General features: G+C 70.8%; 225 protein-coding genes and 2 pseudogenes (2 of these 227 running past the window's edge). 99 read left to right on the top strand and 128 right to left on the bottom strand.

The annotated features are described in order from the left end of the window. Nucleotides 1–541, top strand: the 3' portion of a protein-coding gene (locus tag OG332_RS28695) for an O-methyltransferase (RefSeq protein ID WP_327416170.1). The gene continues 122 nt to the left of window position 1, outside the view; the window shows 541 of its 663 coding nt (coding positions 123–663); its start codon lies beyond the left edge, outside the window; it ends in the stop codon at nt 539–541. Nucleotides 542–575: 34 nt separating this feature from the next. On the opposite strand, the gene OG332_RS28690 is transcribed toward OG332_RS28695, so the two are convergent. Continuing rightward, complete coding sequence (locus tag OG332_RS28690) at nt 576–1,193, bottom strand: phosphatase PAP2 family protein (RefSeq protein WP_327416169.1); 618 nt, start codon at nt 1,191–1,193, stop codon at nt 576–578. A 127-nt stretch (nt 1,194–1,320) separates the two neighbouring features. Then, a complete protein-coding gene (locus OG332_RS28685) occupies nt 1,321–1,488 on the bottom strand; it encodes a DUF3117 domain-containing protein (protein ID WP_003966491.1) in 168 nt (55 codons plus the stop codon). Nucleotides 1,489–1,821: 333 nt separating this feature from the next. Between OG332_RS28685 and OG332_RS28680 the strand changes: the two genes are divergently transcribed. After that, a complete protein-coding gene (locus OG332_RS28680) occupies nt 1,822–2,625 on the top strand; it encodes an enoyl-CoA hydratase/isomerase family protein (protein WP_327416168.1) in 804 nt (267 codons plus the stop codon). Nucleotides 2,626–2,683: 58 nt separating this feature from the next. Here OG332_RS28680 and OG332_RS28675 read toward each other — a convergent pair whose 3' ends face one another. Together OG332_RS28675 and OG332_RS28670 are read right to left on the bottom strand one after the other, a co-directional pair. Beyond that, nucleotides 2,684–3,262: a DNA-3-methyladenine glycosylase I gene (locus OG332_RS28675; protein ID WP_327416167.1), complete on the bottom strand. Its 579-nt coding sequence runs from the start codon at nt 3,260–3,262 to the stop codon at nt 2,684–2,686. After that, entirely contained in the window at nt 3,259–3,615 is a 357-nt protein-coding gene (locus OG332_RS28670; protein ID WP_327416166.1) for a DivIVA domain-containing protein, read from the bottom strand. Before OG332_RS28670 ends, OG332_RS28675 begins: the two co-directional genes overlap by 4 nt. 76 nt (nt 3,616–3,691) lie before the next feature. On the opposite strand from OG332_RS28670, the gene folP reads away from it, so the two are divergent. After that, nucleotides 3,692–4,552 carry a dihydropteroate synthase gene (gene folP, locus OG332_RS28665; protein WP_327416165.1) on the top strand — a complete coding sequence of 287 codons (861 nt, stop codon included), beginning with the start codon at nt 3,692–3,694 and terminating at the stop codon, nt 4,550–4,552. A 249-nt stretch (nt 4,553–4,801) separates the two neighbouring features. Here folP and OG332_RS28660 read toward each other — a convergent pair whose 3' ends face one another. Then, nucleotides 4,802–5,560: a TIGR00730 family Rossman fold protein gene (locus OG332_RS28660; RefSeq protein ID WP_327416164.1), complete on the bottom strand. Its 759-nt coding sequence runs from the start codon at nt 5,558–5,560 to the stop codon at nt 4,802–4,804. Nucleotides 5,561–5,624: 64 nt separating this feature from the next. Beyond that, complete coding sequence (gene dapE, locus OG332_RS28655; protein ID WP_327416163.1) at nt 5,625–6,704, bottom strand: succinyl-diaminopimelate desuccinylase; 1,080 nt, start codon at nt 6,702–6,704, stop codon at nt 5,625–5,627. Nucleotides 6,705–6,780: 76 nt separating this feature from the next. Here dapE and OG332_RS28650 point away from each other — a divergent pair, with 76 nt between their 5' ends. Together OG332_RS28650 and OG332_RS28645 are read left to right on the top strand one after the other, a co-directional pair. Then, nucleotides 6,781–7,776 (top strand): hypothetical protein, encoded by a 996-nt coding sequence (locus tag OG332_RS28650; RefSeq protein ID WP_442816220.1) that lies wholly within the window; start codon nt 6,781–6,783, stop codon nt 7,774–7,776. Between the two features lie 292 nt (nt 7,777–8,068). Further along, nucleotides 8,069–8,458, top strand: coding sequence for an ATP-binding protein (locus OG332_RS28645; protein WP_327416161.1), 390 nt, complete (start codon nt 8,069–8,071; stop codon nt 8,456–8,458). A 76-nt stretch (nt 8,459–8,534) separates the two neighbouring features. On the opposite strand, the gene dapC is transcribed toward OG332_RS28645, so the two are convergent. Then, nucleotides 8,535–9,629: a succinyldiaminopimelate transaminase gene (dapC, locus tag OG332_RS28640; RefSeq protein ID WP_327416160.1), complete on the bottom strand. Its 1,095-nt coding sequence runs from the start codon at nt 9,627–9,629 to the stop codon at nt 8,535–8,537. Nucleotides 9,630–9,738: 109 nt separating this feature from the next. Next, nucleotides 9,739–10,068 (bottom strand): ferredoxin, encoded by a 330-nt coding sequence (gene fdxA / locus OG332_RS28635; RefSeq protein ID WP_327416159.1) that lies wholly within the window; start codon nt 10,066–10,068, stop codon nt 9,739–9,741. A gap of 117 nt (nt 10,069–10,185) precedes the next feature. Between fdxA and OG332_RS28630 the strand changes: the two genes are divergently transcribed. After that, nucleotides 10,186–11,172: a GNAT family N-acetyltransferase gene (locus OG332_RS28630; protein ID WP_327416158.1), complete on the top strand. Its 987-nt coding sequence runs from the start codon at nt 10,186–10,188 to the stop codon at nt 11,170–11,172. Next, nucleotides 11,169–11,963, top strand: coding sequence for a transglutaminase-like domain-containing protein (locus OG332_RS28625; protein WP_442816219.1), 795 nt, complete (start codon nt 11,169–11,171; stop codon nt 11,961–11,963). Before OG332_RS28630 ends, OG332_RS28625 begins: the two co-directional genes overlap by 4 nt. Before the next feature lie 219 nt (nt 11,964–12,182). On the opposite strand, the gene OG332_RS28620 is transcribed toward OG332_RS28625, so the two are convergent. The 17 genes from OG332_RS28620 to OG332_RS28540 all read right to left on the bottom strand — a co-directional run bounded on the left by OG332_RS28620 (nt 12,183) and on the right by OG332_RS28540 (nt 34,047). Continuing rightward, nucleotides 12,183–14,189, bottom strand: coding sequence for a hypothetical protein (locus tag OG332_RS28620; RefSeq protein WP_442816218.1), 2,007 nt, complete (start codon nt 14,187–14,189; stop codon nt 12,183–12,185). A gap of 203 nt (nt 14,190–14,392) precedes the next feature. Next, nucleotides 14,393–14,776 carry a DUF6113 family protein gene (locus OG332_RS28615; RefSeq protein ID WP_327416156.1) on the bottom strand — a complete coding sequence of 128 codons (384 nt, stop codon included), beginning with the start codon at nt 14,774–14,776 and terminating at the stop codon, nt 14,393–14,395. Beyond that, a complete protein-coding gene (gene mshB / locus OG332_RS28610; RefSeq protein ID WP_327416155.1) occupies nt 14,773–15,669 on the bottom strand; it encodes an N-acetyl-1-D-myo-inositol-2-amino-2-deoxy-alpha-D-glucopyranoside deacetylase in 897 nt (298 codons plus the stop codon). Before mshB ends, OG332_RS28615 begins: the two co-directional genes overlap by 4 nt. 23 nt (nt 15,670–15,692) lie before the next feature. Further along, on the bottom strand, nt 15,693–15,887 hold the full coding sequence (locus tag OG332_RS28605; protein WP_030012369.1) for a hypothetical protein: 195 nt from the start codon (nt 15,885–15,887) through the stop codon (nt 15,693–15,695). A gap of 393 nt (nt 15,888–16,280) precedes the next feature. Next, the gene (locus OG332_RS28600) at nt 16,281–17,324 is read right to left on the bottom strand and encodes an ABC transporter ATP-binding protein (RefSeq protein WP_327416154.1); all 1,044 of its coding nucleotides are present in this window, start codon (nt 17,322–17,324) and stop codon (nt 16,281–16,283) included. After that, nucleotides 17,317–18,291, bottom strand: a complete 975-nt coding sequence (locus OG332_RS28595; protein WP_327416153.1) for an ABC transporter ATP-binding protein — start codon at nt 18,289–18,291, stop codon at nt 17,317–17,319. The genes OG332_RS28600 and OG332_RS28595 overlap by 8 nt, the downstream gene beginning before the upstream one ends. A gap of 12 nt (nt 18,292–18,303) precedes the next feature. Next, on the bottom strand, nt 18,304–19,335 hold the full coding sequence (locus OG332_RS28590) for an ABC transporter permease (protein ID WP_442816217.1): 1,032 nt from the start codon (nt 19,333–19,335) through the stop codon (nt 18,304–18,306). After that, nucleotides 19,328–20,251 (bottom strand): ABC transporter permease, encoded by a 924-nt coding sequence (locus OG332_RS28585; RefSeq protein WP_327416152.1) that lies wholly within the window; start codon nt 20,249–20,251, stop codon nt 19,328–19,330. Before OG332_RS28585 ends, OG332_RS28590 begins: the two co-directional genes overlap by 8 nt. 31 nt (nt 20,252–20,282) lie before the next feature. Continuing rightward, complete coding sequence (locus OG332_RS28580; RefSeq protein WP_327416151.1) at nt 20,283–21,914, bottom strand: peptide ABC transporter substrate-binding protein; 1,632 nt, start codon at nt 21,912–21,914, stop codon at nt 20,283–20,285. A gap of 106 nt (nt 21,915–22,020) precedes the next feature. Beyond that, a complete protein-coding gene (locus tag OG332_RS28575; RefSeq protein WP_327416150.1) occupies nt 22,021–22,947 on the bottom strand; it encodes a GNAT family N-acetyltransferase in 927 nt (308 codons plus the stop codon). 165 nt (nt 22,948–23,112) lie between these two features. Next, nucleotides 23,113–24,165, bottom strand: coding sequence for an ABC transporter ATP-binding protein (locus OG332_RS28570; protein WP_327416149.1), 1,053 nt, complete (start codon nt 24,163–24,165; stop codon nt 23,113–23,115). Then, nucleotides 24,158–25,249, bottom strand: coding sequence for an ABC transporter ATP-binding protein (locus tag OG332_RS28565; RefSeq protein WP_442816216.1), 1,092 nt, complete (start codon nt 25,247–25,249; stop codon nt 24,158–24,160). The genes OG332_RS28570 and OG332_RS28565 overlap by 8 nt, the downstream gene beginning before the upstream one ends. 9 nt (nt 25,250–25,258) lie before the next feature. Further along, nucleotides 25,259–26,182: an ABC transporter permease gene (locus OG332_RS28560; RefSeq protein ID WP_327416147.1), complete on the bottom strand. Its 924-nt coding sequence runs from the start codon at nt 26,180–26,182 to the stop codon at nt 25,259–25,261. 23 nt (nt 26,183–26,205) lie between these two features. Continuing rightward, entirely contained in the window at nt 26,206–27,072 is an 867-nt protein-coding gene (locus OG332_RS28555; RefSeq protein WP_442816215.1) for an ABC transporter permease, read from the bottom strand. Between the two features lie 257 nt (nt 27,073–27,329). After that, nucleotides 27,330–28,985, bottom strand: a complete 1,656-nt coding sequence (locus OG332_RS28550) for a peptide ABC transporter substrate-binding protein (protein WP_327416145.1) — start codon at nt 28,983–28,985, stop codon at nt 27,330–27,332. A gap of 470 nt (nt 28,986–29,455) precedes the next feature. Next, complete coding sequence (gene typA, locus OG332_RS28545; protein WP_327416144.1) at nt 29,456–31,360, bottom strand: translational GTPase TypA; 1,905 nt, start codon at nt 31,358–31,360, stop codon at nt 29,456–29,458. A gap of 347 nt (nt 31,361–31,707) precedes the next feature. Continuing rightward, nucleotides 31,708–34,047 carry an ABC transporter family substrate-binding protein gene (locus OG332_RS28540; RefSeq protein WP_327416143.1) on the bottom strand — a complete coding sequence of 780 codons (2,340 nt, stop codon included), beginning with the start codon at nt 34,045–34,047 and terminating at the stop codon, nt 31,708–31,710. 348 nt (nt 34,048–34,395) lie between these two features. Here OG332_RS28540 and OG332_RS28535 point away from each other — a divergent pair, with 348 nt between their 5' ends. From OG332_RS28535 to OG332_RS28480, 12 genes are all read left to right on the top strand, one after another. After that, on the top strand, nt 34,396–34,626 hold the full coding sequence (locus OG332_RS28535; protein ID WP_327416142.1) for a hypothetical protein: 231 nt from the start codon (nt 34,396–34,398) through the stop codon (nt 34,624–34,626). A gap of 104 nt (nt 34,627–34,730) precedes the next feature. Then, the gene (locus tag OG332_RS28530) at nt 34,731–35,555 is read left to right on the top strand and encodes a hypothetical protein (RefSeq protein WP_327416141.1); all 825 of its coding nucleotides are present in this window, start codon (nt 34,731–34,733) and stop codon (nt 35,553–35,555) included. A 1-nt stretch (nt 35,556) separates the two neighbouring features. Continuing rightward, nucleotides 35,557–37,473 carry a fumarate reductase/succinate dehydrogenase flavoprotein subunit gene (locus OG332_RS28525; RefSeq protein WP_327416140.1) on the top strand — a complete coding sequence of 639 codons (1,917 nt, stop codon included), beginning with the start codon at nt 35,557–35,559 and terminating at the stop codon, nt 37,471–37,473. Further along, nucleotides 37,470–38,246, top strand: a complete 777-nt coding sequence (locus OG332_RS28520) for a succinate dehydrogenase/fumarate reductase iron-sulfur subunit (RefSeq protein ID WP_327416139.1) — start codon at nt 37,470–37,472, stop codon at nt 38,244–38,246. Before OG332_RS28525 ends, OG332_RS28520 begins: the two co-directional genes overlap by 4 nt. 216 nt (nt 38,247–38,462) lie before the next feature. Further along, entirely contained in the window at nt 38,463–38,675 is a 213-nt protein-coding gene (locus tag OG332_RS28515; protein ID WP_327416138.1) for a hypothetical protein, read from the top strand. Between the two features lie 521 nt (nt 38,676–39,196). After that, nucleotides 39,197–40,456: a helix-turn-helix transcriptional regulator gene (locus tag OG332_RS28510; RefSeq protein ID WP_327416137.1), complete on the top strand. Its 1,260-nt coding sequence runs from the start codon at nt 39,197–39,199 to the stop codon at nt 40,454–40,456. Nucleotides 40,457–40,458: 2 nt separating this feature from the next. After that, nucleotides 40,459–40,758 (top strand): 4a-hydroxytetrahydrobiopterin dehydratase, encoded by a 300-nt coding sequence (locus tag OG332_RS28505; RefSeq protein ID WP_327416136.1) that lies wholly within the window; start codon nt 40,459–40,461, stop codon nt 40,756–40,758. Between the two features lie 263 nt (nt 40,759–41,021). Then, the gene (locus tag OG332_RS28500; RefSeq protein WP_442816379.1) at nt 41,022–43,088 is read left to right on the top strand and encodes a TPM domain-containing protein; all 2,067 of its coding nucleotides are present in this window, start codon (nt 41,022–41,024) and stop codon (nt 43,086–43,088) included. A gap of 43 nt (nt 43,089–43,131) precedes the next feature. Then, on the top strand, nt 43,132–43,851 hold the full coding sequence (locus tag OG332_RS28495; protein WP_327416135.1) for a PspA/IM30 family protein: 720 nt from the start codon (nt 43,132–43,134) through the stop codon (nt 43,849–43,851). Nucleotides 43,852–44,010: 159 nt separating this feature from the next. Continuing rightward, nucleotides 44,011–44,466, top strand: a complete 456-nt coding sequence (locus OG332_RS28490) for a hypothetical protein (RefSeq protein ID WP_327416134.1) — start codon at nt 44,011–44,013, stop codon at nt 44,464–44,466. Between the two features lie 8 nt (nt 44,467–44,474). Continuing rightward, nucleotides 44,475–46,355, top strand: coding sequence for an alpha/beta hydrolase (locus tag OG332_RS28485; protein ID WP_327416133.1), 1,881 nt, complete (start codon nt 44,475–44,477; stop codon nt 46,353–46,355). After that, complete coding sequence (locus tag OG332_RS28480) at nt 46,355–46,897, top strand: hypothetical protein (protein WP_327416132.1); 543 nt, start codon at nt 46,355–46,357, stop codon at nt 46,895–46,897. Before OG332_RS28485 ends, OG332_RS28480 begins: the two co-directional genes overlap by 1 nt. 61 nt (nt 46,898–46,958) lie before the next feature. Here OG332_RS28480 and OG332_RS28475 read toward each other — a convergent pair whose 3' ends face one another. The 7 genes from OG332_RS28475 to OG332_RS28445 form a co-directional block, all read right to left on the bottom strand. Continuing rightward, on the bottom strand, nt 46,959–49,568 hold the full coding sequence (locus OG332_RS28475) for a SpoIIE family protein phosphatase (protein WP_327419395.1): 2,610 nt from the start codon (nt 49,566–49,568) through the stop codon (nt 46,959–46,961). 209 nt (nt 49,569–49,777) lie between these two features. Further along, nucleotides 49,778–50,206 carry an ATP-binding protein gene (locus OG332_RS28470; RefSeq protein WP_327416131.1) on the bottom strand — a complete coding sequence of 143 codons (429 nt, stop codon included), beginning with the start codon at nt 50,204–50,206 and terminating at the stop codon, nt 49,778–49,780. A 153-nt stretch (nt 50,207–50,359) separates the two neighbouring features. After that, entirely contained in the window at nt 50,360–50,797 is a 438-nt protein-coding gene (locus tag OG332_RS28465) for a (deoxy)nucleoside triphosphate pyrophosphohydrolase (RefSeq protein WP_327416130.1), read from the bottom strand. A gap of 28 nt (nt 50,798–50,825) precedes the next feature. Further along, nucleotides 50,826–51,011 carry an SPOR domain-containing protein gene (locus tag OG332_RS28460; RefSeq protein ID WP_031144291.1) on the bottom strand — a complete coding sequence of 62 codons (186 nt, stop codon included), beginning with the start codon at nt 51,009–51,011 and terminating at the stop codon, nt 50,826–50,828. 160 nt (nt 51,012–51,171) lie between these two features. Then, nucleotides 51,172–52,857: a purine-cytosine permease family protein gene (locus OG332_RS28455; RefSeq protein ID WP_327416129.1), complete on the bottom strand. Its 1,686-nt coding sequence runs from the start codon at nt 52,855–52,857 to the stop codon at nt 51,172–51,174. Nucleotides 52,858–53,007: 150 nt separating this feature from the next. Further along, nucleotides 53,008–53,760 carry a GntR family transcriptional regulator gene (locus tag OG332_RS28450; protein ID WP_327416128.1) on the bottom strand — a complete coding sequence of 251 codons (753 nt, stop codon included), beginning with the start codon at nt 53,758–53,760 and terminating at the stop codon, nt 53,008–53,010. Nucleotides 53,761–53,897: 137 nt separating this feature from the next. Then, complete coding sequence (locus tag OG332_RS28445; RefSeq protein ID WP_327416127.1) at nt 53,898–54,998, bottom strand: DUF4190 domain-containing protein; 1,101 nt, start codon at nt 54,996–54,998, stop codon at nt 53,898–53,900. A 184-nt stretch (nt 54,999–55,182) separates the two neighbouring features. Between OG332_RS28445 and OG332_RS28440 the strand changes: the two genes are divergently transcribed. Then, nucleotides 55,183–55,785: a hypothetical protein gene (locus tag OG332_RS28440; protein WP_327416126.1), complete on the top strand. Its 603-nt coding sequence runs from the start codon at nt 55,183–55,185 to the stop codon at nt 55,783–55,785. Nucleotides 55,786–55,914: 129 nt separating this feature from the next. Next, nucleotides 55,915–57,171, top strand: coding sequence for a helix-turn-helix domain-containing protein (locus OG332_RS28435; protein WP_327416125.1), 1,257 nt, complete (start codon nt 55,915–55,917; stop codon nt 57,169–57,171). Nucleotides 57,172–57,246: 75 nt separating this feature from the next. Here OG332_RS28435 and OG332_RS28430 read toward each other — a convergent pair whose 3' ends face one another. After that, nucleotides 57,247–58,437: an IS110 family transposase gene (locus tag OG332_RS28430; protein WP_327415308.1), complete on the bottom strand. Its 1,191-nt coding sequence runs from the start codon at nt 58,435–58,437 to the stop codon at nt 57,247–57,249. Between the two features lie 262 nt (nt 58,438–58,699). Here OG332_RS28430 and OG332_RS28425 point away from each other — a divergent pair, with 262 nt between their 5' ends. From OG332_RS28425 to OG332_RS28415, 3 genes are all read left to right on the top strand, one after another. Next, nucleotides 58,700–59,002, top strand: a complete 303-nt coding sequence (locus OG332_RS28425) for a DUF6415 family natural product biosynthesis protein (protein WP_327416124.1) — start codon at nt 58,700–58,702, stop codon at nt 59,000–59,002. A 118-nt stretch (nt 59,003–59,120) separates the two neighbouring features. Then, nucleotides 59,121–59,267, top strand: coding sequence for a hypothetical protein (locus tag OG332_RS28420; protein WP_327416123.1), 147 nt, complete (start codon nt 59,121–59,123; stop codon nt 59,265–59,267). A 260-nt stretch (nt 59,268–59,527) separates the two neighbouring features. Further along, nucleotides 59,528–59,725: a hypothetical protein gene (locus OG332_RS28415; RefSeq protein ID WP_327416122.1), complete on the top strand. Its 198-nt coding sequence runs from the start codon at nt 59,528–59,530 to the stop codon at nt 59,723–59,725. A gap of 170 nt (nt 59,726–59,895) precedes the next feature. Here OG332_RS28415 and OG332_RS28410 read toward each other — a convergent pair whose 3' ends face one another. Together OG332_RS28410 and OG332_RS28405 are read right to left on the bottom strand one after the other, a co-directional pair. Next, complete coding sequence (locus tag OG332_RS28410) at nt 59,896–60,135, bottom strand: helix-turn-helix domain-containing protein (protein WP_327416121.1); 240 nt, start codon at nt 60,133–60,135, stop codon at nt 59,896–59,898. Between the two features lie 402 nt (nt 60,136–60,537). Continuing rightward, on the bottom strand, nt 60,538–62,115 hold the full coding sequence (locus tag OG332_RS28405; protein WP_327416120.1) for a S8 family peptidase: 1,578 nt from the start codon (nt 62,113–62,115) through the stop codon (nt 60,538–60,540). A gap of 198 nt (nt 62,116–62,313) precedes the next feature. Between OG332_RS28405 and OG332_RS28400 the strand changes: the two genes are divergently transcribed. From OG332_RS28400 to OG332_RS28390, 3 genes are all read left to right on the top strand, one after another. Then, entirely contained in the window at nt 62,314–63,426 is a 1,113-nt protein-coding gene (locus tag OG332_RS28400; RefSeq protein WP_327416119.1) for a threonine synthase, read from the top strand. Nucleotides 63,427–63,809: 383 nt separating this feature from the next. Then, nucleotides 63,810–64,631: an isocitrate lyase/PEP mutase family protein gene (locus OG332_RS28395; RefSeq protein ID WP_327416118.1), complete on the top strand. Its 822-nt coding sequence runs from the start codon at nt 63,810–63,812 to the stop codon at nt 64,629–64,631. A gap of 44 nt (nt 64,632–64,675) precedes the next feature. Beyond that, complete coding sequence (locus OG332_RS28390; RefSeq protein ID WP_327416117.1) at nt 64,676–65,611, top strand: EamA family transporter; 936 nt, start codon at nt 64,676–64,678, stop codon at nt 65,609–65,611. A gap of 18 nt (nt 65,612–65,629) precedes the next feature. Here the strand turns inward: OG332_RS28390 and OG332_RS28385 are convergent, their stop codons facing one another. The 4 genes from OG332_RS28385 to OG332_RS28370 form a co-directional block, all read right to left on the bottom strand. Beyond that, entirely contained in the window at nt 65,630–66,421 is a 792-nt protein-coding gene (locus tag OG332_RS28385) for a trypsin-like serine peptidase (RefSeq protein WP_327416116.1), read from the bottom strand. Beyond that, nucleotides 66,418–67,500 (bottom strand): alpha/beta hydrolase, encoded by a 1,083-nt coding sequence (locus OG332_RS28380; RefSeq protein WP_327416115.1) that lies wholly within the window; start codon nt 67,498–67,500, stop codon nt 66,418–66,420. The genes OG332_RS28385 and OG332_RS28380 overlap by 4 nt, the downstream gene beginning before the upstream one ends. Before the next feature lie 174 nt (nt 67,501–67,674). Next, nucleotides 67,675–68,991: an alpha/beta hydrolase gene (locus OG332_RS28375; RefSeq protein ID WP_442816214.1), complete on the bottom strand. Its 1,317-nt coding sequence runs from the start codon at nt 68,989–68,991 to the stop codon at nt 67,675–67,677. Between the two features lie 135 nt (nt 68,992–69,126). After that, entirely contained in the window at nt 69,127–69,564 is a 438-nt protein-coding gene (locus tag OG332_RS28370) for a MarR family winged helix-turn-helix transcriptional regulator (RefSeq protein WP_327416114.1), read from the bottom strand. Between the two features lie 80 nt (nt 69,565–69,644). Here OG332_RS28370 and OG332_RS28365 point away from each other — a divergent pair, with 80 nt between their 5' ends. Then, complete coding sequence (locus OG332_RS28365; protein ID WP_327416113.1) at nt 69,645–70,640, top strand: SMP-30/gluconolactonase/LRE family protein; 996 nt, start codon at nt 69,645–69,647, stop codon at nt 70,638–70,640. Between the two features lie 18 nt (nt 70,641–70,658). On the opposite strand, the gene OG332_RS28360 is transcribed toward OG332_RS28365, so the two are convergent. The 4 genes from OG332_RS28360 to OG332_RS28345 all read right to left on the bottom strand — a co-directional run bounded on the left by OG332_RS28360 (nt 70,659) and on the right by OG332_RS28345 (nt 73,258). Continuing rightward, nucleotides 70,659–71,858 (bottom strand): FAD-dependent monooxygenase, encoded by a 1,200-nt coding sequence (locus OG332_RS28360; RefSeq protein WP_327416112.1) that lies wholly within the window; start codon nt 71,856–71,858, stop codon nt 70,659–70,661. Between the two features lie 141 nt (nt 71,859–71,999). Next, nucleotides 72,000–72,575 carry a hypothetical protein gene (locus OG332_RS28355; RefSeq protein ID WP_327416111.1) on the bottom strand — a complete coding sequence of 192 codons (576 nt, stop codon included), beginning with the start codon at nt 72,573–72,575 and terminating at the stop codon, nt 72,000–72,002. Beyond that, on the bottom strand, nt 72,572–72,949 hold the full coding sequence (locus tag OG332_RS28350; protein WP_319723399.1) for a PadR family transcriptional regulator: 378 nt from the start codon (nt 72,947–72,949) through the stop codon (nt 72,572–72,574). The genes OG332_RS28355 and OG332_RS28350 overlap by 4 nt, the downstream gene beginning before the upstream one ends. A gap of 99 nt (nt 72,950–73,048) precedes the next feature. Then, entirely contained in the window at nt 73,049–73,258 is a 210-nt protein-coding gene (locus tag OG332_RS28345; RefSeq protein WP_327416110.1) for a hypothetical protein, read from the bottom strand. Nucleotides 73,259–73,526: 268 nt separating this feature from the next. On the opposite strand from OG332_RS28345, the gene OG332_RS28340 reads away from it, so the two are divergent. The 3 genes from OG332_RS28340 (at nt 73,527) to OG332_RS28330 (ending at nt 75,084) form a co-directional block, all read left to right on the top strand. Next, nucleotides 73,527–74,108 carry a Uma2 family endonuclease gene (locus tag OG332_RS28340; RefSeq protein ID WP_327416109.1) on the top strand — a complete coding sequence of 194 codons (582 nt, stop codon included), beginning with the start codon at nt 73,527–73,529 and terminating at the stop codon, nt 74,106–74,108. A gap of 450 nt (nt 74,109–74,558) precedes the next feature. Further along, nucleotides 74,559–74,828: a type II toxin-antitoxin system Phd/YefM family antitoxin gene (locus tag OG332_RS28335; RefSeq protein ID WP_060180502.1), complete on the top strand. Its 270-nt coding sequence runs from the start codon at nt 74,559–74,561 to the stop codon at nt 74,826–74,828. After that, on the top strand, nt 74,821–75,084 hold the full coding sequence (locus OG332_RS28330; protein WP_030207783.1) for a type II toxin-antitoxin system RelE family toxin: 264 nt from the start codon (nt 74,821–74,823) through the stop codon (nt 75,082–75,084). The genes OG332_RS28335 and OG332_RS28330 overlap by 8 nt, the downstream gene beginning before the upstream one ends. A gap of 229 nt (nt 75,085–75,313) precedes the next feature. Here OG332_RS28330 and OG332_RS28325 read toward each other — a convergent pair whose 3' ends face one another. Continuing rightward, nucleotides 75,314–75,769: a hypothetical protein gene (locus OG332_RS28325; RefSeq protein ID WP_327416108.1), complete on the bottom strand. Its 456-nt coding sequence runs from the start codon at nt 75,767–75,769 to the stop codon at nt 75,314–75,316. 14 nt (nt 75,770–75,783) lie between these two features. Next, nucleotides 75,784–76,338, bottom strand: a complete 555-nt coding sequence (locus tag OG332_RS28320; RefSeq protein ID WP_327416107.1) for a restriction endonuclease fold toxin-2 domain-containing protein — start codon at nt 76,336–76,338, stop codon at nt 75,784–75,786. A gap of 86 nt (nt 76,339–76,424) precedes the next feature. On the opposite strand from OG332_RS28320, the gene OG332_RS28315 reads away from it, so the two are divergent. After that, nucleotides 76,425–76,850 (top strand): SRPBCC family protein, encoded by a 426-nt coding sequence (locus OG332_RS28315; protein ID WP_327416106.1) that lies wholly within the window; start codon nt 76,425–76,427, stop codon nt 76,848–76,850. Here OG332_RS28315 and OG332_RS28310 read toward each other — a convergent pair. Then, nucleotides 76,828–77,046, bottom strand: coding sequence for a hypothetical protein (locus OG332_RS28310; protein ID WP_327416105.1), 219 nt, complete (start codon nt 77,044–77,046; stop codon nt 76,828–76,830). The two genes, OG332_RS28315 and OG332_RS28310, sit on opposite strands and share 23 nt — an antisense overlap. Nucleotides 77,047–77,286: 240 nt before the next feature. On the opposite strand from OG332_RS28310, the gene OG332_RS28305 reads away from it, so the two are divergent. Both OG332_RS28305 and OG332_RS28300 read left to right on the top strand, forming a co-directional pair. After that, nucleotides 77,287–77,529 carry a type II toxin-antitoxin system VapB family antitoxin gene (locus tag OG332_RS28305; protein WP_031144348.1) on the top strand — a complete coding sequence of 81 codons (243 nt, stop codon included), beginning with the start codon at nt 77,287–77,289 and terminating at the stop codon, nt 77,527–77,529. Then, complete coding sequence (locus OG332_RS28300) at nt 77,529–77,948, top strand: PIN domain nuclease (protein ID WP_327416104.1); 420 nt, start codon at nt 77,529–77,531, stop codon at nt 77,946–77,948. Before OG332_RS28305 ends, OG332_RS28300 begins: the two co-directional genes overlap by 1 nt. 145 nt (nt 77,949–78,093) lie before the next feature. On the opposite strand, the gene ychF is transcribed toward OG332_RS28300, so the two are convergent. Continuing rightward, nucleotides 78,094–79,182, bottom strand: coding sequence for a redox-regulated ATPase YchF (gene ychF / locus OG332_RS28295; protein WP_327416103.1), 1,089 nt, complete (start codon nt 79,180–79,182; stop codon nt 78,094–78,096). A gap of 255 nt (nt 79,183–79,437) precedes the next feature. On the opposite strand from ychF, the gene OG332_RS28290 reads away from it, so the two are divergent. Beyond that, the gene (locus OG332_RS28290) at nt 79,438–79,836 is read left to right on the top strand and encodes a DUF6542 domain-containing protein (protein ID WP_327416102.1); all 399 of its coding nucleotides are present in this window, start codon (nt 79,438–79,440) and stop codon (nt 79,834–79,836) included. Here the strand turns inward: OG332_RS28290 and ppgK are convergent. Next, nucleotides 79,833–80,624 (bottom strand): polyphosphate--glucose phosphotransferase, encoded by a 792-nt coding sequence (gene ppgK, locus OG332_RS28285; RefSeq protein WP_327416101.1) that lies wholly within the window; start codon nt 80,622–80,624, stop codon nt 79,833–79,835. The genes OG332_RS28290 and ppgK overlap by 4 nt on opposite strands. A 21-nt stretch (nt 80,625–80,645) precedes the next feature. Then, the gene (locus tag OG332_RS28280) at nt 80,646–81,638 is read right to left on the bottom strand and encodes a 4-hydroxy-3-methylbut-2-enyl diphosphate reductase (protein ID WP_327416100.1); all 993 of its coding nucleotides are present in this window, start codon (nt 81,636–81,638) and stop codon (nt 80,646–80,648) included. Between the two features lie 86 nt (nt 81,639–81,724). On the opposite strand from OG332_RS28280, the gene OG332_RS28275 reads away from it, so the two are divergent. After that, the gene (locus OG332_RS28275; protein ID WP_327416099.1) at nt 81,725–83,383 is read left to right on the top strand and encodes an APC family permease; all 1,659 of its coding nucleotides are present in this window, start codon (nt 81,725–81,727) and stop codon (nt 83,381–83,383) included. A 94-nt stretch (nt 83,384–83,477) separates the two neighbouring features. On the opposite strand, the gene OG332_RS28270 is transcribed toward OG332_RS28275, so the two are convergent. Beyond that, on the bottom strand, nt 83,478–84,839 hold the full coding sequence (locus OG332_RS28270) for an IS110 family transposase (RefSeq protein ID WP_327416098.1): 1,362 nt from the start codon (nt 84,837–84,839) through the stop codon (nt 83,478–83,480). Between the two features lie 392 nt (nt 84,840–85,231). Between OG332_RS28270 and xseA the strand changes: the two genes are divergently transcribed. From xseA to OG332_RS28255, 3 genes are all read left to right on the top strand, one after another. After that, complete coding sequence (gene xseA / locus OG332_RS28265) at nt 85,232–86,446, top strand: exodeoxyribonuclease VII large subunit (RefSeq protein ID WP_327416097.1); 1,215 nt, start codon at nt 85,232–85,234, stop codon at nt 86,444–86,446. Nucleotides 86,447–86,564: 118 nt separating this feature from the next. Beyond that, complete coding sequence (locus tag OG332_RS28260) at nt 86,565–86,783, top strand: exodeoxyribonuclease VII small subunit (RefSeq protein WP_319723379.1); 219 nt, start codon at nt 86,565–86,567, stop codon at nt 86,781–86,783. A gap of 97 nt (nt 86,784–86,880) precedes the next feature. Beyond that, nucleotides 86,881–87,471, top strand: a complete 591-nt coding sequence (locus tag OG332_RS28255; protein WP_327416096.1) for a malonic semialdehyde reductase — start codon at nt 86,881–86,883, stop codon at nt 87,469–87,471. Between the two features lie 207 nt (nt 87,472–87,678). On the opposite strand, the gene OG332_RS28250 is transcribed toward OG332_RS28255, so the two are convergent. Continuing rightward, nucleotides 87,679–88,197 (bottom strand): DUF4245 domain-containing protein, encoded by a 519-nt coding sequence (locus OG332_RS28250; protein WP_327419393.1) that lies wholly within the window; start codon nt 88,195–88,197, stop codon nt 87,679–87,681. 238 nt (nt 88,198–88,435) lie between these two features. Between OG332_RS28250 and glpX the strand changes: the two genes are divergently transcribed. Continuing rightward, nucleotides 88,436–89,467, top strand: coding sequence for a class II fructose-bisphosphatase (glpX, locus tag OG332_RS28245; RefSeq protein ID WP_030159594.1), 1,032 nt, complete (start codon nt 88,436–88,438; stop codon nt 89,465–89,467). Nucleotides 89,468–89,662: 195 nt separating this feature from the next. Here the strand turns inward: glpX and OG332_RS28240 are convergent, their stop codons facing one another. Beyond that, nucleotides 89,663–90,031, bottom strand: coding sequence for a WhiB family transcriptional regulator (locus OG332_RS28240; protein WP_327416095.1), 369 nt, complete (start codon nt 90,029–90,031; stop codon nt 89,663–89,665). 134 nt (nt 90,032–90,165) lie between these two features. Further along, nucleotides 90,166–90,831 carry a DUF1707 SHOCT-like domain-containing protein gene (locus OG332_RS28235; RefSeq protein ID WP_327416094.1) on the bottom strand — a complete coding sequence of 222 codons (666 nt, stop codon included), beginning with the start codon at nt 90,829–90,831 and terminating at the stop codon, nt 90,166–90,168. A 149-nt stretch (nt 90,832–90,980) separates the two neighbouring features. On the opposite strand from OG332_RS28235, the gene OG332_RS28230 reads away from it, so the two are divergent. Continuing rightward, entirely contained in the window at nt 90,981–92,645 is a 1,665-nt protein-coding gene (locus tag OG332_RS28230; RefSeq protein ID WP_327416093.1) for a fumarate hydratase, read from the top strand. A gap of 138 nt (nt 92,646–92,783) precedes the next feature. Beyond that, a complete protein-coding gene (locus OG332_RS28225) occupies nt 92,784–93,416 on the top strand; it encodes a hypothetical protein (protein WP_327416092.1) in 633 nt (210 codons plus the stop codon). Here the strand turns inward: OG332_RS28225 and OG332_RS28220 are convergent, their stop codons facing one another. Then, complete coding sequence (locus OG332_RS28220; protein WP_327416091.1) at nt 93,417–93,773, bottom strand: hypothetical protein; 357 nt, start codon at nt 93,771–93,773, stop codon at nt 93,417–93,419. 53 nt (nt 93,774–93,826) lie between these two features. On the opposite strand from OG332_RS28220, the gene OG332_RS28215 reads away from it, so the two are divergent. Next, nucleotides 93,827–94,594 (top strand): glycerophosphodiester phosphodiesterase, encoded by a 768-nt coding sequence (locus OG332_RS28215; RefSeq protein WP_327416090.1) that lies wholly within the window; start codon nt 93,827–93,829, stop codon nt 94,592–94,594. A 59-nt stretch (nt 94,595–94,653) separates the two neighbouring features. On the opposite strand, the gene OG332_RS28210 is transcribed toward OG332_RS28215, so the two are convergent. After that, on the bottom strand, nt 94,654–96,180 hold the full coding sequence (locus tag OG332_RS28210) for a ricin-type beta-trefoil lectin domain protein (RefSeq protein ID WP_327416089.1): 1,527 nt from the start codon (nt 96,178–96,180) through the stop codon (nt 94,654–94,656). A gap of 108 nt (nt 96,181–96,288) precedes the next feature. Here OG332_RS28210 and OG332_RS28205 point away from each other — a divergent pair, with 108 nt between their 5' ends. From OG332_RS28205 to OG332_RS28190, 4 genes are all read left to right on the top strand, one after another. After that, nucleotides 96,289–97,692, top strand: a complete 1,404-nt coding sequence (locus OG332_RS28205) for a class II fumarate hydratase (RefSeq protein ID WP_327416088.1) — start codon at nt 96,289–96,291, stop codon at nt 97,690–97,692. Nucleotides 97,693–97,870: 178 nt separating this feature from the next. Continuing rightward, nucleotides 97,871–98,524, top strand: coding sequence for a cytidylyl-2-hydroxypropylphosphonate hydrolase (gene fomD, locus OG332_RS28200; RefSeq protein WP_327419392.1), 654 nt, complete (start codon nt 97,871–97,873; stop codon nt 98,522–98,524). A 565-nt stretch (nt 98,525–99,089) separates the two neighbouring features. Next, nucleotides 99,090–101,147 carry a SpoIIE family protein phosphatase gene (locus OG332_RS28195; RefSeq protein WP_442816378.1) on the top strand — a complete coding sequence of 686 codons (2,058 nt, stop codon included), beginning with the start codon at nt 99,090–99,092 and terminating at the stop codon, nt 101,145–101,147. Between the two features lie 43 nt (nt 101,148–101,190). Continuing rightward, nucleotides 101,191–101,370 (top strand): hypothetical protein, encoded by a 180-nt coding sequence (locus tag OG332_RS28190; RefSeq protein WP_327419585.1) that lies wholly within the window; start codon nt 101,191–101,193, stop codon nt 101,368–101,370. Nucleotides 101,371–101,442: 72 nt separating this feature from the next. Here the strand turns inward: OG332_RS28190 and OG332_RS28185 are convergent, their stop codons facing one another. Next, on the bottom strand, nt 101,443–103,725 hold the full coding sequence (locus tag OG332_RS28185) for a transglycosylase domain-containing protein (protein ID WP_327416086.1): 2,283 nt from the start codon (nt 103,723–103,725) through the stop codon (nt 101,443–101,445). Between the two features lie 232 nt (nt 103,726–103,957). Here OG332_RS28185 and OG332_RS28180 point away from each other — a divergent pair, with 232 nt between their 5' ends. The 5 genes from OG332_RS28180 to OG332_RS28160 all read left to right on the top strand — a co-directional run bounded on the left by OG332_RS28180 (nt 103,958) and on the right by OG332_RS28160 (nt 108,763). Further along, nucleotides 103,958–104,866 (top strand): SPFH domain-containing protein, encoded by a 909-nt coding sequence (locus OG332_RS28180; RefSeq protein ID WP_327416085.1) that lies wholly within the window; start codon nt 103,958–103,960, stop codon nt 104,864–104,866. Next, on the top strand, nt 104,863–105,099 hold the full coding sequence (locus OG332_RS28175; protein ID WP_327416084.1) for a hypothetical protein: 237 nt from the start codon (nt 104,863–104,865) through the stop codon (nt 105,097–105,099). Before OG332_RS28180 ends, OG332_RS28175 begins: the two co-directional genes overlap by 4 nt. A gap of 96 nt (nt 105,100–105,195) precedes the next feature. Next, nucleotides 105,196–105,720 (top strand): PadR family transcriptional regulator, encoded by a 525-nt coding sequence (locus OG332_RS28170; RefSeq protein ID WP_327416083.1) that lies wholly within the window; start codon nt 105,196–105,198, stop codon nt 105,718–105,720. Beyond that, nucleotides 105,717–106,406, top strand: a complete 690-nt coding sequence (locus tag OG332_RS28165) for an ABC transporter ATP-binding protein (protein ID WP_327416082.1) — start codon at nt 105,717–105,719, stop codon at nt 106,404–106,406. Before OG332_RS28170 ends, OG332_RS28165 begins: the two co-directional genes overlap by 4 nt. Next, a complete protein-coding gene (locus OG332_RS28160; protein WP_327416081.1) occupies nt 106,403–108,763 on the top strand; it encodes an FtsX-like permease family protein in 2,361 nt (786 codons plus the stop codon). Before OG332_RS28165 ends, OG332_RS28160 begins: the two co-directional genes overlap by 4 nt. A gap of 56 nt (nt 108,764–108,819) precedes the next feature. Here OG332_RS28160 and OG332_RS28155 read toward each other — a convergent pair whose 3' ends face one another. Beyond that, a complete protein-coding gene (locus tag OG332_RS28155; protein ID WP_327416080.1) occupies nt 108,820–109,767 on the bottom strand; it encodes a hydrogen peroxide-inducible genes activator in 948 nt (315 codons plus the stop codon). Between the two features lie 136 nt (nt 109,768–109,903). Between OG332_RS28155 and OG332_RS28150 the strand changes: the two genes are divergently transcribed. Beyond that, the gene (locus OG332_RS28150) at nt 109,904–110,458 is read left to right on the top strand and encodes a peroxiredoxin (RefSeq protein ID WP_030713953.1); all 555 of its coding nucleotides are present in this window, start codon (nt 109,904–109,906) and stop codon (nt 110,456–110,458) included. Nucleotides 110,459–110,461: 3 nt separating this feature from the next. Next, nucleotides 110,462–111,016, top strand: coding sequence for an alkyl hydroperoxide reductase (locus OG332_RS28145; protein ID WP_327416079.1), 555 nt, complete (start codon nt 110,462–110,464; stop codon nt 111,014–111,016). Nucleotides 111,017–111,075: 59 nt separating this feature from the next. On the opposite strand, the gene OG332_RS28140 is transcribed toward OG332_RS28145, so the two are convergent. From OG332_RS28140 to OG332_RS28115, 6 genes are all read right to left on the bottom strand, one after another. Then, nucleotides 111,076–111,789 carry a hypothetical protein gene (locus tag OG332_RS28140; RefSeq protein WP_327416078.1) on the bottom strand — a complete coding sequence of 238 codons (714 nt, stop codon included), beginning with the start codon at nt 111,787–111,789 and terminating at the stop codon, nt 111,076–111,078. Nucleotides 111,790–111,798: 9 nt separating this feature from the next. Then, the gene (locus OG332_RS28135; RefSeq protein ID WP_327416077.1) at nt 111,799–112,485 is read right to left on the bottom strand and encodes a hypothetical protein; all 687 of its coding nucleotides are present in this window, start codon (nt 112,483–112,485) and stop codon (nt 111,799–111,801) included. Between the two features lie 121 nt (nt 112,486–112,606). Beyond that, nucleotides 112,607–113,974 carry an AI-2E family transporter gene (locus OG332_RS28130; protein WP_327416076.1) on the bottom strand — a complete coding sequence of 456 codons (1,368 nt, stop codon included), beginning with the start codon at nt 113,972–113,974 and terminating at the stop codon, nt 112,607–112,609. Nucleotides 113,975–114,081: 107 nt separating this feature from the next. Then, nucleotides 114,082–114,777 carry a transglycosylase SLT domain-containing protein gene (locus tag OG332_RS28125; protein ID WP_327416075.1) on the bottom strand — a complete coding sequence of 232 codons (696 nt, stop codon included), beginning with the start codon at nt 114,775–114,777 and terminating at the stop codon, nt 114,082–114,084. Nucleotides 114,778–115,213: 436 nt separating this feature from the next. Further along, nucleotides 115,214–116,530 carry a PhoH family protein gene (locus tag OG332_RS28120; RefSeq protein WP_327416074.1) on the bottom strand — a complete coding sequence of 439 codons (1,317 nt, stop codon included), beginning with the start codon at nt 116,528–116,530 and terminating at the stop codon, nt 115,214–115,216. Between the two features lie 323 nt (nt 116,531–116,853). After that, nucleotides 116,854–117,615 carry an isoprenyl transferase gene (locus tag OG332_RS28115; protein WP_327416073.1) on the bottom strand — a complete coding sequence of 254 codons (762 nt, stop codon included), beginning with the start codon at nt 117,613–117,615 and terminating at the stop codon, nt 116,854–116,856. Between the two features lie 127 nt (nt 117,616–117,742). Here OG332_RS28115 and mgrA point away from each other — a divergent pair, with 127 nt between their 5' ends. Beyond that, a complete protein-coding gene (gene mgrA / locus OG332_RS28110; protein WP_327416072.1) occupies nt 117,743–118,780 on the top strand; it encodes an L-glyceraldehyde 3-phosphate reductase in 1,038 nt (345 codons plus the stop codon). 142 nt (nt 118,781–118,922) lie between these two features. Here the strand turns inward: mgrA and OG332_RS28105 are convergent, their stop codons facing one another. Further along, nucleotides 118,923–119,696 carry an A24 family peptidase gene (locus tag OG332_RS28105; RefSeq protein ID WP_327416071.1) on the bottom strand — a complete coding sequence of 258 codons (774 nt, stop codon included), beginning with the start codon at nt 119,694–119,696 and terminating at the stop codon, nt 118,923–118,925. 293 nt (nt 119,697–119,989) lie between these two features. On the opposite strand from OG332_RS28105, the gene OG332_RS28100 reads away from it, so the two are divergent. The 3 genes from OG332_RS28100 to OG332_RS28090 all read left to right on the top strand — a co-directional run bounded on the left by OG332_RS28100 (nt 119,990) and on the right by OG332_RS28090 (nt 121,502). Beyond that, nucleotides 119,990–120,364, top strand: coding sequence for a DUF192 domain-containing protein (locus OG332_RS28100; protein ID WP_327416070.1), 375 nt, complete (start codon nt 119,990–119,992; stop codon nt 120,362–120,364). 59 nt (nt 120,365–120,423) lie between these two features. Then, a complete protein-coding gene (locus tag OG332_RS28095; protein WP_327416069.1) occupies nt 120,424–121,041 on the top strand; it encodes an SMI1/KNR4 family protein in 618 nt (205 codons plus the stop codon). Nucleotides 121,042–121,145: 104 nt separating this feature from the next. Next, nucleotides 121,146–121,502 (top strand): hypothetical protein, encoded by a 357-nt coding sequence (locus OG332_RS28090; protein WP_327416068.1) that lies wholly within the window; start codon nt 121,146–121,148, stop codon nt 121,500–121,502. Here OG332_RS28090 and OG332_RS28085 read toward each other — a convergent pair. Next, on the bottom strand, nt 121,454–122,431 hold the full coding sequence (locus OG332_RS28085) for a winged helix-turn-helix domain-containing protein (protein WP_327416067.1): 978 nt from the start codon (nt 122,429–122,431) through the stop codon (nt 121,454–121,456). The two genes, OG332_RS28090 and OG332_RS28085, sit on opposite strands and share 49 nt — an antisense overlap. 88 nt (nt 122,432–122,519) lie before the next feature. Here OG332_RS28085 and OG332_RS28080 point away from each other — a divergent pair, with 88 nt between their 5' ends. Together OG332_RS28080 and OG332_RS28075 are read left to right on the top strand one after the other, a co-directional pair. Next, entirely contained in the window at nt 122,520–123,836 is a 1,317-nt protein-coding gene (locus OG332_RS28080) for an MFS transporter (RefSeq protein ID WP_327416066.1), read from the top strand. Between the two features lie 390 nt (nt 123,837–124,226). Further along, complete coding sequence (locus OG332_RS28075) at nt 124,227–125,519, top strand: extracellular solute-binding protein (protein ID WP_442816213.1); 1,293 nt, start codon at nt 124,227–124,229, stop codon at nt 125,517–125,519. A 73-nt stretch (nt 125,520–125,592) separates the two neighbouring features. Here OG332_RS28075 and OG332_RS28070 read toward each other — a convergent pair whose 3' ends face one another. Next, complete coding sequence (locus OG332_RS28070) at nt 125,593–126,756, bottom strand: RNA-guided endonuclease InsQ/TnpB family protein (protein WP_327416065.1); 1,164 nt, start codon at nt 126,754–126,756, stop codon at nt 125,593–125,595. Nucleotides 126,757–126,773: 17 nt separating this feature from the next. Here OG332_RS28070 and tnpA point away from each other — a divergent pair, with 17 nt between their 5' ends. Continuing rightward, nucleotides 126,774–127,202, top strand: coding sequence for an IS200/IS605 family transposase (gene tnpA, locus OG332_RS28065; protein ID WP_327412212.1), 429 nt, complete (start codon nt 126,774–126,776; stop codon nt 127,200–127,202). Between the two features lie 217 nt (nt 127,203–127,419). On the opposite strand, the gene OG332_RS28060 is transcribed toward tnpA, so the two are convergent. The 4 genes from OG332_RS28060 to OG332_RS28045 all read right to left on the bottom strand — a co-directional run bounded on the left by OG332_RS28060 (nt 127,420) and on the right by OG332_RS28045 (nt 131,523). After that, a complete protein-coding gene (locus OG332_RS28060; RefSeq protein ID WP_327416064.1) occupies nt 127,420–128,043 on the bottom strand; it encodes a hypothetical protein in 624 nt (207 codons plus the stop codon). Between the two features lie 184 nt (nt 128,044–128,227). Continuing rightward, nucleotides 128,228–128,554 (bottom strand): nuclear transport factor 2 family protein, encoded by a 327-nt coding sequence (locus OG332_RS28055; RefSeq protein WP_327416063.1) that lies wholly within the window; start codon nt 128,552–128,554, stop codon nt 128,228–128,230. 97 nt (nt 128,555–128,651) lie between these two features. Beyond that, entirely contained in the window at nt 128,652–129,455 is an 804-nt protein-coding gene (locus OG332_RS28050) for a polysaccharide deacetylase family protein (protein WP_327416062.1), read from the bottom strand. A gap of 466 nt (nt 129,456–129,921) precedes the next feature. After that, complete coding sequence (locus OG332_RS28045) at nt 129,922–131,523, bottom strand: MDR family MFS transporter (RefSeq protein ID WP_327416061.1); 1,602 nt, start codon at nt 131,521–131,523, stop codon at nt 129,922–129,924. 144 nt (nt 131,524–131,667) lie between these two features. Here OG332_RS28045 and OG332_RS28040 point away from each other — a divergent pair, with 144 nt between their 5' ends. Together OG332_RS28040 and OG332_RS28035 are read left to right on the top strand one after the other, a co-directional pair. Further along, the gene (locus OG332_RS28040; protein ID WP_327416060.1) at nt 131,668–132,246 is read left to right on the top strand and encodes a TetR/AcrR family transcriptional regulator; all 579 of its coding nucleotides are present in this window, start codon (nt 131,668–131,670) and stop codon (nt 132,244–132,246) included. A 114-nt stretch (nt 132,247–132,360) separates the two neighbouring features. Next, entirely contained in the window at nt 132,361–133,095 is a 735-nt protein-coding gene (locus OG332_RS28035) for a hypothetical protein (RefSeq protein WP_327416059.1), read from the top strand. Here the strand turns inward: OG332_RS28035 and OG332_RS28030 are convergent. The 4 genes from OG332_RS28030 to OG332_RS28015 form a co-directional block, all read right to left on the bottom strand. Further along, nucleotides 133,047–133,649, bottom strand: a complete 603-nt coding sequence (locus OG332_RS28030; protein WP_327416058.1) for a hypothetical protein — start codon at nt 133,647–133,649, stop codon at nt 133,047–133,049. The genes OG332_RS28035 and OG332_RS28030 overlap by 49 nt on opposite strands. Further along, a complete protein-coding gene (locus OG332_RS28025; RefSeq protein ID WP_327416057.1) occupies nt 133,646–135,541 on the bottom strand; it encodes an alpha/beta hydrolase in 1,896 nt (631 codons plus the stop codon). The genes OG332_RS28030 and OG332_RS28025 overlap by 4 nt, the downstream gene beginning before the upstream one ends. Next, nucleotides 135,538–135,954: a hypothetical protein gene (locus OG332_RS28020; RefSeq protein WP_327416056.1), complete on the bottom strand. Its 417-nt coding sequence runs from the start codon at nt 135,952–135,954 to the stop codon at nt 135,538–135,540. The genes OG332_RS28025 and OG332_RS28020 overlap by 4 nt, the downstream gene beginning before the upstream one ends. 217 nt (nt 135,955–136,171) lie before the next feature. Further along, nucleotides 136,172–136,582 (bottom strand): nuclear transport factor 2 family protein, encoded by a 411-nt coding sequence (locus OG332_RS28015; RefSeq protein WP_327416055.1) that lies wholly within the window; start codon nt 136,580–136,582, stop codon nt 136,172–136,174. 97 nt (nt 136,583–136,679) lie between these two features. Between OG332_RS28015 and OG332_RS28010 the strand changes: the two genes are divergently transcribed. The 3 genes from OG332_RS28010 (at nt 136,680) to OG332_RS28000 (ending at nt 138,256) form a co-directional block, all read left to right on the top strand. Continuing rightward, nucleotides 136,680–137,207 carry a TetR/AcrR family transcriptional regulator gene (locus tag OG332_RS28010; protein WP_327416054.1) on the top strand — a complete coding sequence of 176 codons (528 nt, stop codon included), beginning with the start codon at nt 136,680–136,682 and terminating at the stop codon, nt 137,205–137,207. Nucleotides 137,208–137,301: 94 nt separating this feature from the next. After that, nucleotides 137,302–137,775, top strand: a complete 474-nt coding sequence (locus tag OG332_RS28005; protein WP_327416053.1) for a carboxymuconolactone decarboxylase family protein — start codon at nt 137,302–137,304, stop codon at nt 137,773–137,775. A 151-nt stretch (nt 137,776–137,926) separates the two neighbouring features. Beyond that, the gene (locus OG332_RS28000) at nt 137,927–138,256 is read left to right on the top strand and encodes an SCO4225 family membrane protein (RefSeq protein ID WP_327416052.1); all 330 of its coding nucleotides are present in this window, start codon (nt 137,927–137,929) and stop codon (nt 138,254–138,256) included. A gap of 981 nt (nt 138,257–139,237) precedes the next feature. Here OG332_RS28000 and OG332_RS27995 read toward each other — a convergent pair. The 3 genes from OG332_RS27995 to OG332_RS27985 are packed head-to-tail and all read right to left on the bottom strand — an operon-like array spanning nt 139,238 to nt 142,754. Next, nucleotides 139,238–139,804 carry a hypothetical protein gene (locus tag OG332_RS27995; protein ID WP_327416051.1) on the bottom strand — a complete coding sequence of 189 codons (567 nt, stop codon included), beginning with the start codon at nt 139,802–139,804 and terminating at the stop codon, nt 139,238–139,240. Between the two features lie 53 nt (nt 139,805–139,857). Then, nucleotides 139,858–142,335: a hypothetical protein gene (locus OG332_RS27990; protein ID WP_327416050.1), complete on the bottom strand. Its 2,478-nt coding sequence runs from the start codon at nt 142,333–142,335 to the stop codon at nt 139,858–139,860. 11 nt (nt 142,336–142,346) lie between these two features. Next, nucleotides 142,347–142,754: a hypothetical protein gene (locus OG332_RS27985; RefSeq protein ID WP_327416049.1), complete on the bottom strand. Its 408-nt coding sequence runs from the start codon at nt 142,752–142,754 to the stop codon at nt 142,347–142,349. Nucleotides 142,755–143,032: 278 nt separating this feature from the next. Between OG332_RS27985 and OG332_RS27980 the strand changes: the two genes are divergently transcribed. Further along, on the top strand, nt 143,033–144,274 hold the full coding sequence (locus OG332_RS27980; RefSeq protein WP_327411484.1) for an IS256 family transposase: 1,242 nt from the start codon (nt 143,033–143,035) through the stop codon (nt 144,272–144,274). A 35-nt stretch (nt 144,275–144,309) separates the two neighbouring features. Here the strand turns inward: OG332_RS27980 and OG332_RS27975 are convergent, their stop codons facing one another. After that, complete coding sequence (locus OG332_RS27975; RefSeq protein WP_327416048.1) at nt 144,310–144,807, bottom strand: ATP-binding protein; 498 nt, start codon at nt 144,805–144,807, stop codon at nt 144,310–144,312. Between the two features lie 260 nt (nt 144,808–145,067). Between OG332_RS27975 and OG332_RS27970 the strand changes: the two genes are divergently transcribed. Further along, nucleotides 145,068–145,919: a helix-turn-helix domain-containing protein gene (locus OG332_RS27970; protein WP_327416047.1), complete on the top strand. Its 852-nt coding sequence runs from the start codon at nt 145,068–145,070 to the stop codon at nt 145,917–145,919. 10 nt (nt 145,920–145,929) lie between these two features. Continuing rightward, nucleotides 145,930–146,127, top strand: coding sequence for a hypothetical protein (locus OG332_RS27965; protein ID WP_327416046.1), 198 nt, complete (start codon nt 145,930–145,932; stop codon nt 146,125–146,127). A gap of 39 nt (nt 146,128–146,166) precedes the next feature. On the opposite strand, the gene OG332_RS27960 is transcribed toward OG332_RS27965, so the two are convergent. The 14 genes from OG332_RS27960 to OG332_RS27895 all read right to left on the bottom strand — a co-directional run bounded on the left by OG332_RS27960 (nt 146,167) and on the right by OG332_RS27895 (nt 157,638). Continuing rightward, the gene (locus OG332_RS27960) at nt 146,167–146,805 is read right to left on the bottom strand and encodes an OmpA family protein (protein WP_327416045.1); all 639 of its coding nucleotides are present in this window, start codon (nt 146,803–146,805) and stop codon (nt 146,167–146,169) included. A gap of 3 nt (nt 146,806–146,808) precedes the next feature. After that, nucleotides 146,809–147,402, bottom strand: a complete 594-nt coding sequence (locus OG332_RS27955; RefSeq protein ID WP_327416044.1) for a hypothetical protein — start codon at nt 147,400–147,402, stop codon at nt 146,809–146,811. 31 nt (nt 147,403–147,433) lie between these two features. Beyond that, nucleotides 147,434–148,060, bottom strand: a complete 627-nt coding sequence (locus OG332_RS27950) for a pilus assembly protein TadG-related protein (protein ID WP_327416043.1) — start codon at nt 148,058–148,060, stop codon at nt 147,434–147,436. An 8-nt stretch (nt 148,061–148,068) separates the two neighbouring features. Next, entirely contained in the window at nt 148,069–148,314 is a 246-nt protein-coding gene (locus OG332_RS27945) for a hypothetical protein (RefSeq protein WP_327416042.1), read from the bottom strand. A 110-nt stretch (nt 148,315–148,424) separates the two neighbouring features. Further along, entirely contained in the window at nt 148,425–149,111 is a 687-nt protein-coding gene (locus OG332_RS27940; RefSeq protein ID WP_327416041.1) for a response regulator transcription factor, read from the bottom strand. A 3-nt stretch (nt 149,112–149,114) separates the two neighbouring features. Then, nucleotides 149,115–150,008, bottom strand: a complete 894-nt coding sequence (locus tag OG332_RS27935; RefSeq protein ID WP_327416040.1) for a DUF5936 domain-containing protein — start codon at nt 150,006–150,008, stop codon at nt 149,115–149,117. 14 nt (nt 150,009–150,022) lie between these two features. After that, nucleotides 150,023–150,961, bottom strand: a complete 939-nt coding sequence (locus OG332_RS27930; protein ID WP_327416039.1) for a type II secretion system F family protein — start codon at nt 150,959–150,961, stop codon at nt 150,023–150,025. Continuing rightward, the gene (locus tag OG332_RS27925; RefSeq protein WP_327416038.1) at nt 150,958–152,319 is read right to left on the bottom strand and encodes a CpaF family protein; all 1,362 of its coding nucleotides are present in this window, start codon (nt 152,317–152,319) and stop codon (nt 150,958–150,960) included. The genes OG332_RS27930 and OG332_RS27925 overlap by 4 nt, the downstream gene beginning before the upstream one ends. After that, nucleotides 152,316–152,684 carry a TadE/TadG family type IV pilus assembly protein gene (locus OG332_RS27920; RefSeq protein WP_327416037.1) on the bottom strand — a complete coding sequence of 123 codons (369 nt, stop codon included), beginning with the start codon at nt 152,682–152,684 and terminating at the stop codon, nt 152,316–152,318. Before OG332_RS27920 ends, OG332_RS27925 begins: the two co-directional genes overlap by 4 nt. 1 nt (nt 152,685) lies before the next feature. Continuing rightward, nucleotides 152,686–153,048, bottom strand: coding sequence for a TadE/TadG family type IV pilus assembly protein (locus OG332_RS27915; protein ID WP_327416036.1), 363 nt, complete (start codon nt 153,046–153,048; stop codon nt 152,686–152,688). Nucleotides 153,049–153,051: 3 nt separating this feature from the next. Further along, complete coding sequence (locus OG332_RS27910; protein ID WP_327416035.1) at nt 153,052–154,323, bottom strand: AAA family ATPase; 1,272 nt, start codon at nt 154,321–154,323, stop codon at nt 153,052–153,054. After that, nucleotides 154,320–155,663 (bottom strand): RNA-guided endonuclease IscB, encoded by a 1,344-nt coding sequence (gene iscB / locus OG332_RS27905; protein WP_327416034.1) that lies wholly within the window; start codon nt 155,661–155,663, stop codon nt 154,320–154,322. The genes OG332_RS27910 and iscB overlap by 4 nt, the downstream gene beginning before the upstream one ends. A gap of 331 nt (nt 155,664–155,994) precedes the next feature. Beyond that, a complete protein-coding gene (gene cpaB / locus OG332_RS27900) occupies nt 155,995–156,699 on the bottom strand; it encodes a Flp pilus assembly protein CpaB (RefSeq protein WP_327416033.1) in 705 nt (234 codons plus the stop codon). Nucleotides 156,700–156,747: 48 nt separating this feature from the next. Then, a complete protein-coding gene (locus tag OG332_RS27895; RefSeq protein WP_327416032.1) occupies nt 156,748–157,638 on the bottom strand; it encodes a hypothetical protein in 891 nt (296 codons plus the stop codon). 339 nt (nt 157,639–157,977) lie between these two features. On the opposite strand from OG332_RS27895, the gene OG332_RS27890 reads away from it, so the two are divergent. Then, nucleotides 157,978–159,678: a chitinase gene (locus OG332_RS27890; RefSeq protein ID WP_327416031.1), complete on the top strand. Its 1,701-nt coding sequence runs from the start codon at nt 157,978–157,980 to the stop codon at nt 159,676–159,678. 124 nt (nt 159,679–159,802) lie between these two features. Next, nucleotides 159,803–161,134, top strand: coding sequence for a M14 family metallopeptidase (locus OG332_RS27885; RefSeq protein WP_327416030.1), 1,332 nt, complete (start codon nt 159,803–159,805; stop codon nt 161,132–161,134). A 68-nt stretch (nt 161,135–161,202) separates the two neighbouring features. Here the strand turns inward: OG332_RS27885 and OG332_RS27880 are convergent, their stop codons facing one another. Together OG332_RS27880 and OG332_RS27875 are read right to left on the bottom strand one after the other, a co-directional pair. Then, the gene (locus tag OG332_RS27880; protein ID WP_327416028.1) at nt 161,203–161,631 is read right to left on the bottom strand and encodes a RidA family protein; all 429 of its coding nucleotides are present in this window, start codon (nt 161,629–161,631) and stop codon (nt 161,203–161,205) included. Next, the gene (locus tag OG332_RS27875) at nt 161,628–162,380 is read right to left on the bottom strand and encodes an IclR family transcriptional regulator (protein ID WP_327416027.1); all 753 of its coding nucleotides are present in this window, start codon (nt 162,378–162,380) and stop codon (nt 161,628–161,630) included. The genes OG332_RS27880 and OG332_RS27875 overlap by 4 nt, the downstream gene beginning before the upstream one ends. A gap of 223 nt (nt 162,381–162,603) precedes the next feature. Between OG332_RS27875 and OG332_RS27870 the strand changes: the two genes are divergently transcribed. From OG332_RS27870 to OG332_RS27860, 3 genes are read left to right on the top strand one after another with little or no spacing between them, the layout of a single operon-like run. Beyond that, nucleotides 162,604–163,890, top strand: a complete 1,287-nt coding sequence (locus OG332_RS27870) for an alanine racemase (protein WP_327416026.1) — start codon at nt 162,604–162,606, stop codon at nt 163,888–163,890. 10 nt (nt 163,891–163,900) lie between these two features. After that, nucleotides 163,901–165,481, top strand: coding sequence for an N-acyl-D-amino-acid deacylase family protein (locus OG332_RS27865; protein ID WP_327416025.1), 1,581 nt, complete (start codon nt 163,901–163,903; stop codon nt 165,479–165,481). Nucleotides 165,482–165,504: 23 nt separating this feature from the next. Beyond that, a complete protein-coding gene (locus OG332_RS27860; RefSeq protein ID WP_327416024.1) occupies nt 165,505–166,521 on the top strand; it encodes a YdcF family protein in 1,017 nt (338 codons plus the stop codon). 67 nt (nt 166,522–166,588) lie between these two features. On the opposite strand, the gene OG332_RS27855 is transcribed toward OG332_RS27860, so the two are convergent. Continuing rightward, complete coding sequence (locus tag OG332_RS27855) at nt 166,589–167,932, bottom strand: carbohydrate-binding protein (protein ID WP_327416023.1); 1,344 nt, start codon at nt 167,930–167,932, stop codon at nt 166,589–166,591. A 183-nt stretch (nt 167,933–168,115) separates the two neighbouring features. Between OG332_RS27855 and OG332_RS27850 the strand changes: the two genes are divergently transcribed. Beyond that, complete coding sequence (locus OG332_RS27850; RefSeq protein ID WP_053679190.1) at nt 168,116–168,301, top strand: hypothetical protein; 186 nt, start codon at nt 168,116–168,118, stop codon at nt 168,299–168,301. Nucleotides 168,302–168,704: 403 nt separating this feature from the next. On the opposite strand, the pseudogene OG332_RS27845 reads toward OG332_RS27850, so the two are convergent. After that, nucleotides 168,705–169,659 (bottom strand): annotated as a pseudogene (locus tag OG332_RS27845) (LysR family transcriptional regulator). A gap of 106 nt (nt 169,660–169,765) precedes the next feature. Between OG332_RS27845 and OG332_RS27840 the strand changes: the two are divergent. Then, nucleotides 169,766–170,212, top strand: coding sequence for a nitroreductase/quinone reductase family protein (locus OG332_RS27840; protein ID WP_327416022.1), 447 nt, complete (start codon nt 169,766–169,768; stop codon nt 170,210–170,212). 58 nt (nt 170,213–170,270) lie between these two features. Here OG332_RS27840 and OG332_RS27835 read toward each other — a convergent pair whose 3' ends face one another. The 6 genes from OG332_RS27835 to OG332_RS27810 all read right to left on the bottom strand — a co-directional run bounded on the left by OG332_RS27835 (nt 170,271) and on the right by OG332_RS27810 (nt 172,862). Continuing rightward, complete coding sequence (locus tag OG332_RS27835; protein ID WP_327416021.1) at nt 170,271–170,624, bottom strand: hypothetical protein; 354 nt, start codon at nt 170,622–170,624, stop codon at nt 170,271–170,273. 126 nt (nt 170,625–170,750) lie between these two features. Further along, complete coding sequence (locus OG332_RS27830) at nt 170,751–171,302, bottom strand: GNAT family N-acetyltransferase (RefSeq protein WP_327416020.1); 552 nt, start codon at nt 171,300–171,302, stop codon at nt 170,751–170,753. A 52-nt stretch (nt 171,303–171,354) separates the two neighbouring features. Continuing rightward, on the bottom strand, nt 171,355–171,912 hold the full coding sequence (locus OG332_RS27825) for a MepB family protein (protein ID WP_327416019.1): 558 nt from the start codon (nt 171,910–171,912) through the stop codon (nt 171,355–171,357). Further along, the gene (locus tag OG332_RS27820; protein ID WP_327416018.1) at nt 171,899–172,375 is read right to left on the bottom strand and encodes a macro domain-containing protein; all 477 of its coding nucleotides are present in this window, start codon (nt 172,373–172,375) and stop codon (nt 171,899–171,901) included. The genes OG332_RS27825 and OG332_RS27820 overlap by 14 nt, the downstream gene beginning before the upstream one ends. Nucleotides 172,376–172,466: 91 nt before the next feature. Then, entirely contained in the window at nt 172,467–172,700 is a 234-nt protein-coding gene (locus tag OG332_RS27815) for a hypothetical protein (RefSeq protein ID WP_327416017.1), read from the bottom strand. A gap of 12 nt (nt 172,701–172,712) precedes the next feature. Next, nucleotides 172,713–172,862: a hypothetical protein gene (locus tag OG332_RS27810; protein ID WP_327416016.1), complete on the bottom strand. Its 150-nt coding sequence runs from the start codon at nt 172,860–172,862 to the stop codon at nt 172,713–172,715. Between the two features lie 289 nt (nt 172,863–173,151). Between OG332_RS27810 and OG332_RS27805 the strand changes: the two genes are divergently transcribed. The 3 genes from OG332_RS27805 to OG332_RS27795 all read left to right on the top strand — a co-directional run bounded on the left by OG332_RS27805 (nt 173,152) and on the right by OG332_RS27795 (nt 175,735). Further along, entirely contained in the window at nt 173,152–174,363 is a 1,212-nt protein-coding gene (locus tag OG332_RS27805; protein ID WP_327416015.1) for a pyridoxal phosphate-dependent aminotransferase, read from the top strand. A gap of 92 nt (nt 174,364–174,455) precedes the next feature. Next, nucleotides 174,456–174,848: an SCO4983 family protein gene (locus OG332_RS27800; protein ID WP_327416014.1), complete on the top strand. Its 393-nt coding sequence runs from the start codon at nt 174,456–174,458 to the stop codon at nt 174,846–174,848. Between the two features lie 242 nt (nt 174,849–175,090). Beyond that, the gene (locus OG332_RS27795) at nt 175,091–175,735 is read left to right on the top strand and encodes an RDD family protein (protein WP_327416013.1); all 645 of its coding nucleotides are present in this window, start codon (nt 175,091–175,093) and stop codon (nt 175,733–175,735) included. Nucleotides 175,736–175,817: 82 nt separating this feature from the next. Here the strand turns inward: OG332_RS27795 and OG332_RS27790 are convergent, their stop codons facing one another. Next, entirely contained in the window at nt 175,818–176,249 is a 432-nt protein-coding gene (locus tag OG332_RS27790) for a hypothetical protein (protein WP_327416012.1), read from the bottom strand. 143 nt (nt 176,250–176,392) lie between these two features. Here OG332_RS27790 and OG332_RS27785 point away from each other — a divergent pair, with 143 nt between their 5' ends. The 4 genes from OG332_RS27785 to OG332_RS27770 are packed head-to-tail and all read left to right on the top strand — an operon-like array spanning nt 176,393 to nt 180,918. Continuing rightward, on the top strand, nt 176,393–177,487 hold the full coding sequence (locus OG332_RS27785; protein ID WP_327416011.1) for a substrate-binding domain-containing protein: 1,095 nt from the start codon (nt 176,393–176,395) through the stop codon (nt 177,485–177,487). Beyond that, on the top strand, nt 177,484–178,671 hold the full coding sequence (locus OG332_RS27780; protein WP_327416010.1) for a toxic anion resistance protein: 1,188 nt from the start codon (nt 177,484–177,486) through the stop codon (nt 178,669–178,671). The genes OG332_RS27785 and OG332_RS27780 overlap by 4 nt, the downstream gene beginning before the upstream one ends. Next, entirely contained in the window at nt 178,668–180,296 is a 1,629-nt protein-coding gene (locus OG332_RS27775; protein WP_327416009.1) for a substrate-binding and vWA domain-containing protein, read from the top strand. Before OG332_RS27780 ends, OG332_RS27775 begins: the two co-directional genes overlap by 4 nt. Next, nucleotides 180,283–180,918, top strand: coding sequence for a hypothetical protein (locus OG332_RS27770; protein ID WP_327416008.1), 636 nt, complete (start codon nt 180,283–180,285; stop codon nt 180,916–180,918). Before OG332_RS27775 ends, OG332_RS27770 begins: the two co-directional genes overlap by 14 nt. Before the next feature lie 113 nt (nt 180,919–181,031). Here the strand turns inward: OG332_RS27770 and OG332_RS27765 are convergent, their stop codons facing one another. After that, a complete protein-coding gene (locus OG332_RS27765) occupies nt 181,032–182,858 on the bottom strand; it encodes a phosphoenolpyruvate carboxykinase (GTP) (protein WP_327416007.1) in 1,827 nt (608 codons plus the stop codon). 220 nt (nt 182,859–183,078) lie between these two features. On the opposite strand from OG332_RS27765, the gene trhA reads away from it, so the two are divergent. Beyond that, complete coding sequence (gene trhA, locus OG332_RS27760; protein ID WP_327416006.1) at nt 183,079–183,792, top strand: PAQR family membrane homeostasis protein TrhA; 714 nt, start codon at nt 183,079–183,081, stop codon at nt 183,790–183,792. Nucleotides 183,793–183,944: 152 nt separating this feature from the next. On the opposite strand, the gene OG332_RS27755 is transcribed toward trhA, so the two are convergent. Together OG332_RS27755 and OG332_RS27750 are read right to left on the bottom strand one after the other, a co-directional pair. Continuing rightward, the gene (locus tag OG332_RS27755) at nt 183,945–184,430 is read right to left on the bottom strand and encodes a hypothetical protein (protein ID WP_327416005.1); all 486 of its coding nucleotides are present in this window, start codon (nt 184,428–184,430) and stop codon (nt 183,945–183,947) included. A 16-nt stretch (nt 184,431–184,446) separates the two neighbouring features. Then, the gene (locus OG332_RS27750) at nt 184,447–185,904 is read right to left on the bottom strand and encodes a helix-turn-helix domain-containing protein (RefSeq protein ID WP_327416004.1); all 1,458 of its coding nucleotides are present in this window, start codon (nt 185,902–185,904) and stop codon (nt 184,447–184,449) included. 818 nt (nt 185,905–186,722) lie between these two features. Here OG332_RS27750 and OG332_RS27745 point away from each other — a divergent pair. From OG332_RS27745 to OG332_RS27715, 7 genes are read left to right on the top strand one after another with little or no spacing between them, the layout of a single operon-like run. Continuing rightward, on the top strand, nt 186,723–186,881 hold the full coding sequence (locus OG332_RS27745; RefSeq protein ID WP_327416003.1) for a hypothetical protein: 159 nt from the start codon (nt 186,723–186,725) through the stop codon (nt 186,879–186,881). Then, a complete protein-coding gene (locus OG332_RS27740) occupies nt 186,878–187,510 on the top strand; it encodes a class I SAM-dependent methyltransferase (RefSeq protein WP_327416002.1) in 633 nt (210 codons plus the stop codon). The genes OG332_RS27745 and OG332_RS27740 overlap by 4 nt, the downstream gene beginning before the upstream one ends. Nucleotides 187,511–187,539: 29 nt before the next feature. Next, on the top strand, nt 187,540–188,130 hold the full coding sequence (locus OG332_RS27735; protein ID WP_327416001.1) for a hypothetical protein: 591 nt from the start codon (nt 187,540–187,542) through the stop codon (nt 188,128–188,130). Next, nucleotides 188,127–188,522: a hypothetical protein gene (locus OG332_RS27730; protein WP_327416000.1), complete on the top strand. Its 396-nt coding sequence runs from the start codon at nt 188,127–188,129 to the stop codon at nt 188,520–188,522. The genes OG332_RS27735 and OG332_RS27730 overlap by 4 nt, the downstream gene beginning before the upstream one ends. 11 nt (nt 188,523–188,533) lie before the next feature. Then, nucleotides 188,534–189,319 (top strand): SPASM domain-containing protein, encoded by a 786-nt coding sequence (locus OG332_RS27725; protein ID WP_327415999.1) that lies wholly within the window; start codon nt 188,534–188,536, stop codon nt 189,317–189,319. A gap of 16 nt (nt 189,320–189,335) precedes the next feature. Continuing rightward, entirely contained in the window at nt 189,336–189,599 is a 264-nt protein-coding gene (locus OG332_RS27720; protein ID WP_327415998.1) for an acyl carrier protein, read from the top strand. Continuing rightward, nucleotides 189,596–190,798 (top strand): enoyl-[acyl-carrier-protein] reductase FabV, encoded by a 1,203-nt coding sequence (locus tag OG332_RS27715; RefSeq protein WP_327415997.1) that lies wholly within the window; start codon nt 189,596–189,598, stop codon nt 190,796–190,798. Before OG332_RS27720 ends, OG332_RS27715 begins: the two co-directional genes overlap by 4 nt. Before the next feature lie 103 nt (nt 190,799–190,901). Here OG332_RS27715 and OG332_RS27710 read toward each other — a convergent pair whose 3' ends face one another. From OG332_RS27710 to OG332_RS27680, 7 genes are all read right to left on the bottom strand, one after another. After that, a complete protein-coding gene (locus tag OG332_RS27710) occupies nt 190,902–193,283 on the bottom strand; it encodes a galactose oxidase-like domain-containing protein (RefSeq protein WP_327419390.1) in 2,382 nt (793 codons plus the stop codon). Nucleotides 193,284–193,414: 131 nt separating this feature from the next. Then, the gene (locus OG332_RS27705; protein WP_327415996.1) at nt 193,415–194,653 is read right to left on the bottom strand and encodes a glycosyltransferase family 2 protein; all 1,239 of its coding nucleotides are present in this window, start codon (nt 194,651–194,653) and stop codon (nt 193,415–193,417) included. 6 nt (nt 194,654–194,659) lie between these two features. Then, nucleotides 194,660–196,369 (bottom strand): phospholipid carrier-dependent glycosyltransferase, encoded by a 1,710-nt coding sequence (locus tag OG332_RS27700; RefSeq protein WP_327415995.1) that lies wholly within the window; start codon nt 196,367–196,369, stop codon nt 194,660–194,662. Then, nucleotides 196,366–197,715, bottom strand: coding sequence for a glycosyltransferase (locus OG332_RS27695; protein ID WP_327415994.1), 1,350 nt, complete (start codon nt 197,713–197,715; stop codon nt 196,366–196,368). The genes OG332_RS27700 and OG332_RS27695 overlap by 4 nt, the downstream gene beginning before the upstream one ends. Before the next feature lie 258 nt (nt 197,716–197,973). Next, nucleotides 197,974–200,028, bottom strand: coding sequence for a thioredoxin domain-containing protein (locus OG332_RS27690; RefSeq protein WP_327415993.1), 2,055 nt, complete (start codon nt 200,026–200,028; stop codon nt 197,974–197,976). Nucleotides 200,029–200,075: 47 nt separating this feature from the next. Then, the gene (locus OG332_RS27685) at nt 200,076–201,383 is read right to left on the bottom strand and encodes a recombinase family protein (protein ID WP_327415992.1); all 1,308 of its coding nucleotides are present in this window, start codon (nt 201,381–201,383) and stop codon (nt 200,076–200,078) included. 62 nt (nt 201,384–201,445) lie between these two features. Beyond that, a complete protein-coding gene (locus OG332_RS27680; RefSeq protein WP_327415991.1) occupies nt 201,446–202,312 on the bottom strand; it encodes a DUF4344 domain-containing metallopeptidase in 867 nt (288 codons plus the stop codon). A gap of 115 nt (nt 202,313–202,427) precedes the next feature. Here OG332_RS27680 and OG332_RS27675 point away from each other — a divergent pair, with 115 nt between their 5' ends. Further along, nucleotides 202,428–205,694: a tetratricopeptide repeat protein gene (locus OG332_RS27675; RefSeq protein ID WP_327415990.1), complete on the top strand. Its 3,267-nt coding sequence runs from the start codon at nt 202,428–202,430 to the stop codon at nt 205,692–205,694. Between the two features lie 215 nt (nt 205,695–205,909). On the opposite strand, the gene OG332_RS27670 is transcribed toward OG332_RS27675, so the two are convergent. The 3 genes and pseudogenes from OG332_RS27670 to OG332_RS27660 form a co-directional block, all read right to left on the bottom strand. Beyond that, nucleotides 205,910–206,143 carry a hypothetical protein gene (locus OG332_RS27670; protein WP_327415989.1) on the bottom strand — a complete coding sequence of 78 codons (234 nt, stop codon included), beginning with the start codon at nt 206,141–206,143 and terminating at the stop codon, nt 205,910–205,912. Between the two features lie 2 nt (nt 206,144–206,145). Then, complete coding sequence (mca, locus tag OG332_RS27665; RefSeq protein ID WP_327415988.1) at nt 206,146–207,027, bottom strand: mycothiol conjugate amidase Mca; 882 nt, start codon at nt 207,025–207,027, stop codon at nt 206,146–206,148. A 103-nt stretch (nt 207,028–207,130) separates the two neighbouring features. Continuing rightward, a pseudogene (locus OG332_RS27660) lies at nt 207,131–207,484 on the bottom strand (zinc ribbon domain-containing protein); the annotation flags it as partial. A 185-nt stretch (nt 207,485–207,669) separates the two neighbouring features. Between OG332_RS27660 and OG332_RS27655 the strand changes: the two are divergent. Together OG332_RS27655 and greA are read left to right on the top strand one after the other, a co-directional pair. Next, nucleotides 207,670–208,083: a DUF4307 domain-containing protein gene (locus OG332_RS27655; RefSeq protein WP_327415987.1), complete on the top strand. Its 414-nt coding sequence runs from the start codon at nt 207,670–207,672 to the stop codon at nt 208,081–208,083. 129 nt (nt 208,084–208,212) lie between these two features. Next, complete coding sequence (greA, locus tag OG332_RS27650; RefSeq protein ID WP_030009952.1) at nt 208,213–208,710, top strand: transcription elongation factor GreA; 498 nt, start codon at nt 208,213–208,215, stop codon at nt 208,708–208,710. Between the two features lie 175 nt (nt 208,711–208,885). Here the strand turns inward: greA and OG332_RS27645 are convergent, their stop codons facing one another. The 3 genes from OG332_RS27645 to ilvA form a co-directional block, all read right to left on the bottom strand. Next, the gene (locus tag OG332_RS27645) at nt 208,886–209,743 is read right to left on the bottom strand and encodes an ABC transporter permease (protein WP_327415986.1); all 858 of its coding nucleotides are present in this window, start codon (nt 209,741–209,743) and stop codon (nt 208,886–208,888) included. After that, entirely contained in the window at nt 209,740–210,762 is a 1,023-nt protein-coding gene (locus OG332_RS27640) for an ATP-binding cassette domain-containing protein (RefSeq protein ID WP_327415985.1), read from the bottom strand. The genes OG332_RS27645 and OG332_RS27640 overlap by 4 nt, the downstream gene beginning before the upstream one ends. A gap of 132 nt (nt 210,763–210,894) precedes the next feature. Continuing rightward, nucleotides 210,895–212,127 carry a threonine ammonia-lyase gene (gene ilvA, locus OG332_RS27635; RefSeq protein ID WP_327415984.1) on the bottom strand — a complete coding sequence of 411 codons (1,233 nt, stop codon included), beginning with the start codon at nt 212,125–212,127 and terminating at the stop codon, nt 210,895–210,897. Between the two features lie 241 nt (nt 212,128–212,368). On the opposite strand from ilvA, the gene OG332_RS27630 reads away from it, so the two are divergent. Genes OG332_RS27630 through OG332_RS27620 form a run of 3 tightly spaced genes read left to right on the top strand, consistent with a single transcriptional unit; the run spans nt 212,369 to nt 213,621 of the window. Continuing rightward, nucleotides 212,369–212,890 carry a MarR family winged helix-turn-helix transcriptional regulator gene (locus OG332_RS27630; RefSeq protein ID WP_327415983.1) on the top strand — a complete coding sequence of 174 codons (522 nt, stop codon included), beginning with the start codon at nt 212,369–212,371 and terminating at the stop codon, nt 212,888–212,890. A gap of 57 nt (nt 212,891–212,947) precedes the next feature. Continuing rightward, nucleotides 212,948–213,370, top strand: coding sequence for a sigma factor-like helix-turn-helix DNA-binding protein (locus tag OG332_RS27625; RefSeq protein ID WP_327415982.1), 423 nt, complete (start codon nt 212,948–212,950; stop codon nt 213,368–213,370). Further along, nucleotides 213,367–213,621 (top strand): hypothetical protein, encoded by a 255-nt coding sequence (locus tag OG332_RS27620; protein WP_327415981.1) that lies wholly within the window; start codon nt 213,367–213,369, stop codon nt 213,619–213,621. Before OG332_RS27625 ends, OG332_RS27620 begins: the two co-directional genes overlap by 4 nt. A gap of 218 nt (nt 213,622–213,839) precedes the next feature. On the opposite strand, the gene OG332_RS27615 is transcribed toward OG332_RS27620, so the two are convergent. After that, nucleotides 213,840–214,997: a cystathionine gamma-synthase gene (locus tag OG332_RS27615; RefSeq protein WP_327415980.1), complete on the bottom strand. Its 1,158-nt coding sequence runs from the start codon at nt 214,995–214,997 to the stop codon at nt 213,840–213,842. 75 nt (nt 214,998–215,072) lie between these two features. Here OG332_RS27615 and OG332_RS27610 point away from each other — a divergent pair, with 75 nt between their 5' ends. Then, on the top strand, nt 215,073–216,179 hold the full coding sequence (locus OG332_RS27610) for a hypothetical protein (RefSeq protein WP_327415979.1): 1,107 nt from the start codon (nt 215,073–215,075) through the stop codon (nt 216,177–216,179). 389 nt (nt 216,180–216,568) lie between these two features. Here OG332_RS27610 and msrA read toward each other — a convergent pair whose 3' ends face one another. The 4 genes from msrA to OG332_RS27590 all read right to left on the bottom strand — a co-directional run bounded on the left by msrA (nt 216,569) and on the right by OG332_RS27590 (nt 220,271). Beyond that, nucleotides 216,569–217,081, bottom strand: a complete 513-nt coding sequence (gene msrA, locus OG332_RS27605; RefSeq protein WP_327415978.1) for a peptide-methionine (S)-S-oxide reductase MsrA — start codon at nt 217,079–217,081, stop codon at nt 216,569–216,571. 389 nt (nt 217,082–217,470) lie between these two features. After that, nucleotides 217,471–218,355 (bottom strand): GNAT family N-acetyltransferase, encoded by an 885-nt coding sequence (locus tag OG332_RS27600; protein ID WP_327415977.1) that lies wholly within the window; start codon nt 218,353–218,355, stop codon nt 217,471–217,473. A 209-nt stretch (nt 218,356–218,564) separates the two neighbouring features. Further along, nucleotides 218,565–219,836: a L,D-transpeptidase gene (locus tag OG332_RS27595; protein ID WP_327415976.1), complete on the bottom strand. Its 1,272-nt coding sequence runs from the start codon at nt 219,834–219,836 to the stop codon at nt 218,565–218,567. A 132-nt stretch (nt 219,837–219,968) separates the two neighbouring features. Then, a complete protein-coding gene (locus OG332_RS27590) occupies nt 219,969–220,271 on the bottom strand; it encodes a hypothetical protein (protein ID WP_327415975.1) in 303 nt (100 codons plus the stop codon). Between the two features lie 146 nt (nt 220,272–220,417). Between OG332_RS27590 and OG332_RS27585 the strand changes: the two genes are divergently transcribed. Next, nucleotides 220,418–220,774 (top strand): hypothetical protein, encoded by a 357-nt coding sequence (locus OG332_RS27585; RefSeq protein ID WP_327415974.1) that lies wholly within the window; start codon nt 220,418–220,420, stop codon nt 220,772–220,774. A 63-nt stretch (nt 220,775–220,837) separates the two neighbouring features. Here the strand turns inward: OG332_RS27585 and hutH are convergent, their stop codons facing one another. From hutH to OG332_RS27565, 4 genes are all read right to left on the bottom strand, one after another. Then, on the bottom strand, nt 220,838–222,379 hold the full coding sequence (gene hutH / locus OG332_RS27580) for a histidine ammonia-lyase (protein WP_327419389.1): 1,542 nt from the start codon (nt 222,377–222,379) through the stop codon (nt 220,838–220,840). 139 nt (nt 222,380–222,518) lie between these two features. After that, the gene (locus tag OG332_RS27575) at nt 222,519–223,634 is read right to left on the bottom strand and encodes a GGDEF domain-containing protein (protein ID WP_327415973.1); all 1,116 of its coding nucleotides are present in this window, start codon (nt 223,632–223,634) and stop codon (nt 222,519–222,521) included. Nucleotides 223,635–223,729: 95 nt separating this feature from the next. Further along, entirely contained in the window at nt 223,730–224,530 is an 801-nt protein-coding gene (locus OG332_RS27570) for an enoyl-CoA hydratase/isomerase family protein (RefSeq protein ID WP_327415972.1), read from the bottom strand. A gap of 156 nt (nt 224,531–224,686) precedes the next feature. After that, nucleotides 224,687–225,448, bottom strand: the 3' portion of a protein-coding gene (locus tag OG332_RS27565; RefSeq protein WP_442816212.1) for an adenylate/guanylate cyclase domain-containing protein. The gene runs 405 nt beyond the window's last position; the window shows 762 of its 1,167 coding nt (coding positions 406–1,167); the start codon falls outside the window, past its right edge — the gene reads right to left on this strand; it ends in the stop codon at nt 224,687–224,689.

The raw sequence follows: 225,448 nt of genomic DNA, 5'->3' as shown, positions 1-225,448 counted from the left end.
AGCGGGCCTGCGCTCCGTCTCCCCCGGCACCGGGGCCGCGCTGCGCCTGCTGGCCGCCACCGCGGACGCCAAGGCGGTCGCCGAGATCGGCACCGGAACCGGCGTCTCCGGCATCCACCTCCTGCACGGCATGCGCCCCGACGGCGTGCTGACCACGGTGGATCCCGAGCCGGACCGGCAGGCCTTCGCCCGCCAGGCCTTCCGCGCCGCCGGCTTCGCGGGCAACCGCGCCCGCTTCATCCCCGGCCGCGCCCTCGACGTCCTGCCCCGGCTCGCCGACGGCGGATACGACCTCGTCTTCTGCGACGGGGACCCCACCGAGTCCCTCGACTACCTCGCTGAATCGTTGCGTCTGCTGCGCCCCGGCGGGCTGGTGTGCTTCGAGGGGGTCTTCTCCGACGGCCGCACGGTCGACTCCGCGGCCCAGCCGCTGGAGGTGCTCCGCGTCCGCGAGCTGCTGCGCAGCGTGCGGGAGAGCCCGGCACTCGAGGCCGCTCTGCTCCCGGTGGGCGACGGACTGCTCTGCGCCGTCCGTCGCTGAGCGCCGGACGCCCGGCGCCCGGCTCCCCGTACGGTCAGCTCAGGAGCGCGAAGGTGAGGGCGGCCGTGCCGCCCAGGGCGGTGCCGGCGAGGAGCTGAGCCGGTGTGTGCGCCTTCAGCACCAGGCGGGACCAGCCGACGGCGGCGGCGACCAGGGCCGCGGGGAGCGCCGGCGGGCCGAAGACGAGCGCCAGGATCATCACCGCGCCGCCCGCCACCGACATGTGGATGGATATCTGCCAGCCGACGGTGACCAGCAGGGACGAGACCAGCCCCACGAGCATCGCGACGACGAGCGCGAAGACGTCCCGGGGCGCGCCGAGGACGTGCAGCAGGGTGATCCCGGCGATCACGGAGAGCAGGCTCAGGCCCATCGGGACGAGCCGCTGGCGCCGCACCCGGATGTGCTGGTCGGTCAGCGCCCCCCGGCGGACGCCGAGGACGATGACGGCGATCGGGACCACACCGCAGAACAGGGCGCCGAGCAGGCCCCAGCCGAGCCCGGTCCACGAAGTGGTGCTGCGCCACCCGATCAGCAGGAGCAGGGCCACGACCAGGTTCGCCGGCGCCAGGACGTCGGAGAGGACCCGGGCGGCCTTCTGGCGGGGGCCGCAGTCGGCGAAGGCGGGCGGCGCGGGCGGGGAGAAGGGCACGGCGTGGCTCCGGCGGGGATCTGTCCTCGAACACGACACAACGCTGCCCCGGCCGCTGATCGCGGTCGGGGCAGCGCAGAGAATGCAGAATGCAGAAGGTGGAGGTGCTGTCAGCGTCCTTGGGGGGTCAGCCGACGACCTTCTTCAGGGCGTCACCCAGGGCGTCCGCCTCATCGGGGGTCAGCTCGACGACAAGCCGACCGCCGCCCTCGAGCGGTACGCGCATGACGATGCCCCGCCCCTCCTTGGTGACCTCGAGCGGGCCGTCGCCCGTCCGCGGCTTCATGGCCGCCATGCTCGTTCCCCTTCCTGAAACCAGCTCATCGTCAGCCGACGGCCCCATTCAGGCGCCTAATACCCGGCATCGAACACATTGCTTCCCAGCCATTATCCCGCATGTCAGGACCCGATGACCAACATCGGCTGGGAACGCTTGGGCAACGCACTTGACCAAAACCACTCATTTCGGGGACCCGCCTGCGATACTTCGCCGCCGCACCGCGGGAACGGCCTCGGCTTTCTTTGACGCACATCACATGTGCGCGCCGCGTCCGGTCCGCCATGCTGGCCCTTGCACCGGCCGGTACCGGCCGGTAGCCAAGCCCGCGACGAAGGGGGACCCCCTGCCATGGCCGACAGCGTGCTCTACGAAGTGACCGACGGACTCGCGACCATCACGATCAACCGTCCGGACGCGATGAACGCGATGAACACCGAGGCCAAGGTCGCCCTGCGCGACGCGGTCCAGGCCGCGGCCGTCGACACGGCGGTGCGCGCCGTCCTGCTGACCGCGGCCGGCGACCGGGCCTTCTGCGTGGGCCAGGACCTCAAGGAGCACATCGGTAACCTCGCCTCGGACCGCGAGACCGGTACGTCGCTGACCATGACCACGGTCGCCGACCACTACAACCCGATCGTGCGGGCGCTCACCGAGATGCCGAAGCCCGTGGTGGCCGGGGTGAACGGCGTCGCGGCCGGCGCGGGATTCGGCTTCGCGCTGGCGGCGGACTTCCGGGTGGTCGCCGACACCGCCTCCTTCAACACCTCGTTCGCCGGAGTGGCGCTGACCGCCGACTCGGGGGTCTCGTGGACCCTCCCCCGCCTGATCGGCGCCTCCCGCGCCTCGGACCTGCTGCTGTTCCCGCGTTCGGTCAAGGCCCAGGAGGCGTACGAGCTCGGCATCGTCAACCGCCTGGTTCCCGCGGACTCCCTGCACGCGGAGGCCGAGGCCGTGGCCCGCACGCTCGCCGCGGGCCCCACGGTCGCGTACGCCGCTCTGAAGGAGTCCCTGGCCTACGGGGCCTCCCACTCCCTCGCGGAGTCCCTGGCCCACGAGGACGTCCTCCAGACCCGTGCGGGGGCCTCCGAGGACCACGGCATCGCCGTCCAGGCCTTCCTCGCGAAGCAGCCGCCGAAGTACCTCGGCCGCTAGCTCGTCCCGGCACCGGCGGGGCCGGGGGCCGTGCGCCCCCGGCAGCCGCCGCGCCGGATCAGGCGGGATCGCGGGAGGTGCAGTCCACCAGGTGGTCGTTGACCAGCCCGCAGGCCTGCATCAGCGCGTAGGCCGTCGTGGGGCCGACGAAGCGGATGCCGGCCTTCTTCAGGGCCTTGGCGAGGGCGGTGGACTCCGGGGTGATGGCCGGGACCTCGGTCACCGCCCGCGGGGCGGGTACGGGCTCCTCCGGGACGTGGGACCAGATCAGGGTGTCCAGCTCGCCCGGATCCCAGCCGGCGAGGACCCTCGCGTTGGCCAGGGTCGCCTCGATCTTGGCCCGGTTGCGGATGATCCCCTCGTCTGCCAGCAGCCGCTCCGCGTCCCGCTCGTCGAACTCGGCGACCGCCGCGATCTCAAAGTCGGAGAAGGCCTTGCGGAAGCCCTCGCGCCGCCGCAGGATCGTGATCCACGACAGGCCCGACTGGAAGGCCTCCAGGCACAGCCGTTCGTACAGGGCGTCGTCGCCGTGGACCGCGCGGCCCCACTCGCTGTCGTGGTAGGCGACGTAGTCCGGCGTGGACAGCGCCCACGGGCAGCGCAGCAGCCCGTCGGGCCCGGCCAGCACGGTGCTCACCGCTCACCGCCCTTGCCGAGGTCGACCCGGTCGGCCACGTCCGCCGGTGCGGTGGCGGGCCCGGCCGCCGCGGCGGTCAGCTGCGCGATCCGCGCGTCCCGCTCGGCCAGTTCCGCCGCGAGCCGCTCCAGTACGTCGTCCACCTCGGCCATCCGGTAGCCGCGCGGCGCGACGGGCAGCCGCAGCGCGTCGATGTCCGCGCGTACGACGGGCCGGCTCTCCGGCAGCCCGTCCGCCACTCGGTCCGGCTCCGCTTCCGGCAGGACGGCCTCCGAGCCGCCCCCGATCACGGCCAGGGTGACCGCTGCCACGACCACGACCAGCGCGATCATCAAGAAGAAGAACACGATCAACTCCCCTGAGAGACTCCGGCCACCAGGTTAAGGTCGCAGGCGAGGCGCGAGGGCCGCCGAAGGAGGAAAGAGCAGGATGCTGCGACTGGGCAGGCGCGAGTTCGACACCCACGAGCCGGTGATCATGGCCATCGTGAACCGGACGCCGGACTCCTTCTACGACCAGGGCGCGACGTTCCGCGACGAGCCGGCGCTGGACCGTGTCGAGCAGGCGGTCGCCGAGGGTGCGGCGATCATCGACATCGGCGGGGTCAAGGCGGGCCCGGGCGAGCACGTGGACGCGGCCGAGGAGGCCCGGCGCACGGTCGGCTTCGTGGCCGAGGTCCGCCGCCGCTTCCCGGACGTGGTGATCAGCGTGGACACCTGGCGGCACGAGGTCGGCGAGGCCGTGTGCGAGGCCGGGGCGGACCTGCTGAACGACGCGTGGGGCGGGGTGGACCCCAAGCTGGCGGAGGTCGCCGCGCGCTACGACGTCGGCCTGGTCTGCACGCACGCGGGCGGGGTCGAGCCGCGCACCCGGCCGCACCGGGTCACGTACGAGGACGTGATGGAGGACATCCTGCGGGTCACGGTCGGCCTCGCCGAACGCGCCGCCGCGCTCGGCGTCCGCCGGGACGCGATCATGATCGACCCCGGCCACGACTTCGGGAAGAACACCCGCCACTCCCTGGAGGCCACCCGCCGGCTGGAGGAGATGACGGCGACGGGCTGGCCGGTCCTGGTCTCCCTGTCCAACAAGGACTTCGTCGGCGAGACCCTCGACAAGCCGGTCAAGGAGCGCCTGCTGGGCACCCTGGCCACGACGGCCGTCTCGGCCTGGCTGGGCGCGCAGGTCTACCGCGTCCACGAGGTCGCCGAGACCCGGCAGATCCTGGAGATGGTCCGCTCGATCCAGGGCCACCGCCCCCCGGCCGTCGCCCGCCGCGGCCTCGCCTGACCACCCGTCGGCCGGAGGCCGGCGCAGCCGCCCGAAGCCGGTGAGGCGCCCCGGCGCCGCACCGCGCGAGGACGGCGTCGAAAAGGGGCTCCTGGAGATGGTCCGCTCGATCCAGGGCCACCGCCCCCCGGCCGTCGCCCGCCGCGGCCTCGCCTGACCACCCGTCGGCCGGAGGCTGGCGCGGCCTGGCCTGAACAGCCGCAGCCGGAGGAAACGGGCCCGGGCCGCAGGGGCCCGGGCCGGTGGGGGCTACTTCCCGACTTCCTTCGTCACCAGCGCGATCGCCTCGTCCACGTCGTCCGTGACGTGGAACAGGTAGAGGTCCTTCTCCGAGGCCTTGCCCTGGGCGATCACCGTGCCCCGCAGCCAGTCGATCAGGCCGCTCCAGTACTCCGTGCCGAACAGCACGATCGGGAAGCGGGTGATCTTCTGGGTCTGGACCAGGGTCAGTGCCTCGAACAGCTCGTCCAGTGTGCCCAGGCCGCCCGGCAGGACGACGAAGCCCTGGCTGTACTTCACGAACATCGTCTTGCGGACGAAGAAGTACCGGAAGTTCAGCCCGAGATCGACGTGCTGGTTGAGCCCCTGCTCGAACGGGAGCTCGATGCCGAGGCCGACCGAGATGCCGTTGGCCTCGCGGGCGCCCTTGTTGGCCGCCTCCATCGCGCCCGGACCGCCGCCGGTGATCACCGCGAAGCCGGCGTCCACCAGCGCGCCGCCGATCCGCACGCCCGCCTCGTACTCGGGCGTGCCCGCCGCGGTGCGGGCCGATCCGAACACGCTGATCGCGGGCGGCAGCTCGGCGAGCGTGCCGAAGCCCTCGATGAACTCCGACTGGATGCGCAGGACCCGCCAGGGATCGGTGTGCACCCACTCGGAGGGCCCGGCGGAGTCCAGCAGCCGCTGGTCCGTCGTGCTGCCCGCCTTGATCTGGCTCCGCCTCCTCAGCACCGGCCCGAGCTGCTGCTCCTCGGACCGACGACGAGCGGTACCTTCGGGGTTGCCCATGATGTGCTCCCTCCTGCTGATCGTTGGATCAGGGTAGGCGCACAAAGGTGACGGGAAGCGGAATTCAGGAGGTCAGCCAGGCGCGCAGTCGTTCCTCGCAGTGCAGGATCGCCTTCGTCTCGACCCGCTCGTCGACCTTGTGGGCCAGCAGGGCGTCGCCGGGGCCGTAGTTGACGGCCGGGACGCCCAGCGCGCTGAAGCGGGAGACGTCCGTCCAGCCGAACTTCGGCATGGCGCGGCCGCCCACCGCCTCCATGAAGGCCGCGGCCGCCGGGTGGGAGAGGCCGGGGAGGGCGCCGCCGGAGGAGTCGTCGACGACGAACTCGGCGATGTCGCAGTCGGCGAACACCTCCCGTACGTGCGCGAGCGCGTCGGCCTCGCTGCGGTCGGGGGCGTAGCGGAAGTTGACCGTCACCGTGCACGCGTCGGGGATGACGTTGTTGGCGACGCCGCCCTCGATGCGCACCGCGTTGAGGCCCTCGTGGTACTCCAGGCCGTCGATGACCGGCTTGCGCGGCTCGTACGCCGCGAGCCGGGCCAGGATCGGGCTCGCCGAGTGGATGGCGTTGGAGCCCATCCAGCTGCGGGCGGAGTGCGCGCGCTCGCCGGCGGTGCGCAGCAGTACGCGCAGGGTGCCCTGGCAGCCGCCCTCGACCTCGGCGTTGGAGGGCTCCAGCAGCACCGCGAAGTCGCCCGTCAGCCAGTCGGGGTGGGCCTCGGCGACCTTGCCCAGGCCGTTGAGGTCGGCGGCGACCTCCTCCTGGTCGTAGAAGACGAAGGTGAGGTCCCGGTTCGGCTCGGGCACGGTCGCGGCGATGCGCAGCTGTACGGCGACACCGGACTTCATGTCGGTGGTGCCGCAGCCCCACAGGACGTCGTTCTCGTCGAGGCGGGACGGGACGTTGTCGGCGATCGGCACGGTGTCGAGGTGGCCGGCGAGCACGACGCGCTCGGCGCGGCCGAGGTGCGTGCGGGCGACGACGTTGTTGCCGAAGCGGTCCACGGTGAGGTGGGGCAGGCCGCGCAGCGCGTCTTCCACGAGGTCGGCGAGTACCTTCTCGTCGCCGCTCACGGACGGAATGTCGACGAGCCGGGCGGTCAGCTCGGCGGCGTCCTGGGTGAGGTCCAGCTCGGATTCGGACATGGAATGACCCTAACGCCCCGGACTGGGGCGGGGCCTCGCCGTCCGGCCGGTGGACGCGTCATATGCCTCAAGTACGGTGGGCCGCGTGTCCGAGAACCGTGATTCCCGTCCTCGCCGCCGCCGGCCGCTGCGCGCGGCCGTCGGTCTGCTCGTTCTCCTCGCGGTGATCGGCTACTTCGCCGTGCAGCGCGCCTCGAACGGCGGTGGCGGCGCCCCGTTCTGCGTGGCCAGCGTGAACGCGGGCAACTACGACGGAACCTCCGAATCGTATGAAATGTCCCCGGAGCAGGCGGCGAACGCGGCGACGATAGCCGCCGTCGGCGTCGCGAAGGGCCTGCCCGACCGGGCGGTGACCATCGCGTTGGCGACGGCCATGCAGGAGTCCGCGCTGCGCAACCTCGACCACGGCGACCGGGACTCGCTGGGCCTCTTCCAGCAGCGGCCCTCGATGGGCTGGGGCACGCCGGAGCAGATCACGGACCCGGTCTACTCGGCCGGCATCTTCTACGACCACCTCGTCGACGTGCCGGGCTACTCGCGGCTGCCGCTGACGGTGGCCGCGCAGAAGGTGCAGCGCAGCGGGTTCCCGCAGGCGTACGCGAAGCACGAGCCGGACGCGACCGTGCTGACGGCGGCCTTCGGCGGCGACGGCACCCTGGACTGCGGCGGCCCCGTACCCACGGGGCCGGGCGACCCGGAGAAGGTACGGAACGAAATGATCCGGATCTTCGGCAAGGACGGCCTGCACACCGTTGCCCCGCAGACCGGCCAGGCGGGCCAGGCCGGCCGGAACAGCGGCGGGGGCAAGGGCGGCCCGGACGTCGAGGTCACCGTGGTGGAGAAGAAGGACGGCGGTGAGGCCGCCACGCGCGCCAGCCGGGCGATGGCCCACTGGGCGGTGGCCAACTCGAAGGAGCTGGGCATCTCCCGCGTGTCCTACAGCCAGCACGCCTGGATCGCGGGCCAGGCCCGGGGACAGTGGCAGCACAAGGGCGGCACGGGGGCGAAGGACGGCGACGGGGATCCCCGCAACGCGAACCCGGGCGAAGTACGGATCTTCATGGCCCGCTGACTCCACGGCGCACCGGGGACGCCGGTGCCGGTCGTCCGTCGGTGCCCCTCGCTACGCGCCGGGGCGGACACCCGGGCGCGCGTACGAGTGATCACCCCTGCGAGGGTGATCCGTTCGGCGGGCCATGGCCCCGGGGAGGCGCGGAAGCCCTGGTCGGCCCGCATCCGATGCGCTTGTCTCGGAAGCCGATTAAACGATGCGTTACCGATCCTTTACCCACCGGCACCGCAACTCCACCCGCCCCGCGAGCGGTTAGTCATGGCGTACTCAGCCGCTACCGCTTAGGAGCAACATGTCCCTCCCCCTGACCCGTCGGATCGCCCGTGCCGCGCTGCTCCTCGCAGCCGGGGCAGCGCCCGTGGTCGGTGCGGCCGGCGCGGCCAGCGCCGCCGGTCTGGAGTCCGTGCCGCAGCTGGGCGCACTCACCGCGCAGGACGCGCCCGAAGCCGCCACCGACGCGACCACGGGCGCGGCCACCGACGCGGTGGGCTCCACCGCCAAGACCCTGCCGGCCCCGGCCGCCGACGTGGCCGGCAAGGCGGGGGGTCTGCTCGGCGGGCTGCCCGCGGCGAAGGAGCTGCCGGTGTCCGAGCTCCCCGTGTCCCAGCTGCCGGTGTCCGAGCTGCCCGTGGGCAGTGTCCTGCCGGCAGGACTGCCCGGTGGCGCACCGCTGGGCGGCTGACGCCGCGGGAAACACCGAGGGGGCCGGGAGTGCGAACTCCCGGCCCCCTCGGGCTGTTCCCGGCCCTGCCCGGCACTCAGCCGAGGCGCTTGACCGCCGCCTCGACGCGCTCGTCGGTGGCGGTGAAGGCGACGCGCACGAACCGCGCGCCCGCCTCGCCGTAGAAGTCGCCCGGCGCCACCAGGATGCCCAGGTCCGCGAGGTGGGCGACCGTCTCCCAACAGGGCTCGTCCCGGGTCACCCACAGGTAGAGGCTCGCCTCGCTGTGCTCGACCCGGAAGCCGTGCGCCTCCAGGGCCGCACGCAGCGCCGCGCGGCGGGCCGCGTAGCGCTCGCGCTGCTCCTCGACGTGGCGGTCGTCGCCGAGCGCCGCCACCGTGGCCGCCTGAACCGGGGCCGGGGTCATCATGCCGCCGTGCTTGCGGATCTCCAGGAGCTCGCCGAGCACGTCCGCGTCACCGGCGACGAAGGCAGCCCGGTAGCCCGCCAGGTTGGAGCGCTTGGAGAGGGAGTGGACGGCGACGATCCCCTCGTACGAGCCGCCGCACACGTCGTCGTGCAGGACGGAGACGGGCTCCGCCTCCCAGCCCAGTTCCAGGTAGCACTCGTCGCTGAAGAGCAGGATCCCGTGCTCGCGCGCCCAGGCCACGACCCGGACGAGCTCCTCCTTGGCGAGGACCTTTCCGGTGGGGTTGGACGGGGAGTTGAGCCACAGCAGCTTCACCCCGGCCGGGTCGAGCTCGGTGGGGTCGTCGTAGGCCACCGCTTCGGCGCCGCACAGCCGCGCGCCGACCTCGTACGTCGGGTAGGCGAGCCGGGGGTAGGCGACCTTGTCCCCCGCCCCGAGGCCCAGCTGGGTCGGCAGCCAGGCCACCAGCTCCTTGGAGCCGACGACCGGCAGGACGTTGCGGTGCTCGGCGGCGCTCGCGCCGAGGCGCCCGCGCACCCAGCCCGTGATCGCGTCGCGCAGGGCGACCGTGCCCCACACCGTCGGGTAGCCCGGGGAGTCGGCGGCCTCGATCAGGGCGCGCTGGATCAGCTCCGGGACCGGGTCCACGGGCGTGCCGACGGACAGGTCGACGATGCCGTCCGCGTGGGCCGCCGCCGTCTTCTTGTACGGCTCCAGCTTGTCCCAGGGGAAGGCGGGAAGACGGTCGGATACTGCGGCCACGATGGTCTCTGCTCTCTCTGAGTACTGGCTGGTAGCGGGTCCGCAAACGCCTCGGTCCCGTGCGGCGACGAGGCCGTACGGGACCGAGGGGCGCGTCTGCCTGAAACGGTCAGTGATCGCCGTTGATACCGGCAGGCAGCGCGGCGACGAAGGGGTGATCGCGCTCGATCAGGCCCAGCTTGGAGGCACCACCGGGCGAACCGAGCTCGTCGAAGAACTCGACGTTCGCCTTGTAGTAGTCCTTCCACTCTTCCGGAGTGTCGTCCTCGTAGAAGATGGCCTCGACCGGGCAGACCGGCTCACACGCACCACAGTCGACGCATTCGTCCGGGTGGATGTACAAGGACCGCTGGCCCTCGTAGATGCAGTCGACGGGGCACTCTTCGATGCATGCCTTGTCCTTGACGTCGACACAAGGCTCCGCGATGACGTAGGTCACGCTCTCGTTCCTCCTCGGTAGGGCTTTCCATATCGCGCGGGAGCGCGGCGTCGTCGATGCCCGCACCTAGTATCTCCGTTCCCGGGCACGATCCGAACAGGAGGGGCGGACAGAGCTGTGGAAATCAATGCCGGTGGACTGCTGGAGGTCCGAATTACCCCGGCTGACGTGGGTAAACGTGTCTCTGTACGACGGGTGGAGGCCGGGCTGAGCGGATCACCCGAGTTCACGGACACCGTCGGTGTTCTCACATCCTGGGACCAGGGTGTGCTGCTGATCACAAAGAAGGACGGGCAGTCCGTCCGCATCGCGGAATCCTCCCTGGTGGCGGGCAAGACGGTGCCTCCGGCGCCGGCCCGGCGGCGGGGCCCGGCGGCCTCCTTCGAGGAGCTGTCGCGGGTCGCGGCGCGGTCCTGGCAGCCGCTGGAGAGCGAGCGCCTGGGCGACTGGACGCTGCGGGCGTCCGCCGGATTCACCCGGCGGGCCAATTCGGTGCTGGCCGTGGGCGACCCGGGGATACCGCTGGACGATGCACTCGCGCGAGTGACCTCCTGGTACGCGGCACGAGGGCTTCCGGCCTATGTGCAGGCCGCGACCGGAGCCGCCGGCACGCAGGAGCTGCTCTGCGCGGAGCTGGAACGGCGGGGCTGGGCGTCCGAGGTGTCGGCGGAGGTACGGATCGGGGCGCTGGCGCCGGTGGCCGACGTGGCGGCGCCCGCCGCCGGATCCGTACGACTGACCCGTGTCCCGGACGAGGAGTGGCTCGGGCGCTACGGGAAGGTCAACGACCCCGACGTGGCCCGGCGGCTGCTGGTGGAGGGCCCGTCGGTGTGGTTCGCGTCGCTGTCCGGGGGCCGGGCGGTCGGGCGGTGCGTGGTGGACGGGCGCTGGGCCGGCTTCTCGGCCGTGACGGTCGATCCCGTGCAGCGGCGGGAGGGCCTGGCGACGGCCGTGATGGCCGCACTGGCCCGCAAGGCGCTGGAGGAGGGCGCGTCGGCGGCCTGGCTGCAGGTCGAGACGGACAATGCGGGGGCGCTGGCCCTGTACGACGGGCTGGGCTTCGCGACGCACCACACCTACCACCACTACCGGGCGGCGCGGTGAGTCCGGTGGGCCGGCGGGAGCAGTTCGCGGCGGAGGTCCGGTCGGAGCGGCCCGATCTGGCACTGCTGTGCCTGCTGCTGGCCACGGAGGCGGACCCGGACCTGGACGAACGCGCCATGGACTGGGCACAGATCGAGCTGGACCGGCTCGCCGGAATGCTGCCGTACGGGCTGCGGGGCGCGCGGGCGTGGGCGTCGGCCGTGACGGAACTGCTGGGCGGGCGGCTCGGCTTCCACGGCACCCCCGCGGACTACGGCCGACTGTCGTCCTCGCTGCTGCACGAGGTCCTTCGGCGGCGGCGCGGCCTGCCGATCCTGTTGTCGGTGGTGTGGCTGGAGGTCGCGCGGCGGGCAGGGGCGCCGGTGTACGGGCTGGGGCTGCCGGGGCACTTCGTGGTGGGCTTCGGGGACCCGGAGGAGGGCGTGGTGGTGGATCCCTTCGCGGGCGGCGCCTCCCTGGGCGCCGGGCCCGCGGAGCTGGCGTCGGGGCCGCGCACCCCGGCCGGCACCCTGGACATCGTGCTGCGGATCCTGGGCAACATCCGGGTGTGGGCGTCGACCCGCCCGGAGCAGTCCGGGGTGGCCCTGTGGGCGCTGGAACTCTCGCTGCTGCTGCCGTCGCATCCGGCGGCGCTGCGCTACGAGCGGGCCCGGCTGCTGGTGGAACGGGGCTCCTACCGGGAGGGGGCGGCGGCGCTGGACGCGTACGCGGACGTCGTCGCCGCGGTCGACACCGACGCGGCGGCGCGCATCCACGCCGAGGCCGTCTCCGCTCGCGCCCTGCTGAACTGACCCGGCTCGGGATTTCCGGCCCCGCCGGCGTTTGCGGTGCGGGCGCGGAGCGCCGTACGGGGTTCGGGGCGGAGCGCCGTACGGGGTTCGGGGCGGAGCCCCGGCAGCCGTGGCGCGGGCCGGAGCCGGCCCCTTTCGCGGTCGTGCGGCGGACGTGACGGTGCCCCCGCCCGGGGTCCGGGCGGGGGCACTGGTCCGTCCGTCGTGACGTGGCGGAGGCTAGTTCGCGTTGGTTTCGATGACGACGGTCCGCTCGGCGGCGGTCTTGCCGCGCAGGGCCTTGCCGAGGGCGCCGGCGACGTCCTGCGGGGTGACCGCCGTCTTGGCACCGGTGCCGCGGGTGATCAGAACCCCGTCGAAGGTGTTCCCGTAGACCGCCTTGAGCGCCTCCAGGTCGAACTTCTCGGTGAGGCGGCCGTCCACGGCCTGCATGCTGAGGAACTTCGGCAGGGACTTGGAGCCGAAGGGGAGGGACTTGCCCCCCGCCTTGACCGTGGCGATGGCGGACATCGCGGGCTCCGCGAACTCCTTCATCGCCCGGTCCAGTTCGGCCTGGTTGACGACCGGTTCCTTGGTGGTGGTCGGCAGTTCGGGCACGGCCGCCGTGCCGGTGGCGACCTGGTCGCGGAAGGCCTTGTTGACCAGCTCGACGGAGGCGTCCGCGTCCAGGGTGGTACCGGGCTTGCCCGGGACGGCGACCGCCTTGCCGGTGTCGAAGGTGATCGTGCCCTCGGTGACCGAGCCGGCCGTGCCGGCGAGCTCCTGGAGCGCGACCTGGAGCTTCTCCTCGTCGACCGGCAGCACGGCGTCGGCCTTGCGCTCGTTGCCGAGGAGGGAGCCGATGACGGTGATCGGGTTGTAGTCGCTGCCGGCCGCGTTGCGGACGGTGGTCTGGCTGTCGAGGGTCAGCCCGGCCTTGTCGGGCTTCAGCTCGACCTGCTTGCCGCCGACGCTGAGCTGGATCGGGGTGGAGGCGCGGGTGCCGAAGGCCGTCTGGAGCTTGGCGACGGCCTCGTCGCGGCTGCCGCTGATGTCGACGCCGAGGACGGTGGTGCCCTTGGGGACGTCGGAGTGGTTCAGGAGCAGCCCTGCGCCGTAGGCCACGCCGATCAGGGCCACGACCCCGCCGCCGAGCAGGACCAGCTTGGAGCGGCCCTTCTTGGCGGGCTTGGCCGGCTTGGCGGCCTCGGCCTTCTGCTGCGCGGGCACGGGGCGCGGGGCGGCCGGGGCCGGCGCGGGGGTGGGCAGCGGAGCGTCCAGCTCGGGGCCGGGCCAGCTCGGCGCCTCCTCTGCGCGGGGTCCGCCGCCGGGGCCGCCGACCGGGCCGGTGCCGAAGCCGGGACCGCCGGTGGGGCCGGCCGGGCCGTTGCCGTAGACCGGGAAGGCCTCGGTGACGGGGCCGCCGTCGCCCTGGTCGCTCCCGTACACCGGGAAGCCCTGGGTGGACCCGACGCCGGGGCCGCCGGGCATCGGGGCGGCGGGTGCGGGCGCCGGAGCCTGGGCGTAGCCGGTGCCGTATTCGGCCACGGGCGGCGGCGGGGTGCGCGGCGGCGCGTAGGCGCTGTCCGGCGCCGGCGGGGCCTGGGTGCGCGGCGGGGGCGCGTAGCCGCCCGGCACGGGCGCAGGCGGCGTCGGGCCGGGCGCGGCGCCGGGCACGGGCCGCTGCGCGAGCGGGGGCGGCGGGGCGGACGCGGCCGGCGGCATCTGCGCGGCGGCGGGCGCCGGGGGCGCGGCGTTGGCCGGCTTGCGGGGGGCGAACCAGTTGCTGGCGACCGGCTCCTCGGCTTCGGCCGGGCCCTGGGCGCGGGTCGGCTCCGGCTCCCGCTCGGCCTCGATCCGCGTCGGCTGGGGCTTGGGGCGCTGCGCGAGCGGCGGTTCGGGCCTCGGCTCGGGCGTGGGCTGCGGCCCCTGCTCCGGTGCGGTGGCGGCCGGGCCCGAGTTGGTGCCCATCGACTTGCGCACGACCACCGGCGGGATCGGCCGGGAACCCGGGATGTTGATCCGGATCCGGGTCGTCAGGGTGGTCTCGGTCTTGGGCCCGTCGGATTCGGGCGTGGACGGCTTCGAGGTCACAGGGTTCTCCTCCGGAGCGGTCGACGCGCCAGGTCCGGATGGCACAGTCGTGGACGGGTGCTGGCCGGTTCCATACGGCGGCGTCCCCGAGGGGTATGCGGCTCCGCCGTGCCCCTTGGGCCCGGAGGACGAACTGTCGGTTTCACGACTCAAGGCAGGTTCTCCCGGTTGGCTCCGCCGCCCGTCATACCGTGCGCGGGCAGCTCGGCGGCCCGTCCACCATACTGGCCGCCGCCCGCGCGCAACTGACGGCCTGGAATCAGGGGTTCCCCATCAGGCCCGCCAAACCCCCCTGAACCGCCCCGAGAGCCTGCACGCCCCCCTGCGCCGATCTCCCTACGAGGTCCGACACCACGTCACTTGGCAGACCGCGCGGCCGAAACCGGCCGGTCCAGCGAACCGCGCATCGTGGCACACATCACAGCGAGCACCGTTCCACCCAAAAGGTAGGCGTACATGCCGATTCCGGACGAACTGAGGAGGAAGTCTCCCTCGGGGCGCGGGACGCTGAGCATCACGTACGCGAGGAACCAGCCGGCCGCGGCCCCGCCCACCCCGAGGCCGGTCCCGAGGGCGATCCGGCCCCCGAGGAACAGCCCGAAGAGGGCCAGCAGGGCGAGCAGCAGGCCGCCGGGGAACCACAGGTCCACCACCAGCCAGCCGGCCGCGCCGGTCAGCGCGCCCGCGACGACCAGGCCCAGGCAGCCGGCGATCCGGCCCGCCGTCCGGGAGCCGGTCACGCCTGCACCCCCGCGAAGAGGTCGTCCTCGCGCGTCCCCGCCGGGGCGCCGGGACGGCCCTCGACCAGTTCGTAGTACTCGCGGGTGAACAGCGGCTGCGCCAGGTCGTTGGAGAGGGCGAAGAAGGGCCCGTCCACGGCGATCTGGGTGGCGTGGGCCCTCATCGCGGCCGCCTTCGCCGCCACGAAGGGCTCCTCGGCCCCGATCTCGGCGGTGATCCGCTCGTCGGCGACGACCCCCGGCACGTCCTCGGGCGAGCCCAGTCCCGGGAAGGGGTTGCCGGCTCCGGCGGCGCGCAGCTTGGCGAAGCCCTCCTCGACCACGGAGAGCGGGACGCGGTTCCAGTAGATCTTCCCGACCGCGTGCGGGTCGCCGAGGTCGCGCCGGTACGCGGTCTCCGCGGCCAGTTCGGCGGCGCGCATGGCGACCCGGTGGGCCTGGATGTGGTCCGGGTGTCCGTAGCCGCCGTCCGGGTCGTACGTGACGAGCACCTGCGGGCGCAGCTCCCGGATCACCTCCACGAGGTACGCGGCCGCCTCGTCCACGTCGGCCGACCAGAAGGCCCCCTGGCGGTGGTTCTGCGGGGCGCCCATCATCCCGGAGTCCCGGAAGCGGCCGGGGCCGCCGAGGAACCGGTGGTCGTGGACGCCCAGTTCGGCCATGGCGGCGGCGAGCTCGCCGACGCGGTGGGCGCCGAGGGTGTCGTCGCGGTCGGCCGCCAGGTGGGCGAGGCCGGGCGGGATGACCTCGCCCTCCTCGCCGAGGGTGCAGGTCACCAACGCGACGTGGGCGCCCTCGGCCGCGTACTTGGCCATGGTGACGCCGTTGTTGATCGACTCGTCGTCCGGGTGCGCGTGCACGAGGAGCAGACGACGGGCGGGAAGACCGTTCATGGGCCTAGCCTACGAGGCGCGGCTCAGAACTTGAGGCCGCTGATCATGCTGGCCACGTTCGAAGTGAGCTGGCTGAGGGTCGGCGCGATGGTGGAGCTCGCCAGGTAGAAGCCGAGCAGTACGCAGACGACCGCGTGTCCCGCCTTCAGGCCGGCCCTCCGGACCAGCAGGAAGACGATGATCGCCAGCAGCACCACGGCGGAGATCGAGAGTGCCACGGCGTTTCACCTCCACGTCGAGCGGACATCGGTACGCGTATTCGCGCTCGGCGAGAGTCATACCCACCGTGCGCTACGGATCATAACTATCCGTGCCAGCGCATCGATCGAAATCCGGCAGCACGAGGGGCGCATGGCGCGCACGGACGGGGTCACGGGGAGGCCGGCCGGGGCGGCTGTACGCCTCCCCGGCCGGCTGTCGGCACCCGCACGGCCGCACGCCACCCAGGCTGCATGCCCCAGATCTCGGGGCAGAAACGGTCAAGTTGCCCCCGTGTAAACCGCGTTGCGGGGCGGCGGCCACACCCGCACCTCACACCCCGCGGGTGGCCGGAAATGATCGATTGGCGGAGGGTCCGTCCCACGGACAGGACAGGACGGACGGGGCGGGAGCTAGTCCTCCGCACCCTTCGCCGGCGCGGGCGGGACCACCTGTTTCTCCGCCGCGAAATGGCAGGCCGAGGGATGGGCCGCCGGACCCGGGGGGAAGACCTCCGGGACCGCCAGCAGCGGAACCTCCGCCGTGCAGCGGGGCTGGGCCTTCCAGCACCGGGTGCGGAAGGGGCAGCCCGACGGCGGGTCGGCCGGGGACGGCACGTCGCCGGAGAGGATGATCCGCTCACGACGGGCGCGGGCCTGCGGGTCGGGCACGGGAACGGCCGATAGCAGGGCCTGGGTGTACGGGTGGGTGGGGTGGTCGTAGATCTGGATGTCGGTGCCGATCTCCACGATCCGGCCCAGGTACATGACGCCGACCCGGTCGGAGATGTGCCGCACGATCGACAGGTCGTGCGCGATGAAGACGTAGGACAGGCTGAAGTCGTTCTGGAGGCGGTCCAGGAGGTTGATCACCTGCGCCTGCACGGAGACGTCGAGCGCGGAGACCGGCTCGTCGGCCACGATAATCTCGGGCTGGAGCGCGAGGCCGCGGGCGATGCCGATGCGCTGGCGCTGGCCGCCGGAGAACTGGTGCGGGTAGCGGTTGATGTACTCCGGGTTGAGTCCGACCACGTCGAGGAGGTCCTGGACCTTCTGACGGCGCGAACCCTTGGGAGCCACCTCCGGGTGGATCTCGTAGGGCTCGCCGATGATGTCGCCGACCGTCATGCGCGGGTTCAGCGAGGTGTACGGGTCCTGGAACACCATCTGGATGTTGCGGCGCACTGCCTTCAGGGCGCGGCCGGACAGCTTGGCGAGGTCCTCGCCCTTGTAGAGGATCGAACCCGACGTCGGCCGCTCCAGGTTGACCAGCATCTTGGCCACGGTCGACTTCCCGCAGCCGGACTCGCCGACGATGCCCAGCGTCTCGCCGGCGCGCAGGTCGAAGGAGACCCCGTCGACGGCCTTGACCGCGCCGACCTGCTTGCGGAAGACGATGCCCTGGGTCAGCGGGTAGTGCTTGACCAGGTCCTTCACTTCCAGAAGGGACTCAGCCACGGAGGCACTCCTTCCAGAAGAAGCACGCGCTGGTCCGTTCCCCGGCCACCTGCGCGAGCGGCGGGACCTCGGCGCGGCAGACGGCCTGGGCCATCGGACAGCGCGGGTTGAAGGCGCAGCCGGGCGGGATGGCCAGCAGGTTCGGCGGCAGGCCCTTGATGGCGTACAACTCCTGGCCCTTCTGGTCCAGGCGCGGGATGGAATCCAGCAGTCCGCGCGTGTACGGGTGGGCGGGCGCCTTGTAGATCTCGTGGACGGGGGCCGCCTCGACGATCCGGCCCGCGTACATGACGGCGATCTTGTCGGCCACGTCGGCGACCACGCCCAGGTCGTGGGTGATCAGGATGAGGCCCATGTTGAGCTCGCGCTGGAGCTCGGCCAGCAGGTCCATCACCTGGGCCTGGACGGTCACGTCCAGGGCCGTCGTCGGCTCGTCCGCGATGATCAGCGAGGGCTCCAGGGCCAGCGCCATGGCGATCATGATGCGCTGGCGCATGCCGCCCGAGAACTGGTGCGGGAAGTCCCCCACCCGCTGCTTCGCCGCCGGGATCTTCACCCGGTCCATCAGCTCGACGGCCTTGGCCTTGGCGTCCTTGCGGGACATCCCGCGGTGCACCTCGTACATCTCGCCGAGCTGCTTGCCCACGCTCAGGACCGGGTTCAGGGAGGAGAGCGCGTCCTGGAAGATCATCGCCATGTCGGCGCCGCGGATCTTGCGCCGCTCCTCCTCCTTCATCTTGAGGAGGTCCTTGCCCTTGAAGAGGATCTCGCCGCCCGCGATCCGGCCCGGCGGCATGTCGAGGATCCCCATCACGGCCTGGGCGGTCACCGACTTGCCGGAGCCCGACTCGCCGAGCACGGCGAGCGTCTCGCCCTCGTCCACCGAGTAGTCGACACCGTTGACCGCCTTCGCGACTCCGTCGCGCGTCTTGAATTCCACGTGCAGGTCGCGGACTTCGAGCAGCATGTGCGGGGCTCCTCAGCGCAGCTTGGGGTCGAGGGCGTCGCGCACCGCGTCGCCGAGCATGATGAAGGCGAGCACCGTGATGCTCAGCGCGCCCGCCGGCCAGAGCAGCATGTGCGGGGCGTTGCGGATCTGCGAGGCCGCGTTGGAGATGTCGATGCCCCAGGAGACGGTCGGCGGGCGCAGGCCGACGCCGAGGAAGGACAGGGTGGCCTCCAGGGCGATGTACGTGCCGAGCGCGATGGTGGCGACGACGATGACGGGGGCGACGGCGTTGGGCGCCACGTGCCGCAGCATCATCCGGCCGTTGCCGGCCCCGAGGGCCCGGGCGGCCTGGACGTAGTCGTTCTGTTTGGCGGTGATCACCGAGCCGCGGGCGATGCGGGCGATCTGCGGCCAGCCGAGGAGCACGATGAAGCCGACCACGGGCCACACGGTGGTGCTGGTGACGACGGACAGGAAGACCAGGCCGCCGAGGACCACCGGGATGCCGAAGAAGATGTCGGCGATCCGGGAGAGCAGCGCGTCGCCCCAGCCGCCGAAGAAGCCGGCGAGCCCGCCGAGGGCGGAGCCGAGCAGGGCGGCGCCGAGGGTGGCGCAGACGCCCACGGTGATGGAGGCGCGCGCCCCGTACACCGTGCGGGTGTAGACGTCGCAGCCCTGCGTGTCGTAGCCGAAGGGGTGGCCCGGGGAGGAGCCCTGCTGTGATTTGGACAGGTCGCACTGGAGCGGGTCCCCGCTCGCGATGAGCTGCGGCCAGATCGAGATGACCACGAGGAAGAGGATCATCAGCGAGGAGATGACGAAGACGGGGTTGCGGCGCAGCTGGTGCCAGGCGTCGGACCACAGGGAGCGGGCCTTCTCCCGCGACCCGGGGCCGGTGGGCCCGGCGGTCTTCTCGATGCCCTCGACGCTCTCGGCTTCCTCCAGCGCCAGATCCATGGGTCCTCCCTGGCCGGTGGGTGAGATCGCCTCGTGCCGGCGGGGGCCGACGGGGTCGTATCCGCCGGGGCCTTCGGCGCGCTCGGGAGGCTCGGGCTCAGGCATAACGGATCCTCGGGTCCAGGACCGCGTAGAGCAGGTCGACGAGCAGGTTCGCCAGCAGGAAGACGATGACGAGGATCGTCACGAAGCCGACGACCGTCGGGGAGTTGTTGCGCAGGATGCCCTGGTAGAGCTGGTAGCCGACGCCGTGGATGTTGAAGATCCGCTCGGTGACGATGGCGCCGCCCATCAGCGCGCCGATGTCGGTGCCGATGAAGGTGACGACGGGGATCAGCGAGTTGCGCAGCAGGTGGCGGGTGACGACCCGGCGGCGCGGCAGGCCTTTGGCGACGGCGGTGCGCACGTAGTCGGCCTTGACGTTCTCGGCGATGGAGGTGCGGGAGAGCCGGGTGACGTAGGCGAGGGAGACCAGCGCGAGCACGATGCCGGGCAGGATCAGCTCGTCGAGGGGGGCGTCCGGGGAGACGGTGGGCCGCACCCAGCCCCATTCGACGCCGAAGAGGTACTGGAGCAGGTAACCCGTCACGAAGGTGGGCACCGAGATGACCACGAGGGTGAGCACGAGCACCGAGGTGTCGACGGTCTTGCCGCGGCGCAGCCCGCTGAGCACGCCGAGGGTGATGCCGATGACGACCTCGAAGAAGATCGCGACCATGGTCAGGCGCAGGGTGACGGGGAAGGCGCTGGCCATCAGGTCGGTGACGGACTGGCCGTTGAAGGCCGTGCCGAAGTCGCCCTGGAAGATCTGCCCCATGTAGTGGAGGTACTGCTTCCACAGGGGCTGGTCGAGGTAGAGGTCCTTGCGGATGCGCGCGGCGGTGGCGGGGTCGGGAGCCTTGTCGCCGAAGAGGGCCGCGACCGGGTCGCCGAGCGCGTACACCATGACGAAGATCAGGAACGTGCTGCCGATGAACACCGGGATCATCTGGAGCAGCCGCCGGATCACATAACGTCCCATGGACTGCTCCAGGATCGATCCGAAACGAGGGTCAGCCGACCTTGATCTGGTCGTACACGGGGACGCTGAACTGGTTGAGCTCCACGTCGGAGAGGCGCTCGGCGTAGCCCGCGCTGCCGTTCTGGTACCAGAGCGGGATGGCCGGCATCTGCTCGGCGAGGATCTTCTCGGAGTCCTGGAACTTCGCGATGGCCTTGGCCTGGTCGCTCTCCTGGTTGGCCTCGTCGACGAGCCTGTCGAAGTCCGGGTTGCTGAACTTCCCGTAGTTGGAGGAGGCACCGGTGTAGTAGAGCGGCTGGAGGAAGTTCTGGATCAGCGGGTAGTCGGCCTGCCAGCCGGAGCGGAAGGGGCCGGTCAGCTTGAACGAGCTCTGCTGGTTGCGGAAGTCGGCGAAGGTGCCGATCGGGTTGACCGTGCACACCGGGCCCTCGCCCAGCGCGTTGTTGATGCTGTTGCAGACGGCGTCCATCCAGTCGCGGTGCGAGCCGGTGTCCACGTTGGAGGTCAGCGTGACCTTGCCGCCGGGGAGGCCGCCGCCCTCCTGGATGAGCTTCTTGGCCTCGGCCGGGTCGTAGACGCAGGCGTCGCCGCAGACCGTGGCGGAGAAGCCGCCCTTCTCACCGAGCGCCGGCGAGGTCCAGTCCTTGGCGGGGGTGCGGGTCTCGCGGAAGATCTGCTTGGTGATCTCGTCGCGGTTGATCGCCCGGGAGATGCCCTGGCGGACCTTCTCCGTGCCCGGCTTGCTCCACTGCGGGTCGTACAGCGGGAAGGTGAGGGTCTGGATGATGAGGGCCGGCTGGTTGATGTACCGGTCGCCGAGGTCGTTCTTGACGTTCTTCAGCTGCTGCGCCGGGATGTCGTCGACGAGGTCGAGGTTGCCGGAGATCAGGTCGGTGTAGGCGGTGTTGTTGTCGGTGTAGACCTTCAGGTCCACTCCGCCGTTCTGCGCCTTGTCCGCACCGGGGTACGCGTCCCACTTGCGCAGCTTCATGCCGGTGCCCTTGGTGTACGAGTCCACCGTGTACGGGCCGTTCCCGACGGGCTTGTTCAGCCAGGCGGTGTGGTCGGTGAAGAAGGCCTTGGGCAGGGGCGAGAACGCCTGGTAGCCGAGGGTCTCGGGCCAGGTGGAGAACTTGTTCTTGAGGGCGACGGTGAAGGTCTTGGGGTCCTTGACGACCAGGCCGGACATCGTCTTCGCCTTCGGTTCCCCGGAGGCCGGGTGCACGTCCTGGTAGCCGACGATGTCGGAGAAGAACGGCGAGTTGTTCTGCTTGTTGCGCACGTCCGCGCCGTAGTTCCAGGCGTCCACGAAGGACTCGGAGGTGACCGGCTCGTCGTTGCTGAACTTCCAGCCGTCCTTCAGCGTGATCGTGAAGTTCTGGTTGTCCGTCGTCTCGATCTTCTCGGCGAGCATGTTGTTCGCCTCGCCGGTCTTCGGGTCGTAGCGCTTGAGACCCCGGAAGAGCATGTCGAGGACCTTGCCGCCCTGCACCTCGTTGGTGTTGGCGGGCTCCAAAGGGTTCTGCGGGTCACCCCAGGACGAGCTGATGATCCCGGCCTCGCCACCGCCTCCGCCACTGTCGCTTCCGCCGCCGCAGGCCGTCGCCGCGAGGGCGACGGCCACAGCACATGCGGCCCACTGGGCGTGGGTGGCTCCGCGCATGGAGTGCCTCCTAGGGGTCCCAGACTCACTTAGGGGCCAATGTCACCCTATGTGGGGTCCCGCACACTCCTGGTTGGACCGATTGCACCCGCGCGTCACGCGCCTGTCACCCCTGCGAGTGCAACGGCAGCTCCCAGGAGTCGACCGCGTAGTGCAGGCCCATGCCGTGCGCCTCGTAGAGCCCGAGCGCGCCCGTTTCGTTGTGGATGTCCACGCCGAGGCCCACGGTGTCCCGGCCGCGCGCGGCGTACTCCGCGAAGCAGTGGCGCAGCAGGAAACCGCCGAGGCCGCGGCCGCGGAGCTCCTTGCGCACGCCGATGTGGCCGACCCAGCCCATGCTCGTCCGGTCGTCCCGGCTGAGCAGGACGGCCGCGTCGCCGTGGCCGGGCAGGCTCGCGATCCAGACCAACGACCAGTCGAGCCTGCGGCCGTCGATGTGGTCCAGCCAGGACTCGTACGGGCGGTCCACATGGCCGAAGTGAGCCGCGAAGGTCTCCTCGATCAGGGCGTGGGCCCGGTGGCGGTCGGCCTCGTCGTCGGCGCAGTGGCGCAGGGTGAGACCGGCCGGGACGGCCGGCGGGAGGTCGGCGGCCGGCGACAGGGAGCGGGTCATGACCTGGTAGCGGCGGATGGTGCGGTAGCCGCGCGCCGTGAGGAGGGAGAGGTCGAGGGTGGGCTCCACGTTGAGCTGGAGTCTCAGCACGCCGGACTCGCCGGCGAGCTCCCGGGCCCGGCTCTCCATGTGCTCCAGCAGCCGTTCGGCGGCCTCGCGGTGACCGGGCAGCACGTAGTGGTCCCCGTCGACGCGGCCCGGACCGGAGTCCGCCCAGACGAGGGCGTAGGCCACGAGCCGGCCGTCCTCGAAGGCGAGCCAGGAGTCCGTGGCCAGGTCGACGTCGGGGGCGTTGAGGTCGGATTCGACGGTGCCCAGGTCGGTCTCGGGGCGGCCGATCTCGATCACGTCGACGGCGTTGAGGAGGGCGCAGATGTCGGCTGCGTCCCCGGGCCCGGCGGGCCGTACGGTGAGGGTCATTGCCTCATGCTCCGGCCCGCGCTCCGGGCGCCGCAACAGGGTTTCGGCAACGGGGGTTTCCGCACCGGGGTTTCCGCACCGGGGTCCCCACCGCACACGGAAACGGCCGGTCCCCGGTGCTCGAAGCACCGGGGACCGGCCGTGGCCGTACGGGTCCGTCGGAGGTCAGACGGCCAGGATGGCCTTCTCCTCCGCGAAGTGGCACGCCGACTCGTGCGCGGCCGGGCCGGTCTGGCCCTTGAAGCGCTCCGGGATCGCCAGCAGCGGCTCCTCGGTGGAGCACTTGTCCTCGGCCTTCCAGCAGCGGGTGCGGAAGCGGCAGCCCGACGGCGGGTTGGCCGGCGACGGGACGTCACCGGTGAGGATGATGCGCTCGCGGCCCTCGCGGGCCTCCGGGTCGGGGACCGGGACGGCGGAGAGCAGCGCCTGGGTGTACGGGTGCGTCGGGTGCTCGTAGATCTGGGCGTCGGAGCCGATCTCGGCCATCTTGCCCAGGTACATGACGCCGACGCGGTCCGAGATGTGCCGGACGATCGACAGGTCGTGCGCGATGAAGAGGTAGGAGAGGTTGAACTCGTCCTGGAGCTTCTCCATCAGGTTGATGACCTGCGCCTGCACCGACACGTCGAGCGCGGAGACCGGCTCGTCGCAGATGATGATCTCGGGCTGCAGGGCCAGGCCGCGGGCGATGCCGATGCGCTGGCGCTGACCGCCGGAGAACTGGTGCGGGTACCGGTTGATGTACTCCGGGTTCAGGCCCACGACGTCCAGGAGCTCCTGGACCTTGCGGCGCCGGTCGCCCTTGGGAGCCACCTCGGGGTGGATCTCGTAGGGCTCCCCGATGATGTCGCCGACCGTCATGCGCGGGTTCAGCGAGGTGTACGGGTCCTGGAACACCATCTGGATGTTGCGGCGGACGGCCTTGAGGGCCTTGCCGGACAGCCGGCTGATGTCCTCGCCCTTGTAGAGCACCTGGCCGGAGGTGGCCCGCTCCAGGTTCATCAGGAGCTTGGCGACCGTGGACTTGCCACAGCCGGACTCGCCGACGATGCCGAGGGTCTCGCCCTGGTAGAGGTCGAAGGAGATCCCGTCGACCGCCTTGACCGCACCGACCTGCTTCTTGAACAGGATGCCCTGGGTCAGCGGGAAGTGCTTGACCAGGTTGCGGACCTGGAGGATCGGCTCGCGCTCGGTGGCGTTCTTGGTGAGCTCAGCCATGGATCTGCTCCTTCCAGAAGTGGCACGCGCTGCCGCGGCCGGGCAGTTCGGTGCCGTCCTGCTCGGTGACGGGGTGCAGCACCGGGATCTCGGTGCGGCAGATGTCCTGCGCCTTGGGACAGCGGGGGCTGAAGGCGCAGCCCGCGGGAATGCGGAGCAGGTTGGGCGGCAGACCCTTGATCGCGTAGAGCTCCTGGCCCTTCTGGTCCAGGCGCGGGATCGAGTCGAGCAGGCCGCGGGTGTACGGGTGGGACGGGCGCTTGTAGATCTCGTGGACCGGAGCGGTCTCGACGATCCGGCCCGCGTACATGACCGCGATCTTGTCCGCGACGTCGGCGACGACGCCGAGGTCGTGGGTGATCAGGATCAGGCCCATGTTCATCTCGCGCTGGAGCTCCGCGAGCAGGTCCATGACCTGCGCCTGGACCGTCACGTCGAGAGCCGTGGTGGGCTCGTCGGCGATGATCAGGTCCGGCTCCAGGGCCAGCGCCATGGCGATCATGATGCGCTGGCGCATACCGCCGGAGAACTGGTGCGGGTAGTCGCCCACGCGCGCCTTGGCGGCGGGGATCTTCACGCGGTCCATGAGCTCGATGGCCTTGGCCTTCGAGTCCTTCTTGGACATGCCGCGGTGGACCCGGAACATCTCGCCGAGCTGGTCGCCCACCGAGTAGACCGGGTTCAGGGAGGACAGCGCGTCCTGGAAGATCATCGCCATCTTGTTGCCGCGGAGCTTGCGGCGCTCCTCGTCGGACATCTTGAGGATGTCCTTGCCGTGGAAGCGCACCTCGCCGCCCGCGACCCGTCCGGGCGGGCTGTCGAGAATGCCCATGATCGCCTGTGCGGTGACGGACTTGCCGGAGCCGGACTCGCCGAGCACGGCGAGGGTCTCGCCGGAGTTGACGCTGTAGCTCACGCCGTTGACGGCCTTGGCGACCCCGTCACGGGTCTTGAACTCGACCTGGAGGTTGTCCACCTCCAGCAGCGGCACGGCGGACCCGCCACCCGTCTCCGCAACGCTGAGAATCTCCGACGTCGTCACGCCGCCACCTTCGTCCTGCTTGCTGATGTTGTCTCGGGGCATCGCGCGGCCCTACCGGAGCTTCGGGTCGAGCGCGTCACGCAGGCCGTCGCCGACGAAGGCGAAGCCGAGCACGGTGACGACGACGAACAGGCTGGGGAAGTACCACAGGTAGTCATTGACGCCGATGAAGCCCTGTCCGGCCGCCAGCATGTTGCCCCACTCGGGGACGTCGACGGGGACACCGGCTCCGAGGAAGGAGAGCGCTGCCACACCGACGATCGTGGTGCCGACGTTGAAGGTCGCGTAGACCAGAACGGCGGTCAGCGAGTTCGGAAGGATGTGCGTGCGGACGACCCGCCAGCCGCCGGCGCCGAGCGCCTTGGCCGCGTGGACGTAGTCCATCTCGCGCACCGACAGGATCGAGCTGCGCAGGAGCCTGGACACGGTGGCCCAGGAGAAGATGGCCAGCGAGATGACCACCGGGGTGATGCCGCGCCCGGTGACCAGGATGATGACGACGGCACCGATCATGAGCGGGAACGCGAGGAACACGTCCGCGACGCGCATGACCAGGGTGTCGGCGAAGCCGGCGAAGTAACCGGCGATGGCGCCGAGGGCGACACCGATCAGCACCGCGAAGAAGATCGAGGCGAGGCCGACGAACATGGCGACGCGGGTACCGGCTATGAGGCGCGAGAACATGTCGCGGCCCAGGGCGTCGGTGCCCATCCAGTGCGTGCCGTTGGGCGAGGCGAGCGTGTTCTCCAGGTCCTGGGCGCCCGGGTCGAACGGGGCGAGCATGTCGCCGAAGATCGCCGTCAGGAACAGCAGGGAGATGATCACGAGACCGACGACGGCCAGCTTGTTCTGGACGTAGCGGTGACGGATCTCGCCCCACTGGCTCAGTTGCTTGGGTGCGGGTTCGGCGGCGGCCGAAGCGGACGACACGGGGTTCTCGTCCCCGATCGCCGGGCTCGTTGCGAGCTCAGACATGAGGAAATCCTCCTTGGGGGCGGTCAGCTGAGGCGGATACGCGGGTCGAGGGCCGCGTACAGCAGGTCCACGATGAGGCTGAGGACGACGAAGATCGCGACGCTGTAGGTCACGACACCGATGACGATCGGGTTGTTCTGCTGCTGAATCGCCTGAACCAGTGCCAGACCGACACCGTCCCAGTTGAAGATCGCCTCAGTGATGAGCGCACCACCGAGGAGTCCGCCGAACGAAATACCCAGGTACGTGACCACGGGAATGGACGAGTTGCGCAGCACGTGCTTGAACAGCACGCGGCGGCGCGGAAGTCCCTTGGCCACGGCCGTCTTCACGTAGTCCGCGCGCAGCACCTCGAGCATCGTGCCGCGGGTGAGGCGGGCGACGAAGGCGATGTCGGTGACGGCGAGGGTGATCGCGGGAAGGACCATGCCTTCGAGCTTGTCTCCGCCGAGCTGCGGGAACCACTGCAGTTCCACGGCGAAGTACTTCATGAGCAGCATGCCGATCACGAAGGTTGGGAAGCCGACGGCCATCGTCGTAAAAAATGTCGTGGCCATGTCGAGAATGCTGTATCTGTAGAGCGCGGCGATGATGCCCACGCCCATACCGAACACCGTGACGAGGCAGATGGCCAGGAGGGCCAGCTTCGCCGTGTTCTGAAGCTTGGGGGCGAGGATCTCGGAAACCTCGCGGCGCTGCACGAAGTCCTCGCCGAGGTCGCCGGTGGCAACCTTCGCGACGTAATTCACGTACTGCTCGGGCAGCGACTTGTCGAGCCCGTAACGCGCCTTGAGTTCCGCGACCACTGCGGGGTCACGTGCCTTGTCGCTGCCCGCGATCGAACCCACGGGATCGCCGGGGAGTACGAACAGACACGCGAACAGAACCATGGTCGCGCCTATGAGGACTATGACCATCTGCCCGAGGCGACGGGCGACGTACCTTCCCATGTTTTGCCTCTCTACCTGGCCGCTTCTGGGAGCAGCGGCCTCCAGCCCAAGGAACGGGCCGGCTCTCGGCGTGCGGGGATTGCCCGCGGATGTGAGGGGTGCCGAAGTGAAAACGGCCTGCCGAGCGGGGCCGCGGCCCACCGGTCACCCGGGGGCCGCGGCACGTTCGCTCCTGACGGATATACCGTCCGAACCGATTACTTCTTGATCGAGATCTTCTCGAGGATCGGGTCCTCGTTGAAGTTGATGTCGTCCAGACCGTTGAACTTGTCGGTCGCCATCAGGCGGAACTGGGAGCGGTTGAAGGTCGGGATGAGCGCCATGTCGTCCATGGCCATCTTCTCGGCCTGCTTGTACATCGCCGTACGCGCGGCCTCGTCCTTGGTGGCGCGGGCCGTGTCGATCAGCTTGTCGAACTCGGGGTTGTTGTAGCGGACGCGGTTGTCACCGACCACGTTGCCCTCGGCGTCCTTGTTCATCGAGGTCGAGTGCAGCAGCGGGAACAGGAAGTTCTCCGGGGTCGGGTAGTCCGCACCCCACGCGAAGCGGTAGATGCCGGTCGCGCCGGAACCCTGCTGCTCCTTGAGCATGCCCGGGAAGTCCTTGCCGTCCAGCTTGACCTTGACGCCGAGAACGTCCTCGAGCTGCTTCGCGATGGCCTGGACCCACTCTTCGTGGCCCGCACCGGTGTTGAAGCTGAACTTGATCTCGGTACCCGGCTTCAGGCCGCCCTTCTCGGCGTGCTCCTTGGCCTTGGCGACGTCCTGCTTGACGCAGGAGACGCAGAGGTCCTTCTGGTACGCCTTCGGGAACGCCGGCGGAACGATGGTGGTCGACGGGGTCTGGTAGCCCTGGAAGACACCCTTGGCGATGGCCTGACGGTCGATCGCGTAGGAGATCGCCAGACGGGCGTCCTTGTTGTTCGTCGGACCGTTGTCACCGATCGGCAGAACGAAGTTCATGCCGTTCGTGTCCTTGGCGAACCACTTGTTCTGCGGCTTGTACTTCGCCTCGGCCGTCTTGAGCATCGGCGTCGGGATGTGCGCGTAGTCGAAGGTGCCGGCCTGGAAGCCGTCGTACTCGAGCTGCTGCGCGGTCTTGTCGTTGAGGAGCGTGACCTGGACCTTCTCGAGGGAGGCCTTGGTCAGCGAGTAGTCGTCGTTGCGGACGAGGTTGATCGCCTTGTTGTGCTCCCAGGTGCCGTCCATCTTGAACGGACCGTTACCGACGGGGGCCTCGCCGAACGCCTTGTCCTCTTCGCCGACCTTGGCCGACTTCGGAACCGGGCTGTAGGCGTTGTGCGCCGTCTTCAGGACGAACTCGCAGTCCGCCTTGGACAGGTCCACCTTGATGGTGTTCGCGTCCGGGGTGGTGACACCGGAGAAGGTCTTGGCCGAGCCGTCCTGCAGCTGCTCGTAGCCCTTGATGCCGGCGAAGTGGTACGCCACGTCGGACGCGGCGGCCTTGTGCGCGGCACGGGCCCAACCACGGGCGAACGCCTCGGCGTCCACGACCTCGCCGTTGGAGAACTTGGTGTCCGGCTTCACCTTGAAGGTCCAGGAGGTGCAACCCTCGTCCGAGCTCGCCGACTCGGCGAGCGCGGGCTCGGCCAGGCCGTCCGGCGTGTTCGAGTACAGGCCGGTGAACAGGGCGTTGGCCAGCAGGATGCCCGTGGACTCGTGGGCACGCCCCGGGTCGATGGTGTCCGGCTCGGTGCTGCCCATCCGGAACGTACCGCCATTGGCGGCACTGCCCTTGTCCTTGCTGTCACCGTCACCGCCGCCACAGGCGGTAGCGGCCAGGGCGACGACAACCGCGCCCACGACCCACTTGGCGCTCTTGGCACCGCGCATGGGTTTCCTCCTCATGAGTCCACTGATCGACTTGAGGGGCAAAAAAACCTCGCCGACACCCCTGACGGCGAGCATTTCCGTGCCCATAGTGTGCTCGTGAGTCGGCGCGATCCCCACATCGCGTGACCCATTGACCCGAGCTCAATGGAGCCATCCTCAGGGACTGTCAGGCCGTAAACCACACTTAAGTGGTCTCGTTTTCACAACATCGATCCGCGTCAGAAACCCGAAATCCGGACAAACGGATAGGAGACAGACACGTGCGAAACGGACGGTTAGCTCATCTTCCGGAGTGTCACGGTCGGTATGCGGACACCTGAACGCAAAAATCCGCTTGACAGAAGCGAACAGCCCCTCCCTTCACGGACTCCGTGAAGGGAGGGGCTGCTGCACTACCAGGCCCTGTGGCCAGCGGCGATCGCCGTGGTCGCCGCCCGAGCAAACCCGGGCGAACGGCCGTACGACTACTGCTACTTGCCGGACTTGGCGCGCGACGCGGTGCGCGAGCGGTCCTTCTGGTCCAGCACGACCTTGCGGATGCGGACGGCCTCCGGGGTCACCTCGACGCACTCGTCGTCGCGGCAGAACTCCAGGGACTGCTCCAGGGAGAGCTTGCGGGGCGGAATCACGTTCTCCGTGTTGTCCGCGGAAGCCGCACGCATGTTGGTGAGCTTCTTCTCCTTGGTGATGTTCACGTCCATGTCGTCGGAGCGCGAGTTCTCGCCGACGATCATGCCCTCGTACACCTCGGTGCCGGGGTCGGTGAACAGGACGCCGCGCTCCTGCAGGTTGATCATCGCGAACGGCGTGACCGAGCCGGCGCGGTCGGCGACCAGCGAACCGTTGTTACGGGTCACCAGCGGGCCGAACCACGGCTCGTGGCCCTCGTGGATCGAGTGGGCGATGCCGGTGCCGCGCGTACCGGTCAGGAACTCGGTACGGAAGCCGATGAGGCCGCGCGACGGGACGACGAACTCCATGCGGACCCAGCCGGAGCCGTGGTTCGACATGTTGTCCATGCGGCCCTTGCGGACGCCCATGAGCTGCGTGACCGCACCCATGTGCTCCTCGGGGACGTCGATCGTCATGCGCTCGACCGGCTCGTGGACCTTGCCGTCGACCTCCTGCGTGACGACCTGCGGCTTGCCGATGGTCAGCTCGAAGCCCTCGCGGCGCATCTGCTCGACCAGGATGGCGAGCGCGAGCTCACCGCGGCCCTGGACCTCCCAGGCGTCCGGGCGCTCGGTGTCGAGGACGCGGAGCGAGACGTTGCCGACCAGCTCGCGGTCCAGACGGTCCTTGACCTGGCGGGCGGTGACCTTGCGGTCCTTGACCGCGGACTTGGCGTCCGCGCCCTTGCCGCTGCCGCCGCGGCCGACCATCGGGGAGGTGTTCGTACCGATGGTCATGGAGATCGCCGGCTCGTCGACCGAGATCAGCGGGAGCGCGATCGGGTTCTCCGGGTCGGCCAGGGTCTCGCCGATCATGATCTCGGGGAAACCGGCGACCGCGCAGATGTCACCCGGGCCCGCCACCTCGGCCGGCTTGCGGGTGAGCGCCTCGGTCATCATCAGCTCGGTGATGCGGACGTTGGAGACGGAGCCGTCACGCTTGATCCACGCGACGGTCTGGCCCTTGCGCAGCTCGCCCTGCTCGACGCGAACGAGCGCGATGCGGCCGAGGAAGTTGTCGGCGTCCAGGTTGGTGACGTGGGCCTGGAGGGGGGCCTCCTCGTCGTACACCGGGGCCGGGACGTGCTCCAGGATGGTGGAGAAGAACGGCTCCAGGTTGGTGCTGTCCGCCGGGACGGTGCCGTCCTCGGGCTTGGTCAGCGAGGCGACGCCGTCACGGCCGCAGGCGTAGACGATCGGGAACTCGATCTGGTCCTCGTCCGCGTCCAGGTCGAGGAAGAGGTCGTACGTCTCGTTGACGACCTCGTCGATCCGGGAGTCCGGACGGTCGGTCTTGTTGATGCAGAGGATGACCGGCATCTTCGCCTGCAGGGCCTTGCGCAGGACGAAGCGGGTCTGGGGCAGCGGACCCTCGGAGGCGTCCACCAGCAGAACGACGGCGTCCACCATCGACAGACCGCGCTCGACCTCACCACCGAAGTCGGCGTGGCCGGGGGTGTCGATGATGTTGATCGTGATCGGGGCCCCGCCGTCCTTGGGGTGATACTTCACCGCCGTGTTCTTGGCGAGGATCGTGATGCCCTTCTCACGCTCCAGGTCGTTCGAGTCCATCATGCGGTCGTCGAGGTGCTGGTGGGCGGCGAAGGCACCGGCCTGCTTGAGCATGGCATCGACGATGGTCGTCTTGCCATGGTCGACGTGGGCGACGATGGCGACGTTACGGATGTCGTGGCGCGTGGGCACTTCGGCGCTTCTCCCGGGATCGTGGATGGCGTCGCGTACGGCCTGGCACGCGCGCCTCGGCCGGGCGAAAACCTGCCACGGCCTTACCCCATGGTACGTCGCGTGGCGGGAACCGCCTGCCGGGGGGTCTGTCAAGAGGCCGGACGAATGAGCGCTGCCGAGTGCTGCGTGGGGTGCCCCGGCCGCCCATGCTGCCGGTATTCATGCGGGTCAACGGCCGGGTCAATGGGTATGGCACGACCTTGCCCGCCGGAGATCCGGCGGGCAAGGGACTTGAGTCACATCTGAGCTTGCCACCCCCGGGTCAACCTGACAGGCACCCCTTTGTCATCACTTCTTCGCCCACGCTACTTCTTCTTGTCCTTGGCGGTCGGCGGCTTCTTCCAGCCGATGTCCTGGTAGCGGGGGGTGCCGAGGCCGAAGGCGCCGGCGTTGGCCAGGCCCGGCTTGACGGCCACCAGCTCCGGGCGCTGGAAGAGGGGGATGGAGCCGGCGGCGGCCCAGATCCGGGCGTCCGCCTTGCGGATCAGCTCGCGGGACTGGTCCTCGTCCAGCTCGCCGACCGCCTGGTCGAAGAGCTGGTCGATGTGGTCGGTGCCGACCCGTGTGTAGTTCTGTTCGACGAGGAGCGAGCCGTCCGCGGCCGGCTCCGGCTTGGCGAAGATGGGCCGGGCGTCGGTCGCGGGGTAGGCGGTCGCGGGCCAGGAGTAGAGGGCCAGGTCGTACTGGCCCGAGGCGACGTGGTCCTTGAAGAAGCTGTCGTCGGCCACCTTGGTCGTCTCGGTGTTCACGCCGAGCTTGCGCAGCATCTGGGCGATCCGCTCGCCGACCGCGCGCAGGGACTCCGAGCCGGGGCCGGCCGGGAGGACGAAGCGCAGGGTGAGCGCCTTGCCGTCCTTGGCGAGCATGGCGCCGGAGGTGCGGGTGGCCTGCTTGGCCGGGGCCGGGGAGGCCTTGGCGGGATCCGCCGCGTCGCCGTCGCGGGCCGCGCTGCGCTTGCCGTCGTCGACGGCCGCCGCCCGGGCGGCCTGGGCGAGGAGGGACGCCTCCTGCTGGGCTCCGAAGGGGGCGGGGGCCAGCACCGGGGAGGTCCGGTCCTGCGCGCCTCCCGGGGCCGCGGCGAGGGGGCGCTCGCCGCGGGCGGCCGGACGGGCCTGCGGGGGCTGCCCTGCGGCCGAGCGCAGGTCGCCGTTGGCCTCGTCGTCCTGGCCGACGATGTAGAGCCCGTCGTTTCCGGTGCCCGGGCCCGACGGGGTCTTCCCGTCGTCCTGCGGCTCGCTCTCCGGGCCGGCCTTGGCTCCCGTCGGCTCGGTGATCTTGCCGCCCCGGCGCCAGCCCGCGTCCGCGAGGAGGGCCTGGGCCGCCTGGGTGTCCTGGCCGCCGAGGGCGTCGCTGTTGTCGGCGTACGCCCGCTGCCCGGCGAGCGCCACGTGGCTGCCGACCGGCTGCGCCGGCAGGCCGAGCGGCTTGAGCACGAGCTCGGCCAGCGCCTTGCGGTCCAGGGCCCGGGCGATCGCCCGGCGCACCCGTTCGTCCGCCAGCGGGCCCGAGGCCCCGTTCATCGCGAGCTGGGTGTAGGCGGGCTCCAGGGACTTGCGGACGGTGAAGTTCCGCAGGGCCGTCTGCTCGTCGGCGTACCGTTTCACCGCCGCGACGTGCTTGTCGCGGCTCTCCTTCTCCGCCATGGCCTTGTCCTCGTCCGCCCCGTAGGCGACGGCCCACGACAGCGTGGCCTGCGCCGGGGTCAGCGCGGCTCCCGGGCCGTGCGCCGGGGCGCCGCCCGAGCCCGCGCCGCCCTTGCCGGCAGCGCCCTTGGCGGCGTCCCGGCGGGCCAGGGCGATCCGGTCGGCCCCGCTCCGGTCGATCTCGGCCAGATCGAGCTTCCCGGCGGCCAGCGCCGCCGGACGCTCGGCCCGCGGCACCGCCGTCAGGACCAGCGTGTCCAGCTTGGCCTGCCGGCCCCACCAGCGCGGATTGCGGGTGAGGGCCGCGGTGCCGGCCTTCTTGTCGATCGCGCCGAGGGCGAAGGGTCCGGCGGTGACCTTCAGAGCGCCGCGGGCGCCCTCGTTGAAGGCGTCGGGGGTGCCGGTGACCTGCTTCGGGTAGAGCGGGCTGAACAGGGAGCGCCAGTCGGCGTACGGCTTGGCGAAGGTGACCCTGACCTCCAGGTCGGTCTTGCCCTTCTCGATCTTCTCGATCCGCTCGTATCCGGCGTTGCGCGCCGTCCAGTACGCCGAGTCCTTGCCGTTCAGGGCCCGCCACTGCGCCACGAAATCGGGGGCGCCGATCTCGCGTCCGTCGCTCCACACCGCCTGCTGGTTCAGCTTGTAAAGGACGACCTGCTTGGGCTCCCGCTCGACGACCTCGGCCTTCTCCAGGTAGTCGGGATTGGCCACGGGCCGGCCCTTGGCGTCCAGCACGAACAGCTGCGGCAGCACGGCCCCCGCGATACGGGTGGTGGTGGCGTCCGCGTCGGCCTGGAAGGTGTTCAGGGTGTCCGGCAGGGTGTCCACGGCCCAGCGCAGCACACCCCCGTCCGCGACCTTCTCGCGGGCGGTCGTGGCGATGTCCTGTCCTGCGGCGACGGGGCCGCCCTCGTCTTCACCCGCGCCGCAGCCCGTGAGGAGCGGCAGTGCGAGGACTCCCGAGGTCAGGAGCGCCAAGGACCTGCGCCTGCGCTGGGACATGGGTGGTACCTCCGGGGCGGGGCGTGGGGGAAGCATGATCACGTTCGGCGGTATATGGAGCTGATCACACCGGTTGCCGGATCCCACTGAAATCGACGGTCCGCCGCACCCTTCGCAGCCGCCTCTCGCCACGCCGCGAACCCCACCCGTGCGGACCAATCCGGCTTGCGCGCCGAAGGGGCGTTCCCCCGGGAGAGGGATGAGAATGGGAGGCAGGGAGGGGCGCACAGTTCACGCCTGCGCGCCCGCAATCGCTGCACGTCCCTTCACAACGGGGGACGGGAAGCGCGACACTCGCAGGCGCACATGAGCGTTGCCACCGCACCATGGCGGAAGTGAGGGCAAATCATGTCCCTGCAAGACGATCTGAATGCCGTACGGCGAAACCTCGACGAGCTCACGCGCAAGGTCGAGCGGCTGGAGCAGCAGGCCGGGCGGCAGAAGCGCGGGAGCTCGACGCCGGCGTCCCCGCCGGAGCCGTCCCGGATGGTGACGGTCCCGGACACCCCGTACGACAGCTCGCTGTGGACCGACTCGGACGACGAGGGCCTCGGCGCCCGCGACCGCCGCGCGCCCTGACCGGCGTACGCGACCCCACAGACATCCCGTACACCCCATCCGGCCCGGCCGCTCGCGGCCGGGCCCCCTGGGGCCACCCCTCATCACTCCTCCCGGAGTCCCCTTTGGCCACAGGAACACAACCACCCCGGCAGCGGCCCGGCGGCGTCCACGACGCCTCCCGGGCCGCGATCTCTGCCCGGCACCTGCGGACCGACCGGTGGTGGCTTTCCCCCGCCGTCACCGCGGCCGGGCTGCTCGCCTTCATCGTCTACTCGACCTGGCGGGCCTTCGCGAACGCCGACTACTACGCGGCCCCGTACGTCTCCCCCTTCTACTCCCCGTGCCTCGCGGAGAACTGCGTCCCGATGAAGGGCGGTCCCAACTGGGAGATCTTCGGCAGCTGGTGGGTCCTCTCCCCCGCCCTGCTGATCCTGATCTTCCCGCTCGGGTTCCGGCTGACCTGCTACTACTACCGCAAGGCCTACTACCGGGGCTTCTGGGCCTCGCCGCCCGCCTGCGCCGTCGCCGAACCGCACACGAAGTACACCGGCGAGACCCGCTTCCCGCTGATCCTCCAGAACATCCACCGGTACTTCTTCTACGCGGCGGTCCCGGTCGCGGGCATCCTCACGTACGACACCGTGCTGACCTTCCGCGACGAGCACTACGAGTGGGGCCACATGGGCCTCGGGACCCTGCTGTTCCTGGTCAACATCACGCTGATCTGGGCCTACACGCTGTCCTGCCACTCCTGCCGCCACATCATGGGCGGCCGGCTCAAGCACTTCTCGAAGCACCCGGTCCGCTACCGGCTCTGGGGCTGGATCAGCCGGCTCAACACCCGTCACATGCAGCTGGCGTGGGCCTCCCTGATCAGCGTGGCCCTGTGCGACTTCTACGTGTACCTGCTGGCCAGCGGCGCCTTCACCGACCCGAGGATCTTCTGAGATGGCTCAAGTGGAACGGCAGCAGTGGGACGTGGTCGTGGTCGGCGCGGGCGGCGCCGGGCTGCGCGCCGCGATCGAGGCCCGCGAGCGCGGCGCCCGTACGGCCGTGATCTGCAAGTCCCTCTTCGGCAAGGCCCACACGGTGATGGCCGAGGGCGGGATCGCCGCCTCCATGGGCAACGTCAACGAGGGCGACAACTGGCAGGTGCACTTCCGCGACACCATGCGCGGGGGCAAGTTCCTCAATCAGTGGCGGATGGCCGAGCTGCACGCGAAGGAGGCCCCGGACCGGGTCTGGGAGCTGGAGACGTGGGGCGCGCTCTTCGACCGGACGCCCGACGGGAAGATCTCCCAGCGCAACTTCGGCGGCCACGAGTACCCGCGCCTCGCGCACGTCGGCGACCGCACCGGCCTGGAGCTGATCCGCACCCTCCAGCAGAAGATCGTCGCGCTCCAGCAGGAGGACTTCAAGGAGTACGGGGACTACGAGGCCCGGCTCAAGGTCTTCCAGGAGTGCACCGTCACCAGGGTCCTCAAGGACGGGCAGAGGGTCTCGGGGACCTTCTGCTACGAACGCGAGTCCGGCCGCTTCTTCGTCCTGGAGGCCCCCGCCGTGGTGCTGGCCACGGGCGGGATCGGCAAGTCCTTCAAGACCACCTCCAACTCCTGGGAGTACACGGGCGACGGCCACGCGCTGGCCCTGCTCGCGGGTGCGCCCCTGCTCAACATGGAGTTCGTGCAGTTCCACCCGACCGGCATGGTCTGGCCCCCGTCGGTGAAGGGCATCCTCGTCACCGAGTCGGTGCGCGGTGACGGCGGGGTGCTGCGCAACTCCGAGGGCAAGCGGTTCATGTTCGACTACGTCCCCGACGTCTTCAAGGAGAAGTACGCCGAGTCGGAGGCGGAGGGCGACCGCTGGTACGAGGACCCGGACCACAACCGGCGCCCGCCCGAACTGCTGCCGCGCGACGAGGTGGCGCGGGCCATCAACTCCGAGGTGAAGGCCGGCCGCGGCTCCCCGCACGGCGGGGTCTTCCTCGACGTGTCCACCCGGATGCCCGCCGAGAAGATCAAGCGGCGGCTCCCGTCGATGTACCACCAGTTCAAGGAGCTGGCGGACGTGGACATCACCGCGGAGCCGATGGAGGTGGGCCCGACCTGCCACTACGTGATGGGCGGGATCGCCGTCGACTCCGAGACCGCGGCCACCGTCGGGGTGCCGGGGCTGTTCGCCGCGGGCGAGGTCGCGGGCGGGATGCACGGCTCGAACCGGCTCGGCGGGAACTCCCTGTCCGACCTGCTCGTCTTCGGCCGCCGGGCCGGACTGCACGCGGCGGAGCACGCCGCGGCCACCGGCGAGCGCCCGGCGGTCTCCCAGGCGGAGATCGACGGGGCGGCCGCGGAGGCGCTGGCCCCGTTCCACGCCGCCGAGGGCGCGGAGAACCCGTACACCCTCCACCAGGAGCTCCAGACGACCATGAACGACCTCGTCGGCATCATCCGGCGCGAGGGCGAGATGGCCGAGGCGCTGGAGAAGCTCGCGATCCTGCGCGTACGGGCCTCCCGGGCCGGGGTCGAGGGGCACCGGCAGTTCAACCCGGGCTGGCACCTGGCCCTGGACCTGCGGAACATGCTGCTGGTCAGCGAGTGCGTGGCGCGCGCGGCCCTGGAGCGCACCGAGAGCCGGGGCGGGCACACCCGCGAGGACTTCCCGTCGATGGAACGCAGCTGGCGCCCGGTGAACCTGCTGTGCCGCCCGGTGACCGTCGATGAGGGAAAGCCGGCGCCGGCGGATCCCGCGGCAGACCGGATCGCCCTGGTGCGGACCCGCACCGATCCCATCCGTCCCGACCTGCTCGCGCTCTTCGAGAAGGAAGAGCTGGTCAAGTACCTCGCCGAAGAGGAGCTGTACGAATGAGTACGTACGACGCGAGCTTCCGGGTCTGGCGGGGCGACGCGGAGGGCGGGGAACTGCGGGCCTTCACCGTCGAGGTGCACGACGGGGAGGTAGTCCTGGACATCGTCCACCGGCTCCAGGCCACCCAGGCCTCGGACCTCGCGGTGCGCTGGAACTGCAAGGCGGGCAAGTGCGGCTCGTGCAGCGCGGAGGTCAACGGCCGGCCGCGGCTGCTGTGCATGACGCGGATGTCCACCTTCGAGCGGTCCGAGACGATCACGGTCACCCCGCTGCGCGCCTTCCCGGTCGTCCGCGACCTGGTGACGGACGTGTCCTTCAACTACCAGAAGGCGCGGGAGGTCCCGGCCTTCGTGCCGCCGGAGGGGGTGGCCCCGGGCGCGTACCGGATGCAGCAGATCGACGTGGAGCGCTCGCAGGAGTTCCGCAAGTGCATCGAGTGCTTCCTGTGCCAGGACACCTGCCACGTGGTGCGCGACCACGAGGAGAACAAGGGCGTCTTCGCCGGTCCGCGCTTCCTGATGCGGGTCGCGGAGCTGGACATGCACCCCCTGGACGCGGCGGGCGAGGCGGGCCTGGACCGCAAACGCACCGCGCAGGAGGAGCACGGGCTCGGCTACTGCAACATCACCAAGTGCTGCACGGAGGTCTGCCCCGAGGGCATCAAGATCACCGACAACGCGCTGATCCCGCTGAAGGAGCGGGCGGTGGACCGCAAGTACGACCCGCTGGTGTGGCTGGGCAGCAGGATCAGGCGGCGCTCCGACACGCCGTAGTCCGTGCACGGTGGACCGATAGACGAAGACTGCCCGGACACCCCATGAGGGGCGTCCGGGCAGAAAGATGCTCAGCGACTGTCGTGCGCGGTGGCACGGTCGGTCTCCGGCCTGAAACAGTCCGGGGCGACTGCTCTTCCTCGCACCGGCCGGAGTGTCTACCAGCCGTCGGTCCCGCCGGTTGTGTCGTTGGCGACGCGCTCTTGCATCCGGTGCGTGAGCCGCTCGGACGCCTCGGACAGCCACTCAGCTGTCTCAGCGTTGAGCCGGCGCCGCTCCGAGCGCAGCAACCGCGCCAACGGCCTGCACGAGCAGTGCATGAACCACCACTCCCCGGGCACGACCATCCACCGGTCCCGCAGACGCCGGATCACCGGGGCGCTCCCGGGGCACACCGGGGACACCGGCACGGCGGCCATACGGCGGTGAGTACCGGCGAGACGGGCTCAGCGCCGTGGATCACCCGCGTTCGCCCCCAGGACCGGCCGCCGTCCCGCGAAACACGCAGCGTCAGCACGGCATGCGGCTCCTGCTGCCCGCTTTTCAGCGCGGTCATCGCTTCACACCCGCCCGGCGCCACGAGACACCCGCGTACTCGTGGAAGTGGGACCCGTCGTGGCCGTCCTTGAGAGTGCAGTTCCGAGCCGGGTTGCCGGGCGCCGGCTCCCAGCACAGCCCCAGCCCAACGGGCTTTCCCTCCGCCACGGGCACCTGCCATGCGGTACGGTCTGCGGCGCTCACCGGCAACAACGGTTCGAAGAGACGGACGATACAGTTCATGAGTCAGCCTGCTCTTTCAGGTTGGCCACGCCCCGGGACCGTTCGCGCGGTCGCCGGGGTCTTGTGGGCGGTCGCCCATCCATCAAGGGAACCGCAGCGCTTGATTCCTTGGAACGGCCTGCCCACGGGCCAATCAGGGGGCCAGAATGGGGGCCAGAACGGAGGCATCCATGGCGGCGGAGACCATTGGCCACCTACTCAAGCGACTTCGTGACGAGCACGGTTGGACACAGCAGCAGGTAGCTGACGAATACTGTCGAGTGTCCAGCACGATGGCGAAGGATGCCCGGGAAGTTGGCCGCTGGGAGCGGAGTACGCGCGTACCGACCCCGGAGACACGAAGGAATCTCGCGGTGGTGTTCGGCGTGCCCGCAGGGGTATTCGACCGCGCGGCGGCAGTAGCCCGCGAGGCGCGGCAGGAAGGGCCTGTGGAGGGAAGCGCACCGGCCCATGAGGAGCTGATCGGCATGGACCGCCGAACGTTCGTCGGCGCCGTTGCAGCCGCGTCGTTCTCCACGGCAATGGCCACTCCCCGATACGTCGACCCAGCGCTGATCCCCTACTTCCAGCAACAGTTGGAAGGGCACTACCGCGCTGACATGATGCTCGGCTCACGCGCGCTCACGGGTACGGTCACGGCGCAGTGCGATCTCATCGGCCAACTCGTCGACACGGCGGACGGCCCCACGCGGCAGCAAATGGCCCATGTCGGCGTCTCTTACGCGGCGTTCGCCGCTTGGCTCTACCTCGACGCCGGCGACCCAACAACGGCCCTGCGTTGGCACGACGTCGCTCAGGAGTTGGCGCACCGCTCCCGCGACCGGGAAGCAGTCGCCTGCGCGCTGGTGGACCGCGCCATGGCGCGCACCGATCAGGCGATGGGCAGAGCGGTGGTCGACCTCTGCGAGGGCGCGCTGATGGACGCCCCGCGTCTCTCGCCGGAAGTCCAGGCATTCGCCCTCCAGCAGCAGGCACACGGCGTATCGCTTCTTGGCGGCCGCCGCCAGGTGGACGAACTGCTCGACAAGGCCGGGCGCCTGGTCGATGCCGTTGACGTCGAAGTGTGGGGCACGGCTTGCCTGCGTACGCCGCACTACGTGGAGGTGCAGCGCGCCACCTGCTACGGCCGTCTCGGCCTGGCCCGTGAGGCTGACCGTCTGTGGCAGGAGATCATCCCCTCGGCTCCGCCGACGGCACGGCGGGATATCGCTGTGTGGGCTGGCCGACAAGCAGTAGCCGCCGCTTCGCTGCGAGAGCCCGAGCGCGCCGTAGAGCTGGCGCGGCGCGCGGCCGGGATCGTGGTGGAGACGGGTTCGGAACGAGCCCGGCGGGAGCTGGGGGCCGTAGAGACGGCCATGGCACCGTGGCAAGCTGAACCGATCGGCCAGGACCTGGCGGAGGTGCTGGCGCCCATCGGCAAGGGGGTTTGACCGTGACTGAGGCTCTGTCAACGGAACAGATCGAGGAACGCATCAGAGACCTGCCCAGCTGGACGACGGACGGCCGAAAGATCGAGCGCTCATACTCGATCCCGCACATCCAGGGCGCGGCGTTCGTCGTCCACATCGCGGCCATTCAGGACGACCTCGGGCACCATTCGGACTCAACGCTCGGCTACAAGACCGTGCATGTCTCGATCAGCTCAAGCGACCTCGGCGGGTACGTCGCCGAGCATGACATCGAGCTGGCCCGGCGCATCGAGGCAGCCGCACCGGCGCACGGCGCAATCTGATCCGGATTGCGCCCCGAACAGCCCCGGCACGGACACCACGCCGGGGCTGGCGCCGTTCAGGTGTGGCTCGCACCCTCAGGAACCGACCGTGGAAAGACCAAGCAGCCGACCCCGCCCCGTACCGCACCGCACCAAGGGCGGCGCCTCCCAGGTACCGCGGCGGGTCACGGTGATCACTCCGGGTGCGGAGCCGGAAAGCCGCCCATAATCTCCCAAATGTGATTCCGCCGAGAAGCAGACCGAGAAGCGGGCCCCGAAGCAGGATCTTCGTACGGGCCGGGCTCGCCCTCGCCGCCGCGCTGCTGGCGCTCGGCGGGTGGGGTGTCGCCCAGGCTCCGCCCGCGCGGGCCGAGGACCCCGTCACCCTGTCCCGGCAGGGCCAGATCACCGACCGGGTCGGGGCCCTGGGGAACCGGCAGGCGGCCGTCGCCGCCGCGCTCGACGAGCTCTACGCCGACCGGAGGATCCAGCTCTTCGTGGCGTACGTGGACGACTTCTCCGGGCGCTCCGCCCAGAGCTGGGCCGACGCCACCGCGCAGAAGAACGGGCTCGGCCAGGACGACCTCCTGCTGGCCGTGGCGACGGGGGCCCGCCAGTACGCCTATTCGGCCGACGTCGACTCCGGGTTCACCGAGCAGCAGCTGGCGACCGTCGCGCAGACGGCCATCGAGCCGGCCCTGAAGCAGAACGACTGGGCGGGCGCCGCGATCGGCGCGGCGAACGGGTACGACGCGGTGCTCGCCGGACAGCCCGTGCCCGTGCCCACCATCACCCCCGGCCCGGCCGATCCCGGTGGCGGGTCGAGCGGCGAGAACGGCGCCGGGGACTTCGTGCTGCCGGTGGTCGCGGTCGGCGCGGCCGGGGCGCTCGGGGCGTACGCGTACACCCGCCGCAAGCGGAAGGCGGCCTCCGGCGGCGGTCGCGGTACGACCACCGGGCCGGGCTGGCCCGAAGGCGCGCCGGACCGGCTTCCGCTGCCGGAACTGGACGGCAGGGCCAGGACCCTGCTGGTGGAGACCGACGACGCCGTCCGCACCAGCACGGAGGAACTCGGTTTCGCCTCGGCGCAGTTCGGCGAGGAGGCGGTCGGCACCTTCACCGAGGCCGTGGGGTACGCCAAGGGCGAGCTGACCCACGCGTTCCGGCTGCGCCAGCAGTTGGACGACGCCTACCCGGAGGACGACGCGACCCGGCGCCGGATGCTGGACGAGATCGTCGCCCGCTGCACCGAGGCGAACCGGCGGCTCGACGCCGAGTCGGCGGACTTCGACCGGCTGCGGGACCTGGAGAAGAACGCGCCGCAGGCGCTGGCGGCCGTGGAGGAGCGCTATCTGGAACTGACCGGGCGCGCCACCACCGCCGAGGCGACCTTGACCGCGCTGACCCGTCGGTACGCGGACTCCGCTGCCGCGCCCGTCGCCTCCAACCCCGAACAGGCCAAGGACCGGCTGCTGTTCACGGCGACCAACCTGGGCCTGGCCCACGCGGCCCTCGCCACCGGGGAGAACGGTACGGCGGCCGTGCACGTACGGGCCGCCGAGGGAGCCGTGGACCAGGCGGCGACCCTGGTGGACGCGGTCGAGCGGCGGGCACAGGAGCTGGCGGAGGCGGCCGGGAAGCTGACGGGCGCGCTGAACGAGACGGAGACCGACCTCGCGGACGCCCGCGGGCTGCTGACGGGCACCACGGAGGGCACTTCCACGGCGGACCTGCGCGGGCGGATCGGCCGGGCGGAGGCCGTACTGGCCGGCGTACGGCAGGAGGAGGCGTCCGGCCGGTACGACCCGATCGACACCCTGCGCCGGATCGAGGAGGCCGACGCGGCCCTCGACGAAGCCCTCTCCGGGGTGCGGGAGCGGGAGTCGGGCCGGCAGCGGGCGGCGGCCCTGCTCGACCAGGCCATGCTCTCCGCACGCAGCGCGATCGGCGCGGCGACGGACTACGTCACCACCAGCCGGGGCGCGGTCGGCAGCCAGGCCCGCACCCGGCTGGCGGAGGCCGGCCGGCACCTGGAACGGGCGGGATCCCTGGCGGAGGCCGATCCGTCGGGCGCGCTGGCGGAGGCCCAGCGGGCGGACGCGATGGCACGGCAGGCTCAGCAGCTGGCCGAGCAGGACGTACGGGCGTACCAGGACCCGTACGCGGGCCGGCGCGGCGGCCAGAGCGGCGCCGCGCTCGGCGGGATCATCCTCGGCGAGATCCTGCGGGGCGGCGGTTTCGGCCGCGGCGGGGGCGGGGGCTTCGGCGGCGGTTTCGGCGGTGGTGGCGGCCCCGGCTCCTTCGGCGGCGGCGGAACCCGCGGACGCATGGGCGGCGGCGGCCGCTTCTGAACGTGCAACGGACAAGCCCATCCCTCACCAGGAGAGACGAGTCATGAGCAAGCAGACCATCCTCGGCCGCGTCACCCAGCTCGCCAAGGCCAACATCAACGCGCTGCTGGACCAGGCGGAGGACCCGCAGAAGATGCTGGACCAGCTGATCCGCGACTACACGAACAACATCTCGGAGGCGGAGCAGGCCGTCGCGACGACGATCGGCAACCTCCGGATGCTGGAGGCGGACCACAAGGAGGACGTGGAGGCGGCCTCCGAGTGGGGCGTCAAGGCCCTCGCGGCGAGCAGGAAGGGGGACGAGCTGCGGGCGTCGGGGGCGACGGCGGAAGCCGACCGGTTCGACGACCTCGCGAAGGTGGCGCTGGGCCGGCAGATGCAGTCGGAGAAGGAGGCGAGGACGGCGGAACCGACGATCGCCGCCCAGACGGAGGTCGTCGACAAGCTCAAGTCGGGTCTGGACTCGATGAAGAGCAAGCTGGCCGAGCTCCAGTCCAAGCGGGACGAGCTGGTGGCCCGGGCCAAGACCGCTCAGGCGCAGAACACGATGCTGGACGCGGTGAAGAACATCGACGTCCTGGACCCGACGAGCGACCTGAACCGTTTCGAGGAGAAGGTCCGGCGCGAGGAGGCTCTGGCGATGGGCAGGCAGGAGCTGGCGGCCTCCTCGCTGGACGCCCAGTTCGAGTACCTGGAGGACCTCGGGAAGTCCTCGGAGATCGAGGCCAGGCTCGCCGCCCTCAAGCAGGGGCGCGCCGCCTGACCGTCGCCCCGGGGAAACCAGTCGCGGAGTTACGGAACGCTACAGTCCGTTATGGGGGTCCGGCCGGTGCTGCGATCCAACCCCGGGCGGGAGGCGCAGCGCTGTCGAGGTATTAGGATCACCCGGTCATTGCAATTGCAGAGTGTTACGGGGGCTCGGGTGAGCATGACGTCCTTCGACGCGGAGTGGGCGGGGCTCAAACAAGGACCGGCATCCGACGCGCAGATGCGGCTGGCGTGCGCTGCGCCGGACGGAGGTGGCGGCGGGTCCGGCGGTGAGGACCTCAAGTCCGACATGGCGGTCTGGAAGAAGGGCAGCCAGGACGTCGGCGAGCTGGTGACGGCGATCAAGAAGGCCCTCACCGGGTTCGAGACCGGCCAGAAGGGCTCCGCCGTCACCGGCGTGGAGAGCGCCGCCGCGCAGGGCGAGCTGTACCAGTCGTGGAAGACGTACCTCGACGGTCTGGTGGGCAAGTGCACGACGCTGCAGGGCCCGATGATCTCAGCGGGCAAGGGCCAGGTCTCCAACGACGAGACCCTGCGCGGTGACTTCGCCCGCATGACCGATGCGTACAAGGACACGCCCGCCACCGGCGGCAACGACGGGGGCCGGTGAGCGCGGGCATGGACTACGCAACCCTGAAGGCGCTCAAGCCGACGGAGTTCACGGAGGCCGCCGACGGCTACCAGTCGGTCAGCGCCATGGCCGACCACGCCTACGGCAGCGCCGAAGGCCAGATCACCGCCCGGCTGCGCGCCGGCCTCAGCGGGAAGGCCGTGGACGAAGCCCTGGTGCAGTTGCGGGGCCTGGCTCAGAACTTCCACTACACACAGGTCGAATGCGGTCTCGCCACGACCTCCCTCAACGCGCTCGCCGCCTCCTTCACCGAGGCGAAGCGGAAGCTGGACGCGGCGGTGAGTGACGCCGAGGCCCAGAAGTTCTCCGTCAGCGCCGACGGTTCGGTGAGTTTCCCGCCGGGCGGGACGGAGAAGGACGGCAAGCTGCCCGAGGGCGGCACGGTCAGCGGCAACGCCAAGGGCAAGCCGTCGGGGAACGTCATCGACCCCACCAAGGACGCCAACGACCTCTCCGCCGCCCTGGAACGCCAGGCGGCGAACATTCACCCCAACCCGAACTTCGGCAAGGCGGTGGAGATAGCCAACCGGATCGCGCAGGCCGTCGCCGAGGCCACCGAGGCCGACACCCAGTGGGCCCCCCGCCTGCGCAAGCTCAAGGCGGACGACGACCTCAAGGTCTCCGAGTCCGACTGGGCCGACGTCCAGGGCGACTCCGCCGCGGTCAGCAGCGGCGCCAAGGACTACCTCGCCCACATCAAGCCCCCGCCGCCCAAGGGCAGCGACCCGCAGCTGAACGCCGAGTGGTGGAAGGGCCTGTCGGAGGAGGAGAGGGAGGCCTACATCACCCTTCAGCCGGCGAGCGTCGGAGCACTGAACGGGCTCCCTGCGGACGTCCGCGACAGTGCCAACCGTACGGTCCTCGCGGAGACGCACGGCGCCTACAAGACGGAGCTGAACGCGATCCCCAAGGAACCGGAGCCCAAGTACCACTACGTCCAGCGCGGGCGCGCGTGGATGCGCGAAGAGACCGACGACTGGAACGCCTGGAACGACAAGCACGGGGACCGGAGGGACCATCTGAAGGACCGCCTGTTCGGCATGGAGACCATCCAGAAGCGCTTCGACGCCACCGGCGAGCGGGGACTGCCCGAGGCGTACCTGCTCGGGTTCGACGCCGAGGCGAACAACGACGGACGCGTGATCCTGGCCAACGGGAACCCGGACACCGCGGACCACACGGCCATCTTCGTGCCCGGCACGAAGACGACGCTGGGGAGCATCGAGGACGAGGCCGCGAAGAGCGACGCCCTGTGGCGCGAGAGCTCGGCGATGGCGCCCGGGCAGAAGGTGTCGACCATCACCTGGTTCGACTACGACGCCCCGAACACCATCCTCACCGAGGCCCCCCACGACAAGTGGGCCGAGCAGGGGGCGCCGACCCTGCGGCAGTTCCTCGACGGCAACCAGGCGGCCCATCAGGCGGCCACCGGCGACACCGCGCACACGACGCTCATCGGCCACAGCTACGGATCCACGCTGATCGGCGACACGGCGAAGTACCGCAGTGAGTACGCCGACAGCTGGGCCGATCCCATGCCCGTCCACGACGTGGTCGCGGTCGGCAGCCCCGGTATGCAGGCGGACCGCGCGGGGGACCTGGGCTTCCAGCCGAGGCACGTGTGGGCCATGGAAGGCGGGGGCGACGACAACGGGGTCACGCTTGGCGGCAGGGTCAGCGGTCTCGGCGACTGGGGGGTCATTCCCACGGACGAACGGTTCGGTGCCAACAAGATGCACAGCGATTCTCCGGGCCACGGGAACTTCTGGGACGAGAACGACGGTAAGCCGTCTGTCAGCCTCACGAACCAGGCGGCCGTGATAGCCGGCCGGTATGGCAGGGTCGAACTGGACAGGGAGGCTCCCTGATGGACCGCAGAAACAGGCGTAACGCCACGGCACTGGCGCTCCTGGGCGCCCTGACCCTCGCATCGGGATGCACTCTCATGGACGACGAATCCTCCTCCAAGCGCACGTACGACCCGCAGCCGCGCACCCGTCCAGAGGTGGAAAAGGAAGTCGGCGACCTGTCGAGCAGGGCCCTCGACATGACGCAGGTCAAGGGCAAGGTGACGGAGGGGGGCCCGGCGACCTATCCCTGCGGCACGAGCGAGGAGAAGAAGAGCGGCCTCCGTTTTGTCCGGCACGCCTGGTCCGTCTACGGCGTGGACCACGACACCCTCGACAAGGGCATGAAGAATCTCGCCGCGCAGCTGCCGGAGAACGGCTGGAAGGTCGTGAAGAACGGCCCGAACCCCAACACGGAGGCCAAGACGCCCGAGGTCTTCGCCGTCCACGAGGCGACCCACACCCAGCTCGAGGCCCGGTGGATGGACAGCTCCGACGGAGGCGAGAACCTGATCAACTTCGCCGTGTCCTCCCGGTGCTTCAAGGACACCGACCCGAAGTGAGCGCAGGCCCCCGGACCCTACGGGTCCGGGGGCTCTCCGGGGCGGGGGCCCGCGGTCCCGCTCAGCCGTACATGCTCAGCAGCTGCTCCGCCGACAGCTCGGCGACGGCCTCCGCCGCCGAGCCGGGCAGCGGGAGCTCGAACCAGACCGTCTTGCCGCGGTGGGTCCGGCGGGTGCCCCACCCGGCGGACAGCAGGCCCACGAGCTGGAGGCCCCGGCCGCCCTCGTCGGTGTCGCGGGCCCGCCGCCGGCGCGGCTGCACCAGGTTGGCGTCCCACACCTCGCAGACCAGGGTCCGGTCCAGCAGCAGCCGCAGCCGGATCTCGCCCTCCCCGTAGCGCAGCGCGTTGGTGACGAGCTCGCTGACCAGCAGTTCGGTGGTGTCCAGCAGGCCCTCCAGGCCCCACGCCGGGAGCTTGGCCCGGGCCAGTTCCCGCGCCCGGCCCACGGACCGGGCCTCGCGCGGCAGCTGCCAGTCCCCCACCGCGTCCACCGGCAGCCCCTGCACACGTGCCATCAGCAGGGCGATGTCGTCCTCTCCGTGCCGGGTGTCCAGCGTGTTCAGCACGTGGTCGCAGACGTCCTCCAGCGGGCGGACCGGGTCCGCGAGGGCCGCCCGCAGGCCGCGCAGGCCCTCCTCCAGCGGATGGTCCCGGGACTCGACGAGCCCGTCGGTGTAGAGGGCCAGCAGGGCGCCCTCGGGCAGATCGACCTCGACCTCCTCGAACGGCTCCCCGCCCACGCCCAGCGGCATCCCGGGCGGCACCTCCAGGAGCAGTGCGGGCCTCGGCTTCCCGCGCTCGTCCGGCGGTTCCACCAGCACGGGCGGCATGTGGCCCGCGTTGGCGATCGTGCAGCGCCGCGTCACCGGGTCGTAGACGGCGTAGACGCAGGTGGCGAGGTAGACCTCGGAGCGGTCGGCGTCCCGCGAGTGCAGGGCCACCCGCGAGGCCTGCTGGGAACCGCCGGGCGCGCCGAGGCCCCGGGCGATCTCGTCCAGCGCGGTCAGCACCTCCGCCGGTTCGAGGTCCAGCAGTGCCAGGGTCCGTACGGCGGTGCGCAGTTCGCCCATCGCGACGGCGGCCCGCAGTCCCCGGCCCATGACGTCGCCGACGACCAGCGCCGTGCGGTGCCCGGGCAGCTCGATCACGTCGAACCAGTCGCCGCCGACCTCCGTCGCCGCGTTCCCCGGCAGGTACCGGCAGGCGATGTCCAGGCCCGCGGCCTCCGGGTCGCCTGGGGGCAGCAGGCTGCGCTGCAGTATCAACGCCCGCTCGTGCTCGCGGCGGTAGAGCCGCGCGTTGTCGATGCACACGGCGGCCCGGGCGGCGAGTTCCACGGCCACCGCGCGGTCGCGTTCCCCGAAGGGTTCGCTGCCCTTCGTACGGGAGAACTGCGCGAGCCCGACCACGGTGTCGTGGGCGACCATCGGCACGACCAGCGTGGACTGTACGAGGCCCTCCGGTCCGCCGCCCTCGATCAGCCGCGGCCGCGCCGTGCGCAGGGCGAGCGCGCCCGGCGACGCCGCCGGGTACCGGTGGACGTCGCCCACGGAGACCAGCGCGCCCGGACCGGACAGCGGCGCGTCCGAGACGGCGGAGGCGAAGGCCACCCGGCGCAGCGCGGCGGACGGGGTCCGGGCCGGGCCCTGGCCGGGCAGGCTGGGCACGCCGGGACCCTGCGGCCGTGCGGGCCGGTCGTCGTCGCCGAGCAGCAGCCCCTGGTAGAGGTCGACTGCGGCCAGGTCGCAGAAGCCCGGGACGGTGACGTCGAGGAGTTCCCGGGCGGTGGTCTCCAGGTCGAGGGAGTTCCCTATGCGGTGCCCGGCCTCGTTGAGCAGGGCGAGATTGCGCCGGACCCCGGCGGCCTCGCGGGCGGCGAGGTGGCGGCGGGTGACGTCGGTGCCGATGCCGGCGACGCCGATGGGCCGGCCGGTGCCGCCGTGCACGCGGTAGAGGTTGATGGACCAGTGGCGGTTCTCCCGGCTGCCGGGGGCGGCGCCGGTGATCCGCAGGTCGGTGACCGAGTCCCCGGTGTCCAGCACCCGGCGCAGGGCTTCGGCCATCCGGTCGGCCTCGTGCGCCGGCAGGTAGTCGTGCACGGTGCGGCCGCGATGCTCCTCGGCGTTGCCTCCGAAGACGGTGGCGAAGCGGCGGTTGGCCCGCTGCACGGTGAGGTCCGTGCCGAAGAGCAGGAAGCCGAAGGGAGATTGGCCGAATATGGCCTGTGAGGCCGCCAGGTCGGATTCGATGCGCCGCAGCGCGCGAACGTCGACGACGACGCACAGCGCGGCCCGCTCGGCGGTCTCGGTCTGTGTGGGCATCACATAGATCTCGGCCACTCCGTGCGCACCGTCCCCGCCCGGGATCCGGAAGGGGATCAGGCCGGTCCACTCCTTGCCGTCGAGGATCTCCGCGACCTTGCGGTGCGCGTCGGGGCGCAGCTCGGGCGGCATGAAGGCGTCGACCGGGTCGCGGCCGACGGCCTGGGCGGCGGTCAGGCCGAACAGTTCCTCGGCGCGCAGACTCCACTGGTCGATGTACCCGTCGGGTCCGATCGAGAAGGATGCGACCTTTATGTAGTCATATATCGAGCCAGGCGGACTGCTGTGCCACAGGGCGTCGTGCCATGTCTCCCGAGGCACATTGGTCTGATGTGCCTGCGCAGGTATTTCGCTCACGCGACCGTCCCCTCCAGCTCACCGCAACCGGACCGGCCATGACCGCAGTATTCAGCACCACGGCCCCGGACGGCACGGCGTTCACGATCACAGCACGGTCTCGATGATTTCGAGCCATCTCGCGCGATCTCCCCCGGACTCCTCCTCCCTTTTGTCACCGGGAGGTTCCGCCGGGGGATCCCCCGCCACCGTTCACCTTGTTACTCACCAGGAAGAGCCAATTCGAACCACACTGTCTTGCCCGACTTCCCGTGGCGGGTCCCCCAGCGCTGCGAGGAGACGGCGACGAGATGCAGGCCACGGCCCCCTTCGTCGTCCGCCTCGGCAACCCGCGCGCGGGGCGGATCCGGAAGCGGATCTGAAACCTCCACAAGCAGTGCAGGACCGCTCGTGGGGCCGCCGGCGGCTGGATTGCGCCGTTCCAGGCGGACGCCGATGGGGCCGGAGGCGTACCGCAGGGAGTTGGTGACGAGCTCGCTGACCAGCAGGACGGTCACATCGCCGACGGCTTCCAGGCCCCAGGCGCGCAGGGCGCCGCGCACGGCGTGGCGGGCGGTGCGGACGGCACCGGGCTCGGCGGGAAAGGCCCACTGGGCGCATTCACCGTCTGTGTCGATCACGCCGATCACTTCCCGGGCCAGCAGCGACCCCAGTCCGGTTCGTCTGGAACGAAAGAGGGACGAGATAGGGATTAATAGCGACATACCCGATATTTGGGGCGTCGTACCACTCGATCCCCACCCACCGGCGCACTGTGGCACATACGGCCTACCGTGCGAGCGTCACGCGCCCCCGCCGCCGCCCGGACCTCCGCCCGGGACGCCGTCCCCGCGTCGCAGCCGGCGGCCGGCCTCGGCGACCGCGGGCCGGTCCTGGTCGAGCCAGTCCACCGACTCCAGCTCCTCCGGTCCGAGCCAGCGCAGCTCGTCGTGGTCCTCCAGCGGCGCGGGCACCCCGGACAGCAGCCGGGCGGTCCACACGTGCAGGACGAGACCGGGCTTCAGCGGCCACTCCCCCGGGATCCGCTCCAGCGGCTCGGTCTCCACACCGAGCTCCTCGCGCAGTTCGCGCACCAGCGCCTCGGGGACGGACTCACCCGGTTCGGCCTTCCCGCCCGGCAGCTCCCAGCGTCCGGCGAGCTCCGGCGGTGCGCTGCGGCGGGCGGCCAGCAGGCGGCCCTCATGACAAAGGGCTCCGCCCACGACCACTCGTACAGTCATGGGCGGAGCCTATGTCAACACTGGATGCTCAGTTCATCGTGGCGGTCTGACCGATCCGCTCGACCCAGTAGAGCTGCTTGTGTCCTCGGTCGTCGAGGCTGTCGACGACCTTCTGGGCCTCGGCCCGGGTGGGGTACCGGCCCACCCGGTAGCGGTTGCCGTTGTCGTCCTGACGTATGACCAGCCACGGGAGCAGGGCACCGCTGTCGTTCATCGCGTTTCACCCTCCGCCGACGTACCTGCCCGGGAAACCGCATTGCGCATATGCCCGACCTTACGCCCGACCTTTACGCAGCGGATACGGTTTTTCACGAAGAGGTACCTCGCAGGCGTACGCATCCGGCCACGCGTACGAGTGGGCCGTGCGCGCCGGTTCAGACGGGGCGCACCGACGGCATCGGCAGGATCACCGCGCCGCCCTGTGCCTCCTTGCGGCAGACGTCCCCGCAGGTCGCGTCGAGCGAGCAGCACAGGGAGCAGATCGGCCCCGATCGGACAGGGCAGTCGGCGATGTCGGGGAGTTCGTACGCGGCCTCGCAGACCGAGCACACATGGGTGGCGGTGACGTCCTCGACGGCGACGCCCGGACCGGTCACCGTGTTGGGCCGGGCCAGGTAGTACTTCCCCCTGGTCATCCAGGCGATCAACGGGCACAGCAGGAGGGCGAGTCCGGCCGCGATGAAGGTGGAGAAGGCCTCCGCGTAAGCGCCGAACAGACCGGAGAAGGCGAGGATCGAGACGGTCGAGGCGATCACCATCGAGCCGAAACCCGCCGGATTGACGGCGTAGAGGTAGGCGCGCTTGAACTCGATGTAGGGCGGGCTGAGTCCGAGCCGCTTGTTGATCACGAGGTCGGCGGCGACCGCGGCGATCCAGGCGATTCCGACGTTGGAGTAGAAGCCCAGCAGCTTGCCGAGCATCGCGAACATGTTCAGCTCCATCAGCGTCAGCGCGACGGCGAGGTTGAGGAAGATGTACCAGACCCGGCCGGGGTGGCGGTGGGTGACGCGGGAGAAGAAGTTCGACCAGGACAGCGATCCGCTGTACGCGTTGGTGACGTTGATCTTGATCTGGGAGACGATCACGAAGAGCGCGGCGGCGGGCAGCGCGAAGCCGCCGAGCCACGGACGCAGGGCCTCGACCTGCGGGGCGATCGGCTCCAGGGCATGGGTCTTGCCCACCGCCTCCAGGGCGACGAAGGCGAGGAAGGCACCGCCGAGCTGCTTGGCCGCGCCGATGACCACCCAGCCGGGGCCGGCCGCGAGCACGGCGAGGTTCCATCTGCGGCTGTTGGCCGGGGTCTTGGCGGGCATGAACCGCAGGTAGTCGGCCTGCTCGCCGATCTGTGCGATCAGCGAGAGCGCGATGCCGGTCCCGAACCCGAAGCCGATCCACGAGAACCCGGACCCGGCACCCTCGGTCCCGCCGAAGTCGGCGAAGGCGCCCCACGCGTCGGGGGCCTGGAAGGCGAGCACCACGAAGGGCAGCACCAGCCCGATCAGCCAGACCGGCTGGGTCCAGGCCTGCACCTTGGCGAGGGCGCCCATGCCGCGGAAGACGATGGGGATCACGATGAGGGTGGTGACGAGGTAGCCGGCCTCGACCGGCAGACCGAAGGCCTGGTGCATGGCCTGGGCCATGATCGAGCCTTCGAGCGCGAAGAAGATGAAGGTGAAGGAGGCGTAGATGAGGGAGGTGAGGGTGGAGCCGAAGTACCCGAAGCCCGCGCCCCGCGTCACCAGGTCCATGTCCAGGCCGTACGTGGCGCACGCGCGCGCGATCGGGATGCCGGTCAGGAAGATGACCACCGCGGCGGCCAGGATCGCGGCGGCGCCGCTGGTGAATCCGTAGGCGAAGACGATGGAGGCGCCGATGGCGAAGTCGGCCAGGTAGGCGATGCCGCCGAGGGCGGTGCCGGCGACGGTGCCCGGGCCCCAGCGGCGGAAGGAGTGCGGCGCGTATCTGAGCGAGTAGTCCTCGCGGCTCTCGTCGGCGGCGAGCTTCGCGTAGGTACGGGTCGGCTGCGCCGCCGTGCCGGGGGTGGTGGCGGTATCGGTCATACCGCCGGACGGTAGGGCCACCATGTGACGACCCGTCACTCTTGCCCATTGCCCGGCGGTTACACCCCCGGCCCCCTCGTCACGACGGGGTTACACCCCCCGCGCCCCCTGTCCGCTTTCCGGTGCACCACCGCTGCGGGGGCCCCGGGGTCAGCGCACCGGGAGGTGGTACGACAGGCGGTAGCGGTCGGCCGGGACCACCACGTCGGCCGTTTCCACCGCGCGCCCGGAGGCGAAGTACGTGCGGCCGATCACCAGCACCACGTGCCCCGGCACCCCGCCCAGCTGGACGAGCTCCTCCGCCAGGCCCGGCCGCGCACCGACCTCCTCCACCACGTTGTCCACGACGACGTCGATCGCGGCCATCCGGTCCACCACCCCGGAGCCGCCCAGCGGCCCTTCCTCCGGCAGCATCACCGGGGTCCGGCCGGTCACGGCGAGCGGTTCCCAGGAGGTCGACAGCATCATCGTCTCCCCCGCGTCGCGGAAGACGTACCGCGTCCGCATCACCCGCTCGCCCGGCTCGATGCCGAGCCGCTTCGCGATCTCGGCGGGCGCGGCCGCCTTCTCGCTGCTCGACTCCCACGTGCCGCGCGCCCCCGCGTCCGCCTGCTCCTGCCGGAACGGCGTCGACGCTCCGCCCGTGCGGTAGCCGGAGCGGGCCACGCGCCGCGGGACCGGCTGCTCCCTTACGTACGTACCGGATCCGGACCGGCCTTCGACCAGCCCCTCCGCCATGAGGACCTTGCGCGCCTCCAGGGCCACGGTGTCGGAGACTCCGTACTCCTCGCGGATGCGGGCCTGGGAGGGGAGCCGGGCGTGCGGAGGCAGAGAACCGTCGACGATCTTCCGTCGCAGATCCCCGGCCACGCGCAGATAGGCCGGCTGCTCACCGAAAGTCACTGGCCACTCCCATCAGGTTGACAGACAGCTACACCCTGGCAACCGACGGTTGAAGACCGCAAGCAAGGGCCAGAGTTTCACCCGAAGTGATGAAGCCAGGTCACTCAAACCCGCTACCGCGCGTTACCCCGTCGACGTCACGCCGCCCCCGTCGAGGGCCCCCGGCCGGGTCCACCGTCCGCGTCCTCCGGATCCTCCTGGCCGTCCTCCAGCCACTCCGGGATCGCCATCGAAAGCCCGTACGCACCGCGCAACGCCTGCTCCGTCTCCATGGACATCGCGGCCAGGGCCCGGTCCCACTGCTTGTCGAACTCTCCCGGGGTCTTCGCCTGCGAGGCTCGCAGCCACTGCGCGCGGGCCGCCTCGATCTCCTTGAGCTGCGCCGGGACCTTCTTCTCCAGCCCCGGCCGGCCCGCGTGCCCCTGGAGCACCTTCGCCTCCTCGCCCAGCGCCGCGTGCACCCGGCGCGCCCACGTCTGGTGCTTCCCCAGCGCCTCGTCGACCTCCTCCTCGGGCGGCCGGCTCATGACGAACTCGACGGCATTGGCGGCCCGCAGGAAGGCGACCTGCTCGGGCTTGAGCATTCCGGTGTCCTGGCGCAGGCTGCCCCGCGTCTCCACCGAGGTCGTGCCGATCACGCAGAGCAGCAACCGGTCCCCCTGGCCCCAGGACTGGTGGGAGGGCGCGTAGTAGAACATCTCCGCGTGGTCGGGCAGCGCCCACGTGTCCATCGCGTACTCGTCCTGGGCCTGCCAGCACACGTCCTCGGAGGCGCGGCGGGCCACGTCCGAGTCGGGGGCGTCCACCCCGTCGAGCCGCTTCGCCGCGGTGACCTCGCCGTGGTGCTTCTCCGCACAGTCGATCTTGTACATCAGGGGCCGCTCGTCGAGCAGTTCACCGTCCTCGACGTTGAAGCAGTCGCCCGCCCGCAGTGCGTCGACGTCCGTGAGCACGCCCTCGACCTCGGTGTACTCGCTCGGCCCGTCGAAGCGGTCGCCGACCGCCGAGGCGACCCGGTCTGCGGCGAAGAACAGCCCTCCGGTCATCAGCACGGACAGCACCAGGCCGGCGATCGCCAGGACCTTCCCCCGCTCGCGGTTCTTCGAGATCTGCACGAGGGCCGCGATGCCGAAGGCGATGCCGAGCGGCGCGAAGCACAGCAGCCCGGACAGGAACGAGGCGAGCGCGAAACCGTTGAGCCGCGCCGGGGCGATCTCCGAGTACGGGGCGTCCGGCACGGGCACGCCGCTCGCCGAGGGCGCCCCGGAGTTCTACCCGTCCGTGTCGTTCTCGAAGGCGGCCAGCGCGGGCATGTTCACGGTCGGCTCTGGCCACATCAGCGGCGGCATGGCCACGGTGGCGCTCGTCCACTCCGGGACCACCTCGGGCAAGGTGTACGCGAATGCGACGTACCCGTGGCGGATGCTGTTGGAGAACCTCGGCCCGCCTGGCGGTTCGGCGGCCGGGTCGTGGCTGCCGCGCCCGTCCGACCAGGACCTGATCACGTGGACCGGCGATCCTAACGATGCTGGGCACGTCACCGCGCAGTCCTCGGGCGGCGTCGCAGGCCGGGTCACCCTGGTGAAAATCCCGATCCGCGAACAGGTCACCATCTCGAACATCTGGCTGGGGCTCAGCGGCATCGACGCGGCCGCCACCCTGTCGAACTGCTACCTCGGCATCTACGACGCGGCCGGCAACCGGGTTGGCGTCACGGCGGACATCTCGGCGTCGCTGATGACCGGCGCCACCGCGAAAGCCCTACCGCTCGTCACACCGTTCGTCGCGGCGCCAGGGATGTACTTCATCGCCATGCTGCTCAACGGAACGTGGGTGACGAACAGCTTGCACTTCAAGGCCACGGGCGCCGGCATCTCAGTGAACGCCGGGCTGACCGCGCCGAACCTGCGGTACAGCACGATCCTCACCGGCCAGACCTCGCTGCCCGCCAGCCTGACCCTGTCCAGCCAGGCCACGAGCACGATCAACACCGGCTGGGGCTCCCAGTGGTACGGCCTCTCCTGAACAGCACACCGCCCCCTCTCCGGCCTACGGGCCGCGGGAGGGGGCGCTTTCGTGCGTCCGGGGGCGCACGAGGAAGGCCCTGCCCCATACGCTGTCCAGTGTCGAGCTGCGCAACGAAGGGGCAAGGCCGTGTCATCTGATGCTACCCCCGACCCGTACGACAACCCCGTCGCGTTCGGGCAACGTGTCCAGATCTACCGCAACCGCCGAGGCATGACCCGCGAGCAGTTGGCCGGCCTCCTCGGCCACCACGCGTCGTGGGTCAAGAAAGTCGAGACCGGCACCATGAGAATGCCGCGACTGCCGGAGATCCTCCGCATCGCTGAAGTCCTGCGCGTCCGCCGCCTGAACGATCTCGTCGGCGACGTCGGAGCCGAGCCGCACACCGACCTGTTCCTGGGGCCCGGCCACGACCGACTCCCCGCGGTCCGGGCCGCCCTCTCCACCTACCCGGCACCCGGCACCCGCGAGGCGCCGTCCCGGGCGTTCCTGCGCGCGGCGCTCGATGCCGCGTGGGCAGCCCGCCACGGGGCCCCGAACCACCGGGCTGTCCTGGGTGATCTGCTGCCCGGACTGATCCGGGACGCCCAGCTCGCTGTACGGCAGGCCGAGACCGGGTCCGATCGGCGCGCGGCTCTGGCGCTGCAGGCCGAGACGTTCTTCCTGGCTCAGTTCTTCGTCGCGTACCAGCCGGACCCGTCGCTGTTGTGGCGGGTGGCCGAGCGCGGCATGGCCGCCGCCCAAGAGTCCGAGGATCCGCACGCCATCGGTGTCGCGGCCTGGCTGTCGGCGCAGGCACATCGGGACTCCGGGCCCGGACACTATGACGAGGCTGACGACGTGGTCATGCAGGCCCTGAACCTGTTGGAGCCGGGTCTGTCCGACGCTTCCCTCGACGTGCAGGCCATCACGGGCGCGCTCCGCGTCGAGGCCGGGCTCACCGCGGCGAAGCGCCGCGACACAGGCACCGCGTGGGGGTGGTGGGACCGTGCGGGCGGCATCTCGAAGCGGCTGCCAGCCGACTACTTCCACCGGGTCACCAGCTTCGGCCGGGCCGTGATGGGCGCGCACGGCGTCACCGTGGCGGTCGAACTGCGGGCCGGCGGCGAGTCGGTGCGGCAGGCTAACCGGGCCGAGGCCGATGCGATTCCGTCCCGGCCACGCCGGGCCCGGCACCGGATCGAGCAGGCCCGCGCCTACTACCTGGACGGGCAGCAGGAGACCGCGCTCGCGACGCTGGAGCAGGCGCACGCGGCCGCGCCGGAGACGATCCGATACAACGGCTACGCGCGTGCGATCGTGCTGGAGGAGACCACGTCTCGACTTCCGGAGCGTCGCCAGAGAGCCAGTCAGCTGGCTGTAGATATCGGCCTGTTGGCCGCATAGGGAGGGGGCCCGGATCGGGCCCCTTCTTCGTTCCCGCCGCACCTACCGTCGTCTCACCACCTCCTAATGAGGTTGTCAAGCGGCAGCAGGAGCGGAGAGTCCATGCTCGTAGCACCGTCCGTCACGGATCAAGGCCCAGAGGACGTTGACCCGTCGCCTCGCCAACGCGAGGACGGCCTGGGTGTGCCGTTTGCCTTCGCCGCGCTTGCGTTCGTAGAAGCGCCGCGACGCGTCGCAGTTGCGGATGCTGATGAGCGCGGAGGTGTAGAAGACGCGTTGCAGGCCGCGGTGGTAACGCCGGGGCCGGTGCAGGTTGCCGCTGACGTTGCCGGAATCGCGTGGGACCGGAGCGACCCCGGCCAGGCTGGCCAGACGGCCGGAGTCTGCGTAGCGGCTCATGTCGCCGCCCGTGGCGGCCAGGAACTCGGCACCCAGCAAGGGGCCGATGCCGGGCATGCTCTCGATCACTTCGGCCAGGTCGTGTTCGCGAAACCGGGCCGCAATGAGCTTGTCGATCTCGGCGATCTGCTCATTGAGGCTCATCACCTCCTTCGCCAGGGTGTGGATCACCTGCGAGGCGATCTTCTCCCCGGGGACGGCGGTGGCCTGGCGCTCGGCAGCCTCCAGAGCGGCTGCGGCAAGGGTTTCGGGGCTGCGGACCTTGCGATTGCGCAGCCAGGTCTCCAGCCGTTTGCGGCCGACGCGCCGCAGGGCAGCCGGGGTCTGGTAGCCGGTCAGCAGGATCAGCGGGCCGACGTTGCCCAGATCAAGGACGCGTTCCAATGCCGGGAAGATGGTGTTGAGTTGACCACGCAGACGGTTGATCCGGCGGGTGCGGTCGGCGTTCAGGTCGGCTCGCCGGTTGGTGAGTATCTTCAGCTCGATGGTGAGTTCGTCTTCCGACCGCAGGACAGCCAGGTCCCTGCGCATTCGGGCCTGGTCGGCGATAACGGTGGCGTCCTTGGCGTCGGTCTTGCCCATGCCCCGGTAGCCGGCGGACGCACGGTTGACCGCGAGGCCCGGAATGTAGACGAGCCGCTGGCCGTGGTTGAGCAGCACGCTGATCCACAAAGCGGCCGTGCTGTCGGCGACATCGACGGCCCAGACCACGTCTTCGTCCAGAGCCAGGACGTCCCCGAGGAGAGAGAGAAGCTCCGGCTCGTCGTTCAGCACGCGCCGCGACAGCAGTCGCTCGCCTTCGGCGTTCAGGACCACGCAATGGTGGTGGCTCTTGCCGATGTCCGTTCCTGCCCAGATCCGGGCCACGGGTTCCTCCGGTCGCTCGATGTGCGCTTATGGTCCGGACGACCTCGCCAGCGTGGTCCTACTGAGCGATGCCCCGCAGGGCTCGCAGCTCCTAATCAGCGGCCGAGTCGTCGTGAGACGCCGGGCGGCCAGGTGGCGGTAACCATCGAGTGCAACCCGCTGAAAGCCATACCCGGCGTCTCTGGATCTCTGGACCTTACGACTGGCCCGTCCAACCCGCACAACAACGTAGGACCCGCTGACGACGGTAGGGAGCACCAGCATGGAGGCCACCCGCGGCGACCTGGATACGGTCGCCGAGCTCGTGAAACGGGCTCTCGTCCCGTACAACCGCAAGCCGGACGACGTCGACATTGAGATCCTCGCCGAGCGGCTGCTGGAGTACGGCACTCTGCTCCTCGTTGAGGTCGTCGACCTCGAAGGTGCAGCGGCCCCGTTGTCCGACTGGCACATGCTCACGGACGTGGGCGCGAGCAAGGGCCCGCTGGGGCAGTGGAACCATGTCCGCGGCATGGCCCGGACCGTCCGCCGGATGCTCCTGCTGCTCGGCGTGGACGCCCGATGAGCGCCGGCGCCGAGTGCTGCGTGTACTGCGACAAGCACGTCGCGGCGGTCGACGAGAACCGCGTCGGCCCTGACTTCTCGGCGTCCGCGGTCCGGCCGCCGATGTACGCCCACCCCGGATGCCCCGAGAGCCATCGCTCGCGCCCCGGCCCGCTGGCCGCGCGCAGGACCCCGGCCGCCGGCCAGTGAGCGGCTGGCGCGAGCAGGTCCTGTACGTCGTCATCGCGCTCGCCATCGGCGGCGCGATCATCCTCGGCATCCGCTGAACTTCCCTCCAGCCCGGCCAGCACGGCCAACACCCTTGGGAGAACCGCATGACTGCACTCAGCATGTCCGCGAACTGCTCCAACTGCGGCGGCGGAGGCCGCACTCTGTACGTGGACCCGGAGACCGGCCAGTACCGGGACGCGGGCGCCTGCCAGGCCTGCGGGGGCTCCGGCCGCAACCACGACAACCGGCTGTTGGAGTTCCCGACTCCCAGTCGCCCGCGTACCGTTGGGACCTGCGTCGTCAAGGAGGCAGCCTCATGCCGGAGTATCAGCAAGAGTGGACCGACCCGGCCCAAGTCCATGTCGTCGAGTATTTCGCGACGACCGTCCAGGAAGCCGCGAGCCGTCGCGGTATCACGCCGTGCAACACGTGCCATGGCATCGGCACCGTCGTCATGGTGAACCCCAAGACGCGGGAGCCGTTCAGCGTGGCGTGCTCCAGCTGCGGTCTGTAGACCAGCCCGCGGAATCGTAGCCCCGGCCGGCAGTCCCCCCGTCGGCCGGGGCTACCCCGCGCAAGGGGTCCCGCGCCTTCGTTGCAGAATTGGGTCTTCCGTTCGGCAGCGTAATCCGTATGGTTGCTGCATGCACCTGACGCGGGCCTTACCTGCGGCCCGCCGAGGCCCTACTCCCGGACCAGTTCCGACAGCGGCACGCCGAGCGCGTCGGAGAACCGCAGCAGGGTATCGAGTCGCGGACTGACCCGCCCCTGTTCGAGCAGGGTGTACGACGGCCGGTCCATGCCCATCGAGTTGGCCACCCGCTCCTGAGTCAGGTTCCGGTGCTCTCGCGCGGCCCGGATCTGGCCCGCGATGCGCCGCCGACGGGCGAGCACGTCGTCGGAGGGCGGTACGGAGCGCGGCACCTGTCCACGCTCGGGCAGTCATGATCGTTTGTCAGTTGGCCAAATCCTACATTGCGTGATCTTGCATATATGCGGGCAGGAGCCTGCACACCAGACCGGCCCTTCCTGCCCAGCCCCCCAGGCGGCGGAAGGGCCGGCTGCGCCCCCGACGGACGCGTCGGGGGCGTAGTCATGTCCGGAGATCGAAAGCGGTGGGGCGGTCTCGCCCTGCCGATCCCCCGCGCGCCAAAGAATCTTCGACGCACCTCCCGGGGCGGGCCAGCAGAGGCATAAATGCAGGTGGCCCCCGGCATTCACACCGGGAGCCACTGCCTTAATAAATGTGCCTCAGCTGGGGGTTTGCCAAGTCGGTCGCCCCTGCTGTTCCTCACGGCTCGGTCACACGCCCGCCGCCCCGGCTGCTCAGAACTGGAGCGCCCAGGAGTCGATCTTCCCGGTGTCGGCGCTCGCGTTGTCGTTCACGCGGAGCTTCCAGACGCCGTTCGCCGTCTCCGCCGAGGCGTTCACGGTGAAGGTCCTGACGATGTTGTCGGCACCGCCGTTGGCACGGTTGTGCAGGACGTAGACGGTGCCGTCGGGCGCCACCAGGTCCACCCTGAGGTCACCGATGTACGTGTGCTTGATGTCGAGCGGGACCTTCAGCGTCGCCGGGGCGTTGCCCGTGACACCGCTGACGGTGATCGGGGACTCGACGGTCGCGTGGTCGTTGATCGCGTAGTCCGCGGTGTTCTCGAAGCGCTTGCCCGGCGGGACGGGTCCCTGGGCGCCGACGTGGAGCAGGCGGTTCGGGGAACCGGTGCCCGGGCCGGTCACGACGTCCGGGGTGGCCGAGTTGACCAGGGCCGTGGCCACCTGCGCCGGGGTGCTGGCCGGGTTCTGCGAGAGGTAGACGGCGGCTGCGCCCGCGACGTGCGGGGTGGCCATCGACGTGCCGTTGATCGTGCTGGTGGCGGTGTCGCCCGTACCCCACGCGGAGGTGATGGAGGAGCCCGGCGCGAAGATGTCGAGGACGGTGCCGTAGTTGGAGTAGCTCGCCTTGGCGTCGGAGCTGGTGGTGGCACCGACCGTGATGGCCTCGGTGACGCGCGCCGGGGACTTGGTGGAGGCGTTGCCGGACTCGTTGCCCGCGGCCACGGCGTAGGTGATGCCGGAGGCTATGGAGTTGCGGACGGCCGCGTCGAGCGCGGAGTCCGCGCCGCCGCCGAGCGACATGTTGACCACGGCCGGCTTGACGGCGTGCTGGGTCACCCAGTCGATGCCCGCGACGACCTGGGCCGTCGTACCGGAGCCGCTGTTGTCGAGCACGCGCACGCCGACGATCTTGGCCTTCTTGGCCACGCCGTACGCGCCGCCCGCGACGGTGCCGGCGACGTGCGTGCCGTGGCCGTTGCCGTCCTGGGCGGTGTTGTCGTTGTCGATGGCGTCGTAGCCGTAGGAGGCGCGGCCGCCGAAGTCCTGGTGCGTGATGCGGACACCGGTGTCGATGACGTACGCGGTGACGCCCTCGCCCGCCTGATCCGGGTAGGTGTAGCTCTGGTTGAGCGGGAGCGCGCGCTGGTCGACACGGTCCAGGCCCCAGGACGGTGGGTTGGGCTGGGTGGCGCTGACGGTGAAGGTGAAGGTGCGGTTCTGCACGACCGACTTGACCGCCGGGTCGGCGGCCAGCTTCTTGGCCTGCGCCTCGGAGACCTCGACGGAGTAGCCGTTGAGGGCCGCGCTGTACGTCCGGTCGATCTTCGCGCCGTAGCGCTTGGCGACGGCCTTTCCGCTCGGGGCGGTCGAGCGGGCGGCGGTGTCGTTCAGGGTCACGATGTAGCTGCCGGGGACCGATCCGGGGGCTCCGGCGTTCTGGATCACGCCCCGTACGCCGATGTCGGCGGCCGAGGCGGGCAGCCCGGCGGCGGAGCCGAGCGCGAGGGCCACGACCGCGGTCGCGCTGATGCCGGCGATTTTCCGGCTCGTGTGACGCATCACGGGCATGTGACGGGTCCTCCTCATAGGTGGTGCATTGCGGGGGGTGGAGCGGTGCCTCGCAAGCGTGGCCATGACAACACAGATGGCCCAACGGGCTGCCGCCTTCGAAAGGTTGGCCCACCCCCGGCGCGACCCACAAAAGGACAACGGACGCGTAACATCCGTGCCGTACAGCGGCCATGATCGAGCAAAGGCGATCCGCACATGACGCACGCAACCCCCGGTTACGTCTGCTCCGAGGACGGTACACGCGCGGACGTCCGGACTGCTCCTTGGGGGTGCCCGGTCTGTGGCGGACCCTGGGACCTGGATTTCACGCCGGATCCGGCCGCGCCGCTGGAGCCTGCCGCCGGGCCGAATTCGCTGTGGCGGTACGGGTCGGCACTGCCGCTGCCGGGGGCGTTCTCGCTGTCACTGTCGGAGGGCCACACTCCGCTGGTTCCGCTGGCGGAGCGGGTTCACGCCAAGCTCGACTTCCTGATGCCGACGCTGTCGTTCAAGGACCGGGGCGCGGTGATGCTCGTGGAGCTGGCCCGACGGCTGGCTCCGGAACGGGTCGTGGCGGACAGCAGCGGCAACGCGGGGACGTCCATCGCGGCCTACTGCGCCCGGGCCGGGCTCCCTTGTGAAATCTTTGTGCCCGAGGGCACATCGGCGAAGAAATCCGAACAGATGCGGGCGCACGGGGCGCTCGTGCGGGTGATCCGGGGCGGGCGCGAGGACGCGGCGCAGGCCGCCCGTGCGGAAGCGGACTCGCCCGGGGTCTTCTATGCGAGCCACGTCTTCAACCCGTACTTCCTGCACGGGACCAAGACGTACGTGTACGAGGTGTGGGAGGAACTGGGCGGACGGCTCCCGGAGGTGCTGGTCGTGCCGGTGGGCAACGGGACCCTGCTGCTGGGGGCCGCGCTGGCCGTGGAGGAACTGGCCCGGCGCGGGGTGCGGCCGCCGGCGCTGATCGCGGTGCAGTCGGAGGCGGTGGCCCCGCTGGCCACGGCCTTCGCGGCCGGCGCCGAGGACGCGGATCCGGTTCCGCAACTGCCGACCCTGGCCGAGGGGATCGCGATCCCCGCGCCGCCGCGCGCCCGGCAGATCCTGGCCGCGGTCCGCAAGTCCGGCGGCACCTTCCTGACGGTCCCGGACGCCCGGCTGCGCGAGGCCCAGCGGGACCTGGCCCGGCGCGGGCTCTTCGTCGAACCGACGGCGGCGGCCTGCTGGGCGGCGGTGGGGCCGGGCGCCCCCGCCGACCCCTTGCAGGGCCGCACCGCGGTGATCCCCCTCTGCGGCGCAGGCGCCAAAACGGGCCTGGCCCCGTAGCCCCCACCTACCGGGCTCCGCCCGAACCCGCCCGAACCCGCGCGAACCTGCGCCGCAAGCCCCCGCGGACCCGCTTCCCGGGCTCCGCCCGGACCCGCGCCTCAAACGCCGGCGGGGCTGGAGGGGTGGCCAGCACCATCAGTCCGCGGCGGGCCGCTTGCCTGGGCTCCGCATCCAAACGCCGGCGAGGCTGGGCGGCTGGCCCAGCGCCGTCAGCCCACGCGGACGTGGGGGTCCCCCGGACGGAGTCTGGGAGAGGGTCCGGGGCGGAGCCCCGATCTTTCGGCCTCGCCGTACGGGGCTGGGGCGGAGCCCAGTGGAGGGGCGGCGTTGATGTCGGAAAACCGCGAGCCCGGGCCCGTCCGTTCTGCTGAAGTGGGCCCATGACCACGAATCTTGACCTCGCCGCCAAGGCCACCGCGTTCGCGGACCTGCACACCTCCGCGAACCCCCTCGCCCTCGCGAACGCCTGGGACGTCGCCGGCGCCCGCATCGTCGAGGCCACCGGCGCCCCCGCCGTCGCCACGACCAGCGCCGGCGTCGCCTGGTCCCTCGGCTCGCCCGACGGCGACGCGCTCGCCCGCGACCGGGCCCTCGACCTCGTCGCCCGCGTGGTCTGCGCCGTCTCCGTCCCCGTCACCGCCGACATCGAGGGCGGCTTCGGCGCCGACCCCGCCGCCGTGGGCGAGACCGTCGCCGGGGTGCTCGCCGCCGGGGCCGTCGGCATCAACATCGAGGACGGCCCCCACCGCGCCCCGGAAGAGATGGCCGAGCGCCTGGCCGCCGCCCGGGCCGCGGCCGACGCCGCCGGGGTCCCGCTCTACATCAACGCCCGCATCGACACGTACCTGAGGGGCCTCGGCGACCCGGCCACCCGCCTCGACGAGACCCTGGCCCGCGCCGCCGCCTACCTCCGCGCCGGAGCCACCGGCATCTTCGTGCCCGGGGTGCTCGACCCGGCCACCGTCACCGAACTCGCCAAGGGCATCGACGCCCCCCTCAACATCCTCCTCGGCCCCGACGCCCCGACCGTCGCCGCCCTCGGCGCCCTCGGCGTGTCCCGCGTCAGCCTCGGCTCCTGGGTCGCCGAAGCCGCGTACGCCGTGGTCCGCCGCGCCGCCGAGGAGCTGCTCTCCGACGGCACGTACGGCGCCCTCGCCCACTCCCTCCCCTACGGCGATCTGAACACCCTGCTCAAGGGCTGAGACATCCAGAAGCCTGCATGGGGCAACGACCATAGGATCCGGTCATGCGCACATCAACCCCGGTGGACGGCAAGGCGGCGCCCGCGTCGCGCGGCGCGATCACCGGCGCGGTCTGGATCGCCCTCGCCCTGGTCTACGTCGTCTGGGGCTCGACCTACCTCGGCATCCGGATCGTCGTCGAGACCATGCCGCCCTTCCTCTCCGCCGGAGCCCGCTTCATCACCGCCGGCCTGCTGCTGGCCGCGGCCGTCGCCTGGCGGTACGGTCCGGCCGCGCTCAAGGCCACCCGTGCGCAGCTCGGCTCGGAGGTGCTGGTGGGCCTGCTGCTGATCCTCGGCGGCAACGGCCTGGTGGTGCTCGCCGAGACCTCCGTGCCGTCCGGCCTGGCCGCACTGCTGGTCGCGGCGGTGCCGATGTGGCTGGTGGTGCTGCGGGCGAGCACCGGTGACCGGCCTCCGCTGCGCACCCTGGGCGGGGTGCTCGTCGGCCTGGCCGGGCTCGCGGTGCTGACCAGTCCGGGCCTCAGCGGGACGGTGCGGCTGTCGGGGGTGCTGCTGATCGTGGTGGCGTCCGTCCTGTGGTCGCTGGGCTCGTTCTCGGCGTCGAAGCTGCCGCTGCCGGGCAATCCGTTCACGGGCAGCGCGTACCAGATGCTCGCCGGCGGAGTGGGCGGGGTGGTCGTCGGCCTGCTGCGCGGCGAGCACCGCGGTCTGGACCCGGCGGCCTTCTCCACCGCCTCCTGGCTGGCCCTGGGCTACCTGGTGCTCTTCGGCTCGCTCGTCGCTTTCACCGCGTACGTGTGGCTGCTCCAGGCCGCGCCGCTGTCGCTGGTGGCCACGTACGCGTACGTCAATCCGGTCGTGGCCGTCGCGCTCGGCGCGCTGATCCTCGACGAGGCCCTGACCTGGCCGATCGTGGTCGGCGGCGCGATCGTCGTGGCGGCGGTGGGCGTGATCGTCAGCACGGAGCGCAAGAAGTAGCGGGCACAGGGCGCCGGCTCAGCCCCGCGCGGCCTTCTCGTAGAGGGCCTTCGCGTGCTCGTCGAACAGTGCGGCCGTGGAGTCCACGTCCGTGTCCCCGCCGCTCAGCACCCCGATCAGCCGTCCGGCGTGGTCCGCCCCGCCCCGATCGGCGATCCAGGGGCTGCCGCTGGTGCCCGTCCAGAACCCGGCGCAGCTCATGTAGAGCATGTCGGGATCCTCGTCGTCGTGGCGGGTCTGCGTCGTGCAGGAGACGGGCTTGTTCTGCGGGTTGTGCTCGGACTCCGGATAGCCGACGACGGTCACGTCCCGGTCGTACCCGGAGGTCCACTCGGGCTTCGGGGCCTCGGCGCGGCCGCCGACGGCGTCCTGGACGCTGCGCCCGTCCTCGTCCGGCGCGATGGTGAGGAAGGCGAAGTCGGCGGTGTCCTCGCCCCACTTCGTCCAGCGGTCGTCCACGTGGATCGAGCGGACCTTCCACACGCCCAGCGGCTGGGTGCCGGCGCCCTCGCCGGAGAAGGCGGGGGCGAAGGACAGCTCGCCGATGGCGAGGCCGTCGTGGGCCACCTCGCCCGGCCGGCCGTCCTCGCCGGCGGGGGCCACGCAGTGCGCGGCGGTGGCGACGACGTTGCCCTTCGGGCTGTCGACGACACTCGCCGTGCACCAGTGCTCGCCGCCCGCCATGAGGACGCCGACGGTGGGGAAGGGCAGCACGGGGCGGTCGCCGGGCGCCTGCATGAACGCGACGGCGCACATCGCCGCGATCCCCGCGGCGGCGGCCGCGGAGGCACCCTTCACCACCGTGCTCATCGCACGGCGGGGTCGGGTGTCGGTCCCTTCATCACCTTGCTGATCCACTCCAGGGAGCCCTCCCTCATACCGCGCACGTACGACTTTCCGTTGTGCTCACCATCCTGGATCACCTGCAGCGAGGTGTGCACGGGGCCCCTCCCGTAGTCGTTCATGAACTTCTCGGCCTTGTCGCGGCCGCTCTCCGCGGTGCCGATCTGGAAGTTGATGTAGACGTCCGGGCCGCCCGCCTTGATCAGCTTCTCGGCGAGCTTTTCGGGGTTGTTCTCGTCCATGGCCTGCGTGTTCCCCTTCCACAGCGGGGAATCGGGGACGATGTCGACCCCGCTCGCGATGGCGGCCTTGAACCGGTCGGGGTACTTCAGGACGTGTTTGAAGGCACCGAATCCGCCGGCGGAGGAGCCCATGAAGGCCCACCCGTCGCGGGAGGTGAAGGTCCGGAAATTGGCCTTCGCGAAATCCGGGACGTCTTCGACCATCCAGGTGCCCATCTTGGGCTCTCCGGGGATGTCCGAGGCGTCGAAGTGGTGCTTGGTGTCGGCGTTGTGCACCGGCATGACGAGGATGAAGGGCAGGCTGGTGCCGGCCTTGGCGCCGTCGCTCACGGCCTTCTGCAGGCCGAGGCCGGGGCCGGTCCCCCAGTAGTTCGTGGGGTAGCCGCGGCCGCCGGGCAGGGAGATCAGGACCGGGAAGCCGCTCTTGGCGTACTTCGGGTCGTCGTACTCCTTGGGCACCCACACCCACACGTCGCCCGTGAAGCCGGACTTCTTGCCGGTGAGGGTGGTCCGGCCGATCTGCGTGCCGTCCGGCAGCCGGTTGGTGCGGACGAACTGGGCCGCCGGCCCGGTGGGCATGAGCACCTCGGGCGGAACGTCGGCCGCGACGGCGGCCTTCTCCTGGACCTTTCCGAAGGAGACCGGATCCCCTATGTCGGAGAAGAGGCCGTACTTGTAGGCGGCCGCGCCCCCGGCGAGGGTGAGCGCGAGTCCGCCGCTGATCAGAATCAGGCGCAGGCGGTGGGGGCGACGGCTGCTGCCCTTGGTCATGGGGCTGCCGTCGCCTTGCTGGTCATGCTGCACGGTTTTTGTCCCGTTCCTTCTCCGGCGCTCACCTCGGAGCGCGGGTCGGACCGATCGGTCCCCCTTACACCCTTTACAGAGGTATGAACGACCGGATGGGTTGCCTGGGACGGGCGGGACGTGGTGAGCACCACGTGGCAGCCCGGCGGCTGCCACGCGGTGCCCGGGCGGGGGTCAGCCGGCTTCGGGCTTCGGGCCCTTCAGCACCTTGCTGACCCACTCCAGGGAGCCTTCCTTCATGCCCCGGACGTAGTGCCAGCCGTTGTGCTCGCCGTTCTGGATGTCGCGGATGGTGATCTTGACGGGTCCCTTGCCGTACTGCTGCTGGAACTTCGCCATCCGCTCCTTTCCGCTCTCCTTCGTGCCGATCTGGAAGTTGATGTAGACCTCGGGGCCGTTGCCGTCGATCAGCTTCTTCGCGAGCTTCTCGGGGTTGTTCGCGTCCATCTCCGCCTGGTGGCCCTTCCACAGCGGGGAATCGGGAACGATCTCGCCGCCGCTGGCGATCACGGCCTTGAACCTGTCCGGGTGCTGCAGGACCGTCTTCATGCCGACGAAGGCGCCGGAGGAGGAGCCCATGAAGGCCCAGCCGTCACGGGACTTGTACGTACGGAAGTTGGCCTTGGCGAAGTCCGGGACGTCCTCGGCCATCCACGTGCCCATCTTGGCCTGGCCGGGGATGTCGGAGCCGTCGTAGTAGTACTTGGCGTCCGGGTTGAGCACCGGCATGACCACGATGAACGGCAGGCTGGTGCCGGCCCGGACGCCCTCGCTGATGGCCTTCTGGAGGCCGAGGCTGCGGTCGGACCAGTAATTGGCCGGGAAGCCGTTGCCGCCGGGGAGGGCGATGAGGACCGGGAAGCCGCTCTTGGCGTACTTCGGGTCGTCGTACTCCTTGGGCGCCCACACCCATACGTCGCCCTCGAAACCGGACTTCGCGCCCGCGAGGCGGGTCTTGGCGATGACCGTGCCGTCGTCGAGCTTGGTTGTCTGCTTGAAGTCGGACTTCGGGCCGGTCGGCATGAGCACGTCCGGGTCGCCGGAGGGCTTGGCCGGGGTGGCCGGGGATCCGGGCTCGCTCTTCTCCGCGGCCGGGGGCGGGGTCTTGCCGAAGCTCACCGCCTCGCCGTCGCCCGAGAACCAGTCGAGCTTCCACGCGGCGAAACCGCCGCCGCCGAGCAGGAGCGCGAGGGCGACCACCGCGCTGATCCATATTCGGCGCCGGGACCGCCTGGGCTGCGGGGGCTCGTCGGCGGGGGGCTGCCCGCCGTACTGCTGGTGCTGGTGCTGGTTCTGGTCCTGCTGCTGGGGCTGGTGCTGGTGCTGCGTGTACGGCTGCTGCTCCTGGTACTCCGGGTGGTCCTGATACCCCTGGTATCCCTGGCGCTGCGCCTGCGGCTGCTCGTAGGGGCCCCGACCCCGCCCCCGGGGCGGGTACTCCTCGTACGACGGCCGGTCATCAGGCCGCGGGCGCTGTGGGTACTGGTGCACGGACTTCGCTCCGAACGGTCTTGACTGCCCCCGAGGGCAGAACGGCTGGGCATCCCCTAGTGCTGATGCGCGAAACCCCCGCACAGTTCCAAATCCGAGCAAAAAACGACGGGGATCTCGGCGGAACCACGGCCCTCAGCGCTGGGCGTCGAGCACTTCCGTGCACCGCCCGAGCAGCCCGATGAGCAACTCCCGCTCCTCCGCGCTGAATGCGGCCGCGAGCGCCCGCTCCACCCGTACGGCGCCGGAGTCCGCCAGCTCCATCACCGCGCGCCCCTCGTCGGTGAGCCGGGTCTCCAACACGTTGCGGTGCCATTCGTGCGGGGTCCGCTCGATGAGCCCGCGCTCCTGGAGGTTCTTCAGGACGGTGTTCATGGTCGGCGGCGTCACCCCGCACAGCCGGGCGAGCGCGGCCGCGGAGATGCCGGGCTTCTCGGCCAGCCAGAGCAGCGCGGCGTACTGCGGAACCGTTACTGCGGCCGGCTTGCACGCAACGTTCTTCGCCGCGAGAAGTGCCTGCTCGGCGCGCTTGATGTGCGCACCGATGCGCTCCTCGGGGGGCATGGAGGTCATTCCCGCATCCTACGACCCTTGCATGCATTAGAGCTCTAACTTATCTTCGTCCTCACATATCGAGAAGAGGACACCTGTTCATGCGTGCACCGCAGAAGAAGTTCCTGCCCACCACGGTCCTGGCCCTCACCACGGCCCTGGCCGCGGCCCTCACCGTGGGCGCGGCACCCGCGCAGGCGACCGACGGCCGGATATCCACGGCCTTCGCCCTGCCCGGCGCGAAGGTCTACCCCGAGGGCATCGCCACGGACCCCCGCACCCGCACGGTCTACGTCGGCTCGTACGCGGACGGCACCGTCTACCGGGCCCGCCCCGGCCGGCCCGAGGCGGAGGTGTTCCTGCCCGCCGGCACCGACGGCCGGCACACGGCGAACGGCCTGCGGGTCGACGCCCACGGCCGCCTGTGGGTGACGGACTCCACCGCGGGCGTGGCGGTCTACGACACCGCCACCGGGGCGCGGATCGCCCACTTCGAGGTGGCCGCGGGGAGCGCCGCCCGCTTCGTCAACGACCTGACCGTCACCCCGGACGGCACCGCGTACCTGACCGACAGCGTCCGCGGCGTGGTCTACCGCGTGACCCCCGAGCAGCTGGCCGCCGGCAGCGGCGTCCTGACCGAGGCCTACGACCTCACTCCGGCCCTGCGCCCCCGGCCTGCGGGCGGGTTCAGCCTCAACGGCATCGCCTCCGACCGGACGGGCCGCTACCTCCTCACCGTCGACATGGTGGAGGGCGAGCTCTTCCGCATCGACCTGCGCACGGGTGCCGTCCGCCGGGTCGCCCTCACCGGAGGCGACCTGAAGGCCGCCGACGGACTCGACCTCTCCCCCGACGGCACCCTGCGCGTGGCGCACAACACCACCAACACGCTGACCCGCTGGCAGCTCTCCGCGGACGGCACCCGGGCCCGGCTGACCCGTACGATCACGGACCCGTCGCTGCAGATCCCCACCACCCTCGCCCGCACCCCGGGCCGCACGCTGGTCGTCCGCTCCCAGTTCGACAAGGGCGGTCCGATGTCCCCGGGCTCGGGCACCCCGACCACGTTCACGATCGCCTCGGTCCGCGGCTTCTGAGCGCGGCGGCCGGGGCCGTCAGTACTGCTTGAGCGTGATCGCCGTGGCGGCCCTGTGGATCGGTTCGACGGCCTTGGCCATGAGCCGGTCCCTGCCCGGGAGGCGGGAGAGCAGCGACAGCATCGCCATGGAGATCCGGACCTGGCCCGCGCTGCGCAGCACCATCCGCTTGATGTTGGCGGGCCCGAGCTCCTGGTTGCGCTCGGCGAAGGGGCGCATCTCGCGTTCGTACGCGGACAGTCCGGCGGCATGCTCACCGGCGGCTGCCGCCAGCTCACCGGCCAGGACGTACGCGCCGACCAGCGCGAGGCTGGTGCCCTGCCCGGAGGCGGGCGAGGCGCAGTAGGCGGCGTCGCCGAGCAGCGCGACCCGGCCGGTCGACCAGCGGTCCATGCGGACCTGGCTGAGCGAGTCGAAGTAGAAGTCCGGTGCCCCGTCCATGGCTTCGAGCAGCCGGGGCACCTCCCAGCCCTCGCCGGCGTAGGCGTCGGCCAGCAGCCGCTGCTGGCCGGCCCGGTCGCGCCGGTCGTACTCCAGTGGTGCGGAGGCGAAGAGGAACATGGCCTTGGCTCCGGCGTCCTTGGCCGTGCTGTAGGTGAGCGCGGTGCGGCCGGGGCCGACGTAGGTCAGCTCCCACCGGTCGAGGGCGAGGTGGTTGGGCACGCTGAAGATGGAGACGTAGTAGCCGAGGTCGCGCACGAACCGCGCCTCGTCGCCGAACGCCAGCGCACGGGTGGCGGAGTGCAGCCCGTCCGCACCGACGACGAGGCCGAAGTCCTGGACCCGGCCGCTCGCGAAGGTCACCGTCACCCCGGAGTCGCCCTCGTCGATGCCGGTGACGGAGTCGTCGAAGAGGTACTCGACCTCCCGCGCGGCCGCCTCGTACAGCAGCCGGTTGAGATCACCGCGCAGGATCTCCGCGTCCTCGCCCTGCCGGCCGCCGAAGGTGTCCCCGTCCATGCTGGCCACGCGCTTGCCGGCGGCGTTGACGACCGAGCCGCCGCGCACGTCCGTACGGTGCTTGCGGATGTCCTCCCGCAGCCCCATGCGCGTGACCACCTCGAGCGCCGCGCCCCGGATGTCGACCTTATAGCCCCCGTCGCGGATCTCGGGGGCCCGCTCCACCACGGTCGGCTTGAAACCGTGCCTGCGCAGCCAGTAGGCCAGCGCGGTACCGGCGATCCCGGCTCCGGATATCAGGACCGTTGCGTTCGTCATCGCGGTGACACTCTCCTTGCGTCGCAGGCGGGGCACGTGATCACGCGATCGTGCCAAGCCTCCGGGGCACCGGACAGGGATACCATCAAGTAACCTTGCGCAAGGGGAAGTTGAGCCACTCCATTCCGCTCTGCCCTCTGCTCAAAGGGCTTCGACCTCGACCTTGCGGCCGCGCTTCGCGGCGCGCACGTCGGCGACGGCGTACGGCAGTCCGGGCAGCAGCAGGAGCGGCGCGGCCCACAGCGGCAGAGCGAACAGCACCCCGTCACCGGCCAGCCGCTGGGTGACGATCGCCGCGGGCAGACCGACGGCGAGGCCGACCAGCCAGCTCTTCACCAAGCCGATGCTGCCCCGCCGCAGCTCCCAGGCGACCGTGGCCGTGCCGGTGGCCAGCCAGAAGGCGAGGAAGGCGGCGGTCACGTCCACCTCGGTGGTCCACCGGATCAGGTACGCGCCCAGCAGGAGGCAGCCGGCCACGAAGCAGGCCATGGCCAGCGTGCGCGGCGCCCGGCGGGAGAACGGGGCGCGGGCCCGCGCCCAGGACGCGGCGAAGGCCCGGACGTCCCGGCCGACGACGTCCTGCGCGGTGCGGCCGGCGGCCTCCGCGTCCTCGAGGTGCGCGGAGAGCTCGTCGAGCATCTCGCGCATCGAAGCCTCGTCGACCCCCCGGTACTCCCAGTTGCTGCGGCAGGCGGCGAGTATCTGCGCGTTCGTCATGATGTGCTGTCCCCCGTGGACTCCGTACCGGCCAGGATCCGGCCCACCGCCCCGGCGAAGGCCTGCCAGTCGGCCCGGCCGCCGCTCAGTTCGGTGCGCCCCGCCTCGGTCAGGCGGTAGTACTTGCGCGGGGCACCGCCACTGGGCGACGGAGCACGGTACGAGGACACGAGCCCCGCCCGCTCCATCCGAGCGAGCAGCGGATAGATGCTGCCGTCACTGACCAGCTCCATCCCACCGCCGGCCAGCGCCTCGGCGAACTCGAAGCCGTACCTCGGCCGCTCGGCGATCAACGACAGCAGACACAGGTCGAGCACCCCGCGCAGGAGCTGACTGCGCCGTTGGTCACCGGTCGCGGGCAGCTCCTTTGTCATGCGGCACAAGATAGTCCGCAACTACCTTGCACCGCAAGAAACCATGTCCGGACCGGCCGGCGTGCCGGGGCACTGCCCCGTGCGGACGTTCCCCTCCCGTCACCGGAGAAGCCCCGCGACGGTGGAGGAAAGGAGCGCGAGGAGGGTGAGGGTCGCTCCGAAGGTCACACCCCCGCGCATGAAGGCGGACGGACGCGATGCTCCCGCCGAGCGGGCGAGCAGTACCGCCGCGGCCGCGCTCAGCAGGGCGACCAGCGCGACGACGATCACGGTGACGACAATCAGGGCAACGACGGCTTCGAGCGGCATGGGCCCGCCGGTAGCCGTGCCCCAGGTAATCGGAGGCCGTCTCGGGCACGGCCGGCCAACTGGTCGATCAGCAGCAGGTCGAGCGCCACTTCCCACTCGTCGTGTGCGAGGCAGTCCCGGACGTCGGACCGTGATGTCGTTCTCGGTGGCCACTCCTTCGGACACCAGCAGTGAGGCGGCCTCGAGCATCCCTACGACATCCGTGCGCCGCGTATGGATCAAGGGCACAAGGCCCCCTCATGAGGGCTGCAATCGCTAGGGTTGTCCCATGACCGCACTGCCCGACTGGATGCGCCCGCCGCGTGCGGAAGGCTGGTTCGCGGAGGACCTCGACCGCCTACCGGAAGCACCGCGCCACACCGAGCTGATCGACGGAGCACTCGTCTTCATGATGTCGCCCCAGCGGTCCTGGCATGGCCGCCTCGTCACCGCCCTGACCACCACGCTCATGGCGCAGGCGCCGGCCGGCTTCGAGGTCGAGCGGGAAATGACGATCCGCCTGGATGCCCGCAACCGCCCCGAGCCGGACCTCCTGCTGACGGACCTGCCCTACGACCCCGACCGCACCTGGTACGCCCCGGAGGACGTGAAGCTCGTCGTGGAGGCGGTGTCACCCGAGTCCGCACATCGCGATCGCACAGTGAAACTCCGCAAGTACGCGGAGGCCGGCATCCCGCACTACTGGTGCATCGAGGACGAGGACGGGGCGCCCGTGGTCCACGTCTACGAGCTCGACGGACCGACTGGCTCCTACGCGCCCGCCGGTATCTTCCGGGGCACCCTCCAGCGGCCGGTGCCCTTCGAGGTCAGCCTGGACCTCGACAAGCTCACACCGCCACGCAGCAACTGACAGTCGGCTCGGGAATGCAGGAAGGGGCGGACTCACCAGAGTCCGACCCCTCCTGACCCGCATGTTTCTCACATGCAGTAACGAACCGACTAGACGTTGAAGCGGAATGCCTGAACCCCGATCCTGACCTGCGGCGGAGCCCGACACACCGCCCTGACCAGGCGCGCGTGGAACCGCCGCAGCCACGCCCCCGGCCGATGGACAGGGAATGCAAGCAGCGGGACGTCGGCTAGCAGCCTCCCGCCGATACAGACCGCGGCCACACTGAAGATTGACGCGCACAGCGGCGCCAACACGATCACGCCTGCGACCTCACGAACGGTAAGAGGTAAGAGAAGGAACTGCTCCCGGATCTCTGTCCCCGGAATTAGCCACCCAATCGGCGGCTCATCCCAACGCGTGCCCGCAACCCAGATTGTGTACACATGGCACACTCGGTACCCTTGAGGCATGACTCAGCCGCTGCCCATAGAGTCCATCCGCGACGTACGCGCTCACTTGGCCGAAGTCGTCGAACGGGCCGACCGCGACGACGTGCCCACTGTCATCACCCGTCGCGGCAAGCAGGTCGCCGCCGTGGTCTCGATCGAGGTACTGCGCAAGTACCAGGAGTGGGAAGAGCGCGAGATCAACCGCATCATCGACGAGCGCATGGCGAGCCCGGCCGCTGGCGTCCCGATCGAGGACGTGATGAGGGAGACGCTGGCACGCAGTGAGTGACTATCGCACGGTGTTCCGGCCCGAGGCCCAGGCCGAGCTGCGCAAGATCCCGCGTGACATGGCGCTTCGCATCCTGGCCAAACTGACAGAGCTGGAGAGCGACCCCTTCGGCTTCAACACCACCGCGCTCGTATCCCAGCCTGAGCGCCGCCGCCTACGGGTCGGCGACTACCGTGTCGTCTACACGATCGACAACGGGGAGCTGGTGGTGTGGGTCGTACACGTCGGACACCGCTCCACGGTCTACGACACGTAGCTGCTCCAGGTTCTGCGGACTGTTGCGGACAGCACAACGGCCTGACCTGCTTTCTCACAGGTCAGGCCGTTTGTCCACGTCCAATCAGACGTTGAAGCGGAATGCCTGAACCCCGATCCTGACCTGCGGCGGAGCCCGACACAGCGCCCTGACCAGGCATTTCTCCGTTGGCGTGCGTTGGGTCCCGGCGGCTGTTTACGGGTGTCCTGCGGACTGTCTGCGGACTGGCCTACGGGGTCTCGACGGAGTCGAGGTGCCTCCGCAGCTCCGCCGCGAGCTCGTCGTCGCCACCCTCGGCCGGCAGCGGCCACGGGTCCTGCTCGCCGTTCGCCACAGCGAGGCTGCTCGCGAACCAGACGAGGTGCGGTGCGGGCACAAAGGAGTCCCGAAGCCACCGCGCGAAGACAGCGGCTTCGCCTGCGGTCACATCGGTCAGAGTGATGAAGGCATAGTCGGGCTTAGGCATCGACGCCGTCCCGTCGATCCATACGCCAGGCGCCAGCTCGATCTCGAAATCGAGGACGGGGACGCTGTGGATGGCCGAGATCCGATAGTCCACGGTGGGCTCGGGGAATGCCTCCCTCAGAGCCCTCTCCAGAGACTCGGCCGTGGCGCGCCAAGCTCCGCCGTCGCCCTGGGGCGGGTAGAAGGCGAAATTGGTGCGGATATTCCGTTCAGTGGGCACGGTCTTCCTCTGTCTCACGGCACGTATCGCGTCGAGCCCGGCGTACCCGACATCGCCATCATGGACTGCCAGTAGGCAGCGTTGTCCTTGCCGTTCGTGACGATCTCCAGTCCCCGGATCTCGCTGTTCGCGGGGTTCTCCATTGCTTGCTTGTACCGGACGAGCTCCTTCTCGTCTCCGGCGTACATGGAGTCGATGACGGGATCCCAAGCGATCTTTCCCTGCGAGTCCACCTTGACCGGTTTGGCCAAAGTCTCTTCCAAGCGGTCCAGGGATCGGAAGCTCTTCTTCTTGCAGTCGGGATCACGAACGTGCTTCGCCTCGACGAGGTATCCGTCAACGGGCCGTATGCCGTCCACCATTAGTCCACGGTTCTTCCCGGCCAGTGGCACCTCCCGTTCCGAATACCCGGAAGTGCGCAGCTGGTAGGCGTTGTCCGGGTCGCTCGGGCCTCCGCCGCCGGCGAAGCCGCCAGGCGTTGGAATGCCTGCCCGCCAACCTTGGCCGCTGGCGGAGCCGCGTTCAACGCCCTGACCGAGCATTTCTCCGAGGCCGTCGACGGCCTCCACCGAGCAGGTTGCCCTGTGCCCGACAGAGGGCGCAGGCTGGACCTAGCGGTGACCCGGGGTGACCGGGTCAGGAAGCGAGGCTTGCGATGAGCACGCTCATGGAACAGATCGACATCGATGCTCCGGCGGCCGCCGCCTGGGAGCAGCTGCACCGCTTCGACGATTACCCGAAGTTCGTTTCCGGCCTGCGGCACGCGAACACGCGCGGCGCCGATGTGGCCCATCTCGACGTCAAGGCGGGCGGCAGAGAGCGGGAGTTGGAGGCCACGATCACCGACGGCGACGCCGGGCGGGTGATGGCCTGGGAGACCGCCGACAGTCCGGGCCTGAAGGGAGAGTTCACACTGCGGGCGTTGGACGCCGGCCACACCCGCGTCCAGGTCCGGCTCGACTACGACCCGGACGCAGTCCGGGAGACCTTCGGCGGCCCGAAGGGCTTCGCCCAGTCCGACGCGATCGCCCAGACCGTCCGGGGCGACCTTGAGCGATTCAAGGGTCTGGTCGAAAGGTGACCCCCTGGGCCCGGCCGACGGGGCGGCCCGCGTCAGCAGCCACGTCGGGCCCGGCGGCTTCTCCGCCCATGTCGCCGAAGCCCTCGATCAGCGGGTCGCCATGGACAAACTCCGGGAGATCGTTGCCGACTTCGAGACCGACAATAATGAGCTCACCCGCGAGGAGATCGAGGCCGCCCGCGCACTGTTGCGCCATGACCACCGGCAGGCCGGCGGAGCCGCCGCCTTGAAGCGGAATATCGACGACTCCGCGATGACCTGCGGGAACAGCTCACGCGCAGGACCGATCCAGCGTGGATCCAGCAACCGTCCAGGGTGCCGGGCCATCCCGACCCCAGAGGCTGTCCGGTGCAACCGGACCACAAAACGACATCGCCATCACCATCGAGATGGTATCGTTTTGCGTAGTACACCTCCCGGAGAAGGGAAGCAAACCATGGCTCGGACAGTCATCGATCTCGACGAGGACATGGTCGCCGAGGCTATGCGCATCTTCGGCACCAAGACCAAGGCGAAGGCCGTGCGACTGGCCATGGAGGACGCCGTCAAGCGCCACCTGCGCCAAGAGTTCTTCGACGCCATGGACTCAGGCGAGCTCGACTTCAGCGAGATCATCGAGAACACCGGCCCCCGCAACGCCGACGGCTCCCTCAAGCGCACAGGCGGCCAGGCCGCCTGATGCAAGGCCGCTACCTCATCGACAAGTCCGCCCTCGCTCGATGGTCGAACCCCCCGGTAAAAGACGCGCTCCAGCCGCTGCACGAGCGCTACCTGCTAGCCGTGTGCCAGCCCACCGAATACGAAATGGTGCACTCCGCCCGCACCACCGCAGAAGCGCTGCGCATCAGCACCTGGCTCCACGCATTCGACTACCTCACCTGTGACGACGACACCTTCACCCGTGCCCTGGAGACCCAGCGCCACGCCCTCAACGCCGGCTTCCACCGCGCTCTGTCCCTCCCCGATCTGCTCATCGCCGCCACCGCGGAACTGCACCGGCTGACCGTCCTCCACTACGACGGCGACTTCGACATGATCGCCTCCATCACCGGACAGCCGACCCAATGGGTGGTACCCCCGGGTAGCGCCGACCACTGAGCTGATTCCATCCTGATGGTTGCCGGCCAGTGGGGCTGGCGCGGGGTGGCCTTCCCCTCAGGGTCGACCCGTTCTGCGGACTGTTGCGGACAGCAGAACGGCCCGACCCGCGTCCTCGCAGGTCAGGCCGCCTCTGGGTGCGCGATCAGACGTTGAAGCGGAACTCGACCACGTCGCCGTCCTGCATGACGTAGTCCTTGCCCTCCATGCGGGCCTTGCCCTTGGCGCGGGCTTCGGCGACCGAGCCGCAGTCGACCAGGTCCGCGAAGGAGATGACCTCGGCCTTGATGAAGCCGCGCTGGAAGTCGGTGTGGATCACGCCGGCGGCCTCCGGGGCGGTGGCGCCCTGCTTGATGGTCCAGGCGCGGGTTTCCTTCGGGCCGGCCGTCAGGTAGGTCTGCAGGCCCAGGGTGGTGAAGCCGACGCGGCCCAGGGTGGCCATGCCCGGCTCGTCCTGGCCGACCGACTGGAGGAGTTCGAGGGCTTCCTCGTCGTCCAGCTCGACCAGGTCCGCCTCCAGCTTGGCGTTCAGGAAGATCGCCTCCGCCGGGGCGACCAGCGCGGACTGCTCCGCCTTGAACGCGTCGTCCGTCAGCTCGTCCTCGTCCACGTTGAAGACGTAGAGGAAGGGCTTGGTGGTGAGGAGGTGGAGCTCGTGGAGGAGGTCGCCCTGCTCCGTGCCCTTGGTGATGCCGCGGGAGAAGAGGGTGTGCCCCTCCTCCAGGATGTTCTGGGCCTTCTCGACGGCGGCCAGGACCGCGACCTTCTCCTTCTGGAGACGGGACTCCTTCGTCAGGCGCGGCACCGCCTTCTCGATGGACTGGAGGTCGGCGAGGATCAGCTCGGTGTTGATCGTCTCGATGTCGTCCTTCGGCGAGACCTTGCCGTCGACGTGGACGACGTTCTCGTCCTTGAAGGCGCGGATGACCTGGCAGATCGCGTCCGACTCGCGGATGTTCGCGAGGAACTTGTTGCCCAGGCCCTCGCCCTCCGAGGCGCCGCGGACGATGCCCGCGATGTCGACGAAGTCGACCGTCGCCGGGAGGATTCGCTGCGAGCCGAAGATGCCGGCCAGCACGGCGAGGCGCTGGTCCGGGACGCCGACGACGCCGACGTTCGGCTCGATCGTGGCGAACGGGTAGTTGGCCGCCAGCACGTCGTTCTTGGTCAGGGCGTTGAACAGGGTCGACTTGCCGACATTCGGCAGGCCGACGATTCCGATCGTGAGCGACACGTTGGCGACTTCCCGTAGCTGGAGGGGGCGGCGGCCCGGAGGTGGGCCACCGGACAGTTTACTTTCCGATGAGTGGCGGTGGATGTACGCGTGTCCGGGGCCCGATCCGGCCGCCTCCCCGCCTAGTTTGGTGGGGTGGAGCAATACAGCACGCGACCGGCCCCTCACCCGCAGCGACCTCCGGCCCAGCGTCGGCGGCCGCCGACGGGCGTGCCCGCCCAGGGCGGCGCCGCGCGGCCCGCGCCGGCTCGGCGGATGCCCCGGCCCCGGCTGACCGGGCTCGGCGGCGGGCTGTTCGCGTGCGCCGGCATGGTGCTCGTCGCCGGGATCTGCTGGCTGCTCTTCAGCTCCTCGCTCTTCGTCTACGGGCTGCTCTTCGTGCCCGTCGCGGCCGCCGCCGCGCTCTGGGTACGGCCCGCCGACCTGATCACCGCGCCGATCAGCGCCCCCATCGCCTTCGCCGCCGGGGTGTGGCCCATCTCGGGCGGCTCCGGCGGCTTCGGCGGGCAGCTGATGGGGCTGGTGTCCGCCCTGTCCCTGCACGCCGGCTGGCTGTACGCGGGCACGCTGGTCGCCGCGCTGATCGTCGTCGTGCGCAAGGCGGCGCTGATCGGGAAGAGGCGGCTCCCCCGCCGGACCGCCTCGACCTCCTAGCCCTGGCCCTGGCCCTCGCCCTGATCCTGGCCCCGGCCCTGGCCCGGGGCGGACCCCTTCGCCGCCATCGCCGCGCCCACGATCCCCGCGTTGTTCTGCAGCTTCGCCGGCACGATCTCGGCCCGGACGCCCTCGATCAGCGGAAGGAACTTCTCCGGCTTGCGGCTGACGCCGCCGCCGATGATGAAGAGGTCGGGGGAGAAGAGCATCTCCACGTGCTCCAGGTACCTCTGCACCCGGTGCGCCCAGCGCTCCCAGGTGAGGCCGTGGTCCTCCTTGGCCTTCACCGACGCCCGCGTCTCCGCGTCGTGGCCCTTCAGCTCCAGGTGTCCGAGCTCCGTGTTCGGGACCAGCAGCCCGTCCCGGAACAGGGCGCTCCCGATGCCCGTGCCGAGCGTGAGCAGGATGACGGTGCCGTCCCGCCCCTTCCCGGCCCCGTACGTCATCTCCGCGATCCCCGCCGCGTCCGCGTCGTTGAGGACCGTGACCGGCCTGCCGTCCAGGCGCCCCGAGAGCAGGTCCGCCGTGTCGACGCCGATCCAGGCCTTGTCCATGTTGGCCGCCGTACGGGTGACGCCGCCCGTGACCACCCCGGGGAAGGTGACGCCCACCGGGCCGTCCCAGTCGAATTGGCGCACCACCTCGACGACGCAGCCGGCCACCCTGTCGGGGGTGGCCGGCTGCGGTGTCAGTACTTTGTGGCGCTCTTGCGCCAGGTCGCCACGGTCCAGGTCCACGGGAGCGCCCTTGATCCCGGATCCGCCGATGTCCACGCCGAAGATCTGCATGGACATACCGTACGAAAGGAGTTACTTGTCGGCGACCAGTTCGGCGGCCTCCGCGCGCAGGTCGCGACGGAGTTCCTTGGGCAGCGAGAAGACGATCGACTCCTCGGCGGTCTTGACGATCTCCACGTCGGCGTAACCGCGCGCCGCGAGCCACTCCAGGACCTCCTCGACCAGGACCTCCGGCACCGAGGCGCCCGAGGTGAGGCCGACGGTGGTGACGCCCTCCAGCCAGGCCTCGTCGATCTCGCTCGCGAAGTCGACGAGGTACGCGGCGCCCGCGCCCGCGTCGAGCGCGACCTCGACCAGCCGGATGGAGTTCGAGGAGTTCTTCGAGCCGACCACGATGACCAGGTCGGAGTCGGCGCCCATCACCTTGACGGCGGCCTGCCGGTTCGAGGTGGCGTAGCAGATGTCGTCGCTCGGCGGCGAGACCAGCAGCGGGAACTTGGTCTTCAGCGCGTCGACTGTCTCCATCGTCTCGTCGACCGAGAGGGTGGTCTGCGACAGCCAGACGACCTTCGACTCGTCCCGCACCTCGACGTTCGCGACGTCGTCCGGGCCGTCGACGATCGTGATGTGGTCCGGGGCCTCGCCGGAGGTGCCGATGACCTCCTCGTGGCCCTCGTGGCCGATGAGGAGGATGTCGAAGTCCTCGTTCGCGTACCGGATGGCTTCCTTGTGCACCTTGGTGACCAGGGGGCAGGTGGCGTCGATCGTCGCCAGCTTGCCGCGCGCCGCCTCCTCGTGCACCACCGGCGCCACGCCGTGCGCGGAGAACATCACGATGGAGCCCTCGGGCACCTCCTCCGTCCGCTCGACGAAGATGGCGCCCTTCTTCTCCAGCGTCTGGACGACGTACTTGTTGTGCACGATCTCGTGGCGGACGTAGACCGGCGCGCCGTACTGCTCGAGAGCCTTCTCGACAGCGATCACGGCTCGGTCGACGCCCGCGCAGTAGCCGCGAGGGGCGGCGAGCAGGACACGGCGGGAAGCGGCAGCAGTCATGCCCTCCATCGTACGGGGGTCCCCAGCAGGCCGTTCGTCCCCCGTCCGTCCCACACTTGATCGCAAGCGTGTTCACAGCGTCCCTCGGAGGGCCGATGGCGTCGGGTACGGATCCCAGTGCGGCGGCCCCGGTCCCGGAGCGGGCCCCGGCCGGCCCGCTGCGGCGGAACCTCGGCTTCCGGGACCTGGTCGTCTACGGCCTGCTCCTCATCGCCCCCATGGCTCCGGTCGGGGTCTTCGGCACCCTGGACGCCAAGTCGCACGGCGCGGTCGCCCTCGTCTACCTCACGGCGACCGTCGCGATGGCCTTCACGGCCATCTCCTACGCCCAGATGGTGCGGGTCGCCCCACAGGCCGGCTCGGTCTTCACCTACGCCCGCAAGGGCCTGGGCGAGGGGCCCGGGCTGATCGCCGGATGGATGGCGATGCTCGACTACCTGCTGATCCCGGCGGTCGCGTACCTCTTCTCGGGGATCGCGATGAACGCGCTGGTGCCGGAGGTCTCCCGGTGGGTGTGGACGGCCCTGGCCGTCGTGGTCACCACCCTCCTCAACCTGTGGGGCGTACGGGCGGCCGCGCGCGTGGGCTTCGCCGTGCTGGCCATGGAGATCCTCGTCCTGCTCGTCTTCCTGGTCGCCGCGGTGACCGTCCTGGCCCAGGGCGGGGCGCAGCGCGGCTGGCTCTCGCCGCTGACCGGCGACGGCTCGCTCGGCTTCAGCGCGGGCGCCGTACTGGGCGCGGTGTCGGTGGCGGTGCTGTCGTACCTCGGCTTCGACGCGATCGCCTCCTTCGCCGAGGAGGTGCGTGAGAAGGGGCGCGAAGCTCCTTGGAAGGGTGGTGGCGGGCGACGGGCGGGCGGCTCGGAGCGCGTGGCGCGGGCGGTGCTCTTCTGCCTGGCGCTGGCCGGGCTGCTGTTCGTCGCGCAGAGCTATCTGGCGGCGCTGCTCATGCCCGTCTCCGCGGCGGAGCTGGCGGCCGATCCGGGGCTGCAGGGACCGGCCTTCTACGACGCGGTGGAGTCCTCGGTCGGCACCTGGCTGCACGACCTGGTGGCGGTCAGCAAGGCGATCGGGGCGGCCTTCGCGGCGCTGGCGGGGCAGGCGGCGGCCGGGCGGCTGGTGTTCGCGATGGCCCGGGAGGGGCGGCTGCCCCGGGCGCTCGCGCGGACCTCGCACGGCACCCCGCGGCTCGCCCTGCTGGTGGCGGCCACCATCACGCTGGTCGCCGCCGTGTGGGCGGCCCGGCGCGACGACGGGCTGGACCACCTGGTGTCCGTCGTGGATGTCGGGGCGCTGGTGGCCTTCACCCTGCTGCACGCGTCGGTGGTGGGCTGGTTCGTGGTGAAGCGGCGGGAGGGCCCGCCGGTCTGGTGGAAGCACCTGGTGATGCCGGTGCTCGGCGCCGCGGTGACCGTCGCGGTGATCGTGGAGGCCTCCTGGACGGCGCAGGTGGTGGGGGCGGTGTGGCTGGCGGTGGGCCTGGGCGTGCTCCTCGCCCAGCGCGGCAGACGCGGCGGACCGGCCGGGCCGGGCGCACCGGACGGACCGAGTTCACCCGGCGCACCCGGCGTCTCGCGTGCACCCGGCGCACCTGGCGTCTCACGCGCGCCGGGCGTCTCACGTAAGCCTGGCGTCTCACGTACACCTGGCGTCTCACGTACACCTGGCGACTCACCCGCACCGGGCGCCTCACGCGCACCGGGCGGACCCGTGGATTCCGCGTCCCCGGGCCCCGACACCCGCCCCGGAGCCTGAGACGCTGAAGCTGAACGGAAAATCGAACCTCAGCCGGGCAGGCGGCAGCGTCCGTTCCGCGGAGCGGGACGGACGTCGGGAACGAGGAGTGCGGTCAGGCCGCAGTAGTGGGGGCGGCGAGGGTGACCTGGTGGCCGAGGGCCTGGAGCTGGCGGACGAGGTCGCGGGTCTTGCGGGCGGGGTTGAGATGTCGCTGGTGCCAGTCGGCGCCGAGTTCCTGGTAGCGGGCGTCGGGGTCGTTGATCAGGTGCCAGGTGATGACGAGTATCGAGCGGGCGACGGCGACGAGGGCTTTGGCGTGGCCGCGGCGTTTGACGATCCTGCGGTAGCGGGCGCCGAGGAAGGTGTCGGTGCGGGCGGCGGCGTTGGCGGCCTCGCCGAGGGCGCCCTTGAGCCAGGGGTTGCCTTTGCCGGCTGGGCCGGTGGTGTTCTTCGCTCCGGACTGGATCGTGCGGGGGCACAGCTTCGCCCAGGAGACCAGGTGCTCGGGGGTGGGGAAGCGGCTCATGTCCAAGCCGATCTCGGCGAGGATGATCTGGGCGGTGGCCGGTCCGATGCCGGGGACCGCGTCCAGACGCTCGGCCAGTTCCCGCGCGGTCACAGCGTCACGGGCTGACGACGTGCTGGTGTCGTCTGTGCGGGGCGGTCCGGTTCCGGTGCCGTCGTGCGGGGCCCTGGTCTGTTCCATGAGGTCGGCGATCAGCCGGTCGAGTTCCCGGACCTGCGCGGTGAGGTGGTCGATGGTGCCCAGCAACACTCCCAGCAGGCGGCCGTGATGTTCTTCGAACTGCCCGGTGAGTGCCTCGGCCAGGGCCGGCTTCTTCTTCACCAGGCTCCCCTTGGCGAGATCCGCCAGAGCTCGGGGGTTGCGTTCACCGGCGGCCAGGACGTCGAGCATGGCCCGGCCGGAGAGGCCGAAGAGGTCCGAGACAACGTCGGACAGCTTGATCTGCGCGTCCTGCAGGGCCTTGTCCACCCGGTGCTTGTGCCGGGTGCGTTCCTGGATGAAGACCGTGCGGGTGCGGGTGAGGTCCCGTAGCTGCCGGACCGGCTTGGGCGGTACGAACGAAGCGCGGACCATGCCGCGTTCGGCGAGCTTGGCCAGCCAGACCGCGTCCAGCTTGTCGGTCTTCGGCCGGCCCGGGACGTTCTTCACATCGCGGGCGTTGACCAGCCAACATTCCAGGCCACGGGCCTCCAAGAGGTAGAAGAAGGGCCGCCAGTACGAGCCCGTCGCCTCCATCACCACCCGCTGGACACCCTGGCAGACCAGCCGGTCGCCGAGCTCGAGGATCGCGTTCGTGGTGGACGCGACCGTCCAGACCTGCTGGACGCGCCGGCCTTCAATGGTGTCGTGCGGGACGCGCAGACACACCATCCCGGACGCCTTGGCGATGTCGATCGCCGCGACCCGGGCAACACTTCCGTCGTCGTGGTCCTCCCTGGACTCCTCCATCGTCTTCCTCCCCTTGCGCAAGGTGCGGGCGGGGGCTGCCCGGGAAGCCTGAGGGGAGACAGAGAAGCTGAACGGCGTGCTCGAGACGACAGTGTGCGGCCCCTCGGACGGCTCCCTCACCAGACTCCTATGCGGGCTCACAGCCCAAACATCAAGCGGCGTCGGCGGACAGCCCCCGTACCGATTTTCACGCTCGCGAGGCGTCAACCGCAGGTGAACGGCTGACTCCTATCAGGTCATGTTCCACCTGGCCGGAGCCATGAAGAACGGGCCCCGGCAGCCGGACGGTACAGCCGGAAGACAACCCAGCAGGGTGTCAGTCAGTGGCAGAGCCACGACCACCGGAACCCGCTACGAGTATCAATGTCAGCGGCGCCCGTTAGCCTGCGTGCATGGGTCTGAATACGTCGGCCGAGGCGCCGCTGCCGGTAGGCCAGGTGTCCCGGCTCATCGGGGGCTGGATCGAGCGGCTCGGTCAGGTGTGGGTGGAAGGGCAGATCACGCAGCTCTCGCGGCGGCCGGGGGCGGGGGTGGTCTTCCTGACGCTGCGCGATCCCTCGCACGACATCTCGGTCAGCGTGACCTGCTTCCGCCAGGTTTTCGACGAGGTCGCGGACGTGGTCTCGGAGGGCGCGCGGGTCGTCCTGCTGGCCAAGCCGGAGTGGTACGCCCCGCGCGGGCAGCTGTCCCTGCGGGCCACGGAGATACGGCCCGTCGGCATCGGCGAGCTCCTCGCCCGGCTGGAGCGGCTCAAGCGGTCGCTGGCCTCCGAGGGGCTCTTCGCACTGGAGCGCAAGAAGCCGCTGCCCTTCCTGCCGCAGCTGATCGGGCTGGTGGTCGGGCGGGCCTCGGCGGCCGAGCGCGACGTCCTGGAGAACGCCCGGCGCCGCTGGCCGGCCGTCCGCTTCGAGGTGCGCAACGTCGCCGTTCAGGGGGTGCACGCGGTGCCCCAGGTGGTCCAGGCGGTCAAGGAGCTCGACGCCCTGGACGAGGTCGACGTGATCATCGTGGCGCGCGGCGGAGGCAGCGTGGAGGACCTGCTGCCCTTCTCCGACGAGGAGGTCGTCCGCACGGTCGCGGCGGCCCGCACCCCCGTGGTCTCGGCGATCGGCCACGAGCCCGACTCCCCGCTGCTGGACCTGGTCGCGGACGTACGGGCCTCCACGCCCACGGACGCGGCGAAGAAGGTGGTCCCGGACGTGGGCGAGGAGCTGGAGCGGGTACGCCAGCTGCAGGGCCGGGGGCTGCGCGCGGTGACCGGTCTGCTCGACCGGGAGGAGCGGGGGCTCGCGCACGCCCTCGCCCGGCCGGTCTTCGTCCACCCGCAGCGGATGGTGGAGATCCGGGAGGACGAGCTGGACGCGCTGCTGGCGCGCGGCCGGCGCACGCTCGGGCACCTGCTGGACCGGGCCGACTCGGAGCTCGCCCACACCCTCGCCCGGGTGGTGGCGCTGTCCCCGGCCGCGACCCTGGAGCGCGGGTACGCCGTACTGCAGCGGGCCGACGGCCATGTGGTGCGTTCGCCGGAGGGACTCGGGACGGACGAGGTGCTGCGCGCCCGGGTGGCGGAGGGCACCTTCTCCGTACGGGTCGCTCCGCCCGAGTAGCGGGCAGCGGGCAGCGGGCAGCGGGCAGCGGGCAGCGGGCAGCGGGCAGCGGCACCCGGAAACACGACACACGGCCGCAACCAACTGGTTGCACTACACACATAGGGTGGAAAAGGGAATGGCAGAGGCCGAGACCGCGCTGGGATACGAGCAGGCCCGCGACGAGCTCATCGAGGTCGTCCGCAAGCTGGAGGCGGGCGGGACCTCGCTGGAGGACTCGCTGGCGCTCTGGGAGCGCGGCGAGGAGCTGGCGAAGGTATGCCGGCACTGGCTGGAGGGGGCCCGGGCCCGGCTGGACTCGGCGCTGGCGGCGCGCGAGCCGGCCGAGGAGGAGTGATCCCGGTCACCATCACAGGCATTTAGTTGAAAATTCATCTACTTCGGCCGTAGAGTCTGGGACATCGCTTCACCTCCGTATGGAAGAAGGCTTTCCGATGTCTCTCGTTCTTGACTCCGCCGCGCAGGACCTGCTGTTCCGCGAGGCCCGCACGGCCAACTCGTTCTCGGACGAGCCGGTCACCGAGGAGCAGGTCCAGGCGATCTACGACCTGGTGAAGTTCGGCCCCACCGCGTTCAACCAGACGCCGCTGCGCATCACCCTGGTCCGCTCCCCCGAGGCCCGCGAGCGCCTCGTGAAGCACATGGCCGAGGGCAACGCGGCGAAGACCGCCACCGCGCCGCTGGTCGCGATCCTCTCCGCGGACAACGAGTTCCACGAGGAGCTCCCGCAGCTGCTGCCGCACTTCCCGCAGGCCAAGGACATGTTCTTCGCCGAGCGCCCGGTCCGCGAGCAGTCCGCGCTGCTGAACGCCGCCCTGCAGGCCGCGTACTTCATCGTCGGCGTCCGCGCCGCCGGTCTGGCCGCGGGCCCGATGACCGGCGCCGACTTCGGCGGCATCCAGAAGGAGTTCCTGGACGCCGACCACACCCCGCTGATGGTCGTCAACATCGGCAAGCCGGGCGAGGACGCCGCCTTCCCGCGCTCCCCGCGCCTGGCGTTCGACGAGGTCGTCACCACCGTCTGAGCCCGGCCGCGGCCCTAGCCGCAGACCGCAGTACGCGAGAAGGGCCGTGCGCCCCGGGATCCCGGGGCGCACGGCCCTTCTCGCGTACTGCGCCGGCCGGCCGGTCCGGTCCCGCAGGGCACCGGGCCAGGTCGCACGCAACCGGCTCGGGGCGCATGGCACCGGCCCTGCCCGTACCGGACCGGCTCGGCCCGGACGGGACGGGGCCTAGCTGCCCTGCTTGTACTCCAGCGCCGCCGCCAACGCGCCGAGCTGCTCGAACGAGGCCGTCCCCGTCACCACCGTGACGTGGCCCTGCTCCTGGCGGACGAGGGCGTCGTACTTCTCGCCGTCCCAGCGTTCCCAGGCCGTGTCGCCGACCTGCTGGGTCTGTCCGGTGGCCGTCGCCTGCCGGGTGACCCGGGCGAGGTACTTGGGCGAGGTGTCCGTGGACTGCTCCACCGCCGCGTACTGCTTCTCCGGGTCGAGGAAGCCCAGGTGCCAGGCGTTGGCGTTCTTGCGCTCGTACGTCACCGAAGTCGCCCGCCACTGCTCCGGGAGCCCCACGGGGGCCGCCACCGGGTACGGGGCCGCACGCCGGGCCGTGATCGTCTCCACCCGGTAGTCGACCGCGTGCGTCGGATCGGCGTCCTCGTCATGGGGGACGAAGAGGTAGATCCCGGCGACGACGATGCCGATCACCCCCAGCGACCGGATCATGTCCCAGACCGTCTGCTTGCCTTTCATACCTGCCACGGCACCATCGTCCCGCATCACAGGGGGGCGATCACCGCCGGGGTCGCGCCGGCGAGCCGGACGGCGGACGCTTGAGATTCGTCCGGAGGTCCGCAAGGTGTCCGCTCAGGCCAAACGCCTGACCGATATTCCGCTCATACGTGACCCGCCCTGCTCAATATGTCGACGTACCGATAGAGTTCCAGCACCCTCACTTCCCGGCCGTCGCCGTACAGAAAGGTGCGCTCCGATGACCGAGCACAACCTGCCGCCCCAGCTCGAAGTCTCTCCGGAGGCCCCCGACCGCAACCTCGCCCTGGAACTCGTCCGGGTCACCGAGGCCGCCGCCATGGCCGCGGGCCGGTGGGTCGGGCGCGGCGACAAGCTCGGCGCCGACGGCGCCGCGGTCAACGCGATGCGGACTCTGATCTCCACCGTCTCGATGAACGGCGTCGTCGTCATCGGCGAGGGCGAGAAGGACGAAGCCCCGATGCTCTTCAACGGCGAGCGGGTCGGTGACGGCACCGGCGCCGAGGTCGACATCGCCGTGGACCCGATCGACGGCACCACCCTGAACGCCAAGGGCATGCCGAACGCCATCGCCGTGCTCGCCGCCGCCGACCGCGGCACCATGTTCGACCCGTCCGCGGTCTTCTACATGGAGAAGCTCGTCACCGGTCCCGAGGCCGCCGACTTCGTCGACATCAACGCCCCCGTCTCGGTCAACATCCGCCGCGTCGCCAAGGCCAAGAACATGGCCGTCGAGGACGTCACCGTCATCATCCTGGACCGCCCCCGCCACGAGGGCATCGTCAAGGAGATCCGCGAGACCGGCGCCCGGATCAAGTTCATCTCGGACGGCGACGTCGCGGGCTCGGTCATGGCGGTGCGCGAGGGCACCGGCGTGGACCTGCTCCTGGGCATCGGCGGCACCCCCGAGGGCATCATCTCGGCCTGCGCCATCAAGTGCCTCGGCGGCACGATCCAGGGCAAGCTGTGGCCGAAGGACGAGGCCGAGCGCCAGAAGGCCATCGACGCGGGCCACGACCTGGACCGCGTCCTGCACACGAACGACCTGGTGTCCGGCGACAACGTCTTCTTCGTCGCCACCGGCATCACGGACGGCGAGCTGCTGCGCGGCGTCCACTACCGCTCGGAGACCGCGACGACGTCCTCGCTGGTCATGCGCTCGAAGTCGGGCACGATCCGGCAGATCGACTCCACGCACCGCCTGTCGAAGCTGCGCGCGTACAGCGCGATCGACTTCGACCGCGCGCAGTAGGCCGGCAGCAGGCCGGCAGCGCGCGTCCACAGCGAGAGGGGCGGTCACCGTGTGCGGCGGTGACCGCCCCTCTGCCGTGTCCATGCGGCTCATGCGGACTGTGCGGCTCATACGGGCTGTGCGGCCCGTACGGGGCTGCGTGAGCCCCCGGCCGGCCGCGGTGCGGGCCCGGACGGCGCCGGCCGTCGGCGGGAGCTAGCCCGCGGCTGCGACGGGGCCGGCCGCCGGGGCCTGGCGCAGCTCGGCCGCCCTGCGGCGCATGCGCGCCAGGACCACCCGGCGCTCGGCGGCGGTGAGGCCTCCCCAGACCCCGTACGGCTCGGGCTGGAGGAGTGCGTGCTGCCGGCAGGCGACCATGACCGGGCAGCGGGCACAGACGCGCTTGGCGGCCTCCTCGCGGGAGAGCCGGGCCGCCGTGGGCTCCTTGGAGGGGGCGAAGAACAGCCCCGCCTCGTCCCTGCGGCACACCGCCTCCGCATGCCATGGGCCGTCCTCAGCCCTCGCCGGCACCCGCGGTTTCGGCACGGCGGCAACCTTCAGGGACTGATGCGGCGGATGCGGCACGGTCTACTCCTGACGACGGGTACGCGAGCGAGAGACGATGCACCTGTCCCTACCCGCTGCACGCGCCCCTATGCACCGGGTGCCGCCGGGCGCCGGGGGTTCGTCCGAAACGCGACCCTCGCCGTGAGCGGCTTTCAGCCGTCCAGGCGCTTGCGCAGTTTGCGGGCCAGATCGACCAGGCGGGCGCCCGGTTTGGGCCGTGCCTCGATGTTGCCGAGCAGGGCGAAGCCCCGGACGATCACCACCGGCGCCTGCGGGTCGCTCTGCCCGCGGCTCTCGCCGCGCACCTCGAAGTTGCCGAGGACCCCGCTGCCGTAGCCGCGCAGGGTGACGTTCTCCGGGACCAGGACCTCGACGTTTCCGAGGACGCAGGTCACGTTGATCTCGGTGACCTGCTGCTCGAAGACGGCCTCGGTGAGGTCGATGTTGATGTCGCCCATCACGGAGACCGCGCGGGTGTGCGCGCCGGGCCGCCAGCGACCCTTGCGGGCGGAGCTGCTGCACACGGCGACGATCGTCTCCGCGGGGCCGCCGGCCGGCGCCGTGGGGCCCGCCGTCGCGAACGGGGCATGGGCGCCGCCGGGTGCGGGCAGATCCCGTACGAGACCTTCCAGCTCGCCGACCGTCTTGAAGGCGTACAGCGAGTCGAGGCGCTCGGAGTGCTCGTCGGAGGTCAGTCGGCCTTCGGCGAGGGCGTCGCCGAGGATCTGCGCGATCCGGTCCCGGTCGGCGTCGGAGGCGCGCAGCTCGGCGGGAGAGGCTGCGGCTGCGGGGGCGGCGGGTTGCTTTTCCAGGTCCACGGCACCCAGCATAGCGAGACACGATAGATCGCGATACTACCGAGTGAGCCTTACCTCACAGACACGTCCCCGCCGGGAGGTTCTACGCTGGTGGACTGCGCTGCCAATTGGTCGCCAGCGCTGTCTGCCGAGTGAGGATTGGCCACACGATGCCGGAGTTCGCGTACACCGACCTGCTGCCCCTGGGCGAGGACACCACCCCCTACCGGCTGGTGACCGCCGAGGGCGTGTCCACCTTCGAGGCGGACGGCCGTACGTTCCTCAAGGTCGAGCCCGAGGCACTGCGCAAGCTCGCCGAAGAGGCCATCCACGACATCCAGCACTTCCTGCGCCCCGCGCACCTCGCGCAGCTGCGCCGCATCATCGACGACCCCGAGGCCTCCTCGAACGACAAGTTCGTCGCCCTCGACCTCCTCAAGAACGCGAACATCGCGGCGGCCGGCGTCCTGCCGATGTGCCAGGACACGGGCACGGCGATCGTGATGGGCAAGCGCGGCCAGAACGTGCTGACCTCAGGAGGCGACGAGGCGGCGCTGTCGCGCGGCATCTACGACGCCTACACCCGCCTGAACCTGCGCTACTCGCAGATGGCCCCGATCACCATGTGGGAGGAGAAGAACACCGGCTCGAACCTGCCCGCGCAGATCGAGCTGTACGCGACCGACGGCGGCGCGTACAAGTTCCTCTTCATGGCCAAGGGCGGCGGCTCGGCCAACAAGTCCTTCCTCTACCAGGAGACCAAGGCGGTCCTCAACGAGGCCTCCATGATGAAGTTCCTGGAGGAGAAGATCCGCTCGCTCGGTACGGCGGCCTGCCCGCCCTACCACCTGGCGATCGTCGTCGGCGGCACCTCCGCCGAGCACGCGCTGAAGACCGCGAAGTACGCCTCCGCGCACTACCTGGACGAGCTGCCCACCGAGGGCTCCGCCACGGGCCACGGCTTCCGTGACCTCGGCCTGGAGGAGAAGGTCTTCGAGCTCACCCAGAAGATCGGCATCGGCGCGCAGTTCGGCGGCAAGTACTTCTGCCACGACGTCCGCGTGGTCCGCCTGCCGCGCCACGGCGCCTCGCTGCCCGTCGCCATCGCCGTGTCCTGCTCGGCCGACCGCCAGGCCACCGCGAAGATCACCGCCGAGGGCGTCTTCCTGGAGCAGCTGGAGACGGACCCGGCGCGCTTCCTGCCGGACACCACGGACTCGCACCTCGACGAGTCCGCGAACGTGGTCTCCATCGACCTCAACCAGCCGATGGACGAGATCCTGGCGACCCTGACCAAGCACCCGGTCAAGACCCGCCTCTCGCTGACCGGCCCGCTGGTCGTGGCGCGCGACATCGCGCACGCCAAGATCAAGGAGCTGCTGGACTCGGGCGCCGAGATGCCGCAGTACCTCAAGGACCACCCGGTCTACTACGCCGGCCCCGCGAAGACCCCCGAGGGCTACGCCTCGGGCTCCTTCGGCCCGACCACGGCCGGCCGCATGGACTCCTACGTCGAGCAGTTCCAGGCGGCGGGCGGCTCCAAGGTCATGCTCGCCAAGGGCAACCGCTCCCAGCAGGTGACGGACGCGTGCGGCACGCACGGCGGCTTCTACCTGGGCTCGATCGGCGGCCCCGCGGCGCGCCTGGCGCAGGACTGCATCAAGAAGGTCGAGGTCCTGGAGTACGAGGAGCTCGGCATGGAGGCGGTCTGGAAGATCGAGGTCGAGGACTTCCCGGCCTTCATCGTCGTCGACGACAAGGGCAACGACTTCTTCCGGAACCCGGCCCCGGAGCCGACGTTCACCCACATCCCGGTCCGCGGCCCGGGCCTGTAACGCGCCTGACCGAGGGCTCCTCCCCCGAACGGGGGAGGAGCCCTCGCGCATGTCCGCCCATCGGCAGATGGCAGGACGGCGGGCTCCCGGCGAGGCTCTTCCTGTAACCAAACAGCCCTTGGAACACGGGAGTTCGCCATGAAGAACCGCAGAAGCGCCCTCATCCTCGCCGGAACCGCCGCCGCGCTCGTGGCCTGCCTGGTCGCGGCGGCCCCCGCCCCGGCCGCCCCCGCCGCCCCGGCCACCCCGGCTGCGCAGGCCGCGCCGAAGCCCGCCTCCGTGCAGGGGGGCGGCACGATCTTCTTCCCCTACTCCGCCAAGGACGACATCCGCTTCACGGTCGACGCCGTGTCGACCCCGTGGACCAGGCCGTTCCCGGCCCCGGGAGGCGAGAAGGGCCTGCCGACGGACGCGCGGGGCCGGGTGACCATCTCCCACTACTTCACGGAGTCCGGCTTCACCGCCACCGCCGAGGCCGAGGTGGACTGCCTGGTCACGGGCGGCAAGACCGCCACCCTCACCGCCGTGGTCACGACCTCCAACGTCGGCTGGGACGGCAAGCGGATCGGCATCAGCGTCCAGGACGGCCAGCGCGGCGAGCCGGACCGCGTCGGGTTCTCCTGGGGCGTCGCCAACGTCGACGTGAAGCCGGACGGCACGGTCGCCGAGGGCACGGTGGGCACCTGCATGGCCCCGGCCCCCTTCACGGAGGTCACCAAGGGCAGCTACAAGATCACGCCCGCTCCGCTGGCCCCGCAACCGAAGTCGTAGTCACGACGTCGGAGACAGCAGGTACCGGGCCTCAACGGGGGTGGCCCGGTACCCCGTCGTCCGCGCGGCGACGACCTCGGCGATGCTCAGCCCGTACACCCGGCGCAGCAGCGCGATCGGCACCCCGTCGGGCCCGCCGACCGGCAGGTGGACCGCGCCCTCCCGGGCCACGATGCGCTCCCGGACCCGCGGCGGCGGTACGCCCCGGCCGTCGTCGCAGGCGTAGACCTCGTACCGCGGGCAGTGCTCGAACCCCGCCCAGTGCAGCTCGCCGTCCCGGATGAACTGCCAGTCCTCCTGGACGCACTCCTCGCACGGCTCGCAGTGAAAGGTCGCGTACACCTGCTGTTCGGCCATCCGGGCAGGATGCGGTACCGGGGCGTCCCGCGCATCCGGATAACGTCTGGGGCATGACGCAGACGCACCTCCGCACCGAACGCGCCGTGCGCGTGGTCGCCCATCGCGGGGCCTCCCACGAGCACCCCGAGCACACCCTGGCCGCCTACCGGCAGGCCATCGCCGACGGGGCCGACGCGCTGGAGTGCGATGTGCGGCTCACCGCCGATCAGCGGCTGGTGTGCGTGCACGACCGGCGCGTCGAGCGGACCTCCGACGGGCGCGGGGTCGTGTCCGAGATGACGTACGAGGAGCTGCGCGCCCTCGACTTCGGCGGGTGGAAGGGCGAGGAGCACCGCGGGGCCCGGGTGCTGCTCTTCGAGGACCTGCTCCGGGAGGCGCTGGCCGCGCCCCGGCCGGTCGGGCTGGCCGTCGAGACCAAGCACCCGACGCGAGCGGGCGGCCGGCTGGAGGCCGAACTGGTGCGGATGCTCCGGGAGTACGGGCTGGCCGACGGGGCGAGCGGCCGCGTCGAGGTGATGAGCTTCTCGCGGAGCGCGCTGACCCGGCTGCACCGGCTCGCGCCCGGCCTGCCCGCCGTCTACCTGATGGAGCGGCGGCTGCGCCCGGTACGTCCGCCGTACGCGACGCACGCGGGCCCGGGCATCGACCTCGTGCGCCGGGACCCGGGGCTGGTGGCCCGGCTGAAGGCCAAGGGGCTCTCCGTACGGGTGTGGACCGTGGACGAGCCGGAGGACGTGGAGCTGTGCCTGCGCCTCGGCGTCGACACGCTGATCACCAACCGGCCGCGGGAGGTACGCAAGCTGCTGCGCGACATGTGACACCCGGCCGGGGTGCGCCGGCCGGGCGTGGGGGGTCGTACGGGCGGATCGGGGCGGGGTCAGACGAAGCGCTGGTTGGCGGAACCGTTGCAGGTCTGCAGGCGCAGCGGTTCGTGGGCGGCGGCCACCGTCAGGCACATGCCCGGGGCGGCGGCGGGGCTGAGGGTGGCGCCGTCGCGGACGAACTGCTGGTTCGCGCCGCCGTGGCAGTTCCAGATGATCAGGCCGGTGCCGGAGCCGTAGGTGGCGCCCGGAGCGTCGAGGCAGCGGTCCTGGGTCAGCTCGATGTGGACGGACTTGCGGGTGGCGTCGTACCACCAGCTCTGGTTCCGGCCGCCGTGGCAGTCCCAGCCCACGATCTTCGTCTCGTTGGCGCTGGAGCCGCCGAAGGAGTCGAGGCAGTTGCCGGTCGCCTCGTTCTTCAGGGGCTTGAACTTGTCGTCCCAGGCCCCGGCCTGCAGGACGGGCGTCCCGGTGCTCGCGGGGTCGGCGCAGGAGGCCTCGCGCAGGCCCGAGCTGTAGAGCTGGGTCAGACAGGACGCGAAGGCGCCGTGGCCCCGGTAGTTGGGGTGGAAGAACTGGCGGGCGGTGTTCTCGTCCCACGGGAAGTGGTCCCCGAGGTCCAGGTAGAGCCCGCGGGCCCAGGTGTCCTCCATGCACACCTCGTGCCCGTGGAAGAGCCGCGAGTTGTCCAGGTAGGTGGCGCCGGAGGCGAGGGCCGCCGCACGCATGCCCTTCTCGAAGGTGGGCACCGCGTAGTTGCGGCCCCAGGTGGCGTCGGAGTCGTAGCCGGCGCAGCCGCCGGGCAGCTTGCCGGGGAAGTTCGGGTTGTCGTAGAAGTCGGGCCCGATGGGGCTGGGGTAGCCCATCACGACCAGCTTGTAGTCGGAGTCGGCGTAACCGGCGTCGCGCATGACCGTCTTGAGGTCCGCGACCGTGGCCTCCACCTTGGGCTTCAGCCCGTCGACGCGCCCCTGCCAGCCGGGCCCGTACTTGGGCTCGCAGGTGCCCTGGCTGAGCACCCAGCGGGTCACGCAGTCGGTCATGACCGGGCCGAACTGCAGGTCGTCGTTGGCCCCGGCGACCAGCAGGACCATCTTGATCTTCGTGTTGCGGGCCTTGATGGCCAGGCTGTCGCTCTGCACCAGCTCGTCGGCGTACTGCTTGCTGCCGCCGATCCTGATGTTGCCCGTGTAGCCGCCGGAGCAGGCGACGTTGAAGGTGAGGTCGGCCGGGATGCCGGTGCGGTGGATCGCCGAGTCGGGCGAGCGGTGGCACTGGTTGCTCGGCGTGTTGGTCGCCGGGTCGTAGTTGCCGACGCCCTCGCCCGATATCTCGCTGTCGCCCAGCGAGATCAGGCCGGTCTTGCGCTCGTTCAGCGGGCGGACGGCGGCGTCGCCGTAGATCTTGACGGCCTCCGCGGCGCGGATCGCCTCCAGCTCGGGCGGGAGGGGGGTGACGGCCCCTGCGGGGGTCGCCGCCTGGGCCATGGGGGTGATGGCGGTGACGCCGCCCAGGGCGGCCGCGATCGCCGCGACGGCGGCGAAGGTAGATCTGAGCATGGGTCTCGTACGTGCACGTGCCATGAACGCCTCCCCGGATGTCAGTGTTACCCACGGTATTTACTGGCCGGTAGGGGAGTTGGGAACACTTCGAACAAGACAATTGCTCAAGTTTTTGAGGAGGCCGGGAAAATGACCGAACATCAGCAGGCCGACGCGTTCCGGATCGAGCACGACTCCATGGGCGACGTACGGGTGCCCCTGCACGCCAAGTGGCGCGCCCAGACCCAGCGCGCGGTGGAGAACTTCCCCATGTCCGGGCAGCGGTTGGAACGCGCCCACATCGAGGCCCTCGCCCGCATCAAGGCCGCGGCCGCCGCGGTGAACGCGCGGCTGGGCGTCGTCGACCGGGACGTCGCCGACGCGATCCGGTCCGCCGCCGCCGAGGTCGCGGACGGCCGCTGGGACGACCACTTCCCCGTGGACGTCTTCCAGACCGGCTCCGGGACCTCGTCCAACATGAACACGAACGAAGTGATCGCCACCCTCGCCACCGAGCGGCTCGGCCGGGAGGTGCACCCCAACGACCACGTCAACGCCTCGCAGAGCTCCAACGACGTCTTTCCGTCGTCCATCCACATCGCCGCCACCGCCTCCGTCACCGGCGAGCTGATCCCGGCCCTGGAGCACCTCGCCGCCGCGCTGGAGCGCAAGGCGGCCGAGTTCGCCCAGGTGGTCAAGGCCGGGCGGACCCACCTGATGGACGCCACACCCGTCACCCTGGGCCAGGAGTTCGGCGGGTACGCGGCCCAGATCCGCTACGGCGTCGAGCGGCTGCGCGCGGCCCTCCCCCGCCTCGCCGAACTGCCGCTGGGCGGCACCGCGGTGGGCACCGGGATCAACACCCCGGCCGGATTCTCCGCCGCCGTGATCACCGAGGTGGCGGCCGCCACCGGGCTGCCGCTCACCGAGGCCCGCGACCACTTCGAGGCCCAGGGGGCACGGGACGCGCTGGTGGAGACCTCCGGGATGCTCCGTACGGTCGCCGTCTCGCTCACCAAGATCTCCAACGACCTGCGCTGGATGGCCTCCGGGCCGCGCACCGGTTTGGCCGAAATCAATCTCCCGGATCTCCAGCCCGGCTCCTCGATCATGCCCGGGAAGGTCAATCCGGTGGTCCCGGAAGCCGTCCTGATGGTCGCCGCACAGGTCATGGGGAACGACGCGACCGTCGCGGTGGCGGGCGCGGCCGGCAACTTCGAGCTCAACGTGATGCTCCCGGTGATGGCCAGGAACCTCCTCGAATCGATCCGGCTGCTCGGCAGCGCGAGCCGCCTGCTGGCCGACCGCACGGTGGACGGGATCACCGCCAACGAGGCGCGGGCCAGGGAATACGCCGAGTCCTCGCCCTCCGTGGTGACCCCGCTCAACCGCTACATCGGCTACGAGGAGGCCGCCAAGGTGGCCAAGCGGTCCCTCGCCGAGCGGAAGACGATCAGGGAGGTCGTCCTGGAGTCCGGCTACGTGGAGCGCGGCGCCCTCACCCTGGAGCAGCTCGACGAGGCCCTGGACGTGCTGCGCATGACGCACCCGTGACCGGGCGGACCCGGCCCCCGGGCGGGGGCCGGATCCGGTCGATTCCCGTCCGCCAACCCCCCAGTGACCTGCACCGCAGCGGGGGCGCGGGCCCCCGCCCTAAGATCTCCGCATGACAGGTACCTTCAAGCCCGGGAGCGGCTCGGCGCAGGGCGCGCCGCAGGGCCCCGCGCAGGGCATGCGCTGGGCGCCCGGGGAGCAGATCCTCTGGCGCTACCGCGACCACGCCCCGGGGCTGAAGGGCCCGGTGCACATCTGCCGCCCGGTGACGGTGGTTCAGGACGCGGACGAGCTGCTGGCCGTCTGGATGGCCCCGGGCACCGAGTGCGTCAAGCCGGTCCTGGCCGACGGCACCCCCGTCCACGAGGAACCGCTCGCCACCCGCTACACCGCGCCGCGGACGACCGTGCGCTCGCGCTGGTTCGGCGGCGGGGTGCTGAAGCTGGCCCGGCCCGGGGACCCGTGGTCGGTGTGGCTGTTCTGGGGACACGGCTGGCGGTTCAAGAACTGGTACGTGAACCTGGAGGAGCCGCGGTCGCGGTGGGCCGGCGGGGTGGATTCCGTGGACCACTTCCTCGACATCGCCGTCTACCCGGACCGCAGCTGGAAGTGGCTGGACGAGGACGAGTTCGCCCAGGCGCAGCGGTCCGGCCTGATGGACCGGGAGCAGGCGCTGCGGGTCCGGCACGCCGGTCGCGCGGCGGTCGAGGTGATCAAGGAATGGGGAGCTCCGTTCTCCGACGGCTGGCAGGACTGGCGGCCGGATCCCGCCTGGAGAATTCCGGCCCTTCCGGAGGACTGGGACCGGGCCCCGGCGCATATGACCTCATGAGACCCTTGATGCGCCCCCGGGGTTCAAACGTAGGATCGTGCTCCGTGAGGTAGCGCGGGACGGTGCGTTCGGGCCGTGCATGCACAAGTGTCGTACCGCACGCGGAACCTGACGGGAGGTCGACGCGGGGCGAGAGGCAAAGAGGAACCTCGGGGCGATGGTGCCCGGGCCGCTGAGCGGGTATACCGCGACTGACCGAGTTGAGTGCAGCGCACATCGAGCGCAAACGGACGGAATTCCACGCGTGACGGAGTACCCCACCTCCCAGGAGGGCCCGCAGCCCGTCGCCTCCGGCGGAGGTACGGACGACGCCGGCCACGGCAAGGCGCCCATCGCCGCCGAGGCCGTACGCACGCATGCGCCGAGCGCCGGCTCCGGCCATGCCGCAGAACCGGGCAGCGGCGCGGCCGCGGCGGCTTCCGACGCGCGCTCGGCCCGCTCCGCGGCGGGCGCGGCCGGGTCCGCCGGACTCCCCCGGCCCCGCCGCAAGGCTCCCGCGCCGGGCGAGTCCCGCGGCCCGGCCGCCTCGGACCCGGTTCAGGGCCAAGGCCAGGACGGCGTCCGGCTGCGGGACGGCGCGGCCGCCCGCAACGCCGCGGGCGCCACCGCCGGGCACGGCGACCCCTCCGAGCCGCCCCGCCCGCGCGGTGACGGCCTCGACCCCGGCAACGCCGGGCAGCGGACCGCGGACGGCGGGGCCGCCCGTCACCCGGCCTCGCCGGGGACCGACGCCGCGGCCGGTGGGGACGAGAGCGCCGGGCAGAACAGCGGGTACCGCGCCGGAGGCGAACGCCACGGCGGCGGAACCGCCATACCGGTCGCAGGCGCCGGAGAGGCGACCGCCGCGCGCCGCGAAGGGGACCGGCTGCGTTTCGTGGGCGCCGCCACCCGGCGGATCGCCCGCGGCATCGACCTCGACGAGATCGTGCTCGGCCTGTGCCGGGCCACCGTGCCCACCTTCTCGGACGCCATCCTCGTCTACCTGCGCGATCCGCTCCCGGTCGGCGACGAGCGGCCCGTCGGCCCGGTCGTCTTAAGGCTCCGGCGCACCGACCGGCTCCGGCCGATCGACGACCTGACGGACATCAGCAGCACCATCGGGGCGGGGATGGACCTCGCCGGGGCCGCGGGGGCCGCCGGCGAGCTCGACTTCAGCCAGCTGCCGCTGGTCGGCCCGCAGGGTGACCTGCCGGCGGCCGAGCTGTGCGAGATCCGGCCCGGCGGCGCGCTCGCCGAGGTGCTGCGCGGCGTACGGCCCGTCTTCGGGTCCTCCGCCGCCGCCCGGGCCGCGCTGCCCGAACTGCTCGGCGTGGACCATCCGCTGCCGCGCGGCAACCGGGCCGTGCTCGCGCCCCTGCGCGGCCGCCGACGGGTGATCGGCGCCGCCGTCTTCCTGCGCAGCCCGGAGCGGCCCGCCTTCGAGCAGAACGACCTCCTGGTCGCCGCCCAGCTGGCCACCCACACCGCGCTGGGCATCGACAAGGCCGTCCTGTACGGCCGTGAGGCGTACATCGCCGACGAGCTGCAGCGCACGATGCTGCCCGACAGCCTCCCGCAGCCCACCGGGGTGCGCCTGGCCTCCCGCTACCTGCCCGCCGCCGAGACGGCGCGGGTCGGCGGCGACTGGTACGACGCCATACCGCTGCCCGGCAGCCGGGTCGCGCTCGTCGTGGGCGACGTCATGGGCCACTCCATGACCTCCGCCGCGATCATGGGCCAGCTCCGGACCACGGCGCAGACCCTCGCGCAGCTGGACCTGCCGCCCGCCGAGGTCCTGCACCACCTGGACGAGCAGGCGCAGCGCCTGGGCTCCGACCGCATGGCCACCTGCCTGTACGCCGTCTACGATCCGGTCGCGCACCGGATCACCATCGCCAATGCCGGCCACCCGCCGCCGGTGCTGCTGCACCTGGGCGGCCGCGCCGAGGTGCTCCGCGTACCGCCCGGCGCGCCCATCGGCGTCGGCGGCGTGGACTTCGAGGCCGTGGAGCTGGACGCGCCCGCCGGGGCCACCCTGCTCCTCTACACCGACGGCCTGGTGGAGTCGCGCCTGCGGGACGTGTGGACCGGCATCGAGCAGCTGCGCGAGCGGCTGGCCACCACCGCCCAGCTGACCGGCCTGGACCACCCGCCGCCGCTGGAGGCCCTGTGCGACGACGTGCTGGACATGCTCGGTCCGGGCGACCGGGACGACGACATCGCGCTGCTCGCGGCCCGTTTCGACGGGATCGCGCCCAGTGACGTCGCGTACTGGTTCCTGGACCCGGAGGAGACCGCTCCGGGGCGGGCCCGCCGGTTCGCCCGCCGCGCGCTGACCCGATGGGGCCTGGAGGAGCTGAGCGACTCGCTGGAGCTGCTGGTCAGCGAGGTGGTCACCAATGCCGTCCGGTACGCGGAGCGGCCCGTGACGCTGCGCCTGCTGCGTACGGACGTGCTGCGCTGCGAGGTCGGCGACGACTCCCCGCAGCTGCCCCGCCAGCGCCGGGCGCGGGACACCGACGAGGGCGGCCGCGGCCTGTTCCTGGTCAACCGGCTGGCCCGCCGCTGGGGTGCGACCCGTCTGAGCAGCGGAAAGGTGGTCTGGTTCGAGCTCCCCTTGCCGGGGGCACAGGAGCGGCGTTGACCGGGTAGCGAACCGACCCCGACCCCTGCAGGGGAGGACGCTCGTGACCCAGGATGCGCAGAAGACTCCCCGCACGACGAACAACGCGGGGATCCCGGTGGAGAGCGACGAGCACTCGCTCACCCTGAGCCCCGACGGCCCCATCCTGCTCCAGGACCACTACTGGGGACAGGTCGACAGGGGCATCGGCGACCGGATCTCGGCGGCGGTGTCGGGCCCCTGAGGCCCGCGGGAGCCGGAGCCCCTGCGAAAAAACCGCCGCCCCGCAGCGTGAAGGCTGCGGGGCGGCGGTCTGTCAGCGTTCCTCGTTCCCGCCGAAGATCGGCGGGTCCGGCGGCTTGGGACCGCCGGTCTTGGTCGGCGTGGTCGTCGGCGTCGCCGTGGGCGACGTCGTCGCGGTCGGGCCGGTCTTCGTCGGCGTGGGGCTCACCGGCGTCGTCGGGGACTGCGCCGGGCTGCTGCTGGACGCCGGCGGGCTGGAGGACTGGCTCGTCGTGGGCGACGGCGAGGTGCTGCGGGACGGCGCCTGCGTGGGACCCATCTCCGCGTCCGACGTGTCGAACTTGTCCGTGTCCACGCCCTTGAGCGCGGCGAGCGTGTACGCCTTCCAGATCGAGGCGGGGAAGCTGGAACCGCCCGCGCGTCCCAGGCCGGCGGTGCCGGTCAGGGTGACCTGGGTGTGGCTGCCCGGCTCCTCGCCGAACATCGCGACGACGGTGACCAGCTCGGGCGTGTAGCCGGTGAACCAGCCGGAGAAGTTCGACTCACTGGTACCGGTCTTGCCGGCCGCCTCGTAGGAGCTGCTCCTGACCTTGTTGCCGGAGCCGCCCTCGTCGTTGACCACGCCCTGGAGCACCTTGGTGACGGTGTCGGCGGTCTTGCGGCTGATGGCCTGGCTGCCGATGGCCTGCTGGGGGGTGAACTCGCGTTCCTTGTGAGCGGCGCTCTTGATGATCGTCGGCGTGACCTTCTTGCCGTGGTTGTCGAAGCTGGCGTAGACGCCGGCCATCTCCACGGTGCTCGCGGTCATCGTGCCGAGCGCCATGGCCGGCCTGTCCTCGGGCCAGCCCTCGCGGTCCACCATGCCGAGCGCCAGGGCCGTCTTCTTCACGTTGGGCGGCTTCACGTCCACGATCATCTGGGCGTAGACGGAGTTCACCGAGAAGTCGGTGGCCTCCTGGACCGTCATCATCGGGTCGCCGTAGTTCTTGTTGTCCTGGTTCTGCGGGTTGAACGGGATCTTGCTGCCGACGACCTGGCGCTTGCTGGTGCCGTCGTAGAGCGAGTTCGGCGTGATCGGCTTGCCGTCCTGGGTCTTCGACCCGTTCTCCAGGGCGGAGGCGAGCACGACCGGCTTGAAGGTCGAGCCCGGCTGGTAGTCCTTGCGCAGGGCGTTGCTCTCGGACTTCTCCGTCAGGCCCTGACCGCCGTACATGGCGACGATCGCACCGGTCTTGGCGTCCACGGAGGTCGCGCCGGCCTGGACGCTCTGGTCCTGGGGCCTGCCCTTGGTGTCCTTGCGGTCGAGCTTGGACTCCAGCTCGTCGTCGACGGCCTTCTCCAGCGCCGCCTGCTTCGCCTTGTCGACGTTGAGCGTGACGGTCCAGCCGCCGGCCGCGATCTGGGCGTCGGTGATGTTCTGCTTGTTCAGCTCGTCGTTGGCGGCCTGGACCAGGTAGCCCTTCTGGCCGTCCATGCCTGGGCGGGGCTTGGGCTTGATCGGCGGCGGGAGGGCCATGGTCTTGCGCTTGGCCGGGTCCAGCTTGCCCATCTCGACCATGTTGTCGAGGACGGCGTTGAAGCGGATGTTGACCAGCCGCGTGCCGTTCGGGCCGGCCGTCGCCAGGTCGTACTGGCTGGGGGCCTGGATGACGGCGGCGAGGTAGGCGCCCTGCTCCAGGGTGAGCTTGTCGGAGTCGACCCCGTAGAAGGCCTGGGCCGCGGCCTGGATGCCGTACGCGTTGCGGCCGTAGAAGTTCGTGTTCAGGTAGCCGACGAGGACGTCGTCCTTCTCCATGCGCTGGTCGACCTTGAGGGAGATCACCAGCTCCCGGAGCTTGCGCGTCGCCGACTGGTCCTGCGTCAGGTAGTAGTTCTTGACGTACTGCTGGGTGATCGTCGAACCACCGGCCTTGCCCTTGCCGGTGGCCGTGTTGAACAGGCCCCGGGCCACGCCCATCACGTCGATGCCGCGGTCCGTGTAGAAGGACTTGTTCTCGATGGCGATGAACGCGGTGCGGACGTCCTCGGGGATCTTGTCGATCGGCACGATCTCGCGGTTCGTGTCACCGGTGCGGGCCATGATCGAGCCGTCGGAGTACCGGTAGGTGTTGCTCTGGAGCGTGGCCTGCTTGTTCGGGTCGGTGGGTTCGTTCACCGAGAAGTAGAGGATGATCGCCGCGGCCATGAGGAGCAGGATCATCCCGAGGAACGTCCCGAGGATCTTCTTCCACGTGAAGAAGCGACGTATGCCGGTGCGTTTGCCGGCGCCGCCCTTGTCCTTGGCGCCGTTGGCGCGTCTGCTCGGCGCACGCCCCGCACCGCGCTGCTGCGCCTTACGCACTTCTGCTCGGCCCATCGCTCCCGCTCCGCTCGATTTCCCCCCCGACGTCAGCTCAGAAAGCTAACACCGCAGGCTGTGACAAAGGTTGGCCAACCATGACCAATACCGGTCAATTCGGACGTGAGAATCAGCACCCACGTCACTGGAACCGACGCTCACCTAAGCCGAAGGGTTGCCGCAACGCAAAAAAGTGATATCAATTTGCTAGACGGTCCGAGCGGCCGCGACCAGAGAAACGGGGCAAAAGATGACGAACCAAATCGCCACACCGGACGGGGTACGGGAGTTCACCGCGCGCAGCGTGGGCGGCGGTCTGGCCCTACTCCTCGGTCTGGCAGGCCTGTTGGCGGGCGGAGGCCTCATCGCGGCGGGTGCGGTGGCGACGGCCGTCGCGGCCAAGGCGGCGCTGATCGCCGTCGGCGTCCTCACGATCCTCGGCTCCGTGATAGCGATGAGCGGCCTGAACACGGTGGCGCCGGGCGAGGCCCGGGTCGTGCAGCTCTTCGGCCGCTACCGGGGCACGATCCGCACCGACGGACTGCGCTGGGTCAACCCGCTCACCTCGCGCGAGAAGATCTCCACCCGGGTGCGCAACCACGAGACGGCCGTCCTGAAGGTCAACGACGCCTACGGCAACCCGATCGAGCTGGCGGCGGTCGTGGTGTGGCGGGTCGAGGACACCGCGCGGGCCACCTTCGAGGTCGAGGACTTCACGGAGTTCGTCGAGACCCAGACCGAGGCGGCGGTCCGGCACATCGCGATCGAGTACCCGTACGACTCGCACGACGAGGGCGGCCTGTCGCTGCGCGGGAACGCCGAGGAGATCACCGAGAAGCTGGCGGTCGAATTGCACGCGCGCGTCGAGGCGGCCGGCGTGCACATCATCGAGTCCCGCTTCACGCATCTCGCGTACGCTCCGGAGATCGCCTCCGCGATGCTCCAGCGCCAGCAGGCGGGCGCGGTCGTGGCGGCACGCAAGCAGATCGTGGAAGGTGCGGTGGGCATGGTCGAGCTGGCCCTGACCCGCCTGGCCGAGGAGGAGATCGTGGAACTGGACCCGGAGCGCAAGGCCGCCATGGTCTCGAACCTGATGGTCGTCCTCTGCGGTGACCGCGCGGCCCAGCCGGTGGTCAACACGGGAACCCTCTACCAGTGACCCCCGGCGGCGAGCAGAGCCCGTCGGCGGGCCGGCAGGCGCGCAAGCAGGTGCTGCTGCGGCTCGATCCGCAGGTGTACGAGGCGCTGGCCCGCTGGGCCGGCGAGGAGCTGCGCAGCGCGAACGCCCAGATCGAGTTCCTGCTCCGCCGCGCCCTCGCCGAGGCCGGCCGCCTCCCCTCCAGCCCCGGCCCCATCCCCCGCCGGGGCCGCCCCCCGAAGTCCGCGGACTGACCGGGTCCAGGGGCCGGACCGCGCACGGCGCGGTCCGGCCCCCGCTTTCCCTCCATCTATACACTGTGCGTATACACACCGTGTAGAGTCGCGGGCGTGTCCATCGGTCACACGCTCCTGGGCCTCCTCGAGGCCGGCCCGCGCCACGGTTACGACCTCAAGCGGGCCTTCGACGAGAAATTCGGCCACGACCGCCCCCTCGCCTACGGGCAGGTCTACTCGACCATGTCCCGCCTCCTGAAGAACGGCCTCGTCCAGGTCGACGGCATAGAGAGCGGCGGCGGGCCCGAACGCAAGCGGTACGCCATCACCGACGCCGGGATCACCGACGTCGAGGCCTGGCTCTCCCAGCCCGAGAAGCCCGAGCCCTACCTCCACTCGACCCTCTACACCAAGGTCGTCCTCGCCCTGCTCACCGGCCGCCGCGCCGACGAGCTGCTGGACACCCAGCGCGCCGAGCACCTGCGCCTCATGCGCATCCTCACCCAGCGCAAGCGCAAGGGCGACATCGCCGACCAGCTCGTCTGCGACCACGCCCTCTTCCACCTCGAGGCGGACCTGCGGTGGCTGGAGCTCACCGCGGCCCGCCTCGACCAGCTCGCGCGGGAGGTCCGCCGATGATGACCCCGGCCGGTTCCCTCCTCGCCGCGACGGACCTGCGCAAGGCGTTCGGAACCACCACGGCCCTCGACGGCGCCGAGTTCTCCATCCACCCCGGCGAGGTCGTCGCCGTCATGGGCCCCTCCGGCTCCGGCAAGTCGACGCTGCTGCACTGCCTCGCGGGCATCGTCCCTCCCGACTCCGGCTCCATCACCTACGCCGGACGCGAGCTCACCTCCATGAGCGATGCCGAGCGCAGCGAGCTGCGGCGCACCGAGTTCGGCTTCGTCTTCCAGTTCGGGCAGCTCGTACCGGAGCTGACCTGCGTGGAGAACGTCGCCCTCCCGCTGCGCCTGACCGGCGTCAAGCGCAAGGAGGCCGAACGCACCGCCCTGCACTGGATGGAGCAGCTCCAGGTGGAGGACCTCGGGGCCAAACGGCCCGGCGAGATATCCGGCGGCCAGGGGCAGCGCGTGGCCGTCGCCCGCGCCCTGGTCACCCGCCCGCGGGTGATCTTCGCCGACGAGCCCACCGGAGCCCTCTACTCCCTCAACGGCGAACTCGTCATGCAGCTGCTCACGGAGGCCGCCCGGTCCGCGAACGCCGCCGTCGTGCTCGTCACGCACGAGACCCGCGTGGCGGCCTACTCCGACCGTGAGATCGTCGTGCGCGACGGGAAGTCCCGCGACATGGAGCGGATCGTATGAGCCGGCTCCAGGTCTGGGCCCGCGATCTCGGCATGGGCACCCGCTTCGCCTTCGGCGGCGGCCGCGAGGGATGGATCCGCACCCTGCTCACCGGTGTCGGTGTCGGTCTCGGCGTCGCCCTGCTGCTGATCAGCACCGCGATCCCCGGCGCCCTCGCCCAGCGGTACGAGCGCGGCGACGCACGGTCGACGTTGAACTCCGAGCGAGCCGACGCCCCCGGGCCCGACACCCTGCTGATCGCCCGCATCGGCCAGACGTACCACCACAAGGACATCGACGGGCACATGATCCGGGCCGAGGGACCGGACGCCCCGCTGCCGCCCGGCCTGAAACGGATCCCCGGCCCGGGCGAGATGGCCCTCTCCCCCGCCCTCGACGCGTTGCTGAAGTCCTCCGACGGCGCCCTGCTGCGCGAGCGGCTCGACGCGCGGGTCAGCGAGATCGTCGGCGCCCCGGGGCTGGTAGGCCCCGGCGAACTGCTCTTCTACCTGGGCAGCGACACCCTCCGGAAGAACGGTCCCGAGGACTACCGCGTCCAGCGCGTCACCGGCTTCGGCCACGACGCGGACCGCGAGGGCCTCGACCCCGTGCTCATGCTGGTGGCCGTCCTGACGTTCGTCGCCCTGCTGATGCCCGTCGCCGTGTTCATCGCCACCGCCGTCCGCTTCGGCGGGGAGCGGCGCGACCGGCGGCTCGCCGCCCTGCGGCTGGTCGGCGCCGACAGCAGGATGGTGCGCCGGATCGCGGCCGGCGAGGCGCTGGCCGGCTCTCTGGTCGGACTGGTGCTGGGCACCGGCTTCTTCGCCGTCGGCCGCTCCCTGGTCGGCAGCGTCAGCCTCCGGCAGCGCAGCGTCTTCCCCGCCGACCTCGACCCGGCGCCCTGGCTCGCCGTCCTGGTCGCCCTCGCGGTGCCCGCGGCGGCGGTGGCCGTGACCCTGTTCGCGCTGCGCGGTGTGGTCATCGAGCCGCTGGGCGTCGTCCGCACGGCCAAGCCCTCCCGGCGCCGCATCTGGTGGCGGCTGCTGCTCCCGCTGGTCGGGATCGGCCTGCTCGTGCCCATGGGCGGCCGCGGCAACGACCACGGCAGGTTCAACCAGTGGCAGGTCACCGGAGGCGTGGTGCTGCTGCTGGTCGGGATCACCGTGCTGCTCCCCTGGCTGCTCGAACGTTTCGTCGCGAAGATGTCCGGCGGCCCGGTCTCCTGGCAGCTGGCCGTGCGCCGGCTCCAGGTCAACAGCGGCGCCGCCGCCCGCCTCGTCAACGGCATCGCCGTGGCCGTCGCGGGCGCCATCGCCCTCCAGATGCTCTTCGCGGGCGTCGAGGGGGACTACACCAAGTCGACCGGCCAGGATCCCGGCAGGGCCGCCGTCGCGGTCATGGTGAACCGCGATGCGCAGACGCCCATGGACGAGCTCGCGCAGCGGATCTCCGCCGTGCAGGGCGTCACCCGCGCCGTCCCGCTGACCTCCGCGCAGGCCGCCCCCCAGGTGCCCGCGGCGGAGGAGACGGTCCAGGTGACCATCGGCACCTGCGACGCGCTCGGCGAGGTCGCGACACTCGACTCCTGCAAGGACGGCGACACCTTCGTCGTGACCGGCTCCCGCTCGCAGGACGTCTACGGGGCCACGGCGAAACCCGGCGACGAGCTGTTCGTCGGCGACGTCAGGGGGTACGGGTCCGGGCCGGCCGACAGGCCCGGTCCGCCGAAGTGGAAGGTCCCGGCGGACGCCCGCACGGTCCCCAGCCGGGAGGACCCCACCGGGCAGCTGCGCGGCGGCCTGCTGGTGACCCCGTCGGCCGCGCCGAAGGAGATCGGCGCGTTCCCGGACGCGCGGATCTTCGTCCAGGTCGACGAGTCCGGTCCGGACGCCCTGGACCGGGCGCGCAACGCCGTCTTCAAGGCGGACCCGCTCGTCACGGCGATGACGCTGCGGCACAGCACGGAAGCCGCCGGCTACTCCTCGATCCGCACCGGGCTGTTCTTCGGCGCCACCGCCGTACTGGTCCTGATCGGCGGAAGCCTGCTCGTCTCCCAGCTGGAGCAGTTGCGCGAGCGCCGGCGGCTGCTCTCCTCCCTGGTCGCCTTCGGCACCAAGCGCTCCACGCTGAGCCTGTCGGTGCTGTGGCAGACGGCCGTGCCGATCGTGCTGGGCCTGGTGCTGGCGGCCGGAGCGGGCGTGGGGCTGGGCGCCGTCCTGATGAGCATGGCCGCCACGCCGGTCCGGATCGACTGGGCCTCGGTGCTCGGGATGACGGCCGCCGGCGCGGGCGTGGTGGTCGTGGTGGTCGTGGTGACCCTGCTCAGCCTGCCGCCGCTGCTGCGGCTGATGCGCCCGGACGGCCTGCGCACGGAGTGACCCCCGTACGCCCCTGACCCCGTACGCCCGTTCCCGGTGACGCCTGCGGCTCCCCCCTAGTCGGTCGGCCACACCGGGAGCGGGCGTACGGCTTCGCGCAGCGCGGCGGCGATCGTCCGGAACTCCTCCTGGCGGGCGGTCCCGGTGCGCATGGCCAGGGCGATCCGCCGCGAGGGCGCGGGCTCGGCGAAGTACCCGGTGGACAGGTACTCGTTGCGGGCGGTCTCCAGGCGCAGCGCGGTGCGCGGCAGCAGCGTCACTCCCAGCCCCCCGGCGACGAGCTGGACGAGGGTGGAGAGCCCCGCGGCGGTCGTCGTCACGTCCGCCCCGGTGGTGCGCCCCGCCTCCCGGCAGATGTCGAGGGCCTGGTCCCGCAGGCAGTGCCCTTCGTCCAGCAACAGCAGCCGCAGTCCCCGCAGTTCCTCCAGCGGGATGTCCCGGCGCCCGGCCAGGGCGTGTTCCCTGGGCGCGAGCAGGACGAAGTCCTCGTCGAACACGGGAAGTTCGGTGACCCCGGGGACCCCCAGCGGCACCGCCAGCAGGAGCAGGTCCAGGCGTCCGGTGGCCAGCCCCTCCAGCAGGGTGGCGGTCTGCTCCTCGTGCACCTGGAGGTCCATCCGGGGGTAGCGCCGGTGGAAGAGCCCGAGCACGGTCGGCAGCAGGTACGGGGCGACCGTCGGGATCACCCCGAACCGCAGGATCCCGGTGAAGGGGGCCCGTACCGCCTCGGCCTCCTCCAGCAGCCCGCCCATCGCGTCGAGCACCACCTGCGCCCGGACCGCGATCCGCTCGCCCGCCGGGGAGAGCAGCACCTTGCGGGTGGTGCGCTCCAGCAGCTGCACACCGAGGGCCTCCTCCAGCGCGGAGACGGCCCCGGAGAGCGCAGGCTGGCTCATCCCGATGGCCGCGGCCGCGTCCCGGAAGTGCAGGTGCTCGGCGACGGCCGCGAAGGCGCGCAACTGTGCGAGGGTCGGCTGCTTCGCTCCCCTATTACCCACGGCCACTGATAGGTACCTCCGATCACCAGCCACAAGACTAGCTATTTCCGCAATCAATGCAGGTGTGTCAGCATGTGAGATACGTCCAACCTCATCGGAAAACCCCCAAAAGGGGCTATTTTCCATTTCTCAAGGAGAGCGCGTGCTCACTGTTGGTGACAAGTTCCCCGCCTTCGACCTGACCGCCTGTGTCTCGCTCGAGGCCGGAGCCGAGTTCGCGCAGATCGACCACAAGACCTACGAGGGCAAGTGGAAGGTCGTCTTCGCCTGGCCGCTCGACTTCACCTTCGTGTGCCCGACCGAGATCGCCGCCTTCGGCAAGCTGAACGACGAGTTCGCCGACCGCGACGCGCAGGTCCTCGGCTTCTCGCTGGACTCCGAGTACGTCCACCACGCCTGGCGCAAGGACCACGCCGACCTGCGTGACCTGCCCTTCCCGATGATGTCCGACATCAAGCGCGAGCTGTCGGCCGAGCTGGGCATCCTCGGCGAGGACGGCCTCCCGATGCGCGCCGTCTTCATCGTGGACCCGAACAACGAGATCCAGTTCTCGATGGTGACCGCCGGTTCCGTCGGCCGTAACCCCAAGGAGGTCCTGCGGGTCCTCGACGCCCTGCAGACCGACGAGCTGTGCCCCTGCAACTGGAACAAGGGCGAGGCCACCATCGACGCCGGCGCCCTGCTTGCCGGTGAGTGACGGATGTCCCTGGACTCCCTGAAGTCGGCCGTACCGGACTTCGCCAAGGACCTGAAGCTGAACCTCGGTTCGGTCATCGGCAACAGCGATCTCCCGCAGCAGCAGCTGTGGGGCACCGTCCTGTCCTGTGCGATCGCCGCCCGCTCCCCGCACGTCCTGCGTGAGCTGGAGCCCGAGGCCAAGGCGAACCTCTCGCCGGAGGCGTACACCGCCGCCAAGTCCGCCGCCGCGGTCATGGCGATGAACAACGTCTTCTACCGCACGCGGCACCTGCTCTCCGACCCGGAGTACGGCACGCTGCGCGCGGGCCTGCGGATGAACGTCATCGGCAACCCCGGTGTGGAGAAGGTCGACTTCGAGCTGTGGTCGCTCGCGGTCTCCGCGATCAACGGCTGCGGCCAGTGCCTGGACTCGCACGAGCAGGTCCTGCGCAAGGCCGGCGTCGACCGCGAGACGATCCAGGAGGCCTTCAAGATCGCCTCGGTGATCCAGGCCGTCGCGGTCACCCTCGACGCCGAGGCCGCCCTGGACGCCGAGCCCGCCCTCGCCGCCCAGTAGGCACTCGTACGACCGTCAGGGTCCCCGCAGCCGTCTCCGGCCGCGGGGGCCCTGCGCGTTCACTTCCTCAGCGCGTCCATCAGCGCCCGCGCGTCCTCGACCGCCGCCGCTGCCAGCGTCTCCCGGTCGGGCCGTGCCAGAAGCCTCGACTGCGGATCCGAACCCTCCTCGACCCGGTCGAAGAACATCACCTCGAAGATGAACACCGCGCCACCGTCACGGACCCTCAGCTGGACGCCCTCGGGGCCCCCGGGGGTGGAGAGGAGAGCCTGCTCCCCCAGACCGGGGACCGACTCCCACTGGTCGGCACCGCCGAAGCCGCTCCGTTCGTACCGGGAGCCGAGCTCGAACTCGGGCGCCGGATCCGTCTGCTTGTGCAGCTCGACCACCGCGGCGACGAGGAACCCCCCGACGGCGGCCGACTGGTCACCGTTGTGGCTGCACGACGCCCAGTCCATGGCCGGATGCCGGCCGCCCCTCCCCGGGTAGGAGTCCGTGAACCCGCCCAGCCCGGCGGCCAGGGCCGGCGCCTTGAACTGGTCGCACAGGTTCTTCGTGACCCGGTAGCGGATCTCCGGCTCCTTCAGCCGGTCCCCGTAGGCGAACAGCCCGCCCGCCCACAGCGCGGAGGTGGCCACCACGGCCACCAGCACCCACCACCACGGCCGGCGCGGCCCCCGCACCTCGCGCACCTCGCGCACCTCGGTGTCCTGCGCGACCTCGGCCGGTCGCGCCGACTCCCACTCCCCGTCCAACTCGGGCTCTGTGATCATCCCGTCCCCCTAGTCCTTCAGCGCCGCCATGAGCTCGCGCGTGTCTTCGATCAGGGCCGCCTGGACCGCGGTGGCGTCAGTGGCGGGGCGGTCGTTCTTCTCCTCGAAGGTGCTGGCCCACACCTCGACGGTGAACACCGCACCGCCGTCCAGCACCTTGAGCTTCTGTAGCTGTCCAACGGCGGACGTGGTCATCACGGCATCCTCACCGAGGTCCGGCACCGCTTCCCTGCGCACGTCGCCGGTGTTGGCCATCTCCCCGAGCGGCGGTACCTCGAACTCGGTCGACGGGTCGACCTTCTTGTGCAGGTCGACCTGCGCGCTCACGATGAAGTCCGGCATGCCATCGACGTTGTTCAGCACGCACGCTGCCCCGTACACGGCCGGGTGGTTGCTCTCCTGGTTCATCGGTCTCTTCTTGTGCAGGTCTCCGGCCAGCCCGCCCAGCGTCCGAGCCTTGAAGTCCTCGCACAGGTTCTTCGTCGCCCGGTACGAGACCGTCGGCGCGGCCAGCCGGTCCCCGAAGACGTACAGCCCGCCGGCCCACACCGCCGACGCCACCACCACCCCGCCCAGCGCCCACAGCCACGGCCGCGCAGTGCCCGCCGCCGCCCGCTCGCGCGACGCGAGCGGCTCCGCCACCTCCGCCGGCTCCGCCGTGTCCCACTCCGCGTCGAGCTCCGGATCGGTGATCATGTCCGCCCCCTGCAGTCCCAAGTCCTGAGCGCCGCCGTCGGCATGCGCGCGTCCTTGATCATCGCAGCCTCGGCCCCCTCCGCGTCAGGGCCGGGGACGGTTCGATCGGTCCGGGTCCGGGCTAGGACGTGCGGTCCTCGCTGTCGGGCACGACGCCCAGCGCCGTCGAGCCGTGCGGGGCCGGACCGACCATGCCGGCTCCGTGGTGGAGCTGCTCGCGCGAGTACGCCCTCAGGTATCCGACCACCGTGTTGGTCACCGCCACCAGCGGAACGGCGACCACCGCACCGCCGATGCCCGCGATCATGCCGCCGGCGGCCACCGCGAGCACCACCGCGAGCGGGTGCACCCGTACCGCACGGCCGAGGATGAAGGGCTGCAGTACGTGCCCCTCGATCTGCTGCACCGCCAGCACCACGAGCAGCACCATCAGGGCGGTGAACACGCCCTGGGTCACGAGGGCCACGACCACCGCGAGGGCTCCGGAGATCACCGCACCGACGAGCGGGATGAAGGCGAAGAGGAAGATGAAGACGGCCAGCGGCACCGCCATCGGCACGTCGAGGAAGTAGAGGCCGAGGCCGATGAAGATGGCGTCGATGAGGGCGACGATGACCGTGCCGCGCACGTACGCGGTCAGCGTGCGCCAGGCGCGCGGACCGGCTCCCGCGACACCGGGGCGGGCCGCGGACGGGACGAGGCCCAGCGCCCAGTTCCAGATGCGCTTGCCGTCGTAGAGCAGGAAGAGCGTGGAGAACATCGCGAGCAGGATGCCCGTGAGGACCTCGACGAGGACCGTCACGCCCTGCAGGCCGGCGGAGGTGATCTGCTCGGTGTTGGTGCCGATGGTCTCGCTGAGGTTCTTCGCGATGTCGGTGATCTGCTTCTCGGTCACGTGGAACGGACTGTCCAGCGCCCAGAGCTTGAGCTCGTTGATGCCGTCGCGGACCCGGTCGGAGAGGTCGTCGAGGTTCTCCATGACCTGCCAGACCACGAACCAGCCGACGAGCCCGATGACCACGAAGCCGAGGATCGCCGTGACGGCCGTGGCCAGACCCCGCGGGATGCCGAGTCTGCGCAGCCGGACGACGAAGGGCTGGAGCATCGCGGTGACGAGCATGGCGGCGGCGAAGGCGAGGACGACCAGGCGGACTTCGCTGATCACCTTCATCAGCACCCAGAGCATCCCGGCGAGGAGCAGCAGCCGCCAGCTGGCCTCGGCGGCGACGCGCATCCCCCACGGGACCACGCTCGCCGGGTCCGGACGCCCGGGGGCGGTCGGCGCCGCCGGGTGCGGCGCGGGGGCCGGCGGGGCGGCGACGGGAGGCTCGGGGGCGGGCGGCTCGGGGGCCGCCGGCGCGGGCTCGGCGGTGCCCCGCAGGTCCCCACTGGTCTCGGCCTCGACTTCGGCGCGCCGCTCGTTGAGCCGCGCCTCCATCCGGTTCAGCTTGTTCCCGAGCCGGCCGAGCCAGCCCTCCCGCTTCGCCATGTCGCTTCCTTCCCCCGCCCCCGTCTACCGGCACACCCCGAAGACCGTACACGCGAGGAGCCCCGCACCGTAGGACGGTGCGGGGCTCCTCGAGGTTGAGCGTGCTTCTAGTACCAGCCGTTGGCCTGGTGGAAGCTCCACGCGCCGCAGGGGCTGCCGTAGCGGACGTTCATGTAGTTCAGGCCCCACTTGATCTGCGTGGCGGGGTTGGTGCGCCAGTCCTCGCCGGCCGAGGCCATCTTCGAACCGGGCAGCGCCTGGACCAGACCGTAGGCGCCCGAGGACGAGTTCACGGCCTTGTAGTTCCAGGTGGATTCCTGGTTGATGATGTTCGAGAAGCACTGGAACTGGCCGGCCGGGACCATCTGCTGGGCGATGGCCTTGACCTGGGCGACCGTGTAGGAGCTCTGGAGGGCGAAGTCGCCGGCGTCGCGGGCGGCGGAGCGGCTGGCCGCTTCCTCCTTCGCTTCCCGGTCCTTCTTCGCCTTCTCGTCCGCGGCCTTCTGCGCCTCGGCCTTCTTGGCCTTGGCGTCCTCGGCGGCCTGGAGACGGGCGGCCTCCTCGGCCGAGCGCTTGGCGTCGGCGGCGGCGGCGTGGGCGATGGTGTCGGCCTGCTGCGTCAGGGACGCGCTCTGGACCTGCGCCTGATCGCCGACCGGGATTTCGGCAAGGAGAGTCGCGCCGGAAGCGGTCGTCTCGAGATCGTTCGTGGGGTCGCCGGTGGCAACGCCCACGACTGCGCCGACGGTGGTGACCGCGGTGGCCGAAGCCACGGCGAACCCCCGGACCGAGATCCGGCTCACACGGTGTCCTTCCAGCAGCGTCCGCAGTGACCGCGCGGGCGCAAAAGTGCCCCTCGACTCTGGCCTCCGTGGTTCTACGGTCACTGGAGGCGCGGGCCCGTGGGCAACTCCCTCGCGGGGGCTGCTCCGTGAAACTCCGGGCGGCATACGGCATTCGACTGTGGAGTTGTGGTGCTGCGTCGTACCTCACGGGAGGTACAGGTGTGCCGTATGCGGGGCCTGACGGAAACCAGACTCTGCCGGAACGCGACACCGCAAGGCAATTCTCCGTTGCGTGGGAAAGGTCACACCTGGCATGTCGCCGTCGATTTCGCCAAAGGGCTGTGCAGCACGACGCCGCCCGGCTAGGCTCTCGGGCCTTTGCCGGGCGGCGCCAACTCACCTTCCCGCTATGAGGTTTTTGACCGTTTCGGTGGCTCGGAAGGGGCCGTCGGGGTCAGAGGCTTTCGAGCATCTCGGTGACCAGTGCGGCGATCGGGGAGCGCTCGGACCGCGTGAGCGTGACGTGTGCGAAGAGCGGATGTCCCTTCAACTTCTCGACCACGGCGACGACTCCGTCGTACCGGCCGACCCGCAGGTTGTCCCGCTGGGCCACGTCGTGGGTCAGAACGACCCGCGAATTCGCCCCGATCCGGGACAGAACGGTCAGCAGGACGTTCCGCTCCAGCGACTGGGCCTCGTCCACGATCACGAAGGCGTCGTGCAGCGAACGGCCGCGGATGTGCGTGAGCGGCAGGACCTCCAGCATCCCGCGGTTCAGCACTTCCTCGATCACCTCGCGCCCGGCGACCGCCGAGAGGGTGTCGAAGACCGCCTGCGCCCAGGGGCTCATCTTCTCGGAGGCGTCCCCGGGCAGGTAGCCGAGGTCCTGGCCGCCCACCGCGTACAGCGGCCGGAAGACCATCACCTTCTGATGCTGCCTCCGCTCCAGCACCGCCTCCAGGCCGGCGCACAGGGCCAGCGCGGACTTTCCGGTGCCGGCCCGGCCGCCCATCGAGATGATCCCGATCTCGGGGTCGAGGAGGAGGTCCAGCGCGATGCGCTGCTCGGCGCTGCGGCCGTGCAGCCCGAAGGCCTCGCGGTCGCCCCGTACGAGCTTCACGTTGCCGTCCGCGGTGACCCGGCCGAGCGCCTTGCCGCGCTCGGACTGCAGGACGAGTCCGGTGTGCACGGGCAGTTCGGCGACCTCCGGCACGTAGAGCCGCTCCTCCGAGTAGAGGAGGTCCACCTGCTCTCCGGAGAGGGCGACCTCGCTCATGCCCGTCCAGCCGGCATCGGTGATCGCGAGCTCCGCCCGGTACTCCTCCGCGATCAGCCCCACGGAGGAGGCCTTGATGCGCAGCGGGAGATCCTTCGAGACCACCGTGACGTCGTAGCCCTCGGCCTGCAGATTGCGGGCGACGGCGAGGATCCGCGAGTCGTTGTCCCCCAGTCGGAAGCCGGCGGGCAGGACACCCGGGTCGGAGTGGTTGAGCTCGACACGCAGGGTGCCGCCCAGATCGCCCAGCGGGATGGGGGCGTCGAGGCGACCGTTGCGAACCCGGAAGTCGTCGAGCAGGCGCAGGGCCTGGCGCGCGAAGTAACCGAGTTCGGGATGGTGCCTCTTTGCCTCCAGCTCGGTGATCACCACGATCGGGAGCACGACCTCGTGCTCGTCGAAGCGGGAGATCGCGTTGGGGTCTGCCAGCAGGACGCTGGTGTCGAGGACGTAGGTCCGCCTGTCGGGCAGGCGGCGCTTTGTGCTGGTCACCACGGAAGGACGTACCCCCTCGGAAGAGGTCGGGCCATGAAGACCGGACCGGTCATCGGCACCCATGCCGGGGCCGATTTCCGGCCCTCCCACTTCGTCCGTGCGAACCGCACGTGCGTCCTGGTGCAAAGGGCCTCCCGGGCGGACGACCCCATGCCGTCCGCTGAGACTCGACACCCGTGGATCGGGCATCGACCTGAAAGGGATATTCCCCGATCAGGCCAGGCCATGCCATGGCATATGACGGACGCTCGGTGAATCCCTGGTGAAGGGTTCCGGGAGGGGGCCGAGGGGGACCTGCGACTGCCCGCGGCGAGCTACGGGAGTCAGGTGCCGTAGCGCCGGTGGCGGGCCGCGTAGTCGCGCAGGGCCCGCAGGAAGTCGACCTTGCGGAAGGCCGGCCAGAAGACTTCGCAGAAGTAGTACTCGGAGTGCGCGCTCTGCCACAGCATGAATCCGGACAGCCGCTGCTCGCCGCTGGTGCGGATCACGAGGTCCGGGTCGGGCTGGCCGCGCGTGTAGAGGTGCTCGGCGATGTGGTCGATGTCGAGGATCTCGGCGAGCTCCTCGAACGAGGTGCCCTTCTGCGCGTGCTCCAGGAGCAGCGAGCGGACCGCGTCCGCGATCTCCTGCCGGCCGCCGTAGCCGACGGCGACGTTGACGAGTATCCCGTCGACGTCGTGGGTGGCCTGCTCGGCCTCCTTGAGCACCGTCTGCGTCCCGGCGGGCAGGATGTCGAGGTTGCCGACGTGGTGGACGCGCCAGCGGCCGTCCGCGGCGAGGCCCCGCACGGTGTTCTCGATGATGTTGAGCAGCGGGCGCAGCTCGACCTCGGGCCGGTCCAGGTTGTCGGTGGACAGCATCCACAGGGTGACGACCTCGACGTCCGTCTCGGTGCACCAGCCGAGCATCTCGGAGATCTTGTCGGCTCCGGCCTGGTGGCCCTGCTCCGTCGTACCTCCGGACGCCTTCGCCCAACGACGGTTGCCGTCCAGGATGACGCCGATGTGCTTGGGCGCCGCGTCATGGTCGAGGCGGCCTTCCACCCGGCGTGCGTAGAGCCTGTACACCAGGTCGCGCAGCTTCACGATCTTCCAGCCCCTCCGTGCAATGCCCCCGTGCCGATTGCGGTCTCCCCCGAGGCGGCCACATTACTGCGCGGTGGGATGGGGTACCCAACTCGGTCTGTCACAAGTCCGTGATAGGGAGGACAACGTGACTGATACCAATCCCTATCGGGCAGAGCCCTCGCGCTACGACTCCATGGAGTACCGGCGCACCGGCCACAGCGGCCTCAAGCTCCCCGCGATCTCCCTCGGCCTCTGGCACAACTTCGGCGACGACAAGTCCCTGGATTCCCAGCGGGCGATTCTGCGCCGCGCCTTCGACCTCGGCGTCACCCACTTCGACCTGGCGAACAACTACGGGCCGCCGCCCGGCTCGGCCGAGCTGAACTTCGGCAAGGTCTTCGCGCAGGACTTCGCGGCCTACCGCGACGAGCTGATCCTCTCGACCAAGGCCGGGTACCTGATGCACCCCGGGCCGTACGGCGAGTGGGGCAGCCGGAAGTACCTGCTCAGCTCGCTCGACGCCTCGCTGAAGCGGATGGGCGTGGACTACGTCGACATTTTCTACTCGCACCGCTTCGACCCGGAGACCCCGCTGGAGGAGACCATGGGCGCCCTCGCGTCCGCGGTCCAGCAGGGCAAGGCGCTGTACGTGGGCGTCTCTTCGTACACGGCGGAGCAGACGGCGGAGGCCGTGCAGATCCTGCGCGGCATGGGCGTGCGCCCCCTCATCCACCAGCCCTCGTACTCCATGATCAACCGCTGGACGGAGGAGGGCGGGCTGCTGGACACCCTGGAGGACGCCGGGATGGGGTGCATCTCCTTCGCGCCGCTCGCGCAGGGGATGCTGACCGCCAAGTACCTGAAGGGCATCCCGGCGGACTCGCGCGCCGCCCAGGGCAAGTCCCTCAACCCGGACCTGCTGTCGGACGAGGTGCTGCGCCGGCTCGTCGGCCTGAACGAGATCGCCGCCCGCCGCGGCCAGTCCCTGGCCCAGCTGGCGCTGAAGTGGGTGCTGCGCGACGACCGGATGACCTCGGCGCTGATCGGCGCTTCGAGCGTGAAGCAGCTGGAGGAGAACGTGGCCGCGCTGGCGTCCGCGCCGCTCTCCGAGGCCGAGTTGAAGGAGATCGACTCCTTCGCGGTGTCCACCCCCGGCACCAACATCTGGGCCCAGCGCGGCTGACCTGCGCATTCGTCTCGTTGCCCGGTCGAACGGCGGAGAAACGAAAAACGGGCCGGTCCGTGGGGGGGATACGGACCGGCCCGAGGGGGGGGTTCCACCATAACCCTTCGTAAAGCATGCTGCGTGCATTGGCGCGCCACGATTACGCTCCGAAACCGCCCAGCAGCACTCCGGTGAGCGCTCCGGCCGCCATGAAGGGGCCGAAGGCGAAGCCCTGGTCGCGGGTCCCGGAGCCGCGCAGCAGCAGGCCGAGCCCGTAGAGGGCCCCGTAGAGGAGGCCCAGGAAGGCCCCCGCCGCCCATACCCCCCACCCGTACCACCCAAGAGCGACCCCCAACGGCAGCGCCAGCTTGACGTCGCCGAAGCCCATGCCGGCGGGGTTGATCAGGTGGAGCAGCAGGTACGCGGCTCCGAGCGCGCCGCCGCCGAACAGCGCGAGCCGCCAGTCGCCCCCGGCGCGGGGCAGGAGGGCGGCCGCCCCGAGCCCGGCGGCGACCGCGGCGGCCAGCGGCAGGGTCAGTACGTCGGGCAGCCGGTGCACGGCGCGGTCCACGAGCGCGAGCAGCACGGCCACCGGGGCGAGCCCCACGTAGGCCATCACCTCGGGCCGCGCCCCGACGGCCGCCCCGAGCACGGCGCAGAGCGCCCCGGCGAGGGCCGCGAGGGGGAGGGCCCTCCTCCCGTAGGCGTGCGGGGCCGTGGCCACGGGGGGCAGGGGGGCCGAGCCCTGCACGAGGGCCCCCGCGGGAACCCGGCAGCGGGCCCGCCCGAGCCAGCCGCGCAGCCGGTGCCCTTGCGGGCAGCGGTCACGCCAGGGCTCCCCCGGCTCGACGGAGAACCGGTACACGGCCCGCGGCAGCAGCCATCCGGCGGTGGCGCCGTATCCGGCGGCAAGAACGATCAGGGCGACACCCATGCGGCGACGGTAGCGCCGACGGGTGCTGCTGCGCGGGGCATCTCCCCGCCGCACCATCCAGCCCCGCCGACGCTTGAGGCGCGGGGCCCGGGGCGGAGCCCCGACCTTCCACCCCCGCCGCACCATCCAGCCCCGCCGGCGCTTGAGGCGCGGGGCCCGGGGCGGAGCCCCGATCTTTCAGCCCCGCCGGCGCTTGAGGCGCGGGCCCGGGCGGGGCCCGGGGAAACGGAGAAAGGCGGGGCCGGGAGCAGCTCGGGCAGCGGCACCCGCACCCGCACCCTAGGCTGGCCGCCATGGCGAACTGGCGTGACGGCAACGGCACCCTGATGGTCGGCGCGGACCCGACGGGGATCCCCCTGGAGGTCGCCGCCTCCTACCGGGCCCGCACCCGGGGGCTGCTCGGCCGGGACGGGATCGAGGGCGCGCTGCTGCTGACCCCCGCCGGGAGCGTGCACACCTTCCGGATGCGGTTCGCGATCGACGTGGCGTACCTCGACCGGAACCTCCGCGTGCTCGCCGTGGTCACCATGTCCCCCGGGCGCCTCGGCCTGCCCCGCCTCCGCTCCCGGCACGTCCTGGAGGCGGCGGCCGGCGCCATGGCCGGCTGGGGGCTGCGGGCCGGAACCACCGTCAAGGTGGACGTACCGGGGCGTCTCACGCCCGGCTAGGCGGCACCCCTCCGCGGCAGTAGGTTGGGGCGGTTGAGCTGGGGCATCAGGGGAGCGGCATGACGGAGAACGCGCGGATCAAGGCGCTGGAGCAGATCATGCCGGCGACGCACGGCGCCGACGAGGACATCGACTGGCCGGCGGCCGAGGCCGCCTGGGGGACCCGGTTCCCGGCCGATTTCATCGCGTTCATGGGCCGCTTCGGCGCGGGCTCCATCAACGGCGAGGCGAGCATCCTGCTGCCGCTGCCCAAACCCGGGCTCCAGTGGGACCCGGCCGAGATGGCCGAGGAGACCGAGAACGTCCGGCAGGCCTGGGAGGCGGAGGGCGGCCGCGCCGCCTTCGACGTGGACCCGGAGGCGATCATCGCCTGGGGCGTCGCCGGCGGCTCGGACATCCTGTGCTGGCTCACCTCCGACCCCGACCCGGACCGGTGGCCGGTCCTGGTCTGCGGGCGGCACACCGCCGACTCCTTCGCGGTGTATCCGTACGGCATGGCCGAATTCCTGTACCGGCTCTGCTCCGACGAGTTCGACGTGAGCCCCGTCAGCATCACCTTCTGGGACGGCGGCCACCTCAGCTTCGTGCACTGGCGCAAGGCCCAGCGTCGCTGGCAGGAGGGCCGCAACCCGGAGACGGGCGAGCCCGACCCGTACGCCGGCGAGTTCGCCGACTAAGGACTCCTCACACAATGAAGCCGCGCCATCTTGAAGTAGCTGATCAGGGTGGTGGCGTGAGGGTCGTTCGGGGTGCTCGTGCTGGTGGTGGGCGGCAGTCTGAGGTGCAGATCGTCTGGCAGGGTTGGTTCTGCGGGTTCTCGTCCGTCGGGATCGGCGCCGCTCGTGCGCTCCGGCGCGTGATGGACCCCGAGATACAGGAACGGATCGCCGCGCGTCGTGCGGAGCTGGACGGACTCGAAGAACAGCTGGTCAAGCAGCTGGCGGAGGTGCGGGCCGAGCGGGATGAGCCTGCCGTGGCCGAGCGGGTGTGGCAGCGGAAATCCGCGTCGGCATCCACCAGGCCTTCCTCACCCTCGGCCGCGCAATCGTCTGCTGGCGGCGCCTCAGAAAACAGTGCTGATCTGAGCCCTCAGCCCGAACCGGCGACCAGTGCCTCGCCGAGCGGGGTGCGCCGGTAGAGCACCGACCGTCCGGACCGGGCGCGGACGAGCAGCCCCGCGCCTCGCAGGATGGCGAGGTGGTCTCCTACCGCGCCGGGTGCCATGGCAAGGCTTCGGGCGAGGTGGCTGGTACTGGCCGGGGCGTCCAGCGCCAACAGCAGCCGGGCTCGGGCCCGGCCGACCAGAGCGGTCAGCGCGTCCGGTTGGGGGACGGTCTCCTGTTCGCCCCACAGGGCGGCGGTGCCGCGGGCACGGTAGACCAAGGTCCTGGGCCAGGGGTCTTCCATGTGGGCGGCGATATGCCCGACGATGGCCGAAGGGATCAGCAGGAGCCCGTCGCCGGCGAGGCGGACTGTTCCGCCTCGGAAGAAGCCGATCTCGATACCGCCGGCGCGCCAGGCGACGCCCGGGTGCAGGCTCTCGATGGTCGCGGCCCATCCGTGTTCGCCGATCACACCCACCCGGTGCACGACATCGCGCTCACAGATCGCGCGCAGTTGCGGCCAGTCCGCGGCGAGCAGCTCGTGCCACGCCTGGTCCATCGCCTCGGCGATCCTGGAGACGGCGTCCGCCGAGTCCAGCACTGCGCGTACGCGGGGATCACGGGCGGACGGGCCGGTCGCGGTGGCGGCGAATTCGTGGCGGGCCGCTTCCAGCGGTGTGGCCCGGATCACGGCCAGGTCGTCAGCCCAGGTCTGGTTGAGGCCGCGCGGGGGCGGGGCGACGAAGTTCGGTCCGCCTTGCGGGGCCTGCAGCGCGACGGCGGCGTCCAGTTCGGTCTCGCGGCGAAGCCGTTCGAAGGCCGGCAGGAGCCGGGCGGCCCAGGCTCGCGGCAGCGGCTGGCCTTGGCCGGCGAGCGAGCGCAGCAGTAAACAGAGGTCCAGTGCGGGCGACAGTGCGAAGCGGCTGCGCAGCAGGTCCTCGACGGAGACTTCGAAGCGCAGCACCCGGCCATGCTACCGCGGGACGTTGTTCCGATTCGTCCAGCGACGAATCATTGGTGAGTGGCGCGGGCGCACGGCGAGGCTGGGCGTCATGACCCCAACCGCCGAACCCGCGCAGGTCAACCACCGTGCCACCTACCGGGAGGTGCTGGCCGAGCCGCGATTCCGGCTGCTCTTCTCGACCCGCACCGTCGCGATCACTGCGGACGCGATGCGGATCACCACGTTCTCGGTGCTGGTCTTCTCGGCCACCGGTTCCGCGCTGTTGAGCGCACTGGCCTTCGGCATCGGCTTCATCCCGCAGCTGTTCGGCTCGCTGCTGCTGGGCTCACTGGCCGACCGACTGCCGCCCCGCGCGCTCATCACCGGCGGCTACGCCTTGACGTGCGCCGCCGCCCTGCTGATCGCCCTGGTGCGGATGCCGGTCGCGGCAAGCCTCGGTGTCGTGGCGCTGGTCGCCCTCGCCACACCGGTGTTCAGCGGTGCGTCGAGTCGGCTGGTCGCGCAGTCGCTGGAGGGCGACGCCTATGTACTGGGCCGTTCACTGAACAACATCGCCTCCTCCGGCGCGCAATTGTTCGGTCTGGCGCTGGGAGGTGCGGTCGTCGCGGTACTCGGCCCGCATCGGGCGCTCGCGGTGAGCGCCGCCCTTTACCTCGGCTGCGCGCTCGCTGTCCGCCTCCGGCTGCCCCGGCTGCAGCCGGGAGACTTCGGCGGCACACCCGGCAGCGCTCGGGGCGATGGCGGGGCCGTCCGGGCAAGCCTGCACGGGGCCGGCCTGCTGCTGCGCGGACACACGGTGCGACGACTGATGCTGGCCCAGTGGCTACCGCCCGCGTTCGTGGCGGGCGCGGAAGGCCTGATCGTCGCCTACGCGGGAGGACGCCACTTCGCGCCCGGCTGGTACGCGGTGCTGATGGGCTGTCTGCCGGTCGGCATGCTGGTCGGTGACCTGCTGGTGGGACGACTGCTACGGCCACCCACCCGGGAGCGACTGGTGGTCCCGTTGATCGCGCTGATGGGACTGCCGCTGGTCGGCTTCGCCGCCGAGCCCGGAGTGGGCGTCTCGTCCTGTCTGCTGCTGCTCTGCGGCTTCGGATTCGCCTACGGTCTCGGCCTGCAACGGCCGTTCCTGGACGCCCTGCCGCAGGACGGCCAGGGACAGGCCTTCGGCCTGCTCGGCTCCGGCGGCATGACGCTGCAGGGCGTCGGGCCGGTCTGCTTCGGCTCGGTGGCCGCAGGCATCGGAACAGGCGGCGCAATCGCCCTGGCAGGCGGCGCGGCGGCGCTTACCGCCGGCTGGATTCTCACCTGGCAGCCGCCCACATCCCCGGCCCCCGTCCCGAACTACTCGACGGGATCAGAGAACGGCGCCGAACAGCATGCGTGTCGTTCTCCTGCGCGGTAACCGTCGCAGGTCGGGTCGGCCGCGAGCCGTCACGCACCCCACCCCCACCCCCACGTCTCTCTGACAGACAGTCATTGCCGGCAGCTCACTGCGTCAGGAGTCCCAAGCCCCTCAGAGCCCCTCGGGCCCCCACCCACCCGCAGCCCGTTTCCACGACCGGAAACGGGCTTTTCGGCATGTCTACGCGCGTCCGATTTGTCGATCACATATCGGAAAACACCAGCCGGAAAGGCCGCACTTGGAGCATTGACCACAACTGCGCCCCCCATGCAATCAACCACCCCTTCGTCGGGAGAGAATTCCGGCCAACGGGCACATCCAGATACACCTCCGCCCGGAGCAACCCATAAGTAACAATGAGATTCAAAAGAAAATCAGAGGAATACACCCGTGCGACGAAGAATCTTCGGCACGACCGCCACCACGGTCGTGCTCGGCCTGCTGATGCCGCTGTCCGGATGTGGTGGCTCCGGAGACAGTGCAGGTGACGGCAGTACGCTGCACCTGGTCGCCGCCGAATACGGCGACAGTCCGGCCACCAGTTCCAAGCCCTACTGGGACAAGATGTCGGCTGATTTCACCGAGGCCAACCCCGGAATCAAGCTCGACGTCAAGCTGCTGCCGTGGGCCGACATCGACCGCGAGGTCTCCCGTATGGTCAAGGCCGGCAAGGCGCCGGATGTCGCACTCATGGGCTCTTACTCGGACTTCGCCGCCCAGGGCCAGCTCTATCCCGCGGACGAAATCCTCTCGGTCACCGCCGAGGCGAATTTCCTCCAGCCGCTCGCCGACGCCGGCTCCGTCGGCAACACCCTCTACGGCCTGCCCTTCGTGGCGAGCAGCCGCCTCCTCTTCTACAACCAGGCGCTCTTCACCAAGGCCGGCATCAAGGAACCCCCGAAGACCTGGTCCGACCTCAAGGCCGCCGCGAAGGCGCTCAAGGAGAAGGGCGTGGCGTACCCGTACGCCCTGCCCCTCGGCCCGGAAGAGGCGCACGCCGAGGCGATGATCTGGGAGCTGAGCAACGGCGGCGGCTACGCCGACAGCGCCGGCAACTACGCCCTGGCCTCCGAGCAGAACATCAAGACGTGGAGCTGGGTCAAGGAGTATCTGGTCGCCCCCGGCCTCACCGGCCCGACCCCGCCCTCCAAGCTCAACCGCGCCGACGCCTTCGCCGCCTTCCTGCACGGCGATGTCGGCATGCTCAACGGCTACCCGTCACTGGCCCACGAGGCGCGCGGCAAGGGCGTCGTCGTCGGCACCACCGCCATGCCCGTCTCGGACAGCCTCGGCGTCGGGGAGAACCCGCCGGCCGTCGGCGTGGCCGACTGGATGACGGCCTTCAAGCAGAACGGGAAGCGCGCGGAGATCGCCAAGTTCCTGGACTTCGTCTACCAGGACAAGAACCTGACGGAATTCGCCAACCGCTACCACCTGCTGCCGTCCACCGTCACCGCATCGCGCACCCCGGCCGGCGGCGGTCTGGACAAGAACGACCAGCAGTTCCTGGACGCGCTGCGCGGCGCCCAGCTGTACCCGGTCAACGACCCGTCCTGGCTGACGGTCAGCGACACCATCAAGCGCAACATCGGCCGCGCCGTGGAACCGACCGGCGACCCGAAGAGCGTCCTCGAGGACATCGCCGCCCAGGCGAACCAGGCCGCCAAGAAGCAGTCAACTTGACCCGGTCCTGAAGGGCCGGGCTTGGAGGTAGCGCCCAACTGGCTGCTGGGTTGGCTCCTCCGTCCAGACACCCCTATGGGGTGGCAGGGACGCGTGACTCACGCCCCGCTGTCCACACGGTCTCGCCCTTGCGGCGGATGTTGTGGGACGCGTTGTCGTCCGCGTGCATGAGGGCCCCGCAGGACCGGCACGCGAACGTCGCTTGATCGGCGCGGTTGCGCCGGTCGATGTGGCCGCACTCGGAGCATTGCCGGCTGGTGTACGCCGGATCGACGTACACCAGCGGCACCCCGGCCCGCTTCGCCTTGTACTCAACGAAGGCGGCGAGCTGGTGGAAGCTCCACGAGTGCAGGGAGGTCCGCTGGTCCTTGCGGAGCCGTACCCGGCTTCGGATGCCCGTGAGGTCTTCCAGGGCGATACCGGAGCCGGTGCGTTCAGCGGTGGTGACGATGGTCTTGGAGACGATGTGGTTGACGTTGGCGGTGTGCCGGGCTTCCTTGCGGGAGCGCTTCTTGAGGAGGCGCTTCGCGGACTTGGTGCCCTTGGCCTGCAACTTCCTGCGCAGATCGAGCTGTCGTTTCCGGTGCCGGTTCAAGCCGCGACCGGCGGCCCGGTAGCCGGTGGAGGTGGTGGCGATGTTGGCGATGCCGAGGTCGACTCCGATGAACCCGTCAGGCTCGTACTGCTCGGCCTCGGGGATGTCGCAGACGGCGATCAGGTAGAACACGCCGTCGCGTTCGATCAGGTCGGACTCGCCCTTGCGGTGCTCGCGGAGCATCTTGAGCGCGTCCGGGGAGCAGGCGAAGCGAACGCTTTTGAGCCGTCCGGCCGTCGTCCAGATCGACACGGTTCCGGCGTCGTACTGCCAACTCAAACACCGGTCGTCGTACGGCTGCGCGGCCTGGGGCCGGAACGTGATCGGCTTCGACTCCGCCTTGACCCTGTGCTTCGATCCCGGCTTGCCCAGGTTCCCGGCCGTGATGTTCGCCTTCAACGTGGTGTAGGCGTCACGGGTCTTCTTGATGACGTGCTGAGCGGCTTGCGCCCCGAGCCCGCGCGCCTTCAACTCGGCGTAGGTGTGCTTGCGCAGCTCGTACTCACGCGGCACACCGTGCTCGAACGCCACACCGGACACCCAGCACGCGGCCTCGTTGACCGTGCGCAGGGTGGAGCGCAGCGCGGTGGCCTGCTCGGCCTCCGGCAACAGCTTCACCTGCGCCACGATCTTCACACCCATGATCGTAGCATTGGTCTATGTCACCACGCTGGGAGCCAAACCCCAACACTCGTAGGGGTAGAACCGTCGTCTACAGCCTCCATGCACACTTGGTCTTCACACCAAAGTATCGGCGCGGCCCGTTCACGGACGAGATCCTGACGCGCTGCGAAGAAGTCATGCGGGCCGTCTGTGCCGACTTCGAGACCGAACTGGTCGAGTTCAACGGCGAGCACGACCACGTGCACCTCCTCGTGCACTACCCGCCGAAGGTCGCCCTGTCCCGCCTGGTCGGCTCCCTCAAGGGCGTATCAGCCCGCAGGCTCCGGCAGGAGTTCCCCGACCACATCCGCAAGTACCTGTGGGGAGATCACTTCTGGTCTCCGTCCTACTTCGCGGCGTCCTGCGGCGGCGCACCGCTGGCAATCATCAAGGAGTACATCGAGCAGCAGAAACGTCCGCGTTAGCCTGCGGGTCAGAGCAGTCCAGAGAAGCGATTCCTCCCGGGCCTGAAGGCCCGGGGTTCCTCGCTAGATCATGCTGAAAGTTCCTCGACACGGGACTTTCGCACCTGCCGCAGAGCACCCCGTGCGGCACCATGGCCATTACGGCACTTGATCCAAGGCCGCGGCCCAGTCGCCCGCCGAGCACTCACAAGGTGCGCGGGGCGGCCGGCCCCACCCGTCAGCGCTGCTGTCCGTGGTGCGAAGCGAACGCCGTCCGGTACTGCTCGCAGCTGGAGTTCCAGCGCAGGGTGCCCGTGAGCGTCCCGTAGCCCGAGCGCGTGACCGACCACTCCACCGCGTACTCACCGGTGTCGCACGCGATCCGCTTGGTGCCCGCGACCTTCTCCCGCCCGGTCGCCGGCTTGCCCGTCAGCTCCCTGTGCACCTCCGCCACCTCGGCCCCCTTGGCCGTCCGCAGCACGGCGCGCACGACGATCGGGTGCGAGCCCTCCTTGACCGTCAACGCCTTCTTCACCACCGTGGAGTCCGACACCGACCAGGCGAACTCGTACGAGGGCAGCCACGCCAGCGTCTCGGGGTCGGCGACCTGGTGCTCGTGGTCCGGCGCGGCCGAGGGGCCGGGGCGGGTGACCGTCTTGTACTGGACCCCCGGGTAGAAGCGGAACTGCCCCTCCACCTTGTGCATCTCGTCCTTGGTCCACATCGACTTCATGCCCTTCTCGCCGCCTGCCGGGTCCTGGAGGTACGGCGTCTCCGCGGCGGTGGCCGGCTGGCCGAGGACGGGGGCGAGGGCCGCCGCGGCGGTGGCGAGGGCGAGAGCGGCGATGCGGGTGCGCTTCATGCCCGGCCCAACGGGGCCCTGCGGCGGGCCGGAACGACGCCGGGCCGGCTTTCACCCGTACGGGAGCACCGGGGCCTCGCGTACGGCTGCACGCGCCGCCGCTTCGGCTTCCCGGGCGGGGTGGCACCGGAGAACGAGCACCCGACGGCGGCGGTACCGGGCACGGCGCGGCGGTCGGCAGGCCTCAGGCCTGACCGGTCTCGAAACGACTGACCATGCCGCCCGGGGTGACGGTGAAGCGCCAGGCGGTGCGCATCTCGCCCCAGGTGTCGTTGCGGTAGCTGACGAGGAGGGCGCGGCCGCCGTCGGATTCGGACTGGACGTCCATGTGACCGCCGGAGTCGAAGATCTCCCGGTCGATCCACTCGTGGAGGTCGCGGTCGGAGCCGTCGTCGGACATGGTCGCGTCGGGGGTCAGGAGCGCGAGGAAGGCGTCCTTGTCGTGCGCGTTGACGGCGGCGACGAGGGCGCCGACCGCGGGGTCGGACAGTTCGCCGGGGGCGATGGCCACAGGAGCCTCCTGAGGGTGCGTACGTGCGTCCGACCAGGGAACAACGCGGGCGGGTCCGCGCGGTCGACCCTCACCCGTTCGCCGGGCGGACGGCGTGTCAGGGAGCGGTGCGGACCGGGAAACCGGTCGGCCGGCCCTGCTCCCCCAGCCAGTCCAGCACCTGGTCGAGGGCGTCGACGGTCTGCGCGCGGTTGCCGCCGCCGTCATGGAAGAGCACCGTCGGACCGTTGCCGATCTCGCGCTTGACGGCGTCGACGATGGCGGCCGTGCCCGGCTTGCCGAAGTCCTTCGTGTCGACGTTCCAGCCGAGCGGCCGCATGCCGTGCGCGGCGGCGATGCGCCGGCTGTCCGGGGTGAACGCGCCGCCGGGGGCCCGGTAGTACTCCACCTTCGCGCCGCTGCCCGCGGCTTCCTCTATCAGCTTCTTCGCATCCAGGATCTGCTGCTCCTGGTAGGCGACGGGCTTCTTGTCCATGGCGGTGTCGTGCGCCATCGTGTGGTCGCAGAGCCGGTGACCGGCCGCGACCACCTTCTTGACGAGGTCGGGGTGGGCCTTGGCCTGCGGCCCGACCATGCAGAAGGTCGCCTTGACGTCGTGTCGCTGGAGGACCTCCAGCACCTTCGGGGTCCATCGGGGGTCGGGGCCGTCGTCGATGGTGATGTTGACGGCGTTCCCGCCGGCCTCCGACGCGTGGGCTATGTCCTCGGGTATCGCCTGCGGCTGCGACCCGGCGGCACCCCCGGAGTCCGCCGGCCGGGACACGTTCTGCTGCGTGGCGGCCTTCCCCGGCTCCACCAGGGTCGCCACCCCCCACACGGTCGCCGCGACGGCGGCGGCCGAGGCCACGACGACGGCACCGGCCCGAATGCCCCGCTTGCTCTCTCCCGTCAAGAACCTCATGAAGTGTCCACTCCCCATCCGCTTTGCGGGCGTTCCGTGGATCAGGACGTCCATCGCCACCGAGGAGTTCCAGTCAATTGGGCCTTAAATTCCACGTGGTGACACCAAAGTGACTGATGGGACTTTAGCCCGCATCCCAACTCCCGCCGGATGCCGCCACGATGACACCTCCCACTGGGAGTACGAGGACGAGCGCATCGAGGGCTTCGACTACGGCATCGGCGCGGCCCTCATCAAGTCCGCCACCGCCAGGGACGAACGGGACTCACCACCACCCTCACCACGTGGCACCTCCGCCCCGGCCCCTGGAACACCGAGGGCCCCGGATGGCGCACACCACGACGGGGACCAGAAGGTGCCGGGACTCACCACGGCCGGGCCCCGGCGAAGCCCGCCACCCCGGCCCCGGACACGCCGACGGGCGGCACCACCGACCGTTCCGGTGGTACCGCCCGTTGGTCTTCGTTCAGCGGGCGACGGACTCCTGCGCCGCGGGGGCGGCGGCTTCACCGCCCTTGGGCTCGGCGTCGGCCGCCGGCGCCGGGCCCGCTCCCCGGAGCGGAACCTCCTTCACGAACCAGGCCGCCGCGAACCCCAGTACGGCGATACCCGCGCCGAGCAGGAACGCCGAGTGCGTACCCGCGGCCACCGCGTGCTGGTAGGCGTCCCGCACGGCCTCCGGCAGCTTGGCCAGGCTCGCCGCGTCCAACTGCGCGGACCCCGCGGCCCCGGCCGCCTCAGGCCCCAGCCGCTCGGACATGGTGTCCGTGACCCGGCTGGTGAAGAGGGAACCCATCAGCGCGACGCCGAAGGAGCCGCCGAGCGTACGGAACAGGGTCGCCGAGGACGAGGCGACGCCCATGTCCTTCATCTCGACGCTGTTCTGCGCGACCAGCATGGTGATCTGCATCAGGAAGCCGAGCCCGGCACCGAGGAGGGCCATGTACACGCCCGACATGAGCCGGGTGGTGTCGGTGTCCATCGTCGCGAGCAGGAACAGCCCGACGACCATCAGCGCGCCACCGACGATCGGGAAGATCTTGTACTTGCCGCTGTTGGTGGTGACGCGGCCCGCGATCAGCGAGACGACCATCATCGAGAGCAGCATCGGCAGCAGGAGCAGGCCAGAGTTGGTGGCGGAGGCGCCCTGCACCGACTGCTGGAACAGCGGCAGGTACAGCACGCCGCCGAACATCGCGAAGCCGACCAGGAAGCCGATCACGGACATGAGGGTGAAGTTGCGGCTGCGGAAGATGTGCAGCGGCATGACCGGCTCTTCGGCCTTGGTCTCGGCGTAGAGGAAGGCGGCGGTCGACAGCACGCCGACGACGATCAGGCCGATGACCTGGCCGGAGCCCCAGGCGTACTCGGTGCCGCCCCACGTCGTGACGAGCACGGTGGAGGTGATGGCGATGGTCAGCAGCGCCGCGCCGAGGTAGTCGATCTTCGGGCGGACCCCCGGCTCCGTCTTCTTGGGCAGGTGCAGCACCGCCGTCACCATGGCGAGCGCCACGGCGCCGAGCGGCAGGTTGATGTAGAAGGACCAGCGCCAGCCCATGTGGTCGGTGATGGTTCCGCCGACGAGCGGGCCGCCGATCATGGCGAGGGCCATCACGCCGGCCATCATGCCCTGGTACTTGCCGCGCTCACGGGGCGGGATCAGGTCGCCGATGATCGCCATGACGCCGACCATCAGACCGCCGGCGCCGAGACCCTGGACGGCGCGGAAGCCGATCAGCTGGCCCATGTCCTGGGCCATGCCGCTGAGCGCGGAGCCGATCAGGAAGATGACGATCGAGGTCAGGAAGGATCCCTTCCGCCCGTACATGTCGCCGATCTTGCCCCAGATGGGAGTGGAGGCCGCGGTGGCCAGCGTGTACGCGGTGACCACCCACGAGAGGTGCTCCAGGCCGCCCAGCTCGCCGACGATCGTGGGCATCGCGGTGCCGATGATCATGTTGTCGAGCATCGCGAGCAGCATCGCGATCATGAGCGCCATGAGGACGACCCGTACGCTGCGCGGCTTCACCTCTTCCGAGGTCCCCGCAGGCTTGACTGTGTCCACCATGTCCACTCCCCTGGCCCTACGCCTCATGCTCAACACATGGTCTTCGTCCCGCACCGGCACTTACTTGCCGCCCGGCTAGTTCACTACACTGGGGACGGTAGACCCGTAACTAGCCGGGCGTCAAGTAAGTAATGGGGGAGAGCCATGTCCAGCAGCAGTCCGCAGCGGCGCCGTGGTGACACGCGTCAGCGCATCCAGGACGTCGCACTGGAGCTCTTCGTCGAGCAGGGGTACGAGAAGACGTCGCTGCGCGAGATCGCGGAACGGCTGGAGGTCACGAAGGCGGCGCTGTACTACCACTTCAGGACCAAGGAAGACATCATCATCAGCCTCTTCGAGGACCTGACGCGGCCCATCGACGAGCTGATCACATGGGCGGAGGGGCAGCCGCGCACCCTGGAGACCAAGCGCGAGGTGCTGCGGCGCTACAGCGAGGCGATGGCGGCGGGCGCGGCCCTGTACCGGTTCATGCAGGAGAACCAGGCGACCACGCGCGAGCTGAGCATCGGCGAGACGGTGAAGAAGCGGCTCTTCGCCCTGGTGGAACTGCTCCGCACGCAGGACGGCCCGCTGGAGGACCAGGTCCGCTGCGTCAGTGCGCTGTTCACCCTGCACGCCGGAATGATGTTCCTGCAGCACGTGGAGGGCGACCCGGAGGAGACCCGCCTGGCAGCCCTGGCGGTCGCCACGGACCTCATCACCCAGGCCCACCACGAGGCGTAGCGGGCGGCGCGGTGCACACTCCGCGGCGCGCGGCGAGCACCTGCGTACGGTCGGGGCGGCGGTTGAGTACGGCTACTCATGCCCTCCTCCCGCTGCCCGGCGGAAGCTGTCGGCATGACCCGGCGACCGCACGACCCCACCACCCCCGCCCCCGCGCCAGCACGGCGCCGGAAGATTCGCGCGGCGTCGGCTGCCGGGCTGGCCCTGGTCGCCGTGGTGGGGTTCGCCCGGTGGTTCGCGCCGATCTGGGACGGAACTCCGTACCCGGTCGCCGATCCCGCCGCCACGGCCCGGGAGCTGGAGGGCCATACGCAGTCCGCCTACGCCGCGCTCGGCCTGCCGCGCGCCGAACTGGCCGACTGGCCCGGCGCCGGCCTGGCGGCCGACGGCCACGACTGCCATCTCCGGGGCATGCGCCACTGGTCCGAGCGCGGGATCGCCTACCCGCCGCAAGCCCCCGGCGTCGTCACGGTGAGCGACACATGGGGGCTGCGGGGCGTCCCGCGCGCCGAGGCGGAGCCCGCGCTCGAGCGGGTACGGAAGGCCCTGACGCAGCAGGGCTGGAAGGTCACGGACTACGCGAACTCCCCCGACCTCCACCAAGCCGAGTTGCGCCTCGAACTCCCCGGCACCGGCCGGACCCTCTCGCTCACGACGTACCCCGGCGACCGCCTCGAAGTCGCCGCGCACGCCGACTGCGCCCGCTACCCGTCGGGCACCCCGCTGACCGGCGGCGGGGATCCGCGCCTGCCGGCTCCGTCGGCACCCTCCCAGCTCCGCGGGGAGTCACCCGCGGAGGATCAACTGCCCGCCGGTGCCGCTGTGGTGGCGGACCAGAACTCGTCCTGAACGTCCGGACGGGGAGGGTACGGGGCAGGGCGGTCCGGGGTGTTCGGCTTGGAGGTGGGCTGCTGGATGCCGGTGTCCTCCAGGCAGGGCGTGGCCGCCTTCAGGAAGAACTGCCCCTCACCGGCGACCTTGACCTCCAGGCTGTAGCCGTCGGGAGTGCTGGCGTAGATGCCGGGGAACGTCGGACTCTTGCGCACACTGGTGATCTTGTAGCCACGCCCCTTCCAGGCCCGCTCGATGACGCCCAGCAGGGCACCCCGGCGCTGTTCGGAAACGATGGTCAGGACGGTGATCGACCGGTCGGCGGCCGCCATGCCCGTCGTCTTGCCCAGGGCGTTCGTACAACCGGCGTCCGAGGACGGACCGTGGTTCCATTTCAGTTCCGGCTGTACGGCTGCCAGGGTCTCCTGAAGGATGGCGTCGGCGCGCTCGGCGCCCTGCTGCAGCTGCACGGTCTCGTTCCTCTTGGCTGATCCGTCGTCGGCGCCCGGGCCGCAGCCGGCAACGAGAGCTGCCAGTGCGAGGAGTGCGCCTGCGGTGCGGGGTGGCTTCATCGGGGTTCCTCGGTGCTGATGTCCTGGGCATGCCCCGCGACGATCAGCGCGATGTTGGTCGCGGACTCTTTGTCCTTCGTGGGGTTGAAGTAGTTCGAGTGGGCGTCCATGGGACCGTCGCCCCCGATGATGGGCCTGGGTCCGTCGTCCACCTTGAACCGGTTGGCACCGAAGTCCCTGTGGGACGGATCCGTACCGAAGTAGTTCTGGCTTTCGTCGGTGACGGCATCGGCCACGAGGAAGCCGTGGACGCCGCCGGCAACGCCTCCGATGAGCGCTCCGCCCACCGTACCGACCGGCCCGAGAACCGATCCTGCCACGCCGCCGGCGACCGCACCCGCTCCGCCACCCACCAGCATCGCCCCGGACTCCACCTTGTTCGGGGCCTTGGACACGGGGTCGTTTTCGGCAGCGCCGACGAACACGTGGTCCTTGCCCACCCCCAGCTGTTCGGCGCGCTGGGCACCGGTGCCGGGGCTGCCCACCAGGACTATGTCGTCGACACCCGGGATCCCGCCGCTCTGCAGCGCCGCCTGGCCCACGGTCAGCGACCCGTACGAGTGGCCGATGGCCGTGACGTGGGGGTCGGGGGTCTGGTTGGTGGCACTGATCCCCGCCATGAACTGGTTGTACGCGGGCGCACCCTTCTCGGCGTGCTCCTTGAACATGACGTCCGTATTGTCGATCACGCGTGCCGCGGGCAGCTGCGGCGCGTCGTAGCCGAGCCAGACGATCGAGGCCGAGCTCGACTCGAACTCCCGGGCGCCCGAGGCGGTGTCGCGGGCGCGCTTGAGGTCGTTCCGGGCGAACTCCGCGTCCAGCGCGGTGCCGAGCCCGGGCACGTACGCGGAAACGTTGCGCGACGTGTCGGGGTTGCCGTAGGCCACGATGGCCCGGCCTCCGCCCTGGTCGCCGATGCCCAGCAGGTACATCGGCGGGTCCTTGGGCCCCGGGTTCCGCAGCTGGTCGTCGATCGAGCGCATGCCCGCCAGCTGGGTCTGGGACTTCTCGTCGCTCTGCTCCGACAGCTTGCCGATCAGCAGCTGCAGGTTGTCCCGGTTCGCCTCGTCCCGGACCTCGGACGGGACCCCGTCCAGGTTGCCGATCACATTGGGATAGGTGGCCAGGAGCTCGGCCCGCTGGTCGTCGCTCAGGCCCTGCCACCAGCTGTGGCGGTCCGCCGGGGACCGGTCCGCCGGGATGGTGTCGCGCAGGTAGTCCGCCGCCTCCTTCCGGACGACCGCCGCGTCGCCCGCCGCGTCGGCCCAGGTGGCCTCCGTGACGTCGAGCCCTTCCGGGGCCTTGAGGCGATGGAGAGCCTGGGTGAAGCGGGAGTCCACGCCCTGGGCTGCCTTCACCACGTCCAGGATGCGGGTGGCGATCTCCTGGGCGAGGCCGTGGTTGGGGTTCGCGTTGGTGGGGAACGGCGCCTTGCCCAGCGGGTGGGTGTCCGCGCCCTGGAGGTACAGCGGCTTGTCGACGCCCCGTACGGAGCCGCCCGGCGCGGGCTCCTTGGTCAGGAAGTTCTCGCCCCCGGGCGGGTACTGCACCGATCCGTCCGGATGCACGGTGAAGCCGCGGGCCGACGCGTCCTCCAGTGCCGCCCTGAGGCGCACCTGCTCCTCGGCGAGCTCGTGGGCCAGGGAGTTCAGCGTGGTGCGGACGAGGCCGCATTCGGTGTGGATGAAGTCGAAGTTCCGGTCGACCCGACTCAGCCGATCGCGCGCCGCCGCCGCCGACACGCCCTTCTGGTCCTCCAGCGACTTGATCATCCCTACGCTGATCCGGTCGCGCCCCGCGTCCGCCCGGGCGCCGACATCGGCCCACGCCGCTGCCGCCTCGGTGAACTCCTGGGTCTTCAGGTCACGCAACTGCTGCCAGGTCAGGGTCACTTCGACGCGTCCCGATGCGTGACGAGGTACGAGAACCTGAGCCGGTTGTTCTCGTCGATCTCGCCGATCTCCCGCGCGACGTTCAGCAGGGCGGACTGCACCGACCCGCACTCGTCGCGTACGGCGGCCACGCGCTTCTCCCAGGAGGCGCGGACCGCGGCCAGCGCGGCGGTGGCGGAGAGTCCCGCCGTACCGGCCTCGACGCCCTCGTGAGCGGCGGCCATCTTGCCCAGGCCCTCCGCGGTGGTGATGCGCAACTCGCCGGCCGCGTCCGCTGCCTTGGACCAGGGCCCGCGGGAGTGGGCCAGATCCTCGCCGCCGCCGCCGGGGGCGTCCGCCGAAGCGAGCCGCATCGCCGCGGGTTCGCCGAACAACTCGTTCCAGTGTGCCGGCAGAACCGCCTCTGTACTCATGTGCTGTGTCGCCCCTCCGAGGCGCTCCCCGCGCCTACGCCTCGTACGAAACCAACACCCACCTGTCGAACGCAAGTTCAGAGGGCGGCGATGTGGGCATTGGCCTGCGCCGACGTAGCAGCCGGGGTCGGGGCGGGCAAGGGTCGGGCGTACTCAGATCCAGGCCCGGCGCCTGAGCCGGAGCACCCACCGGGCCCGGCGCCGGGGTGTGGGCGGATCAGAACAGGCGGCGGTCCTCGGCGCTGATCGGCACGTCGTTGATGCTCGCCTCGCGCCGCCTCATCAGGCCGTCGTCGTCGAACTCCCACTGCTCGTTGCCGTGGCTGCGGAACCACCGGCCGTCGCCGTCGTGCCACTCGTACGCGAAGCGGACCGAGATGCGGTTGCCGGTGAAGGCCCAAAGCTCCTTGCGGAGGCGGTAGTCGAGCTCGCGCTCCCACTTCGCGGCGAGGAACTCGCGTATCTCGGCGCGCCCGGTGAGGAACCGGTCGCGGTTGCGCCAGACCGAGTCCTCCGTGTACGCGAGGGCGACGCGCTCGGGATCCCGGCTGTTCCAGGCGTCCTCGGCGGCCTGGACCTTGGCGCGGGCGGACTCTTCGGTGAAAGGGGGCAGGGGCGGACGTGTCACGGCGGATCCTCCGAAGCGAGACGGGCGAGAACGATCGTTCTCCACCGTATGAGAACGGGCGTTCTCATCGCAAGGGGAAACGGGCTACCCTGCCCCCATGGACGACGAAGAGGCACGGACCCGACTGCTGGACGCCGCGGAGGAGCTGTTCTACCGGCACGGCATCCAGGCCGTCGGCATGGACCGCATCCGCGCCGCCTCCGGGGTCCCCCTCAAGCGCCTGTACCGGGTCTTCCCCGCGAAGGAATCCCTGGTCACGGCCTACCTGGAACGCCGCGACCGGCGGTGGCTGGACTCCCTGCGCACCGCGGCCCTCGCCCCGGCGGAGCCGCGGGCGCGGGTGCTCGCGGTCTTCGACTGGCTGGCGGACTGGTTCGCCGAGCCCGACTTCCGGGGCTGCGCGTTCCTCAACGCGTACGGAGAACTGGGCGCGGCGGCCCCGGAGATCGTCCGCATCCACAAGGCGGAACTCCACGCCCTGCTGGCCGGCCTGACCGCCGATCCGGCCCTCGCCGACCGGCTCCTGATCCTGACCGAGGGAGCGACGACGGTGGCGACCCTCACCCCCGGCCCGGAGCCGGCCCACCGGGCCCGGGAAATCGCGGAGCTCCTCCTGGGCAAGTGACGCAGGTCACGCTCGCATGGTCCGTCGGGCTGTCACATCCGGGCCGCGATTTCCGTCAGAGCTGTGTAATCCTCCGCACGGCAAGGAGATCACGATGGAAGCGCGTCTCAACTTCTACGGCAACGCGGTCGCGACCAAGTTCGGCCGGTACATCAACTCCGCGGGCAAGGTCATCTCGGACTCGGCCCTGCCGCACGCCACACAGGAGCTGGTGAAGCTCCGGGCCAGCCAGATCAACGGCTGCGGATTCTGCACCGACATGCACTTCAAGGACGCCTCGCACGCAGGGGAGGACGCGGTGCGGCTCAACCTGGTCGCGGCCTGGCGCGAGGCGAAGGTGTTCACCGACGCCGAGCGGGCGGCCCTGGAGCTGACCGAGCAGGGCACCCGCATCGCCGACGCGGCGGGCGGCGTCACGGACGAGGCCTGGGCCGAGGCCGCCAAGCACTACGACGAGGACCAGCTGGCCGCGCTGGTCTCCCTCATCGCGCTGATCAACACGTACAACCGCATGAACGTGATCGTCCAGCAGCCGGCGGGCGACTACCAGCCGGGCCAGTTCGGCTGACCTCCCGCACCGGAGCCGCTGCTGTCCGGCCCCGACCGGGGAGGGGCCGGACAGCAGCACCGGTCTGGGCACGCCCTGGGTACGCGTACTCACGACAGGACTGCGGATCCTCCCGACCATGGAGGGAGTCCACACGCCCCGGGGAGCACCGATGACCGCTCGCACGCTCGTCCGCCTCACCTTCGCGAACCCCGCTTCGCTGATCTACCTGGGCCTCGTCGGCGCCGCCGTGGCCGTCGCGACGGCGGTCACGCTGTTCGCCCCGGATCCTGGCTTCGTATGGGTGCTGCCCGCCCTGTGCGCGTTCCCGCTCGTCCTCTTCATGGGGCTGGCCCATTCCGGGGACGGCCAGCCCGAGACGTGGCTCTTCGTCACCGAGCTCGTCCTCTGCGTACTGATCCAGTCGCTCGTCCTCGGAACGATCGTGGAGGCCTCCCGCGGCCGCCTCCGGCGCGGCACTCCCCGTACTCCGACCAGCTAGCCGGACCCACCCGCACCCACGACCGGGGGCCCGGCGGGGAGACGGGGGGCGAGGGTCGACTTCGAGCTTTCCCTTGGGCTTCACGCTGTTCAGGTCCCGGTAACGCGTGACGGTGACTTCGAGCCAGGGATATCGCACATCCGACGGGCTGTAGCAGGCCAGGAGGAGTGCCGCCTCTCGGGGACCCGTGTATCCGGGTGCCTCACCCAAACGCTGGGGGTGCCCCTCTTCTCCAGGTAGCCAGACGAGGCCAATGTCGAGGTGGTCCACGAGTACGTGGCCGAGATGGACCGGTCAGCAGCCATCATGGAGCACAAGCTCTTCGACTTCTGCTCCGCGGGATCGTATACGGGCTGTACGAACGTGCCTTCGTACTCCCCGCCCTTCTTCGGGAGGATCGCTGCGACTGGCGTCCCGGAGAGCACGCCACCACAGACCCGGTCTGGCACCTGGACCGCCGGGACTCTCTCCACCCACCACCAGGCACCACCTGCCAACAGGAGCGCCACGGCGCAGATGGCCATGACAGGGCGGCCACGCCGCCCCAGCCCCTTGGTCATGGCTTTCCCCATTCTCCTGCTGAGGAGGCTGGTACCCGCTCTGCGTGTCGCGACCGTCCCCGTATCCGCGTTTGACGCGCTCATGAGCCTCGTAAGCAGCGTCAGCGGTGGGCTTCCGCTGGTTTTCCAGGATTTTGTTCACGCTCGACTCGACATCCGCCGCGCTGTCACGCTCATAGTGCTTGGTCACACTCTCCTTGACGTCCTCGATCACCCAGGCAACCAGAGCCCCCACGACGGACGCTTCAAGCGGCTTGGTCACCAGGCCGAAGGCGCGGGTCCGTCCACTTGACGCCGTCCTGCCCCGCACCCTCCTCGGCCGCCCGGACGAGGTCGCCGCCGCAGCCCTCTTCCTTGCCGCAGACATGCCCACCACCATGACCGACACCAACATCATCCTCGACCGCGGCTGGACGACTCGTCAGCCGGCAACGTCCGCGCCGATGACCGGTGGGCCGGCGGGGAGCGTTGAGGCAGTTTCGCACTTCAGCTGCTGTGTGACGTGGCGCGCGGCGTCGGCTACGAGTTCGGCCATCGGAGCGGGGTCGCGCTGGTCGTCGACTTCGACGGGGTCCTTGGGATTCTTCGCGAACCGTTCGATTGTGACCATGAGCCACGAATACCTCTCGCGTCCAGAGCTGAGACACGGAACGAAGAGTCTGGCGATGAAGGGCCTCGTGTAACCCTTCGTCTCACCCAGCTTGATGGGGGTGCCGTTTTCGAACCCGTCGGCCACTCCCGGGGAAATCCAGGTGTAGCTGGCGAGAGCGGACTTGTCGGCTGCTCGCATAGAGCACCAGATATTCAGGGAGTCGTTTCCGCCCGGATCGAACGTGGACCAGAGCCTCTCCTGGTACTCCCCGCCCTTCTCGGGGAAGATCGCGGCGACGGCATTCCCGGAGAGGGCACCACCGCATGCCCGGTCCGGAACCCGGACCATGGGAACTCTGTTCGCCCACCACCAGGTCCCGGCCGCGATCAGGACCAACGCGGCTCCCGCAGCCACGATGAGGCGGGCCCGGTATCCGTGGCGCGAAGGCATCACTTGTCTCCACCCTTGGAAGGCGGCGGCTGATACCCGCTGTGAGTCGACCTGCCGTGCTCGTATCCGCCTGTCACCGACTTGTATGCGTCGTCGCCGAACTTCTTCTGTTCTTCCTCGGACAAACCGGCCTGCTTGGCTCCAGCGATCGCGGCCTCTTCGGCGGCGCGGGCGGTGGCTTCGCGTCGCTGCTCCAGGAGACTGTTGGCTTTCTCCTCGGCCGCCGCAGCGCTGTCCTGTTCGTAGTGCTTGGTGACGCTCTCCTTGACGTCTTCGATCACCCAGGCGACCGGGGCACCCACGACCGATGCCTCAAGAGGCTTGGTCGCCAACCCGAAGCCACGCTCGATCCACTTGGTACCGTCCTGGAGGCCCTGGTTGAACTCGCTGTCCCCGGCCGTCTTGTCGGTGAAGACGGCTTCCGCGCGGGCTTCGGAGACAATGCCTGAGATGGTGGCGCCGGGCGCAGTGAAAGTGGCCACCTCATGGCGGGCGTCGCCGAGTTCGCGCTGTGGACCGCCCTCTCCGTAGTCCTTCGCCACATCGCCCAAGAGTCCGGCTGTCGTGGCTTGCTGCGCGTTGATGATCGCGCCGTAGGCCTCCGGGTCCTTTGCGACGCTGCCGAGGAAGTTCGGGATCGCGGAGCCGCTCAGGTCGGTCAGGCCAGCGTCCGCGCCGAAGGTCTCGATGCGGGATGCCCCCATCGCCTTCTGGAAGTCCCGCATGTACTCGGCCGTCATGTTCCCTAGGCTGTCCCGCATCGGCATGAAGACGCCGGACTTCTTCTTGTCGTCCTCGCCGGTGACCGAGATGAGGTCGTTGCCCGGGCCGCCGAACTTCTCCACCACCCGGTGCATGAGGTTCGCCTGCTCCTCCGAGTGAGGCAGCGGCTTCACGTCCGTACGGACGTCGTCGTACGCGCGGCCCGAGACCGCCGACTCCAGGGCGTGGCCGAGTGCGTCCGGGCCGGCCGCCGTCGCCTTCTCGGCGGCCTTCTTCCAGGCCTCCTGGGCATCCTCGTCGCCGATCTTCGGGTGCGTCGCCGAGCGGTCGTCGAACCACTGGTCCTTGTCGGTGAGCATCTCGAAGTAGTCCGGGTAGACGGTCTTCCCCTTCGGACCCTGCAGCCCTTCGAGGAGGATGCCGTCACTCGTCTCCCTGAGGTTGAACTCGACGAGGTGGCTGTAGCTGAAACCGCCCTTGTACTCGCGGTCGAAGTACGCCCGGTCCATCTTCTGACCATCGTGGGAGTACGGGGTCATCTTCCCGTCGAAGAAGTCCTGCGATGCCTCCGGGCTATGCCCCAACGCCTCCAGGATGCCGGTCATGGCGTTGAAGCCGGAGCTGCCGTCCGTGCCGGCGGGGTTCAGGTTGATGCCGATGTACGGCTGGTTCCGGGGCATGTGCTTCCAGATGCCGGGGTTGCCGGCCTGGAGCTGTGCCGCATGCTCGGCGACCGGGGTGAGGAAGCGGTGGTCGTACGTGCCGTAGCGCAGGATGTTGCCGAGCACCTGGTAGCCGTACGGGTTGTAGCTGGCGTTGCGGGACGGGTAGACGTCGATCGTGCCGGCCCCGGCCTTGCGCAGGTCGGTCTGCCACTTCTCCGACAGGTGCGTCGGATTGTCCGGGTCGGTGGCCGTGGCCAGGGAGAAGCCGAGGTCCTGCTGGAGAGCCTTGAGGGAATCGGTGCGTACCTTGCTGTCGCCTTCGGTCTTCATCGTGAGGTCGGCGAAGAAGGCGAGGCTCGGCTTGGCGCCCAGCCCCTCGTAGAAGGCGGTCGTGAACTCCGGCGACGCGCGGTGTTCGTGGAGGAGCTGCTGGAGCTCCTTCAGTTCCTGGTCGGTCATCCCGTCGCCCTTGCGTGCGAGAGTGACGGCCCGGTCGGCGTTCATGGCATCCGTACTGGCGTACTTGGGGGCACTGAAGTTGTGCGCATCGTCGCCCAGGTTGGCCCGTAGGGTCCGTGCGATGTCCCGGTCGGCTTCGTTGGCGTCCTCCACGGCATCGCGGATCCGGTTCGCGATGTAGCTGACGTTGGAAAGCTCCTTGCGCAGCAGGTCCTGGTAGTCCGGGTCGTGCCTGCCGGTCCGTCCGACACTGTCCGAGATGGGGCTGCTCGCGCGTACGGAGCCGTTCGCGCCGACCGTCACCTGGCGGGCCGGCGCCTCCTCGTCGACGATGCGCTTGAGGTCGGCCTTGGCCTTTTCGAAAGTGGTGTGTCCCTGCTCAAGGATCTGCTGAACACCCTTGGCCGCCTTCGCCGCGTCGTCGAACTCCTTGGCGGTCTTGCCGATGAAGGGCTGGGTGACGGTGGCGTTGACTCCCGCCCAGTCCGCCTTGTCCGCCTTGCCCTTCATCCCGTCGCGGGCCAGGCGGGCGAGTTCCTCCAGCTTGCCGACCATCTGCGACCAGTCGGTCGCCGCGTCCTTGAGCTTGCCGAGCGGGGCATGCAGTACATCGTCGTATCCGAGCGTCATGATCCCCACACCTACCGGAAGTGCTTGTCGAGTTCGGCGACGCTCATCAGCGCCCCGGCGATGTCGTCATCGTCCTTCTGGTGCGCCGCCGCCGAGTAGTCGAGGTGGTTGGAGATCTGCGCACAGGCGGCCAGCAATGCGGTGACCTGCTGCGACCAGGTGTCGCCCACCTGCCGCAGAGCCGCCCCCGTCTCGAAGTGGGAGCCTACGAGGGCGGTGGCCGCGTCGGCCGTGGTCCGGTCGGCGTGGCGGCCGTCCTTGGCCAGACGGCTGTGGAGCTGGTACGCCTCACCGCCGACGGCTCCCAGATCGTCACGGCTGACGCTGAGGTCGGCGCTCCCGCCACCTCCGCCGGGTGCGGGGACCTGGTTCAGCCGCACACCCACCTTCGCGGCAGCCCATTCCTCGTCGAACGACATCCCCGTCCCCCACCTGCCGACCCGTTGGCACAACTTTCGGATTCTGGCCGAAGGCGCAGGTGGATGGGTGTCAGCGTCCGTCTTCTTGACGGCCTTTTGATGCCCACCGCGTGTCGGTCGATGGCGTCCCGCCACGTGGTGTAGCCGATCAAGGGTGAGGTGTGCGCGGGCTTGCTCGCCGGGCGCACACCCGCGGAGGGCTCGCGCTCTCTGCGCATGAGGTGGGCCACCATGCAACTCTCCGTATTGAACGGCCAGTTCAACAACGGAGGTGCGAGGTGGCCCTGTCCCAGTCTGACCTATTACGCCTGCTGGAGTCACTACGCTCGGCAGACGGACTCGAACTCGTCCGCGGCATCGCCGAGCGGATGCTGCAGGAGCTGATCGAGGCCGAGGCCGCTGCCCACATCGGTGCCGGCTGGAACGAGCACACCGAGGCCCGTACCGCCTTGCGCAACGGGCACCGCGAGAAGACGCTCACCACCCAGGCCGGCGACCTGGAGCTGGCCATCCCCAAACTGCGCGCCGGAAGCTTCTTCCCCAGCCTGCTGGAGCGCCGGCGCCGGATCGACCAGGCCCTGTACGCGGTCATCGTGGAGGCCTACGTCCATGGCGTGTCCACCCGGTCGGTGGACGACTTGGTCAAGGCCCTGGGCGCGGACACCGGGATCTCCAAGAGCGAGGTCTCCCGGATCTGCGCGGACCTGGACGAGCCGCTGACCGCCTTCCGCACCCGGCCGCTGGACCACACCCGCTTCCCCTACATGTACCTGGACGCCACCTACTGCAAGGCACGCGTGAACCACCAGATCGTCTCTCGCGCCGTGGTCGTCGCCACCGGGATCACCGAGGACGGCGGCCGCGAGGTCCTGGGCGTCATGGTCGGCGACAGCGAGACCGAGGCGTTCTGGGCCGAGTTCCTGCGCTCCCTGCGCGAACGCGGCCTGACCGGGGTCCGCCTGGTCCTGTCCGACAGCCATTCCGGCCTGGTCAAGGCGATCCGCAAGGTCATGCTCGGCGCCGCGTGGCAGAGATGCCGTGTTCATTTCCTGCGAAATGTCTTCGCGGTGATTCCGAAGGAGGCGACCGAGATGGTCGCCGCAACCATCCGCACAGTCTTCGCCCAGCCCACCCAGGACGCGGTCCGCACCCAGCTCGACACCGTCGCCGAGATGCTCGGCAAGCAGTTCCCCAAGGTCAAACAGATGCTCCTGGACGCCAAGGACGACCTGACCGCCTTCGCGGCCTTCCCGGAACGGCACTGGAAGAAGATCCAGTCCACCAACCCGCTCGAACGGATCAACCGCGAGATCAAGCGCCGCACCGACGTCGTCCAGGTCTTCCCCAACGACGACGCCCTCCTGCGACTGGTCACAGCCGTGCTCTTCGAACTGCACGACGAATGGATCGCCTTCCCCCGCCGCTACCTGCCCGAGGGAAGCATGGACGAGATCTACCCCACCGAGCTCCCTAAAAGCGCCCCCGCACCACCCAACGCCACCAACGCGCCCACCGAGTGATCGGCTACACCACGAAGGGGGACATGACCTGTCGGTCAGTCCGCGAGGTACGCAGCGGCCCCGGACCTCGGCAGGCTCGCCCAGGTCCGGGTCCCGCCGCCGGGCTCGCGGGACTCTCCGAAGCCCCAGGCCCCGCCGCACTCCCGGACCACCGCACCCATGAGCCGCAGCGCCGCCCGCCGCCGGGCCTCGCAGTGGGCGGCCAGCCGGGGGTGGGCGTGGGGCGCGTGGCCGTCGTAGACGGTCAGCCGGAGCGAGTCGTCCCGGTAGCGGACGGACAGGTACAGGCCCCGCCCGGGGTCCAACCGCCAGGCCGCGGCGACCAGTTCGCCGGTGACTTGCGCGGCGGCGGGCGCGAGCGGATCGAGCCGGTACGCGTGCAGGACGGACCCTACGGCGACCCGCGCGATCTGGGCGCTGAGCGGCTCCCCGGGGATGGTCAGGCTGCACGTGAGCGTGTCGAGCGCGGGCGGCTCACCGCCGGCGGGCTCGGGCGGGGACACCGGACAGGCGATGAAGGGGTGGGTGGACATCGCGGACTCCCTGAGGTCTGAGGTGGCTACGGCGAGTTCGACGCGCACGGATGGCTGACGCGGGACGGGGAGCGTGGCTCGTCGCCGAGGCCCGAGGCATGCTGCGGCGATGCACTTCAACTCCCTTTGCGTGAGCGGTGCGTTACCAACTGTAGCGTCAGGTGCACATTTTTACACCGCATCGGGAAAGTGTGGGCTCGATGGCCATCGGGGGCTCAGCGCGGCAGACTGCGAACGCACAGCCTGAGGGAGGATGACGCATGGGGGTCAGAACATCTCCGACAGAGCGGCAGCGCCGACTGGGAGCAGAACTGAAGCGGATGCGGCTCTCTGCCGACGTGTCCGCGGAGACCGCGGCCGGGCTGCTCCACGTCGACCGGTCCCGCCTCTCACAGATGGAGCAGGGCTACCGAGGCATCAGCATCGACCGGCTGCGCACCCTGGCCTGCAACTGCGAATGCACCGACGAGGCGTACGTCAAGGCCCTGTCGGCGATGGCCGAGCCCAACCAACGGGGGTGGTGGGACCGCTACCGAGGTTCCCTGCCTGCCGGGTTGCTCGACATCGCCGAGCTGGAGGCTCACTCACCACATCTGCGTACCGCGTTGGCAGTCCACATCCCTGGGCTGCTCCAGACCTTCGATCACGCCCTCGCCATTTTCGGCGTCGCCGTGCCGCAGCTACCGGATCGCGAGCTCGCGATGCGACTCGAATTCCGAATCGAACGCCAGCAGGTACTTGAGGGCGCCACCCCTGCCCGGTACACCGGGATCGTGCACGAAGCGGCTCTGCGCATGCAGTTCGGTGGAACGCAGGTAGCGAAGGCGCAACTGGAACATCTGCTGCGCATGTCCGAGCAGGACAACATCGCAATCCTCGCCATCCCGTTCAGCGCGGGCGCCTTCCCCGGCTCTGGACAGACGCTGACCTACGCCGAGGGGCCCGTGCCCCAGTTGGACACCGTCCAGGTCGACAGCACACACGGGCCCGAATATCTGCACGGTGAGGCACAGTTGGCAAAGTACCGGGCACACCTGGACTGGATGGAGAAGATCACTCTGTCTCCACAACGCACGCGGGACCTCATCCACTCCATCGCGCAGGAACTCTGAGGGAGCAGTCATGCCGGACATAACTTGGGAAGAGCCGTACTGCGCCGAGGGAAGCGCCTGCTACCGGATAGGGGTGGACGGGGCCGGCAATAGTTACATCGCCATCGCCGGTCGGGAGGACACGTACCTCACCGACTCGGCGGACGCGCTCCGTCAACTGATTCGGGACATCAAAGCCGGCAAGGCCGACCACCTGCTGGCCGACTGAGGCCACGACTGCGGCTGTTCTCTGGGGTATTCGCAGGCGTCAGCCGCCCGTACCGCGGGGGAAGGTGATCTCGACCCGGCGGTTCTTCTTGCGGCCCTCCTCGGTGCCGTTGTCGGCGATCGGGTAGTCCTCGCTGTAGCCGCGGACGTCGAAGACGACGTTCGGATCGGTGACGGTCTTGGCCAGCTCGGCCTGCACGGCATCGGCCCGCTTCTTGGAGAGCTCCTTGCCGTGCTCATAGCTGCCCTGGTCGTCGGTGAACCCGAAGACGCGGATGCGGGTGGCTTTCTGCGTGTTGATCTCATTGGCAATGGCCTGGATCCGCGCGGCGGCCTGAGCGTTGAACACGGCACTGTCCTCGGGGAACAACACTTCGGACTGCAGCGCCATCATGACAGTCTGATTGGTCTCCTGCCGCCGCTGCTCCCCACCGAGGTCCTCGACGACCTCGGCGATGTCCAGCACCTTGACGGGCGCGAGCGTCCCCCCTTGCGGGATCTTCAGCCCGGGGGCGTTGGAGTCGATGGGGACGGGGGCGGAGGCGGAGGGCTCGGTGCCGGGAGGTACGGACGGCTTGACGTCATCGGCATGGGCGACGCCGGCCCCGATCAGGTTGACACCGGCTATGACGAGACCGGCTACGGCTGTAGCGGCGATGGTGCGATGTCGTGTGGTCATGGGTCACCCGGAAATCTTGACGACGGCCGAAGCGAAGGTAGGGAGACTGAACTCCACATCAGTGGTGGTCGTCGGCGGCGCCGGAAACTGAGCGAAGAAGGGCACCGTCGCACCCGCGTCAATGGCCGCCACTCCTGAAGTGCAGAGGCATCGACCGTCTGTGTCGCGCAACACGTAGTAACGCTTCTTCCCTGCCTTGTCGACAAGGGTTGCACCTGCCACCGACTCGCCGCTCCCAGTGAGGTCACGCTCGCTCCCTCGCCAGGCCGCGGTCTTGACGAACTGCTGATTGGAGGTGTTCTTGATCTGCCCGTTGATAGTCACGAATCCCCCCGCGTCACGGGTTACCGAGTTGATCGTCAGAACCACACCACTCTCGCCGTTGACCGTGGCAAGGACCTGGGTCGGTGCGGCACTCGGGCTACCTGCCGGCGTTGAAGCGGAAGCGCCGTTCGGAGGCTGAGACGCCGCGGAGTTGGGTGATTCCTTCGCCTTCGGCTTCTCGTCACCACCACAGCCGGCCAACGCGAGCGTCAAGACCGCCGCAACCAATGCGGCCGCTCCCCCGCGGACCCTCACCGTGTGCCGAATGCTCATCTACGCCGCTTCCTTGTCTCTCGGTTCGCTGTCAGTCGACCAAACGCACACTGAACAAGCTTCGTGCCAGCGTGCGCAGGGATCCAGGCCTCAGCGGGTCAAGCTGGACGGGCTCGCCCCCCTTGCACTGAAACTTGATCTGGTCAGGCTTTGGCGGGCTATCACCGCCGGGTGGTTTCGTCGCACTGGGCGTTGGAGCGACCCCCAACGTGCAGCGCGGTTCGATCAGGGCCGTGGCATTCGCTGTGCCCTTCATACCTTCGGTTCCCGGGATCACAGAGCCTCCCACCGTCCTGTTGGTCGTCACATTGACGGTGAAGCGAGGAAGGGACGGCTCGCACTCGGACACGGCGTTGTTCTTGGCCGCGAAGCTCGCCGCCGCAGCGCAGGCTCCCCTACCGCTGAGGAGGTCCCCCCTCAGGAGCTTCTCCCAATCCGCCGGGTTCAAGGCCGCAAGATCGAGATCAGTAAAGGCCGCATCCCTGGCCTCTCGGGCCGCCGCCAACGCTGCTGCATCAGCAGCGCCTTGCGCATCGCTGCGGGTGACGGAGGCTTGCCCCACTGCGAAGAACGCGAACGCAGCGAAGAGCACACCGACGACAAGCACGACATAGATCGGGAAGGCCTGCCCTTGGTCGTTGGACCCGCTGTCGCCCACGGCCGCGATCAGCCCGCCTTGATCAGCCCGACCTGCGCCTTGATCTTCTCGACGATCAATGTCCCGATGCCGGTGCCGATCATCGCGCCGATGATCACGATGACCACGAGGATGATGCCCAGGTATTCGAAGGCGGTCTGGCCGCGGTCGAGGTTCGCGTGGCGCTTGCGGAGCCTTGTTGTGGCCGTGTCCGCCCAGCCGTTCACCCTGATCCGTGCCTCCACGGCGGCCTTCAGCAGCGTGTTCTGTGACATGGGGGTTCCCTCCCGGGCCGGTACCGGTGTCGATCTGCGGACGGTACGGCGAGTCACCAGTCGTCACCAAGGGTCCCGGGACCCAATTACGGACCCACTGCGCACTCCGTCTACCCATGACCGGTCACTCCTGGACGGGCGGTTCCCAGCCAGCGGGCTATCGCCTCGCTGCGCGTGGCGCTCTGGAGCTTCGCGAAGATGCGGTTGATGTGGTTCTTCACCGTCTTCTCGCTGATGAAGCAGGCGGCCGCGATCTGCTGATTGCTCATCCCGGACGCGATCAGATCCATGATCTCCACCTCCCGGGAACTCAGCCCGAAGACAACAGAGTTGTGCATCCGCTCAGAAGACTGTGCCACAGCTCGTTGCGGATGCGAAGAGGCCCGGAGTTCCGCGAGCAGGGCGCTCGCGGCGGTCGGGGTGAAGTGGGGGCGGCCCAGTGGGGCGTCCCGTACCGCCCTCAGCAGCTCGTCCGCCGTGAACTCCCCGTGCACGAGGTAGCCCCCGGCGCCCAACGACAGGGCCTCGCAGATGATTTCGGCTTCCCTGCTGTACGTCAGCATCAGTACGGGAGCCAGCTGCACCAGGTGCGGCAGCGCCGATATCCCGTCCACGCCCGGCATCCGGACGTCCAGCAGGATCACGTCCGGGGCGTGCCGACGGGTCAGGCTCAGTGCCTCGCGGCCGTCCTCCGCCTGGGCCGTCACGTCGAGGTCCTCCGCCGCGCACAGGATGGCCGCCAGGCCCGCCCTGATGACCGGGTTGCCGTCGGCGATGAGCACGCTCAGCCGCGCCATGGCTCAGCCACCCCCGAACAGCGCGCCGAAGTCGACGTTCGCGCCGTAGACGAAGCCGCAGACCAGCAGGATCAGCGTGCCCGGGAGCATGAACATGGTCACCGCGAACGTCGCCTTCGGGACGGCCCGGGCCGCGCGGCGGCGGGCGTTCTGGGCATCCGTACGGCGCATGTCCTCGGCGATCGCGATCAGGGTGTCGACGATCGGGGAGCCGAGTTCCTCGCCCTGCTGGAGGGCCGTCACGAACTGTGCGACCTGTTCGCTGTCGTTGCGGCGGCGCAGGTCGTCGAAGGCCTGGCGGCGGCTGACGCCCATGTCCATCTGCTGGAGCGTGATGCGGATTTCGTCCGCCCACGGGCCCTCGTACTTGTCCGCCACCCGGGCCAGCGCCTGCCGGAAGCCCAGCCCCGCGCTCACCACCACGGCGAGCACGTCGAGGAAGTCGGGCAGGGTCCGCTCGATGTGGTCACGGCGGACCCTGATGGCCGACCACAGGCCGGCCTCGATCCAGAAGAGCCCGAAGGCCACCATCAGGAGGGCGGCGACCAGCTGGCCGTTGATCAGCATCGAGAAGGCGCCGAGGGCGCCCAGGGCGCCGTACACCGCCCGCCGGGCCGCGTAGCGGTCGATCGTCAGGCCGGCCGGGTTGCCCGCCATGTCGATCTGACGGCGCTTGCGGGCGACCCGGGCCGGGCCCATCGCGCTCAGTACGAGCGGCGCCCAGCGGATGCCCAAGCGGTCGACGAGGGAGCCGACCGCCGTCGTGCGGGTGGCTCCGACCTCCAGGGCCAGCGCGAGGTCCGTGGGCAGTTTCACGTCCGCGCGGTAGAGGCGGATGCCGTGGAAGGCACCGAGAACGGAAAGGGCCACGGCGAGTGCGAGAAGAATTCCGGTCATCGTCCTGTCCCCCCTCAGACGTCGATCTTCGACAGGCGGCGGATGAGGAGGAAGCCCAGGGCGAAGAGGCCGAGGGCGATGAGGACGGCCGTCTGGCCGAGGAACGCGCCCGTCATCCGGTCCAGCGCGCCCGGCATCATCATGTCGACCAGCAGCAGCGAGCCGAGTCCGATCGACGGGACGAGGTACGCCGTCACCGTCACCTGGGACAGCTGGGTACGGATCTCGCGACGGGTCTCCTTGCGCTGCTCCAGCGTCACCGTCAGGTTGCGCAGGCTGTCCACGATGGCGCCGCCCGCACGGGCCGACAGGACGAGGGTGGAGACGAGGACGACCAGTTCCCGTGACGGGAGACGTTCGGTGAGTTCGCCCAGGGACTCCTCGATGGAGTGGCCCACGGCCAGGCGGTCGGCGACGCGCGCGAGTTCCTCGCCCGCCGGCGCCTCCAGCTCCTCGGCCGCGATGCCGATGGCCGTACGCAGGGCCAGCCCGGCCTGGGTGGCGTTGGCGAGGATGCGGGCCAGGTCGGGGAGCTGGTTGATGAACCGTTCCGTGCGCCGCGCCCGCTGCCAGTTCAGGAAGGCGTTCGCCGCCCAGATGCCGATCACGCCCGCCACCGGACCGAAGAACGGCGCGAGGAGGGACGACGCGACGAGCCAGACGCCCGCGATCGAACCCAGCATGTAGACGAAGAACTCGCCCGGGGTGAGGTCCAGGCCGGTGGTGGCCAGCTTCAGCTCGATGCGCCGGCCCAGCTTGGTCTTGCGCAGCCGCCGGTCGACGCCCTGGAAGCGGCGCCGCCGCCCGATGGGCGGCGGCATTCCGCTCGCCGAGAGGCGCTCGATCAGGGCGGCGCGCTGGGCGCGCCCGGCGACGTACGCCTGGAGGCCGGCGACGACGAGCACGCAGGCGAGCAGCGTGGCGCCGAGGGTGAGGAGGATCAATGGGTTCACAGAGCGGTCCGGGGGATGTGCGGGGTGGCGAGGGGAGCCGTGAGGGGGTCGTCGGGCAGTGCGACTCCGAAGGCCTGCGGGATGGGCTGGTTGTTCATGTAGAGGCGTTCGGCGATGCGGCGCGGCAGCGGGTAGTACTCGAAGTAGCCGTGGACGCGGCCGTCCGAGCCCATGGGCTGGCCGGCGAAGCGGCAGACGGTCGTGATCCGGAAGGGCTCGCGGCCGTGCGATTCGAGGATGGAGATCTCCGTGATGCGGCGTGAGCCGTCGCCGAAGCGGGTGAGCTGGACGATGACGTTCACGGCGCTGTTGATCTGGTCCTGGAGCGCCTCGAAGGGAATCTCCACCTCCGACATGGAGGCGAGGGTCTGCAGGCGCATGAGCGCGTCCGAGGAACTGTTGGCGTGGACGGTGGCGAGGGAGCCGTCGTGGCCGGTGGACATCGCCTGGAGCATGTCGAGGGTCTCGCCGCCGCGGACCTCGCCGACGATGATGCGGTCGGGGCGCATGCGCAGTGAGTTCCGGACCAGGTCGCGGATGGTGATCTGGCCCTTGCCCTCGACGTTCGGCGGGCGGGATTCGAGGCGGATGACGTGCGCCTGCTGGAGCTGGAGCTCGGCGGAGTCCTCGATGGTGATGATGCGCTCACCCTCCGGGATCAGGCCGGAGAGGGCGTTGAGGAGGGTGGTCTTGCCGGTGCCGGTGGCGCCGGAGACGATCACGTTCATCTTCGCGGCGACGAGTCCGGAGAGCAGGAGCAGCATCTGCTCGTCGAGCGAGCCGAGACTGATCATCTCGTGCAGGGTGAAGGCGCGCGGGAAGCGGCGGATGGTGAGGGTGGCGCCGGTCAGGGAGAGCGGCGGGATGATGACGTTGACGCGCTCGCCGCTGGGCAGGCGGGCGTCGACCATCGGATTGGCCTCGTCCACACGGCGGTTGACGGTGGAGACGATGCGCTCGATGGTCTGCATCAGCTGCTCGTGCGAGGCGAAGCGGAGGGGGAGCTGCTCGACGCGGCCGGCGCGCTCGACGAAGATCTGGTCGGGGCCGTTGACCATGATCTCGGAGATCGAGGCGTCTTCGAGGAGCGGTTCGAGCACACCGAGCCCGAGGGCCTCGTCGACGACCCGGCGGATCAGCTGCGCGCGCTCGACGGTGGAGAGTACGGGGCCTTCGCGGCTGATGATGTGGCCGAGTACGCGCTCCAGGCGCGCCCGGCGCTCGGCGGGCGCGAGCGCGGACATCTCGGCGAGGTCGATCTCCTCCAGCAGCTTGGCGCGGTAGGAGGAGACCAGTCGGCCGTCCTCGCGGGGGCTGTGGCGGTCGTCGGGGGTGTTGACCCGGGAACGCAGGCTCATGGTCCGGTCACCTTCGGGTCGTCGTTGGGCATGACTGCCGTTGCCTTGGCCGGTTCGAGGGAGAGCCCGGGGATGATCGAGTTGATCCGTATGGTCACGGTCGCGGTCACCGCGTCTCCTCCTGGGGGCACACTGACGGTCGCCGGGAGCCCTTCGCGGATGGCGGCGTATCCGGCGGCCTCACCCCGGCCCGGGTGCTGGGCCTCCACGCGCGCCGCCGTACGGGCCGCCGTGTCCGCCTGCTCATGGACGTACGCCACCCAGCCGAGCTGGATACCGCACAGCGCGACGAACAGCAGGATCGGCACGAAGCCGATGTACTCCAGGGCCACTTGGCCACGGTCGGAGCGCACACGTGCCTTCACGTCAGTCCTCCTCCCTCTCCATGGCCGCGCCGGCGGTGCCGTGGATGGAGCCGAAGTCCAGTCCGGGGTAGAGCACGGGGATCTTGAGCGTCACGGTCGCCTTGTAGACGTCCCCTTCCCTTCGGCAGTCGGGGTCGCCCATGTTCCACGCCTCCCCGATGTGCTCCCTCGCCGCCGCATCACAAGCCGCAGGCCCCTTCACCGCCCCCGCCCGCGCCGCCTCGTCCGCCGCGTTGCCCGCCAGGGAGAACGCGTAGCCGATCAGTACGCACTCCCACACCGCCGCCACGAGCAGCAGGATCAGCGGGACCATGCCGACGAACTCGATCGCCACCTGGCCCCGGTCCCCTCTCCGGGCGGGCATCCGTCAGCCCTCCCGGCCGCGGCGCAGGCGGGAGACCGGGCCCGCGGGGCGGACAGCCACCGCCGCGCCCGGGGTGGCGGGGGCCCGGGCGGTGTCCGGGGAGGACAGGAGGCCGAGTTCGCCCGCCAGCGTCCACAGGGCCTGTTTGACCGTCGAGCGGTTGTCGAGGTCCTGGACCCGGCCCGCGTCGACCACCGCCTGGAGTTCCTTGAAGGCCGCCGGGACCGCGGTCCGGGTGGCGCGGGTCTTGGTGATCTTCTCGATCAGGGCGGGCTGGATCTCCGTGTGCTTGCTCCAGCGGTTGACGACCATCGCCGTGTCCTCCGCCTTGCGCACCTGGAGCCGTTCCCACATCCGGACCATCCGCTTCGCCGCCCGTACCGCGACCACGTCCGGGGTGGTGACCAGCACCGCCACGTCCGCCATTTCCACGGCGGCGGCGTTCGCGCCGGTCACCTGGGTGCCGCAGTCGATGACGACGAGTTCGTAGCGGCTGCGCAGGGCTCCGACGATGTGCCGGGCGGCCCGGTCGTCGACCTCCTCGCCCCGCTCCCCGTCGGCCGGGGCCAGCAGCAGCGCCAGGCCCGTGCGGTCGTCGTACACCGCGTCCTGGAGGACCCGCGGCGAGATGTCCTGGATGCCGGCGAGGTCGGCGATGGAGCGGCGGAACTGCACGTCGAGGTACGAGCCCACGTCGCCCGCCTGGAGGTCCATGTCGACCAGTGCGGTACGCCGTCCCGAGGCGGCCGCTGCGAGCGCGAACTGCACGGCGGTGAAGGTGGTGCCCACGCCGCCCTTGGCTCCGGTGACCGTGACCACGTGGCCGCCCGGTCCCGTGAAGACGTCGGCGGCGGCGCCCTTGCCCAGGTGGCGGCGTACGCCCACGGACCACTGGGCGGCGGCCTGGACGCGGGCGGCGAGTTCCTCGTAGGAGAGCGGGAGGCCGATCAGGCCGCGCGCGCCCGAGTCCATCGCGGCGGAGAAGAGCGCCGGGCCGGCGTCGGAGGAGACCAGGACGACGCCCACCGCCGGGAAGCGCAGGGCGACTTCGCGGATCAGTTCCAGTGCGGGCACCGGGCCGATCCGCTCGTGGACGAGGACGACCTCGGGGAGTTCGTCGATGGAGTCGACGGCCAGGCGGGCGAGGGTGTCCAGCAGTGACGTCGAGTCGGGGACCGGAGCGCCCGGCTCCGCCGCCGGGAGCTGGCTCAGGAGGGTGGAGATGGCACGCGCGGCGTCCGGGTCGCCGATCGCGGGGAGGATTCGGGTGGTCATCGGACTTCTTTCGTGGAAACGCCCTGCTTCAGCTGGGTGGTGGTAGGTCCTTCGGGTCGGGTGGTGTAGGCGTATCCGTCGGCTCGTTGGAGGAGGCGGAAGTATTTATGCCCGATGCCTTGGATGAGGCCGTGGGCGGTTTTGATGTTGAAGCTGCCGGTGGCGCGGACGGCGATCCGTCCGGTGTGGGTGCCGGCCTTCTTGCCGGTGGGGACGACGGCGCGGGCGAGGTCTCCGGTCTGGTAGCCGAAGAACTGCTTCTGTCTCGGTAGGCGGAGACGGGGGAAGCCGTACTTGTCGGGGGAGGTGCGGGTGTAGGTACCGCGCCCGGTCGCGGTGACCGCAAGGATGCGGGCCGGGGCACGGTCGATGCTTTCAAGTTCGCCGACACACAGCGCGTCGAGGGTGTGGGTCTTCGGGATGCCAGTCCGCTGTCGGTTCCATTTGGTGCGCCCACCCGATGCGGTACACACCTTGGGGAATACGGCGCCAAGAGCGCGCCACAGTGCCCAGCGGGTGGCGTTGACGGCCGCCGCGTCACAGAGTGGAGCTTTGGCCTGGGCCAGAATGCGGGCCAACTGGCGCGGGGACTTCTTCAGGAAGTCTTCGACCGGCTGGTTGGACTTCTTCTCATTGCAGGGAACGCACGCGATGCACAGGTTGGAGATGCGGTCGCTGCCGCCGCGTGAGCGGGGGTGGATGTGGTCGATGTCGAGTGGGACTCCGGTGACGCCGCAGTAGGCACAGGCCCGGCCCCACTTGGCAAGGAGGTATTCGCGTACTTCTGTGCCGTGCAGGGTGCCGTGCTGGTACTCAGCGCCCTCCATCGGCCCGCCGTTGGACATGGCATGGGTGTCGAACGCGACGCGCTCCACATGCACTACGCGAACGGGTGCCCAGCGTGCGAGCCGTGTGGTCCACGACACGGTGGTGTCCACACGGTGGCGCAGCGACGGGGCGAGCCAGCCCTTGGGACGGGTGCGGTGGGAGAAGCGGGGTGCGCGATAGCGCAGGTTCCGGGTACGCCTGCCGCGCCGGTAGGCGCCACGAGCGGTGAGCCTGTCCCGGATGATGCCACCCCGATGGGCCAGCTCGACCGCATACAGGCCACAGCGCTCACCCTCCTTCACGGTGAACACCGCGATACCGGTGCGCTTCGAGCCGGGGTCGATCCCGAGTTCCACACCATCCACCTGCGATTCGGGCATGGTGCGGTCTTTCAACCTGATGACGAACGGGGTGTGCCGGGCCACGGCGGCCCGGCCCTGACGGAGGAGCTTGCGGGCCCTGGCGGGTGTGGTCGGCTGCAGCGGATGGCCGTGCTTGTCCAGGACGAACACGGCGGGGTGGCCCTCACGGGCCCTCTCCCCAACCCTTCGGTTGGGGGTGACGCGCCCGGCGCCAGGTGAAGCGTCGGGCATCTCCCCTCGCACATGTACCGCGCCGGGTGCCTCACGGCGTTCGAGTCCCGTTTCGTCCCCGATCCGGGGGGTGTCTGCTGACTCGAATTCGAGAGCGAGCTGCTGAGGAAGCACAGCTCGGTCGGTCTTCTGTCCTACGCGGTACGTAGCCAACTTCGTTCACCTCCAAATATGTGTTGTTGGCTGGTGCTGGTAACGGCGGCCCTCAACCACAGCGGCTGAAAGCCCCTCCTTCAGGAGAGGGATCCCGTTACTTGTCCCCGTCGAGGGTGTACGTACGGTCGCTCGGGCCGGGCGCCGAATCGGTTCCGGGGGCCACCAGGGCCAGGCGTACGTGCTCCGCGAAGGACTCGGCGTAGGCGACGCGCTGGGTGTCCTTGGTGTTCAGGGCGAAGGTGATCGGGACGGCCTCGGCGGGGCCCTTGCGGTCGCTGTCCTTGCTGTCGAGGGCGGTGAGCCGGCCGACGCCCAGGACCCGGGCGTTGGCGACGATGATCACCGACCGCGAGGGGTCGGTGTCCTTGGCGCCCTTGAAGGTGGCGAGGATGTTGACCTTGGCGCCGGAGGTGATCTTGCCGGCCACGCCCGTCGCCGCGTCGATCATGATGGCGATCTCCTGCTCGCCGGGCTGGAGCTGCGGCCGGTCGACGAACATGTCCGCCTGGAGCAGCGAGCCCTTCTTCAGGGTGGTGAGCGCGATCTTGTCCTTGAGCGCGCCGAGGTCGGTGACGGCGGTGTCGGACAGCCAGCGCTTGGGGATCCTGACCTCCTCGAACTGCCCGGCCGCAAGCGGGCTGTACGGCGCTATGTCGCCCTTGGCGCGGTAGGCGACGACCTCGGCCCCGACCTTGGAGTTGACGTCGCCGATCACCACGAGGACTCCGGCGAAGGCCCCCAGTGCACACAGGACCGACAGGAGCAGCAGGATGACGCCGCGGCGCTGGCGTGAGTTCATCGGTCTTCCTACCTCGCCGTTCTTCGTTCGTTCGCAGGAGTCGGTCGGTCAGGGTCTGGATCGGGCGGTGCTCGCCGGGGGTGGTGGCGCGGCCGGCTCGGCCGTGAGCGGGGCGGCGCAGAAGCCGCAGCGGTCGCCGATGAGTTCGAGGCCGCACCAGCGGCACTGCTCCCGGCGGACCGAGGCGACCAGTTGGTAGAGCACGGACAGGTCGGGGATGCCGGCGGCGAACTCGACGAGCTTCTGGGTGCCCCACCAGCCGGGCGAACCGGCCGGCAGCGGGTTCTCCATGACGTCCTGCACCTGCCAGGCGGGGGCGAGTTCTGCGGTGACCCAGTCGGAGGTGAGCTGGCCGCGGGCGAAGGTGAGGTGCGTGGCGAATCCGGGACCGGCGGGCACCGCCGCCGACGCCTGCGCCCCGGCGGCCCCGAGTTTGGCCAGGTGCGGGGTCGGGTGGGCGAGTACGGCGAACTGCGCGCTCGGCGACCAGGACCTGGCGTGCGCACCCAGCCCGACCGGGACGCGGACCCGGTCGAGCTTGGCGACCGAGCCCAGCAGGGCGCCCGCGTAGACGTAGTGGGACAGCAGCCGGGCCGCGGAGGCGATGATCCCGGGGCTGAAGTCGCAGACGCTGAGCTGGCGCAGCTGACGGACCAGCAGGGCCGTGCCCAGAGGCGGCAGATCGATGCCGAGGAGCGCGATCCGATCGGTTTCCAGGATGGCCCGTACGGTGTGCAGCCGCTGGACGGTGGCGCGCGGGAGCCAGGGCGGTACGAGGGCCACGAGGTGGCCGTGCCGCTCCAGCAGGGCGCCGGTCTCGGCGAGCGCGCCCTCCAGGTCGAGCTGCTCGGGCGGGTGCAGCACGGCGGCCCCGGGCGTGTGCCGGTCAGGGGCCGGAAGGACCAGATCGGCGCTGGTGACAGCGATGGCGGTCGGCACGCGAATTCCCCCGTTCACCCCGTGCGCCACATACGTTCGCGCGCTCGACGCACGCCTGCCGCGTACGCGCGCACACTGCGCGACCGCAAACGATCGACGCTCTTCCCCCTTGCCTCAGCACCATATCCGCGTCACCCCTGGCAGGGCAGGTGCTTGCCGATTCCCGTGCCGTGAGCACGTGTCACAGCTGACCGGAAACCCGGACAACAGGGATCGTGCAGCCGGTCATTTCAAGCCACACAGCAAAGAGTCTTGACACGGAGATTGGTCTGGACCAACTTGGCTTCGGGGCACCCCACTTGCCCCCACGTTCCCCTTCCTCCCCCCACCGGAGCCCACGTGAACCGCATACGCTCCCTCGCCCTTCCCCTCGCCGCCACCCTCACCGCAGGCGCCCTGACCGCCCTCACCGCCGGTACCGCACAGGCCGCGGACGTCAACGTCGCCCGCAACGGCGGCTTCGAGTCGGGTCTCGCCAACTGGTCCTGCACCGGCGGAACCGGCGCCTCCGTCTCCTCGCCCGTCTACGCCGGAGCCGGCGCCCTCAAGGCCACCCCGGCCGGGCAGGACAACGCCCGCTGCAGTCAGACCGTCACGGTCAAGCCGAACTCGACCTACACGCTCAGCACGCAGGTCCAGGGCAGCTACGTCCACCTCGGCGCGACCGGGACCGGCACCCAGGACGTGTCCACCTGGACCCCCGGCTCGGGCGCCGGCTGGCAGAGGCTCTCCACCACCTTCACCACCGGTCCGAGCACCACCCAGGTCACGGTCTACACGCACGGCTGGTACGGCCAGCCGGCCTACGTCGTCGACGAGTTCAGCGTCTTCGGACCGGACGGCGGAGGCGGCACCGACCCCGGCCCGAGCATCCCCGGAGCGCCCGCCGGGACCGCCGTTTCCGGACAGAGCGCAAGCGCTCTCACCCTTGCGTGGAACGCGGTCGGCGGGGCCGCCGGCTATTACGTGCATCAGGACGGCGTCCGCGTCCAGACCGTCACCTCGGGCGCCTCCACGCAGGTCACCGGGCTCGCCGCCTCGACCTCGTACTCCTTCCAGGTGAGCGCGTACAACGCCGCGGGCGAGGGCGCCAAGTCGGCTCCGGTCACCGGCACCACGACCGGTACCGGCCCCGGTCCGGGCCCCGGCCCGGCCGTCCCCAAGCACGCCCTGACCGGCTACTGGCAGAACTTCGACAACGGCGCGACCGTCCAGAAGATCTCCGACGTCTCGGCGCAGTACGACATCATCGCCGTCTCCTTCGCCGACGCCACCACCACGCCCGGCGCCATCACCTTCAACCTCGACTCGGCCGGCCTCGGCGGCTACACGGTCGCCCAGTTCAAGACCGACATCGCCGCGAAGAAGGCGGCCGGGAAGTCGGTCATCCTCTCCGTCGGCGGCGAGAAGGGGACCATCTCGGTCAACGACTCGGCCTCCGCGAACAACCTCGCGAACTCCGCGTACGCCCTGATGCAGGAGTACGGCTTCACCGGCATCGACATCGACCTGGAGAACGGCCTCAACCCCACCTACATGACGCAGGCGCTGCGCTCGCTGTCCGCGAAGGCCGGCCCGTCGCTGGTCATCACCATGGCCCCGCAGACGATCGACATGCAGTCCACGCAGGGCGGCTACTTCAAGACGGCACTGGGCGTCAAGGACATCCTCACCGTCGTCAACATGCAGTACTACAACAGCGGCTCGATGAACGGCTGCGACGGCAAGGTCTACTCCCAGGGCTCGGTGGACTTCCTCACCGCCCTCGCCTGCATCCAGCTGGAGGGCGGCCTCGACCCCTCCCAGGTGGGCATCGGCGTCCCGGCCTCGCCGAGCGGCGCGGGCAGCGGCTACGTCTCCCCGACCGTCGTCAACAACGCCCTGGACTGCCTGGCCAGGGGCACGAGCTGCGGATCCTTCAAGCCGTCGAAGACCTACCCGGGGCTGCGCGGTGCGATGACCTGGTCGACCAACTGGGACGCCAAGGCGGGTAGTGCTTGGTCGAACTCGGTGGGTCCGAAGGTCCACGGGCTCCCGTAGGCGGTACGAGTGGGGGTGGCCGGATCGGTTCGGCCCGCACGGCGGGTCCTTGACCGGGACATGCCATGAGAGCACGCTGTGCGCGTCCGCACGGCTACCCCCACACTCCCACCCAGGAGAACGCATGCGGCTCCATACCCGCCGGAGGGCCGCCGTCACGGCGGCCCTGCTGGCGCTCGCACTGGGCGCACCCGCCTACGGCATGAGCGCGACGGCATCGCCACCGCCCACCCCGTCCACCGCCACCCAGGACGAGGCCATCGTCCAGTACCGGATCCACGGCCCCTCCACCCCCGCCGACCGCACCGCCCTGCTCCGTACGGGCGTCTCGATCGACGAAGTGGACGACCACACGGTCGTGGTCAGCGCGGACACCATGCAGGCCAAGAACCTGCGCGCGCTCGGCTACCGGCTCACCGCACTGCCCGGACCGCCGGACCGCTCCCTGCCCGGCATCGCGGCCAGCCCGATGGACTTCCCCTCGGCGGACTCGAAGTACCACAACTACGCCGAGATGAACGCGGAGATCGACCAGCGCATCGCCCAGTACCCCGCCATCATGAGCAAGCGGGTGATCGGGAAGTCGTACCAGGGCCGCGACCTCGTCGCCATCAAGATCAGCGACAACGTGGCGACCGACGAGGCCGAACCCGAGGTGCTCTTCACCCACCACCAGCACGCCCGCGAGCACCTGACCGTCGAGATGGCGCTCTACCTGCTCAAGGAGTTCGGCTCCAAGTACGGCACGGACTCCCGCGTCACCAACGCCGTCAACGGCCGCGAGATCTGGATCGTCCCGGACCTCAACCCGGACGGCGGCGAGTACGACATCGCCACCGGCTCCTACCGCTCCTGGCGCAAGAACCGCCAGCCCAACAGCGGATCCTCGTACATCGGCACGGACGAGAACCGGAACTGGAACTACAAGTGGGGCTGCTGCGGCGGCTCCAGCAGCAGCAAGAGCTCCGAGACCTACCGGGGCGCGGCCGCCGAGTCGGCGCCCGAGGTGAAGGTCGTCTCGGACTTCGTCCGCAGCCGCGTCATCGGCGGCAAGCAGCAGATCACGGCCGCGATCGACTTCCACACGTACAGCGAGCTCGTGCTGTGGCCCTTCGGCTACACCTACAACGACACCGCCCCGGGCCTGACCGCCGACGACCTCGCCGTCTACAAGAAGATCGGCACGAGCATGGCGGCGAGCAACGGCTACACGCCGGAGCAGTCGAGCGACCTGTACATCACCGACGGCACGATCGACGACTGGCTGTGGGGCAACCAGAAGATCTTCGCCTACACCTTCGAGATGTACCCGGAGAGCGGCGGCGGCGGTTTCTACCCGCCGGACGAGGTGATCGACCGCGAGACCGCGCGGAACAAGGACGCGGTGCTCCAGCTGCTGGAGAACGCGGACTGCATGTACCGCTCCATCGGCAAGGAAGCCCAGTACTGCGCGTAGTACGCCCGTGAACGGGGCGCCCCGCCGCCAGGGGGGCGCCCCACCCGCATGTCCCGGCCGGCCGCGGCTCAGCCGAGGACGGCGAGGGCGTCGATCTCGACGAGCAGCCCGGCCGGCAGGCCCACGTACACGGTGGTGCGGGCGGCGGGGGCCTCCTTCAGGCCCTGCTCCTCGAAGTAGGTGTTGTAGATGCCGTTCATCTCGGCGAAGTGCGCGGTGTCCGTGAGGTAGACGCGGATCATCATCACGTCGTCCCAGCCCGCACCGCCCGCCTCCAGCACGGAGCGGACGTTCTCCAGCGTCTGCAGGGTCTGCTCGCGCAGCGTCGGCCCGGCGGGGGTGGGCGGCTGCCCGTCGACGTGCGGGAGGAAGCCGACCTGGCCGGCGACCTGGAGGATGTTCCCCTTGCGCACGCCGTGCGAGAACCTCGCGGGCGGGGCGGTGTGGGTGTCGGGGGTGATGGCGGTCTTCGCGGTGCCTGCGGTGCTCGCTGTCACGTTCTCTCCTGTGCTCCTGAACAATCCTGGCTGATGGCGTCGGCGGTACGGAGTACCTGCGGCAGCAGTTCGAGGAGCCCGTCCGCGGAGACGACCACGCCGGGCGCGGAGACGGAGAGCGCGGCGACGACCCGCCCGTCCGGCCCGTGCACGGGCGCGCCGAGGCAGTTGACGGACTCCTCGTGCCCGCCGAGGTCGGTGGCCCAGCCCTGCTCGCGCACGAGGTCCAGCTCGCGGAGGAAGGCGGCGGCGTCCGGGGTGGAGCGGGGGGTGTAGCGGGGGTACTCGATCCGCTCGGCGAGGGCCCGGCGTTCGGCCTCGGGGAGGTCGGCGAGGAGCAGCTTGGCGACGGCGGCGACCGTGAGGGGCACGGGCCTGCCGATGCGGGAGTACATGCGGACGGGGTAGCGGCTGTCGACCTTGTCGACGTACACGACCTCGTCGTCCTGGTGGAGGGCGAGGTGAACGGTGTGGCCGGTGGCCCGGTTGAGCTCGACGAGGTGGAGGTGCGCGATCTCCCGGACGTCGAGGTTCTCCATGGCCTCGGCGGCGAGCGCGAAGAGCTTCGACCCCAGTCGGTAGCGGCCGTCGGCCTGGCGGTAGACGAAGCCGTGCTCGTCCAGCGTGCGCAGGAGGCGGAGGGCGGTGCTCTTGTGCACGCCGAGCTCGTCGGCGACCGCGCCGAGGGCGGCCGGGCCGTTCGCGAGCAGCGGCAAAATCCGAAGCGCCCGCTCCACCGACTGGCTCACGCCGTGCCTCCCTCGTCGTCCCTTGTGCGGCGCCGCCGCTGGGGCTCCGCCCCGGACGCCGCGCCTCAAACGCCGGCGGGGCTGAAGTCCAGAGGCGCGGGGTGCCGGGGCCGGACCCCGCACCGGCGGCGCGCGTTGACCCACCGTCACCCGGGATGTTAGACAGCGTGCAGCGGCATACGCAACGACCGTTGCATACCACGCAATCCCGGGAGGCACCCGCATGGCCAGCGACAGCGACCCCGTCAAGGACCTCGCCGACGAGCCGGTCGACCACCGGTTCAAGGGACTCCCGCCGGACGCCCAGACGCAGGGCCTCACCGTCGGGCAGCTCGCCGCCCAGCGCCGGGACCTCCACACCGGCGGTTTCACCACGCCCGTCCTGACGCTCGACGCCGACGCGCTGGAGCACAACCTCGCCGCCCTCGGCGCCTACGCGGCCCGCCACGACCTCGCGTTCGCCCCGCACGGCAAGACCTGCATGTCCCCGCAGCTGTTCCGCCGCCAGCTGGACCACGGCGCGTGGGGCATCACCGCCGCCGTCCCCCACCAGGCCCGCGTCTACCGCGCCTTCGGCATCCAGCGGATCTTCCTCGCCAACGAGCTCGTCGATCCCGCCGCCCTGCGCTGGGTCGCCGGCGAGCTCGCCGCCGACCCCGACTTCCGCTTCGTCTGCTACGTCGACTCCGTGCGCGGGGTCCACCTCATGGACCGCGCCCTGCGCGACGCGCCCGCCGTCGTCGACGTCGTCGTCGAGCTCGGCGCCGGCGAGGGCGCGCGCACCGGGGCCCGTACCGAAGAGGACTGCCGCGTCGTCGCCGACGCGGTCGCCGCCACCGCCACCCTGCGCCTGGTCGGCACGGGCGGCTACGAGGCCGAGGTGCCCGACGCCGACCCGGCCCGGGTCCACGCGTACCTGCGCCGGCTCACCGCCCTGGCCGTCGAGTTCGACAAGGCGGGCCGGTTCGCCCCCGACCTGGAGGAGATCGTCGTCAGCGCCGGCGGCTCCGCCTGGTTCGACGCCGTCGCGGACGTCTTCGCCGAGCTGCCGGAGCTGTCCCGCCCCACGCTCAAGCTGCTCCGTTCCGGTGCGTACGTCTCCCACGACCACGGCTGGTACACCCGCCTCACCCCCTTCAACCGCCACCCCGAAGAGGGCGGCCTGCGCCCGGCGTTCCGGCTGTGGACCCAGGTCGTCTCCCGGCCCTCCCCCACCCAGGCCTTCGTCAACGCGGGCAAGCGCGACATCGCCTACGACCTGGGGCTGCCCGGGGCCGAGCTGGTCCGCGACGCCCTCACCGGCGTCGAACGCCCGGCCACCGGCGTCCGCGTGGTGAAACTGTCCGACCAGCACGCCTGGCTGGAGACCGACTCGGCCGACGACATCCAGGTCGGCGACCTGGTGGCACTCGGCATGTCGCACCCCTGCACGATCTTCGAGAAGTGGCCGCTGATCCCGGTCGTGGAGGCCGACGGCACCGTCACCGACTACGTCCGCACCTTCTTCTAGGAGCGGACCGGTGGACCTGGTCATCCGGGGGGCCCGCGTCGTCGACGGCACGGGCGGGCCCTCGTACACCGCGGACGTCGGCGTCCACGAGGGCCGGATCGCCGAGATCGGCTCGCTCCCCGGGGGCCGCAGGACCCTCGACGCGCACGGCCTCGCCCTCGCTCCCGGCTTCGTCGACATGCACGCCCACAGCGACCTCGCCCTGCTCCGCGACCCGGACCACAGCGCGAAGGCCGCCCAGGGCGTCACCCTCGAAGTCCTCGGCCAGGACGGCCTGTCGTACGCGCCCGCCGACGACCGGACGCTCGCCGGGGTACGGGCCGCCATCGCCGGCTGGAACGGGCCGGGCGACGACGTGGACTTCGACTGGCGCACGGTCGGCGGCTACCTCGACCGCCTGGACCGGGCCCACGGCGGTCGGGGCATCGCCGTCAACGCCGCCTACCTCGTCCCGCAGGGCACCGTCCGCGCGTACGCCCTCGGCTGGGACGACCGCCCCGCGACCGCGGCCGAGCTGGACCGGATGCGATCGCTCGTCGCCGACGGCCTGGCGCAGGGCGCCGTCGGCATGTCCTCCGGCCTCACCTACACCCCCGGCATGTACGCCTCGGGCGCCGAACTGACGGAGCTCTGCCGGGTGGTGGCGGAGTACGGCGGCTACTACTGCCCGCACCACCGCTCGTACGGCCACGGCGCGCTCGCCGCCTACGCCGAGATGATCGGGCTGACCCGGGAGGCCGGCTGCGCCCTGCACCTGGCCCACGCCACCATGAACTTCGGCGAGAACGAGGGCCGCGCCCCCGAGCTGCTCGCCCTGCTCGACGCGGCCCTGGCCGAGGGCGCCGACATCACCCTCGACAGCTACCCGTACACCCCCGGCTGCACCACCCTCGTCGCCCTCCTGCCCAGTTGGGCGAACGAGGGCGGCCCGGAGGCGGTCCTGGCCCGCCTGCGCGACGACGCCCAGGCCGGGCGGATCCGCCACGCGCTGGAGGTGGAGGGTGCGGACGGCTGCCACGGGGTGCCCGTCGACTGGTCCACGGTCGAGATCTCGGGCGTCGCCGATCCCGCCCTCGGCGCGTACGTCGGCACGCGCCTGGACGGCTGGGAGGCCGCCCGCCGGCTGCTGCTGGACGACCGCCTCGCGCCGACCGTCCTCCAGCGCGTCGGCCACGAGGAGAACGTACGGGCGATCATGCGCCACCGCGTCCACACCGGCGGCTCCGACGGCATCCTCCAGGGCGCGAAACCGCACCCGCGCGCCTACGGCACCTTCCCGCACTACCTCGGCCACTACGTCCGCGAACTCGGCCTGCTCTCCCTGGAGGAGTGCGTGGCGCACCTGGCCGGCCGCCCCGCAGCGCGCCTGCGTCTGCCCGACCGGGGCCTGGTCCGCGTCGGCCACCGCGCGGACCTCGTCCTCTTCGACCCCGGCACGGTCGCGGCCGGCTCCACGTACGAGCAGCCGCGGGTGCTGCCGACCGGCATCCCGCACGTCCTGATCGACGGGCGGTTCGTCATGCGCGACGGGCGCCGGACGGACGTGCTGGCCGGGCGTTCCGTGCGCCGCACCGCACTCGATCTTCGGTAAATCCGGCACCTACGATGGGCGGCATGGTCGCCTTCGCCCTCGCCGCCCTGCTCTTCCTCGCATTCTGCATAAGCGTCCGGCAGGACCGGCGCCGCTTCAGCAACGCCGTGCTCCTGGGGCTGACCTTCCTCAGCGCCTGCTCCGCCCTGTTCCTCCAGGTGGGCAAGCTGCCCACCTGGGCGGCCGTCACGGTCGTCGTGCTCGCCTTCGCCTCGCCCGCGTTCGGCACCCTGGCGCTGGGCGTCTTCCTCGTCCGCAACGGCGTGACCATGATCCGCAAGGAGGGTCTGCGGCCGGCCAACCTGCTGTCGATGCTCGCGGGCCTCGCGATCTTCGCGCTGATCGCTTTGCTGATCCTCGTCGGCGTGGTCGGCTCGCCCGTTCTGGGCGCCATCGCCGGAACGCTCACCGTGGTGGCCGGCTACGTCTCCTTCGTCTTCTTCTGCTTCCTCGGCTACGCCTTCCTCTACGGGCGGATCAAGGTGCGCGGCGGCGTCGACCACGTGGTCATGCTGGGCTCGGGCCTGATCAGCGGGGACCGCGTGCCGCCGCTGCTGGCCTCGCGCCTGCGCAAGGGACAGCAGATCTACGAGGGCCAGCTGGCCCGGGGCAGCCGGCCGCCGGTGCTGCTCGTCTCGGGCGGCAAGGGCTCGGACGAGAAGGTCGCGGAGGCCCGGGCGATGGCGGACTGGCTGATCGCGGAGGGCGTGCCGGCGGAGCACATCGTGCTGGAGGACCGGTCCACCACGACCGAGGAGAACATGCGCTTCAGCCGGGAGATCATGGAGGCGCACGATCCGGCCTACCGGTGCGTGGTGGTCACCAACAACTTCCACGCCTTCCGGGCCGCGATGCTGGCGCGCAAGACCGGCGTCAACGGGCAGGTTCTGGGCTCCCCCACCGCGAAGTACTACTGGCCGAGCGCCACCATCCGGGAGTTCGTCGCCATCTTCTGGGAGCACCGGACGGTGAACCTCGCGATCTGCGGCCTGCTGACCGTGCTCGGCGCGCTCGGCACGCTGGCCGCGGTCCTCGTCTGACCCGCGCGCACGCGGAGGTGCCGTGACTCCCCCCTTGGCAGCCACGGCACCGGCATTCTCCCGTTCGCTACAGGCGCTGCCAGAGCGCCGGGACGTTCGGTGGCTCCCAGCCCGTCTGCGCCTGGTGCCCCTGGATGCAGCGGTAGCTCGCGCCGCCGTGGGTGACGGTGGCGCCGGCCGCGTAGACGGTGCCCGCCTTCCAGGTGCCTCCCGGCTCGGGCTCACCGGGGCCGGGGCCCGGGTCGCTGCCGGTGACCTTGAGGGTCAGTCCGTACGCCGACAGGATCGGGTTCAGCGGCTGGAAGAAGGTGGTCCCGCCGCTGGAGCAGTTGCCGGAACCGCCCGAGGTCACGCCCTGGGCCTGGCTCCCGGAGATGTAGGAGCCGCCGGAGTCGCCCGGCTCGGCGCAGACCGTCGTACGGGTCACGCCGGAGATGGTGCCCTCGGGGTAGGTGACGCTGGTGTTGTGCTGCTGGATCGTGCCGCAGTGCCAGCCGGTGGTCGAGCCGGAACGGCACACCGAGGCCCCGACCGGCTGCAGCACCGAGCCCGTGACCTGTACGTTCGCACCCCCGCTGCCCTTCACGTACGGGGTCGAGGCCCACTGGGCGTTGGCGGCCACCCAGGCCATGTCGTTGCCGGGGAAGACGGAGGCCTGGAAGGAACCCTGCGCGACCTGGTTGAAGCCGCTGGTGGTGGTGCCGGCGCGCCCGCAGTGCCCGGCGGTGGCGAAGCCGTTGGCGGTCCCCTTGGTGACCGGGAAGCCCACGGAGCAGCGGCCGCTGCCGTTCATGTAGTAGGCGTCCCCGCCGCGCAGGTCGTAGAGGGGACGCGGGGCCTCGGCCGTACGGACCACCGTGACCAGGGCCGCGTCGGTCCCGGTGGCGGCCAGCAGCCGCGCGGCCGCTCCCGGCTCGGCCTCCTCGACGACGAGGGTGTTGGAGCGCGGGTCGACGTACCGCACGGGGGTGTCGGCGGTGGCCGCCCCGTCCAGGGCGGCCTTGGCGGAGTCCAGGTCGGCCAGGGTGCGGGCGACGAGTTTCGCCGTGGCCCCGGTGGCCCGTATCGCGGCGGTGTCGGCGGCGCGGGTGGTGGCGACGGTGAGGGTGGCGGCGTCGACCCCGTCCACCCAGGCCCCGGCGAAGGCGGCGCCGAGCCGCATCCGCAGCCGGGCGGCGGTGGCCCCCGCCTCGGCCTCGTGTGCGAGTCGGGCCTTGGCCTGCGTGGGGGTCAGGCCGAGGTCGCGCTGCATGGCGGCGAGCAGCTCGGGCGGGGCGTCGGCGGGGCGCAGGGTCGTCGCCGCCGAGGGGGCGGCGGGGGCGGAGTCGGCGGTGGCGCCGCTCGTCCCGGCCAGCAGCAGCCCGGCGGCGGCCAGGGCGGTACACGCCGCGCGGGCGTGTCGCTTGAGCATGGGGATCTCCTCGGTTTCCGGTGGGGTCTGCGGAAACCGTAGAAATCCGAACCGGCCTGCGGCAGCTGCCGGTTGACCCCTCCCCCGGCGTTATGGCCGCGGTGCCTCGGCGGCCGAAGTGCGTTCATGGGCCGGTGGTCGGACCATGGGGCCAGGGGAAGGGGAAACCGTAGGAGGTACGCGATGGTCAGTGAACCCGACGAGCAGCCCACACGGTCGGACCGGCTCTTCACGGGCGGGGAACGGCCGTACGACCCCGAGGACCTCGTGATGGTGACCGGCCACGACCCGACTCCGGAGCGGGTCGAGAAGGCACGCAAGCTGATCGAGAAGGAGGGCCCGCAGGTCATCGAGCGCTACCTGCCGTAAGCAGGCCGCCACGAAGGCTGCCCACCGCCCCCGGCCCCGCCGGGGGCATCCGCACCCTCCAGCCCCGCCGCACCACTCAGCCCCGCCGGCACCCTCCAGCCCCGCCGCACCACTCAGCCCCGCCGGCACCCTCCAGCCCCGCCGCACCACTCCAGTCCCGCCGGGCCACTCAGTCCCGCCGGGCACCCTCCAGCCCTGCCGCACCACTCCAGTCCCGCCGGGCACCCTCCAGCCCCGCCGGCGTTTGAGGCGCGGGGCGCGGGGCGGAGCCCCGATCCTCCAGCCCCGCCGGCGTTTGAGGCGCGGGGCGCGGGGCGGAGCCCCGATCCTCCAGTCCCGCCGGCGTTTGAGGCGCGGGGTCCGGGGCGGAGCCCCGGCAGCGAAGCCGCAGCCGGGCGGCGGACTAAGCGGCGGACCGCGGCAGCGCGGGCCGCAGGCCCCCGCCCGCCCTGCCCAACGCCTCCGCATGCGCAGCCCGAGCCTGCTCCAGCACATCCGCGGCCAGGGCGGCGGCCCGCCCGGCGGGATGCCAGCCCAGCAGGTGCCGCCACACCAGCGGAGTCCCGGCGAGCGGCCGCGTGACCACCCCCGGGGTCGCCGGGAAGGTCGCCCGGCACAGCCCGACCGCCCGCCCGCCCGACCTGCACCAGGTGCACGCACGACGCGGTGTCGGTCTCGTAGACACAGGCGGGCGTGAACCCGGCCCGTACGCAGGCCGCGGCGAAGCAGTCCCCGAAGCACCCGTCGCCCGGTACGTCCGCCCATGCCTCGGCGGCCAGCTCGGCCAGCTCGGCCTCCCCGCGCGGGGCGAGGGCCAGCGGATGGTCCTCGGCCAGCATCACGTGCACGGGGTCCCGCGCCACCTCCATCCAGGCGAGGCGCCCCGGCTCGGGCGGGGCGCTCTCCCCGCAGACCCCGACCAGCGCGAAGTCCAGGCGCCCGTCGGCGACGCTCCCGGCGACCTCCCGCTCGGACCAGGAGGTGTACGTGGTCACCGGCACCCCGGGCGCCTCGCGGGCGAGCCGGTCCACGAGCCCGCCGAGCAGCGGGCCGTGCGTCCCGCCGAGCCGGTGGCCGTGCGCCGCCCCCTGCCGGGCGAACCGCCGGGCCTCCTCCTGCAGCTCGCACACCGCGGGCAGCAGCACCCGCGCCCGCTCCAGTACGAGCTCCCCGAGCGCGGTGGCCCGTACGCCCTCCCGCCCGCGCACGAACAGCGTCCCGCCCAGCACCCGCTCGATCCGCTTCAGCTGCGTACTGAGCGCGGGCTGCGCGAGGCCGAGGATGGTGGCGGCCCGGGTCAGACTCCCGGCGTCGGCGACGGCCCTGACGATCTTGAGGTGCCTCAGCTCCAGATCCATGCGACGAGCTTGGTCCAGACCTGCAGCCGTGCGCTACGGGTCGTGCGCATCCAGAATCGTTAATGCTCGTTAGCCGCCAGGGGGCCACAACCCTAAGGACAGGTAAATGCACGCACTCGATGTCGACTGGGAACACCCCACGGACCCGCGACCCGGCCCACGGCTCGACCACGTCCGCGCGTACGTGACCACCGCGGGCGCCGACGGGCACCTGTGGCACGGCGTTCCCACCCTGCTGCTCACCACGGTGGACCGTGCCACCGGCCGCACCGTCCGCACCCCGCTGATCTACGGCGAGGACGCGGGCCGCTTCATCGTCCTGGCCGCCGGCCACGGGGCCCCGGACCACCCCCACTGGTACCGGAACCTCACGGCCCACCCGGAGGTCCGCCTGCAGGTCGGGGCCGCCACCGTGAAGGCGACGGCGCGCACGGCCACGCCCGAGGAGCGGGAGACGTACTGGGACATGATGACGGCCCTCTGGCCCCCGTTCGAGGACGACCAGAGGGCCGCCCGGCCGCGCGAGATCCCTCTGGTGATCCTGGAGGGGTAGCGCGTACGGATCGCGTACGCGACCGGTTTCCGACGACGACGGGAGGGCGGGAGGGGCCCTAGACCGCGGCGTCGAACGTCACCGAGCGCACCTCGAGGTCGTCGCGGGCCGGGTTGCCGTTCGCCCGCAGCCGGTACTCGGGGCCCGTGCAGTTCGCCCCCTTGTAGACGATCACCGCGGCGTCGGTCTGGTTGTGCGGGCCGTAGCCGGGCTGCACCTCGTCGGAGCCGACGGCGTACAGGTTGACGCACTTGCCGCTGTGCGGGTCGTGCAGCACGATCTTCTGCTCGTGCCCGAGGCCGTCGACGTACTTGTAGGAGAAGTCGCCCGTGGCGGCCAGCGCCGACCCGGACAGCGACAGGGTCAGGGCGAACGCGGCCACGGCAGCGGCCGCGGCGTTGCGGAGCTTCATGGGAGGGATTCCTTCCGAGGGAGGCTGGGGCATGCGAAGCACGACCCTAGGAGGACGGAACGGGACGAATCGATCCTCCAAGATCGCTCGGCGTGGCGCGCTCGCAGCGCGTGCCGACGCCGGACCCTAGGTGGTCGACGCGGCGACCGCGCTGTACGTGCGCCCGCCCGCGACGTAGTCGCCCAGCGGGGTCATGCCGAAGCCGTCGACGTGCACCCTCCAGGACGGCACGTTGCCGGCTTCGATGAACGCCACCACGACGTCGGCCCGCTCCGAGGCCGCCGCCACGGCCATGGTGAACAGGGCCCGGGCCACACCCCGCCCCCGGTACGCGGCATCGACCACGACCGGCCCGTAGAGCAGCCACCGCGCCTCGGCGAGCGGGTGCCCCTCCCACTCCAGGGCGTCCTGGGCCCGGAGCAGCCCCGCGACCGGCGGCGACGGATCGGCCAGATCCGCGGCGACCGACAGGGCGAGCAGGCCGGCGACCCGGCCGCGGTCGTCCGCGACCAGCAGCTCCCCGGCCCGGGCCATCGCCCGCAGGACGCCGGCGTCGAAGCGGCCCTGCACGAACCCCTGCTCCGCCCGTTGCCGCTCCGTCAGGGCGTCGTGGTGGTTGGCGGCGAAGAGCTCGGCCATGGCGGGCGCGTCGGCCTCGGTGGCGTACCGGTACTCCATGCCGCGATCGTGCCACGCGCGCCCCGCCCGGCCCCGTCGCCGACACCGATGTCTAGGCCGGGTGGTGCAGGGCCCGGGCCCGGGCGAGGTCGATCGCGGTGCCCGTACCCACGTCCAGGAAGCATGCGGCCTGCCACGCCTGCGTTCCCCGGGCCTGCCGGCTCTCCACCGCGACCCACGGCGGGTACACCCGGAAGGCGCGCTTCCCGCCGGCCCCGTTCACGGACAGGATGCCGCGCGCACGGAGCACGTCGCGGGGGAACACGAACTGCCCGAAACGGTCTCCGTCCCTGGCACTGACCACGACGAGGTCGACCGGGTCCCCCACGTCGAACGGCCGGATCGGCCCGGCGTCGGACCGCTTCCACACCGTGACGAACTGCCCGGCCTTCGTCGGGGTCGTCCTGGCCGCGCGGAAGGTCACACGCAGCCCGTCCAGGGTGAACTCGTACGCCCCGTACTCGGCGCTCTCCGCCTCGGCGACCGGCCGGGAACACGTGAACCCGCACCGGTCGTAGACCAGCGCCTTCGCCACGAGGAGATCCTCGTGCACCGCCCCCGCGCCCGCCCACGACCCGACCGCGGGCGCATCCGGCTCACCGGTGGTCATAGACGGTCACCTCCACGTCCCGTGCGCACAGCGCGTCGGTGATCAGCGGCTCGATGCGCGACCAGGCGCCGCCCGCGAGCCCGCACCCGATGCGCGGCATGTGGACACCGGCGCCCAGGTCGACGGCGTGATCGGCCAGCGCGCCGAGGCAGCGCCGGACGGCGTCGTAGCGGATCGGCGGCCCCCCGCTCCCGGTGCGCATCCCGCGCTGCCCGACCATGTTGGCCACCCACACATCGGGCTTCACCCGCACCACCTGCACGGCGCCGAGCCCGAAGTCGTTCCCGCCGCGCCCCCGGTGCCAGGCCCGGTACGCCGCCTCGGGCTCGGGCCACCGCTTCGAGACGGCCAGCACGAAGCCCTTCCCCCACCCGCCGAGGTCATTGCAGACATGGGCTATGACCTTGGGCCCCTTGGCCTGGGGACTCGTCGCGTCCCCGGCGATAATCCTGAGCGGCTTCATGTCCCGAACGCTACGCGGGACCACTGACAACGCGGGCCGGGCCGGACGGGAGCCCCCGCCCGGCCCGGCCACCCCGCCGCACCGCCGCCCCTCACAGGTACTCGCGCGCGAATTCCACCGCCCACTCCACCGCCGCCACCGGGATCGCGGCCGACTCCGGGGCGATGGTGATCCGGGCGGACTCCCAGCCCTCGTCGTGCTCGCGGAAGATCGCGAAGTGCCCTTCCTCCGCGGCTCCTTCCGCTCTGACCAGGAACTCGATCGCCCGGTCGTCGCCGTCCGTGCCGACCGTGGTGATCGCCATGTCACCGACTACGAACTCCACTGCTCGCGCCCCTCAGTAGCCGCTGTTCAGGTACACCAGGAAGAGCAGCACCATCAAGACCGCCCCTGCCGCCATGAGGGCGCCCGCCACGGCCACGATCGCCGTGCCCACACGCTCCGTGCCCCGGCGGTAGTCCGCCGGCTTCCACTCGCCCTGGTTCATGCGCCCAGCCTCACGGCACCCGCGCGGCGCCGCATGAGTGCGCGTACTCATGCGGCGTACTCAGTCACCCTCGGTTCCCGGCCGTTTCCCGAGGTGACGAGCGCAACATCCCCCACTTCGGCGCGGTCCGCACCCACCCATTCCGCAGGCCGGAACGCGGGCGCGGCCCCGGATTCCAAGGGGGGACCGCGCCACCACCCACCCATTGCCCGAAATGGGACATATTGCTCTTCGAGTCTCTCTTCGAAAAGCCGCGTCATGCCTGCTCGCGGGCCCGTAAGCTCCCGTCATGCAGGTGATCCAGTCAACCAAACTCGCCAATGTCTGCTACGAGATCCGCGGGCCCGTGCTCGAAGAGGCCATGCGGCTCGAAGCAGCAGGTCATCGCATCCTCAAGCTCAACACCGGCAACCCCGCGGCCTTCGGCTTCGACTGCCCGCCGGAGATCCTTGAGGACATGCTCCGCAACCTGGGCAACGCCCACGGTTACGGTGACGCGAAGGGGCTGCTCTCCGCGCGCCGCGCGGTCATGCAGCACTACCAGACCAAGGGCATCGACCTGGACGTCGAGGACATCTATCTCGGCAACGGCGCCTCCGAACTGATCCAGATGTCGATGCAGGCAATGCTCGACGACGGTGACGAGGTACTGGTCCCGGCGCCGGACTACCCGCTGTGGACCGCGTCCGTCTCGCTCGCCGGCGGCACGGCCGTGCACTACCGCTGCGACGAGCAGGCCGACTGGATGCCGGACCTCGCCGACATCGAGCGCAAGGTCACCGACCGCACCAAGGCGATCGTGATCATCAACCCGAACAACCCGACCGGCGCCGTCTACGACGACGAGATGCTGCGCGGGCTGACGGACATCGCCCGCCGCCACAACCTGGTCGTCTGCTCGGACGAGATCTACGACCGGATCCTCTACGACGGCGTCACGCACACCAACACCGCCGCCATCGCCCCCGACCTGCTGACGCTGACCTTCAACGGGCTCTCGAAGAACTACCGCGTCGCCGGCTACCGGGCCGGCTGGATGGCGGTCTGCGGCCCGAAGAAGCACGCTTCCTGCTACATCGAGGGCCTCACGATCCTCGCGAACATGCGCCTGTGCGCGAACATGCCCTCGCAGCACGCCGTGGCCACCGCGCTCGGCGGCCGGCAGTCGATCGAGGACCTGGTCCTGCCCGGCGGGCGGATCCTGGAACAGCGCGACGTCGCGTACGACCTGCTCACCCAGATCCCGGGCGTCACCTGCGTGAAGCCGAAGGGCGCGCTGTACGCCTTCCCGCGGCTGGACCCGTCCGTCTACAAGATCAAGGACGACCGGCAGATGGTCCTCGACCTGCTGCGGGCCGAGAAGATCATGGTCGTGCACGGCACGGGCTTCAACTGGCCCGAGCCCGACCACTTCCGGATCGTGACCCTGCCGAACGCCACGGATCTGGCCGATGCCGTGACGCGGATCGGGAACTTCCTCGACGGCTACAGCCAGCTCTGACGGCGGACAACGACGACCAACAACAGGATCCAGCTCAACTTTAGAACCAATCCAATGTAGGATGGTCTCCTGACCACGCAGGAGGCCACCTCATGTACGAGCCGATCCGCACCAAGTCGGTCGTCCACCGCATGGGCGCCGCCCCGTCCGACTACCCGCGCAGCAGCCGCGGCGAAGCCCTGGACACCCAGCTCGCCGGCCACCTCGCGGCCCTGCTCGCCGTCACCGACGAGCTCGGGCTCGACGAGGCCGCCGCCGAGATCGCCGTCCAGGTCACCCGGCTGCGCGGGTCCCAGCCCGCGCGTGCGCAGCGGCGCCCCGCCGCGGACGTCGCCGCGCTGCACCAGCGCGCGCACGACCTCGCCGCCCGCGCGCTCCTCGTCGCCGCCTCCCGCGCCGACACCACCGTCGCGATCCTCGCCGCCGAGCGCATGGACGCGCACGCCGCCGCCCTGAAGTCCGCGGACCTGGCCGGCGCCCTCTAGACGGCCCCGGTCCGGGGCCGCGGAGGCTCCGGACCGGGTGCCACACCCCGGTGTCGGCCGCCCTCGCGCGGCACGCACCGCGGCTCCTTCCGCGGGCCGCTGCAGGGGCGGGAATTGGACAGAATCCAGTGCTCCGAACACGATGAGGGCTGAAAGTTCGCGGCAGCACGGGGGAGGCCGCTCGCAACCATCTCCTCCACGCCGCTTCGTCCCCGTTTCAGCAGCCTGGAGAGACTTCACCGATGAGCTTCGGCGACCCGAACAACCCCTACGGCCAGCAGCCCCCGCAGGGCCAGCCCGGCTACCCGCAGCAGGCCCCGCAGGGAGTCCCCCCGCAGTACGGCTACCCGCAGCAGCCCCCGCAGGGCGCGGCTCCGCAGTACGGCTACCCGCAGCAGACGCCTCCGCCGCCGGCCTACGGCGCGTACCCGCAGCCGGGGATGCCGGGGATGCCGGGCGCGGGCATGCCGCCGCTGGCCCACTGGGGTCTGCGCGTCGGCGCGTACCTGCTCGACGCGCTGATCATCGCCGGCCCGATGTACGCGGTGATCGGCATCGGCGCGGCCGTCGCCGGCGGCGACTCCGACTCCGTGGCGGCCGGTGTGCTCAGCCTCGTCGGCTTCCTGTACGCCATCGGCATGGGCCTCTTCCAGCTCCACAAGGAGGGCACCACCGGCCAGACGACCGGCAAGAAGGTCGTCGGGATCAGCCTGCACCGCGAGGCCGACGGCGCGACCCTCGGCTTCGGCATGGCCTTCGTGCGCAAGCTGGCGCACATGCTGGACGGCATCCCCTGCTACATCGGCTGGCTGTGGCCGCTGTGGGACGCCAAGAAGCAGACCTTCGCCGACAAGGTGTGCGGCACCGTCGTCGTCAAGGTCAAGTGACCCCTTGAGCGCGCACACCGGCCCGCGCCGCCCGGCGCGGGCCGGTGACGCACGCCGCTGACGCGAACCACCTGCGGGGGCGTCAGGGCGTGTCGGGCGTCCGTGCGAACTCGGCGCCCGCGACCCCGCACCACGGCACCGTCGCCAGCGGCCACACCGGGCCGACCGCCTCCCCGTGCTCGGTCGCGCCCGGGGCCACGCCCGGGATCCTCAGCAGCGCCTGGGCGGCCCGGCGCTCCGGGTCCGGTTCGGCGCCGTCGCGGAACTCCACCGTGACGACGTACGCGCCGGGACCCTCGGCCCGCCCCGCCGCCTCCACCGCGGCCATTACCCGCCGGCTCGCCGGATCGATTCGGCACCCGGTGACCCGTACGTCCTCCAGGGCCGCCCGGGGCGGCGCCTCGGGAGGGTCGCCGCCGCTCGCCCACACGTACAGGCCCAGCGGGGCGAACACCAGCAGCCCGGCCAGCGTCACCAGGCCGACCAGCCAGCCCTGCCACTTCAACGCGCTCACGCCCATGCCCCGATCCTCCCGGGCCACCACCCCGCCCACCAGCACCCACGGGCTCACACAGCATTTCGAAGTGGGACCGCCTGGACACCTGACGTTCATTCAACTCATCGCGGAATGTGGGTTTCCGCGAGCACGCTGCACCCGTGAGACGCATCCTAGGAATCGTCCTGGGCCTCCTCCTGATCGGCGGCGTGCTCTACGTCGTCGCCTTCCAGGGGCAGGATCACCCAGAAACCACGGCAACGAAGACCGTGCGTGGCGTCATCGGCTCGGAGAAGTCCGAATTCTTCCGCGACCCCGACGTCGTCAAGGCCCTTGCAGACAAGGGCTACACCGTGAAGACGGAGACCTCGGGCTCCTGGGCGATGGACCAACTCGCCCTCAAGGAGTTCGACTTCGCCTTCCCCAGCAGCAGTGAACCCGCCAAGGAGGTCGCGGCCGCCGCCGGGCTCAAGGGCGCCCAGGAGACCAAGCCCTTCTACTCCCCGCTCGTGGTCATCGCCCGCGCCAACGCCGCCAAGGTGCTGGCCGGCAACGGCCTCGCCAAGATGACCGGCAAGAACCTCGGGACCCTGCTCATGGGCCCCTTCCTCAAGGCCGCCGCCGAGGACCGCACGTGGCAGCAACTGCCCGGTTCCTCCGCCCACACCGAGCTGACCGGCACGCTGTTCATCAAGACCACCGACCCGGCCTCCTCCAACTCCGGCGCCCTCTTCCTCGCGGCAACCTCCAACGTCGCGAACGCCAACAGCGTGGTCGCCGACGACGCCGGGATCGAACGCACCGCACCGCTGATGCGCAAGCTGATCTCCGTCCAGGGCGCCCTCGAACAGAGCACCGACGACCCGTTCCGGGCCTTCATCAGCGGCAGCGGCGAACCGCTGATCCTGGTGTACGAGTCCCAGGTGGCCTCCCTGCTGCTCCAGCACCAGGACCCCGGCGACATGGTCGTGCTCTACCCGGACACCACCGTCAACACGGCGCACACCTTCGTCCCGCTCACCGGGCAGGCGAAGGAGCTGGGCACCCTCCTCGCCACCGATCCGAGGCTGCGCGAGCTGGCCGTCCAACGCGGGTTCCGCCCCCAGGACGGCGTGCCCGAGTTCACCGCCGCGACCGCACCGCACGCCGGCTACCTCAACCCTGGGCTGACCGGGATCCGCCAGGTCGGCACACCCACCGTCAAGATCCTCATGGCGCTCGCCCAGCGCGCCAAGAGTGAGGGGCCCACACCATGACACTGACACCTCCCGAGGACGGCACGTTCGTCCTCAGCGCGCCCGAGCCGGTCCCGCCCGTCCGCCGCGAGCAGGCCGCCGGGCTGGTCCCACTGCAGGACGGCGTACGCGACGAGATGGCCCGCCGGGCCGGCGAGTACGTCGGCTCGCTCGCCGGGATCGACACCCGCTCCCCCGAGTTCGCGCACCGCATCGGCGAGATCGCCGGGCTCGGCGCGGCCGACATGCGCAGCGCCTCCCAGCAGTCCAACCGGATGCTGGAGCGGACCGTACGCTCCCTCGGCGCGGACGGCGGCGGCGACGCCCAGGCCCGCGTCTCGGGCTCCCTCGTCGAACTGCGCCGCACCGTCGAGGACCTCGACCCGCGGGACACTCCCGGCAAGGGGCTCGGCAAGCTGCTGGCGAAACTGCCGGGCGGCAACAGGTTCCGCGACCACGTGGCGAAGTACGCCTCCTCGCAGGCCACCCTCAACAAGATCGTGGGCTCGCTGCGCAGCGGCCAGGACGAGCTGCGCCGCGACAACGCGGCCCTGCACACCGAGCGGGCCCGCCTGTGGGAGACCATGGGCAAGCTCCAGGAGTACGCCGTCCTCACCGAGGCCCTGGACGGGGCCGTCGAGCAGCGGATCGCCGAGGCGGAGCACACCGACCCACAGGCGGCCGACGCGCTGCGCGCGGACGTTCTCTTCCCGGTCCGGCAGAAGCACCAGGACCTGCTGACGCAGCTGGCCGTCTGCGCGCAGGGCTACCTGGCGATGGACGTGGTCCGGCGCAACAACGACGAGCTGGTCAAGGGCGTGGACCGGGCGGCCACCACCACCGTCTCGGCGCTGCGGATCGCGGTCATGCTGGCCGCGGCCCTCGACAACCAGCGCACGGTGATCGAGCAGGTCAACGCCCTGAAGGGGACCACCGAGGACCTGATCCGGGGCAATGCGGAGATGCTGTCCACGCAGAGCGGCGAGATCCAGCGGATCGCGGCCGATCCGGCGGTGGGGGCGGAGACGCTGCGGACGGCCTTCGCCCAGATCTACAAGACGCTCGACGCGATCGACACCTTCAGGGTGCAGGCCACGGACAACATGGCCGCGACCGTGGAGTCCCTCGCCGGGGAGCTGCAGACCGCCTCGGCGTACCTGGCCCGGACCCGCACCGCCGGTGCGCTCGAAGGCGGTGCCCGGTGAGGCGGGGCTGGATCGGTGCGCTGATCGCACTCGCCACGCTCGCCACGGCGACGGCCTGCACCTCCGAGGGCCCGGCCGAGCCTGCGGAGTCGAAGTACAGGGAGGGCCACCTGCGGGTGCTGGCGTCCAGTGAGCTCTCCGACATGGAGCCCGTGCTGAAGGCCGCGAAGGCGGCCACCGGGGTCACGGTCGACCTGACCGCGTCCGGGACCCTCGACGCGGTCGAGCAGATCGCCTCGGGCAAGGCCGACGGGAAGTACGACGCGATCTGGCTGTCCTCCAACGACTACCTGCGGCTGCGGCCCGAGGCCGCCGGGAAGCTGTCCAGCGAGACCCCGGTGATGTCCTCGCCGGTGGCCATCGGCGTGAAGCCGCAGGCGCTGGCCCGGCTGGGCTGGAAGCCCGGCGAGGTGACCTGGTCCGCGGTGCACGAGGCGGTGGCCGGCGGGAAGCTGACGTACGGGATGACGGACCCGGTGCGCTCCAACTCCGGTTTCTCCGCCCTGGTCTCGGTGGCGTCGGGGCTGTCGGGCGCGCAGGCGGCGCTGAGCGAGGCCGACGTGAAGACGGCCCGGCCCAAGCTCAAGGAGTTCTTCGCCGGGCAGAAGCTGACTTCGGGTTCCTCCGGCTGGCTGGCGACCGCGTACGGCAAGCGCGCTGACGTGGACGCGCTGGTGAACTACGAGTCGGTGCTGCTGTCCATGAACAGGGACGCGAAGGACGTGAAGGCGCCGCTGACGGTGATCCGGCCGCGCGACGGCGTGGTCACGGCGCACTACCCGCTGACCCTGCTGACCTCCGCCCCGGAAGGGGCCCGCGATGCGGGGCGGGCGCTGACGGACTACCTGCGCGGCCCCGAGGCGCAGAAGGCGATCACCGAGCAGACCTTCCGCCGGCCGGTAGCGGCCGGGGTGACGCCGGCCGCCGGGCTGGACCCGGAGAAGCGGCACGAGCTGCCCTTCCCGGGCTCGCGTTCGGTCGCGGACGGGCTGCTGGCCTCGTACGAGAACGAGCTGCGCCGGCCCTCGCGGACGGTGTACGTGCTGGACACCTCGGGTTCGATGAGCGAGGAGGACCGCATCGGGCGGCTGAAGTCGGCGCTCACCGATCTGACGGGCAGCGGGAGTTCGGGCACGGGGCAGCGGTTCCGGGACCGTGAGGAGGTGACGTTGCTGCCCTTCGGGTCCAAGGTGAAGAAGGTGCGCACGCACGTCGTCGAGCCCGGCAATCCGGGGCCGGCCCTGGACGCGATCCGCGGCGACGTGAAGTCGCTGGAGCCGGACGGGGGCACGGCGGTCTACGGCAGCCTGGAGGCGGCCTACCAGCACCTCGGCAAGGGCGGCGGGGACGCGTTCACCTCGATCGTGCTGATGACGGACGGGGAGAACACCGAGGGCGTCGGGGCCAGGCACTTCGACTCCTTCTACGCGGCCCTGCCCGAGGCGCAGAAGCAGACGCCGGTCTTCGCGGTGCTGTTCGGGGACTCGGACCGCAAGGAGCTCACCCACATCACCGAACTGACCGGCGGGCGGCTCTTCGACGCCACCGGCGTGGGGGTCCCCCCAGCGGTAGCCGGGGGAGGTTCGCTGGCCGGAGCCTTCGAGGAGATCCGTGGCTACCAATAGGGGCGGCAGCAGGGGCGGCGGTGTGACCGGCCGGGTGCTCGGCTACCTGGAGTCGAGGAAGAACCTGACCGGCTCCGCCTGTGGCGTGGCGGGCCTCGGCCTCACCCTCGCCGGGGTGGCCGGCGCGTACTGGCCGGTGGTGGTGGCGGGGCTGTACGGCGCGGGCGCGCTGATCGCCCCGCCGGAGCGGGTGGCGCCGCCTCCGTTCGATCCGAGCGAGGCTTACGACGCGCTGCGCGCGGACTTCGCGCGGCTGCGGGAGTACCTGGGCGAGGTGGAGCTGCCGGCGGCGGCCGGGAGCCGACGGGCCGGCCTGCTGGAGCTGTACGGGGCGCTGCTAGAGCCGGGGTGGGTGGCCGAGGTCCTGGTCACCGAGCCGGAGGCGGTGCACGCGCTGTCCCGGGCGATCCGGCGGGACGTGCCCGAGTGCGTGGACACGTACAACCGGACCCGCTGGTGGAACCGCCTGACGCCGGGCGGGGAGTCCCCGGAGCGCCACCTGGAGCGGCAGCTGGACCTGCTGTTCGAGGAGGCGGAAAGCGTGACGGCGGACCTCCGCGAAGCAGAGGCCCGCCGTCAGCAGACGCACACGGCCTATCTGGAGGAGCGCGGACGCTCCTGAAGACAGGCCGGTGCAGCGGTGGGAACCGCTTGGTCGGGGGCTCCCACAGCGGTGGGCGCCGCTTGGTCGGGGGCTCCCACGTTCATTGGCCCGGTGCTACCGGGCTCGGGCTCTCAGCCCAGGCGCTCGACGAGCGCGTGGTACTGGTCCCACAGCTCCTTCGGCGTGTGGTCGCCGTAGGTGTTCAGGTGCTCGGGGACCAGGGCGGCCTCCTCGCGCCAGACCTCCTTGTCGACCGTGAGGAGGAAGTCGAGGTCCGCGGCCGGGAGGTCCAGGCCGTCGAGGTCGAGGGAGTCCTTGGTCGGCAGGATGCCGATGGGGGTCTCGACACCCTCGGCGGTGCCGTCGAGGCGGCCGACGATCCACTTCAGGACGCGGCTGTTCTCGCCGAAGCCGGGCCACACGAACTTGCCCGCGTCGTTCTTGCGGAACCAGTTCACGTAGTAGATCTTCGGGAGCTTCGCCTGGTCCTTGTCCGCGGCCACCTTGACCCAGTGGGCCATGTAGTCGCCCATGTTGTAGCCGCAGAACGGCAGCATGGCGAAGGGGTCGCGGCGCAGCTCGCCGACCTTGCCCTCGGCGGCGGCGGTCTTCTCGGAGGCGATGTTCGAGCCGATGAAGACGCCGTGGTTCCAGTCGAAGGACTCGGTGACCAGCGGCACGGCGGAGGCGCGGCGGCCGCCGAAGAGGATCGCGGAGATCGGGACGCCCTTGGGGTCCTCCCACTCGGGGGCGATCGTCGGGCACTGGGAGGCCGGGACGGCGAAGCGGGCGTTGGGGTGGGCGGCCGGGGTCTCCGAGTCCGGAGTCCAGTCGTTGCCCTTCCAGTCGATGAGGTGCCCCGGCGCCTCTTCGGTCATGCCCTCCCACCACACGTCGCCGTCGTCGGTGAGCGCGACGTTGGTGAAGACGGTATTCGCGTACATGGTCTTCATGGCGTTGGCGTTGGTGTGCTCGCCGGTGCCGGGCGCGACGCCGAAGAAGCCGGCCTCGGGGTTGATCGCGTACAGGCGACCGTCCTCGCCGAAGCGCATCCAGGCGATGTCGTCGCCGATGGTCTCGACCGTCCAGCCGGAGATCGTGGGCTCCAGCATGGCCAGGTTGGTCTTGCCGCAGGCGGACGGGAACGCGGCGGCGACGTACGTGGTCTCGCCCTCGCCCTTCGGCGGGGTGAGCTTCAGGATCAGCATGTGCTCGGCGAGCCAGCCCTCGTCGCGGGCCATGACGGACGCGATGCGCAGGGCGTAGCACTTCTTGCCGAGCAGCGCGTTGCCGCCGTAGCCGGATCCGTAGGACCAGATCTCGCGGCTCTCCGGGAAGTGCGAGATGTACTTGGTGGTGTTGCACGGCCACGGCACGTCCTCCTGGCCCTCGGCGAGCGGAGCGCCGAGGGTGTGGACGGCCTTGACGAAGAACCCGTCGGTGCCGAGCTCGTCCAGGACGGGCTTGCCCATGCGGGTCATGGTGCGCATGGCGACGGCGACGTAGGCGGAGTCGGTGATCTCGACGCCGATCGCGGAGAGCTCGGAGCCGAGGGGGCCCATGCAGAACGGGACGACGTACATCGTCCGGCCCTTCATCGAGCCGCGGAAGACACCTTCCTGCCCCGCGAAGATCTCCTTCATCTCGGAAGGAGCCTTCCAGTGGTTGGTCGGGCCCGCGTCCTCCTCCTTCTCGGAGCAGATGAAGGTCCGGTCCTCGACGCGCGCGACGTCGGAGGGGTCGGAGGCGGCGTAGTACGAGTTCGGGCGCTTCGTCTCGTCGAGCTTCTTGAACGTTCCCTTGGCGACGAGCTCCTCGCACAGGCGCTCGTACTCGCCCTCGGAGCCGTCGCACCAGACGACGCGGTCCGGCTGAGTGAGGGCTGCGATCTCGTCCACCCAGGAGATCAGCTCCTGGTGAGTCGTCGGGATGGTGGGAGCCGCGTTGTCGCGCGCCACGATTGCTCCTTGTTGAGGGGTGTGTTTGGTGTTTGCCCCGTGGGGGCTGCGACCCGGACGCTTCGCGCTCCGCTCATCCGGTGCCGACCGCACTCATCTGATCATCCGGTGGATGTGCGCATATGTCCAGAGGGCCTCTCACGTGAGCATTGCCACGTCCGTCAATCTTCCGTAAAGGCGACTGACGGAAACCTACGGACCCGTAGGTAGCATGGCGCCCATGACTTCTGACCCCGCCGCCGTCCCGGCCGCCGAGGCCACACCGGTAGTCGAGGCCCTGGAGGCGGCCGAGACCGCCCTGGAGGAGAAGCCGCTGCTGCGCGGCTGGCTGCACCTCGGGATGTTCCCCGCCGTGGTCGTCGCCGGCCTGGTGCTCATGGCCTTCACCGACTCGACCCGGGCACGGGTGGCCTGCGGGGTCTACATCCTCACGGCCTGCCTGCTCTTCGGCGTGAGCGCCGTCTACCACCGGGGCACCTGGGGGCCGCGCGGCGAGGCCATCCTGCGCCGGCTCGACCACGCCAACATCTTCCTGATCATCGCGGGTACCTACACACCGCTGACCGTCCTGCTGCTCCCGCCCTCCACCGGGCGGACCCTGCTGTGGGCGGTGTGGATCGCCGCCGCCGCCGGCATCGCCTTCCGCGTCTTCTGGGTCGGCGCCCCGCGCTGGCTCTACACCCCCTGCTACATCGCCATGGGCTGGGCGGCGGTCTTCTTCCTGCCCGACTTCATGCGCACCGGCGGCATCGCCGTCCTGGTCCTGGTGATCGTCGGCGGCCTCCTCTACAGCGCGGGCGGGGTCATCTACGGCATGAAGCGGCCCAACCCCTCCCCCCGCTTCTTCGGCTTCCACGAGGTCTTCCACTCGCTGACCCTGGCCGCCTTCGTCGCCCACTACGTCGGCATCTCGCTCGCCGCCTACTCGCACTGAGTACGGGGAAGGCCGGGCTGGCCGTAGCGCCGCGGCGTAAGCGTGCGGCCGGGTCCTGGTCGCTTCTGACTGGGGCCTGATGCTCTGACGATAGATCGTTCTTCAGCACACAGCCCCCGGTTCCGCAACTTGGAACCGGGGCCTTCTACGTCTTAGCCCTTCCGGGAGGTGCCCTCAGGCCAGACGACCTCAACCGGCAGTCCGTTCCCGCGGGCCTCCGCTACTGTGTCGGCGGTCCCGCCCCGTCCGTTGCCCGGCCGACCGTCCCATACGGCGACGAGCTTGTCCGCCCGGCGGAGGAGTTCGCTGTTTGCGGCCTCGTACGCTTCCCGGTTCGCCTCGACGTACGGCATCACGGCCACTTCGGCGGCGGCCTGGCGGAGGCGGTCGAACTCGGCCACGTAGTCGGACTTCACCTTGGCCTCCCGGTAGTCCTGGGACGGCACGACGACGATCAGCTGACCGCCGAGAGACAGAACCGCGTCGGCGAACAGGGCGTCCGCTCCCTTCGCGATGCAGGAAACCCCGGTCAGCCCCTCTTCGACGTACGGACCGAGCAGCGTCACCAGCGCTTCACGGACCAGCGGCACGCTCTCCTCGGTGAGGTCCATGTGGCCGGTCACCGCGATTACGGTCATGCCGTCCCCCTTCGGGTCAGTTCGCCAGTAGCTCGCGGATGCTATCGCGGGCCTCCCGGACGGCCCTGCTCTCCGAGCGACCAACGGTGTACTGGTACAGCGCTCCCAGCTGTGTTCGGACCCGGCTGGACCGGGTGAGCGATGCGGCTTCGACTGCCCGTCGGGTCTCCTCCACGGCGCCGGTGAGGTCGCCCGCGATAAACCGGGTCTCCGCCAGTCCGATCCGGTCGAGTGCGTGGGATCGGCCGGCCTCGGTGCCGCGCGCGTCCAGCGCGGTCCGGATGTGCTCGGAGGCGGATTCCGAGTGGCTGCGTGGATCGGCGCGGGCCAGGTCGAGCAACCGGCCGCCGGTTACTCCAGAGAGTTCGGCATGGTCGAAGTAGCCGATCCAATGCGGCTCCTCCTCCTGCGGCCCGGCTGACGCCAGTTCCTCCTCGGCCTGGCCGGTCGCACGTCGGAATGCCGCTACTCGTCCCATCGCCGCGTACGCCCATGCTTCCCGGGTGTGCAGCATGGCCCGCACACGTGGGCCGCTCAGTCCGCGACTACCGTCCTGCGCAAGCCGAACCAGTTCGAGGGCGTCCGTGGGACGGTCGGTGCAGAGCATCTGGCGGGCCATCCCGGCCAGCACGTTCGCACCGAATGGGATGTCGTCGCCCGCGTGCGCCGCACGGAGTGCCAGCCGGTAGTAGTCCTGTGCGCGCCGCTGACGACCTGAGTCCCAAGCCATGGTGGCGGCGGTTCCTGACAGCTGGGCCATCACCCGGTAGAGCCCCCGCTCGACCTCGGGCGACTGGCGGTCTCCAAGTGCGGTGGCGGTGTCGTTGAGTTGACCCAAGACAGCCTTGGCACGAAGGCCCCCGCCGAACTGATGGTCCCAACGACGGAACGCGACTGCGGTCTGTTCAAGCTGGGCAACATCGTGCGTGCCGAGTCGGCCCGGTCGGCGGCGTTCGTCCCCTCGGGCCGGTTCAGCCAACCAGCCTTCGAGAGGGTCGAGCAGCGTCGTCCCGGTCAACGCGGCTGCGGTGATGAGTCGAGCGGCGGTGCGTCTGTCCATGGCGAGATCGGTTCCGGTGAGTTGTGCGGCAAGGGCTGTCGTCACCTCCGGGTGCCAGGGCACGTCATCGGCCGGCGGGGCGTCGTAAGCACTCTCCGGCCCTGCGGGGCTGTGTCCCTCCCATGAGCGTGCTGCCAAGCCGACGAGATGGCCGGGGATGCCCAATCCGTCCGCAATGCGCGCGATCACTTCGAACGACGTGACCTTCTGACTGCCGGACGTGATCGTTGAGACCTTGCCTGGGGTCAGTTGGCAGGCTGATGCGATCCGGTTCTGAGACAAACCGCCGTACTTCTTGACCAGCCGAAACGCGGCCGCGAAGTCGTGCTCTACGAGTGCCAGGCGGAGGTCATCGCGCGCAAGCAGGTCGGCGGACAGCAGAGGGCCTTGGGTGGGGCCGGGACGGGTCATCATGGCACAGCCTTCGTCGGGAGCGTAGCCGGGCAGATCCTCAAATCGCCTAACCAGAAAGCGTATTACCGCCTAGGTAATACCCGCCGGTCATCGGCTGAGCTTGGCTCCGGGGCGATCCTCTTCATGCACGGCTCACCGCACCAATCCGGGCCCCGGCGGCCCCGAGAGAGAGGCAAGCGGCATGGTTGAGAACGGCGATCTGGTGACGTCCTCGTCCTGGAGGGCGCTGTGATCCGGGGCCTGGGCGACAACGAACCGCGCGTACTCATGACACTTCGGGTTTCGAAAGATTCGGGGCGGACGTGGGCGCAGGAATCCGTGGTGCGTGAGGGTGACCCGGTAGCGATCCTCTCCGATCCGGGTCGGTACCCGCTGTGCGAGTGCGTGCGGTGTGCGGGACGGCGAACGGTGTCGGCGCGTGCCCTTCGTCCGGCGGTTGTCGAGCCGGGGGCGAGGTAGTGCACGGCTTAGGCCGATGGGCCTGCGCCGGTTCGGGCGGTTCGCCGACTCTCTGTACCTGGCGATGCTCGTCGGCTCCATCGGCAGGTACGCCGCCGGTATCTACGCCACCTCGTAGCCGCTCAGTGCCTGGCCGAGTACGAGCGGTTCCTGAGGTGGTGTGCGTGAGGGGCTGGTTCCTGGCGCTGGCGTCGCTACCGGAGACGGCCGGTGAGCGGCTTATGGGCGTGGTCTCTGCGGGAGCGGTGGGTGGACAGGCGTGGGTGGGGATGGCGGCTGTGGCTGCCGCAGGCACTGATCGTGCTGTCCGTGTCCGCGCTGATGGGGGCGTTGGTGTACGCGATGGAGCGAGGGGACGGATGAGCGAGGAGCACACCAGAGCGGCCGAGATGGTCAGCCTGCCGGTACGGATACCCCCGAGGGAGTGGGCGGCTCGACGGCTGCCGGCCAGGGCGCTGTACGTACCGCGCCCGCGGGGCGTCGGCGAGCACCGGCTCGCGGCAGGAGGCGAGCGGTGAACGACCTCGCAGACACAATCCGCGTTCCGGCCGACGCCGAGCAGGCGCTACGGATGAGGGCGGACTGGGATCGTTTCTTCAGCCAGCCGGTCATGCACGAGAACCTGTCGCTGACTTCCTTTGAGATCGGGCAGTTCCGCCGGCACGTCCTCTCCGGGCACGGGCGGCGTGCGGTCGACATCGGCTGCGGCTGGGGGTTCCTTACGGCCGCGATGGCGCAGATGGGACTGTGGACCACCGGGTACGACTGGTCGCCGGTCGCGGTCGCGGGCGCCTCCAACCTGTTCGACCACAAGCGGCTGGAGTTCAAGGTCCACGACTTCGTGACCGAGACGCCGCCACGCGAGCTCGTGCCGGGCAGCCTCGACGTGGTCGCGTGCCGACTGACGCTGCCGTACCTGGACCGGCACATCGCGATGGGGGACTTCCGGCGCTGGCTCAAGCCGCACACCGGAACGCTGTACCTGGTGGTGCAGGTGTGGGAGAGGCAACAGCCCGGCATGATCCGCGGCTACCCGAACGCGGTCGTCGAGGACCTGCGGCAGGGCTGGGCGCACACCGCACGCTGGGACCTGGATCCTGCGGGCGAGTACACGGCCCTCGCCCTGACCGGGCCGGGCAGCCAATGAGCATCCCATCCGTTGGACAGGAGACGATGATGTCTGCACAGCACAGCCTGCCCCCAGGACCGACCCCCGTCGAACGGTTCGTCCGACGGCCCTACCGGGAGCGGGCCGCCCGCTACCAGGTCGCCTCGGACAGGATGGCGACCGGTGGCCTGAACGACCGCCACAGCGTCGCCGACATCGGCGCCGGCCACACCGAGCTGGACGTGTGCCTGCGCACCGAACACGGGTGGCGCGGCCGCTACGCGGCCGTGGACCGGTGGACCGGCGACGTCGACCTGGAGACGTGGCAACCTCCGATGCGGTTCGACTGGCTGGCCTGCCTGGAGGTGATCGAGCACCTCGACGACCCGGACCGGCTGCTGGCCGTGCTGATGGACAGCGCCCAGATGGGCGTGGTGATCACCACCCCCAACCCGGCCGTGGTGGACGTCCTGGCTATGGACCCGACTCACAAGACGCCGGTCAGCCGCGAACATCTCGCCGGGCTCGGTTTCTACACCAGCCTGCACAACTTCTACGGCACCCACGAGGACGGGATCTGCGGCGCCTGGTACCGAGAAGGTGCCGCCGTCGTCGAGCGTCAGGTCTCGCCCATTCGGTACGAGGGGAGCGGACGGTGATCAAGGAGGGCCAGTACACGTTCATCGCCGGCCAGGGCGAGGTGCAGCCGTTCCTGGGGAAGTACGCAGCGAAACACGCGGACATCTTCAACATGATCGAGCGCCGGTTCACCGCGGCGGGTCTGGACGGGATGCGGTACCGGCCGCTGCGCATGGAGGTGGAGATCACCAGCAAGTGCAACGACACCTGTCCGTCGTGCGGGATGGGCGCGCTGCCGCTCGCCTACGGGGCCACGATGACACCGGATCAGCGGGCCCACCTGGTCGACGAGTTCGATGCGATCGGTCTGCCGTCGACCGCTGTGACGGGCGGGGAGCCCTTCGTGGCCATCCACGCGTTGATGCCGCTGATCAAGGCTCTGAGCGGGCGGGGATCGACATCTCGAAGCTGACAACCAACGGTGTGTGGGGCCGTGAGCGCCGCTGCGAGCGGACCTTCGACCAGCTGGAGAAGGCCGGGTTCTTCGACAACCGGCTGTTCGTGCCGCTGATCATGGTGTCCGTCGGCGAGCAGACGATGCCCCTGGACTGGGTCGCCCGGATCCTCCACTACGCGGTCACCCGCTACAGCAACCGAGAACTGAACCTCGCCGTGTCCTCGCTGGCCGCCCCGGACAGCCGCGAGCACAAGGTGTACGAACTGATGGAGGCGTACGAGAAGGAGTACGGGGACTTCCCGCACGACCGGGTGCACTCCACGATGCGCGTCTACCTGGAGAACGACCGGCTGCCAGAGCAGCAGAAAGTGACCCGGCCCGGCCAGACAACGGTGAAGCGGTGGATGGACCGCTGCTTCGACTGCTTCGCGCCGACGGTGGGCACGTACATCCTGCCGTCGGGCCTGGTGAAGCAAGACGGCCGCGTGTACGCGTGCGCGTCCTTCGACGTCCCCGAGTCGCTCGGCTTCGGGAACGTCTTCACCGACGGGATGCGCACGATCCTGACCCGCGCGAACGACGACGCCTATCTGCGGACGATCGCGGACGGCGGCGGCCTCAAGGGCCTGCACGGCGCGGTTCCCCAGGAGTTCACCACCAGGACGACGTGCGGCGGGTTCTGCTCCTCGTGCGCGCTGCTGAGCGACAAATACCGCGAGGTCAATGGCATTCCGGCCATGGAGTCGCTGCCGGTCATCGGGCAGGACGCGCTGATGTCGCGCCTGCGGTCCACCACACCAGTCCCCCACTGAGGAAGGAACTGCGTCAATGCCGAAGGTGACAACGACCGAGCAGGTTCTCCGTGCCGCGCTGGCACGGGCTGCTGACAGGGGCGTGGATACGATCCCCGAAGACGGACATCTGGAGCAGGACCTCGGTATCGACAGCCTGGCCCTGGCCGAGCTGGTGACCGATCTGGAACAGCGCCTGACCGTCGTCATCCCGGACGAGGAGACCGGCCGCCTGCGGACGGTCGCTGGCCTGCGTGCGCTCCTCGCCCGGCTCGTACCGAGCGGAATGGACACCCTGTGAACGTTCGCCAGATCGACCCGAAGCAGCGCGGCTTCCTGATCGTCAACTCCCACCCGGCCGGATCCGCTGAGACCGTGCGCCGGATGTGGGAGCAGATCCCGTGCCGCACCGACGGCAGCGGTCCAGTGGTGCTGCTCCTCGGGCACAGCGCCGGGTACGGGCTGGCCACGCTGCTGACCGGGCTGCGCCGACATGGCATCCGGGGTGTGGGCGTCGCCTTCGAGGGCGCGGAGACCGAGCGACGGACGGCCACCGCGGGCTGGTACCGAACCGCGGCCGCCGACAGCCTCGCCCAGGGCGCCGGCCACGACTTCGTGTTCGTCAACACGGACGCGTTCTCGAAAGCGGGCAAGCACGAAGTGCTGGCCCTGGTGGAGGAGCGGTTCGGCAAGGTCGACCACCTGATCTACAGCCTCGCGGCTCCGCGCCGGACCGACCCGGAGACCGGCACGGTCTACCACTCGGTGATCAAGCCGCTGGGCGAGCCATACGAGGCGCCGGCGCTGGACTTCTCGGGTGACGTCCCGAAGGTCGGCAGGGTCTACCTGGAGCCGGCCGACGACGAGGAGCGGCATGCGACGGAGCAGGTGATGGGCGGGGCCGACTGGCGGCTGTGGGTGGAGGCCCTGGCCGGGCGGGGCCTGCTTGCGGACGGGTTCACGACGGTGGCGTTGACGTACATCGGCTCGGATCTGACAGCGCCGATCTACCGGCAGGGCACCATCGGCGGCGCGAAGGAGAACCTGGAACAGACCGCCGCAGATCTGGCCGCCGTACTTGGGGATGGCGGCCGGGCGTACACCGCGGTAGCCGGTGCGGCCGTCACGCAGGCGTCGAGCGCGATCCCGTCGATCGCCCTCTACACGGCGTTCCTGCGGACTGTCCTCGGGGACGGGTTCCGCACGACGGTCGAACAGGCCGGGGAGCTGTGGGATCAACTGACCGGGGCGGTGCCGCTGGTCCTCGACGAGCAGGGCCGGATCCGGCTGGACGGATGGGAACTCGACGGACAGGTCCAGGACCGGGTTCGGGAGCTGTGGGCGGATCCGGAAGCCGGACTGGAGCGTGCGCGGGCCGGGGCGGACTGGTTCATGGAGCAGATCCGCGAGCTTTACGGGTGGGGTGTCGACGGCGTCGACTACGGTCGGCCCGTGGAGACTACGGTTCCGTGGCCGACACCGGGCGTGAGTCACGCATGAGGAGCATGTTGCGCAATTCCTGACACCTTTCGCGTCTGCGGATTGCCCTGTCCACGAAGGGGCCCGGCCGCGCGCGAGACGCGGCCGGGCCCCTCCTCGTTGTTCAGCAGGCGTAACCGTCACGGTCGGGGTCGAGGCGCAGCGGGTCGCTGCCGTTGACCTTCAGCCGCTTCGGGTACCGGTGGGAGGCCAGCCAGTCACAGCGGGCCTGGGCCGTCTCCTTCACCTCGGCCGGGAAGCGGGCCGGCACGCACACGTTGACCGTGCCGTAGTGCCGGTCGCAGCCGGCCACACCGGGCGTGACCGGGGCGGAGTCCCGCTTGGCGGGGTTCTCCTTCGCGGGCCCCAGCTTGTTCGCGAAGGTGTGCTCGTGCGCCGACGGCTGCTCCTGGGTTGCGGCCAGCGCGGGCGCACCGCCCAGGTGCACCCAGGTCGCGATCGACGGGACACCGTTCGCGTCGACCGCGAAGAGCATGTACCAGCCGGGCGGCGCCAGGTTGGGGTTGCTGGTGACGTTGAGGTCGATGTTGTTGCCGTCGACGGTCATCGGCAGGTCCACGAACCGCTGGTTCGGGTCCGAGGAGTGGGTGACCGCCGCCGGACGGATCAGCTCCGCCTTGGCGATCGGCCGGTTGACGGTGATCCGCTGCGTGTCCCCGTACACCCACTGCGTGTCGATCACCGAGGTGATCTGCGGGCGGGCGCCCTTGAAGAGGTAGGGCGGGGTGTAGATCGACACGTTGTGGTTGTAGGTGCCGTTGCCCGGGTTGTCGCCGACCGACATGACCCGGCCGTCCGGCATCAGGAAGGACGCCGAGTGGTAGGTCCGCGGGATCGGGTCGGTGGCCAGGCCCGGCTGATAGGTGTTGGTCGTCGGGTCGAAGAAGGAGGCCTCGAAGACCGGGTCGGCCCGGTCGTGCAGGCCGCCGCCGGTCTCCAGCACCTTGCCGTCCGGCAGCAGCACCGCCGACACGTACATCTTGCCCTCGGCCCCGGTCTGCGGCCGCTTGCCCGCGCCCGTGTCGACCAGTCCCTGCGGGAGGTCCGGGCCGGCCGTGTAGGCGGGACTCGGCTTCTTCAGGTCGATGATGTCGGTGATCCGGTTCGCGGCCGGGTTGGTCTCGTTGTTGCCGCCGCCGATGGTCAGGACCCGCTGGTCCTGCGCCGGGGGCAGCAGCACGCTCGCCGACTCGTCGCGCTGGTCCTTGTTCCGCAGGCCCGGCACGTCGGTGATGGTGTTGGCGCCGTAGTCGTAGACCGAGGCGCCGGTGCCCGGGGTGCCGTTGCCGAAGGTGTGGCTGCCCGAGTAGAAGAGCCGCCCGTCCTGCATGAGGATCATCGACGGGTACAGGCCCCAGTACGACCAGGTCTGGTTGACCTCGTTCATCGGCAGCCACTTGTTCTGCGCCGCCGAGAACTTCTCGGCGGTCACGTTGCCCGTCGAGTCCTCCTTCAGCCCGCCGAAGGAGATCACGTCGCCGTTGCCGAGGATCGTCGCCGACGGGTACCAGTGCCCGCCGTTCATGTCGTTCGTCTTCGTGTAGGCCTCGGTCGCCGGGTCGAAGACGTAGCTGTCCTTCAGCCCCTGGTAGCCGATCTTGCCGTCGGCGGACGGGTACCCCTTGTTGCCGCTCATCACCAGCACCCGGCCGTCCGCCAGCTGTACGTGGCCCGCGCAGAACATGTCCACCGGCGTCGGGACCGTCTTGAAGGTGCCGTTCGCCGGGTCGTAGACGGCCGAGGTGAAGGTGCCCGCGTTGAACTGGGCGATGTCGTTGCCCGAGCCCGCGATCAGCAGCACCTTGCCTCCCCCAGACTCCGTCTGGGAGGTGCCCCCATTCAGCACGACGGCGTGCATCGAGCGCACCGGGTTCTTGGCCGGGATCACCTCCCACTTGCCCTTGGCGCACTCCTCCGCCGTACCCGAGCAGGTCGGCTGCGGCGGCACCGCGCCCACCTCCTCCAGCGCGTAGTCGTCGGAGGTGAGCGTGCCCACCCCGTAGACCGACAGGCCCCACGCGATCTTGTCGGTGTTCGGCGGGACGGCCGGCGTACGGACCTCCGTACGCGCCCAGGCGGCGCTGACGGGCGGATTCTGCAGGTCGGTCCAGTACTGCCAGCCCGCCGTCGTGTCGCGGCGGAACACGGTCACCGACACGTCCGGGGTGTCCGACTTGTACCAGGCGGACAGGTCGTACTGCCTGCCCGGCGTGACGGTCGGGGCGCAGGTGGTGTTCTCGGTGACCAGGGCCTTGCGGTCGCCGTCCACGCGGCGGGTCAGCGACACCTTCATCGCCTTGGTGCCGCTGTGCGCGTCGGCGACGGTGGCGAAGGTGAAGTCGTTGTCGCCCCAGCCGGACTTGGACCAGCAGGACGGCATGTCGGAGCCGGCGGCTCCGGCGGTCTCGAAACCGGGATTGGAGAGCAGATTGGGCGGACCGGCCGTGGCCTGCTGCGGTGCGGTGAGCAGCAGGCCCGCGGTCATCGCCCCGACGGCGAGCAGGGCGGCCCGCCGCCCGGCCCTCCGCCCGGCCCTCCGCCCGGCCCTCCGCCCGGCCCTCCGCCCGGCCCTCCGCCGGATCGTCAGACGCATGGAAAGGATCCCTTCTGTGCGGCTCAACTCCTGGAGTGGCGGCCCGCCTTGAGCGAAGCGCCCGGGGTGCGTGACGGGTCCGGCGTGCGGGGGCCGCGCGACCTGCGCGACCCGCGCGGCAGATAGACGAGGGCCTCGGTGGCCGCGAAGCGCAGCACGAAGGTGGTGACCAGCGCGAGAGCGGTGGCGGGCAGCACCTCCATCCCGAACCTCGCGACGAGCACCGCGATCAACGGGATGCGCAGCAGCAGATCGGCATTGGCCAGCAGGGCGAAACGCCCGACCCGGTCAGCCCAGTGGCGGTGCCGGCGGCGGTCACGGAAGAGCAGGGTCTCGATGAGGAGGAAGTTCCACAGGACCCCCGCCTGGTTGGCGACGATCTCGGCGGGGAGGTAGTGCATCCCGGCGTGCGTGAGCAGCCACAGCGCGCCCAGGTTCGGCACGAAACCGGAGAGCCCGATCAGCCCGAAACCGATCATGCGGGCCAGCGGGGCCGCGGAGCGCAGCGAGGCGAGGTGGGCGAGGAAGCGCATGCCCTCGCGCGCGGTCGACTTGGACTCCCCCGAGAAGCGGTCCTGGAAGACGAAGGGCACCTCGGCGACCTTGCCCGGGCGGCAGCGCACCGCCAGCTCCAGCAGGATCTTGTAGCCGAGCGGCTTCAGTGCGTCCGCGGTGACGGCCGAGCGGCGCATCGCGAAGAAGCCGCTCATCGGGTCGCTGATCCCGCGCAGCGCCCGCGGGAAGAGCCCCTTGGCCAGCCAGGTCGCGCCGCGGGAGACGGCGATGCGGTAGCTCCCGGCGAGGCCGGCCCGGCTGCCGCCGCTGATGTAGCGGGAGGCGACCACGAGGTCGGCGTTGGTGCGCTCGCCCTCGCCGACGAGTTCGGGCACCAGGTGGGGCGGGTGCTGGAGATCGGCGTCCATGACGACGATCCAGTCGGTGTCCGCCCGCTTCACCCCTTCGACGACGGCGCCGCCGAGACCGCCCTCGGCCACCTCCCGGTGCAGGACCGACACCGGGAAGGGCTGGTCGGCGGCGGCCTTCTCGATGGCGGCGGGGGTGTCGTCCGTGGAGTCGTCCACGAACAGCACCGCGCAGGGGAGGTGGTCGGGGAGCGCGTCACCGAGCCGGCGCAGCAACTCGGCCACGTTCCCGGTCTCGTTGAAGGTGGGGATGATGAGGGTGACGCTGCCGGCCAGGGCCTGCGGAGCGGCGAGCTCCGCATCGATCGGGGCATGGAGGGACCACAGGTCCTCGCTCATGGTGACTCAGCTCCCACTCGTGCGGTCGGCGCGGTCGGTCCCGGCGGCGCTGTCGGTCCGGTCGGTCCGGTCGGTCCGGCGTATCTCGATGCGGTCCTCGCCCGACCCGAACACGGCCACCACGCTCGAATGCTCCAGCGCGGCCTTCACGGTGGGCAGGTCCACCGCGTCGCGGCGCACCGTGGGCGAGGAGACCACGTAGTCGATGTCCTGCCAGCCGCGCGGCAGGGTCTTGGTGACGGCGGGGTCGAGGTCGGCCTTGTAGAACCAGATGGCGCCCGGACCCGGCTCGAAGCCGTGGTGCACGGCGTCCAGCCAGAGCGCATCGTCGAGCAGCACCCGGGTCCGCGCCGGATCCTCGACCTCGCTGCCGAGCCAGGCCGCGGCCTGCCGGTACGGGGCGTTCGCGTCGACGGTGAGCGCCGTGCGGTTGCCGTCGTACCAGCGCGGCAGCACGTACACCGCGGAGGACGCGGCGAGCACGCCGAGCACCGCCCAGCGCGCCCACACCTGCACCCTGCGCTCCCCCGGGCCGCGGCGGCGGCGCAGCACGGCGTGCGTGATGCTCGCCGCGCCCCCGGCCAGGACGAGGGCGAGGAACGGCAGCGCCTGGATCACGTACATAGCCGGGAGGTAGCCGGAGGGCCGCATCGCGACGACGGCGAGGATGACGGCGGCGAGCGCGGGGCCGGCGAGCGCGCGGGCGGTGACCGACCAGCGGTAGGTGGCCAGCAGCAGGACGGCGCCGGCCAGCCCGCCGAGGGGCAGGACCGTGTCGTAGTACAGCCAGGACCGCAGCACGCCGTTCGAGCCCGTCCCGGCGTCGAGGATGAAGCCGGAGCCGGGGCGGCTCATCTGGTAGGTGATGCCGTCGATGAGCGAGACGTGTCCGGAGCCGGGCAGCAGTTCGCTGTTGAGGAGGGCGTACAGCGGGTACGAGAGCCCGATCAGCGCGCAGGCGGTGACGGCTCCGGTGACGGCGAACTTGCGGGTGTCGCGGTGGCTGTGCCGCCACATCGTCACCAGCAGCGCCGGGAGCACCACCAGCATCGTCTCCTTGGTCAGGACGGCGGTGGCGGCCGCAAGCCCGGACCCGAAGTGGTGCCACAGGTGCCGGCTCGGTGACGCGGCGAGGCAGAAGGCCAGCAGCATCCACATCACGGCGAGGTTGTCGAGGAAGATCTCGCGCTGGAGGACGACGGCGAGCGGGGACAGCCCGAAGAGCGCCATCGCGAGCCCGGCCGCCCAGCGCGGCAGCCACAGCCGACGGGCGAGGACGTACATCAGCACGGAGCTGACGGCGGAGACGGCGAGCATCGAGAACCGCATCGGCGCGACGGTCATCCAGTCGGGCACGAAGAGGGACGGCAGGTACGTCAGGCCCGCGACCTGGATCCAGCCGAGCGGCGGATGGTCGTACCAGTACGTGTAGTGGGCGAGGCCGTCGCCCTGCTGGACGGCCCACGCCTGGGCGAGGTAGGTGCCCTCGTCGTCGCTCAGCGTCGGGAAGCCGGTGATGTTCCAGCCCTGGACGAGCAGGATCACGAGCAGCAGCGCCCCGCACAGCAGCAGGTCGGGGCGGGAGGAGCGGAACCGCACGAGCGGCCGGACGGGAGCGGCGGGGCGGACGCCGAGTCCCCCGACGGGGCTGCGCTGGGCGGGGACGGTGAGGGTCTCCGGCTTGGGATCAGTGGCCGTGGGCAGGGTGGCGGTCACTGGCGGCTGTCCTCTCGGATCGCGGTGGAGGCGGAGGCGGCGGCGGAGGGGATGGCGCTCACTGCGGTCGCGGCCGTCGCGGAGGTCACGGCCGTCGCGGAGGTCACGGCCGTCAGGTGGGCGCCGGTGTGGCTCGTCAGTTCCCACTCGTTGCGGCCGCGCTGCTCGCGCCAGACGGCGCGGATCGCGGCGCCCGCGAGCATCACCTGGTAGAACGGGCCGCCGACGACGAGCTTGAGGTAGTGCACGAAGCGGACGCGCAGGCCGTACTGCCGGCCGAAGTCGTGCAGGCCGACGATCTCGAAGACGAAGGTCACCATCGCCGTGATCATGGGGAGGAAGGTGATGATCGCGATGCCGACCGGTACGTCGAGGAAGACCGCGACGGCGAAGTTGAGCGGGATGATCACACCGGACGCGGCCTGCATGAAGGGCGTCATCAGCGTGTAGCGGGCGAGCCAGCGCTGGCCTCGCCCCGGCAGCTGCTGCCAGTCCTTCTTGCGGTACACCTGGAGGAATCCCTGGTTCCAGCGGGTGCGCTGCTTGAGCAGGCTGATCAGCGAGCCGGGCGTCTCCTCGCGGGTCACCATGTCGCAGTCGTACGCGACGACCACCTTCTTGCCGACCGAGGAAAGCCGCACCCCGAGGTCGCAGTCCTCGGCGAGGCAGTTCTGGTCCCAGCCGCCGGCCTCGCGCAGCACCTCGGTGCGGACGAAGACGGTGTTGCCGCCGAGCGGGATGAAGCCCTTCTCGGCGTGCAGGTGCAGCCGGGAGCGGAACCAGAAGAAGTACTCCAGGCAGTTGCGCAGGCTGTACCAGCTGGAGTGGAAGTTGATGAGCTGGACCCCGCCCTGGACCACGTCGGCGCCGGTGGAGCGGAAGGCGTGGTCGACGTGGGCGAGGAGCTCGGGGTGCACCTGGTCCTCGGCGTCGAAGACTCCGACGATGTCACCGCGGCAGGACGGCAGGGCGGTGTTGAGGGCCTTCGGCTTGTTCTTCGTCTCGTGGTGGTCGACGACGACCCGGACGCGGGCCGGCTCGCGGGCGGCGGCCCGTTCGGCGACGGCGGCGGTCTCGGGGTCGTCGTGCCCGACGATCACGATGATCTCGTAGTCGGTGTGGCTCGACTCCAGGAGCCGGTCGATGGTGTGTTCCAGGACCGCCTGCTCGTGGCGGGCGGGCAGCAGCAGGGAGAAGGCCAGGCGGCCCTCCCCGTCGGGACGGTCGAAGCGGGTCGAGGCGAGTACCTCGGGGGTCCGCCACGCGTGCATCTGCCACCAGAGCGTGAATGCGGCCATCCAGAAGAGCGCCAGCGAAATGACAACAATGAACACAGATGTGTACAAAATGCCCCCCACAGACCCGCCGCCCCCCCGGCGGCGATCAGCAAACCCCCCGGGAGCGCACAGCGGGCCCCCCGGCCCGCTGCCCCCGCTTCCCCCCTTGCGCGCACCCCCCAGTGCGCCATCCCGGTGACTGCCGAAACAGTGACTCGCCAACGACACGAGATTAGGCAGTGAACATGACATTCAGCCGCAGCGCAGGTAGATAGCGCGTTTCTGAACTGGTGTGCGACAACCGGAATTGACGGTACTCCGACCGGTTCAGGGGCGAACCGTGCCCAACTGCTCCGCCAGCTCGACCGGATCCGTCGTAGGCCGCGCGCAGACGAAATGTCGACAGACATACGCCGTAGGACGGTCGCGTACGAGTGTGCGCTCGGCAAGAAGGGGGAACTCACCGCCGCTGCCGTCCGCCGCACGCGGCAGACCCGCCGCCACCACCGCACCAGGAGCCGTTCCCAGCAACGCCGTCCGGTGCAGCACCGCGAGCAACGGGTCCTCCGGATGCCCGACGACCGCCACCTCGCGCGGCCCGTCCAGCAGCGCCTCGGCGACCGACAGCCCGTGCCCGATGAAACGCGGCACGCGCGGACCGAGCGCGTGCACCACCCCGAGTGCCCGCTCGGCCGCCGTCCGGTGGGCCTCCGACCCGGTGTGCGCGGCGTACGACAGCAGCGCGCCCGCGGCGGCCGTCCACCCGGACGGGGCGGCCGTGTCGGTCGGGTCCTGCGGCCGGCGGATGAGCCGCTCCGCGTCGTGCGCCGTGTCGTACAACGACCCGTCCTCGGCGGTGAACTGGTCCAGGACCAGATCGGCCAGGAACCCGGCGAACTCCAGCCAGACGCCCTCGCCCGTCACGGACGCCAGCGCGAGGAAGCCCTCCGCGACGTCGCCGTAGTCCTCCAACACCCCCGCGTTCGGGCCGACGTGACCGTCCTTGCTGGTCCGGGCGAGCCGCGCCCTGCCGTCCATGTGCACGCGCACCAGCAGATCGGCGGCCTCGGTCGCCCGCTCCACCAGGTCCGGCCGCTCGAAGTACGCCCCGCACTCGGCGAGCGCGGCGATCGCCAGCCCGTTCCAGGCGGCGACGATCTTGTCGTCACGGCCGGGCGCGGGCCGCCCGCCCCGCTCGGCCAGCAGCCGCTCCTTGATGCCGGCCAGCCTGGCCGCCTCCACCACGGGCCCGTCCTGCGGCAGCTGCAGTACGGACTTGCCGTGCTCGAAGGTCCCCTCCTCGGTCACCCCGAAGTAGGCGGCGGCGAGTTCACCGTCCGCATCCCCCAGCACCTCCCGCAGCTGGGCGGCGGTCCAGGCGTAGTACGCCCCCTCCACGTGCCCGCCGCTGACCGGATCCTCACTGTCGGCGTCCAGCGCGGAGGCGAACCCGCCCTGGTCGGTGCGCAGTTCCCGGACCATGAAGTCGGCGGTCTCCAGCGCGACCCGGCGCGCGAGGTCCGACCCGGTGGCCCGCCACAGGTGCGCGTAGACCCGGCAGAGCAGCGCGTTGTCGTAGAGCATCTTCTCGAAGTGCGGTACGACCCACTCCCGGTCCACGGAGTACCGCGCGAACCCGCCGCCGAGCTGGTCGTAAATGCCACCCCGGGCCATGGCCTCGCACGTATCGGCGGCCATCTGCAGCGCACCCTCGGCCCCCGTGCGGGCGTGGTGGCGCAGCAGGAACTCCAGCACCATGGACGGCGGGAACTTCGGCGCGCCGCCGAATCCGCCGCGCACGGCGTCGTACTCCCGCGTCAGCCCGAGCAGCGCCTGCGCGAGCTCCTCGGGCCCGGGGGTGCCGGCCTTCCCGTAGTCCAACTCCCGCCCGGCCAGGTCCCGCACGATCCGCTGCGCGACCTCGGTGACCTCCTCGGGCCGCCCGACCCAGGCGGTTCGCACGCCTTCGAGGACCTGCGTGAAGGAGGGCATCCCGTGCCGGGGCTCGGGCGGGAAGTAGGTCCCGAAGTAGAACGGCTCGGCGCCCGGGGTGAGGAAGACGGTCATGGGCCACCCGCCCTGCCCGGTGGCGGCCTGCACGGCCTCCATGTAGACGGCGTCGACGTCGGGGCGCTCCTCGCGGTCCACCTTGATGTTGACGAAGTGCTCGTTCATGTACGCGGCCGTTAGTTCATCAGTAAAACTTTCAGCTTCGAAAACATGACACCAGTGGCAGCTCGAATAGCCGACGCTGAGATGCACCGGCACACCCCGCTCCCGCGCCTCGGCAAAGGCCTCGGGCGACCACGGCCACCACTCGACGGGATTGTCGGCGTGCTGGAGCAGGTACGGCGAGGTCTCGTTCGCGAGGCGGTTCGGCATGGCCCCATCCTGCCGCACCGCCCGATGTGCGGCTCATGACAGGGCCATCAGGCCGCCGGTTCGGCGGCTCCGATGCGATCAGCCCACTTCCATACCGGAACCACGCGGGAGTGGTCCCAGGTGCCACAGCCCTTCCTTCCAGGTTTGATCACGAAGTGGGTGAAGACCGAGGCGATCACCTTCCGCTTCTCCTCGAACCCCATCTCGCCTGACTGCCATCGCAGCCGTACCGGCTCCGGCAGCCGGACCCGGCCCTGCACGCCTACGGGAAAGAGCAGCCTCTCGATGGCCTCCTCCACGAGGGGCCCACTGATGGCACACCGCCCACAGCCGCGGCCCGAGGCGCAGATGTAGTTGTACGGGCTCTTCCGGCTGGCGCTCTTGCCTCCCCCCATGAGCTGATCGCACCTGCCACCACCCACCAGCTCCAACCCACAGCGCAGGAATCCGCTGACGAGATACTTCGGACCGGCCTTGCGATCGGTCAATCGCGGACTGAGCGGGCCCCGGTGCATGTAGAGACTCCCGGCCGAGAACGTCGCACAGACAGCAGTCCACTGCTCAGGTGTGACGATGGCTTGCCAGGCACCGACCAGCGGCCGCTCCGTGCCCGGATCGATCAGCAGCTCCCCCCGGTTGGCGCGAAAGCCGCACACTCTCGGCGCCGTGATGATCTGCGTGACCGTCTGCGGGTTCGGGCGGCCGCCGCGCGTTCCCGTGGCGCCCAGCGCAGCCCACTCTCGCGCCACCTGCCCCATGGAACGGCCGCCGATGCGATCCTCGATCGCCTTGCGGACGAGTTCCGCCTCCACCGGGTGCAGGGTCTGCCGGTCCTCCTGCCACCCGAACGGCCTCGGCCCACTGTGCGGCAGTCCGTCCATCGCGCGCGACCAGTGCCAGTCCCGGACCCGGCGGCTGCGCGTCTCCCCCTCGGCCAGGGCCCCCTGGAGGCACTCCGCGCCTTGCAGGAGGCCGGCCTTGGTGTACGGATCCCGCAGGCCGTCGCGGTCGACGTACACCCGGCCCGGTGCCGAGGTGAGCGCCGCCATGAAGCGGATGAAGTCCTCCGGCCTGCGGTAGAGGCGGTCGTCCGCGACGGTGACGACGCCTCGCAGCGGGCCGGCGGCGAAAGCATGGCCCCGGTGGAGGTCGGCGAGGAGGTGGTCGAAGCCGGGCCGCTCCCGGTCGTCCTTGGTCGCGTTACGCGCGTTGTCCGTGTACGTGGCGACGACGACGCAGCCGTGCTCGCGGGCCGTGCGTTCGTTGATGCGGTGCTGGTGGCGCACGCCGCGTGCGTCGCGTTGAGGCGTGTCCTGCGATGTCCTGGCGTACGAGGCGACCGGTATGTGGTTCATGGCGCTCTTCCCCATCGAGAGCTGTTGCGACATTCGCTACAACTCGCGAACGGGCGGTCGGGTTACGCCCTGAGCAGGGGTTCCAGGTCCTTCAGCCAGGCCTCGCGGGTCTTGGTCCAGGTGGCTGCGCAGGTCGCGCGGGACGGGGTGGCGAGGGACGGGTGGCGGGTGGGGGCCGCGGCGTGGACGGCGCAGCGGTGGGCCTCCGCGCGGGCGGCGGGCGGGGCGTGTTCGTCCTCGGCGACCTCAAGGCCCTCGAGGTCCATCGGGACCTCCGGGTCCGGCGCGGGGTCGGCGGCCGCCGCGAGGTCGTAGGCGCGGGCGGCGGTCAGGAGGGTCTCCTCGCCCTCCGGGTGGCCGCGCAGCAGCATCAGCCGGGCGAAGTCGTCGGCGGCGTCCTCCTCGGCGCGGGCCCCCTCGTCCGGGAGGTCCAGCGCGTCCACGAGGGCGTGGCCGGCCTCGTGGTGGAGCGTCTCCCGTACGACCTCGGCGAGTTGCTCGTCGGAGGTGTGGGAGCCCGACTGCTCGAACAGCGCGCGTTCCTCGGCCAGGTCTTCGTAGCAGAGCTCGATGCGGTGTTCGGAGGGGGCGTAGCCGGTGCCCTCGCCGGAGCAGGAGCGGGCGACGACGGTGACCCCGTACGGGAGGACGAGGTAGCCGTTGAGGTCGGCGAGCACGAAGTCGGCGACGGCCCGGTTCCGCAGGAAGCGGTACGCGGCCCGGTCGGCGGCCGCCGGTTTCTCGTAGCGGAGTGCGAAACCGTCCGCCGGACCCGGTTCCTGCGGTACGCATCCGGCCGTCACCGGCATCAGCGCGGCCGCGCACAGCGCCAGGGTCCCCCACCGTCGGATCACCGGGCCGGCGTACGGGCCGGTGCCGCCCTCCACGGCGTTCCGGGCCCTCGCCCGCGACTCCTCAAGGTCCGTCAATTACGGTCCCTTTCACTCCAGTTAGCTCTGATCTCGCTCAGATTCTCTCGCGTTCGCGTCCCTCACGCACGACACTTGGGAATCGACCGACCGGAGCTCTCTGAGGGGGATGCCGATGCGGGACAGCCATCGAGGTGAGGCCGAGCAGCTGCTGGGACGGGCCGTGGACGAGGCGGCCCGCCGGGCGGCGGGTGCCCAGGGTGCGGCGGGCGCGGCGGTGGACAGAGCCGCGCTGCTGGCGCGGGGCAAGGAGGCCCTGGACGCGCTCGCCGCGAGTGCGGCGCCCGAGTACGAGGCCTACGTACGGGCCCTGGACGAGGCGGCGGCCGGAGACGAGTCGCTCGGCGAGGCCTTCCGCCGCGGCAACACCTCGACGGCGGCGCTCGTGACGGCGGTCGCGGCGGCCGCCGCCATCGGGGCGGACCTGTCGTTCGGCGTCGCGGCCGGCACGGCCCTGACCGTCGGCGCCGTCGTGGGCATCGCCGGCGCGGTCGCGACGGTGGCGAAGGTGACGGCCGTGCACCTGCCGGCCGCGAACCGGCGGGCCGGTGAACTGGGCCGCCCCGGCGGGCCGGAGCAGCTGAAGCTCCAGTGGCTTTCGGCGCTGGAGGTACGCGGGATCCGTCCCTTCCTGGAGCAGCAGCGCGCGGTGGCCACGGCGGCGCGCGCGGCGCGGCCGGTGGCCCGGCCCGCGGCCCTGGCCACTCCGCTGCTGCGCGGCACGGACCGCAGCGCGGAGGCCCGTCGGCGCAGTGCGCTGGAGCAGTCCTTCGGGCAGCTCCCGGAACCGGCGGGCCCGTTCGCGGGCCGGCGCGCCGAGCTGACCCGGATCGCCCAGTGGGTACAGGCGGCGCGGGCCAGTACGGAGACCCGCCCGGTGGTCGTGGTGCTCCACGGCGAGCCGGGGGTGGGCCGCACGACCCTGGCGCTGCGGGCGGCGCACGCACTGCGGGACCAGTTCCGGGGCGCGTGCGTGGTGGACCTGCGGGGCGGGTCCACCGGCGGGGAGCCCGCAGAGGCCCCGCTGTCGACGCGGGAGGCCCTGCTGCACCTGATGAACCGGCTGGGGGCGCCCCGCGAGCAGCTGCTGTTCCGCGAGGGCGCCTCGGCGGAGCAGCAGGTGCGGCGCCTGGGCGAGCTGTACCACCAGCACCTCCAGGGGCTGCCGGTGACGGTGCTGCTGGACGACGCGGTGGACGCGGCGCAGGTGCGGGTGCTGGTTCCGGAGCGCTCCGAGAGCCTGGTGCTGGTGACGGCGCGGGAGCCGCTGGAGCTGCCCGCGGACCTGGCGGCGTGGGTGTACCAGCTGCCGGTGGAGCGGCTGGCCGCGGACGAGGCGGCGGAGCTGGTCGGGGCGGAGCTGGTCGGGGCGGAGCTGGTCGGGGCCGAGGCAGGGGCCCGCGCCGCTGCCGAAGTGGTGGAGCTGAGCGGCGGGCTTCCCCTCGCCCTGCGGATGCTGGCCCCGCTGGTCCGCGACGGCGCGGTCCCCGCAGCGGGCGGCGCCGCGCACCCGGTGGAGGCCGCCCTGCGCGCCGCGGACGCCCGCCTCGCCGAGCCGGCACGGCAGTTGCTGCGGCGCCTGCCCCTGGCCGGGCGGGCCTCCCTCGGCGGTGCGGCGGCGGCCGCGCTGGCCGACGTACCGGAGCAGGCGGCGCTGCGCACGCTGGAGGAGCTGTGGGAGGCCGGGCTGATCGAGCGGGTGCGCGGCCAGCGGTTCCGGATGCACGACGCGGTGCGCGCGTACGCGGCGCGGCGGCTGGCCGCGGACGAGGACCGGGCCGGGGCCGCGGCGGCGCACGAACGGCTGATCCGCAACTACGCGCAGCTCGCGGACTCGGTGATCCGGATGGTCGACGGGAAGATGTCGACGCGGGCGAACCAGTTCGGCGGGCACGGCTTCGTCTCGTTGGACGCGGCGCTGCGCTGGCTGGACGACGAGTCGAGCTTCATCACGGCGGCGCTGCGGCACTCGGACGGGGTGGACCAGCAGGCGGTGCTCGACCTGCTCGGTGCGCTGTGCGACTTCTGCCTGCTGCGCGGGGACCTGTACCGGCTCGGTGAGATCGACGAGCTCACCCAGTCGGTGGAGGCGGGCCGGGAAGGGCTGGACGGGCAGAAGGGGCAGCAGGGGCGGCTGGTGCGGTCGGTGCAGTGGCGTACCGGTATCGCGGCGCGCCAGCTGGGCGAGCTGGACAAGGCGCGCACCACGCTGACCTCGGTGGTGGACCAGTACATGGAGGCCCACCAGGAGGCGGGGGCGGCGATGGCCCTGGTCTCCCTCGGCATCACCCTGCACCACCAGGGCAACCTGCCGGAGGCGGCGGCCCGCATCCGCGAGGCGCTCGTGCTCCAGGAGCCGCCGGAGCTGGCGGGCGACCGGGCGTGGGGGCTGCACGCGCTGGCGGCGGTGGAGCGGGACCTGGCGCACCTGGCGGAGGCGACGCGGCTGCTGGAGTCCTCGCTGGCCCTGCACCGGGAGAGCGAGAGCGTGCACGGCGAGGCGTGGGCGCACTTCCAGCTGGGCCAGGTGCACCTGCGGTTCGGCGACGTGGCGCGGGCGGAGGAGGAGCTGCGCCTCGCCCTCGACCTGTACGGGCGCACCCGCGACGACCGCGGCCAGGCCTGGGCGCTGACCCAGCTGGGCCGGGCCCGGGTGGTGGACGGGGATCCGGGGCCGGCGGTGGAGCGGCTGCGGGAGGCGCTGGCCCGGCACCGGGAGGCGGAGGACGCGCGCGGCGAGGCGTGGACGCAGTACTACCTCGGGCAGGCCCTGGAGGAGAGCGGCGAGCGCGACCGGGCGGTACGGGAGCTGGAGCGGGCCCGGACCATGTTCTCGCGGATGCGGGACGTGTACGGGCTGGCCCACGCGCGCCACCACTCGGGCCGGGTGACGCGCGACCAGCGTGCGGCGCAGACGGGCAACCTGCGCAACTCCGGCTTCGCCCGCCAGCTGCTGGTCGACGCGCGGGCTGACTTCCGGCGGATCGGGCTGGCCCACGGCGAGGCGTGGACCTGTCTGGAGCTGGCGGTGATCGACGCGGGCAACGGGCGGCTGTCGCAGGCGCTCGGCCTGTGCGAGGAGGCGGTCCGGCTGTTCATCTCGTACGGGGACCGGCGCGGGGAGGACTGGGCCCGCTTCCTGCGGTGCACGATGCTGCCGTACGCGGTGACGGGGGCCCCGGAGGAGGCGCGGGCGGAGCTGGCCCGGCTGGCGCAGTCGGCGCATCCGGCGCGGGACGGCCGGCTGGAGGACTGCCTGGAGACGTACGGGGTGGTCCTGGGCCGGGGCGTGGACCCGGCGGAGGGCTGGCAGGCGTGGCGGCTCGGCCTGGTCCCGAACCTGCACTCGCGGGAGATCATGGGCGTCCCGCCGGCGGGGTGAGCGGGCAACGGGGCCCGGCCGCCCGTGGCGGCCGGGCGGGGGCTCGCGCACGGCGGGCCCCGCCCACGCGTTCTTCCACGGGGCGGCGGCTCACGACGAGCGGGAGGGCCTTGGGCCGGGCCGTCCCGAACGGCAGGATCCGCAGGAGACGGGCTGAGCCCGGGAGGCGTCCCCGCCGGACGGGCTAAGCCCGGGAGGTGTCCCCGCCGGACGGGCTAAGCCCGGGAGGTGTCCCCGTCCCGGCCTGCGGCCGGGGCCGCGGGCTCGGGGGCCTCCTGGAAGTTCACCCGGCCCATGTGCCGGTTCATGGACTTCATCAGGGCCCACACCCCCAGGGCGAGGGCCGCGAACACGATGAACCCCAGGATGCCGGGCGTCACCTTGTTCTTGTCGAAGGTGTCACCCGCCAGCGGGAGGAGCTGGGTCAGTGCTGCCTGCGTAGCGCTCATAGCTACGCATTCTCCCGGATGCCCGCGAAGAGGTCGGACTCGGGGAGGGAAGTGTCGACGAGCGACTTCGCGAGCTCGTACTCCTCGGTGGGCCAGACCTCCTTCTGGACGTCCATGGGCACGCGGAACCAGCCGCCGTCCGGGTCGATCTGCGTGGCGTGCGCGATGAGCGCCTTGTCACGGATCTCGAAGAAGTCCGAGCAGGGCACGTGGGTGGTCAGGGTCCGCTCCTTGCGCTCGAACTCCTTCCACCGCTCCAGCCACTCCCCGTAGGGGGACTCCATGCCGCGAGCGAGCAGTGCCTCGTGCAGGGCGATGGTGCGCGGCTTGTTGAAGCCCTGGTTGTAGTAGAGCTTCTGCGGCTGGTACGCGGGGCCGAACTCGCCCTCCGGGTACTTCTCGGTGTCGGCCGCGCCGTCGAAGGCCACCATCGTGATCTTGTGGGTCATGATGTGGTCGGGGTGGGGGTAGCCACCGTTCTCGTCGTACGTGGTGACGACCTGCGGCTTGAAGGCGCGGATCTTCTTCACCAGTTCCCCGGCGGCCTCGTGGACGTCCGCGAGCGCGAAGCAGCCCTCGGGCAGCGGCGGCAGCGGGTCACCCTCCGGAAGCCCGGAGTCCACGTAGCCGAGCCATTCCTGCTCGATGCCGAGGACCTCGCGCGCCTCGTCCATCTCCTTGGCGCGCACCTCGTGGATGTTCTCCTCGATGTACTTGTCGCCCTGGAGCTTGGGATTCAGCACGGAGCCGCGCTCGCCACCGGTGCAGGTGACGACCAGCACCGGAACCCCCTCGGACACGTACTTGGCCATGGTGGCCGCGCCCTTGCTCGACTCGTCGTCGGGGTGGGCGTGGACGGCCATCAGTCGAAGCTGCTCGGTCAAGACAGGATCCTCTGCGATTCGGCGACGGTCGGCTTCTATATTGACTCCTCCTCTCAGCAATCCACGACGAGGGGGGATTCCTGACTCACGCTGCTCGATCGCCCTGCGGACGGTCGGGTCTTACGCGATCGGCGCCAGCCGGGTCGAGACCGGCCCGGACCAGGATCACGTATGCGGAATTCTTGTCTCTGGGCGAGACGGCTCCGCATGCGGTGCAGGTGGAGGTACGTTCCGACAGCGGCAGTGCGTGCTTGGCTCTCGCTCCGCACCGTCCGCAGTCCATGGTGGTGTGCGCAGGATGCACGAGCCGCAGATCCCGGCCGTGCTTGCGCGCCATGTTGATCAGCTCACGCCTGGTCGCCGAAACCCCTGCGTCGGCGGCCTTGCGGGCCATCGTCGACTTGGCGGGGAACTTCGGGCGGAAGTCCTCCACCGCGATCCGATCGAAGTCCGTCACCTAGGGGCGCCGTCCGCCGGTCTCCCGGGAAGCCCGACCACCCCACACGAACGAGCGAACGAAAGGTCGCGTCGCGCGTTCGATGTCGATCCGATTCCTCTCGGGTCGCAGGGCCATGGCATGCTCCATTGACCAGGCGACCGGACCGGGGCGGGACGGGATGCCCCCGCAGAGAGGAAACGATCATGAGCGCGGTGCGCGAGGGACTGCCCGAGGGCCGGTACGGCCGGTCGGCGGACGAGCGTGCGGACCGGAAGCTCAAGATCGTCGGGTCGGCACTGGGTGCCGTGCTGCTGGGTGTGGTCGGCTGGATCGGCTGGGACTACGTCGCGGGGCAGAGCGTGAGCGCCGAGGTGATCAAGTTCCAGGTGATTTCGGACACCGAGGTCAGGGTGCACCTGGAGGTCCGCAAGGATGCCTCGGTCACCGGGGTCTGCTCCCTGAGCTCGCAGGACAAGGGACACGGCGAGGTGGGCCGCGCGGACTTCACCTTCGCCCAGCCCGACAGCCGGGTGGACGAGGTCGTCTCCCTCAGGACGACGAGCCGTGCCACGATGGTCGAGCTGGTCGGCTGCCAGCCGGCGGCTTCCGCCCGCTGAGGCTTGACGACGCGGCCGACGGGGCAATGAGCCTCTGGGGTCCTCCCCCTTTTCTTCCCGAATTGTTAGGCTCGTGGTTTCGTCCGCCGCTGGCGGCTTTGTAGTCCCCTGTACCGACGAGGAGCACCCGTGACCCAGACGAGCGAAAGCGTCACCTGGCTGACCCAGGCGGCGTACGACCAGCTGAAGGCGGAGCTGGACTACCTCTCTGGTCCCGCCCGCACGGAGATCGCCACGAAGATCGCAGCCGCCCGCGAGGAGGGCGACCTGCGCGAGAACGGCGGGTACCACGCGGCCAAGGAGGAGCAGGGCAAGCAGGAGCTCCGGGTCCGCCAGCTCACGCAGCTCCTGGAGAACGCCAAGGTCGGCACCGCGCCCGCGTCCGACGGCGTCGTCGCCCCCGGCACGCTCGTCAAGATCGCCTTCGACGGCGACGAGGACGACACCATGGAGTTCCTCCTGGCCTCCCGCGAGTACGCGTCCTCGGACTTCGAGACGTACTCCCCGCAGTCCCCGCTGGGCAGCGGTGTGCTGGGCAAGGCGATCGGCGAGGACGCCGAGTACGAGCTGCCGAACGGCAAGAAGGCCTCGGTCAAGATCCTGGACGTCAAGCCCTTCACCGGCTGATCACCCTCGGTCTCCGTCTTCTGTTTTTCCTGATGCACGCACGATGCCCGGCCGGGTTCGGTTCTCCCGGCCGGGCATCGTCGCGTGTACGGGCACCCCACCGTCGGGCCACCCCGCCGTACGGGCACCCCGCCTACGGGCACCCCGCCTACGGGCACCCCGCCTACGGGCGGGCCTACACCGTCGCCGAGCGGTACTTGCGGACCGCGAGGGACCGGAAGACCACGATGATCAGCACCGACCAGAGGATGGACGCCGTGATCGGGTGCTGCATCGGCCACGCGTCCGGGACCGGATAGCCCTCCGGAAGGTTGCCGAAGAGCTCGCGGGACGCCTGGACGGTGGCGCTGAAGGGGTTCCACTCCGCGATGGTCTGCAGGAAGGGCGGCATGTTCTCGGAGGGGACGAAGGCGTTCGAGATGAACGTCAGCGGGAAGAGCCAGATCAGCCCGCCCGAGGTGGCCGCCTCCGGGGTGCGCACCGACAGGCCGATCAGGGCGCCGATCCAGGAGAAGGCGTAGCCGAGCAGGAGCAGCAGGCCGAAGCCGGCCAGGACCTCGCCGAAGCTCGTGTGGGTGCGCCAGCCGACGATCAGGGCCACGACCGCCAGGACGAAGAGGGTGAGCGTGGTCTGGACGAGGTCGGCGAGGGTGCGCCCGGTGAGGACCGCGCCGCGGGCCATGGGCAGTGAGCGGAAGCGGTCGATCAGGCCCTTGTGCATGTCGTCCGCGATGCCCGCGCCGGCGCCCGCGGTGGCGAAGGTGACGGTCTGGGCGAAGATGCCGGCCATCAGGAACTCGCGGTAGGCGGCGGGCGAGGTGCTGCCCCCGACGCTGATCGAGCCGCCGAAGACGTAGCTGAAGAGGACGACGAACATGACCGGCTGAATCACGCCGAAGATGATCATCTCCGGGATCCGGGACATCCGGATCAGGTTCCGCTTGGCGACCACGAGGGAGTCGTTGACGCTCTGGACGACGCCGCCGCGCGGGCGCGGTGCCGTGATGTCCGATGTCGGGGAGGTGAGGGTCACTTCGCCGCCTCCTTCCGGGCCGCCTTGCGGCCCTTGGCCTCGGGGCCGGCCGCACCGTCGCCGCTCTCGTCCGCCGCCTGCTCGGCCGCGTGGCCGGTGAGGGAGATGAACACGTCGTCGAGGGTGGGGCGGCGCAGGCCTATGTCGTCGATCTCGATGCCGCGGCCGTCCAGTTCCCGGATGACCTCGGCGAGCAGCTTGGCGCCGCCCGACACCGGCACGGTCAGCTTGCGGGTGTGCTCCTCGACCGTGGTCTCGCCCTTGCCGAAGCCGGCGAGCACCTCACGTGCGGTGGCCATGTGGTCCCGCTCGTGGACGACGACCTCCACGCGCTCGCCGCCCGTACGGGCCTTGAGCTGGTCGGATGTGCCGCGGGCGATGACCTTGCCGTGGTCGACCACGCATATGTCGTGGGCGAGGTGGTCGGCCTCCTCCAGGTACTGGGTGGTGAGGAGCAGGGTGGTGCCGCCGGCGACCAGTTCCTGGATGATCCCCCACAGCTGCTGGCGGTTGCGGGGGTCGAGTCCGGTGGTCGGCTCGTCCATGAACATGACGGGCGGACTGACGACGAGGGCGGCGGCGAGGTCGAGGCGCCTGCGCATGCCGCCGGAGTAGGTCTTGGCGGTGCGGTCGGCGGCGTCGCCGAGGTCGAAGCGTTCGAGCAGTTCGTCGGCCCGGGCCTTCGCGGCCCTGGCCTTCATCTGGTAGAGCTGGCCGACCATCTGGAGGTTCTCACGGCCGGTCAGGTACTCGTCGACGGCGGCGAACTGGCCGGAGAGGCCGATGGCCCGGCGGACCTCGTTGGGGTGCCCCAGCACGTCGATGCCGGCGACGAAGGCCTTGCCGCTGTCGGGCTGGAGGAGGGTGGTCAGGACGCGCACGGTCGTGGTCTTGCCCGCACCGTTGGGGCCGAGCAGACCCAGGACGGTGCCTTCGGGGACATCGAGGTCCACGCCGTCCAGAGCCCGTACATCGCCGAAGGTCTTGACCAGACCTTCGGCGTAGATAGCGCCTGGCATATGGATTCTCCCCGTGTGAATCGGGCCAGTAGAATCGGGGCTTTCAGGGCATCGCTACGCAAATCCTATGAGCGCCGAATGGGTCTCGCCCGGCCGAACGGGTGATGCCGGCACCCCGACGGCGTCCGCCGTCTAGCTCATCACCTTGTATCCCGCGGCGTGCAGTTTCCGTGCGACCTCCGCGCAGTGCTCCGGGCCCTTCGTCTCCAGGTGCAGCTCCACCTCCACCTCCGTGAGCCCCAGCCGTGGATCGGTCCGTACGTGGCTCACATCGAGTACGTTCGCATCCACCACCGACAACACCCCCAGGAGCCCGGCCAGGGCCCCGGGGCGGTCGGCCACGCGCAGCCGCAGGGACAGGTACCGGCCCGCCGCCGCCATGCCGTGGCGCAGGATCCGCTGGAGCAGCAGCGGGTCGACGTTGCCGCCGGACAGGACGGCCACCACCGGGCCTCCGCCGTACAGTTCGGGCTCGCTGAGCAGGGCCGCGACCGTGCTGCACCCCGCCGGTTCGACCAGCAGCTTCGCCCGTTCCAAGCAGAGCAGCAGCGCGCTGGAGAGGGCGTCCTCGGAGACCGTACGCACGTCGTCGAGCAGCTCGCCGATGATTTTGAAGGGGACGTCGCCGGGGCGGCCGACCTTGATTCCGTCCGCCATCGTGTCGGGGTCGTCGATGGAGACGGGGTGCCCGATCCGGAGCGAGGGCGGGTACGCGGCCGCGCCCGCCGCCTGCACCCCGACGACCCGCACGTCGGGCCGCAGCGCCTTCACCGCGACCGCGACACCGGCCGCGAGACCGCCGCCGCCGATCCCGACGAGGATGGTCCGCACCTCCGGGCACTGCTCCAGGATCTCCAGGCCCACCGTGCCCTGGCCCGCGATGATGTCGCGGTGGTCGAAGGGGTGGATGAACACGGCGCCCGTGCGGTCCGCGTAGTCCTGGGCGGCCGCGAGGGTCTCGTCGACGACCTGCCCGTGCATGCGCACCTCGGCTCCGTATTCCTGGGTCGCGGCCACCTTCGGCAGCGGCGCCCCGACCGGCATGAACACGGTGGAGCGGACTCCGAGGAGGGAGGAGGCCAGCGCCACGCCCTGCGCGTGGTTGCCGGCGCTGGCCGCGACGACACCGGCGGCCCGCTGCTCGGGGCGCAGGCCCGCGATGCGGACGTAGGCGCCGCGCAGCTTGAAGGAGCCGGTGCGCTGGAGGTTCTCGCACTTGAAGTGGACCGGGGACCCGGTGAGCGAGGAGAGGTACCGGCTGCCTTCCATCGGCGTGACCCGGGAGACGCCGGAGAGCATCTTCTGAGCCCCCCGGACATCGTCGAGGATGACCTGCGGGACGGGCTGGGGCACGCGGTAGTTCATGCCGCCAGTCTCGCAGCCCGCGGGCGGGGCGGCTCGAAGCGGAGGCAGAGGCTCCGACAGGGGCTCGGGGCGGGCCTCGGGGAGGACCTCGGGGAGGGGCGAAATCTCGCCATCCGGGACACGTGCGCGACGGCGGCCCGGACGGGCCGTATCAGTTCTCGTACGAGGCGTACGAGCCGCCGCACGGCCGCGTACTCTGTCCCCCATCCTTGTCGGACCCACGCGAAGAGAGCCCACGGCCATGCCTTCCACCCCGGCCAATTCCGACCTGCCCGCGGCGGCCGACGCGCCCGCCGGAGGCGGTCTCCTCGACGCGCTCCAGCACCAGGTGGCCGTCTTCGCCCGCCGCGCCGAGCAGACCCGCCTGGGCGGTGTGGGCCAGGCCCGCAACTCCATGGACCGCGCCGCCTACCTGCTGCTGAACCGGCTCGACCTGGAGGGCCCGATGGGCGTCAAGGCGCTCGCCGGCGGCATGGGAATCGACTCCTCCACGGTGACCCGTCAGGTCGCGCCGCTGGTCGACAGCGGTCTGGTCAAGCGGACCTCGCACCCCGAGGACGGGCGGGCCGTGGTGCTCGCACTGTCCCCGCGGGGGCTGGCGCGGCTGGAGGATGTCCGCTCCTCGCGGCGCGAGCTGATGGCCCGGGTGACGGAGGGCTGGAGCGAGGACGAGCGGGAATCCTTCACCGGACTGCTGACGCGGTTCAACCTTTCGCTGTCGGAACTGATGGCGGCCGTGGCCGAAGCAGGACCGGCCTCCTGAGCGGAGTCCGTCCGTCCTCTTGACCGGGACGGTCCCGCTGCCCGCACTATGTGGACTATGCGGGTGGTCGATCAACAGGCTGGCTCCTACGCGGAGTTCGAGGCTTTCGTCGCGGGCGCGGCGGGGCGGCTCCTGTATGTCGCGGTGCTGCTGACCGGTGAGCCGGAAGCGGCACGACGGCTGCTGGCGGGCGCGTTGGCCCGTACGTACGCGAACTGGCTGCGGCTGCGCGGGGACGACCCGTACGACTTCACCCGCCAGGAGCTGTGCGCGGCCTTCGCCCGGACCGGCTGGCGCCATCACGGCGGCACCGGCGTACTGGCGCGGCTGAGCCCCCCGGAGCGGCTCGTACTCGTGCTGCGGCTCTACGAGGGCGTCGCGGAGGAGGTCACGGCGGCACAGCTCGGGCTGACGGCCGAGCGGGTACGGGTGCTGTGCAACCGGGCCGTGGCCGCGCTGAGGTCCCGGGAGGCGGCGTGAGCGGGCTCCCGGACCGGAAGGAAGCCCAGGTCAGGCAGCTGCTGGAGGGGCCGTACCCGACGGTGCCGGCGGGCCTCGCGGCGGGTGCGGCGGCCCGGGGCGGCCGGTTGCTGCGGCGTCGGCGGGCGCTGCGCCGGTTGGGGTGGGCGGTGCTCTTCGCTGCCGCGGTGGCCTTCACGGTCTGGGCCTCCCTGACCCGCCCCTGGGCCACGCCGCCGAGCGGCATCTCCCCGCCCTTGGAAGGCTGGTAGCCCAACCGCCGCCCCAGCCCTGCCGGGCCGGACCCGGCTTCGCCGGCCGAACCCAGCCCTGGCGCTGACCCGGCCCTGTCGGGCGGAGCCCGGTGCCCCGGCGGAGCCGGGTTTCCCGGGGCTCCGCCCCAGACCCCGGGGGCACGGCCCCCGGCACAGCGGCGCACCGGCACACGCCCCCGCCGGGTCCGGGCCGGGGCCCGGCGGGGGCGGGGCGGCTAGCCCAGGGCCTGGGTGAGGTCCGCGATGAGGTCGTCGGCGTTCTCGATGCCGACCGAGACGCGGATCAGGTCCGCCGGGACCTCCAGCGCCGAGCCGGCCACCGAGGCGTGCGTCATGCGCCCCGGGTGCTCGATGAGGGACTCGACGCCGCCCAGGGACTCGGCCAGGGTGAAGATCTTGGTGCGGCCGCAGACCGCGACGGCCTCTTCCTCGCCACCGGCGACCTGGAAGGAGATCATGCCGCCGAAGTTCCGCATCTGCTTGGCGGCGACCTCGTGACCCGGGTGCTCGGGCAGGCCCGGGTAGAGGACCTTGGTGACCTTCGGGTGCCGCTTGAGCACCTCGACGATCCTGCCCGCGTTCTCCGCGTGCCGGTCCATGCGTACGGCGAGGGTCTTGATGCCCCGCAGCACGACCCAGGAGTCGAAGGGACCGGCCACCGCGCCCATCGCGTTCTGGTGGTAGGCCAGTTCCTCGCCGAGCGCCGCGTCCGCGGTGACCAGCGCGCCGCCGACCACGTCGGAGTGCCCGCCCATGTACTTGGTCAGCGAGTGCACGACCACGTCGGCGCCCAGCGCGAGGGGCTGCTGCAGGTAGGGGGAGGCGAAGGTGTTGTCCACGACCAGCTTGGCGCCGGCCGTCCGCGCGATGTCGGCGACCACGGCGATGTCCGTGATGCCGAGCAGCGGGTTGGAGGGGGTCTCGACCCAGATGACCTTCGTCTTCGGGGTGAGGGCCGCCCGTACGGAGTCCGCGTCGGAGGTGTCGGCCACCGACCACTCCACGCCCCAGCGGGAGACGACCTTCGCGAAGAGGCGGAAGGTGCCGCCGTACGCGTCGTTGGGGATGACCACGTGGTCGCCCGGGGAGAGCAGCGTACGCAGCAGGCAGTCCTCCGCGGCCAGTCCGGACGCGAAGGCGAGCCCGCGGCGGCCGCCCTCCAGCGCCGCGAGGTTCTCCTCAAGTGCGGTGCGGGTCGGGTTGGCGCTGCGGCTGTACTCGTAGCCGCCGCGCAGTCCTCCGACGCCGTCCTGCTTGTAGGTGGAGACCTGGTAGATCGGGGGTACGACCGCGCCGGTCTGCGGGTCCGCCGTGTTGCCCGCGTGGATCGCGCGGGTCTCGAAGCTCTGGTGCTCGTGGCTGTCGTCGCTCATGGTCAGATGCTATGCCCCGCCCGGGATCGGGTCCCCTATTGGCCTGCGGCCCCCTCGGTCTGGTTCGCTGGAGGCATGGAGATTCTGTGGTTGCTGTTCGCGATGCTCATGATCGTGTTCATCGTGGGTCCGTACGTCCGGCGCAGGCGCGGCGGCATCCGTCTGGTCGCGCCGGGCAGTCCTGACGCCGCCGACCCGGCGAGCTACGGATTCGACCTGCAGGAGGAGCTCGACATCCGGGTGCCCGGGCCCGACCAGGATCTGATGGACGCCCTCGACAACGTGCAGCGCACCGGCCAGTGGCAGGCGGCCTCGCAGCTGCTCGCCGGGACTCCGCGGGAGGGCGAGCGGCGCTGGCAGCGCGTGCAGGCCTTCGGCGGGGCGGCGGCGCTGGAGCTGGTGGCGCAGCCGGGTGTGGGCGCGCCGTGGCTGAAGGCGTGGCGGCTGGACGCGGAACAGGACGCGGGCGGCGCGCAGGTGCACGCGGAGCTGCTGGTGCAGCAGGCGTGGCGGCACTCGGGCGGGGTCGGGTCCACCGATCACCGGATCATCCTGGAGGAGGCCCGGGAGGCGTGCCGCAGGGCGGCGCTGCTGGCGCCGGCGGATCCGGTCCCGTACATCACGGAGCTGGCGATCGCGCGGGGTCTGGCCTACTCGGAGGCGGAGTTCGACACCCTGTGGGCGGAGGTCATCGACCGGGCGCCGGAGCACATGGGGGCGCACCTGGCGGCGCTGCACTACTGGTGCGCGAAGTGGCACGGCTCGCGGGAGAAGGCGGACGCGTTCACGCACGCGGCCGCGGCGCGTGCGCCGCAGGGCTCGCTGCTGGCGGCGCTGCCGCTGTTCGCGGTGTACGAGAACACCCCCGAGATCGTCCTGACCGGCAGCTTCTACCAGAGCGCGGTCGTGACGCGGGCGGTGGAGGGCGCGCTGTACGCGGTGCAGACCGCGCGCCAGGACGACCCGATGCTGGCGCACGTACGGCACCTGCTGCTGATGTTCCTGGTCAACATGGAGCGCTGGGCGGAGGCCATGGAGCAGGTGCGGCACGTGGACGGATACGTGGGCGCGCTGCCGTGGTCGGCCACGGCGGACCCGGCTGCGGAGTACGCGGTGTACCGGGCGCTGGCGGTGGCGGGGTACGAGGCGAACGGGGGGTCGCCGGCGACCCTCCCGCGGTAGCCCTCCCGGCGGGTCGGCAGGTCGGCGCGTAGCCCTCCGGGCCGGTCGGTTCCCGGCGGGTTGCCCTCCAGGCTGGTCGGCGGACGCCCGCCTGGCCGGTCGGTTCCCGGCGGGTTGCCCTCCAGGCTGGTCGGCGGACGCCCGCCTGGCCGGTCGGTTCCCGGCGGGTTGCCCTTCAGACTGGTCGGCGGGGCTTCGGGGCGGGCTGGCGCCCCTCCGGGACCGGGAAGAGCCCCACTGGGGAGCATCCCGCCCGACGGGAGCCGCCTCGGCCGACGGCTGAGAGGCGCTGCTCTCGGTCCGGCGCGCCGCGCCGCCGCGGACGGCCCGAGGGCACGCCGTCCACCGGGCCTGCGGCCCGGCGCCAGCCGCCGGGCCGCATCGTGCGGTCAGCCCTCCGCGCGGGCGGGCAGCCGCCATCCCCGGCGCGGGAAGTGGCAGGTGTAGCCGTCCGGGTAACGCTCCAGGTAGTCCTGGTGCTCGGGCTCGGCCTCCCAGAACGGGCCGACCGGCTCGACCTCGGTGACGACCTTGCCCGGCCACAGTCCGGAGGCGTCCACGTCCGCGATCGTGTCCTCGGCGGTCCGCTTCTGCTCGTCGTCCACGTAGTAGATCGCCGAGCGGTAGCTGACGCCGATGTCGTTGCCCTGGCGGTTCTCCGTGCTCGGGTCGTGGATCTGGAAGAAGAACTCCAGGATCGCGCGGAAGTCGGTCCTCTCGGGGTCGAAAAGGATCTCAATGGCCTCCGCGTGCGTGCCGTGGTTGCGGTACGTCGCGTTCGGCACGTCACCGCCGGTGTATCCGACCCGGGTCGCCGTCACGCCCGGGAGCCGGCGGATCAGGTCCTGCATCCCCCAGAAGCATCCGCCCGCCAGTACGGCCCTCTGCGTCTGCGCCGCCATTACAGCCCTCCCATATGTGTCAGCTCGCTCACTCGGGCCGCTCGGTTCTCACACACCACCGGCACCCCTGCCGACTTCTCCAACGCGCGAGGGTTCCAGGCGATTCCGTGCCCGTCCAACCGGCCTCGCGGTCGCCGTCAGATCGTCGAGGCGTCGAGGCGTCGAGGCGTCGAGGCGTCGAGGCGTCGAGGCGTCGATCACGAAGCGGTAGCGGACGTCGCCGGCCAGGACCCGCTCGCGGGCTCCGCTTCGGCGGACGCCCTGCGCCTGCTGGCCGCTTGGGACGCCCAGTCGACCGTGCCGCCACCCGCGCGGCCGTCGGCGGGACGGCCGGCGGCGGGACGGCCGGCGGCGGGACGGCCGGCGGCGGGACGGCGTCCCGGGTGCGGCTACAGCTTGAGCTGGAAGATGCCAGCGTCGCGCTCGCGGCGGTAGCCGATGGCCTCGTTCACCGCGCGCATGTGGGTGTTGGGGTCGGCCACCGTCGTGGCGATGCGGCGCAGCGCCGGGTGGCGTGCGGCGGCCTCGGCCGCCATGCGCAGTTTCACGGCGCGGCCGAGGCCGTGGCCGCGGTGGCCGGGGGTGACCACCGTGTCGTGCTGGAGGGCGCGCGCGCCGGACGGATCCGGCAGGACGAGTTCCGTGTAGGCGGCCACCTCGCCCGCCCCGGTCACCGCCGCGACCGTGGTCAGCTCGCCGCCCCGGTCGATGATCAGCTGCTGCAGGGCGTGCAGCCGCTGCGCCGTCCAGACCTGGATCCGCTCGTCCATGTCCCCGCCGGGCGCGTCCTCCATCGCCCCGTGGGCCGCGGCGGCGGCCGGGGCCCAGGCGTCGGGGACCAGGCCCTGCCAGGTGTGCAGCTCGTAGCCGGGCGTGGCGGGGACGGGCGCGGGCCCGTCGGCCGGGAGTTCCTGTTCGTACCAGGCCATCGGCAGGACGTTCTCGAACCCCAGCGACTCCGCGAACGCCTGCCCCGGGCCTCCCAGGTCCACCAGGGCCGCGACCGAGGTCCGGCCCTGCGCGAGCAGTTCCTCGCGGACCCGCTCCCACAGGGCGGTGCCCACGCCCCGCCGCCGCTCCTGCGGCCGTACGGTCAGCACGTCCAGGAACGCCGTGTGCGTGTTGCCCTCGTCCGTGAACAGGAGCAGGGCCGCCACGCCGGCGCCCTCGCCCGCCGCCCAGAGCACGGGCCGGCCGCGTGCGGGCGGCACGCACAGCCGCCCCGCGACCTCCCGGTGGGACGGCGCGGGCAGCTGCGGCTGGTCGGCGGCCACGGCGGCGGCCAGGCGTCGACCTCGGCGTCGGACGGCGGCAGGTCGAGGGAGTGGATCATCATGCCCCGACCCTAGACGGGGCCCGTACGCCGCACTGAGCGGTTTTCGGCCGCGTCACCCGGCCCCGCCCGGGACATGGCAAAAGACGGACGGCGGGGACCCCGGAAGGTCCCCGCCGTCCGTCGACTGCGGTCGGTTCACACGCGGCGTCAGGCGGCCGAGCCCGCCTTCCACTCCGCCCAGCCCATGTTCCAGCCGTTGAGACCGTTGTCCGGCTTGATGGTCTTGTCCGGGGAGTTGACCACGGTGACCACGTCGCCGATGAGCGTGTTGTCGAAGAACCACGCGGCGGGCTGGTTCGGGTCGTTCGCGCCCTTGGCGTCGTTCAGGCCGACACAGCCGTGGCTGGTGTTGACGCTGCCGAAGACCGAGTCCGAGCCCCAGTAGTTGCCGTGGATGAAGGTGCCGGACGTGGACAGCCGCATGGCGTGCGGGACGTCCTTGATGTCGTACTCGCCCTTGCCCTCTTCGTTCTTGAAGCCGACGGTCGAGCCGTCCATCCGGGTCTCCTTGAACTTCTCGGAGATCACCATCTGGCCGTTGTACGTGGGGTTCTCCGGGGAGCCCGCCGAGATCGGGATGGTCTTGAGGACCGCGCCGTCCCGGGTGACCGTCATCTTCTTGGTCTTCGTGTCGACCGTGGAGACCTGGCTGCGGCCGATCTTGAAGGTGACGGTCTTGCTCTGGACGCCCTGGACGCCCTGAGCGCCCTGGACGCCCTCCAGTGCCAGCTTCAGCGTGACGGTGGAGTTCGCCTGCCAGTACTGCTCGGGGCGGAAGTCGAGGCGCTGCGGGCTGAACCAGTGGCCGACGACTTCCTGACCGCTGCTGGAGGAGACCGAGATCCCCGCCTGGACGGCCTTCTTGTCCTTGATCGGCTTGTTGAAGGTGATCGAGACCGGCATGCCCACGCCGACCGTCTGGCCTTCCTCCGGGACGAAGGAGGCCACGAAGCTGTTCTCGGGGGAGACGGTGGTGAAGGAGGCGTTCTCGTGGGCCTCGCGGCCGTCCGCGTCCTTCGCCGTCGCCGCCAGGGCGTACTTCGTGGAGCGCTTCAGGGCGGCGTCGGGCTTCCAGCTCTTGCCGTCGGCAGCGATCTTGCCGGCCACGGCCGCGCCCTCGCTGGTCTTCAGCTCGACCAGGGTGAGCGTGCCGTCACTGACGGCGACGTTGGCGGCGTCGTTGAGGCCGACGTTGGTGGCGCCGTCCTTCGGCGTGATGGTTATCTTCGCCTTCGACGCGTCCTTGGCCGCTGCCGCGTCGACCTCCGCCTGAGACTTGCTGGCCTCGCCGTTGCCCTTCGGCTTGTCGTCGCCCCCGTCGTTGCACGCCGAGAGCACCAGTACGCCGCCGAGCACGACGGATATGGCCACCAGGGACCTTCTCCGTCGCTTGCTGTCCGTCCTCACACGCCACTCCATCGTTGCCGGATACCCCGGGGCTGCCGTCCCGGGGTTGGCCGGGCAGGGGGACGCGCCCCCCGCCTCGTCCTGACAACGCGTTAACGGCGCCGGCCGGTTCCACATTCCGTTGGGATGTGGGCAACCACACGGTCAGGCGTTGTCGGGTTCTTCGTCGAAGTCCCCATCTTCCTCGTCGAGGTCCCACTCCATCGACTCGGGGTCGTATTCGACGGGCTCGCTGCTCCACGAGGCCTGCGCCAGCTCCACGCCGGGAATCTCCGCGACCAGGTCAGTGGGGTCCACCAGGTAGGCCAGGGCCTCCGATTCGTCCTCGCGGACGGCGGACTCGGCGTGGCCGCGCTCCTCGTCCGGCATGAACTCGTCGGCCTTGATGTGTGCGAGCGCGGCTCCGGTGAGTGCCTGGGCATCCGGCACCTCGAGTACCAAATCCACCCGAAGTCGAACGTAACGTGATGTCTCAGAAGGGTTCATACGACGGAGGGTAAGCCCGCGGAAGCCCTGACTTTCCCACGACCCGCCCCTTTCCGTAGCATCACCGCACACGGCCAATTCGCTGCTGCCACAAGGGGGATCGCACCGTGTCCGCACGCCGACCGCTGCTCACCGCTCTCGGAGCGACCACCCTCCTCGCCGCCCTGTGGTTCGTGCCCTCGGCGGGCGCCACCTCACCAGGGGCCGCGGAGAGCCTTTCCGGCGCGCCCGCCGGCGCGAACACCGCGGAGACCGGCGCCGGAGCCGGGTCCGGCACCGGAACCGGAACCGTCACGGGAACGGCCGAAGCGGCGGGCGCGCAGCCGCCGTCCGTCGTACTGGCCGACACCGGCTCCGTCGACACCGCCCCCTACCTGCTGGGCGGCACGCTCTTCCTCGGCGTCGGGGCCGGATTCGTGGCCTTCTCCGTGCGCCGCTCCCACTCCCCCTCACGCACCCCGTGAACGGGAAGGGCCGCCCCGGGAGAGATCCCGGAGCGGCCCTTCGCCGCACACCAGAGCCCGCGGTCAGGCGAGCGGACCCGTCACCGGCTCCACCGCGGCGAGCAGCCCGCCCGTACGGACGAACTCCTCGGCGGCGGCCAGGTCGGGGGCGAGGAAACGATCCGGCCCGGGACCCTGCACACCCGCCGCCCGGGCGGCCTCGATGGCGGCCCGGCTGGCCGGCGCCGCGGTGAGCCCGTGGCGCAGCTCGATGGCGCGGGTGGCCGCGTACAGCTCGATGGCGATGATCCGCGTCAGGTTGTCGACGGCGGTACGCAGCTTGCGCGCGGCCGACCAGCCCATCGAGACGTGGTCCTCCTGCATGGCGGAGGAGGGGATCGAGTCGGCCGAGGCCGGCACCGCGAGCCGCTTCATCTCGCTGACCAGGGCGGCCTGCGTGTACTGGGCGATCATCAGACCGGAGTCCACGCCGGCGTCGTCCGCGAGGAACGGCGGCAGGCCGTGCGAGCGGTTCTTGTCGAGCAGCCGGTCGGTGCGCCGCTCGGCGATGGAGCCGAGGTCGGCGGCCGCGATGGCCAGGAAGTCCAGGACGTACGCGACCGGGGCCCCGTGGAAGTTGCCGTTGGACTCCACGCGCCCGTCGGGCAGGACCACCGGGTTGTCGACGGCGGCGGCCAGCTCGCGGGAGGCCACCAGGGCGGCGTGCGCCATGGTGTCGCGGCCCGCGCCGGCGACCTGCGGGGCGCAGCGCACCGAGTACGCGTCCTGCACGCGCGGGGCGGACTCCTCCTGGAAGTGCCCGGTGAGCCCGGAGCCCTTCAGCACGGCGGCCATGTTGGCGGCGGAGGCGCTCTGGCCGGGGTGCGGGCGGATGGCGTGCAGTTCGGGCTGCAGGACCTTCTCGGTGCCGAGCAGCGCTTCCAGGGTGAGGGCCGCGGTGATGTCGGCGGAGGTGTACAGCTTGCCGAGGTCGGCGAGGGCCATGACGAGCATGCCGAGCATGCCGTCGGTGCCGTTGAGGAGGGCGAGGCCCTCCTTCTCGCGGAGCTCGACGGGGGCGATCCCGGCTTCGGCGAGCAGTTCGCCGGCGGGGCGGACGGTTCCGTCCGGGCCCTCGGCGTCGCCCTCGCCCATGAGCGCGAGCGCGCAGTGGGACAGCGGGGCGAGGTCGCCGGAGCAGCCCAGGGAGCCGTACTCGTGGACGACGGGGGTGATCCCGGCGTTGAGCACGTCGGCCATGGTCTGGGCGACGGAGGGCCGTACGCCGGTGTGCCCGGAGGCGACGGTCTTCAGCCGGAGGAACATCAGCGCGCGGACCACCTCGCGCTCGACGCGCGGACCCATGCCGGCGGCGTGCGAGCGGACGATGTTGCGCTGGAGCTGGGCACGCAGCTCGGGGCTGATGTGCCGGGAGGCGAGGGCGCCGAACCCGGTGGACACCCCGTAGACGGGCTCGGGCTTGGCGGCGAGGGCGTCGACGATCTCGCGGGCGCGGGCGAGTGCGTCGAGCGCCTCGCCGGACAGCTCGACCCGTGCGTTGCCGCGGGCGACGGCGATGACGTCCTCGGCAGTGGTCCCGGAGGTCCCGACCACAACAGTGTGCATATCCATATTCAGCACCCTACGGATTGAATCGCTTCATGTCACTAGGGGAGATTGTCACGATCGCGACCGACGAGTAACCCTTACGGCCCAGTGCCGCCGGCCGGCAGCCGCACCCCTGGCCGGGGACGGCCACGGGCGGTCACTGACGCCCGCGGAAGCGGCGCCGCTCCCCCGGGGCCTCCTGGGCGGCGGCGTCCGCGAGCCGGACCACCGCGGTGTCCCGCCCCGCCACCACCGGCCCGGCCGAGCGCGCCGCCTTCGCCTTGTACTGGGCGGCGTCGGCCAGCCGGAACAGTCGCCGGGAGGACTTCACCGGCCCGATCGGGTCGCCGGTGGAGGCCACCCCGCAGGCCACGCCCTCGCCCAGCTCCAGCTCGGCCGCCCGGGTGCACACCTCCTCGGCGACCCGGACCACCTCGTCGGCGCTCGGGCCGACCCCGACCAGGCAGAACTCGTCACCGCCCAGGCGCGCGACCAGCGCCCCGGGCAGCATGGCCCCGCACAGGCTGAGGACCGACCCGAACCGCTCCAGCAGCCGGTCGCCCATGGCGTGGCCCAGGGTGTCGTTGACCTTCTTCAGTCCGTTCAGGTCGCAGACGACGAGGCTGACGACCGCCCCGGTGCGCCGGTGCTCCTCCAGGGCCCCGTCGAGCCGCATGTCGACCGCCCGACGGTTCGCGAGCCCGGTCAGCGGGTCGGTGAAGGCGAGGCGCCGGGCCTCCTCCAGCCGCTCGTTCTGCGCGAGGCCGGCCGCGATCACGGCGGCCAGCACGGTGGCGAACTCGGCGTCGTCCTCGTCGAAGTCGGGCAGCCCCTCGTCCCGGGCGACGTACAGCTCGCCCCAGGCCCGCCCGCTGAGCACGACGGGCGCGACCACGCAGGTCCCGCGGCCGCGGTGGCGCAGCGCCTCTCCGCGCCGCCCCGGGCGGTCGCCGACGGCGCTCTCGACCCAGGCGTGCGGGCCGCCGCCGCCCACCCACCGCTCGTGGAGGAACTCGGTGACCTCCGGGAAGTCGTGCACGGGGTAGGACTCGTCCTCGGGGAACTCCTCCTCCCCGGCCCGCCGCTCGCCCTCGTTCACGAGCACGCGCAGGCGCCCCCGCTCCCGCTCCCACGCGGAGATCGCGGCGAACGAGCCGTCCAGCGCCGTGCGCGCGCCCCGCGCCGCCGCCCGCACACTGTCCCGCGGCGCGCAGGCCGCGGCCATCGCCTGCGCGAGGCTCACCACGGCTCGCAGCCGCCCGTCGACTCCCATCACCCCAGGTTAGGGAGTTTTGTCCGATTTGGTACGCGTGACGCCGCTGGGGAGACACCCCCGGAGACACCCCCCGACCCTGCCGGACGGGCGGGCTACTCCCCCGGCCAGTTCGGCTTGCGCTTCTCGTTGAAGGCGGCCACGCCCTCCGCCCGGTCACCGGAGAAGGCCACCGTCCGCCAGGCCGCGTCCTCGATCTCCAGGCCCGCCGCCAGGTCCATCCCGTGCCCCAGCCGCAGCGCCCGCTTGGCCGCCCGCAGACCCACCGGGGAGTTCGCCGCCATCCGGGACGCCAGGGCCAGGGCCTCGGCCCTGTCCTGTCCCGCCGCGACCACCGAGTCCACCAGCCCCAGGGACAGCGCCTCGCCCGCCTCCACCCGGCGCGCCGTGAAGATCAGCTCGGCCGCCCGCGCCGCACCCACCCGGCGCGGCAGCAGCTGCGTGCCCCCGCCGCCCGGGATCACGCCCACCGACACCTCGGGCAGCCCGACCACCGCGGTCTCGTCGGCCACGATCACGTCGCAGGCCAGGGCCAGCTCGAAGCCGCCGCCCAGCGCGAACCCGTGCACCGACGCGATGGTCGGCACCGGAAGCTCCAGCACGCCCCCGTACGCCCCCCGCGTGGTCGGCCGCTGCCGCACCAGCTCGGCGTCCGACAGCGAGTTCCGCTCCTTGAGGTCGGCCCCGACGCAGAAGGCCCGCTCTGCGGTGGAGGTGAGCACGACCACCCGCACCGACGGGTCCGCCGCGAGCGCGGCGCAGGCCGCGCCGATCGACCGGGCCATCTCCGTCGACACCGCGTTCATCGCCTTGGGGCGGTCCATCGCCAGCTCCGCGACGTGCCCGTCGCCCTCCCGACGTACCGCGACGAACTCTCCGAAGCGCTGCTCAGACATGCCTGCGACCCTCCCGGTTAACGAGCGTTATCGGCGCACTCTAGTCCGCGGGGCGGCCACCGGGTCAAGGCCGCGGGGGTCCGGGGCACGGCCGCGCCCCGGCCCGCCGGCAAGGGGGCCGGGCCGGTCGGCAGTGAGCCCGGGCCCGCAGGCGCGTCAGGCGGGGTTCTTGGGCTTGCGGCGGGTCAGCGACCAGGGCTCCACCACACCGAGCCCGCGCACCGGCCGCTGCCACATCGGCTGGAGGGCGAACCGGTAGGCCGCCCCCTCGTCGGGCGAGGCCTCCGCCTCCTTCTCCGACACCGGCGCGGCCCCGGTCCGGGAGAGCTCCTCGGCCATCGCCCCGTCCACCAGCACCGCGTCCTTGGGCGCTATGGAGGTCAGCCGGCTGGCCAGGTTCACCGTGGTCCCGAAGACGTCGCCCATCCGGGTCGTCACCGTGCCGAAGGCGATCCCGACCCGCAGCTCGGGCATCTGCGCGTCGAGCTCCATCGTCTCGATCAGCCGCAGTGCGATCTCCGCCGCCGTCGCCGCGTCGTCGGCGCAGTACAGCACCTCGTCGCCGAGCGTCTTGATCAGCCGGCCGCCGTGCGCGGCCACCAGGTCCGCCGCGGTCGTCTCGAAGGACTCGACCAGTTCGCCGAGCTCCTCCTCCTCCAGCCGCCGCGTGAGGCGGGTGAAGCCCACCAGGTCGGCGAAGCCCACGGCGAGCCGCCGGTCGACCATCTCGTCGTCGTCCGCGACCTGCACCACGCGCCCGGTGGCGGCCGCCAGCTGCCGCCGCCACACGTAGACGAGGAATTCCTCCAGCTCGGGCAGGAGCAGCTCCACCAGGGGGTACGTGACCTCCGTACGGGTCATCCCCGGCTCCGGCGGCTCCGTCAGCCCTTCCAGGAAGGAGTCGATCTGCCACTCCGC

Source organism: Streptomyces sp. NBC_01233 (assembly GCF_035989305.1).
Classification (GTDB): domain Bacteria; phylum Actinomycetota; class Actinomycetes; order Streptomycetales; family Streptomycetaceae; genus Streptomyces.
The sequence above is the reverse complement of the archived record's forward strand: the minus strand, read 5'-3'. Positions and strand labels throughout refer to the sequence as shown.

Bases quoted from the DNA above. Each gene is read 5' to 3' on its own strand.
- OG332_RS28685 (WP_003966491.1), bottom strand. From the start codon at position 1,488: ATGGCGGCCATGAAGCCGCGGACGGGCGACGGCCCGCTCGAGGTCACC.
- OG332_RS27850 (WP_053679190.1), top strand. From the start codon at position 168,116: ATGGTCAGTGAACCCGACGAGCAGCCCACACGGTCGGACCGGCTCTTC.
- OG332_RS28420 (WP_327416123.1), top strand. From the start codon at position 59,121: ATGCCCCGAGAGCCATCGCTCGCGCCCCGGCCCGCTGGCCGCGCGCAG.
- OG332_RS28060 (WP_327416064.1), bottom strand. From the start codon at position 128,043: ATGAAGCGCACCCGCATCGCCGCTCTCGCCCTCGCCACCGCCGCGGCG.
- OG332_RS28465 (WP_327416130.1), bottom strand. From the start codon at position 50,797: ATGACTGTACGAGTGGTCGTGGGCGGAGCCCTTTGTCATGAGGGCCGC.
- OG332_RS27675 (WP_327415990.1), top strand. From the start codon at position 202,428: ATGCGGGACAGCCATCGAGGTGAGGCCGAGCAGCTGCTGGGACGGGCC.
- OG332_RS28260 (WP_319723379.1), top strand. From the start codon at position 86,565: ATGGCAGAGGCCGAGACCGCGCTGGGATACGAGCAGGCCCGCGACGAG.
- OG332_RS28315 (WP_327416106.1), top strand. From the start codon at position 76,425: ATGAGCACGCTCATGGAACAGATCGACATCGATGCTCCGGCGGCCGCC.
- OG332_RS27990 (WP_327416050.1), bottom strand. From the start codon at position 142,335: ATGACGCTCGGATACGACGATGTACTGCATGCCCCGCTCGGCAAGCTC.
- OG332_RS28555 (WP_442816215.1), bottom strand. From the start codon at position 27,072: ATGGTTCTGTTCGCGTGTCTGTTCGTACTCCCCGGCGATCCCGTGGGT.
- OG332_RS28355 (WP_327416111.1), bottom strand. From the start codon at position 72,575: ATGACGAACGCGCAGATACTCGCCGCCTGCCGCAGCAACTGGGAGTAC.
- OG332_RS27915 (WP_327416036.1), bottom strand. From the start codon at position 153,048: ATGCCCGCCCGGAGAGGGGACCGGGGCCAGGTGGCGATCGAGTTCGTC.
- OG332_RS28105 (WP_327416071.1), bottom strand. From the start codon at position 119,696: ATGGGTGTCGCCCTGATCGTTCTTGCCGCCGGATACGGCGCCACCGCC.
- OG332_RS27830 (WP_327416020.1), bottom strand. From the start codon at position 171,302: ATGGAGTACCGGTACGCCACCGAGGCCGACGCGCCCGCCATGGCCGAG.
- OG332_RS28335 (WP_060180502.1), top strand. From the start codon at position 74,559: ATGACTCAGCCGCTGCCCATAGAGTCCATCCGCGACGTACGCGCTCAC.
- OG332_RS27745 (WP_327416003.1), top strand. From the start codon at position 186,723: ATGAGCGAGGAGCACACCAGAGCGGCCGAGATGGTCAGCCTGCCGGTA.
- OG332_RS27625 (WP_327415982.1), top strand. From the start codon at position 212,948: ATGCGGGTGGTCGATCAACAGGCTGGCTCCTACGCGGAGTTCGAGGCT.
- OG332_RS28385 (WP_327416116.1), bottom strand. From the start codon at position 66,421: ATGAGCACGGTGGTGAAGGGTGCCTCCGCGGCCGCCGCCGCGGGGATC.
- OG332_RS28250 (WP_327419393.1), bottom strand. From the start codon at position 88,197: ATGAAAGGCAAGCAGACGGTCTGGGACATGATCCGGTCGCTGGGGGTG.
- OG332_RS28050 (WP_327416062.1), bottom strand. From the start codon at position 129,455: ATGAGGTTCTTGACGGGAGAGAGCAAGCGGGGCATTCGGGCCGGTGCC.
- OG332_RS27820 (WP_327416018.1), bottom strand. From the start codon at position 172,375: ATGAAGCCGCTCAGGATTATCGCCGGGGACGCGACGAGTCCCCAGGCC.
- ilvA (WP_327415984.1), bottom strand. From the start codon at position 212,127: ATGAACTACCGCGTGCCCCAGCCCGTCCCGCAGGTCATCCTCGACGAT.
- OG332_RS28590 (WP_442816217.1), bottom strand. From the start codon at position 19,335: ATGCCTGAGCCCGAGCCTCCCGAGCGCGCCGAAGGCCCCGGCGGATAC.
- ppgK (WP_327416101.1), bottom strand. From the start codon at position 80,624: ATGCAGATCTTCGGCGTGGACATCGGCGGATCCGGGATCAAGGGCGCT.
- OG332_RS27795 (WP_327416013.1), top strand. From the start codon at position 175,091: ATGAGCTTCGGCGACCCGAACAACCCCTACGGCCAGCAGCCCCCGCAG.
- OG332_RS28575 (WP_327416150.1), bottom strand. From the start codon at position 22,947: ATGACCCTCACCGTACGGCCCGCCGGGCCCGGGGACGCAGCCGACATC.
- OG332_RS28210 (WP_327416089.1), bottom strand. From the start codon at position 96,180: ATGGCACGTGCACGTACGAGACCCATGCTCAGATCTACCTTCGCCGCC.
- OG332_RS28255 (WP_327416096.1), top strand. From the start codon at position 86,881: ATGTCTCTCGTTCTTGACTCCGCCGCGCAGGACCTGCTGTTCCGCGAG.
- OG332_RS27940 (WP_327416041.1), bottom strand. From the start codon at position 149,111: ATGGCGCGGCTGAGCGTGCTCATCGCCGACGGCAACCCGGTCATCAGG.
- OG332_RS27595 (WP_327415976.1), bottom strand. From the start codon at position 219,836: ATGGAGTGGCGTGTGAGGACGGACAGCAAGCGACGGAGAAGGTCCCTG.
- OG332_RS28185 (WP_327416086.1), bottom strand. From the start codon at position 103,725: ATGGGCCGAGCAGAAGTGCGTAAGGCGCAGCAGCGCGGTGCGGGGCGT.
- OG332_RS28645 (WP_327416161.1), top strand. From the start codon at position 8,069: ATGTCCCTCCCCCTGACCCGTCGGATCGCCCGTGCCGCGCTGCTCCTC.
- OG332_RS28020 (WP_327416056.1), bottom strand. From the start codon at position 135,954: ATGAGTACAGAGGCGGTTCTGCCGGCACACTGGAACGAGTTGTTCGGC.
- OG332_RS28080 (WP_327416066.1), top strand. From the start codon at position 122,520: ATGACCCCAACCGCCGAACCCGCGCAGGTCAACCACCGTGCCACCTAC.
- OG332_RS28220 (WP_327416091.1), bottom strand. From the start codon at position 93,773: ATGGCCGAACAGCAGGTGTACGCGACCTTTCACTGCGAGCCGTGCGAG.
- OG332_RS28275 (WP_327416099.1), top strand. From the start codon at position 81,725: ATGGCGTCGGGTACGGATCCCAGTGCGGCGGCCCCGGTCCCGGAGCGG.
- OG332_RS28495 (WP_327416135.1), top strand. From the start codon at position 43,132: ATGAGCAAGCAGACCATCCTCGGCCGCGTCACCCAGCTCGCCAAGGCC.
- OG332_RS28130 (WP_327416076.1), bottom strand. From the start codon at position 113,974: ATGGCGAAGCGGGAGGGCTGGCTCGGCCGGCTCGGGAACAAGCTGAAC.
- msrA (WP_327415978.1), bottom strand. From the start codon at position 217,081: ATGGCGGCGCAGACGCAGAGGGCCGTACTGGCGGGCGGATGCTTCTGG.
- OG332_RS27755 (WP_327416005.1), bottom strand. From the start codon at position 184,430: ATGACCGTAATCGCGGTGACCGGCCACATGGACCTCACCGAGGAGAGC.
- OG332_RS28660 (WP_327416164.1), bottom strand. From the start codon at position 5,560: ATGGGCAACCCCGAAGGTACCGCTCGTCGTCGGTCCGAGGAGCAGCAG.
- OG332_RS28460 (WP_031144291.1), bottom strand. From the start codon at position 51,011: ATGAACGACAGCGGTGCCCTGCTCCCGTGGCTGGTCATACGTCAGGAC.
- OG332_RS28455 (WP_327416129.1), bottom strand. From the start codon at position 52,857: ATGACCGATACCGCCACCACCCCCGGCACGGCGGCGCAGCCGACCCGT.
- OG332_RS28205 (WP_327416088.1), top strand. From the start codon at position 96,289: ATGACCGAACATCAGCAGGCCGACGCGTTCCGGATCGAGCACGACTCC.
- OG332_RS27810 (WP_327416016.1), bottom strand. From the start codon at position 172,862: ATGAACCAGGGCGAGTGGAAGCCGGCGGACTACCGCCGGGGCACGGAG.
- OG332_RS28525 (WP_327416140.1), top strand. From the start codon at position 35,557: ATGGCTCAAGTGGAACGGCAGCAGTGGGACGTGGTCGTGGTCGGCGCG.
- OG332_RS28095 (WP_327416069.1), top strand. From the start codon at position 120,424: ATGACGGAGAACGCGCGGATCAAGGCGCTGGAGCAGATCATGCCGGCG.
- OG332_RS28340 (WP_327416109.1), top strand. From the start codon at position 73,527: ATGACCGCACTGCCCGACTGGATGCGCCCGCCGCGTGCGGAAGGCTGG.
- OG332_RS27840 (WP_327416022.1), top strand. From the start codon at position 169,766: ATGCACGCACTCGATGTCGACTGGGAACACCCCACGGACCCGCGACCC.
- OG332_RS28580 (WP_327416151.1), bottom strand. From the start codon at position 21,914: ATGCGCGGAGCCACCCACGCCCAGTGGGCCGCATGTGCTGTGGCCGTC.
- OG332_RS27670 (WP_327415989.1), bottom strand. From the start codon at position 206,143: ATGAGCGCTACGCAGGCAGCACTGACCCAGCTCCTCCCGCTGGCGGGT.
- OG332_RS27655 (WP_327415987.1), top strand. From the start codon at position 207,670: ATGAGCGCGGTGCGCGAGGGACTGCCCGAGGGCCGGTACGGCCGGTCG.
- OG332_RS28405 (WP_327416120.1), bottom strand. From the start codon at position 62,115: ATGCCCGTGATGCGTCACACGAGCCGGAAAATCGCCGGCATCAGCGCG.
- trhA (WP_327416006.1), top strand. From the start codon at position 183,079: ATGACTTCTGACCCCGCCGCCGTCCCGGCCGCCGAGGCCACACCGGTA.
- OG332_RS28560 (WP_327416147.1), bottom strand. From the start codon at position 26,182: ATGTCTGAGCTCGCAACGAGCCCGGCGATCGGGGACGAGAACCCCGTG.
- OG332_RS28045 (WP_327416061.1), bottom strand. From the start codon at position 131,523: ATGGTGGACACAGTCAAGCCTGCGGGGACCTCGGAAGAGGTGAAGCCG.
- OG332_RS28570 (WP_327416149.1), bottom strand. From the start codon at position 24,165: ATGGCTGAGCTCACCAAGAACGCCACCGAGCGCGAGCCGATCCTCCAG.
- OG332_RS28000 (WP_327416052.1), top strand. From the start codon at position 137,927: ATGACCGCTCGCACGCTCGTCCGCCTCACCTTCGCGAACCCCGCTTCG.
- OG332_RS27800 (WP_327416014.1), top strand. From the start codon at position 174,456: ATGTACGAGCCGATCCGCACCAAGTCGGTCGTCCACCGCATGGGCGCC.
- OG332_RS28165 (WP_327416082.1), top strand. From the start codon at position 105,717: ATGATGACCCCGGCCGGTTCCCTCCTCGCCGCGACGGACCTGCGCAAG.
- OG332_RS28005 (WP_327416053.1), top strand. From the start codon at position 137,302: ATGGAAGCGCGTCTCAACTTCTACGGCAACGCGGTCGCGACCAAGTTC.
- xseA (WP_327416097.1), top strand. From the start codon at position 85,232: ATGGGTCTGAATACGTCGGCCGAGGCGCCGCTGCCGGTAGGCCAGGTG.
- OG332_RS28135 (WP_327416077.1), bottom strand. From the start codon at position 112,485: ATGATCACCGATCCGGAGCTCGACGCGGAGTGGGACACGGCGGAGCCG.
- OG332_RS28305 (WP_031144348.1), top strand. From the start codon at position 77,287: ATGGCTCGGACAGTCATCGATCTCGACGAGGACATGGTCGCCGAGGCT.
- OG332_RS27825 (WP_327416019.1), bottom strand. From the start codon at position 171,912: ATGACCACCGGTGAGCCGGATGCGCCCGCGGTCGGGTCGTGGGCGGGC.
- OG332_RS28290 (WP_327416102.1), top strand. From the start codon at position 79,438: ATGCCCCGGCCCCGGCTGACCGGGCTCGGCGGCGGGCTGTTCGCGTGC.
- OG332_RS28180 (WP_327416085.1), top strand. From the start codon at position 103,958: ATGACGAACCAAATCGCCACACCGGACGGGGTACGGGAGTTCACCGCG.
- OG332_RS27735 (WP_327416001.1), top strand. From the start codon at position 187,540: ATGTCTGCACAGCACAGCCTGCCCCCAGGACCGACCCCCGTCGAACGG.
- glpX (WP_030159594.1), top strand. From the start codon at position 88,436: ATGACCGAGCACAACCTGCCGCCCCAGCTCGAAGTCTCTCCGGAGGCC.
- OG332_RS27575 (WP_327415973.1), bottom strand. From the start codon at position 223,634: ATGGGAGTCGACGGGCGGCTGCGAGCCGTGGTGAGCCTCGCGCAGGCG.
- OG332_RS28230 (WP_327416093.1), top strand. From the start codon at position 90,981: ATGCCGGAGTTCGCGTACACCGACCTGCTGCCCCTGGGCGAGGACACC.
- OG332_RS27570 (WP_327415972.1), bottom strand. From the start codon at position 224,530: ATGTCTGAGCAGCGCTTCGGAGAGTTCGTCGCGGTACGTCGGGAGGGC.
- OG332_RS28225 (WP_327416092.1), top strand. From the start codon at position 92,784: ATGAAGAACCGCAGAAGCGCCCTCATCCTCGCCGGAACCGCCGCCGCG.
- OG332_RS28540 (WP_327416143.1), bottom strand. From the start codon at position 34,047: ATGTCCCAGCGCAGGCGCAGGTCCTTGGCGCTCCTGACCTCGGGAGTC.
- OG332_RS28535 (WP_327416142.1), top strand. From the start codon at position 34,396: ATGTCCCTGCAAGACGATCTGAATGCCGTACGGCGAAACCTCGACGAG.
- OG332_RS27780 (WP_327416010.1), top strand. From the start codon at position 177,484: ATGACACTGACACCTCCCGAGGACGGCACGTTCGTCCTCAGCGCGCCC.
- OG332_RS28440 (WP_327416126.1), top strand. From the start codon at position 55,183: ATGCTGTTGGAGAACCTCGGCCCGCCTGGCGGTTCGGCGGCCGGGTCG.
- OG332_RS28040 (WP_327416060.1), top strand. From the start codon at position 131,668: ATGTCCAGCAGCAGTCCGCAGCGGCGCCGTGGTGACACGCGTCAGCGC.
- OG332_RS28395 (WP_327416118.1), top strand. From the start codon at position 63,810: ATGACCACGAATCTTGACCTCGCCGCCAAGGCCACCGCGTTCGCGGAC.
- OG332_RS28280 (WP_327416100.1), bottom strand. From the start codon at position 81,638: ATGGAGGGCATGACTGCTGCCGCTTCCCGCCGTGTCCTGCTCGCCGCC.
- OG332_RS28070 (WP_327416065.1), bottom strand. From the start codon at position 126,756: ATGGGTGTGAAGATCGTGGCGCAGGTGAAGCTGTTGCCGGAGGCCGAG.
- cpaB (WP_327416033.1), bottom strand. From the start codon at position 156,699: ATGAACTCACGCCAGCGCCGCGGCGTCATCCTGCTGCTCCTGTCGGTC.
- OG332_RS27805 (WP_327416015.1), top strand. From the start codon at position 173,152: ATGCAGGTGATCCAGTCAACCAAACTCGCCAATGTCTGCTACGAGATC.
- OG332_RS27945 (WP_327416042.1), bottom strand. From the start codon at position 148,314: ATGTCACAGAACACGCTGCTGAAGGCCGCCGTGGAGGCACGGATCAGG.
- OG332_RS27705 (WP_327415996.1), bottom strand. From the start codon at position 194,653: ATGAGCGAGGACCTGTGGTCCCTCCATGCCCCGATCGATGCGGAGCTC.
- OG332_RS27685 (WP_327415992.1), bottom strand. From the start codon at position 201,383: ATGAACCACATACCGGTCGCCTCGTACGCCAGGACATCGCAGGACACG.
- OG332_RS27750 (WP_327416004.1), bottom strand. From the start codon at position 185,904: ATGATGACCCGTCCCGGCCCCACCCAAGGCCCTCTGCTGTCCGCCGAC.
- OG332_RS28425 (WP_327416124.1), top strand. From the start codon at position 58,700: ATGGAGGCCACCCGCGGCGACCTGGATACGGTCGCCGAGCTCGTGAAA.
- OG332_RS28565 (WP_442816216.1), bottom strand. From the start codon at position 25,249: ATGCCCCGAGACAACATCAGCAAGCAGGACGAAGGTGGCGGCGTGACG.
- OG332_RS28520 (WP_327416139.1), top strand. From the start codon at position 37,470: ATGAGTACGTACGACGCGAGCTTCCGGGTCTGGCGGGGCGACGCGGAG.
- OG332_RS28010 (WP_327416054.1), top strand. From the start codon at position 136,680: ATGGACGACGAAGAGGCACGGACCCGACTGCTGGACGCCGCGGAGGAG.
- OG332_RS28480 (WP_327416132.1), top strand. From the start codon at position 46,355: ATGGACCGCAGAAACAGGCGTAACGCCACGGCACTGGCGCTCCTGGGC.
- fomD (WP_327419392.1), top strand. From the start codon at position 97,871: ATGCGCTGGGCGCCCGGGGAGCAGATCCTCTGGCGCTACCGCGACCAC.
- OG332_RS28350 (WP_319723399.1), bottom strand. From the start codon at position 72,949: ATGACAAAGGAGCTGCCCGCGACCGGTGACCAACGGCGCAGTCAGCTC.
- OG332_RS27855 (WP_327416023.1), bottom strand. From the start codon at position 167,932: ATGCTCAAGCGACACGCCCGCGCGGCGTGTACCGCCCTGGCCGCCGCC.
- OG332_RS28400 (WP_327416119.1), top strand. From the start codon at position 62,314: ATGACGCACGCAACCCCCGGTTACGTCTGCTCCGAGGACGGTACACGC.
- OG332_RS27970 (WP_327416047.1), top strand. From the start codon at position 145,068: ATGGGGGTCAGAACATCTCCGACAGAGCGGCAGCGCCGACTGGGAGCA.
- OG332_RS28030 (WP_327416058.1), bottom strand. From the start codon at position 133,649: ATGAAGCCACCCCGCACCGCAGGCGCACTCCTCGCACTGGCAGCTCTC.
- OG332_RS27690 (WP_327415993.1), bottom strand. From the start codon at position 200,028: ATGCCGAACCGCCTCGCGAACGAGACCTCGCCGTACCTGCTCCAGCAC.
- OG332_RS28270 (WP_327416098.1), bottom strand. From the start codon at position 84,839: ATGGAGGAGTCCAGGGAGGACCACGACGACGGAAGTGTTGCCCGGGTC.
- OG332_RS27885 (WP_327416030.1), top strand. From the start codon at position 159,803: ATGCGGCTCCATACCCGCCGGAGGGCCGCCGTCACGGCGGCCCTGCTG.
- OG332_RS28585 (WP_327416152.1), bottom strand. From the start codon at position 20,251: ATGGGACGTTATGTGATCCGGCGGCTGCTCCAGATGATCCCGGTGTTC.
- OG332_RS28370 (WP_327416114.1), bottom strand. From the start codon at position 69,564: ATGACCTCCATGCCCCCCGAGGAGCGCATCGGTGCGCACATCAAGCGC.
- OG332_RS27975 (WP_327416048.1), bottom strand. From the start codon at position 144,807: ATGTCCACCCACCCCTTCATCGCCTGTCCGGTGTCCCCGCCCGAGCCC.
- OG332_RS28680 (WP_327416168.1), top strand. From the start codon at position 1,822: ATGGCCGACAGCGTGCTCTACGAAGTGACCGACGGACTCGCGACCATC.
- mshB (WP_327416155.1), bottom strand. From the start codon at position 15,669: ATGAACGGTCTTCCCGCCCGTCGTCTGCTCCTCGTGCACGCGCACCCG.
- OG332_RS27720 (WP_327415998.1), top strand. From the start codon at position 189,336: ATGCCGAAGGTGACAACGACCGAGCAGGTTCTCCGTGCCGCGCTGGCA.
- OG332_RS27870 (WP_327416026.1), top strand. From the start codon at position 162,604: ATGGCCAGCGACAGCGACCCCGTCAAGGACCTCGCCGACGAGCCGGTC.
- OG332_RS28360 (WP_327416112.1), bottom strand. From the start codon at position 71,858: ATGACGAACGCAACGGTCCTGATATCCGGAGCCGGGATCGCCGGTACC.
- OG332_RS27935 (WP_327416040.1), bottom strand. From the start codon at position 150,008: ATGACCGGAATTCTTCTCGCACTCGCCGTGGCCCTTTCCGTTCTCGGT.
- OG332_RS28390 (WP_327416117.1), top strand. From the start codon at position 64,676: ATGCGCACATCAACCCCGGTGGACGGCAAGGCGGCGCCCGCGTCGCGC.
- OG332_RS27955 (WP_327416044.1), bottom strand. From the start codon at position 147,402: ATGAGCATTCGGCACACGGTGAGGGTCCGCGGGGGAGCGGCCGCATTG.
- OG332_RS28145 (WP_327416079.1), top strand. From the start codon at position 110,462: ATGTCCCTGGACTCCCTGAAGTCGGCCGTACCGGACTTCGCCAAGGAC.
- OG332_RS27910 (WP_327416035.1), bottom strand. From the start codon at position 154,323: ATGACCACCCGAATCCTCCCCGCGATCGGCGACCCGGACGCCGCGCGT.
- OG332_RS28365 (WP_327416113.1), top strand. From the start codon at position 69,645: ATGCGTGCACCGCAGAAGAAGTTCCTGCCCACCACGGTCCTGGCCCTC.
- hutH (WP_327419389.1), bottom strand. From the start codon at position 222,379: ATGCACACTGTTGTGGTCGGGACCTCCGGGACCACTGCCGAGGACGTC.
- OG332_RS28215 (WP_327416090.1), top strand. From the start codon at position 93,827: ATGACGCAGACGCACCTCCGCACCGAACGCGCCGTGCGCGTGGTCGCC.
- OG332_RS28100 (WP_327416070.1), top strand. From the start codon at position 119,990: ATGGCGAACTGGCGTGACGGCAACGGCACCCTGATGGTCGGCGCGGAC.
- OG332_RS27835 (WP_327416021.1), bottom strand. From the start codon at position 170,624: ATGAAGCTCCGCAACGCCGCGGCCGCTGCCGTGGCCGCGTTCGCCCTG.
- OG332_RS28310 (WP_327416105.1), bottom strand. From the start codon at position 77,046: ATGGCGCAACAGTGCGCGGGCGGCCTCGATCTCCTCGCGGGTGAGCTC.
- OG332_RS28300 (WP_327416104.1), top strand. From the start codon at position 77,529: ATGCAAGGCCGCTACCTCATCGACAAGTCCGCCCTCGCTCGATGGTCG.
- OG332_RS27615 (WP_327415980.1), bottom strand. From the start codon at position 214,997: ATGAGCGACGACAGCCACGAGCACCAGAGCTTCGAGACCCGCGCGATC.
- OG332_RS27710 (WP_327419390.1), bottom strand. From the start codon at position 193,283: ATGACCGCGGGCCTGCTGCTCACCGCACCGCAGCAGGCCACGGCCGGT.
- OG332_RS28035 (WP_327416059.1), top strand. From the start codon at position 132,361: ATGACCCGGCGACCGCACGACCCCACCACCCCCGCCCCCGCGCCAGCA.
- OG332_RS27965 (WP_327416046.1), top strand. From the start codon at position 145,930: ATGCCGGACATAACTTGGGAAGAGCCGTACTGCGCCGAGGGAAGCGCC.
- OG332_RS27985 (WP_327416049.1), bottom strand. From the start codon at position 142,754: ATGTCGTTCGACGAGGAATGGGCTGCCGCGAAGGTGGGTGTGCGGCTG.
- OG332_RS28345 (WP_327416110.1), bottom strand. From the start codon at position 73,258: ATGCCGCTCGAAGCCGTCGTTGCCCTGATTGTCGTCACCGTGATCGTC.
- OG332_RS27610 (WP_327415979.1), top strand. From the start codon at position 215,073: ATGGAGATTCTGTGGTTGCTGTTCGCGATGCTCATGATCGTGTTCATC.
- OG332_RS28140 (WP_327416078.1), bottom strand. From the start codon at position 111,789: ATGATCACAGAGCCCGAGTTGGACGGGGAGTGGGAGTCGGCGCGACCG.
- tnpA (WP_327412212.1), top strand. From the start codon at position 126,774: ATGTCACCACGCTGGGAGCCAAACCCCAACACTCGTAGGGGTAGAACC.
- OG332_RS28510 (WP_327416137.1), top strand. From the start codon at position 39,197: ATGGCGGCGGAGACCATTGGCCACCTACTCAAGCGACTTCGTGACGAG.
- OG332_RS28550 (WP_327416145.1), bottom strand. From the start codon at position 28,985: ATGCGCGGTGCCAAGAGCGCCAAGTGGGTCGTGGGCGCGGTTGTCGTC.
- OG332_RS27925 (WP_327416038.1), bottom strand. From the start codon at position 152,319: ATGAGCCTGCGTTCCCGGGTCAACACCCCCGACGACCGCCACAGCCCC.
- OG332_RS27640 (WP_327415985.1), bottom strand. From the start codon at position 210,762: ATGCCAGGCGCTATCTACGCCGAAGGTCTGGTCAAGACCTTCGGCGAT.
- OG332_RS27860 (WP_327416024.1), top strand. From the start codon at position 165,505: ATGGTCGCCTTCGCCCTCGCCGCCCTGCTCTTCCTCGCATTCTGCATA.
- folP (WP_327416165.1), top strand. From the start codon at position 3,692: ATGCTGCGACTGGGCAGGCGCGAGTTCGACACCCACGAGCCGGTGATC.
- OG332_RS28485 (WP_327416133.1), top strand. From the start codon at position 44,475: ATGGACTACGCAACCCTGAAGGCGCTCAAGCCGACGGAGTTCACGGAG.
- OG332_RS28595 (WP_327416153.1), bottom strand. From the start codon at position 18,291: ATGCTGCTCGAAGTCCGCGACCTGCACGTGGAATTCAAGACGCGCGAC.
- OG332_RS27960 (WP_327416045.1), bottom strand. From the start codon at position 146,805: ATGACCACACGACATCGCACCATCGCCGCTACAGCCGTAGCCGGTCTC.
- OG332_RS27630 (WP_327415983.1), top strand. From the start codon at position 212,369: ATGCCTTCCACCCCGGCCAATTCCGACCTGCCCGCGGCGGCCGACGCG.
- OG332_RS28160 (WP_327416081.1), top strand. From the start codon at position 106,403: ATGAGCCGGCTCCAGGTCTGGGCCCGCGATCTCGGCATGGGCACCCGC.
- dapE (WP_327416163.1), bottom strand. From the start codon at position 6,704: ATGTCCGAATCCGAGCTGGACCTCACCCAGGACGCCGCCGAGCTGACC.
- OG332_RS28415 (WP_327416122.1), top strand. From the start codon at position 59,528: ATGCCGGAGTATCAGCAAGAGTGGACCGACCCGGCCCAAGTCCATGTC.